General features: G+C 72.6%; 151 protein-coding genes, 1 tRNA gene, 2 rRNA genes and 3 pseudogenes (2 of these 157 only partly in view). 52 read left to right on the top strand and 105 right to left on the bottom strand.

Translation table 11 applies throughout. The features are described 5' to 3' along the window. From ACN268_RS01735 to hydA, 13 genes are all read right to left on the bottom strand, one after another. Nucleotides 1-40: the 5' end (the start) of a CaiB/BaiF CoA transferase family protein gene (locus tag ACN268_RS01735; RefSeq protein ID WP_302742537.1), read on the bottom strand. The gene continues 1,133 nt to the left of window position 1, outside the view; 40 of the gene's 1,173 nt are visible here — the first part of the coding sequence; the start codon lies at nucleotides 38-40; the stop codon falls past the left edge of the window. Nucleotides 41-230: 190 nt separating this feature from the next. Further along, nucleotides 231-1,652, bottom strand: coding sequence for an FAD-dependent oxidoreductase (locus tag ACN268_RS01730; RefSeq protein ID WP_421481386.1), 1,422 nt, complete (start codon nucleotides 1,650-1,652; stop codon nucleotides 231-233). Continuing rightward, nucleotides 1,645-2,469, bottom strand: a complete 825-nt coding sequence (locus ACN268_RS01725; protein WP_302742533.1) for an alpha/beta fold hydrolase — start codon at nucleotides 2,467-2,469, stop codon at nucleotides 1,645-1,647. Before ACN268_RS01725 ends, ACN268_RS01730 begins: the two co-directional genes overlap by 8 nt. Nucleotide 2,470: 1 nt before the next feature. After that, on the bottom strand, nucleotides 2,471-2,974 hold the full coding sequence (locus ACN268_RS01720) for a BMC domain-containing protein (RefSeq protein ID WP_421481385.1): 504 nt from the start codon (nucleotides 2,972-2,974) through the stop codon (nucleotides 2,471-2,473). A gap of 1 nt (nucleotide 2,975) precedes the next feature. Then, nucleotides 2,976-3,263: a EutN/CcmL family microcompartment protein gene (locus ACN268_RS01715; protein ID WP_145919059.1), complete on the bottom strand. Its 288-nt coding sequence runs from the start codon at nucleotides 3,261-3,263 to the stop codon at nucleotides 2,976-2,978. A gap of 19 nt (nucleotides 3,264-3,282) precedes the next feature. After that, the gene (locus tag ACN268_RS01710) at nucleotides 3,283-3,915 is read right to left on the bottom strand and encodes a hypothetical protein (protein ID WP_302742527.1); all 633 of its coding nucleotides are present in this window, start codon (nucleotides 3,913-3,915) and stop codon (nucleotides 3,283-3,285) included. Between the two features lies 1 nt (nucleotide 3,916). Then, nucleotides 3,917-5,077, bottom strand: a complete 1,161-nt coding sequence (locus tag ACN268_RS01705; protein ID WP_302742525.1) for a class I SAM-dependent methyltransferase — start codon at nucleotides 5,075-5,077, stop codon at nucleotides 3,917-3,919. Then, complete coding sequence (locus ACN268_RS01700) at nucleotides 5,074-5,859, bottom strand: hypothetical protein (RefSeq protein ID WP_302742524.1); 786 nt, start codon at nucleotides 5,857-5,859, stop codon at nucleotides 5,074-5,076. The genes ACN268_RS01705 and ACN268_RS01700 overlap by 4 nt, the downstream gene beginning before the upstream one ends. 36 nt (nucleotides 5,860-5,895) lie before the next feature. Continuing rightward, the gene (eutM, locus tag ACN268_RS01695) at nucleotides 5,896-6,195 is read right to left on the bottom strand and encodes an ethanolamine utilization microcompartment protein EutM (RefSeq protein WP_117230296.1); all 300 of its coding nucleotides are present in this window, start codon (nucleotides 6,193-6,195) and stop codon (nucleotides 5,896-5,898) included. A 91-nt stretch (nucleotides 6,196-6,286) separates the two neighbouring features. Continuing rightward, complete coding sequence (locus ACN268_RS01690; protein WP_302742522.1) at nucleotides 6,287-8,317, bottom strand: hydantoinase B/oxoprolinase family protein; 2,031 nt, start codon at nucleotides 8,315-8,317, stop codon at nucleotides 6,287-6,289. Beyond that, nucleotides 8,314-10,374: a hydantoinase/oxoprolinase family protein gene (locus ACN268_RS01685; RefSeq protein WP_302742521.1), complete on the bottom strand. Its 2,061-nt coding sequence runs from the start codon at nucleotides 10,372-10,374 to the stop codon at nucleotides 8,314-8,316. Before ACN268_RS01685 ends, ACN268_RS01690 begins: the two co-directional genes overlap by 4 nt. Nucleotides 10,375-10,500: 126 nt before the next feature. After that, nucleotides 10,501-12,114, bottom strand: coding sequence for an ABC transporter substrate-binding protein (locus tag ACN268_RS01680; protein ID WP_421481384.1), 1,614 nt, complete (start codon nucleotides 12,112-12,114; stop codon nucleotides 10,501-10,503). 129 nt (nucleotides 12,115-12,243) lie between these two features. After that, nucleotides 12,244-13,590 carry a dihydropyrimidinase gene (gene hydA / locus ACN268_RS01675; RefSeq protein WP_421481383.1) on the bottom strand — a complete coding sequence of 449 codons (1,347 nt, stop codon included), beginning with the start codon at nucleotides 13,588-13,590 and terminating at the stop codon, nucleotides 12,244-12,246. A 367-nt stretch (nucleotides 13,591-13,957) separates the two neighbouring features. Between hydA and ACN268_RS01670 the strand changes: the two genes are divergently transcribed. From ACN268_RS01670 to ACN268_RS01660, 3 genes are all read left to right on the top strand, one after another. Continuing rightward, nucleotides 13,958-14,761 (top strand): hypothetical protein, encoded by an 804-nt coding sequence (locus tag ACN268_RS01670; protein ID WP_421481382.1) that lies wholly within the window; start codon nucleotides 13,958-13,960, stop codon nucleotides 14,759-14,761. Beyond that, nucleotides 14,758-15,216 carry a dimethylsulfonioproprionate lyase family protein gene (locus tag ACN268_RS01665; RefSeq protein ID WP_302742517.1) on the top strand — a complete coding sequence of 153 codons (459 nt, stop codon included), beginning with the start codon at nucleotides 14,758-14,760 and terminating at the stop codon, nucleotides 15,214-15,216. Before ACN268_RS01670 ends, ACN268_RS01665 begins: the two co-directional genes overlap by 4 nt. A 132-nt stretch (nucleotides 15,217-15,348) precedes the next feature. After that, nucleotides 15,349-16,839 (top strand): CoA-acylating methylmalonate-semialdehyde dehydrogenase, encoded by a 1,491-nt coding sequence (locus tag ACN268_RS01660; RefSeq protein ID WP_421481381.1) that lies wholly within the window; start codon nucleotides 15,349-15,351, stop codon nucleotides 16,837-16,839. 252 nt (nucleotides 16,840-17,091) lie between these two features. Here ACN268_RS01660 and ACN268_RS01655 read toward each other — a convergent pair whose 3' ends face one another. After that, nucleotides 17,092-17,940 (bottom strand): helix-turn-helix transcriptional regulator, encoded by an 849-nt coding sequence (locus ACN268_RS01655; RefSeq protein WP_421481380.1) that lies wholly within the window; start codon nucleotides 17,938-17,940, stop codon nucleotides 17,092-17,094. A gap of 129 nt (nucleotides 17,941-18,069) precedes the next feature. On the opposite strand from ACN268_RS01655, the gene ACN268_RS01650 reads away from it, so the two are divergent. The 3 genes from ACN268_RS01650 (at nucleotide 18,070) to ACN268_RS01640 (ending at nucleotide 20,815) form a co-directional block, all read left to right on the top strand. After that, complete coding sequence (locus ACN268_RS01650) at nucleotides 18,070-19,056, top strand: aldo/keto reductase (protein WP_421481379.1); 987 nt, start codon at nucleotides 18,070-18,072, stop codon at nucleotides 19,054-19,056. A gap of 158 nt (nucleotides 19,057-19,214) precedes the next feature. Next, nucleotides 19,215-19,904, top strand: a complete 690-nt coding sequence (locus ACN268_RS01645) for a TetR/AcrR family transcriptional regulator (protein WP_421481378.1) — start codon at nucleotides 19,215-19,217, stop codon at nucleotides 19,902-19,904. Next, entirely contained in the window at nucleotides 19,901-20,815 is a 915-nt protein-coding gene (locus ACN268_RS01640) for an alpha/beta fold hydrolase (protein ID WP_421481377.1), read from the top strand. The genes ACN268_RS01645 and ACN268_RS01640 overlap by 4 nt, the downstream gene beginning before the upstream one ends. A gap of 90 nt (nucleotides 20,816-20,905) precedes the next feature. On the opposite strand, the gene ACN268_RS01635 is transcribed toward ACN268_RS01640, so the two are convergent. Then, entirely contained in the window at nucleotides 20,906-21,550 is a 645-nt protein-coding gene (locus ACN268_RS01635) for an O-methyltransferase (RefSeq protein ID WP_421481376.1), read from the bottom strand. A 107-nt stretch (nucleotides 21,551-21,657) separates the two neighbouring features. Here ACN268_RS01635 and ACN268_RS01630 point away from each other — a divergent pair, with 107 nt between their 5' ends. Further along, nucleotides 21,658-22,248 carry a TetR/AcrR family transcriptional regulator gene (locus ACN268_RS01630; RefSeq protein ID WP_302742505.1) on the top strand — a complete coding sequence of 197 codons (591 nt, stop codon included), beginning with the start codon at nucleotides 21,658-21,660 and terminating at the stop codon, nucleotides 22,246-22,248. A gap of 340 nt (nucleotides 22,249-22,588) precedes the next feature. On the opposite strand, the gene ACN268_RS01625 is transcribed toward ACN268_RS01630, so the two are convergent. Beyond that, entirely contained in the window at nucleotides 22,589-23,053 is a 465-nt protein-coding gene (locus ACN268_RS01625) for a phosphotransferase family protein (protein ID WP_302742503.1), read from the bottom strand. Nucleotides 23,054-23,229: 176 nt separating this feature from the next. Continuing rightward, a complete protein-coding gene (locus ACN268_RS01620) occupies nucleotides 23,230-24,210 on the bottom strand; it encodes a zinc-dependent alcohol dehydrogenase family protein (RefSeq protein WP_421481375.1) in 981 nt (326 codons plus the stop codon). An 81-nt stretch (nucleotides 24,211-24,291) separates the two neighbouring features. Here ACN268_RS01620 and ACN268_RS01615 point away from each other — a divergent pair, with 81 nt between their 5' ends. Continuing rightward, entirely contained in the window at nucleotides 24,292-24,651 is a 360-nt protein-coding gene (locus ACN268_RS01615; protein ID WP_302742499.1) for a winged helix-turn-helix transcriptional regulator, read from the top strand. Between the two features lie 189 nt (nucleotides 24,652-24,840). Next, nucleotides 24,841-26,103, top strand: a complete 1,263-nt coding sequence (locus ACN268_RS01610) for a prolyl oligopeptidase family serine peptidase (protein WP_421481374.1) — start codon at nucleotides 24,841-24,843, stop codon at nucleotides 26,101-26,103. 80 nt (nucleotides 26,104-26,183) lie between these two features. Here the strand turns inward: ACN268_RS01610 and ACN268_RS01605 are convergent, their stop codons facing one another. Then, on the bottom strand, nucleotides 26,184-27,122 hold the full coding sequence (locus tag ACN268_RS01605; RefSeq protein ID WP_421481373.1) for a LysR family transcriptional regulator: 939 nt from the start codon (nucleotides 27,120-27,122) through the stop codon (nucleotides 26,184-26,186). Nucleotides 27,123-27,231: 109 nt separating this feature from the next. Between ACN268_RS01605 and ACN268_RS01600 the strand changes: the two genes are divergently transcribed. Then, on the top strand, nucleotides 27,232-28,149 hold the full coding sequence (locus ACN268_RS01600) for an NAD(P)H-binding protein (RefSeq protein ID WP_421481372.1): 918 nt from the start codon (nucleotides 27,232-27,234) through the stop codon (nucleotides 28,147-28,149). Continuing rightward, nucleotides 28,139-28,504, top strand: a complete 366-nt coding sequence (locus ACN268_RS01595) for a darcynin family protein (RefSeq protein ID WP_302742491.1) — start codon at nucleotides 28,139-28,141, stop codon at nucleotides 28,502-28,504. Before ACN268_RS01600 ends, ACN268_RS01595 begins: the two co-directional genes overlap by 11 nt. 87 nt (nucleotides 28,505-28,591) lie before the next feature. Here the strand turns inward: ACN268_RS01595 and ACN268_RS01590 are convergent, their stop codons facing one another. The 11 genes from ACN268_RS01590 to ACN268_RS01540 all read right to left on the bottom strand — a co-directional run bounded on the left by ACN268_RS01590 (nucleotide 28,592) and on the right by ACN268_RS01540 (nucleotide 41,362). Further along, complete coding sequence (locus ACN268_RS01590; RefSeq protein WP_421481371.1) at nucleotides 28,592-29,536, bottom strand: aldo/keto reductase; 945 nt, start codon at nucleotides 29,534-29,536, stop codon at nucleotides 28,592-28,594. Between the two features lie 80 nt (nucleotides 29,537-29,616). Next, nucleotides 29,617-30,177 carry a GNAT family N-acetyltransferase gene (locus ACN268_RS01585; protein ID WP_363658216.1) on the bottom strand — a complete coding sequence of 187 codons (561 nt, stop codon included), beginning with the start codon at nucleotides 30,175-30,177 and terminating at the stop codon, nucleotides 29,617-29,619. An 11-nt stretch (nucleotides 30,178-30,188) separates the two neighbouring features. Then, a complete protein-coding gene (locus ACN268_RS01580) occupies nucleotides 30,189-32,564 on the bottom strand; it encodes an ATP-binding cassette domain-containing protein (protein ID WP_421481370.1) in 2,376 nt (791 codons plus the stop codon). Continuing rightward, nucleotides 32,561-33,505, bottom strand: a complete 945-nt coding sequence (locus tag ACN268_RS01575; RefSeq protein ID WP_363658220.1) for an ABC transporter permease — start codon at nucleotides 33,503-33,505, stop codon at nucleotides 32,561-32,563. Before ACN268_RS01575 ends, ACN268_RS01580 begins: the two co-directional genes overlap by 4 nt. Beyond that, on the bottom strand, nucleotides 33,502-35,067 hold the full coding sequence (locus ACN268_RS01570) for an ABC transporter substrate-binding protein (protein WP_421481369.1): 1,566 nt from the start codon (nucleotides 35,065-35,067) through the stop codon (nucleotides 33,502-33,504). The genes ACN268_RS01575 and ACN268_RS01570 overlap by 4 nt, the downstream gene beginning before the upstream one ends. 57 nt (nucleotides 35,068-35,124) lie before the next feature. Beyond that, complete coding sequence (locus ACN268_RS01565; RefSeq protein ID WP_363658224.1) at nucleotides 35,125-35,928, bottom strand: class I SAM-dependent methyltransferase; 804 nt, start codon at nucleotides 35,926-35,928, stop codon at nucleotides 35,125-35,127. Continuing rightward, complete coding sequence (locus ACN268_RS01560) at nucleotides 35,925-37,166, bottom strand: MFS transporter (RefSeq protein ID WP_421481368.1); 1,242 nt, start codon at nucleotides 37,164-37,166, stop codon at nucleotides 35,925-35,927. Before ACN268_RS01560 ends, ACN268_RS01565 begins: the two co-directional genes overlap by 4 nt. Next, nucleotides 37,163-38,185 carry a dipeptide epimerase gene (locus ACN268_RS01555; protein ID WP_363658228.1) on the bottom strand — a complete coding sequence of 341 codons (1,023 nt, stop codon included), beginning with the start codon at nucleotides 38,183-38,185 and terminating at the stop codon, nucleotides 37,163-37,165. Before ACN268_RS01555 ends, ACN268_RS01560 begins: the two co-directional genes overlap by 4 nt. After that, nucleotides 38,182-39,258, bottom strand: coding sequence for a PLP-dependent cysteine synthase family protein (locus ACN268_RS01550; RefSeq protein ID WP_204925144.1), 1,077 nt, complete (start codon nucleotides 39,256-39,258; stop codon nucleotides 38,182-38,184). Before ACN268_RS01550 ends, ACN268_RS01555 begins: the two co-directional genes overlap by 4 nt. Continuing rightward, nucleotides 39,252-40,091 (bottom strand): Rossmann-like domain-containing protein, encoded by an 840-nt coding sequence (locus ACN268_RS01545; RefSeq protein WP_421481367.1) that lies wholly within the window; start codon nucleotides 40,089-40,091, stop codon nucleotides 39,252-39,254. Before ACN268_RS01545 ends, ACN268_RS01550 begins: the two co-directional genes overlap by 7 nt. Continuing rightward, complete coding sequence (locus ACN268_RS01540; RefSeq protein ID WP_421481366.1) at nucleotides 40,088-41,362, bottom strand: ATP-grasp domain-containing protein; 1,275 nt, start codon at nucleotides 41,360-41,362, stop codon at nucleotides 40,088-40,090. Before ACN268_RS01540 ends, ACN268_RS01545 begins: the two co-directional genes overlap by 4 nt. A 273-nt stretch (nucleotides 41,363-41,635) precedes the next feature. Here ACN268_RS01540 and ACN268_RS01535 point away from each other — a divergent pair, with 273 nt between their 5' ends. After that, nucleotides 41,636-44,275 (top strand): IPT/TIG domain-containing protein, encoded by a 2,640-nt coding sequence (locus ACN268_RS01535; RefSeq protein ID WP_421481365.1) that lies wholly within the window; start codon nucleotides 41,636-41,638, stop codon nucleotides 44,273-44,275. A gap of 99 nt (nucleotides 44,276-44,374) precedes the next feature. Here the strand turns inward: ACN268_RS01535 and ACN268_RS01530 are convergent, their stop codons facing one another. The 10 genes from ACN268_RS01530 to ACN268_RS01485 form a co-directional block, all read right to left on the bottom strand. Then, nucleotides 44,375-45,100 (bottom strand): glycosyltransferase, encoded by a 726-nt coding sequence (locus ACN268_RS01530; RefSeq protein WP_421481364.1) that lies wholly within the window; start codon nucleotides 45,098-45,100, stop codon nucleotides 44,375-44,377. Between the two features lie 5 nt (nucleotides 45,101-45,105). After that, nucleotides 45,106-45,732 carry a class I SAM-dependent DNA methyltransferase gene (locus ACN268_RS01525; RefSeq protein ID WP_421481363.1) on the bottom strand — a complete coding sequence of 209 codons (627 nt, stop codon included), beginning with the start codon at nucleotides 45,730-45,732 and terminating at the stop codon, nucleotides 45,106-45,108. Then, on the bottom strand, nucleotides 45,729-46,466 hold the full coding sequence (locus tag ACN268_RS01520) for a PIG-L deacetylase family protein (RefSeq protein ID WP_421481362.1): 738 nt from the start codon (nucleotides 46,464-46,466) through the stop codon (nucleotides 45,729-45,731). The genes ACN268_RS01525 and ACN268_RS01520 overlap by 4 nt, the downstream gene beginning before the upstream one ends. After that, nucleotides 46,460-47,422, bottom strand: coding sequence for an acyl-CoA dehydrogenase family protein (locus tag ACN268_RS01515; RefSeq protein WP_421481361.1), 963 nt, complete (start codon nucleotides 47,420-47,422; stop codon nucleotides 46,460-46,462). Before ACN268_RS01515 ends, ACN268_RS01520 begins: the two co-directional genes overlap by 7 nt. Nucleotides 47,423-47,685: 263 nt before the next feature. Continuing rightward, nucleotides 47,686-48,549 (bottom strand): phytanoyl-CoA dioxygenase family protein, encoded by an 864-nt coding sequence (locus ACN268_RS01510; protein ID WP_421481360.1) that lies wholly within the window; start codon nucleotides 48,547-48,549, stop codon nucleotides 47,686-47,688. Nucleotides 48,550-48,711: 162 nt separating this feature from the next. Continuing rightward, entirely contained in the window at nucleotides 48,712-49,902 is a 1,191-nt protein-coding gene (gene metK / locus ACN268_RS01505; RefSeq protein WP_421481359.1) for a methionine adenosyltransferase, read from the bottom strand. Between the two features lie 214 nt (nucleotides 49,903-50,116). Beyond that, complete coding sequence (gene ccrA, locus ACN268_RS01500) at nucleotides 50,117-51,481, bottom strand: crotonyl-CoA carboxylase/reductase (protein ID WP_421481358.1); 1,365 nt, start codon at nucleotides 51,479-51,481, stop codon at nucleotides 50,117-50,119. Between the two features lie 61 nt (nucleotides 51,482-51,542). Further along, the gene (locus ACN268_RS01495; RefSeq protein WP_421481357.1) at nucleotides 51,543-51,935 is read right to left on the bottom strand and encodes a DUF3037 domain-containing protein; all 393 of its coding nucleotides are present in this window, start codon (nucleotides 51,933-51,935) and stop codon (nucleotides 51,543-51,545) included. Continuing rightward, a complete protein-coding gene (locus tag ACN268_RS01490; protein WP_421481356.1) occupies nucleotides 51,932-52,714 on the bottom strand; it encodes a HipA family kinase in 783 nt (260 codons plus the stop codon). Before ACN268_RS01490 ends, ACN268_RS01495 begins: the two co-directional genes overlap by 4 nt. Nucleotides 52,715-52,755: 41 nt before the next feature. Continuing rightward, the gene (locus ACN268_RS01485) at nucleotides 52,756-53,997 is read right to left on the bottom strand and encodes a cytochrome P450 family protein (RefSeq protein WP_421481355.1); all 1,242 of its coding nucleotides are present in this window, start codon (nucleotides 53,995-53,997) and stop codon (nucleotides 52,756-52,758) included. 124 nt (nucleotides 53,998-54,121) lie between these two features. On the opposite strand from ACN268_RS01485, the gene ACN268_RS01480 reads away from it, so the two are divergent. Beyond that, entirely contained in the window at nucleotides 54,122-54,793 is a 672-nt protein-coding gene (locus ACN268_RS01480; protein WP_421481354.1) for a TetR/AcrR family transcriptional regulator, read from the top strand. Nucleotides 54,794-54,847: 54 nt separating this feature from the next. After that, nucleotides 54,848-56,512, top strand: a complete 1,665-nt coding sequence (locus tag ACN268_RS01475; RefSeq protein ID WP_421481353.1) for an MFS transporter — start codon at nucleotides 54,848-54,850, stop codon at nucleotides 56,510-56,512. A 101-nt stretch (nucleotides 56,513-56,613) separates the two neighbouring features. On the opposite strand, the gene ACN268_RS01470 is transcribed toward ACN268_RS01475, so the two are convergent. The 16 genes and pseudogenes from ACN268_RS01470 to ACN268_RS01395 form a co-directional block, all read right to left on the bottom strand. Further along, nucleotides 56,614-57,951 (bottom strand): acyltransferase domain-containing protein, encoded by a 1,338-nt coding sequence (locus tag ACN268_RS01470; RefSeq protein ID WP_421481352.1) that lies wholly within the window; start codon nucleotides 57,949-57,951, stop codon nucleotides 56,614-56,616. 10 nt (nucleotides 57,952-57,961) lie between these two features. Further along, a complete protein-coding gene (locus ACN268_RS01465; protein ID WP_421481351.1) occupies nucleotides 57,962-58,918 on the bottom strand; it encodes a class I SAM-dependent methyltransferase in 957 nt (318 codons plus the stop codon). 31 nt (nucleotides 58,919-58,949) lie between these two features. Then, on the bottom strand, nucleotides 58,950-59,369 hold the full coding sequence (panD, locus tag ACN268_RS01460) for an aspartate 1-decarboxylase (RefSeq protein WP_204925161.1): 420 nt from the start codon (nucleotides 59,367-59,369) through the stop codon (nucleotides 58,950-58,952). A 14-nt stretch (nucleotides 59,370-59,383) separates the two neighbouring features. Beyond that, nucleotides 59,384-60,583, bottom strand: coding sequence for a cytochrome P450 (locus ACN268_RS01455; RefSeq protein WP_421481350.1), 1,200 nt, complete (start codon nucleotides 60,581-60,583; stop codon nucleotides 59,384-59,386). 17 nt (nucleotides 60,584-60,600) lie between these two features. After that, nucleotides 60,601-63,858 carry an ACP S-malonyltransferase gene (gene fabD, locus ACN268_RS01450; protein WP_421481349.1) on the bottom strand — a complete coding sequence of 1,086 codons (3,258 nt, stop codon included), beginning with the start codon at nucleotides 63,856-63,858 and terminating at the stop codon, nucleotides 60,601-60,603. A gap of 2 nt (nucleotides 63,859-63,860) precedes the next feature. Next, nucleotides 63,861-64,862: a methyltransferase gene (locus ACN268_RS01445; RefSeq protein WP_421481348.1), complete on the bottom strand. Its 1,002-nt coding sequence runs from the start codon at nucleotides 64,860-64,862 to the stop codon at nucleotides 63,861-63,863. Between the two features lie 20 nt (nucleotides 64,863-64,882). After that, nucleotides 64,883-67,966: a non-ribosomal peptide synthetase gene (locus ACN268_RS01440; RefSeq protein WP_421481347.1), complete on the bottom strand. Its 3,084-nt coding sequence runs from the start codon at nucleotides 67,964-67,966 to the stop codon at nucleotides 64,883-64,885. After that, nucleotides 67,963-68,811, bottom strand: coding sequence for a hypothetical protein (locus ACN268_RS01435; RefSeq protein WP_421481346.1), 849 nt, complete (start codon nucleotides 68,809-68,811; stop codon nucleotides 67,963-67,965). Before ACN268_RS01435 ends, ACN268_RS01440 begins: the two co-directional genes overlap by 4 nt. Before the next feature lie 207 nt (nucleotides 68,812-69,018). After that, nucleotides 69,019-75,219, bottom strand: coding sequence for an SDR family NAD(P)-dependent oxidoreductase (locus ACN268_RS01430; protein ID WP_421486790.1), 6,201 nt, complete (start codon nucleotides 75,217-75,219; stop codon nucleotides 69,019-69,021). Continuing rightward, nucleotides 75,205-77,700: pseudogene (locus ACN268_RS01425) on the bottom strand (type I polyketide synthase); the annotation flags it as partial. The pseudogene ACN268_RS01425 and the gene ACN268_RS01430, both read right to left, overlap by 15 nt. Before the next feature lie 35 nt (nucleotides 77,701-77,735). After that, on the bottom strand, nucleotides 77,736-84,581 hold the full coding sequence (locus tag ACN268_RS01420; RefSeq protein ID WP_421481345.1) for an SDR family NAD(P)-dependent oxidoreductase: 6,846 nt from the start codon (nucleotides 84,579-84,581) through the stop codon (nucleotides 77,736-77,738). Nucleotides 84,582-84,601: 20 nt separating this feature from the next. Then, nucleotides 84,602-103,588 carry an L-histidine N(alpha)-methyltransferase gene (locus ACN268_RS01415; protein WP_421481344.1) on the bottom strand — a complete coding sequence of 6,329 codons (18,987 nt, stop codon included), beginning with the start codon at nucleotides 103,586-103,588 and terminating at the stop codon, nucleotides 84,602-84,604. Further along, nucleotides 103,588-108,171: an amino acid adenylation domain-containing protein gene (locus tag ACN268_RS01410; RefSeq protein ID WP_421481343.1), complete on the bottom strand. Its 4,584-nt coding sequence runs from the start codon at nucleotides 108,169-108,171 to the stop codon at nucleotides 103,588-103,590. Before ACN268_RS01410 ends, ACN268_RS01415 begins: the two co-directional genes overlap by 1 nt. Then, entirely contained in the window at nucleotides 108,168-127,190 is a 19,023-nt protein-coding gene (locus tag ACN268_RS01405) for an SDR family NAD(P)-dependent oxidoreductase (protein WP_421481342.1), read from the bottom strand. Before ACN268_RS01405 ends, ACN268_RS01410 begins: the two co-directional genes overlap by 4 nt. 580 nt (nucleotides 127,191-127,770) lie before the next feature. Then, nucleotides 127,771-128,325, bottom strand: a complete 555-nt coding sequence (locus ACN268_RS01400) for a DUF2087 domain-containing protein (protein WP_421481341.1) — start codon at nucleotides 128,323-128,325, stop codon at nucleotides 127,771-127,773. A gap of 30 nt (nucleotides 128,326-128,355) precedes the next feature. Beyond that, on the bottom strand, nucleotides 128,356-128,685 hold the full coding sequence (locus ACN268_RS01395) for a DUF6204 family protein (protein WP_421481340.1): 330 nt from the start codon (nucleotides 128,683-128,685) through the stop codon (nucleotides 128,356-128,358). Between the two features lie 322 nt (nucleotides 128,686-129,007). Here ACN268_RS01395 and ACN268_RS01390 point away from each other — a divergent pair, with 322 nt between their 5' ends. Next, nucleotides 129,008-130,264, top strand: a complete 1,257-nt coding sequence (locus tag ACN268_RS01390; RefSeq protein ID WP_421481339.1) for an MFS transporter — start codon at nucleotides 129,008-129,010, stop codon at nucleotides 130,262-130,264. A 41-nt stretch (nucleotides 130,265-130,305) separates the two neighbouring features. On the opposite strand, the gene ACN268_RS01385 is transcribed toward ACN268_RS01390, so the two are convergent. Both ACN268_RS01385 and ACN268_RS01380 read right to left on the bottom strand, forming a co-directional pair. Beyond that, nucleotides 130,306-131,139 carry a class I SAM-dependent methyltransferase gene (locus ACN268_RS01385; RefSeq protein WP_421481338.1) on the bottom strand — a complete coding sequence of 278 codons (834 nt, stop codon included), beginning with the start codon at nucleotides 131,137-131,139 and terminating at the stop codon, nucleotides 130,306-130,308. Between the two features lie 121 nt (nucleotides 131,140-131,260). Continuing rightward, nucleotides 131,261-132,244 carry a helix-turn-helix domain-containing protein gene (locus ACN268_RS01380; protein ID WP_421481337.1) on the bottom strand — a complete coding sequence of 328 codons (984 nt, stop codon included), beginning with the start codon at nucleotides 132,242-132,244 and terminating at the stop codon, nucleotides 131,261-131,263. 158 nt (nucleotides 132,245-132,402) lie between these two features. On the opposite strand from ACN268_RS01380, the gene ACN268_RS01375 reads away from it, so the two are divergent. The 13 genes from ACN268_RS01375 to ACN268_RS01315 all read left to right on the top strand — a co-directional run bounded on the left by ACN268_RS01375 (nucleotide 132,403) and on the right by ACN268_RS01315 (nucleotide 151,607). Further along, nucleotides 132,403-134,325, top strand: a complete 1,923-nt coding sequence (locus ACN268_RS01375; protein ID WP_421486789.1) for a RiPP maturation radical SAM C-methyltransferase — start codon at nucleotides 132,403-132,405, stop codon at nucleotides 134,323-134,325. A gap of 49 nt (nucleotides 134,326-134,374) precedes the next feature. Further along, nucleotides 134,375-134,515: a bottromycin family RiPP peptide gene (gene botA, locus ACN268_RS01370; RefSeq protein WP_204925177.1), complete on the top strand. Its 141-nt coding sequence runs from the start codon at nucleotides 134,375-134,377 to the stop codon at nucleotides 134,513-134,515. Nucleotides 134,516-134,609: 94 nt separating this feature from the next. Continuing rightward, nucleotides 134,610-135,743 (top strand): hypothetical protein, encoded by a 1,134-nt coding sequence (locus ACN268_RS01365; protein ID WP_421481336.1) that lies wholly within the window; start codon nucleotides 134,610-134,612, stop codon nucleotides 135,741-135,743. Further along, on the top strand, nucleotides 135,676-137,004 hold the full coding sequence (locus ACN268_RS01360; RefSeq protein ID WP_363791938.1) for a YcaO-like family protein: 1,329 nt from the start codon (nucleotides 135,676-135,678) through the stop codon (nucleotides 137,002-137,004). Before ACN268_RS01365 ends, ACN268_RS01360 begins: the two co-directional genes overlap by 68 nt. Further along, nucleotides 137,001-138,902: a RiPP maturation radical SAM C-methyltransferase gene (locus ACN268_RS01355; protein ID WP_421481335.1), complete on the top strand. Its 1,902-nt coding sequence runs from the start codon at nucleotides 137,001-137,003 to the stop codon at nucleotides 138,900-138,902. Before ACN268_RS01360 ends, ACN268_RS01355 begins: the two co-directional genes overlap by 4 nt. Continuing rightward, nucleotides 138,889-139,692: an alpha/beta fold hydrolase gene (locus tag ACN268_RS01350; protein WP_421481334.1), complete on the top strand. Its 804-nt coding sequence runs from the start codon at nucleotides 138,889-138,891 to the stop codon at nucleotides 139,690-139,692. Before ACN268_RS01355 ends, ACN268_RS01350 begins: the two co-directional genes overlap by 14 nt. Beyond that, nucleotides 139,689-141,089 (top strand): hypothetical protein, encoded by a 1,401-nt coding sequence (locus tag ACN268_RS01345; RefSeq protein ID WP_421481333.1) that lies wholly within the window; start codon nucleotides 139,689-139,691, stop codon nucleotides 141,087-141,089. Before ACN268_RS01350 ends, ACN268_RS01345 begins: the two co-directional genes overlap by 4 nt. Continuing rightward, entirely contained in the window at nucleotides 141,079-142,272 is a 1,194-nt protein-coding gene (locus ACN268_RS01340) for a cytochrome P450 (RefSeq protein WP_421481332.1), read from the top strand. Before ACN268_RS01345 ends, ACN268_RS01340 begins: the two co-directional genes overlap by 11 nt. A gap of 7 nt (nucleotides 142,273-142,279) precedes the next feature. Then, the gene (locus ACN268_RS01335) at nucleotides 142,280-144,223 is read left to right on the top strand and encodes a RiPP maturation radical SAM C-methyltransferase (protein ID WP_421481331.1); all 1,944 of its coding nucleotides are present in this window, start codon (nucleotides 142,280-142,282) and stop codon (nucleotides 144,221-144,223) included. A gap of 133 nt (nucleotides 144,224-144,356) precedes the next feature. Next, nucleotides 144,357-144,911, top strand: coding sequence for a DUF2087 domain-containing protein (locus ACN268_RS01330; RefSeq protein ID WP_421481330.1), 555 nt, complete (start codon nucleotides 144,357-144,359; stop codon nucleotides 144,909-144,911). Nucleotides 144,912-144,923: 12 nt separating this feature from the next. Further along, the gene (locus ACN268_RS01325) at nucleotides 144,924-146,324 is read left to right on the top strand and encodes a leucyl aminopeptidase family protein (protein ID WP_421481329.1); all 1,401 of its coding nucleotides are present in this window, start codon (nucleotides 144,924-144,926) and stop codon (nucleotides 146,322-146,324) included. A 288-nt stretch (nucleotides 146,325-146,612) separates the two neighbouring features. Then, on the top strand, nucleotides 146,613-149,450 hold the full coding sequence (locus tag ACN268_RS01320; RefSeq protein ID WP_421481328.1) for a PQQ-dependent sugar dehydrogenase: 2,838 nt from the start codon (nucleotides 146,613-146,615) through the stop codon (nucleotides 149,448-149,450). A gap of 51 nt (nucleotides 149,451-149,501) precedes the next feature. Continuing rightward, nucleotides 149,502-151,607 (top strand): ThuA domain-containing protein, encoded by a 2,106-nt coding sequence (locus ACN268_RS01315; protein ID WP_421481327.1) that lies wholly within the window; start codon nucleotides 149,502-149,504, stop codon nucleotides 151,605-151,607. Between the two features lie 146 nt (nucleotides 151,608-151,753). Here the strand turns inward: ACN268_RS01315 and ACN268_RS01310 are convergent, their stop codons facing one another. From ACN268_RS01310 to ACN268_RS01300, 3 genes are all read right to left on the bottom strand, one after another. Then, nucleotides 151,754-153,346 (bottom strand): MFS transporter, encoded by a 1,593-nt coding sequence (locus ACN268_RS01310; RefSeq protein WP_421481326.1) that lies wholly within the window; start codon nucleotides 153,344-153,346, stop codon nucleotides 151,754-151,756. A gap of 80 nt (nucleotides 153,347-153,426) precedes the next feature. After that, nucleotides 153,427-154,200: a class I SAM-dependent methyltransferase gene (locus tag ACN268_RS01305; protein ID WP_421481325.1), complete on the bottom strand. Its 774-nt coding sequence runs from the start codon at nucleotides 154,198-154,200 to the stop codon at nucleotides 153,427-153,429. Then, nucleotides 154,197-155,153: an NAD(P)/FAD-dependent oxidoreductase gene (locus tag ACN268_RS01300; protein ID WP_421481324.1), complete on the bottom strand. Its 957-nt coding sequence runs from the start codon at nucleotides 155,151-155,153 to the stop codon at nucleotides 154,197-154,199. The genes ACN268_RS01305 and ACN268_RS01300 overlap by 4 nt, the downstream gene beginning before the upstream one ends. Before the next feature lie 97 nt (nucleotides 155,154-155,250). Between ACN268_RS01300 and ACN268_RS01295 the strand changes: the two genes are divergently transcribed. The 6 genes from ACN268_RS01295 (at nucleotide 155,251) to ACN268_RS01270 (ending at nucleotide 159,910) form a co-directional block, all read left to right on the top strand. Continuing rightward, nucleotides 155,251-155,847: a helix-turn-helix domain-containing protein gene (locus ACN268_RS01295; protein WP_421481323.1), complete on the top strand. Its 597-nt coding sequence runs from the start codon at nucleotides 155,251-155,253 to the stop codon at nucleotides 155,845-155,847. A gap of 128 nt (nucleotides 155,848-155,975) precedes the next feature. Further along, nucleotides 155,976-156,809, top strand: a complete 834-nt coding sequence (locus ACN268_RS01290) for a CPBP family intramembrane glutamic endopeptidase (protein WP_421481322.1) — start codon at nucleotides 155,976-155,978, stop codon at nucleotides 156,807-156,809. Beyond that, complete coding sequence (locus tag ACN268_RS01285) at nucleotides 156,809-157,966, top strand: sensor histidine kinase (protein WP_421481321.1); 1,158 nt, start codon at nucleotides 156,809-156,811, stop codon at nucleotides 157,964-157,966. The genes ACN268_RS01290 and ACN268_RS01285 overlap by 1 nt, the downstream gene beginning before the upstream one ends. After that, on the top strand, nucleotides 157,963-158,622 hold the full coding sequence (locus ACN268_RS01280; RefSeq protein WP_421481320.1) for a response regulator: 660 nt from the start codon (nucleotides 157,963-157,965) through the stop codon (nucleotides 158,620-158,622). The genes ACN268_RS01285 and ACN268_RS01280 overlap by 4 nt, the downstream gene beginning before the upstream one ends. Nucleotides 158,623-158,780: 158 nt before the next feature. Continuing rightward, nucleotides 158,781-159,509, top strand: coding sequence for a hypothetical protein (locus tag ACN268_RS01275; RefSeq protein WP_421481319.1), 729 nt, complete (start codon nucleotides 158,781-158,783; stop codon nucleotides 159,507-159,509). Continuing rightward, nucleotides 159,506-159,910 (top strand): GntR family transcriptional regulator, encoded by a 405-nt coding sequence (locus ACN268_RS01270; protein ID WP_421481318.1) that lies wholly within the window; start codon nucleotides 159,506-159,508, stop codon nucleotides 159,908-159,910. Before ACN268_RS01275 ends, ACN268_RS01270 begins: the two co-directional genes overlap by 4 nt. A 63-nt stretch (nucleotides 159,911-159,973) precedes the next feature. Here ACN268_RS01270 and ACN268_RS01265 read toward each other — a convergent pair whose 3' ends face one another. From ACN268_RS01265 to ACN268_RS01250, 4 genes are all read right to left on the bottom strand, one after another. Beyond that, entirely contained in the window at nucleotides 159,974-161,203 is a 1,230-nt protein-coding gene (locus ACN268_RS01265) for an MFS transporter (RefSeq protein ID WP_421481317.1), read from the bottom strand. 1 nt (nucleotide 161,204) lies between these two features. Beyond that, a complete protein-coding gene (locus ACN268_RS01260) occupies nucleotides 161,205-162,566 on the bottom strand; it encodes a condensation domain-containing protein (RefSeq protein ID WP_421481316.1) in 1,362 nt (453 codons plus the stop codon). Nucleotides 162,567-162,571: 5 nt separating this feature from the next. Then, nucleotides 162,572-165,025 carry a hypothetical protein gene (locus tag ACN268_RS01255; RefSeq protein WP_421481315.1) on the bottom strand — a complete coding sequence of 818 codons (2,454 nt, stop codon included), beginning with the start codon at nucleotides 165,023-165,025 and terminating at the stop codon, nucleotides 162,572-162,574. Between the two features lie 93 nt (nucleotides 165,026-165,118). Continuing rightward, the gene (locus tag ACN268_RS01250) at nucleotides 165,119-165,358 is read right to left on the bottom strand and encodes a hypothetical protein (protein ID WP_421481314.1); all 240 of its coding nucleotides are present in this window, start codon (nucleotides 165,356-165,358) and stop codon (nucleotides 165,119-165,121) included. 175 nt (nucleotides 165,359-165,533) lie between these two features. On the opposite strand from ACN268_RS01250, the gene ACN268_RS01245 reads away from it, so the two are divergent. Both ACN268_RS01245 and ACN268_RS01240 read left to right on the top strand, forming a co-directional pair. After that, on the top strand, nucleotides 165,534-165,761 hold the full coding sequence (locus ACN268_RS01245) for a TM2 domain-containing protein (protein ID WP_421481313.1): 228 nt from the start codon (nucleotides 165,534-165,536) through the stop codon (nucleotides 165,759-165,761). Between the two features lie 1,097 nt (nucleotides 165,762-166,858). Further along, nucleotides 166,859-167,212: a hypothetical protein gene (locus ACN268_RS01240; RefSeq protein ID WP_421487060.1), complete on the top strand. Its 354-nt coding sequence runs from the start codon at nucleotides 166,859-166,861 to the stop codon at nucleotides 167,210-167,212. A gap of 86 nt (nucleotides 167,213-167,298) precedes the next feature. On the opposite strand, the pseudogene ACN268_RS01235 reads toward ACN268_RS01240, so the two are convergent. Continuing rightward, a pseudogene (locus tag ACN268_RS01235) lies at nucleotides 167,299-167,509 on the bottom strand (IS5/IS1182 family transposase); the annotation flags it as partial. Nucleotides 167,510-167,967: 458 nt separating this feature from the next. Here ACN268_RS01235 and ACN268_RS01230 point away from each other — a divergent pair. Further along, nucleotides 167,968-170,043 (top strand): MMPL family transporter, encoded by a 2,076-nt coding sequence (locus ACN268_RS01230; protein ID WP_421481312.1) that lies wholly within the window; start codon nucleotides 167,968-167,970, stop codon nucleotides 170,041-170,043. 348 nt (nucleotides 170,044-170,391) lie between these two features. On the opposite strand, the gene ACN268_RS01225 is transcribed toward ACN268_RS01230, so the two are convergent. Next, the gene (locus tag ACN268_RS01225; protein WP_421481311.1) at nucleotides 170,392-171,831 is read right to left on the bottom strand and encodes a HAMP domain-containing sensor histidine kinase; all 1,440 of its coding nucleotides are present in this window, start codon (nucleotides 171,829-171,831) and stop codon (nucleotides 170,392-170,394) included. After that, nucleotides 171,828-172,511 carry a response regulator transcription factor gene (locus tag ACN268_RS01220; RefSeq protein ID WP_421481310.1) on the bottom strand — a complete coding sequence of 228 codons (684 nt, stop codon included), beginning with the start codon at nucleotides 172,509-172,511 and terminating at the stop codon, nucleotides 171,828-171,830. The genes ACN268_RS01225 and ACN268_RS01220 overlap by 4 nt, the downstream gene beginning before the upstream one ends. A 298-nt stretch (nucleotides 172,512-172,809) precedes the next feature. Here ACN268_RS01220 and ACN268_RS01215 point away from each other — a divergent pair, with 298 nt between their 5' ends. Further along, on the top strand, nucleotides 172,810-173,607 hold the full coding sequence (locus tag ACN268_RS01215; RefSeq protein ID WP_421481309.1) for a MerR family transcriptional regulator: 798 nt from the start codon (nucleotides 172,810-172,812) through the stop codon (nucleotides 173,605-173,607). A gap of 3 nt (nucleotides 173,608-173,610) precedes the next feature. Further along, nucleotides 173,611-174,528 (top strand): hypothetical protein, encoded by a 918-nt coding sequence (locus ACN268_RS01210; RefSeq protein ID WP_421481308.1) that lies wholly within the window; start codon nucleotides 173,611-173,613, stop codon nucleotides 174,526-174,528. Nucleotides 174,529-174,621: 93 nt separating this feature from the next. Here the strand turns inward: ACN268_RS01210 and ACN268_RS01205 are convergent, their stop codons facing one another. Together ACN268_RS01205 and ACN268_RS01200 are read right to left on the bottom strand one after the other, a co-directional pair. Further along, nucleotides 174,622-175,266: a Dps family protein gene (locus ACN268_RS01205; protein ID WP_421481307.1), complete on the bottom strand. Its 645-nt coding sequence runs from the start codon at nucleotides 175,264-175,266 to the stop codon at nucleotides 174,622-174,624. 155 nt (nucleotides 175,267-175,421) lie between these two features. Beyond that, a complete protein-coding gene (locus ACN268_RS01200) occupies nucleotides 175,422-176,282 on the bottom strand; it encodes a cell shape-determining protein MreB (RefSeq protein WP_421481306.1) in 861 nt (286 codons plus the stop codon). Between the two features lie 583 nt (nucleotides 176,283-176,865). On the opposite strand from ACN268_RS01200, the gene ACN268_RS01195 reads away from it, so the two are divergent. Together ACN268_RS01195 and ACN268_RS01190 are read left to right on the top strand one after the other, a co-directional pair. Further along, a complete protein-coding gene (locus ACN268_RS01195) occupies nucleotides 176,866-177,618 on the top strand; it encodes a rod shape-determining protein (RefSeq protein WP_421486788.1) in 753 nt (250 codons plus the stop codon). A 71-nt stretch (nucleotides 177,619-177,689) separates the two neighbouring features. Then, nucleotides 177,690-177,953: a potassium transporter TrkA gene (locus tag ACN268_RS01190; protein ID WP_421481305.1), complete on the top strand. Its 264-nt coding sequence runs from the start codon at nucleotides 177,690-177,692 to the stop codon at nucleotides 177,951-177,953. Between the two features lie 73 nt (nucleotides 177,954-178,026). Here the strand turns inward: ACN268_RS01190 and ACN268_RS01185 are convergent, their stop codons facing one another. Next, nucleotides 178,027-178,356 carry a TraR/DksA family transcriptional regulator gene (locus tag ACN268_RS01185; protein WP_421481304.1) on the bottom strand — a complete coding sequence of 110 codons (330 nt, stop codon included), beginning with the start codon at nucleotides 178,354-178,356 and terminating at the stop codon, nucleotides 178,027-178,029. Between the two features lie 176 nt (nucleotides 178,357-178,532). Beyond that, nucleotides 178,533-179,819 (bottom strand): NAD(P)/FAD-dependent oxidoreductase, encoded by a 1,287-nt coding sequence (locus ACN268_RS01180; RefSeq protein WP_421481303.1) that lies wholly within the window; start codon nucleotides 179,817-179,819, stop codon nucleotides 178,533-178,535. A 383-nt stretch (nucleotides 179,820-180,202) separates the two neighbouring features. On the opposite strand from ACN268_RS01180, the gene ACN268_RS01175 reads away from it, so the two are divergent. Further along, complete coding sequence (locus ACN268_RS01175) at nucleotides 180,203-181,444, top strand: PucR family transcriptional regulator (RefSeq protein WP_421481302.1); 1,242 nt, start codon at nucleotides 180,203-180,205, stop codon at nucleotides 181,442-181,444. A gap of 219 nt (nucleotides 181,445-181,663) precedes the next feature. Here ACN268_RS01175 and ACN268_RS01170 read toward each other — a convergent pair whose 3' ends face one another. Next, nucleotides 181,664-182,443, bottom strand: a complete 780-nt coding sequence (locus tag ACN268_RS01170) for an isocitrate lyase/PEP mutase family protein (protein ID WP_421481301.1) — start codon at nucleotides 182,441-182,443, stop codon at nucleotides 181,664-181,666. A gap of 795 nt (nucleotides 182,444-183,238) precedes the next feature. On the opposite strand from ACN268_RS01170, the gene ACN268_RS01165 reads away from it, so the two are divergent. Genes ACN268_RS01165 through ACN268_RS01155 form a run of 3 tightly spaced genes read left to right on the top strand, consistent with a single transcriptional unit; the run spans nucleotide 183,239 to nucleotide 188,005 of the window. Continuing rightward, a complete protein-coding gene (locus ACN268_RS01165; RefSeq protein WP_357927274.1) occupies nucleotides 183,239-183,661 on the top strand; it encodes a hypothetical protein in 423 nt (140 codons plus the stop codon). 10 nt (nucleotides 183,662-183,671) lie between these two features. After that, nucleotides 183,672-184,037: a CU044_2847 family protein gene (locus ACN268_RS01160; protein WP_421481300.1), complete on the top strand. Its 366-nt coding sequence runs from the start codon at nucleotides 183,672-183,674 to the stop codon at nucleotides 184,035-184,037. Beyond that, the gene (locus ACN268_RS01155) at nucleotides 184,034-188,005 is read left to right on the top strand and encodes a trypsin-like peptidase domain-containing protein (RefSeq protein ID WP_421481299.1); all 3,972 of its coding nucleotides are present in this window, start codon (nucleotides 184,034-184,036) and stop codon (nucleotides 188,003-188,005) included. The genes ACN268_RS01160 and ACN268_RS01155 overlap by 4 nt, the downstream gene beginning before the upstream one ends. Nucleotides 188,006-188,050: 45 nt before the next feature. Here the strand turns inward: ACN268_RS01155 and ACN268_RS01150 are convergent, their stop codons facing one another. Next, nucleotides 188,051-188,581: a peptidase inhibitor family I36 protein gene (locus ACN268_RS01150; RefSeq protein WP_421481298.1), complete on the bottom strand. Its 531-nt coding sequence runs from the start codon at nucleotides 188,579-188,581 to the stop codon at nucleotides 188,051-188,053. A 210-nt stretch (nucleotides 188,582-188,791) separates the two neighbouring features. Here ACN268_RS01150 and ACN268_RS01145 point away from each other — a divergent pair, with 210 nt between their 5' ends. Continuing rightward, nucleotides 188,792-189,328 carry an alcohol dehydrogenase catalytic domain-containing protein gene (locus ACN268_RS01145; RefSeq protein ID WP_421481297.1) on the top strand — a complete coding sequence of 179 codons (537 nt, stop codon included), beginning with the start codon at nucleotides 188,792-188,794 and terminating at the stop codon, nucleotides 189,326-189,328. Between the two features lie 67 nt (nucleotides 189,329-189,395). Here the strand turns inward: ACN268_RS01145 and ACN268_RS01140 are convergent, their stop codons facing one another. Genes ACN268_RS01140 through ACN268_RS01120 form a run of 5 tightly spaced genes read right to left on the bottom strand, consistent with a single transcriptional unit; the run spans nucleotide 189,396 to nucleotide 194,217 of the window. After that, nucleotides 189,396-190,346, bottom strand: a complete 951-nt coding sequence (locus ACN268_RS01140; RefSeq protein WP_421481296.1) for a cation diffusion facilitator family transporter — start codon at nucleotides 190,344-190,346, stop codon at nucleotides 189,396-189,398. After that, nucleotides 190,343-191,056 (bottom strand): substrate-binding periplasmic protein, encoded by a 714-nt coding sequence (locus tag ACN268_RS01135; protein ID WP_421481295.1) that lies wholly within the window; start codon nucleotides 191,054-191,056, stop codon nucleotides 190,343-190,345. The genes ACN268_RS01140 and ACN268_RS01135 overlap by 4 nt, the downstream gene beginning before the upstream one ends. A 40-nt stretch (nucleotides 191,057-191,096) precedes the next feature. Then, nucleotides 191,097-192,014, bottom strand: a complete 918-nt coding sequence (locus ACN268_RS01130) for a carbohydrate ABC transporter permease (protein ID WP_421481294.1) — start codon at nucleotides 192,012-192,014, stop codon at nucleotides 191,097-191,099. Then, on the bottom strand, nucleotides 192,011-192,982 hold the full coding sequence (locus ACN268_RS01125; protein WP_421481293.1) for a carbohydrate ABC transporter permease: 972 nt from the start codon (nucleotides 192,980-192,982) through the stop codon (nucleotides 192,011-192,013). Before ACN268_RS01125 ends, ACN268_RS01130 begins: the two co-directional genes overlap by 4 nt. A gap of 11 nt (nucleotides 192,983-192,993) precedes the next feature. Further along, complete coding sequence (locus ACN268_RS01120; protein ID WP_421481292.1) at nucleotides 192,994-194,217, bottom strand: extracellular solute-binding protein; 1,224 nt, start codon at nucleotides 194,215-194,217, stop codon at nucleotides 192,994-192,996. Between the two features lie 896 nt (nucleotides 194,218-195,113). Here ACN268_RS01120 and ACN268_RS01115 point away from each other — a divergent pair. The 5 genes and pseudogenes from ACN268_RS01115 to ACN268_RS01095 all read left to right on the top strand — a co-directional run bounded on the left by ACN268_RS01115 (nucleotide 195,114) and on the right by ACN268_RS01095 (nucleotide 198,821). Next, nucleotides 195,114-195,425 (top strand): transposase, encoded by a 312-nt coding sequence (locus ACN268_RS01115; protein ID WP_204924187.1) that lies wholly within the window; start codon nucleotides 195,114-195,116, stop codon nucleotides 195,423-195,425. Beyond that, a complete protein-coding gene (locus tag ACN268_RS01110; protein WP_421481291.1) occupies nucleotides 195,422-196,348 on the top strand; it encodes an IS3 family transposase in 927 nt (308 codons plus the stop codon). Before ACN268_RS01115 ends, ACN268_RS01110 begins: the two co-directional genes overlap by 4 nt. 28 nt (nucleotides 196,349-196,376) lie before the next feature. Then, nucleotides 196,377-197,414 (top strand): annotated as a pseudogene (locus ACN268_RS01105) (replication initiator); the annotation flags it as partial. A 58-nt stretch (nucleotides 197,415-197,472) separates the two neighbouring features. Further along, nucleotides 197,473-197,691 carry a helix-turn-helix domain-containing protein gene (locus ACN268_RS01100; protein ID WP_421481290.1) on the top strand — a complete coding sequence of 73 codons (219 nt, stop codon included), beginning with the start codon at nucleotides 197,473-197,475 and terminating at the stop codon, nucleotides 197,689-197,691. Further along, nucleotides 197,688-198,821 carry a site-specific integrase gene (locus ACN268_RS01095; RefSeq protein ID WP_421481289.1) on the top strand — a complete coding sequence of 378 codons (1,134 nt, stop codon included), beginning with the start codon at nucleotides 197,688-197,690 and terminating at the stop codon, nucleotides 198,819-198,821. The genes ACN268_RS01100 and ACN268_RS01095 overlap by 4 nt, the downstream gene beginning before the upstream one ends. 69 nt (nucleotides 198,822-198,890) lie before the next feature. Here ACN268_RS01095 and ACN268_RS01090 read toward each other — a convergent pair. From ACN268_RS01090 to ACN268_RS00985, 22 genes are all read right to left on the bottom strand, one after another. Beyond that, nucleotides 198,891-198,964 (bottom strand) — tRNA-Pro (locus tag ACN268_RS01090). 174 nt (nucleotides 198,965-199,138) lie between these two features. Then, a complete protein-coding gene (der, locus tag ACN268_RS01085; RefSeq protein ID WP_363655968.1) occupies nucleotides 199,139-200,536 on the bottom strand; it encodes a ribosome biogenesis GTPase Der in 1,398 nt (465 codons plus the stop codon). Further along, nucleotides 200,533-201,213, bottom strand: a complete 681-nt coding sequence (gene cmk / locus ACN268_RS01080; RefSeq protein WP_204928589.1) for a (d)CMP kinase — start codon at nucleotides 201,211-201,213, stop codon at nucleotides 200,533-200,535. Before cmk ends, der begins: the two co-directional genes overlap by 4 nt. Nucleotides 201,214-201,396: 183 nt before the next feature. Further along, complete coding sequence (locus ACN268_RS01075; protein WP_421481288.1) at nucleotides 201,397-202,167, bottom strand: pseudouridine synthase; 771 nt, start codon at nucleotides 202,165-202,167, stop codon at nucleotides 201,397-201,399. Beyond that, a complete protein-coding gene (scpB, locus tag ACN268_RS01070) occupies nucleotides 202,154-202,984 on the bottom strand; it encodes an SMC-Scp complex subunit ScpB (protein WP_421486787.1) in 831 nt (276 codons plus the stop codon). Before scpB ends, ACN268_RS01075 begins: the two co-directional genes overlap by 14 nt. A gap of 326 nt (nucleotides 202,985-203,310) precedes the next feature. Further along, on the bottom strand, nucleotides 203,311-204,210 hold the full coding sequence (locus ACN268_RS01065; protein ID WP_421486786.1) for a segregation and condensation protein A: 900 nt from the start codon (nucleotides 204,208-204,210) through the stop codon (nucleotides 203,311-203,313). Between the two features lie 140 nt (nucleotides 204,211-204,350). Next, nucleotides 204,351-205,274, bottom strand: a complete 924-nt coding sequence (locus ACN268_RS01060; RefSeq protein ID WP_088644512.1) for a ParA family protein — start codon at nucleotides 205,272-205,274, stop codon at nucleotides 204,351-204,353. 171 nt (nucleotides 205,275-205,445) lie between these two features. Beyond that, nucleotides 205,446-206,453, bottom strand: a complete 1,008-nt coding sequence (locus tag ACN268_RS01055; protein WP_421481287.1) for a site-specific tyrosine recombinase XerD — start codon at nucleotides 206,451-206,453, stop codon at nucleotides 205,446-205,448. Nucleotides 206,454-206,521: 68 nt separating this feature from the next. Continuing rightward, a complete protein-coding gene (gene ald, locus ACN268_RS01050) occupies nucleotides 206,522-207,637 on the bottom strand; it encodes an alanine dehydrogenase (protein ID WP_421481286.1) in 1,116 nt (371 codons plus the stop codon). 341 nt (nucleotides 207,638-207,978) lie between these two features. Further along, nucleotides 207,979-208,584 carry an NUDIX domain-containing protein gene (locus tag ACN268_RS01045; RefSeq protein WP_421481285.1) on the bottom strand — a complete coding sequence of 202 codons (606 nt, stop codon included), beginning with the start codon at nucleotides 208,582-208,584 and terminating at the stop codon, nucleotides 207,979-207,981. Then, nucleotides 208,581-210,362: a CTP synthase gene (locus ACN268_RS01040; protein WP_421481284.1), complete on the bottom strand. Its 1,782-nt coding sequence runs from the start codon at nucleotides 210,360-210,362 to the stop codon at nucleotides 208,581-208,583. The genes ACN268_RS01045 and ACN268_RS01040 overlap by 4 nt, the downstream gene beginning before the upstream one ends. 125 nt (nucleotides 210,363-210,487) lie before the next feature. After that, a complete protein-coding gene (locus ACN268_RS01035) occupies nucleotides 210,488-212,884 on the bottom strand; it encodes a hypothetical protein (protein WP_421481283.1) in 2,397 nt (798 codons plus the stop codon). Further along, nucleotides 212,884-214,059, bottom strand: coding sequence for a glycosyltransferase family 4 protein (locus tag ACN268_RS01030; protein WP_421481282.1), 1,176 nt, complete (start codon nucleotides 214,057-214,059; stop codon nucleotides 212,884-212,886). Before ACN268_RS01030 ends, ACN268_RS01035 begins: the two co-directional genes overlap by 1 nt. Further along, the gene (gene murJ / locus ACN268_RS01025) at nucleotides 214,056-215,726 is read right to left on the bottom strand and encodes a murein biosynthesis integral membrane protein MurJ (RefSeq protein WP_421481281.1); all 1,671 of its coding nucleotides are present in this window, start codon (nucleotides 215,724-215,726) and stop codon (nucleotides 214,056-214,058) included. Before murJ ends, ACN268_RS01030 begins: the two co-directional genes overlap by 4 nt. A gap of 1 nt (nucleotide 215,727) precedes the next feature. Beyond that, nucleotides 215,728-216,594 (bottom strand): hypothetical protein, encoded by an 867-nt coding sequence (locus ACN268_RS01020; RefSeq protein ID WP_421481280.1) that lies wholly within the window; start codon nucleotides 216,592-216,594, stop codon nucleotides 215,728-215,730. A 58-nt stretch (nucleotides 216,595-216,652) separates the two neighbouring features. Then, nucleotides 216,653-217,588: a copper transporter gene (locus ACN268_RS01015; protein WP_421481279.1), complete on the bottom strand. Its 936-nt coding sequence runs from the start codon at nucleotides 217,586-217,588 to the stop codon at nucleotides 216,653-216,655. A gap of 27 nt (nucleotides 217,589-217,615) precedes the next feature. Further along, on the bottom strand, nucleotides 217,616-218,794 hold the full coding sequence (gene steA, locus ACN268_RS01010) for a putative cytokinetic ring protein SteA (RefSeq protein ID WP_421481278.1): 1,179 nt from the start codon (nucleotides 218,792-218,794) through the stop codon (nucleotides 217,616-217,618). A gap of 119 nt (nucleotides 218,795-218,913) precedes the next feature. After that, nucleotides 218,914-220,671 (bottom strand): DNA repair protein RecN, encoded by a 1,758-nt coding sequence (recN, locus tag ACN268_RS01005; RefSeq protein ID WP_421481277.1) that lies wholly within the window; start codon nucleotides 220,669-220,671, stop codon nucleotides 218,914-218,916. A 148-nt stretch (nucleotides 220,672-220,819) separates the two neighbouring features. After that, nucleotides 220,820-221,704 (bottom strand): NAD kinase, encoded by an 885-nt coding sequence (locus ACN268_RS01000; protein WP_204928604.1) that lies wholly within the window; start codon nucleotides 221,702-221,704, stop codon nucleotides 220,820-220,822. Nucleotides 221,705-221,813: 109 nt separating this feature from the next. Continuing rightward, nucleotides 221,814-222,659 carry a TlyA family RNA methyltransferase gene (locus ACN268_RS00995; RefSeq protein ID WP_421481276.1) on the bottom strand — a complete coding sequence of 282 codons (846 nt, stop codon included), beginning with the start codon at nucleotides 222,657-222,659 and terminating at the stop codon, nucleotides 221,814-221,816. Nucleotides 222,660-222,677: 18 nt separating this feature from the next. After that, the gene (locus ACN268_RS00990) at nucleotides 222,678-223,004 is read right to left on the bottom strand and encodes a hypothetical protein (RefSeq protein ID WP_421486785.1); all 327 of its coding nucleotides are present in this window, start codon (nucleotides 223,002-223,004) and stop codon (nucleotides 222,678-222,680) included. A 34-nt stretch (nucleotides 223,005-223,038) separates the two neighbouring features. Then, complete coding sequence (locus tag ACN268_RS00985) at nucleotides 223,039-223,761, bottom strand: phasin family protein (protein WP_421481275.1); 723 nt, start codon at nucleotides 223,759-223,761, stop codon at nucleotides 223,039-223,041. Between the two features lie 112 nt (nucleotides 223,762-223,873). Here ACN268_RS00985 and ACN268_RS00980 point away from each other — a divergent pair, with 112 nt between their 5' ends. Further along, on the top strand, nucleotides 223,874-224,209 hold the full coding sequence (locus tag ACN268_RS00980; protein ID WP_421481274.1) for an SCP2 sterol-binding domain-containing protein: 336 nt from the start codon (nucleotides 223,874-223,876) through the stop codon (nucleotides 224,207-224,209). An 88-nt stretch (nucleotides 224,210-224,297) separates the two neighbouring features. Here ACN268_RS00980 and ACN268_RS00975 read toward each other — a convergent pair whose 3' ends face one another. The 5 genes from ACN268_RS00975 to ACN268_RS00955 all read right to left on the bottom strand — a co-directional run. Continuing rightward, nucleotides 224,298-225,317, bottom strand: a complete 1,020-nt coding sequence (locus tag ACN268_RS00975) for an HAD-IIA family hydrolase (protein WP_421481273.1) — start codon at nucleotides 225,315-225,317, stop codon at nucleotides 224,298-224,300. Further along, nucleotides 225,314-226,270, bottom strand: coding sequence for a Replicase polyprotein 1ab (locus ACN268_RS00970; RefSeq protein ID WP_421486784.1), 957 nt, complete (start codon nucleotides 226,268-226,270; stop codon nucleotides 225,314-225,316). Before ACN268_RS00970 ends, ACN268_RS00975 begins: the two co-directional genes overlap by 4 nt. Before the next feature lie 89 nt (nucleotides 226,271-226,359). Further along, nucleotides 226,360-227,952, bottom strand: coding sequence for a hypothetical protein (locus ACN268_RS00965; protein WP_421481272.1), 1,593 nt, complete (start codon nucleotides 227,950-227,952; stop codon nucleotides 226,360-226,362). Nucleotides 227,953-228,274: 322 nt separating this feature from the next. Beyond that, nucleotides 228,275-228,391 (bottom strand): 5S ribosomal RNA (gene rrf / locus ACN268_RS00960). 109 nt (nucleotides 228,392-228,500) lie between these two features. Next, a 23S ribosomal RNA gene (locus tag ACN268_RS00955) occupies nucleotides 228,501-230,686 on the bottom strand; it runs 927 nt beyond the window's last position.

The following is a 230,686-nucleotide window of genomic DNA, read 5'->3' as shown; positions in this document are numbered from 1 at the left end:
AGGGGCCGGCGAGCAGGGAGCCGAACTCGACCACGCGCACGCCGTGAAGCGGTCCGTCGGGGTGCAAATCGCTGGACATGAACACCTCTCATAGCAACCGCCGAGTGGTTGTTGTATACAACAACTCAATCCCACTCGCTGTCAACAACGGTTTTTCCTAGTCGTGAACACAAGGGGGTACACAGTCGGACATTCGTGCATACAGAACAGTCGGGATCAGCCTGCGGCGATCACGACCTCCCGCCCAGTCGCCGGCCGAGCAGTCGCCCGAACGCCAGCGCCGGGGTCACCGCCATCCCGCCACAGAACGCGGCCCCGCTGGTGGCCCCCATCCCGAGGGCCTCCCCGACGGCGAACAACCCGGGCACCACACCGCCACCGGCCCGCCGGACCCGCAGGCCGGTGTCGACGTCCAACCCGCCGAAGCTGCACAGCAGCGCGGCCACCGACCGCACCGCGTAGAAGGGCGGTCGGCCGATCCGGTGGTCGAGGGCCCGCCGCCCCCACGGATCCTCGCCCCGGTCGACCGCCAGGTTGTACTCCCGCACCGTGCGCGTCAGCCCCTCCGGGTCGATCCCCGCCCGGCGGGCGAGACCCACGAGGTCGTCGGCGACCCAGGCGGTGTCCCCCGAGGCCGCCTCGGCCCGAAACCGCTCGGCGTCCCACGCGGGCACCAACGGCGCGCCCGCCACCACGCCGGCCTCGTCGCCGACGATCCAGAACTCGGCCCCGCGCTGCTCCTGCACGGCCCGCTCGTGGCGCGTGACGTCGTCGAGGTCCTCGGCGACGAACCGTTCCCCGGCCGCGTTCACCCATATCTCCCGGGGTGGACGCTCCGCCGGCGCGAGGCTCGCCAGCTCCGACCAGAAGTCCACCCGACCCGGCTGCGAGCGGCGTTCGAGCAGGCCGAGGCGGGGAGTGTGCAGGTCACCGAAGCGAACCTGGGCCCCCAGCGGCACCGCCATGTCGATCGCGGCACCCGTCGAGGTCGGGACCGCGTTGGTCACCAGGCGTGGTCCGCCCGGCGTCAGCGCGGCGAACAGGCCGGGATTGGCCCCGTAGCCGCCCGAGGCGAGGACCGTGACGCCCGCGCGCAGTTCCCGGGGCCCCTCGGGGGTGCGCACGACGGCACCGGTGACCGCCCCGCCCTCGCTGGTCAGGCATTCGGCGCGGCAACGCAGCCGCAGCCGGATCGTCCCCCGGGCGACCTGCTCGTCGAGCATGGGCCGCAGCGTCTCGCGGATCGACCGCCCGTGCCCGACCCCCCAGTACGTCCGGGGCCGGGAGTACGGCGAGTGCCCGTGGTAGACCACCGGCGTGCCGGGGGCGAACGGGAAGCCGTTGTCGTCCAACCAGTCGACGACCCCGGCGGCCTCGTCGACGGCGAGCCGGATGAGGGCAAGGTCGCCCTGCTGGTGTCCGATGCGCAGCACGTCGGCGTAGTGCCGGTCCGGGTCGTCGTCGATGCCCGCCCGCCGCTGCCGGCGGGTACCCGCAGCGCTCAGGTGCCCCGCCGACACCCGCAGCGTGCCGCCGATGTCGGCGTCCGCCTCGATCAGTTCGACCCGCAGCCCGGCCCGGGCGGCCTCGACCGCGCAGGGCAGGCCGGCGGTGCCGGCCCCGATGACCAGCACGTCGGCGTCCTCAGCCACGATGCCCCTCCGGGATCCCCGACGGCCGCCGGGGCGCTGGCCCCGGGCCGGTGACGAAGGACGACACCACCGAGGCGAACTCCTCCGGCACCCGCCACGGCAGCTGACCGGTGGTGTCGGTGAGCCGGACGGCCTTCGCGTCGGGACGGATCGTCAGCGCGAGCGCGTCGCAGTGGGCGAGCATGTCCCGTCCGGCGGTCAGCAGCAGCACCGGGCAGGGCAGGGTCCGCAACGGCTCCACCGGGTCGTACCCGAAGGCGGCCCGGTACGACCAGTTGTACCGGTCGAAGACCGACGCGATGTTCGCCACGGCGAGGTTGACCAGTTCCGGGGGACGTTCCCACAGCTGCGCGTACCGCGTCCAGAGGTGCCTCAGGTGACCACCGTCCGGATCGATCGGCCTGTCCGGTGCCCAGGAGGCACCCAGCTCCTCCCGTTCGGCCCGGTCGAGGACGAGTCCGGACAGGACCGCGTGGGTGACCCGACCGGGCGCCGCGAGGTGGGCGACCGCCAGAGCCAGGGAGGCGCCGGTGTGCTGACCGACGACGGCGAACGTCTCGATGCCCAACGAGTCGATCGCCCGCAGCAGCAGACGGGCGTAGCCGGGGATGTCCAGGGGGTGCGGGGGCGGGTCGGAGAGCCCGTAGCCGGGGGTGTCGAAGGCGTGGGCGCGCAGCGACCGACCGAGGGCGGGCATGGCCGGGGCGAAGACGTTGGAGGCCTGCGGCGACTCGTGGAACAGCACCACCGCGGGCCCCTGGACGCCGCTGGCCCGGTAGTGGATCTGCGCACCCTCCGGGCCGACGTATCCGCGCATGTCACGTCCCTCCTGGCTGGTCGGTCGGTGCGCCGGGTGACGGTCCGGGCCCGCCGGTCGACGGTGGCGCTGGCCGCTTGCGGGTGGCCCGCCGCTTCGGGACCGTGCTGCTCCCACCGGGATCGCCGGTGCCCACCGGGCCGGTCGGCTCGGGTGCAGCGGGTTCAGCCGGCGGGTCCGGCAGCTCGGCCGCGCTGGTGGCTGACGGTCGGTGCTCACCCGGGGCGGTGTGCCGGAAGAGATCCGTCGGTACGGCGGGTCGGCCGATGACGGTCGAGGTGAGCGACCCGCCGGTTGCCGTGACGGCCTGCCGGGCGCTCTCGGCCGCCGCCGTCACCGAGGCGATGTCACCGATGAACGACACCGTGACAAGACCGCCACCGATTCGACGCACGCCGATCACTGTCACTTCGGCAGCCTTCGTCATCGCGTCGACGGCGACGATCGCGACGGCCAGTCCCTGCGTCTCGACGACGCCGAGGGCACCCGCATCCCAGAGGTCCACGTCAGTCCTTTACGTAGTTGACCCATGTGTCGGTCTCCAGCCGGTCGACGATCGCGACGATGGTGGAGTCCACGGGCGCCTGGGTGGGTTGCCGATCGGCCAGCCGAGCGGCTCCACCGGTGGCGATGAGGACGACCTCTCCCCGACCGGCACCGACCGTGTCGACCGCGACGAACGGCTCCGCAGCGGGCGTCTCCCCCAGGGGCACGACGACGAGCAGCTTGGCTCCGGTCAGCGCGTCGGCCTTGACGGTGCTGACGACCGATCCGATCACCCGGGCGATGCGCACTCCGGATCACCTCGTTTCACTAGCGTCGTTTGGACCAGGGCTTGGTGTCGAAGGCCTGCCGGACGGCGTCCCGCGCCGAGTCGACCTCCGAGTGCAGGCCCGAGACCCACAGCCGGCCGAACTGACCGACCCCCCGGACATCCACGATCTTGATGTCCGCCGATTTCTCCACCTCGTTGCCGACGGCCGAGATGTAGGCCGCCGGCTCGCACTCGACGACGAGCATCGACTCACCGGCCACCAGCAGCGAACCCTTGCGGGAACGGTTCACCAGCTGCGCCTGGTAGGCGTCGATGTTGGAGATCATCTTGGCCGACACCAGTTCCGCCGGTCGCGCGTCCGCCTCGGTCATCGTGAGCAGGTCGAGGATGGTCCGGCCGGCCTGGTGGACCGCGTCCTGCGACACCGAGTGCAGTTCCGTCATCCCGTACTGCCGCTCGACGACCTGGGAACCGGGACGGACACCGGCGGCCTTGACGGCGGCGTCCACCAGCGCGTAGACGTCACTGCCCGGGGAGATCTCCAGATAGAGCTGGGACATCCCCTCGACGACGGGGTCCCCCGACATCACGCTACCGAGCAGGGCCGCCATCTGCGGTTGCAGCCGGTCCACGAACGCGTACGTCCGCAGTTCAACATTGCTGTGCGGCATGTCAGCGCCTGCCCACCAGCAGCGCCAGGGTGCCACTGCGTTGCCGCTCGCCGCTCTGCAACACCCGGCCGGTCGGGGCGGTGACCTCCTCGACGCACTCGCGCTTGCAGGACAGCTCCGAGCAGTCGCCGGTGAATCCCGCGTCCCGGGCGGCCTGGACGAGATCCATGTCCCGCATCGGGCCCCAGAAGGGCTCGTTGTTGTTCCAGGTGTCCCAGTCGATGAGGAACTGCACCAGCGGGTCCAGCCCCGCGTAGCCCGGGAAGTCGGCATGGATCATGATGCCGCCGGGGGCCAGCAGCCGGTGACACTCCTTCAGGACCGCGCGGACCGCGTCCGGTGGCATCTCGTGCAGCAGGATGTGTGAGACGACCAGGTCGAAGTGGCCCGAGGGGAACGTCGTCGCCTCGGCGTTCTGCTGCGAGAAGTGCACCTTCCTGCCGAGGGACTCCGCACGACCGTGGGCGTACCGGAGCAGGGCCGCGCCGACGTCGATGCCGTGCACCTCGGCGTCCGGGTAGGCCTCGACGTACGGCAGTGTCGAGTTGCCCACCCCGCATCCGACCTCCAGGATGCGGCGGGGACGGAAGTCCCGGTGCTCCTTCTTGAGGTAGTTGTTGACCACGGATTGGCCGTAGTCGTCGTTGAGCGCACCCATCTGGCCCATGGCGTACACGTAGACGCCCCGGTCGTAGAGGGCCCCGACGGTGAGGTCGTCCGGCGCGTACTCGCCCCGGTAGCCACCGGGCATGGCGTGGATGTCGATGCCCCAGAAGTACCAGGGCAGCGTGAAGGCGGGGTCGAGTTCGAGCGAGCCGAGCTTGCGCCCTGCGGCATCCGCCCGCGTCTTCAGGTCGTCGAGCTGGCGGGCGATGCTGTCCGACACCACGTTCCAGAGCAGATCCTGGCTCGCCCGGCGGACGGAGCTCCAGAGCTGGTAGTACGGCTCCGGTTCCATCGCCCGGCGCACCGTCTCCCGGTCCCGGGGCGCAACTCCCATCTCGCGCTGGTACCGGGGTGCCACGCGGTGCACGTACAGCTCCCGCACCCCGGGCGTCACGTCGGTGGAGATGTGCGACTTCAACGCCCGGACGAAGTTCTCCCGGGCGAGTTCGTCGTGGTTCTCCTGCGGCAACAGGCCGTGCCGCTGCTGTTGCTTCACTGTTCCTCCCCCACCTGCGTGAAGGCCCGTCGGATGACCTCCCGGTACGACTCCGGGGTCTCCTCCCGCACGATCTCCTCACGCCATTCGTAGAAGACCCGCAGCACGCGGGCGACGAAGGCCGCCGCCTCGGTGTCACGGACCTGCGCGTCCTGCGCGGAGACGGTGAAGTCGTCCACCGCGCCACGGTCCAGCACGCGCCGGTCGGCGAGCAGCTGTTCCAGCGTCATGACCCGCTCCCGGAGCACCCACACCTCGGACGAGAGGGTCACCAGCGTCGAGACGACGGCCTCCATGCCCGGCTCCGCGAAGAACTGGGGGCGTGCCCCCTTGGCCTTCTTGGGCAGCCGCTGCCCGGGCAGCGGCTGCGCCTGCTCCGGGCTGCCCACCCCGGGCCCACCGAACGCGCCGAGCGCCCGCAGGGTCTCGTTGGCGACCGTCGACGCGTCCGCATCCGGATTCGCCGACTGGACGGCGGCGGCGATGGTACGGATGGTCCGCTCCGCCTCCTGCGCACCCTCGCAGCCGCACGAGCAGCCGTCGGCGTCGTCGCATCCGCCCGTCGTCGCGCCCGGGTCGGCCACCGCCCTGTCGTCGTCGCGGGCCGATTCGGTCGGCGTCGTCGGCGCGTCCTGCCCGACGCGACGGATGTCGATGCCCAGGCCCCGGGCGATGTCCGCCGCGTGCGGCGAGATCAGGTCACGCGGGCCCAGCAGGATCTCGCGCGGCTCCTGCGATCGGGCGACGTCCTCTATATCGACAGCAGTCCATACCCGACTCATGTGTCAACTCCTTCGGTGAGCACGCGGCGGCCCCGATCAGGCCTTCGTTCCACCCCGGGTCGCCCCGGTCGGCAGGATCGCCTCGACCTCGCCGTGCGGACGCGGGATGACGTGCACGGAGACGACCTCACCGAGCCGGGAGGCGCTGGCCGCCCCGGCGTCCGTGGCGGCCTTCACCGCACCGACGTCACCCCGGACGACCACGGTGACCAGGCCACCGCCGACGTACTCGGTACCCACCAGGACCACGGTGGCAGCCTTGACCATCGCGTCGGCGGCCTCGATCGCCGCGACCAGACCACGGGTTTCGATCATGCCGAGCGCGGACATCTGCAGGTCAGCCATGACAGTTCTCCTTCGAGAGTTCGTCGACGGGCGGGTGCCCGTCGTGTCCCCAGGGCCGTACCGGCCCCGAAGCGGTGGTGGATCACCGCCCGGTCAACTGCCGGGCGATGTGATGCACGAACACCTCCAGCGGCGAGTGCGCCGCCGGCTCCGGCCGGGCGGTCGACCCGGCGGGTCGCCCGCCGCCCGGCCCCGCCTGCGCGGCGGTCGGTCGGACACGGGTGGGCACGGCAGGCGGGCCGGCGGTCGGCTCCTGCGACCGTGGCCCCCGCGACGGATCACGCGGGGCCGCCAGCCCGGTCTCGGTCAGGCAGCTGGCGGCCAGTTCCTCCAGCGTGCCGCCCCGGTTGAAGCGGGGCAGTTCCCCCCGACCGGCCGCCAACCGTGCCCGCAGCGCGCGGGTGCCGTCGAGGTCGACGGCGCCGCCGGTGAGGACCACCCCGTACCGTCGGGCGCCCTCGGCGGTGACCAGGCCCCGCTCGACGTCGTGTCGAACCAGTTCGGGGTCCCGTTCGAGCGGATCTCCCCAGCCGCCACCACCCCAGGTCACGAAGTGCAGGAGGTCACCGGGGCGCACGGCGAGCCGATCGCACTTGGCCGGCACGACCTGCCGCGAGTCGTCAGGCCGCTCCAGGATCTTGGTCCCCCGTCCGCCCGGTTCACCGCCGAGCACCCCCCAGGGCTTGGTGAACCAACGGTCGTCGTGGATCGACACCTCGCCCGGTTCGAGGAACCGGTAGCCGACCCGGATGCCGTTGCCGCCCCGGTGCAGGCCCGCACCCCCGGAGTCCGGAACCGACTCGTAGGCTTCGATCCGCAGCGGGTAGTACGCCTCCAGGTACTCGTTCGGCACGTTGGTGAACGAGGGCCACATCGAGTGTCCGTCGAAGCCGTCGCCCACGGGCCGGGCGGGAACGCCCCCGAAGCCGATCTGGTAGAGCTGGAACCAGGTGCCGGAGCGGTCCAGCCCGGAGTACATCAGGTGCGGGCTGGAGGAGAAGCCGGCGGCGGCGAGGAACTCCGGCTGACACTGCCCGAGCAGTCCGGCCAGGACGTCGAAGAGCCGGCCCAGCGCGTGGGTACGGCACGAGATGGCCGCCGGCCGCCGGGGCTTGAGCAGGCTCCCCTCCGGGATCCGGACGTCGACCAGGGGATAGAACCCGTCGTTGAACAGGATCATCGGGTCGACTGCCATGATCGTGTAGACCCCGAAGAACATCCGCAGGACGTTCTCGTTGAGCAGGAAGTTGATCGATCCCTCGGCCTGCTCGCTGGTCCCGGTGAAGTCGAGCACCACCCGGTCGCCGTCACGCCACAGGGTGCAGCGGATCCGGAACGGCCCCTGACCGCGCCCGTCGTCGTCGACGAAGTCCTCGAAGGTGACCGGCTGCTCCGGGACGACCTGGCGGAAGAGCTTCGCCATCGCCTGCCGGTTGCGCTCCAGCAGCAGGTCGAGCGTCGACAGGTAGGTGTCCGCGCCGAACCTGTCGCACAGCTCGCGGACCCGGGTCTCGGCGGTCCGGCAGGAGGCCAGCACCGCGTTCAGGTCCGCCCGGTTCCAGCTGGGCAGGCGTACCTGGTTCAGGATCGTGTCGAGGAGTTGCTGGTCGAGCGTGCCGCCCCGCAGCAGCTTCACCGGCGGGACGATCACCCCCTCCTCGTGGATCGACACCGCGTCGGTGGGGAGGCTGCCGGGCACCTTGCCCCCGACGTCGCTCATGTGGCCGAACATCGCCGCCCAGCCGACCAGCGACCCCTCGAAGTAGATCGGCAGCAGCACCAGCCAGTCGTTGGCGTGGCTGATGGCGCCCTCGCAGGCGTAGGGGTCGGAGGTGAAGAAGACGTCGCCCTCCTCGACGGTGCCGTCGTATCCGGACAGGAAGCCGTCGATGAACGAGCCGAACTGACCGGCGACCATCCGACCGTGCCGGTCGGCGATCAGCGGGAAGGCGTCGTGCTGCTCCCGGATGCCGGGCGACATCGCGGTCCGCAGGACCACGGCGTCCATCTCGAACCGGGCGTTGCGCAGCGCATTCTCGACGATGTCGAGCACCGCGGTCTCGACCCCGACCGGACCCTGCGGACGTGGGGTCTCGACGATGACCGCGCTCATCGCGCCACTCCCTCCTCGGCGGGCAGGATGAGCAGGTTGCCCAGCCTGTCGACACGCGCGACGCAGCCCGGCAGGACCAGGCTGGTCGAATCCATCTCGACGACGATCGCCGGCCCGGGCAGTTCGTTGCCGGCCCGCAACGCCGTCCGGTCGTAGAGCGACGCCTCCTGCCAACCACCGTCGACGTACACCTGCTGCCGGCCGATCACCGCCCGGGACGCGTCACGGTCGCCCTGCTCGATCTCGACGGGCTTGATCCGTTCGGCGTCCGAGACCCCCACCGCCCGGATGTTGACGATCTCGTGCTGCTCGTCGAGGGCGAAGCCGAACAGCCGCCGGTGCGCCTCGTCGAAGCCGTGGCGCAGCTTGGGAAGCAGCGCCTCCCGTCGGGACGAGCCGACGTCGACGGAGACCTCGAAGCCCTGACCGTGGTACCGGACGTCCGCCTCGTACCGGATGGTGCGGGCCTGCGCGGGCACCTCGGCCCGGTCGAACTCCGCGCCGATCCGGTCCGCCAGCTCGGCGAACTCGCGCCCGAGGTGCTCCTCGTCAAGGTCGTCGAGCGGGCGTACCAGAGACTTGTTCGCCTCTGCCCGGACCCCGGTCGAGGCGTCTCCGTAGGCGCAGAGCACCCCCGGCGACTGGGGGATCACCACCGGCCAGGATCCGAGGAGCTTCGCCAGGGCGTTGACGTGCAGTGGGCCGGCACCGCCGAAGCCGAACAACGCGAAGCGCCGCGGATCGTAACCGCGCTGCACCGAGACCAGCCTCAGCGCACCGAGCATGTTCTCGTTGACGATGTCGACGATCGCGGCGGCGGCGGCCTCCACGGACACCCCGAGCCGGGACGCGACGGAGCCTACCGCTGCGCGGGCCTTGTCGACGTCGAGCGGCATCGCACCGCCCAGCAACGCGTGCGGGAGGTAGCCGAGCACCACGTTCGCGTCGGTGACCGTGGGCAGCACGCCGCCCCGACCGTAGGTCGCCGGGCCGGGCAGGGCACCGGCGCTGGCCGGTCCGACCCGCAGCGCGCCGGTCAGCTCGGGCACGTGCGCGATCGAACCGCCACCGGCGCCGACCGTCTGCACGTCGATGGACGGGGCCCGGACGGCCAGGTCGGCCACCGTCGTCTCGCGTCGGATGACCGGGGTGCCGTTCTCGATCAGGGCGACGTCGGTGGAGGTGCCGCCCATGTCCAGGGTGAGCAGGTCCGGGTGGCCGGCCGCCGGCCCGAGGGCCACCGCCGCCGCCACCCCACCGGCGGGACCGCTCATCAGCAGGCTGACCGGGATGTCCTCGGCCCGTTCGAAGGTCATCAGACCGCCGTCGGAGCGGAGCACCCGGCGCTCACCGACCAGCCCCTCGGCGGTCAGTTTGACGCTCAGGTTGCGCAGGTAGGAGCCGACACCGGGGCGGACGTAGGCGTTGGCCACGGTGGTCAGCGTCCGCTCGTACTCGCCCAGCTCGGGCAGGACCCCGGCGGAGGTGGAGACCGGCAGGCCGGGTGCCTCGGCCAGGGCGATCTCGGCCGCCCGCAGTTCGTGGGCGGGGTTGGCGTAGGAGTTGACGAAGCCGATGGCGAGGGCGTCCACCCCCCGCTCGACGAGGTGGCGGACCGCATCGCGCACGGCCGCTTCGTCCAACGGTTCGATCTCCTCACCCCGGGCGTCCAGGCGGCCCCCGACCTCGCGGACGTCCTCCAGCGCGACCAGTTCGGCCGGCCGGTCCCAGACGATCCAGCCGCCGAGTCCGCCCGGCACGAAGGATCTCGCGATGTGCAGGACCTGTCGGTAGCCGACGGTCACCACCAGGCCCACCCGGGCCCCACGCCGTTCCAGCACCGCGTTGGTGGCGACTGTCGTTCCGTGCAGGAACTGGCGGACGTCCGCCGCACGGGCCGCGGCGTCCGCGAGCACCCGGGTCACGCCTTCGAGCACCCCGACGGACTGGTCCTGGGGCGTCGAGGGCACCTTCGTCCGGCGGGTCCTCCCGGTCGCCTCTTCGATCAGAAGAACGTCCGTGAACGTGCCACCGACATCAACGCCTAGTCGGTACATCAGTGAACATCCTGCTTTCTCGAGTGCCGGTTTCGTCGGATATTCCAGCTTCTCGGTGGGCGTCCGGCTGGTCGCCCGGATGGGCGGGTGTCCCCGTCACCGCGGTGGCGGGGACACCCGCCCGGGCTAGCCGATGGAGATGTCGTAGTAGTTGACGTGACCCTGGGAGTAGCTCACGAACCCGGTCACGCTCTTCTTGAACACGTAGTACTTCTGGGCGTCGACCAGTGGGACGGCCGGCATGTCGCCCACCATGAAGTCGTTGACCTGCTTGACCAACGCCTCCCGCTCGGCTCCCGGCTGGGTTTCGAGGATCTTGCGGGAGAGACCGTCGAGCGTCGGTGAGCTGTAGTTCTGCAGGTTGGTCAGACCACCGGTGGAGTAGAAGACCTGCAGGTAGTAGGCGGGGTCGGGGATCAGCGGCGTGCTGGTGGCCAGCCAGGTCTGCAGCTTGCCCTCGCGTTTGGCGGTGTCGAAGTCCGCACCGGACGCCACGTTGTTCAGCTTCACGTCGATGCCGACCCTGGCCAGTTGCGACCGCAGCAGCACGGCCACCTGCTCGCTGTGCGCGCCGACGTTGGCCGCGTTGTAGGCCAGTTCCATCGGGAACCCGTTGGGCAGGCCGGCCTCGGCCAACAGCTGCTTGGCCCGGTCGACGTCGGTGGTCAGGGGCTGACCCGCCGCCGGCGCGCCGAAGTCGTCGTGCATGAAGTCGGTCGAGGCCGCCGAGAAGCCCTGGTACGCGGAGTCGACGATCGCCTTGCGGTCGATGGCGTACGACAGGGCCTGGCGGACCCGCTTGTCGTCGAAGGGCTTGGCCTTGAGGTTCGGCACCAGCACGTCGATGTTCGGGTAGAGCACCCGTTCGAGTCGTACGTCGCCGTTGCTCTTCAACGACGAGAGCTGGTCGAAGGTCATCGCCGTGGCGACGTCGACCTGGCCGCTCTGGGCCAACTGGAGCCGGTTCGACGTGTCGGCGACCGCCCGCACCACCACGTCCTTGACCTTGGGCACACCCCGGAAGTAGTTCTGGTTGGCGGTGAGCCGGACCTCCTTGCCCGGGTCGAAGGACCGCACCTGGTAGGCGCCGAAGGTGGCGGTGTTCTCCCCCAGCCATTTGTAGGCGAACGGGTCGTCGGCGGTGGCGTGCTTCTTGGCCTCCACCGAGTCGTAGATCGTCATGAAGAACGTGCTCAGGATCGTGACGCTCACCGCGTTCGGCTTGGCCACGTTGATCGTGAACGTCTTGTCGTCGGTGACGGTGATCGGGTTGGCGATGTCCCAGCCACCGACCCCCATCAGGATCTTGGCGATCGGCACACCGGTGCTCTTGACCATGCGGTCGACCGACCACTTCACGTCCTCGGCGGTCAGGGTGTTGCCGAACTGGCTCTTGGCCTCACGGAGCGTGAAGGACATCTGCTTGCCGTCCTCGCTCAGCTTCCAGGACTCGGCGAGCTCGGGTTCTATCTGGTCAGGTGTCTGGAGTGTCGTCGCGCCGGCCTCGGGCTTCTTGAAGCGCACGAGCGTTCCGGCGGTGTTCGGTAGCAGGTCGATCGAAATGAATCCCTGGTAGCGCTCGGAGTCGAGACTCGACAGGACCCCGGGTGCGGCGATGGTCAGGGTCCGGCCGTTGCCGGCGTCAGACCTCTGCGCGTCGTTGCCGCCGCAGGCCGCGGAGGCAAGGCTCGCCACGGCGAGCACTGCCACGGCCCGCACCCGCACGGAACACGTCCCCATGCCGATACCTCCAATTGTGTGCAAGCTTGCTTTGTCCACCGCAACGAACCTGGTAAAGCGGATAACACGAGGGATGCTTGTATACAACTTGGTGTGTGTCAAGACTCTTCCCAGGTAGATCCCACCGACCTACGCCGCACGACGGGACACGAACCGACCGGCGTCCTGACGACCGACGAACCGGCCGCGACGGGCGACGAGTTCACCCCGGAGGTAGACCGCGTCGATCCGTCCGGGCACGTGCCACCGCTCGAACGGCGTGTAGTCGCAGTCCTGCGTCATCGTCTGCGCGAGCACCACCGAGGCCGCCTGCGGATCGATCACGACGAGGTCGGCGTCCGCACCCGGCCGGATCACGCCCTTGGTCGGGTACAGACCGAACCGGCGGGCCGGACCGGTCGACACCACGTCGACGAACCGCTCCAGGCTCAGCCGGCCGGACCGCACCCCGTGCCCGTACAGCAGCGGCACGCGGTGCTCGATCCCGGGCGCACCGTTGGGGATCCGCCTGAAGTCGTGCACACCCAGGGTCTTCTGTCCGGCCATGCAGAACGGGCAGTGATCCGAGCTGACCACCGCGAGGGTGCCCTCCCGCAGCCCGCGCCAGAGTTCCTCACGGTGTTCGCGACCGCGCAGCGGCGGACTGACCACGTACTTCGCCGCCTCGAAGCCGGGCCCGTGGTACAGACCCTCGTCGAGCAGCAGGTAGTGCGTACAGGTCTCACCCGAGATCGGGCGCCCCGCCGACTGGGCCTCGGCGACGGCGGTGACCGCACCTGCGGTGGACAGGTGCACGAAATACAGCGGGGCGTCCGCCATGTTCGCGAGCATGATGGCACGCCGAACCGCCTCCACCTCGGTCTCGGGCGGCCGGGACAGCAGGTGACCCAACGGTCCGGTCTTTCCCGCCCGGATGAGCCGCTCGGCCAGGACATCGATGACGTGACCGTTCTCGGCGTGCACGCAGAGCGTCGCGCCCAGCCGGCTCGCCTCGGTGAGGACCGTGAAGAGCTGCCCGTCGTCGAGCATGGCCAGGCCCTTGTACGCCATGAACACCTTGAAGCTGGTCACGCCGTCGGCGACCACCAGCGCCATGTCGGCCGCGAGATCCGGGTACGGCGACGTCACCGCCAGGTGGAAGCTGAAGTCGACGGCGGAGCGTCCGCCGGCGCGGCCCGCCCACCGGGCCAGCACCTCGGGCAGACGCTCCCCCGGCCGCTGGAACGCGTAGTCGACGTAGGTCGTGGTGCCACCCACCGCGGCGGCCCGACTCGCCGAGGCGTGGTCGTCCGAGGTGACGGCACCCATGAACGGCGTATCCATATGTGTATGCACATCGACGCCGCCGGGAATGATGATCTTCCTCCGCGCATCGAACGTCTCGACGTCCACCGATGGCGGAATCCCGCCGACCCTCTCGATGCGCCCCGACTCAATGAGCACGTCAGTGATGCGAGCGCCGTCCTCGACGACCACCGTCGCACCAACAAGACCGAACCTTCGCGGCATCTCTCCCCGATCTGAGTAGATGAGGAAACGCAGCTAGCAGGGCAACTCGGATGCTGGATCGTATACAAACCGTCAAGCCAGGCACAAGGAGAACATCCGCAGCGCGCAGGACCGGCGCCACCGTCCAGCCCGCCCGGCGGAACTGGTCCGACTGCGACGGCCACTGCGACGCGAGCCAGCGGCAACGCTTGCCATCGAAACCACAGTTGCATACAACAAGACACCTGTGGTTGCTCAGCACGATCACCGACCCGGCACAAAACCGCATCTACCTCATGATATGCCAGGCAAGCCTGGACGCGGTCAACAGAATTACATACAATCCGACCCCAACGTGAAGGAGGCTACCGTGGCGCACACCGGCAAGCGTCGAGTCATCATCGAAGGGGTGCCCCAACGGGTGTGGCGGGAGGACGGACTGCCCTTCGGCCTCCTCACCCGGCACATCAACGGCGACCCGCAGACCGGCGCGCAGACCCTCGTCGTCGACGTGCCGCCCGGCTGGAGCATGCCGGAGCACTGGAACGCCGCCGACCTCGAACTCCTGGTCCGTGCCGGCGACCTGACCGTCGCCGGCCGGCAGTGCGGGCGCGGGCGCTACCTGTTCCTGCCGTCCGGCACCGGCCTCGGTCCGATCTCGTCGGTGGGCGGCGCGAGCCTGATCTTCTGGAGCGACTCCCGGTTCGAGGTCCGCACGGGCGAGCCGCCCGCACCGACGAAACCGCTGAGCGAGATCGTCGACGTGTTCGACCCGGCGAACTGGTCGCCGGTGCAGGAGGCGTTCGCGGGCGTCACCGACACCAGCAGCCACGGCGACCTGGAGGTGCCCACCCAGTGCATCCGGCTGCGCAAGGTCGAGGACACCGGCAAGGACACCATCCTGTTCGTCCTGCCGCGCCGGTTCGCCAAGACCGCGCTGGAGTTCCACCACAGCACCGAGGAGATCTTCTTCCTCGACGGCTGGTGCGCCACCGACCCGGAGCACGTCTACCACGCCGGCGAGTACCTCTGCTGGGAGCCGGGAGTCATCCACGGCGTGGTCTCCGGCTGGGAGGCCATCTGCCTGTCCAAGCACCACGGCCCGCTCACCAGTCCCCAGATCCCGTTGGGTGCGACAAGCGTGGACGCCGAGCGGTGACGGCCCTGCCCGCCGGAGGCCGCCGGACAGCGGCCACCGACGCCGCTGCGGGCGCGCCGCGTCCGGGGTTCGTCATCCACCGCGACGACCTGGAGTACGAGTTGATCTCCAGCCTCAACCACAACGCGGAGGATGAGGGGTCGGTGCACCGCCTCGTCGACCGGCACCGGACAGGCGACCCCCGATGCGAGTTCCTCACCGGTGTCTACCGGATGGAGCCGGGCATGACGCACCCGCTGCACCTGCACGCCGCCTCGGCCGAGTTCTACTACGTCCTGTCCGGTACGGCACTGTTCACGCTCGCCGGCGAGCGGTTCGAGGCGGGGCCGGGCACCGCCATGTACATCCCCGCCGGTGTCAGCCACGCGATCAGGACCGGCGGCACGCACGGCATGGAACTGCTGTATTCCTTCAGCACCCCCGACCTACGAGGCATCGGCACCCGGTGGCTCTAGGCAGCACGCACGGCCGGCGGTCCGCCCACGTACACCCCGGTGGCAGCTGACGGTTCACCCGACCACGACACCCACCAGACAGCAGGACGAATCAGGCGACGTTGAGAGCGCCAGGCAACGAAGGAGAGTGCGGTGCGCAGCATCGAGCACTGGATCGGCGGGGCGTCCGTCGCCGGTAGCGAGTACACGACGGTGTACCAACCCGCGACCGGCGAGCCCCAGGCACAGGTCGCCGTCGGCGACCGCTCCGAGGTCGACCGCGCCGTCGCGGCGGCGGTGACGGCCCACCGGTCGTGGGGCGAGATGTCGCTGTCCCGGCGGACCAAGGTGCTGTTCCGGATGCGGGACCTGGTGGAACGGCACGAGAGCGACCTGGCCCGGCTGATCACCGCGGAGCACGGTAAGACGGTCGAGGACGCGCGCGGCGAGGTGATCCGGGGTCGCGAGGTGGTCGAGTACGCCTGCGGCATCCCGGAACTGCTCAAGGGTGCCTACTCCGACCAGGTCTCCACCGGCGTGGACTCGTACTCCCTGCGGGCGCCGCTCGGGGTGTGCGCGGGAATCACACCGTTCAACTTCCCCGTCATGGTGCCGATGTGGATGCACCCGATCTCCATCGCCTGCGGCAACACGTTCGTGCTCAAGCCGAGTGAGCGGGACCCGTCCGCGTCGAACCTCGTCGCCCAGCTGTACGCCGACGCCGGCCTGCCGGACGGGGTGTTCAACGTGGTGCACGGCGGCAAGGCCGCCGTGGACGCGCTGCTCGACCACCCGGACATCGCTGCCGTGTCCTTCGTCGGCTCCACCCCGATCGCACGGTACGTGCACGAACGCGCCGCCTCCTCCGGCAAGCGGGTCCAGGCGCTGGGCGGGGCGAAGAACCACGCCGTGGTGCTGCCCGACGCCGACCTGTCCGACGCCGCACGCCAGATCACCTCGGCGGCGTACGGCTCGGCCGGGCAACGGTGCATGGCGATCTCCGCCGTGGTAGCGGTCGGATCGGCCGGTGACGAGCTGATCGAGCTGCTCGACAAGGAGGTCGCCGCGATCGTGGTGGGTCCCGGCGACCACGACGCCTCCCAGATGGGTCCGCTGGTCACCCGCGAGGCGCGTGAGCGGGTCATCACCGCCGTCGACGAGGCGGAACGGGCCGGGGCGACCCTGGTCGTCGACGGCCGGGGGCTGCGGGTCGACGGCCACGAAGGCGGATACTTCGTCGGACCGTGCCTGCTGGACCGGGTCACCCCCGGGATGTCCGCATATCAACAGGAGGTCTTCGGCCCGGTGCTGGTCGTGCTGCGGGCGGACACCCTGGACGAGGCCATCGAGATCATCAACTCCAACCCGTACGGCAACGGCACCGCGCTGTTCACCGCAAACGGGGCATCGGCCCGCCGGTTCGTCAGGGGCGTCACGGTGGGCATGATCGGTGTGAACGTCCCGCTGCCGGTCCCCATGGCCTACCACTCCTTCGGCGGATGGAAGGCGTCGCTCTTCGGCGACACCCACATCCACGGCCCGGAGGGGGTGGCGTTCAACACCCGGGGCAAGGTCGTCACCAGTCGGTGGCCGGCCCGGGCCGAGACGTCCCCCTCGGACCTCCGCTTCCCCACCGCCACCTGACATCCCTTCCCCTCACACCCACATCGCACAGCGCAATCGACGCCTGACCGGGAGGCCAGAGTCATCCTTCGCGGGTCGCCTGCGACACCAGCGTGCGGTCGGAGGGATCACGGTGGCGCGGTGGCAGGAGTCGGGTGGCGTCGACGGCGGCGAGCGGCTCGTTCGTGCCGGCGCTACGGGCGTGGCCAGCGGGAGCCGGTCGTCGTCGGGCTCGGTCACCGGTGGCAGTGGTGTGGGTAACCGCGGACGCCGTCAGTGGGGCACGCCGGTCGGAAACTCCTCGACGCCCAGCACGCGTAGCAGCTCAAGCCGCTCCCTGGCCCCGGCATCGGCCGGGGTCAGCACCAGCAACTGCTGGCCGAGGTCGGGGGTGACCAGGGTTTCGCAGTCCACCGTGATACGGCCCACGCGCGGGTGCACGAACGTCTTGCGGTCGGCGCGGCGTACCGCCACCTCGTGCTCGGCCCACAGCCGCCGGAAGTCGTCGCTCGCCGCCCGTAACCGTTCGATCAGGCCGGTCACGGTCGGGTCGCCGGCCCGCCGGCCGGCCACCGCACGCAGGTCGGCGACCTGCTGGCGGGCGTGCCGCCGCCATTCCCCGGGGTCGTGGAGGTCACGCACGGCCGGGTCGGTGAAGTAACGGTAGGCGACATAGCGGCGGTCGCCGGTCAGCCCGGTGTGGTCGCCGCTGAGCAGGATCGACATGCGGTTCTGCGCCAGGACCTCGCCGAGGTCGGACAGGACCATGGCGGGGGTGTCGCCCACCAGGTCGAGTAGGCGGACCAGGCCGGCCCGGGCCAGGCGGGCGGTGCCCTCGGCGGGCGGCGGCTGGTGGCCGGCCAGGTGGAACAGGTGGTTCCGTTCGTCGTCGGTCAGACGCAGGGCCCGGGCCAGGGCGCCGAGCAGTTGCGTCGAGGGCTGGCTGCTACGGCCCTGCTCAAGGCGGACGACGTAGTCGACGGACATGCCGGCGAGCATGGCGACCTCCTCGCGGCGCAGGCCGGCGGTGCGGCGACGGGGGCCCTCGGCGATGCCGACCTCGGCGGGGCGGACGGCCTCGCGCCGACGCCGCAGGAAGTCGGCGAGCTGCTCACGCTGCATGCCTCCATGCTGCCCGCCGGGGCTGGCACCGAGCCAGGGAGTGGCGCTCCCACGACAAGCGCTCCGCTGCCGGCGGGCCGGGAAGTGGCGCAGGGTGGAGCCGGGATCGACCGACGAGGGAGAGTTTCGATGCAGACACGCAGGTTGGGTGACACGGGTCCCACGGTTTCCGCGGTGGGGCTGGGGGCGATGAGCATGTCGGGCACGTACGGCCCGGCCGATCGTGGGGAGAGCATCGCCACCGTACGGGCCGCGCTGGACGCGGGGGTCACGCTGGTGGACACGGGCGACTTCTACGGCATGGGGCACAACGAGCTGCTGTTGTCGGAGGCGTTGCGGGGACGCGACCGGGACAGCTATCTGCTGAGTGTGAAGTTCGGGCAGCAGGTGGGGCCGGGCATGCGGTTCGCCGGTCAGGACTCCCGCCCGGATTCGGTGCGCAACTTCCTGAGCTACTCGCTGACCCGGCTCGGCGTCGACCACGTGGACATCTACCGGCCGGCCCGGCTCGACCGGTCGGTGCCGATCGAGGACACGGTCGGCGCGATCAAGGACATGATCGACGCCGGTTACGTGCGGTACATGGGGCTGTCCGAGGTCGACGCGCAGACCGTCAGGCGGGCGCACGCCGTACACCCGGTTGCCGATCTCCAGATCGAGTACTCGCTGCTGTCGCGGGCGGTCGAGGCCGACGTGCTGCCCACGCTGCGGGAGCTGGGCATCGGGCTGACCGCGTACGGGGTGCTGGGCCGTGGTCTGCTGTCGGGGAACTGGGTGCCGGGGCGGGCGGACGATCCGCGTAACCATGCTCCCCGCTTCTCCGCTGAGAACGCGTCGCACAACCTCGCCCTGGTGGAGGCGTTGCGGCGGGTCGCCGACGCGAAGGGGTGCACGGTGGCGCAGTTGGCGATCGCGTGGGTGGCGGCGCAGGACCCGTCCATCGTCGCGCTGGTCGGTGCGCGTACCCGGCTGCGGCTGGCCGAGGCGTTGCCGGCGCTGGAGGTGGAGCTGTCGGCCGGTGATCTCGAAGAGATCGAGAGGGCCGTGCCGAAGGGCGCGGCGCGCGGTGACCGCTACCCGGCGGCGTTCATGGCGAGCCTCGGCGTCGGCAACTAGCGCCTCGGCACGCCGCCGTGAACGGCCGGTTCGGACCGGCCACGAGATCCCGGGTCGGGCAGCGCGCGACGGACGGCCACGACGTGACCGCCCTGCGGCGAGGCACCGGCCGGGGTCGCCGGTCGACGGCCCCGACGCCCTGAGATACGATACGGCACGTGGCGTATCGGAATGGAGAGTCTCCAGCGGCCCGCGGCCGACCGCGCGATGCCGACCTTGAGCGTCGGATCACCGCGGCCGTACTCGAAATCCTCGCCGAGGACGGGTACGAGGACGTGACCTTCGAAGCGGTGGCTCGACGCTGCCAGACGTCGAAGGCCAGCCTGTACCGGCGCTGGGGAGCCAAGCGGGACATGGTCATCGCCGCGGTGAAGGCAGGGCCCGCCCGGCACTCGACGTCCCCGCCACCGCAGGGGGCGACCCTGCGCGAGGACCTCCTGATCCTGGCCCGACGGCTGGAGGGCACGATGGCCGCCGCCGACATCGGCACCGCGTTGATGCTGCTCCAGGCCGGGCTGAAAGACCCCGAACTGTGCGACGCCATCGAGAGCTCCGCGGGACCCACGGGGGCCAGACTGCCGCAGGCGGTCATCGACGCCGCGGTCGCTCGCGGCGAACTGCCCACCGGGGCGAGCCCGTTCGCCTTCGACGAGGTCGTCGGGTCGGTGCTGCTGCTCCGGCACGCGAACGGCCTTGCGGTCGACGACGCCTACCTGTCCGCACTCGTGGACACCGTGATCATCCCTGCGCTCGTCGCCTCCGCCACCAGCGTCACCACGTTGCCCGCCGGCCTCTTCTCCGGCCATCCCGAAACCCGCGCCACCAACCGACCCCAGGAGGACCAGTGACCACACCATTTGTGATCGACAACTTCACCTACCGCACGATCGCCGGCGACACCGGCGTCGACCTCAACGTCGCCGTCGGCGGCCAGGGGCCGGCCGTCGTGCTGCTCCACGGTTTTCCGCAGACCCACTACATGTGGCGACACGTCGCCGGGAAGCTCGCGACCGACCACACCGTCATCGTCCCCGACCTGCGCGGCTACGGAGCCAGCGGCAAGCCCGTCGCCGACGACCCGGGCACCTACGCCAAGCGCACGATGGGCAACGACGTGATCGCCATCACCGGTCAGCTCGGCTTCGACCGCTTCGGGCTCATCGGCCACGACCGCGGTGCTCTCGTCGCCGTCCGCGCCGGGCTCGACCACCCCGAGGCGGTGCGCTACCTCGGCATCCTCGACGTCCTGCCGACCCTGGACACGTGGGCCGTCCTGCAGGGCGTCAACGCCAAGGTCGCCTGGCACCTCTACCTCATGGCCCAGCCGGCCGGCCTGCCCGAGAAGATGATCGCCGCCGTCGGTCCCGAGTTCTTCGGCTCCTTCCTCGACGCATGGGACCCCACCGGCACCACCTTCACTTCCGACGAGCGCGACCACTACGTCGACAGCTCCGTCGCCGCGATCGACTCGATCGTGGCCGACTACCGCGCGACGGCCAGCATCGACCTCGACATGGACATCGCCGACCGTGAACGCGGCGCACACCTCACGATGCCCGTCGGTGTCATCTCCCAGGACTGGGGCTCCCAACTCGGCTTCGACGCCTCCGCGCTCTGGCGCGCGTGGGCCCCGGACCTCACCTACCAGGCCACCGACAGCGGACACTTCATGGCCGAGGAGAACCCCGACGAGATCGTCACGTTCATCACCGCGCTGGCCAGGCGCGCTCCCGCCACCGGGCACCGGAACGAGGAATGAGACCTGTCCCGGGGGTCGAGTCGCCCGCCCGGCCGTACGAAAACCGACGCCAACGCCTCACACCACTGCGACAAGGCTGCCGCTCGTTGATCAGCGGCCCGTCCAGCAACTGAGTTCCATGCCGTCCTCGACCGGGAAGTCGATGCTGACGTAGCCGTTGGCCGGGTCGCGGACGTAGGCCAGGTAATCGCTCATCGACTCGAACGTGGAGTCGTCGCCGACGACCAGGGCGCCCGGGGCGAGCCGGTCCTCGATCAGGCGCAGGACGGGCAGGCACATCTCCTTCCAGCCGTCGAGCAGCGCCAGACCGATCGGGCCGCCGACCGCGCCGAGAGTGGTCAGCGCGTCGCCCTCGAGCACGGTCACCAGGTCACTGAACCCGGCCTCCTCGATGGTGGCGCGGGCCGCCCTCACCTTGGTCGCACTGAGCTCGGTCGTCGTGACGTGCCCGATCCCGTTGTCGCGCACGGCCGCGGCGAGGTAGAGCGTCGAGATCCCGTACGAGGTGCCGAACTCGACCACCGTCTGCGGTCGGGCCGCGCGGACCAGGGCGTAGAGCAGGTCGCCGCCGCGGGCCGAGATCGGCATGTAGATGTCTTCGAGCAGATCGGAACGTTCCTGGGGGGTGGCCGTGGGGGCGGGCCGACCCGGCGAGCGCTCATCGTCGCGCTCGGCCTCGGTGAACAGCCGGGCGATCAGGTCGCGGACCGCAGGGTCGTGCAGTGTCGTCGTCATGAGCATTAGACTAGACGCAACGTTGCGTCTAGGAAAGTGGCGGGTCTTGTAGCGTCTCCGAAGACGTGGATCTCACGGGAAAGGCACCTCACGGGAAGGAGCGCCCGATGCATCGCGGCAACCGGCACGGCCGCAGCGAGGCGGCCCGCGAGGCCGTGCTCCGGGCGGCGGACGACCTCGTCGCCGAGATCGGCTACGCCAGGGTCACCATCGAGGGCATCGCCGCCCGGGCCGGCGTCGCCAAGCAGACGATCTACCGGTGGTGGCGTTCCAAGACCGACATCCTGGTCGACGCGTTCACCGCCGACAGCGTCCAGGAGCTGACGCTGCCCGACACCGGTGCCTTCCGCACCGACCTGCGCGCCCACCTCGACGAACTGGTCCGCTTCCTGGAGGTGTCCGACTCGGGGGCGGTGTTCCGGGCCCTGGCCGGCCAGGCCCAACACGATCCCGACCTGGCCGCCCGGCTACGCGCAGAGGTCCTGCCACAGCTGCGCGCCCGCGACCGCATGCCGTTCGACCGGGCAGCGGCACGCGGCGAACTACCCGCCGACACCGACGTCGACCTCCTCGTCGACCAGGTGGTCGGGCCGATCCACTTCCGGGTACTGGTGACCGGCGAACCGGTGACACCCGCACTGCTGGACGCGCTGGTCACCAGGGCGGCCCAGCAACCACCGCGCGCGGCAGCCACCTAGAAGCGGCCCGCCGCACCGGCTGTCGGGGACCGGGCTCTCATCAGCGCCACGATCGCTCGGCTGCGAGCCGCGTACGGCCTCCACCCCACGGCGGTTGCCAGACCCCGGGCACTGACCATGATTCGAATCGCCTGCCTCCAGGCACGCCAAGGCGACGTTGCCAGTGCGCTCCAGTCGGCACGAGCCGGTTCAGCCGACGCGGACGGCGTGCACTCCAGCCGGCTACAGGACGACCTTCGCGTCCTCCACAGGGCTTTCGAATCCGTCGCTGTAGAGCCCGCTCTCCAAGACGAGCTGGCAGCGATGCGCGCCCACTCGGCCGACGTGCCGAGTAGCAGATCTAGAAGCCTGTCCAGCCAGCCGGAGCCGACCCGTCGCGCAATGTGATCAGCCGATGCGTCAACTGTCGCTGTCGCTGCGCATCAGTGTCCGCCGACTGCGCCAACCACAACGTCATCCGCAACATGCGGATCTGCCGAAGTGCCGGCCACGCAGAGCCCAGGCGGACGTCATACCCGTAGGTCTCCGCAGACGTCGCGTACCCGTGCTCGGTGAACCATCCGCACTCGTAGTAGAGAGCGCTGAGGGTCGGATCCCACTCCGGTGGTCCGACACGCACGGCCTCCGGGTCCACGAATGCCCACCGACCACCGGAAGTCATGAGAAGGTTCTCCATGTGCGCGTCGCCGTGCAGCACCGTCTCCCCGAGCGCAAACGTCGTCTGCTCCCACTGTGCCGCGAGATGTTCGCGCTGCTCCCGCAGAAACGTCCGGTCCCTCACACCCAGAGCGGCAGCCCTGTCCAACTGCTCACCGAGCTTGGCAAACGGCGACAGGCGGGGGGCAGCAGCCCTGACGGCCGGGAGACGCCGTGTAGTTGGCGTAGACAGTCAGCAAGTGTCACCAGGTCAGCTGCGCGACCGTCCATCACGTCGGTCGTGCTCGAAGACCGGCGGTGTCAGACGATGGGCCCGGCCCGCAGTCACGGCGTCACCACGATCTTGCCCGCCGCCGTTCCCTGCTCCAGGTACCGGTGGGCCCCGACGATGTCGTCCAGCGTGAACACCCGGTCCACCGCCGGTTGCAGCACCCCGGTGCCGACACCGGCGGTCAGGAACGCGGCGACCCGCCGGGCGGTCACCGGGTCGACCATGTCCGCGATGCTCATGTAGCGGTGGATGGTCAGCGACGGATTCGCCGGGAACGACGCCGGCCGTGGGTCCAGCCAACCCACCGTGGCCAGGGTGCCGCCGAGCTTCGCGGCCAGCGACAGTTCGGCAAGGCCCGGACCCATGACGGCGTCCAGGATGATGTCGACGCCCACTCCCCCGGTGTGCCGCCGCGCCGCCTCCACGACGTCCTCCCGGTCGGTGGCGATCACCGCGGCGGCCCCGGCGGCCACCAGGCTGTCCACCTTGGCGCTGTGTCGGGTGACCGCGATCGGGACCGCGCCGATCTGGTTGGCGATCTGGATCGCGGCCCGCCCGACACCGCCCGACGCCGCGGTGATCAGGATCTGGTCCCCGGGTCGCATTCCGGCCCTCTCCACCAGCGCACCGTAGGCGGTGAAGTACGACACCCAGAGCGCCGCCGCGTCGACGGGCTCCAGCCCGGCGGGCCGTGGCACCACCCGGTCGGCCGGCAGCGTGGTGTACTCGGCATACGCGCCTGTGGTCTCGAAGTCGGGGATCGCCCCCAGGATGACGGGGTCGCCGACGGCCAGTCCGGTCACTGCGGGTCCGACCGCGTCGACCACACCGGTTCCCTCGACGCCCAGCCGCGCGTGCGGCAGCCGTACGGGCCGCGGGGACTGCCCGGCCCGGACCATCTGGTCGAGCGGGTTGGCGGCGAAGGCTTCGATCCGTACGCGTACCTCGTCGGCTGCGGGCGCGACGACCGGCTCGTCGACGATGCGCAGCACGTCCGGACCGCCGGTCTCGTCGAATACGACCACTCGTGGCATGAAAGGGCTCCCTGTGCTCCTGATGGGCTTCACCGGAAACGCTACGGAGCCGATAGGAACCTGCTGGTACCTTTCGACCTTGTGCACAACTCCCCCGGTCAGGTCTTTCTCGCCGACTGCCCCACCCGCCTGGCGGTGGAGATCATCACCGAGAAGTGGGCGGTGATCGTGCTGTTCGCGCTCAGCCGGCAACCCCGACGCCCCGGTGAACTCGCCCACCTCATCGGCGGCATCTCCCACAAGGTCCTCACCCAGACCCTGCGCCGTCTACAGGGATACGGCCTGGTCGAACGCCGCGCCTACGCCGAAGCGCCCCCACGCGTCGAGTACAGCCTCACCCCACTCGGGCAGACCCTGGTCGAGCCGATCAGGGTCCTGACCGACTGGGCCCGCGACCACGGCGAAGCCATCGTCGACTTCCAGGAACAGAACGCGCACTGACGCACCCGTCCCGCCGAGGAGATCGAGACGACTCCGGCCGGCCGGTGCGCCGCAGCGAGAGCCACGTCGACGAGGGCAACTGATCGCCACCGGGCGTCGTCGCGCCGTCGGTGACCGGTTGCCAGCGGATCTCCCCGGCGCTAGGTTGACGATCTATCGACAGACATCTACGTAATTGTCGGGGGTCACATGTCCACGTCGGTCACCCGCCGTACCGTCCTGGCCGGCGGTGCCGGCGCCGCCGTCGGCCTCGCGCTGCCCGGTGCCGCCCACGCCGACGGCCACCACCCCACCAGCGTCAGCTTCACTCTCAACGCCACGACGCTCGACGGTGGCGAACAGGTCACCTCGGTCACCCTCGACACCGGCCGACTCGGGCCGATCGACCCCACCGGGCTCAGCACCGGCACGTTCACCGTGCACGCCAGGGCCACCAGCCCGATCCCGATCGCTCCCGGCGACCTGATCTTCAGCGAGTACGACCTGGACCGCCCGGTGACCGCAGCCCGGCTCGACCGGCAGGGAAACATCGTGCTCGACCTGAGCCACGGCGAGGGTCAACTCGGCGGCGGCACCCTCGGCTACATCCTGAGCAAGGGCCGCAACGTCCGGCTGGACCTCGTCTACACCATCACGCAGAACACCCCGCTCGCCCGGCGTCACGGCCCACCCGTCACCGTCACCAGCTTCGTCCAGGGACGGCTGTCGAACCCCGAGGTGGACGCCTTCAGCCACCACGTCTCGGGCTCGGGCATGAAGTACCGGCTGTACTCCCCGAAGCGTTCACCGCGCCATGGCCGGCGACCGCTGATCCTCTGGCTGCACGGTGCCGGCGAGGGCGCCTCACTGCCCGACGGCTACTACGACAACGAAACCACGCTGCGCGCCAACCGCGGCGCGTTGGGCTTCGCCACCCCGCAGGGGCAACGGATCTTCTCCGACGCGTACGTCGTCGCCCCGCAGAGCACCTCCTACTGGATGCAGGACGGTCCCCGGTTCGCCCCGCTGATCGCCGACATCGTCAAGGACCTCGTCCGCCGCGAGCGCGTCGACCCCGACCGGATCTACGTGGTCGGCTGCAGCAACGGCGGATACATGTCCCTGAAGATGACCGTCGCCTATCCCGACCTGTTCGCCGCGTCGGTGCCGATCTGCGGCGTCGTCGAGCCGCTCGGCGGCGAGGGCCCGCCGCTGGTCACCGACGCGGAGCTGGCGGCGATCGACACCCCGACCTGGCTGGTCACCTCGCGTGACGACGACACCGTGCCGCCCGCGACCAACACGGTCCACGCCCACGGCCTCATCCCGGGATCGCTGATCACCCTGTACGACCACGTCGTCTGGAACGGTCACCAGTTCCCCGGCCACTTCTCCTGGATCTACGTGGCCCGCAACGACCCGAGCGTCGACGGCACCCACCTCTGGCAGTGGATGTCCCGCCGTCGCCGGTGATCGGCCGTATCCGCGAGTTCTCCCCCCAGCGGTGCGGCCCGCCCCGACGGGCACGGGTACGCGGCCCTGACGTGCAGCTCCTATTCCTCCCGGGCGGGACGGAGCACGTGACGCACGGCGGCACGCAGCCACCGGTGGGCGCCGTCGACGCTGTGCCGTGGGTGCCAGGCCATGCCGATCGTCAGCGGTGGCAGCGGCAGCGGAATGTCCAGCAGGCGCAGCCCCAGCGTGTGCGCCGCGTCGCTGAGCCGTGACGGAGGTTCACCCGGCAGCGCGGTCGGCACCAGGCAGACCACGTCCTCGGCTGCGGCCAGCATCATCGCGGCCAGGTGTCCGGGCAGGACGGCGCTGACCCGCCGGCTGAGCCCCTGTGCGGCCAGGGCCGTGTCCAGCGGGCCGGTGAAGCGTCCGCGGCGGCTGACCGCCACGTGCTCGGCCGCCGCGAGTCTGGCGGCCGTCAGAGTTCCCTCGGCGAGTGGGTGCCCGGCCCTGACCCCGGCCGCCATCCGCAGGGTGACGAGTTCTTCGACGTGGGTCTCCGGGTCGACGTGGTCGATGGCGCCGACTTCCAGGTCGATCCGTCCGTCACGCAGCGCGGGGCCCGCCTCCCACTCCTCGGCCAGCACCCGCAGCGAGACGCCCGGCGCCCGCCGTCGGGCCAGCCGGAGCAGACCGGGCGCGACCGCGTCACCGACCAGGTCCGCGGCCTGGATGGTGAAGGTCCGCCGCAGTGCCGCGGGATCGATTCCGCCGCTCGGGGCGAGCAACGCCTCCAGTTGGCGTACCACCGCGGCGGCCTCGTCCCGCAGCGCCTCGGCGCGCGCAGTGGGCACCATCCGCTGTCCGGCCCGCACCAGTAGTGGATCGCGGAGCACCCGGCGCAACCGGGCCAGGGTACGGCTCATCGCCGCAGGGGAGGTCTGCAGCCGCGCGGCGGCGCGGGTGACGCTCTGCTCGGTCAGTAGGGCGTCGAGAGCGACGGCGAGGTTGGCATCAAGGTTCGGGGCTGGGCTGCTCACCGCATTTATTCCACTTCAGGCAATGATTGGATGCTGAAGTTCCCATTGTGGCAATGCGGTGCCCGTCCGCACGATGGGTGAGTCCTGCCGATCCGACAATCGAGGTTTCATGATCGTCATTACCGGACCCACCGGGAACATCGGGCGGCACCTGCTGTCGCTGCTGATCGAGGCCGCACCCGCAGGCCGTGAGGAGTTGCGTGTCGTCGTCCGGGACCCGGCCCGGCTGCCCGAGGACGTCCGTGGCCGGGTCGAGGTGGTCGTCGGCTCGCACGGCGACGCCGCGACCGTCGAGCGTGCCGTCGCCGGGGCGGACGCCGTGTTCTGGCTGGTGCCACCGGACGCCTCCGGCACGCCCGACGACGCCTACAGCGGCTTCACCCGCCCGGCCGCGCGTGCTTTCGCCGCGCACGGCGTCGGCCATGTCGTCGGCGTCTCGGCGCTCGGCCGTGGCACCCCGCAGGCCGCCCGGGCCGGGCTGGTCACCGCCTCCCTGGCCATGGACGACCTGATCGCCGGCTCCGGCGTCGCCTACCGCGCCCTGGCCTGCCCGTCCTTCTTCGAGAACCTGCTGGAGGAGGTCGACACGATCCGCGACGACGGCGTCTTCACCGACACCGTCGCCCCGGACCGTCGCGCCCCCATGGTGGCCGTCGCCGACATCGCCGCCGCCGCGGCCGGGCTGCTGCTGGACCGCTCCTGGACCGGTGTGGGCGACGTCCCGGTGCTCGGCCCGCAGGACCTCTCGCCCGACGACCTGGCCCGCATCATGACCGAGGAACTGGGTCGTCCGGTCCGCTACCGGCGTCAGTCGCTCGACGAACTGCGCTCCACCATGCTCGGCTACGGCCTCGACGCGGCGTTCGTCGAGGCCATGGTCGACATGAAACGCGCCAAGGACGAGGGCCTGGACTCGGGCGTCGACCGCTCACCGCAGGCGGGGCCGGCCACCACGTTCGCGCAGTGGTGCGCCCGAACGCTGCGGCCCGCCGTCCTCACCACCCAGGGGACCGTCGATGCCCGCTGACCGAACCGAGCCGCCGGTCACCGCTTTCATGCTTGTCAAAACCACCCCCGAGTGGCTGGCGATGACCGTGGCCGAACGCGTCCAGGCCTTCACCACCCACGTTCTCCCCGTCATCCAGGCCCGCACCCACGGTGTCCGCTCCCGCTTCTACGACACGGAGTTCTACTCGGCGCGGGTCACCGACATCTGGGTCTGGGAGGCGGACGACCACGACGCCTACCGCCTGCTGATCGACGCCTTGCGCGAGACCCCCTTCTGGGACCGCTACTTCGAGGTCGTCGACCTGCTCGTGGGCATCGAGAACGGCTACGCCCGCACCTACGGCCTGAAGCCGCTGGCCACCCTCGCCACCTGAGGCTCCACCGGACCGGCCGGTGCCGCCGTCGCCCGACGGCGGCACCGGCTCGGCGGAAGGCGATCCCCCGGAACCCTCCCGTTCCGTTCAGCGGGCGGCGGCCAGCCGGGCCAGCTGCCCGTCCTCCAACGGCACGTGCACCGCGTCGACGGCCTCGTCGAGCTGCGCGAGGCTGCTCACGCCGACGATGGGCCGGATGCCCTGCCGCAGCAGCCAGGCGAGCACCACCTGGTTGCGTGTCGCCCCCGTCTCGACGGTGATCTCGTCGAGCACGCCGAGGACCCGGCTCGTCCCCGGGTGGTCGTAGGCCTCGGGGAGGGGCTTGTCGGGGCGCACGTAGCCGCCGTTGATCAACGGGGTGTAGGCCCACACGTCCAGGCCCTCGGTGTGGGCGTAGTCGAGGTCGTCGGCGGTGAGAAGTTTGTGGCCCAGGTCGGGCAACACGGCACCGGGTCTGGGTTGCGCCAGCGAGTGCCGCAGCTGCACCGCCGACCACTGCGCCACCCCCTGGTCCCGGGCCAGGGCGCGGGCCTGCTCGACACGCCACGAGGCGTGGTTCGCCGCCCCCACCCGACGCACGGTCCCCCTGCTGACGAGCGCGCCGAAGGCGGCGACGGTCTCGGCGAGCGGCACGCTGCGGTCCTCACCGTGTGCCCACAGCAGGTCGACCGCGTCGACGCCCAGCCGGGACAGACTGCCGGCGACGCCCGCCGCGATCGCCCCGGCCGACAGTCCCTCGGCGGACTCGGGCCAGCGGTGCGCCACCAGCGGGTCGTACCGGACCTTCGTCGCGATCCGCACCCGGGCCCGTCCGGCCGGCCGGGCCCGCAGCCACGCCCCGATCACCCGCTCACTGGCCCCGCCGAGACCGCTCGGATCGGACCAGAACGCGTAACAGTTGGCCGTGTCGAGCCACTGCCCGCCCAGCTCCACGAACCTGTCCAGCAGCGCGAACGCGCGGTCCCGGTCCACGGTCGTGCCGTAGTTCATCGTCCCCAGCACCAGCCGGGCCGCTCCCCTGTCCCCTGCCATGGCGTCGACCCTGCCACCTGGAGCGCGCTCCAGGTCAAGCCGTCCGCGACGGATGCGGTACGCCCGGGTACGACGGGCGGCTACCGGTGGCGGCCGGGCAGCGGAATCTCGAAGTGGACGGTCTGGCAGGTGGCGTCGTGGCCGTCACGCGCGTCGTGGACCGGCGTCGCCAGGCTCCGCCAGAACGGTTCGGCACCGGCGACGCGGGTGTCGGTGTGCAGGTACAGCGCGCGGTAACGGGGTTGCCGGGTGACGAAGTCGACGGCGAGGCCGACCAGTGCCCGGGCGAGACCGCACCGTCGGTGTCCGGGCCGCACGTAGACCCGGAACAGCTGCGCGGTGGTGTCGTCGGGGTAGCGCTCGGCGAGGAAACGTGGGTGGGGTGGGCTCTTGGGCGCGGCGGCGCGTACCGCGGTGGTGCCCACGACCTCGTCGCCCTTGGTCGCGACGAACAGGGCGTGCCGGTCGGGTGTGAGATAGGTGCCGTCGAGGTCGATGACGTCGGCGTGCCATTCGGGCCGGTAGCCGAAGCCGAAGTCGCGGTAGAAGGTGTCCAGCATGACGCTGCGCGCCCCGTCGACGTGCCGGGGGCCGGCGATCTGGACCTCGTACGGGCCGACGCGCTGTCGGTGGTGCGGCATGGTTCCTCCGGTCACGGGTGGGTGGGTGCGGTGTCGTCCGCCGGGTGGGTGTGCAGCAGGGCGCGGCTCAGCGGGTGCTGCGCGTGGTGGAGCAGGTCGTCGGCGGGGCCGTCGTCGACGACGCATCCGTTGTCGAGAACGACGATGTGATCGGCGAGGTGCGCGACCACGTCCCGGTCGTGGCTGATCACCACGACGGTCAGCCGGAGGCTGTGCCGCAGTTCGTCGAGGAGGGTGAGGATGCCGTGCTGGGTGAGCCGGTCGAGCCCGGCGGTCGTCTCGTCGCAGATGAGCACCCGGGGCCGGCTGGCCAGGGCCCGGGCGAGTGCGGCGCGGTGCAGTTCGCCGCCGGAGAGCCGGTCGGGGCGTCGGGTGACCGTGGGTTCGGTGAGGCCCACCCGGGTGAGCAGGTCCAGGGCGGTGCGGCGGGCCTGCGCCGGTGGGGCGTCGTGGAGGCGTCGCGCGGGGGCGGCCGTCTGGTCGAGGACGGTCCGGTGGGGGTCGAAGCTGGCGCGGGCGTCCTGGAACACGTACTGGATGGCGGCGAGTTCGTCGGGGCGGCGGCGGTCAAGGTGCCCGGCGAGGGGTTGCCCGTCGAGGGTCACCAGGCCGGTGCGGGTGGGGTGCAGGCCGGCGAGGCAGCGGGCGAGGGTGGTCTTGCCGCTGCCGGAGCGGCCGACCACGGCCAGGCACCGCCCGGCGGGGACGGTCAGGGTGACGTCGTGGAGCACGTCACGTCGTCGGCCGCCGTCGCGGTGGGCGGCGCTCAGACCGGCGACGTGCAGCAGCGGCCGGTCCTGCCGGGTCGCCGTCGACGGCGGGTGCGGTGGCGCGGCGAGCAGGTCCCGGGCGTGCCGGTCTCGGGGGGTGGCGAGGACGTCGGCGGCGGTGCCGTATTCGACGGCGGCTCCCCGGTGCAGCACGAGAATCTGGTCGGCGACGGCGCGCACGAGGTGCAGGTCGTGGCTGAGCAGGAGCACGGCGATGCCGTCGCGGGCGAGGGTGGTGAGTTCCCGGGCGACGTCGGTGCGGGTGAGGGCGTCCTGCCCGGTGGTGGGTTCGTCGGCGATGAGCAGGACGGCGTGGGCGAGTAGGGCGTGGGCGATGACGAGGCGTTGCTGCTGACCGCCGGAGAGCTGGTGCGGGAAACGGCGCAGGAACCGGCGGTCGGTGGGCAGGCTGACCCGGTCGAGGACGGCGGTCACGGCGCGTCGGCGGGCGTTGCGGCCGGTGCCGGGCGTGTGGTGCCGGGCGATCTCGTCGAGCACGGCACCGATGCGGCGTACCGGGTGCAGTGCGGCACCGGGTTGCTGGGGGACGTAGCCGACGCTGCCGGGCGGTGGCGGGGTGCGGGTGGTGACGGGCGCGCCGGCCAGGGTGACGGTGCCGGTGTGGGCGACGTCGCCGAGCAGGGCCCGGCCGGTGGTGGTCTTGCCGCTGCCGGAGGCGCCGACGACGGCGAGGATCTTTCCGGCGGGCAGAGCGAAGGAGACGCCGTCGACCAGGCGGGTGTCGCCGCTGGTGACGGTCAGGTCCCGTACCTCAAGGAGGGTGCCGGGTGTCGGCGGGCGGGGGGCGGTCGTGGGGGGTGCGGGCCGGGGCGGGGGGTCGGTGCGGCGGCTGACCAGCATCTGATCGGTGGCCAGGTTGAGGCCGACGGCCAGGCAGATGAGCAGGGCGGCGGGGACGGCGACGGCCCAGGGTTGCAGGAACAGTCCGGCGCGGTTGCGGTCCACCATGACCGCCCAGTCGGCGGCGTCGGGTGCCACGCCGATGCCCAGGAAGCTGGCGGTGGCCACCAGGTACGTCGCGCCGACGAACCGGACGCCGGCGTCGGCGAGCAGGACCCGGCGGATGCCGGTGCCGACGTAGCCGGGGCCGCGTCGCCACCAGGTCTCGCGGTACAGGCGCATCGCCTCCATGGCCGGCCCGTGGGCCAGGGGCAGCGCGGTGGCCCGGGTGATCCGGGTGATCTCCGGCAGCCCGATCAGCGCGACGATCCCGACCAGGGTGAGCGGTCCGGGCGGTGCGGTGGCGGCCAGCAGGATCAGCAGCAGCAGTGACGGCACGGCCAGCGCCAGGTCCAGTGGGCGCATGAGCAGTTCGTCGGCCCACCGGCGGCGGGTCGACGCGGCCAACAGCCCGAGCGGCACCCCGACGAGGTACGCCAGCAGCGTCGCGGCGACGGCGACGGCGACGACGGACCGGCCGCCGAGCAGGACCTGCTGGCCGACGTCGCGGCCGACGAAGTCGGTGCCCAGCGGCCCGTCGGCGGCGAACGGGAACGTGCGGCCGGCCGGCTCCCCGGCCAGCAGCGGGCCGCCCACGGCCAGACCGAGCGGCACGCTGAGCAGCGCCGCCACGGTCAGGGTGCGCAGCCGCCTCATCGGCCCACCGGGGTACGCGGGGCGAGGCGGAACGCCACCAGGTCGGCGGCCAGGTTCACCAGCACCGTGGCGACGGCGACGAGGACGCACAGTGCCTGCACGGTGGGCACGTCGCGGGTGGACACGGCGTCGACCAGGGCGGTGCCGAGTCCGGGGATGACGAACACCGCCTCGACGACGATGACCCCGCCGAGCAGCCAGTCGGTGGTGCGGGCGAGTTGCTGCACGACCGGTGCCAGGGCGTCGGGCAGGGCGTGGCGCAGCCAGAGCCGGCCGCCGGTGATGCCGAGGCGTCGGGCGTGGCGGAGGTGCTCGGCGCGTAGCGCGTCGAGCAGGCCGGCGCGGGTGAGTCGGCTGATGGTGCAGACCGGCCGGGCGAGCAGCACGAGCAGGGGCAGTACGAGCACCGACGGCTGGGCGAGCAGGTCGGCGCCGAACGCGGTGGGTGGCAGCCAGCCGAGGCGCACGCCGAAGACCGCGACGAGCAGGATCGCCAGGGCGAACTCCGGCACCGCGTACAGGGCGACCGACACCGCGGACACCGTCCGGTCCAGTGGTCCCCCCTCCCGGCGGGCCGCCAGCATGCCCAGGGCGACGGCGAGCGGTACGAGCACGAGCAGGGTCACCGCCGCCAGCAGCAGGGTGACGCCCGCGCTGTCGGCGAGCCGGTCGACGATCGGCCGTCCCGAGATCAGTGACACGCCGAGGTCGCCGTGGAGCAGGTCGGTCAGCCAGTCGAGGTAGCGCTGCCAGGCCGGCCGGTCGAGGTCCAGCTGTTGCCGGACGGCCGCGATCCGGGCCGGGTCGGGCTGGTCGCCGGCGATCACCACGGCGGCGTCACCGGGCAGCGCCTCGGTGAGCACGAACACGATGGTGGTGATCCCGGCGACCTGCCCGAGGCCGAGCAGCAGCCGCCCGGCGGCGTAGCGGGGCAGACTCACCCCAGCCAGACCTTGTCGAAGCGGGCCCAGTCGAGGGTGTTGGCCGGCGCCTGGGCGGAGACGCCACCGACGCGGGGTGCGGTGGCGACGAGGAAGTCGGCGAAACCCCAGATCAGGAAGCCGCCCTCGGCGTGCAGGACGCGCTGCATGTCGCCGTACGCCTGCCGGCGGGTGGCCTCGTCGGTGCTGGAGACCGCCCGGGTGTAGAGGGCGTCGAAGTCGGGGCGGGTCCACCGGGTCGCGTTGGTGGTGGAGGTGGTCAGCAGCCGCTGGGAGATGTGCGTCTCGATGGGCATGGCGCCGGAGCGGTACGAGGACAGCACACCGGTGTCGAGGATGTCCTTCCAGTAGGTGTCCTTGTTGCCCAGCGCGGTGTCGATGACCAGGCCGGCCTGTCTGGCCTGGTCGGTGAGGATGCTGGCGGCCTCGACGAAGCCGCTGGCCACCGAGGCGGTGTCGAGGCGTATCCGCAGGCCCCGGGCGTCGGCCTTGTCGATCAGGAAGCGGGCCCGGTCGAGGTCGTGGGTGCGTTGGGTGATGTCGTCGGCGTAGTGCTGGTAGCCCTTGCCGAACAGGTCGTTGCCGATCTGCCCGGACCCGGCGAGGACGGTGTCGACGAGCTGTCGGCGGTCGGTGAGCAGGAACATGGCCTCGCGGAGGTCCCGGTTGTCGAACGGCGGCCGGTCGACCTTCATGGCGAAGGACTGCATGGTGCTGTTCGGCATCCGGGTGACGGTCAGCCGGGTGCTGCCGGCGTGGGTGCGGGCGGTGGTGGGGGTGATGTCGTGGGCGTACTCCACCTGCCCGGCGAGCAGGGCGTTGACCCGGGCCGACTCCTCGTTGCTGATCAGGTATTCCAGCTCGTCGAGGTGGGCTGCGCCCTCCCAGTAGCCGTCGTAGCGTTTGAGCAGCAGTGACCGGCCGGGCTGCCAGGAGTCGAAGGTGAACGGCCCGGATCCGACGGGCCGGGTGAAGCTGTCGGTGCCCTCGGGGACGATGTACGCGCCGAACGCGGCCAGGGCGTTGGGGAACTCGGCGAAGGGGCGGGTGAGGGCCAGTTCCACGGTCCGGTCGTCGATGACGCGGCTGCGGGGCAGGTCGAGCAGGCCGAGGCTGGCTCTGGCCCGGTACGCCTTCTTCGGGTCGGTGATCCTGGCGTAGCTGTACAGCACGTCGGCGGCGCGGACCGGCCGCCCGTCGTGGAACGTCGCCTCCCGCAGGCTGATCCGCCAGCGGGTGAGGTCGCCGTTGGGTTCCCATCGTGCGGCGAGGCGCGGCCGGATGGAGACGTCGGGGCCGTAGTCGGCGAGCTTGTCGAACATCGCCTTGGCCCGGGACGCCTCGTTGAACAGGTTGGCCAGGTGCGGGTCCAACGTCTCGTTGACGCCGCCGCCGGCGAACGCCGCCCGCAGCCGGCCGCCGCGCCGGGGTCGCCCGGCGGCGGGGGTGCTCGGGTCGTCGCCCCCACCGCAGCCGGCCAGCAGGGTGGCGGAGACGGCGGCGACACCGCTGAGCAGGCCGCGACGGGTCACCCTCGACACGTCCGCAGACGATCTATCCATTATGAATGTCCTTTCCGATAAGATGGTGGGTCTCGCCGCGGCACTCCGCGGCCGGAGTCAGGCCGGGCCGACGCGTCGACGCGCGACCAGGTGCAGGCGGTCACCGGACAGCGTGGGCGACAACGTGGCGTTCGGCTCCCAGGGCGGGTCGGTGCGGGGACCGGGGGCGTCGAACAGGGCCACCACGTCGAACCCGGTGGTGTCGAGCAGGTACCGCAGCTCGGCGGGGAACAGCAGCCGCCAGGCCGAGGTCTGCACCAGGGGTTGCGGGCAGGCCGGCCAGGTCCAGACCCGTTCGCGGCGCAGCAGCTGCCCACCGTGGTCGATCCACAGCCGCGTGCCGGACGTGTACGGGACGCCGCGCCAGGTCACGGTGCGGGTACGGGTGCCGTCGAGGAGTTCGGTGTTGCCGAGGAAGAACGCCCCGTTGCGCATCTCGGCCAGCAGCAGCCCACCGGGGCGCAGGTGCCGGTGGCAGCAGCGCAGGAACGCGGTCAGGTCGGCGTTGGTGTGGCAGTACAGCAGCGCGCTGTCCAGGCAGGTGACCACGTCGACGGGGCCGGCCAGGTCGAAGTCCCGCAGGTCGGCGTGGACGAACCGGACGCCGGGGTGGCGACGCCGCGCGTAGGTCAGCATCGGCACCGACGTGTCCAACCCGACGGCGGCGTAGCCGAGGGTGGCGAGGTGCCCGACGTCGCGGCCGGTGCCGCAGCCGACGTCGAGCAGCCGGGGCGCGACGTCGGTGCGGTCGGCGAACCGGCGTACGACGTCGTCGACGAACCGGGCGGCACGGTGACCCGGGTCGGGGAACTGCTGTTCGTACAGTTCCGGGTTGTCGGTCAGGAGGTTCCCGTCGCTCATGACACCCCCACCGGGGCCCGCGGGGGCACGGGCGTGCGGGGGCCGTCGAGGCGCAGCAGCCACACCGCGCCCGCCGAGGCCATCCCGACGGCGGCGGTGAGCAGCCACGCCGCCGGCGGCACCCCGGTTGCCGGGGCGGTGCCCACCGCCGCGCCGACGGCGGCGGTGCAGCCGGCGGCGAGGACCCCGGACACCAGGTAGAACAGGCCGAAGTAGGTACCGGTCAGCCGGGGGCCGGCGAAGGCGGGGATCAACTCCAGCACGAACGGCTGGGCGATCATCACCCCCAGGGTGAGCAGCACCGCCGCGGCCAGCACCGGCACCAGCCGCAGCACCGGCGACGACGACTCCACCCGCAGCAGCGGCAGCAGGAACCCGGCCCCCATGACCGCCATCCCGACGGTGATGCTCGCCCCACGGTGCCAGTGGCCCTGCAGCCAGCCGGTCAGCGGCAGTTGCAGGGTGAGCGTCACGGCGGTGGAGACGACGAACAGCACGGCGACCGCCACCTGCTGCCCGGTGACGTGCTCCGCCTGCACCGGCAGGATCAGGTACAGCTGGGTCTGCAACGCGAACATGCCGGCCAGGGCGACGCTGAAGGCCAGGAACCGGCGGTCGGTGAGGCCGGTACGCCAGTCCTGCCAGAGCGTCGCCTCGGGGGAGGTGGCCGGGGTGGCGGGCAGCCAGACCGCCTGCGCCACGGTGAGTACGGCGAACAGCCCGGCGGCGGTCAGCGCGGCGGCCCGGAAGTCGACCAGGAGCAGCGCCGAGCCGAGCAGCGGCCCGAGCAGAGCGCCGGCACTGGCGAAGACGGTGAACAGGGCGAACGCGTCGGCCCGCCGGTCGGCGGCGGCCTGCGCCACGTAGCTGCGTACGGCCGGGTTGAACAGCGCCCCGGCCAGTCCGGACAGGATCGACGCGGCCAACAGCACCGGCAGTGCCGTGCCGAGGGCGAACAACCCGAAGCCGACGGCGCGCAGGGCACAGCCGGCGATGATGACACCTCGGGCGCCCAGCCGGTCGGCGGCGGAGCCACCCAGCAGGAACAGGCCCTGCTGGCTGAGGTTGCGCACGCCGAGCACGATGCCGATGACGGCGGCGGAGAGGCCGACGTCGTCGGCCAGGTAGCCGGCGAGGTAGGGCAGCAGCAGGTAGAAGCCGACGTTGACCCCGAACTGGTTGACCACCAGCAGCCGGATCGGCAGCGGGAAACTGCGCAGGGTGGACCACGTGTTCATCGGGCCGCCCGCACGCCGAGACCGGGTGCCCCGCTCACCCGCAGGACGCCGTCGTGGCCGCCGATGCCGGTCCACGGATCGTCGGCGAGCAGCAGGTGCCCGTCCAGGTCGATCCAACGGGCGTCGCCGGTGAGGTGCACCGCCGGTGCGATGCCCAGCGAGCTGGCCACCAGGCAGCCCAGCATGAGGTCCATGCCGTGGGCCCGGGCCGTGGCGGCGATCTGCCGGGCGGCGTGGATGCCGCCGCACTTCGCCAGCTTGACGTTGATGCCGGCCACCGTGCCGACGAGGGCGTCGACGTGCGCCGCCGTGGCCGCGTCCTCGTCGGCGATGACCGGCACGTCGGTGCGCGCGCTGATCCAGCCGAGCAGCTGCGGGGTGCCGGGCGCGATGGGCTGCTCGACGGCGTCGATGCCGTACGGGCGTAGCGTGTCGAGCAACCGCACGGTCTGCTCGGGGGTCCACGCGCCGTTGGGGTCGAGCAGGAGCCGTGCCTGCGGCAGTGCGGCGCGGACGGCGGCGACCCGGGCCACGTCGGCGGGGTCTCCGCACTTGACCTTGACCAGTCGGAAGCCGCGTCGGGCCAGGTCCCGCGCGGTGGCCCCGGCGTGGTCGGGCGCGACGAGACCGATGGTGTGGGCCGTGGCCGCCGGGGTCGGGGCGGGACGGCCGAGCCACCGGTGCACCGGCTGTCCGGCCCTGCGGCCCAGCAGGTCGTGGACGGCGGCGTCCAGGGCTGCCAGCACACCGGTGGGCAGCTGCGTGGCGAGTGCCGGTAACTCCGCGAGCAGCACCTCGGGTTCGCCGCAGTCGCGCACCCGGTGCCGCAGCCCGGGCAGCAGCCCGAGGATGGCGACCAGGTCCAGTCCGTAGTAGACGCTGGTCACCACCTCGCCGTGCCCGGTGACGCCGTCGTGGGACAGGTCGAGTTGGACGGCGTCACGGCCCGGCATCGTCGCCCGGGAGATCCGCAGCGGTTCCCGCAGCCGCAGCGGGTAGCTGTGCCAGTCGAGCCTCATGCCGGCACCGCCAGGCGGCGCAGCGGATCGAGGACGGTCCGGCAGCGGCTCCACCGGGTCACCTCGACGACATCCGGGTACGGGATCTCGATCGGATGGTCCGGAGCCGGGGCGAACAGCCCGTGGCGGGCGCAGTACGCGTCGTCGAAGATCGAGTCGAGGTAGCGGTGCGGGCCGTCCGGGAAGATCGTCACCACCCGGGCACCGGGCTGCATCCGGCAGATCCACGCGGCGACCCGGGCGACGGCCCCGGTGCTCCAGCCGCCGGTGACGAACGCCGCCCGGGCCAACCGGCGGCAGGTGTCCACCGCCTCCACCGGGCCGACCCAGTGCACCTCGTCGAAGGCCGCGTAGTCGACGTTGCGGGGGAAGATGCTGCTGCCCAGCCCGCGCATCAGCCGGGGCCGCGCGGGCTGTCCGAAGATCGTCGAGCCGACGGTGTCGACCCCGACCAGCCGCATCCCCGGCCAGTACCGGCGCAACGCCCGGCCCAGACCGGCACTGTGCCCACCGGTGCCGACGCTGCACACCAGCACGTCCACGGCCTCGACCTGGCCGGTCAGCTCCTCGGCGAGGCTGCGGTAACCGGCGGCGTTGTCCGGGTTGTGGTACTGGTCGGGCCAGTAGGCGCCGGGGATACGGGCCAGCACCTCACGCAACCGGTCCAGGCGGGCCTGCTGCCAACCACCGACCGGGTGCGGCTGCGCCACCACCTCCACCGTCGCCCCGTGGGCCGCCAGCAGCGCCCGCATCGGCCGTTCGATCTCCCGGTCCACCACGAGGACGACCGGGTGGCCCAGGGCCTGCCCGGCGAACGCGAGACCGAGCCCCAGCGTGCCGCTGGTCGACTCCACCACGGTGCCGCCCGGCCTCAGGTCACCGCGCCGCCGGGCGGCCCGCAACATCGCCACCGCGGCCCGCGCCTTCATGCCCCCCGGGCTCAGGTACTCCACCTTGGCGTGGAACCCGCCGTGCGGGTGCGGCAGCGGGGTGTCGACGAACGCCACCGGGGAGCGTCCCAGCAGACCCAGCAGGTGCGGCGCGCGGGCGGCGGGCACGGAGGCGGTCAGCACGGCGACCCGGCCGCGGCACGGTAGCGGTAGACCGTCGTCGCTGCGCCGTCGAGCCAGAAGAACGGGTACGGCTCGGCGGACACGCCACTCAACCCCGCGCCGAGGAAACACGGCAGGATGGCGCTGCCGGTCTGGGCGAAGGCCACCATCGGCTTGCCGGTGGTACGGGCGTGCCGCAGCAGCGGCGCGAACGTGTCGTTGCCCAGGGTCATCCCGGACACCAGCAGCGCGTCGCAGCGTTCCAGCAGCACGGCGGCGTCCGGCAGGCACGGCTCCCCCCACTCCGTGCTCCCGCCGGCCCGGTCGCACGGCAGGTAGCCGACGCCCCGGTCCCGCAACTGCGCCAGCAGGGAGTTCACCACCCCGACGACCAGGACCCGCTGACCCGGCATCACCGGCAGCAGGTCCACCACGGCGGCGGCCCGGGCGGTCGACTTGGCAAGCGACGTCCCGGCCGGGATGGTCACCCTGTCGCAGGCGGTCTGCGGGTGCGGTCGGACCGTGGCGAGGTAGGCGTCCAGGGCCGCGACACGCACCGCCGACGCCGGGTGGGTGAGCAGTTCGGCGACGCTGCGACCGACGCATTCGTGGGCGACCTCGTCGGTCGGCTCGTCGGGTTCCGTCGCGCACGAACCGACGGCGGCGTCCACCCGCAGGCTCAGCACCTGGTTGCGGTAGCCACGGGCCCGGCCGGCATGCCGGGCGCCCTGCCGGGTGGTGAACGCGACGGTGACCTGCGCGGTGGCCGGGTCGGGGCCGAAGCGGCCCGCCCGGACCGCGTCGATCAGGTCCGGCACCGACGTGACCGGCCCACCGGTGTCCACCGGGGTCACGCGCGGGCTCCGGCCAGCTCGTCGACGTACCGGACGCCGAGCCCGGCGACCAGTTCGTCGGCCCGGACCCGGGCGCCGGGGCCCGTGGTGTCCACCGTCATGACGTGACCGAGGTAGTCGTTGTTGCTCACCGCGTCGCCGGTGCGGTGCCCGGCGGGCTTCACCGCCCAGTCGACCACGTCGGGAGCGGCAGCCAGCGCGGTCACCCCGTCGATCCCGGCGACGGTGCCGGCGCGGGGCGGGAGCAGGAACGCGATGGCGGCGCTACGGACACCCGTGTCGGCCACCGTGACCTGCGGCTGCTCACCCACGGCCAGCCGGGCGTACACCATGGGCAGGTCCACCCCGGTCGCCCGCCGCACCAGTTCGGTGATCTGGTTGCCCGCCGGGCGGGGGTTGATCTCCACCACCCGTGGCCCGGCGGCCGTCAGTCGCAGCTCGGTGTGCGCCACCCCCCGGTCGAACCCGACCGCGGCGAGGGCGGCGACGGCCATGTCACCCACCGCGCCGGCCGTCGCGGCGTCGAGCGCGGCGGGGAACATGTGCCCCGTCTCCACGAACCACGGCGCACCGGCAAGGCTCTTGTCCGTCACACCCAGCACCGTCGTCTCCCCGTCGACGGTCACGGTCTCCACGCTGACCTCCGGCCCGACCAACACCTCCTCCAGCAGCACCAGCGGCGAGCGCTGCTGCCCCCGGGCGTTGACCGGGAAGCCACCGAGGGCGTCGAACGCCTCGCGTAGCTGGTCCCGGTCGGCCACCAGTCGGACGAGCATCCCGGCGCACAGGTCGACCGGCTTGACGACCAGCGGGAAACCCAGTGCACGGGCGGCGGCCTCGGTGCCCGCCCAGTCCTCGGTGACGGCGAACGCCGGGCCGGGCAGGCCGGCCGCCTGCATCCGCTGCCGCGCCAGGTCCTTGCGGTAGGCGCACTCGACGGCTTCCGGCCGGGTGCCCGGCAGACCCAGGTCCGCGGCGAGCCGGGCCACGGTGGCGAGGTAGTAGTCGCAGGACGTGACGACGCCGTCGAACCGCAGCACCTCGTGCAGCTTCCGTACGTACGGCAGCAGCCGTTCCGGATCGTTGGTCTCGGCGGTGATCACGTGGTCGGCGTCGAGCAGCGGGTGCGTCCCGGTGCCGCCGCCCTGGCGCAGGTAGTGGTGCAGGTTCCTGGTCAGGAACGTGAACCGATGTCCCGCCTCCCGGATCGCCCGGGGCAGCAGGCTGCTCATCGCACCGACCCAGCTCTCGACCAGCAACACATGACCCACCGCGCACTCCCGACGCTCGACGACTCGGACGAGCAGACGATAACGGTTCCCATTACCAATAGCTAGCGACACGCCCCGGGATGTTCGCCTGTGGAGCCGATCGAACCCGGAGCGCCGGCAACAGCGGGCAGATGCCATCGCGCGAACACCGCCGCCACCCACAGCGACCCAAGGACTGCAAAATGCGTAACTTGCCCGGTTTGTCCTCGTTCATTCGTTGACGGCTGCCGCCACATCACGCAGGCCCGTCATCCATCTGAACGGGGGAAATTGGTGAGGACCGTCCTGCGAAGATCCACGAGCGCCGCCACGGCGCTCCTGGTCACCGGCCTGGCAACCCTGACCCTGGGTACGCCGGCACTGGCGGCACCGGGCGACGCGAGCGCCCGTGGCGTCGTCGTCGACCTGTCCGCCGAGGTGGCCGGGATTGCCGTGATCAGCGCCGACGCGACCGTCGGCACCGCCACCGCGCCGGCCGCCGGGGGCACCGACACCGAGACGCTGCTGGCGATCTCGGTGCCCGGGGCGGTCGGTGTGACCGCCAGCGGCACCGTCGAGGAGGTCACCGCCACCCGGGCGGCGGACGGGTCGTCGGCGTCCTCCAGCGTCAACGGGCTCAACCTGACCGTGCTCGGCATCGACGTGCTGGACGCCGCCGAGGTCACCGCCACCGCGGTCTGTCCGCAGGTCGGCGCGACCAGCGCGGACACCACGCTCGTCGGGCTGGAGTTGTTCGGCTCGGCGGTGACGCTGACGGCGAACACCCCCGCCGTCGTGGGCAGCGCGGCGGTGGTGGTGCCGGGGCTGCTGGACGCGAGCCTGAACGCCTCGTTGACCCGGGTCGAGACGACCACCGCCACCGGCGCGACCGCGATCACGGTGCGGGCCGTGCTGACCCTGTCGGGCAGCATCCTCGGTGTTCCGACCACCATTCCCGTCGGCACCGTCATCGTGGCCGAGGCGCTCTGCGAGCGTCCGCCGGCGGCACCGACCACCGCGACGATCAACCCCGACGAGGGCCCGCAGTCGGGTGGCCAGACCGTGACGATCACCGGCACGGGCTTCATCCCGGGTGGCACCACGGTCACCTTCGACGGGGTGCCCGCGACCGACGTCACGGTCGCGCCGGGCGGCACCTCCCTGACGGCCGTCACCCCGCCCGGCGCGGTCGGACCCGCCGAGGTCGTGGTCGGCACGGTGAACGGCACCGCCGCGCCGCTGGGCTACACGTACCTCGCCGACGGCAGCGCGGCCACGATCACCGGCCTCACGCCGACCTCCGGGCCGACCGTCGGCGGCACCACGGTGACGATCACCGGCACCGGCTTCACCGGGGCGGCCGGCGTGGACTTCGACGGACTGCCCGGCACCGGGTTCACCGTCAACCCCGCCGGCACCACGATCACCGTGGTGACGCCGCCGAACCCGGCGGGCCCGGCCCTGGTCGAGCTGGTCTTCCCGGCCGGTCGGGTGACCGCGCCGACGTTCACCTACCTCGGGCCGACGATCACCTCGATCGTCCCGGACACCGGGCCGACCGCCGGCGGCACCACGGTGACGATCACCGGCACCGGCTTCACCGGGGCGACCGGCGTGACCTTCGGCGACACCCCGGGCACCAACGTCACGGTCAACCCGGGCGGCACCTCGCTGACCGTGGTGACCCCGCCCGGTCAGGTCGGCCCGGTGGACGTCACCGTGCTGCTGCCGGGCGCGGACGCGACCGCCCCGGACGGATTCACGTACGTGGCCGCACCGCCGACCGTCGCGTCGATCACCCCGAACACCGGCCCGCAGGCAGGCGGCCAGACGGTAACCATCACCGGCACCGGATTCGTGCCCGGTGACACGACCGTCACCTTCGACGGGGTGCCGGCCACCAACGTCACGGTCGCCCCCGGCGGCACCTCCCTGACGGCGGTCACCCCGCCCGGCGCGGTCGGACCGGCCGTCGTGCTGGTGACCACCGGCGGCGGTACGGCGGCACCGCTGGACTACACCTACCTCGCCGACGGCAGCGGCGCGACCGTGACCGGGCTGACCCCGACGAGCGGACCGACCTCGGGTGGCACCACGGTCACCATCACCGGGACCGGGTTCACCGCAGCGACCGGGGTGACCTTCGACGGGGTGCCCGGCACCGGGTTCACCGTCAACCCGGCCGGCACCACGATCACCGTGGTGACCCCCCCGAACGCGGCCGGGCCGGCGGACGTCCGGCTGGTGTTCCCCGCGGGCACCGCCACCGCGCCCGTCTTCACGTACGTCGCACCGACGATCACCTCCATCGTGCCGGGCACCGGACCGACCACCGGCGGCACCACGGTGACCATCACCGGCACCGGTCTCACCGGCGCCACCGGCGTGAACTTCGGCAACACACCCGGCACCAACCTGGTCGTGAACCCGGGCGGCACCTCGCTGACCGTGGTCACCCCGCCCGGCTCGCCTGGGCCGGTGGACGTCACCGTCCTGCTGCCCGGTGACGACGTCACCGCACCTGACGGGTTCACCTACGAACCCGTCCCGCCGCGCATCGACACCGTCACCCCCGGACAGGGGCCGACCGGTGGCGGCACGACGGTGACGGTCGGTGGCTCCGGGTTCGTACCCGGCGGCACCACGGTCACCATCTGCGGCACGACCATCCCGGCCGACCAGGTCACCGTGTCGCCGGACGGTCGCTCGCTGACCTTCCGCACACCGCCCTGCGCGGCCGGTGACACCACGGTCGTGGTGAGCACCGCAGGCGGCACCTCGAACGGATCCACCTTCCGCTACGTCGGGGGGATCCTGCCGGTGACCGGTGACGCCGTCGCCGCGCCGCTGGCCGTCGGGGTGCTGCTCGCCCTGCTCGGCGTCGTCCTCGTCGTGCTGACCCGCCGCCGGCACCGCGCCGGCCGCACCGGCTGACCGGACGTTCCCGGCCAGGGTCCGACCGGACCCTGGCCGGGAGCGACGCCGCCCTTTCCGGTACGCGTGCTTCGCGCGCCGCCGGTGCAGGGCGGTTCGTCATGCCACGGTGCACCCGCCGCACGGCGTCCGCTCGGGCTGCACGGTCGAGGGGGCCGTAGGCCGGTCTTCGAGGGCGTCGAGGTAACCGGCGAAGCCGTGCGGGGCCCGACCGTGGTGGCGGGCACTGGTGCGTACCGCACAGCCGGCGTCGGTGACGACCCGCATGGCCTGCCGCCGACCGCGTTCGACGAGGTCGTGGTCCTCACCGTGGCGCAGGTCGGCGAAGCCGCCCAGCCGCTCGTACGCGATGGCGGCGCAGCCCAGGTTCGCACCGTGGACGTGCCGGTGGCCGGTGCCGGTCAGCCCCTGCCGGTACCGGGCCTCGTACCGGTCACGGACCTGGGGGGTACGGGGCGTCCAGTCGGTGACCCGTACCGTCCCGACCAGCAGGTCGGTGCCGGCACGGGCGTGACGCAACTGCCAGCCGCCCCACCGCCGGGGTACCCGGCTGTCCGCGTCGGTGGTGGCGAGCCACAACCCCTGCGGGCCGTCGCGCAGCGCGTACGCCATGCCGGCGGCGCGGGCCCGGCCGACGTTGCGGGCCCGCACCGTCAGCACGACGACGCCGGCCCGTTCGGCGACGGCGGCCGTGGCGTCCCGGCAGTCGTCGGCCACCACGATCACCTCCGAGGGCACCGGCAGCTGCCGCAGCGCGTCGAGGACGGAGGTCAGGCAGCCGGGCAGCAACGCCTGCTCGTCGTGGGCGGGCACCACGACCGCCATCCGGTTCACCACAGGCCGTCGGCCTGGGCGACGGACCTGGCCGGCGGCGGCACCCGCAGGAACACGTCGAGCAGGAAGTCGGCCTCCTCGTGCCGTGCCGTCCGCGCCAGGGCGTCCACGCCGGCGAGCAGCCGGTGCACGTCGTCGCCACTGCGGGCGTGCTCGGCCACCGGCGGCCGCCAGTGCACGGCCACCAGCGTGCCGCCGGGTTCGAGCGAGTCGACCGTACGGGCCACCAGCAGATCCAACCCGGCGTCGTCGAAGTAGTAGCCCAGCGCGGAGAGCACGATCAGGTCGAACCGGTCGTCCGCCACGGCCGGCCACTCGTCGGGGACCCGCATCCGCTCCACCCGGACGTGCGGCTGCTCCGCCAGCCGCCGTCGGGCACTCGCCACCGGCGCGGCGGCGATGTCGACCGCCAGCAGCCGGTCGCACCGCGGGGCGAGACGGCGGGTGAGCATCCCGGTCGAACACCCCGGCTCGAATGCCGACCGGTACCGCCGGCGCGGCAGGCAGGCCACCGTCACCTCGTGCTTACGCTGGTCGTACCAGCGGGTTGCGAAACTCCACGGGTCCTCCGCGCCGGCGTACATGTCGTCGAAGTAGCCGGCCGGGGTGCCGCCTGGGGTCATGGCAGGAACACCGTTTCGTAGGGGCGCGCGAAGCGGGCGAGGACGTTCGGGGGAAGGATCGCGGCGTCGGCGGGTGCCGGCCCCAGTGGCAGCACCTGACTGCGGAAGGCGTCGATCGCGGCCAGCTTGGCCGACCTGGCCGCCCCGGTCAGGTTGACCCGGCGGGCGCGGTGCCACGGCACGTCGGGCTGGTCGGGGCGGGCCCAGTGCCACGTCCACACCGGGAACTCCACCAGCGTCGCGCCCGTACGCCGGCAGGCGGTCGCCGCCGCCCGTCCCACCGCCTCGTGGTCCGGGTGTCCGTCGCCGCGCCACGTCGTGACACACCACCGCCCCGGCACCAGCCGGCCGGTCAACGCCTCGGCAAGCGCCGGCTCGTCGACACCGCCGTCGGGATGCCCGAGGTGGTCGATGGCGGTGGGGGCGACCCCGAGCAGTCCGCAGGCCGTGACCGTCTCGGCCCGCCGGATCGCGGCCAGCGTCGCCCGCGGGTGGACCGTGGAGTCCGGATGTGACGCTTCGCCGTCGGTGACGACCGCGATCTCGACGTCGCCGGCGAGCATCGCGACCAGACCGCCCACCCCGAGCACCTCGTCGTCGGGGTGCGGGGCGACCACCAGCGGCGGCACCGTCCGCACCCGGTCGTCCAGCGCCAGTACGGGCCAGCCGGCCGGTGCCGGCCACGCACGCCAACTGCTCTCGTCGGTGCCCGCGTCGACGATCGGCCTCACCATCCGGGGTCCCCGACCGCCGCCGCCAGCTCGCCGAGGTGGGCCAGGTCCGCCTCCGCGTGACTCTGCCGCAGGTACACCGTCAGGTCGGCGACCCGGCGGGCATGGTGGGCGTCCTGGCACAGCGGGCCCGCCCCCAAGGCCCGGCCGACCCGGTCGACGACCGTGGTGGCGGCCGCCTCGACGGTGGCGCGGACCTGGTGGGCCAACCGGTCGGCGTCCCCGGTGGGGTTCGCGTCGATCTCGTCGGCGGCGGCGAACAGGACGCTCCGGGCGGCGGTCAGGGCCGCGTCGACCGCGCCGAGGTGCGCCAGGGCGTGCGGGCCGAGACGGCGGTGCCGCGCCGCGGTGTACAGGGTGTCGGCGACCCCGACCGCCCCGCCGTACCAGCACGCCGCCACCCCCAGCCCGCCGTGCCAGAAACCCGGCCGCGCGGTGTAGCTGCCCGGTCCGCCCACCGCGACGGCGGTCACGCCGTCGAAGCTGACGGTACGGCTGTCGCTGGCGGCCATGCCGACGGCCGGCCAGGTGTCGGGCAACGCGGTGACCCCGGCGGCGTCGACCTCGACGGCGAACAGCCGGATGCCGTCGTCGGTGGTCGCGGTGACCAGGGCGTGGGCGAGCAGACCGGCCCCGGAGCACCAGGGCCGGTCACCGGTCAGCCGCCACCGGTCGCCGTCGCGGGTCGCCGTGACCGACGCCGGCACGGCCGCCCAGACACCCCACGGCTCACGACGCCGGTCGGGGTCGGTCGTCACGCCGAGTTCGGCGAGGATCGCCAGGGCGTCGGCGTGCCCCTCGCCCAGCCGGGCCAGGGGCAGGTCGGCGCGGCCGAGTTCGACGAACCGCAGGAAGCGGTCACGGGTGTGGCCGCCGCCGGGCAAGGGCAGGTCGAGCAGCCCGGCGAGCACGGCCGACCGGAACGCCGTACCGGGGTCGTCGCCGTCGGGGCTCACCATGGGGTGCCCGCCGCCCGGGGCGGGTTCCCGGACCGCACCGGATGCCGTCCGGCCCGGTTCGACCCGCCGTCGACCACGGGCACCGTCTCCGGACGGTCGAGCGTCACCGGGGCACCTCCGTACGGGCGATGTGCGGCCCGTACGGGTCGCCGCCGGAAAGTGCCCCTCTCCCCCGGGGTGAAACATGGCGCGGCCGACGGGCCCGACCCGTCACGATGCTCGCGGCCGTCCGGAGCGGCGGCCATGATCGGTGCTGTGGTGGATCAGGCCCGGGGAGCACCCCCACCAGCGCGCTCGGCGAGCAGGGTGTGCGGGTCGCGGGATTCGTACCAGCCGAGGAACGGGGGACACACGTCGTAGCCGAGCAGGCGTTGCAACTCCTCGGGGTACTCGCGGACCACCTCCATCGGCACCGCGAGGTACTGGTTCTCCTCCTGGCGCATGTTGCCGGCGATGTAGGACAGCGTCAGCCCGGTGCGCGGCTGCGTGGAGGTGTTCTGCCCACCGCCGTGGTAGAGACCACCGAGCCAGATCAGCGCCGACCCGGCCGGCATCGCGGCCGGCACCGCCTCGTCGCGGCGCGGCGCCCGCTCGTCGTCCCAGCGGTGACTGCCCGGGATCGCCATCGTCGCGCCGTTCTCCGCGGTGAAGTCACTCATCGCCACCATCACCTGGACCCGGGTCGTCGGTGCAGGGTAGGGCCGCAGGTGTGAGGTGTCGTCGCGGTGCAGGCACTGCACCCCCTCGTCCGGCCAGATCTGGATCACCTGGGTAGCGCTGACCTGGATGTTGGGGCTGATGCTCACCTGCTCGCCGCCGAACCACACCGGCACCGGCCGCTGGATGAGCCGGCGCGCGGCACCCAGGAACAGCGGGTGCAGCGCGACGGCGGCCATGTGCCGGCTGCGGGCGAACAACGACGACATCCGCTTGGTCTTGTGGCCTGAGAAGTCGTTGTCGCCGTAGCCGGACTCCTCCAGCGCGGGCCCGAGATCGTCCCAGAGCGCCTGCCGGGTCCCGGCGTCCAGGAACTTCTCGACGATGACGGCGCCGTCGTGGTCGAGCAGAGCGCAGACCCGGTCGATGTCGGCGTCGGAACGGACCGTGACGATGGCGTTGTCAGTCATTATCTCTTCCTCTCGGTGCGGGGAAGGCTCGACGGTCCCTGAGCCCGACGGGAGGTGTGCCGGGGTCGTGTCGACCCGCGCCGAGGGTCGTCCCATGGCCATCCGAGCCGGGTCGTCTCGGCGGACCAGCCCGGCGCGGAGCGCGGCGGCGGGGTCGGCACCTCAGGCCGCGATGGCCTTGAGGCTCTGGGCCCGGTCGGTGTTCTCCCAGGTCAGCCCCGGCAACTCCCGACCGAAGTGCCCATAGGCCGCGGTCTGCCGGTAAACCGGACGCAACAGGTCCAGATCCCGGATGATCGCCGCCGGACGCAGATCGAACACCTCACCCACCGCCCGCTCGATCCGCTCCACCGGCACGTTCTCCGTACCGAACGTCTCGATGAAGAGGCTGACCGGGTGGGCCTTACCGATCGCGTACGCCACCTGCGCCTCACACCGCTCCGCGAGCCCCGCGGCGACCACGTTCTTCGCCACCCACCGCATCGCGTACGCCGCCGAACGATCCACCTTCGACGGATCCTTACCCGAGAACGCACCACCACCGTGCCGGGCGTACCCGCCGTAGGTGTCCACGATGATCTTCCGACCGGTCAGACCCGCATCACCCATCGGACCACCGATCTCGAACCGCCCCGTCGGATTCACCAACAGCCGGTAACCCTCGGTGTCCAGGCCCAGACTCTCCAACTCCGGGGCGATGACATGGTCCCGCACATCCGGAGTCAGCAACGAATCCAGCGAGATGTCCGCGGCGTGCTGGCTGGACACCACGACGGTGTTCAGCCGTACCGGACGCAGCCCCTCGTACTCGATGGTGACCTGGGTCTTGCCGTCAGGCCGCAGGTACGGAATCGTGCCGTCCTTCCGCACCGCCGACAACCGCTGAGCCAGCCGGTGCGCCAACGCGATCGGCAGCGGCATCAACTCGGGCGTCTCGGAGCAGGCGAAGCCGAACATCATGCCCTGGTCGCCGGCACCCTGCGCGTCCAACGCGCTCTCCGACGCACCCGTCCGCAACTCGAACGCGTTGTCCACACCCTGCGCGATGTCCGGCGACTGCGCACCGATGGAGACGCTGACGCCACAGGAAGCGCCGTCGAAACCCTTCTTCGACGAGTCGTAACCGATACCCAGGATCGTCTCCCGCACGATCGTCGGGATGTCGGCGTACGCCTTGGTGGACACCTCGCCGGCGACGTGGACCTGCCCGGTGGTGATCAGGGTCTCGACCGCCACCCGACTGTGCGGATCCTGCCTCAGCAGGGCGTCGAGGATCCCGTCACTGATCTGGTCAGCGATCTTGTCCGGGTGGCCTTCCGTGACCGACTCGGAGGTGAACAGGCGGCGTGCCATGGGTAGTCCTTCCGTCGATGAGGGCATGACGTCGAACCGGCCTTCCACCTCGACCGATCGTGGGGGCGGACGGCTGACCCGGTGATCCCGCTCCGCTGCGGGACCGATCGAGCGGGCCTCCGGACGACGTGTCGCTGTCGCACCCGCAGGCCGGCGCGGCACGCGGGTGCCTGTGGGCAGTTGACCGACCGGCGTCGCCTCGCTGACGGTCGGGTCAGCGAGGGCTACCACCGGTCGGCCGGTCAGCCCGCCGGAACCGGTTGATCGCGTCGAGATGCTGCTCGCGCATCGCCGTGTCGCGGACGCCGAGACCCTCGTGCGGTGCCAGCGCCAGCACGCCGACCTTGCCGAGGTGCCGGTTGCGGTACACGTCGTCGACCGCCTGTCCGGCGTCTGCCAGGGCGTACGTCTTGGACAGCGTGGGGTGGATCCGGCCCTTGGCGATGAGCCGGTTGACCTCCCACGCCTCGCGATAGTTGGCGAAGTGCGATCCGACGATCCGCTTGAGCGACATCCACAGGTAGCGGTTGTCGTACTCGTGGCGGTAGCCGGAGGTGGAAGCGCAGGTCACGATGGTGCCTCCCTTGCGGGTCACGTACACCGAGGCACCGAAGGTGTCCCGCCCGGGATGCTCGAACACGATGTCGGGATCCTCCCCGCCGGTCAGTTCCCGGATCCGCCGGCCGAACCGTTTCCACTCCCCGGGGTCCTGGGTGTACTCGTCCTTCCAGAAGGTGAAGGCCTCGTCGGTGCGGTCGATCACCGCGTCAGCACCCATCGCCCGGCAGATGGCGGCCTTGGTCGGACTGGACACCACACAGATCGGCTTCGCCCCTCCGGCCAACGCGAGCTGGGTGGCGAACGCGCCCACCCCGCCGGAGGCACCCCAGATGAGCACATTGTCGCCCTGCTTCATCTGGGCGCCGTTGCGGGAGACCAGCTGCCGGTAGGCCGTCGAGGCGACCAGACCGGGAGTCCCCGCCTCCTCCCAGGTCAGGTGCGCTGGCTTGGGCATCAACTGGTTCGCCTTGACCAGTGCCAACTGGGCGAGACCGCCGAAGTTGGTCTCGTAGCCCCAGATCCGCTGATCCGGGTCGAGCATGGTGTCGTTGTGTCCCTCGGGTGCCTCCAGCTCGGCCGACAGACAGTGCGCCACGACCTCGTCGCCGGGCTTCCAGGCGTAGACCCCTGGCCCGGTACGCAGCACCACTCCGGACAGGTCGGAACCGATCACGTGGTAGGGCAGGTCATGGCGGCGGGCCAGCGGTGAGCGTCGGCCGTACCGGGCCAGGAAGGTGAAACTGGGCATCGGATCGAACAACGACGACCACACGGTGTTGTAGTTGATCGAGCTGGCCATGACCGCCACCAGTGCCTCGCCGGGCCCGACCTCGGGGACCGCCACGTCGTCGAGGTGCACGGCCCGGCGCGGCTCCCGGGCCTCGGCGGCGACCCCTGCGAACATCTCGACCTCGTCGGCGTGCAGGGTGACCGCGCGATAGTGCTCCGGAACGGGCAGGGCCGCGAAGTCCTCCGGTCGGGTGTCCGGGTCGAGAACGGCGCTGATGATGTCTTCCATCGGTGCTCCTCGGGTAACGCGACTGAGGAAAGGAGGTGGCTGCGGCCCGCTGCCTCGCCGTTCAGTGCACGAGCCGTCCCATCAGGCGCTTGAGTTCGGCCGCCGGATCGGTGGTGAGCCCGCCATGGACGGCACTGGTCTGGATCACCGTGCTGCGCGGCGCGGTCAGCCAGCCGAACCGCGCCCCCCGGGTGCCGGCTCCCGCCCGACCAGCAGCGGGATCACCGGCGCAGATCGCACGGATGGCGTCGAGGGCCGCAGCGACCATGTCGACGTCGATGTCCGGATCCAGCATCCGTAGCCGGTCGGCGTCGACATGGACGGCGGCACCGAGGAAGTCCGCGCCGGGGCAGTAGAGCAACGCTCCGACGTTGACCTGCTCACCGCGGTCGACCCGGGGCACGGCGCGCAACAGCGCGTAGTCGAAGCTGAGGATGGACGCCCTGGCGGTCATGCATCGACCCCCGGCCACCAGGCACCCACGCGGGTACGCCGGGCGAGGAGGTAGTCGACGTAGCGTTGTCGCAGCTCGGGCGGGTCCGCATCCTCGGGAACGGAGTTCATGCCCAACAGGAAGCTGTCCGGAACCATGGCGACGACCTCGGTCAGCAGGTCCTCGGTCACCGCATCGGACAGCTCGGCGTCCAGCTTGGCCAGCGTCGCGGGCCCCAGCGAGGCGACCAGATCGGCCAGCACGTGCTGGGACAGGTCGTAGCGGCGCTCGGCCCAGGTGGCGACGGTCGGCCAGGAGTGGTGGAACAGCAGCGCGGCGCCGTGGTCGATGGCCCAGAGCTGGCGGTGCCAGATGATCAGGTTGGGGTTGGACCAGGTGCGGTCCACGTTGGCGGTGAGGGCGTCCAGCCAGTAGATCCTGGCTGCCTCCTCGGCCGGGGGCTGCCACCCGACGCCGTCGAAGCCGACCGAGCCGGGAAGGAAGTCCATGCCCAGGTTCACCCCGGCGCTGGCCCGCAGGAGTTCCTGGATCTCCTGATCGGGATCGCGGCGTGCCATCTCCGGGTCGATGTCGATGGTGACGAGCTCGGGGACGCGGATGCCGAGCCGGCGGCCGAGCTCGCCGACGACGATCTCGGCGACCAGGGCGGCACTGCCCTGGCCCGCGCCACGGAACTTGACGACGTACACGCCGTCGTTGTCCGCCTCCACCACCCCGGGCAGGGATCCACCCTCACGCAGGGCGGTCAGATACTGCGTTGCTACTACTGTGGGTAACACTTTTCATCCTACTGATCGTTGTCGGTCTTGGAGAACGGTGATCACACGAGCCGTACGGGCAGGCGTGACACGGCCTTGAGGAACCGCGGTCCCACCTCGTCGGGGTCGCCGGCCAGGCGGACACCGGGAAAGCGCGCGAACAGCTTGTTGAGCGCGATCTCGGTCTCCGCGGTGGCCAACGACGCCCCCGGGCAGAAGTGGTCGCCGGCAGCGAAGCTGAGCTGCGGATTGTCGACCCGGGTGACGTCCAGGGTGCGCGGGTCGGTGAACCGCTGCGGGTCGTTGTTGGCGGCACCCACCACGAGCTGGATCTGCCCGTCCTTGGGGATGGTCACCCCGTCGACCTCGATCGGCTCTACGGCGAAGCGGGGCAGGGCCATCTTGATCGGGCCGGCGTAGCGCATCAACTCCCGCACCGCCTGGACGGTGTTCTCCGGCTGCGACCTGACCAGTTCGAGCTGATCGGGATGGGTCAGCAGGTGGAAGAGGCTCAGCGAGATCGAGTGCCGGACGGTGTCGAGGCCGGCCTGCACCAGCACCAGCACCAGGGCGACCAGTTCGACCTCGTCGAGCTTCTCGGTCTCGTCGCTCGCCTTGACCAGATCGGAGATCAGGTCGTCGCCGGGCTGGGCCCGCCGCGCGCCGATCAGCCTGATGACCGTGTCGACCATGCCGCGCAGCGCGGGCGGCAGCATCACCGGGTCGGGGCGGACGAAGGTGGTGAACGCCTCGGTCCACCGCAGCCACCTGTCGCGGTACTCGTCGTCGACGCCGAGCAGCTCACAGATGATCGTCGTGGAGATCGGATGGGCGTATTCGGCGACGAGGTCGACCTCCCCGGCGGCATCCATCTGGTCGAGCAGGTCGTCGACGAGCTGCTCGATCCGGGGGCGCAGGGTCCTGACCCGCCGCGCCGAGAACGCCCGGTCGATCAGCGACCGCACCCGCCGGTGGTCCTCCGGCACCATCGTCATGATCGTGGAATCGAAGTACTTGAGCAGTTCCTCGGGCACACCCCGGCGGCGCATGCTGTCGAGATGGACGCCCTCCGGGGGATGGTTGCTGACCCGACGATCGGTGAACAGGCTACGGACCGCGTCGTAGCGGGTGACGACATAGACCTCGTTACCGTCGGAGAACCGGCCCGGACACACCGGCCGGGGCGCACCCAGCCAGCGCTCCCCGGCGTCCCGGTCGGTCACGAAGTTCACGTTGGACAGGTCGAACTCGACGTCCGTCCAGTCGAATGCTCCGGTCACCAGCATCCCCATTCGATTGCTCACGACGTTGACCCGAGTGTCGGTGCGCCGCCGGTGTTCGCTGCGACACGCCCCGGGGTGGGTTATGCGGCATTCGGATACAACACTGTATCAGAATACGGTACCGTATCTGAGTCTCACGAGGAGGTTGATCATCAGCAAGCGACTCACCCGCCAGCAGAGCCGGGAAATCACCCGCCAGGAGCTGCTGCAGGCGGCAGCCGAGCTGTTCGCCGAGTTCGGTGTCAACGGCACCTCGGTCGAGCAGATCGTCGAACGTGCCGGGTACACCCGGGGTGCCTTCTACGGCAACTTCGACGGCAAGCAACAGTTGGTCCTGGCCCTGTTGGAACAGCGCACCGAACGCGAACTGCAGGAGGTGCAGGCGCTGAGCCGCAAGGCCGGGTCGTTCGAGGAGACGATCGAGCACCTGCGTGCCTGGCACCGGGAACGGGACAAGAACTTCGCGAGCTGGCTGGCCCTGCGCACCGGACTGTGGCTCTACGCGAGGCGCGATCCGCAGGTGCTGTCCCTGATGGCCGACCGCGAACGACGGTCCCACGAGGCCATGGCCCAGGCGCTCGCGCGGGGCTTCGCCGCCCGGTCGGTCACGCCACCCGCGCCGGTGGAGCTGTTGGCGCTGATCGTGCACGCGTTGGACGACGGACTGTCCATCCAGCGCGTGCTGCTGGCCGGCGACAGCCCGGCCGGGGACGTCATGGACGTCGTGGAGCTGCTGATGCGGTCGTGGACCGCGCTCGCCCGTACCGGCACGTCCGAGGCGGACGGCGCGTCCGCTACGGACCCGACCGCCCCCTAAGCCATCGCCGGTGTCCGCTACCGGCGACGAACCGCAAGAACTGGAGCACATTTCATGAGTCAGGAAGTGGAGCCGGCGCCCGCAGGGGCCATCGGATCTCCCGTCGCGGCCACCGACGGCCCACATCCCCACCGTTGGCTGGCGCTGATGGTCCTGCTCGTCGCGACCTTCATGGACCTGCTCGACGTCAACATCGTCACCGTGGCGATCCCGAGCATCCAGGAGGATCTCGGCGCTTCGGCGGCCGCCGTACAGGCCCTGACAGTCGGCTACACGCTGTGCTTCGCCGTCGTCCTGATCACCGGAGGGCGGCTCGGCGACATCTTCGGCCGCAAACGGATGTTCCTGACCGGGGTCGCCGGCTTCGTCCTGGCCTCCGCCCTGTGCGCCTTCGCCCCCACCTCCGAGGTCCTGGTCGGTGCCCGGGTGCTGCAGGGCATCGCCGCCGCGGTCATGGTCCCGCAGGTCCTGGCGATCATCCACGTCACCTTCCCACCGCAGGAGATCGGCCGGGTCGTCAGCCTGTACGCCAGCATGATCGGCCTGGCCATCGTCGCCGGGCCGCTGCTGGGTGGGCTGCTCATCTCGTGGAACCCGGCCGACCTGGGCTGGCGCACCATCTTCGTGGTCAACCTTCCGATCGGCGCGGCCGCCCTGGTCGCCGGCTGGATGTGGATGCGTGAGTCGCGGTCGCCGCGCGCCAACCGGCTGGACCTCGTCGGCATGGTGCTGGTGACCGCCGGCCTGCTGCTGTTGCTGCTGCCGCTGCTGCGCGGCCGGGAGCTCGGCTGGCCCGTCTGGAGCATCGTCTCGCTGGTCGCCTCCGCGCCCGTCCTCGCGGTGTTCGTGCTCTACGAGCGCTACAAGACCGCCAAGGACGGATCGCCGCTGGTGGCCCTCTCGCTGTTCAAGATCCGGACCTTCGGTGCCGGCGTCGGCACCCAACTGCTGTTCAGCTGCATCCCGGCCGGGTTCTTCCTCAGCTGGACGCTCTACCTTCAGGGTGGCCTCGGCTGGTCGGCGCTGCACACCGGCCTCACGGCGATTCCGTTCTCGCTGGGCGTCCCGATCGCCGGCAACCTCGCCGTCCGCAAGCTGTTCCCCCGCTACGGCCGCAACTGCCTGTTCGCCGGGGCGCTGCTGATGCTGGTCGGGCTCCTGCTGTACGCGCGGATCGCCCAACTGGCCGGCGAGACGATCACCTCGTGGCACGCCGTCGTGCCCATGCTGCTGCTCGGTTCCGGAATGGGCATGCTGCTCGCCCCGCTGACCGGCATGATCCTGACCGAGGTCGAGCCACGGGAGGCCGGGTCGGCGTCCGGTCTGATCAACGCTGCAGGTCAGCTCGGTGCCGCCCTCGGTGTGGCGATCATCGGCGGCATCTTCTTCTCGGCCCTCGCCACCAACGCGGGGACGCAGGCGGACCGGGTGCTCCCGGATGTCCCGGCCGTCGCCTCGCAGCAGACGGCCATCCGCACCTGCGCCACCGAGGCGCTCGGTCAGGCCGACATCACCGCCATCCCGCAGAGCTGCCGCACGCTGGCCGGCGGCGACCCCGCGCAGCAGGCCGCGATCGGGAGCACCCTGGCCGACATCAAGACCCGGACGTTCATCGCGACGTTCAGCGAAGCCCTCTACTGGGCGTCCGCCGGACTGGCTGCGGTGATCTGCCTGCTCTTCCTGCTGCCCCGGCGACCACGGCGGCTGGGGATGTCCTGAGGACCCCCGCGCCCCCGGCATCCGCGCCTCTGATCGGCGGGTTCCGTCCCGCACCACGGGTCGGGCACCCACCGGCTGGGGTCCCCCGTCGGGCCCGGCCGTCATCGTGACCCCGCCCGCGCCGGCAAGGGCCGGGGAAGCCGGACCGCGTCCAGGACCGCGTCCTGGTAGGCGGTGAGTCCCGGAGCCGGCGGGGCGAGTGCCGGCCAGTGCACGTCGTGACCACACGCGTAGAGCGTGCCGAGCGACGACAGCACCGTCCTGCGCTCGGCCCGCCGGCGGCCGGAGGGCAGCAGTTCGGCCGTCCGCCCCACGCTCTCCAGCGTCTGCCTCAGGCTGCTGATCAGCACGGGGTGGGTGCTGATCTCGACGAAGACGTCGTGACCGTCCTCGGCCAGCCGGGTGACGGTCGCGGCGAACCGGACCGGCTCCCGCAGGTTCCGCATCCAGTACGCCGGTCCGAGCGCGGTGCCGGGCACGGGTGCGCCCGTCACCGTCGAGTACACCGGCACCCGTGACGCCACCGGGCACAGCGGGCGCAGCGCGGCGGCCAGGTCGTCGCGGAGTTCGTCGACGTAGTGGCTGTGCGAGGCGACCGTGCCCCGCACCATCCGGCAGTAGACGTCCCGCCGGTCGAGGTCCTCGATCAGCGCGGTCAGGGACCCGGTGTCCCCGGCCAGCACCGTCGACCGGGGGCTGTTCTCCCCGGCTACGCAGATGCGCCCCCCGCTGGCGTCGGCCAGCGCGTGCGCGGCCTCCGGCGACAGTTCCGTGGTGGCCAGGGCACCCCGACCGGTGATCCGGCGCAGCAGGGAGCTACGGCGGCAGGCGATCAGCAGGGCGTCGTCGAGGGTGAGGGCGCCGGCTGCGTACCCTGCGGAGATCTCACCCATGCTGTGGCCGACCACCGCGGCCGGTTCCACGTGCCAGCTGCGCCACAGGGCGACCAGGGCGACCTGCAGCGACACCATCGTCGGTTGCAGCACGTCGATCTCGCCGAGCCGGGACGTCGCCGGGTCGGCCCGTAACTGCTCGGTCACCGAGAAGCCGGCCAGCGTACGCACCCGCTCCTCGCAGCGCAGCAGCGCCGCGCGGAAGACCGGCTCGGTGGCCAGCAACTCCAGGCCCATCCCGTCCCACTGCGCGCCCTGTCCGGCGAAGACGAAGACGGGGCCCGGCCGTCGCCGCAGCGGCTGCGCCGCCTGGCGGTCCGGCCCTGCGGCCGACAGTTCGGCCAGGCCGGTCGCGAGGCTGTCGTACGAGTCGGCGACGAGCGTGGCCCGGTGCGGCAGGCCGGCTGTCCCGGTCGCCACGTCGTGGCAGTACCGGTCCAGCGGGGGCAGGTTCCGGCCGCTGCGGATCCGGTCGGCATGCGCGCGGACCGCGGCGAGCAGGTCGTCCCCGGTCGCGGCGGCGACGGCGAACAGGTGGCTGGTCACGTCGTCTCCCTCACACCCGCACGGCGACCTGGTGCCGGTAGCTCTCCATGGGCAGGCCGCTCATCCACGGCACGACGCCCAACCGGCTGAGCGCCCTGATCGAGGTGGGTGGCCGGTAGCCTGCGAACATGCCGCCGAACATCAGGATCTGGCTGTGCGTGGCGATCGTCCGCACCAACGGGTTCATCCGCTGGCGGTCCAGCGTCCGGCGGAAGCGGCTGCCCGGGGTCATCCGTCGGCGGACCGCGGCCCGGACCGCGGCGGAGACGTCGTGATCGGTGACCCACGTCAGCTGGGGCAGTTCCGCGGTGATCCGCCGCATGGTCTGCAGCCGCTGGCGGGTGAACACGTCGATGTGCGACAGGGCCCCGCCCGGACGCAGTACCCGCGCGACCTCGCGCAGGAACCGCTCGAGGTCGGGGTAGGTGTGGGAGCTCTCGATGTTGATCAGGACATCCACCGAGGAGTCCTCGAACGGCAGATCCTCGGCGTCGCCCTGGACGAAGCGCAGGCTGTCGCCGCGCGCCAGGGTGGCGTTGGCCCGGGCGACCGCCTTCGGCGACAGGTCCAGGCCGGTCATCCGGGTGTCGGGAACGAGCCGGGACAGGAAGTTGAGCCCCTCCCCCGCCCCGCAGCCGACCTCCAGGAGCGTCTGCCCGGCGCACCCGTCCAGGCCGCCCGGGAGGTCGCGCAGGGCCAGGTAGTAGAGCTGCTCGCTGAAGCCGTCCGTGCCGAACTCGGCGAACCCGGGCAGTCGGGCCTCGATCTCGGCGGCCAGGTCGGGATCGCACATGCCCCAGTTCCACAGCTCGCCCCGGCCCGAGAGGGTGGCCGCCATGTCGTAGATCGAGGAGCTGGCCGACTTCATGGTGGCGGCCTGCGTCCCCGCCCGCCGGCCGTCGGTCTCGTCGAGGTTGATGTCGGCGAGACCGGTGGTGAACGAGGTCATCACGTCGGGTCGGTTCATCGCGGTCTCCGAGTTCGCCGGGTCGGTGCGCTCACGCATTGACGGTGTCGCCACGCATCAGGTCGTCGACGCCGGCAGGTACCTCGGCCGGATCGGACCCGATGTTCCGGGGGCGGTTGGCACCGTCGACGAAGACCACCGTCGGCCGGTACGAGCGGGCCTGCTCGTCGGCCATCGCCGCGTACGAGATGATGATGACCAGGTCACCGGGGCTGATCAGCCGGGCGGCGGCGCCGTTGATGCCGACCACGCCGCTGTCGGTGGGCCCTTCGATGACGTAGGTGCTGAGCCGGGCGCCGTTGTCGACGTCCACGACGTCGACCTTCTCGCCGGGCAGCAGGTTCGCGGCAGCCATCAGGGTGGAGTCGAGCGTGAGCGAGCCGACGTAGTGCAGGTCCGACTGCGTCACCGTGGCGCGGTGGATCTTTGACTTGAGCATCTCTCGGTACATCGGGTGGTCTCCGTTCACCATGTCACCGGCAGCTCGTGCACGCCGTAGATGATCATCTCCGGACTGGTGCGGACCTGGTCCGCAGGTACCGCCAGGCGCAGCCCCGGCAACCGCCGGGCCAGCGACTCGAATGCGATGCGCAGTTCGAGCCGCGCCAGTTGCTGCCCGACGCACTGGTGGATGCCGTGGCCGAACGCGAGGTGCGGCACCGGCGTCCGGGTGATGTCGAGGCGGTCCGGGTCGTCGCAGAGCGCCGGGTCCCGGTTCGCCGCGGCCAGCGACAGCGACACCGCGTCGCCGGCGGTCAGCCGGTGCCCGTCGAACTCCAGGTCGGTGCCGGCCGCCCGGATCGACCCGGCGTGCACGATCGTCAGGTAGCGCAACAGCTCCTCGACCGCGTTGGTGCCCAGGCCCGGGTCCGCGGCCAGAGCCGCGTACTGGTCGGGGTGCTCCAGCAGGGCGAACGTGCCCAGCCCGAGCATGTTCCTGCTGGTGTCGTAGCCGGCGACGAGAAGCACACTGCCGACGGTCGCCAACTCCTCGTCGGTGAACTCGCCGTCGGTGACGAGCGTGCCGAGCAGATCGTCGGCGGGCTCTGCCCGCTTGGCCCGGACCAGGTCCGCCAACAGCCCACCGATCTCCTGCCAGCCGGCGATGGCCTGCGCCGCACTGGAGTGGACGGTGAACAGCGCCTTGATCCCCCGGACGAACACCTCACGCTGGTCGACCGGGACGCCGAGCAGCTCGCAGATCGCCAGCGCGGCCACCGGCTCGGCGAACGCGCCGACCAGATCGGCCGGACCGCCCGCTTCGATCATGTCGTCGAGGTACCGCTCGACGTGTTCGACCAGCCGCGGTTCCAGGGTGCGGGTGCGTCGGGCCGAGAACCAGGCGGTCAACCGACGCCGGAAGCGGGTGTGCTCCGGTGGGTCCATCGCCGTGAACATCCCCGGCGCCACCTCGGTGCGGTCCCCGGCCATCGGCAACGGGATGGGCGAGCGCAGCAGGTCACCGCGCGAGCTCATGCCCTTGTCGGCCAGGAGCCGGCGGACCTGGTCGTAGCCGGTGACCAGCCAGCCGAGGTGGCCGTCCGGGAACTCCATCCGGGCCACCGGTTGCTCCCGGCGCAGCTCGGCGAGCTCCGGCGCGGGGTCGAAGGGGCATGTGCCACGTGCCATGGGCAGGCCCTCGACGACACGAACGGTCTCGGACACGACGTTCTCCTTACTCTCTAGAGGCCGGCCGACCCGACGATCTCGGCGGCTTCGGTCATGAGCCGGTCGGCCAACTCGTCGACGTGCCGGTCGCGCCAGTCGGCGTGCGGGGTGCCACGCAGCCAGTGGTTGCAGGCGCCCAGCGCGGGCCCGCAGGCCACCTGGTAGTCCGCGGTCCGGGCGGGGGTGCCCTCGATCGCCCAGCGCTGTGCCTGGGCGCAGTACCACCGGAAGACCAGGGCCATCCGGCGCTTGGGGTCGGTGGCCGGACCGCCGGAGGCGGCGAGGCGCGACGCCACGTCCTCGAAGCCGGCACCGAGGTAGTCCCGCTCCACCCGGGACCGGACCGGTGCGGGCACGGCGTCCCAGGAGTCGTAGGTGCGCCAGAGGTCGTACAGCTTGCCGGCACGGACGTGGAAGAGCACGCCCTTGCGCATCACCCGGGCCCGGCCGCCGAGTTCGAACAGCCCGCCGTACGGAGCGTAAGCGGTGTCGTGCACGTCGAGCTCCGGCAGCAGGTCCTTGGTGGGCGCGGCGAGCCCGCTCTCGGCGGTACACAGGTTGATCGAGCCGGTGAGGACGAACTCGGCACCGAGCACGAACGCCGCCGCGGCCGACTCCGGGGAGCCGATGCCACCGGCACCCCCGACCCGTACGGCGGACGCGACCCCGCCGAGCTGGGTGCGCAGGCGGCGCACCGAGGGCAGCAGTGCGGTCAGTGCGCCCTGGTCGGTGTAGTCGGCCCCGTCGCCGATCGCGCAGATGTCGTCGGCCAGGGCGATCCGTTCGCCGGCCGCGGCCTCCTCCGCAGTGAGCAGGCCCTCGTCCACCAGCCGTCGCACCAGGGACGGCGGCGGCGGCGCGAAGAACAGGCGGGCGGTGTCCAGACGGGTCACCTTGGCCAACAGCCTGCGCGGGGCGTGCACGCCGCCGTCCGGCAGGATCCTGGCACCGGTCAGACGATGGCGCACCAGCGGGGCGGTCACCTCGACGTACGTGGCCGCCTCGACGAAGCGGACGTCCTCGCGCACCAGCAGGCCGACCAGATCCACCTCGGCGCCCGGGTCGAACGGATCGTAGGTGAGGTTGACCCCGAACGGCGCACCGCGCCCGGCGGCGGCCCGGATGCCGTCGATCGCGGCCGCGACATCCGGGACGGGCAGTCCGGCCGCCCCGAAGTAGCCGAGCAGGCCGGAGCGGGCCAGCCGGGAGACCAGCTCGACGGAGCTGACGCCGTGGTACATGCCGCCGGCGGCGTAGGCGTGCCGGACGCCGTACGCCTGCCGGAAGGCCGCCGAGCCCAGCTCCGCGCGCCGCGGCGCGACCGGGGCCGGCACGGTGACCGCGACGGTCCGCGCCGGCTCGGGTAGCATCCGCGCCGGCTCGGGTAGCAGTGGGTCGGCCTCCTCGCGGATCCGGGCGACGAGCTTGGTCAGCACCTGCCCCGGGCCGAGTTCGCGGACGCGGAACTCACCCCGGCCCATGAGCAGCCGGATGCTGTCGGTCCAGCGCACCGGCGACACGATCTGGCGACGCAGCGTGTCGGCCACCGCGCCGGTTTCGTAGGGCCGGGCGTCGACGTTGCTGATCACCGGGATCTTCGGGGCGGCGAAGGTCGTCGCGTCCAACAGGCGTCCGAACTCCTGCGCCGCGGGTGTCATGTAGCGGCTGTGGAACGGGGCGCTGACGTTGAGCGGGGCACAGCGGGCACCCTTCTCCTTGAACAGCGCCACCGCACGCCCGACCGCGTCGGCCGGCCCCGCGACGACCGTCTGGGTCGGCGCGTTGTAGTTGGCGATGTCGACGTCGGACAGTTCGTGAGCGCGGAGCACCTCCAGGACCAGGTCGGCGTCGACGGCCGAGACGGCCGCCATCGTGCCGCCCGTGACCTGCCCCATCAGCCGGCCACGTTCGGCGACCAGGCGCAGCCCGGTCTCGAAGTCGTAGACGCCCGCGGCGAACAGGGCGGCGAACTCGCCGAGGCTGTGGCCGAGCAGGTAGTCGGGCAGGCGACCGCCCTCCTGCAGGACGGCCAGCCAGGTGAGGGCTTCGACCACGTACAGCGCGGGCTGGGTGTACCGGGTGTCGCGCAGGTTGCGGTCCGGGTCCTTGAGGCACAGCTCCCGCAGGGAGTACCCCAGGACGGCGTCGGCCCGGTCGACCAGGTCCGGAAACCTGTCGAACACGTCGCGGCCCATCCCCCGGGCCTGGGCACCCTGGCCGGGAAAGACGTAGACGTCGAAGCCGTCGCCGGGGGTGGCGGGGCCGACGACGGGGGTCGCGTCGGTCACGGTGGTCACCTCGCTTCGTCGGGCCGGTGCGGCGACCAGGGGACGGGTGTCGAGCACCGCCCGGTACAGCACCTCGCCGCGGGCGTACGGGGAGAGCAGGGGCAGCACCCGGGACCGGCTGCCCACCGGCAGTCGTGCCCGCACCAGGTTGGCCATCGACCCGGACGGACCCAGATCCAGGAAGAGCAGGTCATCGCGCGCCAGCAGCGGTTCGAGGGCCCGCGACAGGTTGAACGGCTCGCGCAGCACCTGCCAGAAGTGCTCCGGGTCCGGGCGGCGTACCTCGGTGCCGGTCGTCCCGGAGATCAGCGGAATCGTGGCGGGCCGCAGGGTGAGCCCACCCACCAGTTTCGTGAACGTGTCGCGCACCCCGTCGATCAGCGGTGAGTGGAACGGGAACAGCACCGGCAGCCGCTGACAGAGCACCCCCGAGGCGTTCAGGTGACGTTCGATGCCGTCGAGCCGGTCGGCGGTGCCGGCCAGGACGAAGTTGTCCGGCGCGTTGATCGCGGCCAGGTAGGCACCGGCCAGCGCCGGATCGCGCTCCACGAGCCCGGCGTCGGCGAGGACCGCCAGCATGCCACCGCGCGGGCACTCCGCCTCGAACAGCTCCACCTGGTCGAGCAGCGAACGCAGGCAGTCCGCGGGGTCCATCATGCCGGCGACGGCGGCGGCGACCACCTCACCCAGGCTGGCGCCGAGGACCGCCGCCGGCTCGAATCCATGGGCACGCAGCATGCTGGCCAGCGCGTACTCCACCATGAAGATGGCCGGTTGGGTGAGGGCGAACCGGGTCATCGGCCGCTCCGCGCCCTGTTCGTCGCCGTGGATGCCCGCGACGACGGAGTCGCCACGGACGTCACGCACGACCGCGTCCAGGGAGTCCAGCGCGTCCCGGAAGATCGGGTCGGCGCCGTAGAGCCACCGGCCCATCCCGTGGTACTGGGAGCCCTGGCCCGCGAAGAGGAAGACCGGTGTGAGCATGGTCAGGCGGGCCGCAGCGAGGTCTCGAGCACCTTGTGGCCGGTCGGCAGCGGGGTGACCGACTCGACGATCAGACCCGCCTCGGTCAGCGCCCGACGCAGCTCCTCCTCGTCCAACCCGAGGGTGCCCTCGTCGCAGGCGACCGCCTGGAACACCGCACGCCAGCCGTCCAGGTCGGTCTCCACCAGCGGCTCGACGACCAGTAGCCGGGCACCGGGTGGACTGCCGGCCAGGGCGGTCGCCACGGTGCGCAGGATCCGGACGCAGTTGTCGTACGTCCAGTCGTGCAGCACGTTCTTGAGCACGTACCTGTCGGCACCGGCGGGGACCTCGGTGAAGAAGTCGCTGGGGGCGAAGGTGATCCGGTCGATGACCGTCTTGTCGGTCACCCGGGCGAGGGTCGCCGGGCCGCGTGCGCAGACGCTCGGCCGGTCGACGACGGTGCCCTGCATGACGGGGTTGGCGGTGAGCAGCCCCGGCAGCAGGCCGCCGCTGCCGCCACCGACGTCGACGATCGAGGTGACCCCGCTGAAGTCGTGTACGGCGACCAGGCACGCCGCGATCGGCCCGGCCAGGTCGACCATGCCCCTGTCGAACAGGTCGGCGTCGTCGGGGTGGGTCTCCAGGTACTCGTACAGGGACTCCCCGAAGACCTCCTTGAAGCCGGAGCGGCCGGTCTTCACCGTGTGCATCAGGCCCGCGAACGCGTCGTCGTACAGCTCGGCGGAGAGGATGACGAAGTGCCGCAGGGTGTACGGGTGGTCGGCGCGCAGCATCTCGTGCCCCTCAGCGAGCCGGAACTCGTCCCCGGTGTGCACGACCACGCCCGGCACCGTGAGCATCTGCAGGAGCCGGTAGAGCACCTGCGGATCGGTGTCGGTACGTCGCGCCAGCTCGGCCGCCGTCATCGCGCCGTCACCCAGGATGTCCGGGATCTCCAGGCGGATGAAGACCGCCAGCGCGCGGGCGAACCAGCCGCTGATCGCCAGTTTCAGGATCTCCATGGATGTCCCCTTCCGGTCGCTCAGGTGAGTCCGCGCAGCCGGTCGGCCAGCACGGCGGGGGTCGGGTTCTCGAACACGTCGGTCAGGGCGAGCCGGACACCGGTCTCGTCCCTGATCCGCTGCGCCAGCGCGGCGGCGAGCAGCGAGTGCCCGCCGTTGGTGAAGAAGTGCGCATCGGCGTCCAGGTCCGACCGGCCGAGCAGCTCGGCGAAGAGCGCGACCAGGGTCGTGGTGAGCCGGTCGGCGGCGGCGGGGCCCCCACCCGGTGCGGCACCGCCCGCCCCCGCCGGTTCCCGGGCGGCGAGGTCCGCCAACGCCAGGTAGTCGACCTTGTCGCTGCCGGTGCGCGGGAACGCCTCCACCGCGAGGAACCGGTGCGGCACCACCGACCGCGGCAACCGCCCACGGGCGTACTCCCAAAGCTCGTCGACGGCCTCCGGCCGATCCGGGACCCGGACGAACGCGGCGAGGCTACCGTCGGCGCCGGGATCCCCGACGACGACCACGGCGGCCGCCTCGACGTCCGGATGATCGGTGAGGACGCCCTCGATCTCGCCCAGCTCGATCCGGTTGCCACGCAGCTTCACCTGCCGGTCCATCCGGCCGAACAGGTCGATCCGGCCGTCGGGCCGCCAGCGCGCCACGTCGCCGGAGCGGTAGAAGCGGCCGTACCCGGGATGCACGCCGAAACGCTCGGCGGTCAGATCGGGGCGTCCGTGGTAGCCGTCGGCGACGCCGACCCCGGCGACGCACAGCTCGCCGCGCAGACCGACCGGCAGCGGCTCCCCGTCCGGGCCCGCGATGAAGATGCGGGTGTTGGCGACCGGTGCCCCGACGTCCACCCGGGGCCCCGGGTCCGCCGGTACCCGGCCGGCGGTCGCCCAGATCGTGCTCTCGGTCGGGCCGTAGACGTTCCACAGCCGGGCACCTGCCGCGGTCAGGGTGGCTGCCAGCCCCGGCAGCAGTGGCTCGCCCCCGCTGAGCAGCGTCCGTCCGGCAACCAGGTCGGTGATCTGGTCGACGACCAGTCGCCAGGTGGTCGGGGTCGCCTGGAGGAAGCCGATGTCGTGCGTCCGCACCGCCGCCGCCAGCAGGCTGCCGTCGGTGCGGGCCTCGTCGGGCAGCACGACCGTGTGCCCGCCGTGCAGCAGCGGCATCATCAACTCCAGCGACGAGGTGTCGAAGCTGTACGTGCTGAGCCAGCCGGTCGGCCGTCGCGAGCCGGCGACGCCGAAGCGCACCGCGTAGTCGGTGATGTGGTTGACCAGGCTCCGATGGGTGATCGGGATGCCCTTCGGCCGGCCCGTGGAACCGGACGTGTAGATCACGTAGGCCAGGGCGGACGGTCGCGCCACGGCGGCGGCGGTGGTGTCGACCCGGACCGTCGGGGCGGTGCCGACGTCGGGCACCGCAACCGTCCGCCGGTCGCCGGGCGGGACGAGCCCCGCTCCGGTCACCACCACCCGCGCTCCGGCGTCGTCGAGCTGGTAGGCGATCCGCTCCGCCGGGTGGTGCGGGTCCAGGGGGAGGTACGCCGCGCCGGCGAGCCAGGTGCCGAACACGGCGGCGGCCAGCGTCGCGCCCCGGGGCACGAGCAACGCGACGACGTCGCCGGGGCGGACGCCGGCCGCTGTCAGCCGCTCGGCGGTGTGCACGGCGGCGGACCACAGGTGTCCGTAGCTGACCAGCTGGTCGCCGTCGCGGACCGCCGGGGCGGCCGGGTCGGCGGCGGCACACCGGGCGAATCCGGCGAGCACCGACGTCAGCTCGACCGGGCGGTCGGTCGCGTTGGCTGCTCCGATGACCGCGTGGTCCTGCGGCGACCAGATCGACAGCGAGCCGGTCGGCGCGTCGAGGTCGTCGCCGACGGCGACCAGCAGCGCGTCGTAACGGCGGACGATCAGCTCGACGTCGGCGCGGTCGAGCACGCCGGTGTAGAACGCCGCGCGCACGGTCGCGCTGTCCCGGTCGGACGTCACGAAGAACTCCAGGTCGAACTGGCTGAACCCGTTCTCGACCACGACCAGTTCGGCGGCGGCGCCGGCCACGGTGAAGCGGCGCTGCCCGGCGGCGAACGGCACGTAGTTGAACACGTGCCGGAACAGCACGTTGCGCCAGCCGGAACCGTCGCGGTCGACCACGTCGAGCAGTTCGTCGGCGGGCATGTCCAGGTGGGCCATCGCCTCCATGAAGACCCGGCGGGCACGACCGGCGAGTTCCCGGAAACCGACGGTGCGTTCGGTCAGCAGGCGCAGGGTGAGCAGGTTGCTGTGGTAGCCGACCGCGCCGGCCGCCTCCCGGCTGCGGGCGTTGACCGGTGATCCGATGGTCAGGTCGGGGCCGGCGCCGTGTCCGGCCAGCAGCACCGCGTACGCGGTGAGCAGGATGACCGACTCGGGGGCGCGCAGCTCGCGTTGCAACCGCCGGACGACCGCGTGCGCCTCGGGCGACAGGACGTGGGTGACCTCGTCACCCTGGAGTGTGGTGGTCGACGGTGCCGGCTTCTCGCACCCCAGTTCCAGACCGGACGAGCGGAAACCGCTCATGGTGTCGCGCCAGAACTTCTCGCTCTGCTCGGACGGCGCGGGCTCGTGCCAGACGGGCACCTCGCCGGGGTCGGGGTCCCGGCCGGCCAGCACCGCCTCGTAGAACTCGACGAGCTGTGCCCGCAGGATGGCGGTGGACGTCACGTCGGCGACGGCGTGGTGCAGGGCAAGACACAGGACGTCGTCCTCGGGGCCGTGCAGCAGCAGGGCGCGCAGGAGCGGGCTGCCGTCGGCGTGGAACGGGCGGGCGACGAAGGCGGTCAGTGTGCCGCGCTCGTCAGCGGGCCGGCTGACCTGCTCCGGGGTGATCCTGAGGCTGGGCAGTACCGTCCTGGTCAGAGCGGCGTCGGTGCGGTGGAAGACCGTGCGCAGCGCCTCGTACCGGCGGGGTAGGAGGTTCAGCGCGGCCGTCAGGGCAGCCGGGTCGAGACGGCCGACGACGCGGAAGGCCAGCGACAGGTTGTTCGCGCCGCTGCCGGGCACGAGATCGTCGAGCAGCCAGAGGGCGGTCTCCTTGCGCGAGGCGCGGACGGGTGGGTCCGGGGCGACGGCCCTCACCGGCCGGCCCGCGATCCGGCGGCCAGGAGGCCGGCCACGGTCGCGGCGACCTCCGGGGTGCGCAGCAGGTCGCGGTGCTCCACCGGGAACCGGACCTCGTCGGCGATCCCGATGGGGGCCGCTCCGGCGGTGGCGCGCATCCGGTTGAGCCCGCTGGTCGGGGTCGCCGAGGTGATGACGGTGGCACGGGACCAGCCGGGTCGGGGATCCAGCCCCGCGGCGACGCCGAGATAGGTCATGAACGACCCGACCAGTGCCACCAGTTCGGCGGCGTAGTCCTCGTCGAGGCCGGCGCGGCGTAGCGCCGTGGAGCCGACCGGCTCGAAGACCGCGTACAGTTCGGCGGCGAACTCGGCCGGTGTGCTCCCGGGGCGTGCCGCCAGCCGCTGCGCCGCGCCGGCCAGTTCGCTGACCTCCGCCGGGGTCAACACGGCCGTCATGTTGCCGACGACCCGGCCGAACTGCAGGTGGACGGTGGGCACGTCGACCAGTTCGGGATCGAAGACCACCACCTGCGGCGCGGTGGGTTGCCGGGCGGCGATCCGCTCGGCCAGGACGCCGGCGAAGACCGATCCGGCGCAGTAGCCCAGGAGCGCCCGGACGGTGCGCCCACTGCGGGTGACCTCGGTCAGCCAGGGGGCGAGGTACTCGTCCTGGTCGACACCGGAGGTGGGGACGCGGACGGGGGCGACGGTCTGCCACAGTGCGCAGTCCAGGCCCAGGTGCGGCGTCAGGTCGGCGAAACCACCTTCGTTGCGGCCCGTCACCGGGAAGTCGGTGGCCAGCACGACGTCGGCGTCCGGTGCTGCGTCGAGCACCACGTTCCACACGGCAGGGCTTGGCATCTGACAGTTCTCCTGATCAACTGAAGTCAATACTTAATTGTCTCTGACGCATCGGCGGAAGCTGCTTTCCGGCGAGACTATTCCACTTTCCCTCACGTTGTCCACCCGAATGGGAAAGTAATTGGACAAGCGATATTCGGGCGCGTCTAAGCAGGCGAGGATCCACTGGACCACGCTCGGAAAGTTGATTTCGGTATCAACCAGCGGCTATTCTTCCTCACTCAGTCGAGCGACTACCACATCGGCGAGCACCTGCGGGGTGTGGCATTCATAGAGCACGTCCGCCGCCCATTCCAGACCGGTCAACGCGACCAGGTGGTCGCGCAGTTCCAGCGCGGTGACCGACGACAACCCCAGGTCGAAGAACTCGTCACCGGGGTCGATGTCGGAGGCGGAGTCGTGCCCGAGTACGGCCGCCGTCAGTTTCCGCACCCCCGCCAGGACCTCGGCGTTCCACCGGTCACGGGGCAACCGCGTCAGCGCCGCCCGCAACTCGCCGGACGGAGCGGGGTCCTCCGGCGCGACGGCGGACGGCGCGGCGGCGGACGGCGCGTGGGCGGCGGACGGCGCGTGGGCGGCGGACGGCGCGTGGGCGGCAGACGGCGCGTGGGCGGCGGACGGCTCCACCGCGACCGCGACCGCGACCGCCGGACCGGTCGGTTCGTCGTCGGCGTACTCGCCGACGAACACCCCCTCCGGCCGGATCCGTGTCACGGGGTACCGCTGCGCGATGACCGCGCACAGCCGGCCCCTGGCCAGGGCGTCCACCTCCGGTGGAAGGTCGACGACATGGTCGGCGACCGGGAGCGAGGCGTCCCGGGTGAGCGCCCACGACGGCACCCCGGGCACCACGACCGGCTCGGCGCCGGGCAGGGCGATCACCAGGTCCGGTCGCCCGGTGACGTCGACCGTCACCCGGGCGCCGTGTCGGGCCAGCGCGCCGGCGAGGGCATCGGTCAGGTCCGGGTCACCGCCGGGCGGTGGCACCAGTGCGACGGTCCCGTCCAGCACCGGTGGTGCGACGTCCGGCACCAGCCGCCACCGCACCGGCCGCCGGACCGCACCGGGCCGCAACCGGGCCACGGCCGCGAGAACCTGCTGCGGTGTCTCGTCGCCACGCAGGCCCAGCATGCCGAGGGCGACCTGCGGGTCCCCGGACCCGAGCGCATCCCAGAGGGCATCCGCGGCGGGTCGGCGCGCGGTGGCCGCGACGGGCGTCGGCACCGGCTCGGGCCAGAACCGGCGCGCCTGGAACGGGTACCGCGGCAGCGGGCAGCGCCGGGGCTCGCGGCCCGCGTACACGGCCGGCCAGTCGACGTGGAGGCCGTGCGTGTGGAGGGTGCCGACGGCCGCGAGAGCGGCGTGGACCGCTGGCCGGCCCCGTCGGGCCAGCGCGACCGAGGACACCGGCGCCTGCGGCAGACAGGCGTGCACGGCCGGAGCCAGCACGGTGTCCGGTCCCAGTTCCAGAAACGCGGTGCCACCCGCCCGCTCCGCCTCGTGCACCGCGTCGACGAAGCGCACGGCACCGCGAAGCTGGTCCACCCAGTAGGCCGGCGAGATCAGTTTCTCCTCGGTCCGTACCGTGGCGACGACCGGAATCCGGGGCTGCTGGAATCCGAGTGTCTCGGCGACCGCCCGGAACCCGGCGAGCGCCGGTTCCACCCGGGCCGAGTGGAACGCGACCGCGACCCGCAGACGCCGGTGGCGGTGTCCACGGTCGGCCAGCACCCCGGCGACCTCCAGCACCGCGTCCTCGTCCCCGGAGAGCACGACCGCGTCCGGGCCGTTGACCGCGGCGATCGACACCCGGTCCCCGTAGCCGGCCAGCAGCGGCAGGACCTGCGCCTCGGCGGCGCGGACGGACACCATCGCGCCGCCGGCCGGCAGGTCGGCCAGGGCCCGCCCCCGGGCCGTGACCAGCGTGGCGGCGTCACCGAGCGCGAGCATGCCCGCCACGTACGCCGCGGACAGTTCACCGATCGAGTGGCCGATCAGCAGGTCGGGTCGCAGCCCCCACGAGGTGACGAGGCGGAACTGGGCCACCTGGAGGGCGAACAGGGCGGGCTGCGTGTACTCCGTGCGGTCGATCAGGTCGCCGTCGCCGAACACCACCTCGGGCAGCGGCGTGTCCAGGGTGAAGTGTGCGCTCACCTCGTCGAAGGCGCGGGCGTACTCGGGGAACGTCTCGTACAGTCCGCGGCCCATCCCCCGCAGTTGGCTGCCCTGGCCGGTGAACACCAGGACCAGCCGCTGCCGCGTGGCGGTGGCCCGCAGCACGCTGAGGTCGGTCCGCCCCGAGGCGAGCGCGGCCAGCCCGGCCCGCAGCTGCGTCTCGTCCCCGCCGGTGACCATCGCCCGGTGCCGGTGGGTGGCGCGGGTGGTGGCCAGTGAGTACGCCACCGACGCCGGATCCGTGGCGGTGGCAGCCGCCAGCCGGGCCGCCTGTTCCCGCAGCGCACCCTCGGACCGCGCCGACAGCAGCCACGGCACCCCGTCGAGGACCGGCCGTTCCCCGTCCGGCTCCGGCTCCGGCGGTGCCTCCTCGATCACCACGTGGGCGTTGGTGCCGCTGATGCCGAACGACGACACGCCCATGCGTCGCGGCACCTCGTGCCGCGGCCAGGGCTGCGCCGCCGTCAGCAGCGCCACGTTCCCGGCGGACCAGTCCACGTGCCGGGACGGCTCGTCGACGTGCAGGCTGCGCGGCAGCAGGCCGTGCCGCAGCGCCAACACCGCCTTGATCACCCCGGCCACACCGGCTGCCGCCTGGGTGTGTCCGAGGTTGGACTTGATCGAACCGAGCCACAGCGGCCGGGGGCGCTCGGCGCCGTACACCGCGAGCACCGCCTGCGCCTCGATCGGATCGCCGAGTGCCGTGCCCGTGCCGTGCGCCTCCACCGCGCCGACGTCGCACGGGCGCAGCCCGGCGGCGTTCAGCGCCGCCCGGATCACCCGCTCCTGGGCCGGCCCGTTCGGCGCGGTGAGCCCGTTGCTCGCCCCGTCGGAGTTGACCGCGCTGCCGCGCAGCACCGCCAGCACCCGGTGGCCCTGCTCGCGCGCCCGCGACAGCCGCTCGACGAGGACCACACCGACGCCCTCGCCCAGGCCGGTCCCGTCGGCTGCCGCGGCGAACGGCTTGCACCGGCCGTCCGCGGCGAGTCCGCGCTGGCGGCTGAACTCCACGAACACCGCGGGCGTGGCCAGCACGGTCACCCCGCCGGCGAACGCGAGGTCGCACTCCCCCGCCCGGATCGCCTGCGCGGCCAGGTGCAACGCCACCAGCGACGACGAGCAGGCGGTGTCCACGGTGACCGCCGGGCCCTCCAACCCGAAGGTGTACGCGATCCGTCCGGACAGCACGCCCCCACCGACGCCCGGGGCGAGGAACCCCTCGGCGGAGCCGCCCTCCAGCAACCGTCCGTAGTCCTGGTACATGGCACCCATGAACACGCCGGTTCGGCTGCCCCGCAGGACGCCCGGGTCGATGCCGGCGTCCTCGCAGGTCTCCCAGACGGTCTCCAACAGCAGCCGCTGCTGGGGATCCATCGCCACGGCCTCCCGTGGCGACACCCCGAAGAACGCGGCGTCGAACCCGCCGGCATCCGCAAGGAAACCACCCGACCGGGCGTACGAGGTGCCTGGCGCATCCGGGTCCGGATCGTGCAGGTCGGCGAGCGGCCAGCCGCGATCGTCGGGGAACGGCACGATCGCGTCCCGTCCGGCGACCAGCAGGTCCCACAGGTCCTCCGGGCCACGGACACCGCCGGGCAACCGGCAGCCGACGCCGACCAGCACCACCGGATCGTCTGCGGCACCGGTCGCGGCGGCGACGTCCCGGACGGTGACCGGTTGATCCGCGCCGGCCAGGCGTTCGTCGAGGTGCCGGGCCAGCGCAGCCGGGTTGGGGTGGTCGAACGCGAGCGTGGCGGGCAGCCGCAGCCCGGTGGCGCCGGCGAGCCGGTTGCGCAGTTGGACCGCGCTGAGCGAGCCCAGCCCCACCGTCTTGAACGCCCCGTCCGGGTCGATCGCGTCGGGGGAGGCGTGCCCCAGCACGGCGGCGGCGTGCGCGAGGACGAGGTCGAGCAGCATCCGGTGCCGGTCGGCCGGGGTCCTGCCGGCGAGTCGGCCCGCCAGCTCGGAGGCGAGGGCACCGCCGCGTGCGGCCAGCCGCCGCACCGGCGCCCCGGCGAGGTCCCGCAGCACCGGCGGTACGGCGTCGCCGGTGGCCCGCAGTGCGGGCAGGTCGAGCCGGACCGCAACGAGCACCGGCACGGCGGTGGTGAGGGCGGCGTCCAACGCCGCCAGCGCGGCTTCGCGGGGCAGCGGCAGGAACCCCGAGCGGCGGAACCGCGACATGTCGGCCTGGCCGGTCATCGCACTCTCGTCAACCCACATGCCCCAGGCCACCGAGACGCCGGGAAGCCCGGCGGCCCGGCGGACCCGGGCCAGCGCGTCCAGGGCGGCGTTGGCCGCACCGTAGTTGGCCTGGCCGAGCCCGCCGAACACGCCCACCGCTGAGGAGAACATGATCAGCCGGGCCTGCGGAAGCAGTTCGTGCAGGAGCCAGGCCGCGTCGACCTTCGGACGCAGCACCCGGGCGAGCCGTTCCGGCGTCAGGTCCGTCACCAGGCCGTCGTCAAGCAGACCGGCGGCATGCACCACCGTGGTGACGGCGGTCGTGCCGAGCAGCGCCGTCAGCTCCGCCCGGTCCGCGACGTCGCAGGCGACCACCGCGACCCGGGCACCGCCCGCGCTCAGCTCCGCGGCGAGGGCAGCCGCCTGCGGGGCCTGTGGGCCGCGTCGACTCGCCAGCACCAGGTCGCGGACGCCGCATTCGTGCACCAGGTGCCGGGCGACGATGCCGCCGAGCGTGCCCGAGGCACCGGTCACCAGGACGGTGCCGAGGTCACCTGGGGGTTCACCCGTCGGTGACACCCGGACCAGTCGTAGCTCCCGCGCGGCCCCGGCGGCGAGGCCCAGTTGCGGCTCGTCCGCGGCCAACGCGGCCGGCACCGCCGCGATGGTGGCGTCGTCGCCGTCGGCGAGATCGAGCACCGCCAGGCGGTCCGGGTGCTCCAGCTGCGCGCAGCGCACCAGCGCCGCCGCCGCAGCCTCGCCGGGGTCGTCGAGCACCCGCCGGGTGACCATGACGAGGGTGGCGGTGGCCCCGCGCTCGTCGGCGAGCCACTCCTGCACCGTGGCGAGAGCCCGCTCGGCGGCTGCGGCGGGTGGGCCGGTCGGGGCAGGGACGAGCACGAACCGGGCGGCCTCGTCACTCGGCGTCACGCGCAGCAGTCGCGCCAGGGCGGGGTCACGGACCGTGTACCCGACTGCTGATCCGTCCGGCAGGGGGCGGGGTGTCCACTGTGGAAGCAGCAGGTCGCCGTGGTCGGGCGGGCCGAGCGCGCCGTCCGGGAGCGGACTGAGCAGCAGGGACCGTACCGACGCGACAGGTGCCCCCGACGGGTCGGTCAGCTCGATACGGACGCCACCGTCCCCGGTGCCCGTGAGGGTGGCCCGGACGGTGTCGGCACCTGTCGCGTGCACCCGGATCCCGGTCCACTCGAACGGCAGCGCGGGCCGGTCCTGCGTCCCGGTCCCGAAGTCCCCGAGCGCCACCGGGTGCAGGCAGGCGTCCAGCAGCGCGGGATGGATGCCGAATCCACCGGGCTCGACGCCGGGCAGGGCGACCTCGGCGTACAGGTGCGCGTGGTCGCGCCACAGCGCCCGGACGCCCCGGAACTGCGGCCCGTACCGGAGCCCGGCACTGGCCAACCGGTCGTAGAGGTGCTCCACGTCGAGCTGCTCGGCGTCCGCCGGGGGCCAGGCCGTGGCCGTCGGCGGCGGCAGGTCACCGCCCGCGGTGAGCACGGCGGTGGCGTGCAGCGTCCAGCCGCCGGTGCCGACCCGACCGTGCACGGTCAGCTCCCGTGCGCCGTCCGCCCCGGGTTCACCGGTCTCGATCCGCAGCCGGACCTCGGCGTCCTCGGGCACCACGACGGGAACGAGCAGGGTCAGTTGGGCGATCACCGGGCAACCGGCCTCGTCACCGGCCCGGGACACCATGTCCACCACGGCCGCGCCGGGGAGCACGACGCGCCCCTGGACGGTGTGGTCGGCCAGCCACGGGTGGGTGGCAACCGACAGCCGGCCGGTGAGCACGATCCGGTCGGCACCGGACACGGCGGCCCGCAGGACGGGATGTTCGACGGCGTCCAGGCCGAGCGCGCCCGGGTCTGCGCCGCCGGCCGGCAGCCAGTACCGCTCGGTCACGAACGCGGTGGTGGGCAGCTCGACCGCCCGGGTGCCGGGCCACACCACCGACCAGTCCGGCCGGACGCCCTGCACGTGCAGCTGGGCCAACGCCCGGACCATCTGCTCCGGTCCGCCCTCGTCACGCCGCAACGTGTGCAGGACGGCGACGTCGGCGTCGAGCGCGTCCACCGTCTCCTGGGCACCGGTCGACACCACCGGGTGCGGGCTGACCTCCAGCAGGGTGGTGCAGCCGTGGCGGGCGAGGGCGGTGACCGCCTCGTCGAAGCGGACCGGCTCGCGCAGGTTGCGGTACCAGTAGTCGGCGTCGAGCGGGTCGTCGCCGTCGATCCATCGGCCCTCGACGCTGGAGAAGAAGGGCACGACGGGTCGGGTCGGGGTCACCGGGGCCAGGGCGTCGCGGACCTTGTCCCTCACCCGTTCCACGTGCGCGCTGTGGGAGGCGTAGTCCACGTCCACCCGGCGGGCCCGTACGTCCTCGGCCTCCAGCTCGGCGAGCAGTTCGTCGAGCGCGTCGCCGTCACCGGAGACCACGACCGAGGAGGTGCCGTTGACCGCGGCCAGCGACAGCCGACCGGTCCAGGCGCGCAGGCGCTCGCGCATCTGCCCGGCGGACAACGCCACCGACATCATGCCGCCGAGACCGGACAGCTGCGTCAGGGCTCGGCTGCGCAGTGCCACCACCCGGGCGGCGTCCGGCAGGGTCAGTGCCCCGGCGACGTACGCGGCGGCGATCTCACCCTGGCTGTGGCCGGCGACCGCGGCCGGTGTCACGCCCACCGAACGCCACACCTCGGCCAGTGCCACCATCATCGCGAACAGCACCGGCTGCACGATGTCGACCCGGTCGTAGTCCTGCTCGCCGCGCAGCACGGCGGTCAGGTCGAAGTCGACGTACGGCGCGAGAGCGGCCTCGCACTCGGCGATCTGCCTGCGGAAGACCGGGCTGCCCGCCAACAGGCCCACCGCCATCTGCCGCCACTGCGATCCCTGCCCGGGGAAGAGGAACGCCACCGGACCGGGTGCCCCGGTGACGCCCTCCACCACGGCCGGCGACGGCCGTCCCGCGGCGACGGCGGCGAGACCGGCGAGCAGTTCGTCGCGGTCGGCACCGCACACCACGGCCCGGTGCTCCCGTCCCGTCCGCGTGGTGACCAGCGACGACGCGACGTCCCACGGGTCCAGGTCGGGTCGGGCTCCCAGATGGGCGGCCAGCCCCGCGGCCTGGGCGCGCAGACCCGCCGGGGTGCAGCCGGACACGGCCCAGGCGTAGGGCCAGCGTCCACCGGGATCGGCCACCGGCGTCGGTGCGGCAGCCGGGGGCTCCTCGAGGATGACGTGGGCGTTGGTGCCGCTGACACCGAAGGACGAGACGGCCGCGCGGCGCGGTTCGTCGCCGGCCGGCCAACCGACCGGCTCGGTCAGCAGCTCGACGGCGCCGGCCGACCAGTCCACGTACGGCGTGGGCCGGTCCAGGTGCAGCGTGCGCGGCAGCACCCCGTGCCGCATGGCCATGACCATCTTGATGATCCCGGCGACGCCCGCCGCGGCCTGGGTGTGCCCGAGGTTGGACTTGATCGAGCCCAGCCGCAGGGGGACGGGGCGTTCCCGGCCGTAGACGGCGAGCACCGCCTGCGCCTCGACCGGGTCGCCCAGCGGGGTGCCGGTGCCGTGCGCCTCGACCACCGCCACCTGGGCCGGGGTGAGACCGGCGTCGACCAGGGCTTCCTGGATCACGCGGCGCTGGGCGGGGCCGTTCGGGGCGGTCAGTCCGTTGCTGGCCCCGTCCGAGTTGACGGCGAGGCCACGGATCGTCGCGTGGATCCACCGGCGGGCCGCCCTCGCGGCGGAGTGCCGTTCCAGCACCAGCACGCCGACGCCCTCGGACCAGGCGGTGCCGTCGGCCGCCGCCGCGAACGGCTTGCACCGCCCGTCCGGGGCGAGCCCGCGCTGCCGGCTGAACTCGACGAACGCGTCAGGCGTGGCCATCACGGTCACGCCGCCGACCAGCGCCATGTCGCATTCGCCGCGTTGCAGGGCCCGGACCGCCTGGTGCAGTGCGACGAGCGACGACGAGCATGCGGTGTCCACGGTGACGGCGGGGCCACGCAGGCCGAGCTGGTAGGCGACCCGCCCCGACACGACGCTGCCGCCGCCCTGGGCGCCGTGGTAGTCGTGGTGCATGGCCCCGACGTACACCCCGGTACGGGTGTCGCGCAGCGTCACCGGGTCGATGCCGGCCCGTTCCACCGCCTCCCACGAGGTCTGCAGGATCAGCCGCTGCTGGGGATCGGTGTAGGCCGCCTCCTTCGGGGAGATCCCGAAGAAGGCGGCGTCGAAGGCCGCGGCGTCGTGCAGGAATCCGCCGTCACGGACCGTGGAGGTGCCCGGGTGGTCGGGGTCGGGGTGGTAGAGGGCGTCCACGTCCCAGCCACGGTCGCGGGGGAACCCGGTGATGCCGTCGCGGCCCTCGGCGACCATGGACCACAGGTCCTCCGGTGAGTCGACACCGCCGGGGTAGTGGCAGGCGATGCCGACGATGGCGACCGGCTCGGCGGACCTGCTCTCCGCCGCGCGCAGCCGCTGGCGGGTGACCTGCAGTTCCGCGGTGACGCGGCGCAGGTAGTCCCGGAGCTTGTCCTCGGTGGTCATCGGTCCTCCTGACCCGCAACGGGGCTGCCGAGCTCAGCGTCGATCATGGCGAACACCTCGTCGTCCGTCGCGGCGGCGAACACGTCCGGCGGGGCGGCGTCGGGGGCAGGGGTGAGGGCGGTGAGCAGGTCCCGTACCCGCTGCACCACCCGGGTCCGGGACACGTCGTCGGTGGCCGCCGCCCCGGTCAGGCCGACGGCGACGCGGTCGAAGTCGGCGAAGAGGGTCGGCAGTTCATCGGTGCCGGTGGCGTCGTCGAAGCGGCCGGCGAGGTGCTCCACCAGGTCGCCGGGGGTGGGGTGGTCGAAGACGAGGGTGGCCTCCAGGGCCAGTCCGAGCGCCGCGCCGAGGCGGTTGCGGAACTCCACCGAGCTCAACGAGTCGAATCCGAGTTCTTGGAAGGAGCGTTCCGGATCGACCGCGCCGGCTCCGGCGTACCCGAGCACGGCGGCGGCCTCACCGCGGACCAGGCCGGCGAGGCGGGCCCGCCGCACGGCCGGGCTCAGTTCGGCCAGGCCCGGCCCACGCAGACCGGGATCGACCGCGCCTGCCGGCGCGTCGGTCAGCAGTCCACGCAACATCGGGGGCACGACCGCTGACGCCCGGGTGTGCAGCCGCAGCGCGACCACGTCCGGTTCCGTGCCGGCCAGGGCGGTGTCCAGCAGGTGCAGTCCGGCGTCGACCGTCAGCCGGTCGAGGCCCGCGCGGGCGAGGCGGTCCCGGTCGGCGGTCATGCCGTCGTCGAGGTCCCAGGGGCCCCAGGCGATCGAGACCACCCGTCCGCCCGCCGCGACCCGGTGCCGGGCCAGCGCATCCAGGTACGCGTTGGCTGCCGCGTAGTTGCCCTGGCCGGGTCCGCCGAGCACACCCGCCACCGACGAGAAGAACACCGTCTCGGCGTCCGGCAGCAGCTCGGTCAGCCGGTCGGCGCCGGTGGCCTTGGCCCGCCACACGTTCTCCAGTCGGGTGGCGTCCAGCGCGGTCACCACGCCGTCGTCGAGCACCCCGGCCGCGTGCACCACCGTGGTGACCGTGCGGCCGGCGAGCAGCGCGGTCAGCGCCGCGCGGTCGCCGACGTCGCAGGCGGCGGCCTCGACGCGGGCGTCCAGGCCGGACAGTCCGGCGGGGACCAGGCCACCGCGGCTGACCAGCAGCACGTCGGTGACCCCGTGCCGGGCGACCAGGTGACGAACCACGGGGACGGCGAGGCCACCGCTGCCGCCGGTGACGAGCAGCGTGCCCCGCTCGCGCGGCGGCACCGGCCCGGTCACGGGGACGCGGACCAGCCGGGGCGTCAGGAGCCGACCGTCCCTGACCGCGAGCTGCGGCTCGTCCGCGGCCAGCGCCCGCAGCAGGGCGTCCGGGGCACCCGCCCCGTCGAGCTCGACGAGGGTGAACCGGCCCGGATGCTCCGACTGCGCCGAACGCAGCAGTCCCCACGCGGCGGCCGTCGTCGGGTCCGGGTCGGTGGCGACGAAGACCAGCCGCGCGGCACCGAACCGGTCGTGTTCGAGCCAGTGCCGTGCCTGGGCGAGCACCTCCCGGGTCACCGCGAGCGCGGCGTCCGCCGACGACCCGGCCCCGGCGACGGGCACGATCACCACCTCGGGGACCTCGGACAACTGCGTCAGGGTGTCGGCCCGGGTCACTGTCACACCGGCCGTGGCGAGCGACGCGCCGACACCGGGGCGGTCCGGGCCCACGACGGCACACCGGCCGGGCGGGCCGGCGGGCGGGAGGTCGTCGAGGGGCACCCAGTCGACGCGGTACAGCGGGCTGTCCGGGGCCCCGGACGGCCGCAGGGTCACCGCGTCCACCGAGGCGAGGAGCCCGCCGGTGGCGTCGGTGAGCCGCACCGCGACGGTGCCCGCCCGGACCGGGGTGACGCGGGCGCGCGCGGTGACCGCCCCGGTCGTGGCGACCCGGACCGAGGACCAGGCGAACGGCAGGTGCGCCCGCTCGTCGGGGACGAATCCGCCCAGGGCCACCGCGTGCAGCGCGGCGTCGAGCAGGACCGGGTGCAGGGCGTACGGGCCGGCGTCGCCGCCGGGCACGCAGACGTCCGCGTACACCGCATCGCCGGCCCGCCAGGCGCGCAGCAGACCCCGGAAGGCGGGACCGTAGCCGGGCAGCCGGTCGTAGAATCCGCCGAGGTCGACCTCCTCGGCGTCGCCGGGCAGCGGTGGCGGCTCGGTCGCGGCGGTGTCGACGGGGGCGAGCACGCCTGTCGCATGCCGGATCCAGGTCGGCTCCCCGACGGCACGGGCGTGCACCTCGAAGGCGCGCCGCCCGTCGTCGCCGGGCAGCGCCGCGCTGAGCCGCACGTCGGTGTCGCCGAACGGGAGTGGCGTCCCGAGGACCAACTCGGCGACCACCGGACGGCCGAGCCGGTCGCCGGCCCGCAGGGCCAGGTCGACGAAGAACGTCCCGGGGACCAGCGTGGTCCCGTCGACGGTGTGGTCGGCCAGCCAGGCGTGTTCGTCCTGCGCGATCCTGGCCAGCAGGACGTGGCCGTCGGGCAGCTCCACCAGGTCGGGCAGCTCCAGCAGGGCGGGCCGGGACCGGCCCGAGTGACCGCCGGTGGCGACCCAGTGCCGGTCCCGGGCGAACGGGTAGCCGGGCAGGGAGAGCCGGCGCGGGCGGGCGGGCAGCGGCGGGGTGATCTCGGCCCCGGTGACCCACGCGGCGGCGAGTGCCGCCAGGTCGTCCCCCGCCGCCGCACCGGCCGCCCCCCGCCGACGGCCGCGATGACAGCCGTCACCGGTACGCAGCGCCGCCACGAGTTCGGCGGTGGTCGTGGCCACGACGGCGAGCCGCTCGTCGAAGTGCTCGCGCCCGGCCCACAACGTGTACGCCAGCGCGCCCGGATCCACGGCGACGGTCGCCGTGGCCAGGGCGGCCGTGAGGCCGGCGGCGGTGGTCTCCCCGTCGATCGGCGGGCAGGTCCCGAACACCGCCTCGACCCGGTGGGCGAGATCGGTCAGGCGCGGAAAGTCCAGTCCCAACTCCACGAACGGCTCGTCCGGTAGCGCCGTCGGCGCACCGGCCCGGGCCAGCAACGCGCCCACCGTCGCGGCCACGTCCCCACCGGTGTTCTCCAGGTGGGCCACGAGCCGGCCGACGGTCTCGTCGAGGCGGACGGTGTCCCGGGCGGACACCACGAACAGGTGCGGCGCGGCCGGTTCCGGTACGGCCGGCGGTACGGGCCACTCGGCGAGGACGACGTGCGCGTTGGCCCCGCCCGCACCGAACGAGCTGATCGCTGCGGCCCGGTGCCCGTGCGCACGAGCCGGCCAGGGCGCCCGCTCGCGCTGCACCCGGAACCGGGAGGTCTCCCACCGCACCGCGCTGGTCGGCGGGTCGGCGTGCAGCGAGGGCACCAGTTCCCGGTGGCGCAACTGGAGCACGACCTTGGTGAGCGCCGCGATGCCGGCGGCCGACTCCAGATGCCCGATGTTCGACTTGACCGATCCGAGCGGCCATGGTCCGCGGCCGGCCCCGATCCGGTCGAACGCCTGCTCCAGTGCGGCCACCTCGATCGGGTCACCGAGGCTGGTGCCGGTGCCGTGCGCCTCCAGGTAGCCCAGGTCGTCGGGGTCCACCGCGGCGTGTCGGATCGAGGCGGCGATCAGGGCCGCCTGGGACGCCGGGTTCGGCACGGAGAAGCCGGCGGTACGGCCGCCGTGGTTCACCGCGGTCCCCCGGATGACCGCGTGCACGTGGTCACCGTCGCGCACCGCGTCCCGCAGCGGGCGCAGCAGCACCACGCCGACCCCTTCGCCGGGCACGTAGCCGTCCCCGTCCTCGCCGAAGGCGCGGCAACGCCCGTCGCTGGACAGGAAGGAGGACTGGCTCAGCAACAGGTACTTGTTCGGGTGCACGGCCAGGTTGACGCCACCGGCCAGGGCCGCCTCGCACTCCCCCCGGCGGATGGCTTCGACGGCCAGGTGCAACGTGGTGAGCGAGGACGAGCACATGCTGTCCAGGGCGATGCTGGGGCCGCGCAGGTCCAGGAAGTACGACACCCGGTTGGCGATCGATGCGCTGAACGACGAGGGCACCGGTTCGGGTGCCGCGTCGACGCCGTACAGCTGGTACTGGTTGTACATCACGCCGGCGAACACGCCCACGGACCGGCCGCGCCAGGCCGACGGCGCGTGACCGGCCTCCTCGAACGCGTGCCACGACTCCTGCAGGAACAGCCGCTCCTGCGGGTCGAGCACGGCCGCCTCCTTCGGCGAGACGTGGAAGAACCCGGCGTCGAACTCGTCGACGCCATCGAGGAATCCGCCCCACTTGCCGTACGACCTGCCGGGCGTCCGCCGGTCCTCGGAGTAGATCGCCGAGTGGTCCCACCGGTCCGCGGGCACCGTCGTGATGCAGTCGCGGCCGTCGCGCAGGTTCACCCAGAACTCGTCCAGGTCGCGGGCCATCGGGTAGCGGCCGCTGATCCCCACGACGGCCACCGCGTCGTCGCCGTCGGGGATCGCATCGTCGCCGTCGGGGGCCGGTCCGGCCGTCACCGCTGCCGGGGTGTCCGCCGTGGCGTCGTCCGGCGTGAACGCGGCGGCTATCCGGGCCGCGTCCCCGGCCAGGACCACGACGTGGGAGCGGCCGCTGCCCACCGCCCGTAGCAGCACGTCGACCGCGAGCGGGGTGTCCATCGCCCGCAATCCCATCCGGCGCAACCCGGCGGCGTCGACCGGCATGCCGCCCTCCGCCCAGGCCGGCCACCCCACCGACACGATGTCGCGGCGGCTGCCGGCGAACAGGTCCAGGAAGGCGTTCGCGCAGGCGTAGTCGGCCTGACCGGGGTTGCCCCAGGTGCCGGCGGTGGAGGAACACAGCACCAGGAAGTCCAGGGTGAGGTGCCGGGTGGCCGCCTCGACGTGCCGCGCGCCGTCGACCTTCGGGGCGAGCACCGCACGGACGTCCTCGGCCCGTTTGCCCGTCAGGAGCCCGTCGCGCAGCACCCCGGCGGCGTGCACGACCCCGTGCAGGGCACCGAAGCGGTCCACGGCGGCGCGCACCGCCCGGTGCACATCGTCCGCCCTGGTCACATCCATCACGACGGTGAGCACCTCGGCGCCGAGAGCGGTCAGTTCGCCGACCACGGACGGGTCCGCGCCCGTGCGTCCGCCGAGCACGAGCCGTGCCCGGACCGACCGGGCCAGGTGCCGGGCCAGGGCGAGGCCCACCCCGCCGAGGCCTCCGGTGATCAGGTAGACGCCGTGTTGCCGCAGCGGGCCGCCGCCCTGCGGCTCCGGCATCGTGCGGACGACGCGGACCTGCCGCGTGGTGTCGACGTACCGCACCTCCACGTCGGGCAGCCCGGCCGCGAGTTCGGCCAGCGCGTCGGACCGGTGCGGCGAACGGACCACCGCGGCCCGGGTGCCCGGCCTCTCCCGCAGCAGGGTCCGGAACAGGCCGGCGACCGCCGCTACGGGCGCGTCGTCGTCCTCGACGTGGCAGACCAGCCGCAGGGCGTCCCGGCCTGCGTCGGACGCGGCCCTGAGGAACTCGGTCAGGGCGACCGCCTCACCGGTGACGTCCGACGGGTCGACGGGCTGCCACACCACCCCGGCGGAGGTGGGCCCGATCGCGTCCGGCCACCGGCTCCGGGTGTGCGCCCCGATGGTGACCACCCGGGCCGGAGGCGGTCCGGGCGGCAGCGGAGCCGGACGCCAGAGCGACTCGAACCACACCGTCTCGGCCGGGACCGGAATCCCGGCGGCCGGCACCGTGGGCGGCGCGGACACCGCCGCGAACCCCCGCAGATGCTCGGCCAGCAGAGCGAACGTGTTGTGCTCGAACAGCAGGGTCGGGGAGAAGTCGACACCGAACGCCTGCTCCAGGTCGGCCGCGATGCCCAGCAACGCCGAGGAGTCCATGCCGAGCTCGTAGAACCCGGCCGTCTCGTCGAAGTCCGGGCGACCGAGCCTCGCCTCGATCAGCTCACGGACGATCCGCCCGGTGTCCGGTCCGGCCGGAGGGTACGCGTCGAGACGGGTGATGGCCGCCGTGTCGCGGATCCGCTTGGACGTCAGCCCGTGCAGCCATGCCACAACGGTCCCGTCCTCGGCATGGAACTCCAGGTCGCAGGTGGTGAGATCCCCATCCGGGCCGGCCGGACGCGGCGGGGTGGCGTGCACCAGGGTCCGGGCGCCCAGCGGGCCCCGGGCCCGGACCGATTCGATCAGCATCGGCACGTACGGGCGGGCCTCGGCACCCGGCGGTGCGGTGGCGAACCGGGTGGGCAGCAGTGTCGAGGAGTCGAGCGCGGCGGGGTGCAGGTGGAAGTACCCGGCGTAGCCGGCGGCCGGTGGGCTCAGCGACAGTTCGGCGAGCAGTTCGTCCGGTCCGACGTGCAGGGTGCCGAGGGCCCGCATGAACTCGCCGTGTTCGATGCCGGTGGCGCGGGCCGTCGCGTACAGCTCGGTCATGTCGACGGTCTGCCGTGCCGTGGCCCGCAGTGCGGGCAGGTCCCGACGCCGTCGCGGGAACGGAAGGCCCAGGTGCAGCTGACAGTCCAGCACCGGTTCGCTGTCCCCACGGGGGCGACGCGTCCCGGTGACCGACACCCGGAAGTGACCGTCACCGCGGGCGAAACGCACCGTCAGTTCCGTGTCGAAGTCCGGGCCGGCGGCGACCGGGTTGCGGAACAGCACCCGGCGCAGCTCGACGCCGTCCGGGTCGACGCCACGCGCCCGCACCACGCGGAAGATGATGTCGAGGAAGGACACTCCGGGCAGGATCCGGGTGCCGTGGATGCGGTGGTCGCGTACCACAGGATCGCTGCTGCGGATGACGACGGTGCAGGCCAGACCATCCAAGGAGTCCACCGGACCTTCTCCCCCGCGCACTAGAACTGGATCTCGAAGAACGGCGCGAACGACTCCGGGCCGTGGTCGTGCCCGTGGCCGTTGGCTGACGTCGACACCGGTCCGTCGAACCAGAACCGGCGTCGCCGGTACCGCGGTGGCTCCAGCGGTTCACGCACCCGGGCCTGGGGCGGCGCCTGCCGCACCACCACGTGGGCGTTGGTGCCGCCGAAGCCGAACGAGCTGACCCCGGCCCGGCGTACGCCGTCGCGTCCGGTCCAGTCGCGCAGCTCGCGGACCGGGAACAGTGGTGACCTGTCGAACTCGAAGCGCCGGTTGAGCGTCGCGCAGTGCAGGGTGGGCGGCAGCTGCCCGTGGTGCACGGACAGGACCGTCTTGATCAGGCCGGCGATCCCGGCGGCGCTGAGCGTGTGCCCGATGTTGGTCTTCACGCTCCCCACGCCGCAGAACCCGACCTCGTCCGTGGCACCGCGCAACACCTCGGTCAACGCCTTCAACTCCATCGGATCGCCGATCATGGTGCCGGTGCCGTGCGCCTCGACGTAGCCGAGCAGTGCCGGGGACACGCCGGCGACGGCGAGCGCGGATTCGATGACCTCGCGCTGCGCCCGGGGGTTCGGGGTGGTGATGCCCATGGTGCGGCCGTCGTTGTTGACGGCGCTGCCCTCGATGACCGCGTACACCCGGTCGCCGTCGCGGAGCGCGTCCTCGACCCGCTTGAGCAGCAGGACGCCCACGCCCTCACCGAGGACGATGCCGTCGGCACGCTCGTCGAAGGTGTGGCACCGGCCGGTGGGTGACAGCGCCCCGGCACCGCTCATGCCGACGAACGGCACCTCGTCGAGCAGGATCTCGACGCCGCCGGCGAGCGCCGTGTCGGTTTCGCCGGCCCGCAGGCTCTGCACCGCGAGGTGCACCGCGACCAGCCCGGACGAGCAGGCGCTGTCGACGACCATGGCCGGACCGTGCACGTCCAGGTAGTGCGAGAGATGCGCGGCGATGAAGTTCTGCGCCATGCCGCTGATCGAATGGGTGGTCGCGGCCGTGTGGTGGGCGCCGAAGTTCGCCACCCGGGCACCGGCGAAGACCCCCACCCGGCGGCCGGCCACGTCGGCGGGTGTCAGGCCCGCGTCGGCCATGCACTCGGCCCCGGCCTCCAGGAACTGCCGCACCAACGGGTCGACGTGGGCGGCGCCGGCCGGGTCGAGACGGAAGAACTCCGGGTCGAAGTCCTCGATGGCGTCCAGGAACCCGCCCCACTTGCTGACGGTTCTGCCGGGCTGCTGGACCGGGTGCCAGAAGCGGTCCACGTCCCAGCGGGACGGCGGCACCTCGGTCACCGAGTCCACCCCGCCGACCAGGTTGCGCCAGAAGGTGGTGTGGTCGGGGGCGCCGGGGAAGTGTGCGGCGATTCCCACCACGGCGATCCCCCGCACCTGCGGCGTCCTCGGGACCGGTCGCGGCCCACCCTCCGCTTGCGTCCCACGCCCCGGTTGCGGCTCCGTGGGCACCGGCTCCTGCGGCAGTACGCCGGCCAGGGCGGTGCTCAGCCGGGCGATGGTGGGGTTCTCCAGCAGTATCGACGGCTCGACGACCACCTGGAGGTCGCGCTCCAGGGCGGCGAGCAGTTGGGCGATCATGATGGAGTCCACGCCGAGGTCGGCGAAATCGGCGTCGGGCGGAATCTGCGCGGCGTCCAGGCGCAACGTCGCTGCGAAGACCTCGGTGAGCCGCCGTACCCCGTCGTCGCCGGACCGGATCCCGTGCCCCGCCGGCAGCGCCTGCACGACGGCGGCGGCCGGCGCGGACGGGGTCGCAGCCGGGGTGACCTCCAGGAGGGCACGCGCGTCGAACCGGGAGGCGTCCACCACGCACGGCAGCACGACCGGGTCGGGCCCGGCCAGCGCCGCGTCCAGCAGCGCCAGGCCGTCCCGCGGGGGCAGCGCCAGCAGCCCTCGGGCCCGGTAGGTCGGGGTGTCCACCTCCGGCATGCCGGCCGCCTGCCAGCTCGGCCACTGCACCGACCGGAAGACCGGAACACCCGTGCCGGTGGCGGTCCGGTACTCGGCCACCCGGTCCAGCACCGAGTTGGCCACCGCGTAGTCGCTCATCCCGACCGCCAGGGTGGGCACCTGACCGGCGACCGACGAGTACAGCACCACGAAGCGCAGCGGGTCGTCCGCGCACGCGTCGAGCACGGCCTGCAGGCCCGTCGTCTTCGGTTCCAGCACCGCGCGCATGTCGGCGGTGCGCTTGCCGATGAACGCGGGGTCGGTCATCACCCCCAGCCCGGCACAGTGCACGAGGCCGGCGATCGGACCCCACTGCCGTCGTACCCGGTCGAGCACCTGCCCGACGCGCTCCAGCGGGGTGTTCTCGATCATCAGGTGCACCCCGGGGCGCTCCAGCGCGGTGAGGTCACGGAGCCGGGCGGCCAGGTCCGGATCGGTGTCCGCAGCGGCGATCAGGGCCGCCCAGGTCTCCCGGGCGGGCAGTGACGACTGCCCGAGCAGCACCAGCCGGTCCGCGCCCCGCGCGACGAGTTCGGCGGCCAGCAGCCGGCCGAGCGCACCGGTCCCACCGGTGATCACCACCGGCTGCCCGGCCAGCGCGGCCGACCACCGGGCCGGTGCCGAGGAGGCGTCCACGGGCCGCAGCACCGGGGTGTACCGGAGGCCGTCGCGCACGCACGCCTCGGTGACCGGATCGGTCGCCGCCAGCTCCGCGGCGACCACGTCGCGCACCACGTCCGGGTCCGTGACATCGACGTCGACGGTACGGGCGGACACGGCGGGGTACTCGGCGGTGAGCATCCGGACCAGCCCCGCGAACGCTGCTCCCCGCAGCGTCGGGTTCTCGACGCCGAAGGTCACCAACCCCCGCGTCAGGTGCAGGTAGGCCAGTCCGGTGGTCCGGTTCGCCGCGACCAGCTCCCGGGCCAGCACGATGCGCGCCCAGTCGACGTGCACCTCGGCCACCGGGACCGCGGACAGGTCGACGAGGTCCACCACGACCGTTGCCCGGCCGATCGCGGTGGCGGCCCGCAGGCCGGTCTCCTCGCTGGTGTCGTCCAGGCGGACCACCCGCGCGGTCCCCCCGAACGCCGCCAGCGCGAGCGCCTCGGTCTCGGCACCGACCAGGACCACCGGTTCGTCCGGTGCCGACGCGGACGGCAGCGACGCCGGCTCCCACGCTTTGACCAGCAGCCGCCGGGAATCCTCCGACGTCGGGTCGGACCCGGTGGGAAGCCAGTGCCGTTCCCGCGCGAACGGGTACGTCGGCATCGAGGTGAGGGCAGGTCGGTCGGTGCGCAGCGCAGCCCAGTCGATGGCCGCGCCGTCCTGCCACAGCCGCGCGATCCGGTCGAGCCGCCCCTCGCGGGCCAGCCGCCGCAGATAGCTGACGCCCTCCGGCTCGGTGAGCCAGTCGTGGTCGCCGGCCACGGTACCCGCCGCGAGGTCGCCGGCCAGGAACGCGGCGAGCAGGTCCCGCAACTGCGCCACGGACGTGCAGACCAACGCCAGACGCACCGCCATCGGGACCCGACCCACCTGCGAGGTGTGGGCCAACGACGACAGGGCGGGCTGCTGGTCCCCCAGGAACGTCCAGGTCGCTCGGGCGTACCGGTGCAGGGCGGCCTCGTCGCGCGCCGACAGCAGGAACACCTCCGGTCCGGTGTCCGGCGGTGACGGCGCGGGCGCGGGCGGTTCCTCCAGCACGACGTGGGCATTGACCCCGCCGAAGCCGAACGAGCTGACTCCGGCGCGCAGCGGCACGGACGTGCCGTCGGCGTCGCGCGGCTCCCACCGGCGGGTCTGCCGGACCGGCTCGAACGGCGTGCCGGTCAGCTCGATCAGCGGGTTGAGCCGGGAGAGGTGCAGCGTCGGCGGAAGCTGTCGGTGCCGCATCGCCAGCACCACCTTGATCACACCCGCGATGCCCGCGGCGGGTTCCAGGTGCCCGATGTTGCTCTTGACCGTGCCGATGCCGCAGGTGACCGGGGGCCGGACGGCCAGCGTCCGGTGGGCCCGGACCAGGCCGTCGATCTCGACGGGGTCACCGAGTGCGGTGCCGGTGCCGTGCAGCTCGACGTAGGACACCGTCTCGATCGGCACGTCCGCGTCCCGGTACGCCTCGACCAGCAGATCCGCCTGTGCGAGGGGGTTCGGTGAGGTGAGTGACGAGGCGCGGCCACCGTGGTTGACCGCGCTGCCGCGGATGACCGCGTGCACCCGGTCGCCGTCGGCGAGGGCCCGGGACAGCGGCTTGAGGACGACGACGCCGACGCCCTCCCCCTTGACGTACCCGTCGGCCCGCTCGTCGAGCGTCTTGCACCGGCCGTCGGGCGCGAGCACACCGAGCTGGTTGCCGGCGACGACGGTCTGCGGGGACAGCACGAGGCTCACCCCACCGGCGATGGCCAGGTCGCTCTCCCCCGCGCGCAACGAGCGGACGGCGCGGTGCAGGGCGACCAGCGAGCTGGAGCAGGCGGTGTCGATGCTCTCGCTCGGGCCGCGCAGGTCGAGCAGGTACGAGATGCGGTTGGCCAGCATGGTGCGGGCCAGTCCGGTGCCGGCGTGCGCGTTGACGTGCTCGCCGTTGAGCACCATCGACTCGTAGTCGGTGAACTGCACCCCGGCGAAGACGCACACCCGGCCACCCGCGAGCCGGTCCGGGCGGCATCCCGCGTCCTCCAGCGCAGCCCACGTCTGCTCCAGGAACAGGCGGTGCTGCGGGTCGATGACCTGCGCCTCGGCCGGTGAGATGCGGAAGAACAGCGGGTCGAACAGGTCTACGTCGGTCAGGAAGCCACCCCAGCGGGCGGTGCCGCCGAAGCGACGGGCGACCTCCCGCCAGTCCCACCGGTCGGCGGGCGTCTCGGTGATCAGGTCCCGGCCGGCCGCGAGGTGCTGCCAGAAGGAGTCCAGGTCGTCGGCGCCGGGCAGCCGCCCGGCCAGGCCGATGATCGCGACCGGCTCGTGGTCCGCCGGTGCCGGAGGGACGGGCCCGGATACGGGTACGGGTACGGATGCGGGTGCGACGAACGGCGCGGATACGAACGGCGCGGATACGAACGGCTCGGGTACGACCGGCGCGACGGCCGGGGTCGCGGGTAGCTCGGCCGCGAGGTGCGCGGCGAGTTTGGTGATGGTGTTGGCGGCGAACAGCGTCGTGGTCGGCACGGTCACGTCGTAGCGGACGGCCAGCGCTGCGGCCAGGTTCTGCAGGCCGAAGGAGTCCAGGCCGTACTCGCCGAAGCCGGCCTCCGGGTCGAGCGTGGACGGGGCGATCCCGAGGATCTCGCCGACCAACCCGCGGACCTGCCCGACCAGCTCCGACCCGGGAGCGACGTACGGCCCGGAAGCGATGTCCGGTCCGGGAACAGCGGGAGCGGCGTCCGGTCCGGGAACAGCGGGAGCGGGGTGCGGGGCGGGAACAGCGGGAGCGGGGTGCGGGGCGGACGTCGGCACCGGGTAGCCGTCCTCACGTAGGCGCATCCCGGCCACCAGCTCCCGCATCGCGGCCGGCTCACCGGGCAGGACGGCCACCTGGTCCCGGTCGAGGCGCAGCACCAGGTCGAGCACCTGCCCGCCCTCTGCCGCCTCCAGGTAGCGGAAGCCGGTGGCGGCCAGGTAGCGGCGCTCGTCCCCGGCGTCCACGTGCATGCCGCCGGCACGCCACATCGGCCAGTCCACCGACACGGTGCGACCACGTCGGCGTCCGGCGCGGCGCTCCCGTTCCCGCGCGGCGGCGAACCCGTCGAGGTACCGGGCACCGACCGCGTAGTCCAGGAGACCGTAGTCACCGAGCTGCCCGGCCAGCGACGAGTAGAGCACGAACACGTCCAGCGGCTGGTCGCGGGTGACCTCGTCGAGAACCACGGTCCCGGTGAGCCGGGCCCGCAGGTGCGCACGGAACTCGTCGAGGCCCTTGCCGGGCAGCGGGGTGCGCGACACGGTGCCGGCCAGGTGGAAGACCCCGTCGAGAGGGCCCCAGGCGGCGGTCACCTCCGCCACGACACGGGCCATGGCGGCACGGTCGTCGACGGCCGCCTGGTGGTACCCGACCTCGCCGTGGGCACGCAGCTCCGCCAGTGCACCGCTGCGCTCGGCGGCCGGCGAGCGGCCGGTCAGCGCGACCCGGGCGCCACGCGAGAGCAGCGTCCGGGCCAGCAGCACGCCGAGGCCGCCCAGACCACCGGTGATCAGGTAGACGCCACCGTCGCGCAGCGGCGGGGGCAGGACCGGCTCAGCGGGGATCTCGCTGAGCACCCGGACCGTACGGCCGGTCACCGACACCCGTACGGCCGGACCCGACAGCCGGTGCGCAGCGATCTCGGCGAGTAGTTCGTCGGTACCGGTGGGGCCCTCGACCCGTACGACGCCGACGTTCGTTCCCGGCAGCGCGGCCCGCAACGACACGTCGAACCCGCCCCACGCCTCGGCGTGCGGACCCTCCGGCACCAGCACCTGGATGCGGGCCGGGGCGCGGGTGCCACGGGCCGTCAGCTCCTTGACGATCCGGAACATCGCCTCGATCCCCAGGTCGTCGCGGCCGGGCGTGAGCAGCGGCCACTGGTGCACGATCCGGGTCGGCGGGTCGGCCAGCAGCCGGGCGTAGTCGTCCTGCTCGCCGGGCCGGATGGTGACCACCGTGCCGTCGTCGCGGTACTCTGCGCCCGCCACGACGTGCACCGCGCCCGGCACCGGCAGGTCACCCAGGACCAGCACCCGGCCCGGGTGCTCCCCGGGCGCCGGGACCGGCTCGTCCCGCCAGGTCGCCGTGAAGTAGCTGATCGGCGGGGCCGTCGTGCCGTCGGTGAACCAGTGCCGTTCCCGCGCGAACGGGTACGTCGGCAGGGACCGCCGACGGGGCCGGTCCACCCACCGGCGACGCCAGTCCACCCGCGCGCCCCGTACCCAGGCGGCAGCGGTCTCGTCGTCGCCGTGGCCGTCGTACGGGTCACCGCTCGCGCCCCGCTCGACCCGCCCGGTGTGCAGACCGGTGGTGTCACCGGCGAGGAACCGACGCAGTGTGGTGACGGCGTGCTCGGCGGAGTCCGTGACGAACGCCAGCCGCTCAGCGTACGCCCCACGCCCCACCTGCAGGGTGTACGCGGTGCCCGCCAGGTCGTGCGCCCACCGGTCCGGCCGGTCGGCGAAGGCACGCGCGTACGCCCGCAGCCGGTCGCCGTCCCTGGCGGACAGGACGAACACCACAGGTCCCGTCGGCGGGTGCGGCTGCGGGCTCGGGTACTCCTCGAGGACGACGTGGGCGTTGGCTCCGCCGTACCCGAAGGCGCTCACCCCGGCGCGGCGTGGCACTGCCGGCGCGGGCGGCGGCCACTCCCGCAGCCCCGTCGCCAACTCGAACGGCGTGCCCTCCAGACCCAGGTGCGGGTTCGGCCGCGGGCCGTGCGGGTCGCCGGTGATCCGGCCGTGCCGCAGCGACAGCAGGACCCGCAGCACGGCGGCTATACCCGCCGCCGGTTCGAGATGGCCGATGGTGTTCTTCAGCGCCCCGAGGGCGCAGTGCGGCCGGGCCGGCGTCCCGTGGCCCCAGTCGCGGTAGAGGTCGGCGAACGCCTCGCGCAACCCGTTGGTCTCGGCGGGGTCACCGATGACGGTGCCGGTGCCGTGCGTCTCCAGGTATCCGATCGTCCGCGGGTCGACCGCCGCCTCCCGGTGCGCCTGTCGGATCACCTCGGCCTGGGCACGCGGGTTGGGTGCGGTCAACGAGTTGGCCCGGCCGCCGTGGTTCACCGCGCTGCCCCGTAGCACCGCCAGGATGGGGTTGCCGTCGGCCCGGGCCCGGCTGAGCCGGGTGAGTACCACGACGCCGACCCCCTCGCCGCGTACGTAGCCGGCCGCGTCGGCGTCGAACGCCCGGCCGACACCGTCCGGGCTGAGCATCCCGGCGCGTTCCAGCGAGGCGAACGTGACCGGGGACAGCATCAGGCTGACACCGGCGACGATGACGGTGCCGCACCGTCCGAGGCGCAGCGCCTCCGCCGCCCGGTGCAGCGCGACGAGCGAACTGGAACAGGCGGTGTCCACCGGTTCACTGGGACCGTGCAGGTCGAGCTGGTAGGAGATGCGGTTGGCCAGCATCGACGGGGCGAGACCGGTCGACGAGTAGGCGTCGGTGGCGGTACCGGAACGCTGGATCAGCTCGGCGTACTCGGAGGAACCGACGCCCACGAAGAGCCCGGTGTCGGTGCCGGCCAGGTCGCCGGGGTCGATGCCGGCGTCCTCCAGCGCAGCCCACACCGTACGCATCAGCAACCGCTGCCGCGGGTCCATCCAGCGGGCCTCCCGGGGGGAGATGCCGAAGAACAGCGGGTCGAACCGGTCGACGTCGGCGATGAAACCGGCCCGGGTCACCCGGGTGTGTTCCGGGTGACCGGCGGGATCGCCGTGGTGCTCCCGCACGTCCCACCGGTCGGCCGGCACGTCGGAGAAGAGGTCCCCGCCACGTTCCAGGTTGGCCCAGAACTCGTCCAGATCGGCGGAGCCCGGCAGCACCCCGGCCATGCCGACGATCACCACCGGATCGTCCGTCCCGGGCGGACCGGACGGATCCGGTGCCGCACGCGGGTCGTCGCGGGTGAGCCACCCGGCCAGGGCCGTGGCGGTCGGGGTGGCCAGCAGCTGGTCCGGGCCGACCGGCACCCCGAACGCGGCGGCGACGTCACCGGCCAGCCTCAGCAGCGCCAGCGAGTCGAGCCCGTGATCGTGGAACGACGCATCCGGGTCAAGGTCGGTCACCGGATAGCCGCTGATTCCGCTGACCAGTCGCAGCACGGTGTCCAGCGCGGGGCGGCGCGGGCCGGTCGGCCGGTCCGGCACCGGCGTGGCGGCCGTCGGCCCGGCGGACCGGATCCAGCAGCGGACCCGCTCGAACGGGTACCCGGGCAGCGACAGCGGCTCCGGTCCGCGGCCGGGCGTCCCCCGCCAGTCGATCACGTCGCCGGCGACCCAGCGGCGTGCGACGTCGCGCGGGTCCGTGCCCGGCGCGACCGGGGGGCCGGGTTCCGCGGTGACCACACCGGTCCAGCCCGACGGCCGTCCGGCGAGGAAGGACTCAAGCTGGTCGATCAGCTCGTCGGGCCGACGGGCGACCACGGCGAGCCGGTGTGCCATCGCCTCGCGCCCGGTCTGCAGCGTGTAGGCCAGCCGGTCGAGGTCGAGGTCCGCAGCGGCCGGCAGGGCCGCGGCAAGCTGACGCAGGGTCGATCCGCTGTGCACGGTCCCGACGTTCAGGGTGCTGTCCCGCCCGGCCAGCCGCATGATCACGGCGGGGTCCAGGCCGAGTTCGTCGAGCGGCTCGTCGACGGCGGTGACCGGCACCCCGGCGGCCGAGGCGATCTCGGACAGGCCGGGTCCGGCCGCCCCACCGCGCAACCGGTCCAGCATCCGCTCGACGACGCGGCGCAACGCCTGCACGTCGCGCGCCGAGAACGGGAAGACGGCCGGCACCGGTACGACGCCGGAGGGTGATCCGGCCCGGTACTGCTCGACCAGGACGTGCGCGTTGGAGCCGCCGGCGCCGAAGGCGCTGACCCCGGCACGCAGTGGCTGCGGGCCGGTCCACGGGGCCACCTCGCGCTGCACGCGGAACGGGACGCCCGCCCAGTCGACGGCCGGGTTGAGCTCCTCGGCGTGCAGTGACGGCGCGAGTTCCCCCACCCGCATCTGCAGCAGCACCTTCGTCAGACCCGCGATGCCCGCCGCAGACTCCAGGTGACCGACGGACGACTTCACCGAGCCGATGGCGATCGAGGCGGCGGGGGCGTCGCCGAACACCCGGGTCAGGCCGGCGATCTCGGCGGGATCGCCGAGCGCCGTGCCGGTGCCGTGCGCCTCCACGTACGACACGGTGGCCGGGTCGACGCCGGCGGCCCGCAGGGCGCTGGTGACGACCTCGCTCTGGGCACCCGGGCTGGGTACGGCGTACCCGCCGGTCTTGCCGCCGTGGTTGACGGCACTGCCGAGGATGACTCCGAGGATGCGGTCACCGTCGCGTTCGGCGGCGGCCAGCGGCTTGAGCAGGACAGCGCCGACACCCTCGCCGGGGACCATGCCGTCGCCGCCGGCCGCGAAGCTGCGGCACCGTCCGGAGTCGCCGGTGAACCCACCGGCCGCGAGTTGCCGGTACTTGCGCGGATGTGGGGTGAGGTTCACGCCGCCCGCCAGCGCGTAGTCCGCGCTCCCGGCGGCCAGTGCCGTACAGGCGAGATGGATGGCGGTCAGGGACGACGAGCACATGGTGTCGACAGCCAGGCTCGGGCCGTGCAGGTCCAGGACGTACGACACCCGGTTGGCGATCGACGCGTAGCCCATTCCCCCGGCCAGCCCGCGCTCGTCCTCCAGGAGCTGGTAGTGGCCGTACATGACGCCGACGTAGACGCCCACGCGGCTGCCCCGGAGCCGGGCGTGCGGATAACCGGCGTCCTCCAGGGTGTGCCAGGCGGTCTGCAGGAACAGTCTCTCCTGCGGGTCGGTCAGTTCCGCCTCGCGCATCGACATCTGGAAGAACCGCGGGTCGAACTCGTCGATGTGGTCGAGGAAGCCGCCCCACCGGCTGACCGGTCTGCCGTCCACCTCGGAGACCACCGACGGATCCCAGCGGTCGGCCGGCACCTCGCGGACGCAGTCCCGGCCGGCCCGCAGGTTGGCCCAGAACGTGTCGACGTCGTCGGCGAGCGGGTACCGGCCGGCCATGCCGATCACGGCGATCCGGGTGTCCGTCGTCGGCGTCGGTCGCCCGGCGGGCTCGACCGTCGCCGCCGGCACGGACGGTGCCGCCGGACCGACCACCGGTACGGGCGGGGGTTCGGCGGGCAGCAGGCCCCTGACGCTCTGCGGGTACCGCTCGACCAGATGGTCGGCGACCTCGCGGATGGTCGGGTGCTCGAACAGCAGGGTGGCCGGCAGGTCCCCCATCCGTTCGGCGAGCAGGTCGGCGATGCGGGGCACGGTCAACGAGTCGACCCCGAAGTTCTCGTACGTCTCGTCCAGCCACAGCCGGTCGCGGGGTACCTGGAGGACCTGGACGAACGCGTCCTTGACGTACTCGCGGGCGGCCTCGACGAGCCGCTGCGCGTCGCCGGTGCGCGGCGGCGACCCGGCTGTCGCCTCGCGGGCGGGCTCGGCCAGCGGCTGCGCGTCGCCGGGGCTCGGCTGCGACACCGCCGGCACGGGTGTCGCCGGGGCCGGGCCGGTGGCCGCGACGACGACGTGCTGGGTGAGCGCCCGGTCGGCGGGGAAGGCCCGGCTGCGGGCGAACCCGGCCAGTTCGAGCGCGGTGCGCCAGCCGGCCCCGGACAGCAGGGGGGATCCGGGCAGGCGCAGGCCGGTGTCGCGGTGCAGCCACCAGCCGTCGAGCAGGCCGAAGGTGAGCGTCGTGGTGACGGCGTTGTTGCTGGCCTCGTTGAGCACCAGGTGTCCGCCCGGTTTGAGCAGCGCCGCGACCGCGCGCAGGGTGTGCAGCAGGTCCGGGGTGGCGTGCAGGACGTTGGCCGCCACCACGAGATCCGCCTCGCCGGGCGGGAATCCCTGCGCGGCCGGGTCGCCGGAGATGTCGAGTCGTTGGAAGCGCACCGTCGGGTAGCGCTCGGCGAACCGCTGCCGGCCGTGTTGCAGGAACGCGGGTGAGATGTCGGTGTACACGTAGGTCAGATCCCTGCCGGTGGCGGTCAGGGCGGGCAGCAGGCTCGCGGTGGTGCCACCGGTCCCGGCCCCGATCTCGACGACCGTGACCGGTCCGCCCAGCCGGCCGACCCGGTCCAGCGCCGCGGCCACCACGAGTTCGTTGGCACGGTCGACGACGGGGCTGCCCCGGTAGGCGTCCTCCACCAACGCCGTGGACCCGCCGGGGAACATCACCTCGGTGGCGCGCACGCTGCCCCTCAGCACTCCGAACAGGTCGCGCATGCAGGGCCTCAGCAGGCGGTCGATGCGGTTCAGTGCCGGCTGGCGCGCGCAGAGTGCGATCAGCTCGTTCTCCGGGTCCACCGGGGCCGACCGGTTCGTGGGGACCAGCGCGGTGCCGTCGTCGCGCAGGAAGCCGGCCGCGGTGAGCACCCGCAGCAGTTCGGCGAAGAGCCGGGACTGCCCGTCGGCGATCCGCAGCCGTCGCTGGACGTCGGCGGCGGTCCACCGCTCGTCGTCGCTGCGGAACACGCCCTCGTTGCGGAACAGCTCCCACAGCCAGCCGGTCACGATCCCGTCCAGCGACGCCTGGTCGGCGTCGGTCAACAGCGGCGCGACCGGTGCCAGGGCGGCCGCCGACGGCGCCAGTTCGTCGTCGCCGGCCGGGTCCCCCGGCCGCTCGACCCCGGCGGCGGCCAGCACACCGGCGTCCGCCTTGATCACCACGACCTGCCGGTCGGTACGACCCAGCACGTCGTGCACCGCCGCCATGCCCTCCGCCGGGGTGATCGACCGGATTCCGGTCCGGGCCAGTCGCTGCCGGTACCGTTCGTCCGCGACGATGCCCACGGTGCCCCAGTAGCCCCAGTTGATGACGGCCGAACGGGCGGGCAGGACGCCGTCGAGGTGCTGCGCGAACGCGTCCTCGAACGTCGATCCGGCGGCGTAGTTGGCCTGCCCGGCGCTGCCCGACAGCGCCACCGCGGAGGAGAAGAACAGCACGAAGTCGAGCCCGGCGGCGGTGGCGATGGCGTGGTGCAGTGCCACCGAGGTCCGCGTCTTGGCGTCGAGGACGGTCCGGAAGGTCTCCTCGGTCATCGTGGCGACGATCTGGTCACGCAGCACGATGGTGGCGTGCACGACCCCGTGCAACGCGCCGTGCCGGCTCCGGACAGCGGTGACCACGTCGGCGAGTGCCGCCGGGTCGGTGGCGTCGGCCCTGCGGTACGACACCAGCTCGCCGGCCGGGTCCAGGCGGCGCAGTCGTTCCCGACGTCCGTCGTCCAGCTCGCTGCGGCCGACCAGCACCACCCTCGCCCGGTAGCCGCGTACCAGCCATTCGGTCAGCTCCAGGCCGATACCTCCGGCGCCGCCGAGGATCAGGTAGACGCCCCCGTGGCGGATCGCCTCGCGGGGTGCGGCGGCGGTGACGGGGACCAGGCTCCGCCGGTGCAGGACACCGGCGCGCAGGGCGTACGGGCCGCCGGCGGGCACGTCGAGGACGTCGGCGGACAGGGGATCGGTCGACGAGCGGTCGACCACCGCCACCCGCCAGCGCGGGTGTTCCCGGGCCAGGGAGAGGGCCAGTCCGTGCAGGCTCGCCGCGTAGGGGTTGCCGACCGGCTCCGGGCCGGTGCTCAGGGCGTCTTCGGTGACCACGGTGAGCCGTACCGGGGCACCCGACCGCTGTAACGCCTTGGCGACGCGGAACAGGGCCAGGACGCCGTGCTCCTGCGCGCGGTCGAGGGCGGCGAGGTCGTCGGTGCGGCCGGTGGCAGGGCCGGAGAGCACGACCACGTGGCCCGGCCGCCCGGGCGGTACGACGGAGCCGTCGGCACCGATGTCGGTGACCGCACCGCCGAGCCGGGCGGCGAGGACGGCGGCGAGCGGAGCGGCGGCGGCAGGACCGATCACCCAGGTGTCCGGGTCGTCCACGGTCAGGGGCTCGGCCGGAGTCGGGGACCAGCGGGGTACGTACATCAGGTCGTCCACCGCCGGCCCGGCCACGGCGGACCCGACCCGGGACGCCCGCGCCCCGGGAGCCGGGCGCAGGGCCAGGTCACGTAGCCGGACGCAGACGCCGCCGGCCCGGTCGGTCAGGGTCAGGTCGTACCGGTCCGGGCCGACGGCCCGGACGTGGGCGTACACCTGGTCCGGTAGGGGCGCGAAAACCTCGGCGGCGGCGAGCGCGAACGGCACCATCGCCGGTCCGTCGGTGGGGTCGCGCAGCACCGCGAACGTGTGCAGTGCCCCGTCGACCAGGGCGGGCGGCAGCGCGCAGCCGGCGAACGGGGCGGCCCCGCTGGGCAGGCGCAGGCTGGCCAGCGCCTCCCCGGTGCCCGACACGATCCATTCGACGGCACGCAGGGCGGGGCCGTAGACCAGGCCGGCGGCGGCGAGGTCGGCGTAGACGGCCGCCCCGTCGTGCCGGTGCGGCAGGGCCGTCCGGATCCGCTCGACCGCGACGGGCTCCGGCACGGTGCCGGTCAGTGTCTCGACGCCCCCCTCGGCCACCAGGTCACCGGCGTCGTCGAGCAGGGAGAAGACCAGGCCGGTGCCGTCGCTGCGCAGCCGGGTCGCGAGGCGGCGGGTGGCGTCGGCGACCACGAACGGGCGCAGCCAGCGGACATCGCGCAGGCGGACCGGCACCGGGTGGCCGACGGTCGCGGCGGCCGCCCGGGCCATCTCCAGGACCGCCGCGGCGGGAAGCAGGCGCATGTCGCCGACGCGGTGTCCGTCGATCAGCGGATGCCCGGGTGGGAAGGTGGTTCGGTAGGTCAGTCCGGTGATGCTGCCGGCCGGATCGATCGCGCCGAGCAGCGGGTGCGTGGCCGGTCCGACCGTCGGCGGTGCCCAGGTCTGCTCGGTGATCCAGCAGCGCAGTTCCTCGAACGGGTAGCCGGGCAGCGGCAGCCGCCGACCGGTGCCACCCCAGTCGACTGTCGCGCCGGCGGTCCAGGCCGCCGCCAGGCCCGAAAGGTCCGTGCCGGCCGCAACGACGGCACGGGAGGCGTTGCGGCCGCGGACGCTACCCGTCCACACGCCGTCTCCGGTGCCCGCGCGCAGCCGGTCGACCAGCTCGTCCGCCGTCGAGGCGAGCACCACCATGCGGTCGGCCCAGGCCTCACGTCCCTGTTGCAGGGTGTACGCCACGTCGGCGAGCCGGTCGGCGGGGCCGTCGGCCACGGCGTCGGCGAGCCGCCCGGCCAGCAGGCGCAGGCTTTCCGGCGTACGGGCCGACAGCGGGAAGAGCCGGGGGCCCGGCGCGGCGGCCGCAGGGGGCGCGGCGAGGTGTTCCTCGACCACCAGGTGGGCGTTGGCTCCGCCCGCGCCGAACGAGCTGATGCCGGCGCGGCGCGGCTGCCCGCCCCGGCGGGGCCAGGGGGCCACCTCGGTCTGCACCCGCAGCGGCGTGGAGGCGAAGTCGATGTTCGGGTTCACCGGGTCCGCGTGCAACGACGGTACGAGTTCCCCGTGCCGGATCTGCAGGAGCACCTTGCAGAGTCCGGCCATCCCGGAGGCCGACTCGAGATGGCCGATGTTGGATTTCACCGAGCCGATCGGCAGGCTGTCGCGGGGTAGGCCGGAGGCGTCCAGAGCGCGGGCCAGCGCCCGGATCTCCACCGGGTCGCCGAGGGCGGTACCGGTGCCGTGCGCCTCCAGGTAACCGAGCGAGGCGGCCGTGACGCCGGCCTCGGCCAGCGCCCGCTCCACGAGGTCGCTCTGGGCGACCGGGTTGGGCACGGTGAAACCGTTGGTCCTGCCGCCGTGGTTGACGGAGGTGCCGAGGATGACGCCGTGGATGTGGTCGCCGTCCCGGATGGCGGCCGACAGCGGTCTGAGCAGCACCACGCCCACGCCCTCGCCGGGCACGTAGCCGTCACCGTCCGCACCGAAGCTGCGGCACCGGCCGTCGCTGGAGGTGAAGCCGCCCTGGCCGAGGAACCGGTACTTGTAGGGGTGGACGTGCAGGTTGACACCCCCGGCGAAGGCCATCTCGGTCTCACCGGAGCGCAGGTCGCGGACGGCGAGGTGAATGGCGGTCAGCGAGGAGGAGCACATGGTGTCCACGCCGAGGCTGGGACCGGTCAGGCCCAGGGTGTACGAGACGCGGTTGGCGATGGACGCGTGCGACGACGCGCCGATCCGGCCGTCGGCGGCCTCGTGGAGCTGGTAGAGGCCGTACATGGCGCCGGCGTAGACCCCGACGCGGCGGCCCCGCAGGCCGGCCCGGGTGTGTCCGGCGTTCTCCATGGCGTGCCAGGCGGTCTGGAGGAACAGCCGCTCCTGTGGGTCGATGATCTCCGCCTCCCGGGGGGAGATGCCGAAGAAGAGCGGGTCGAAGCGGTCGATGCCCCGCAGGAAGCTGCCCCACCGGCTGTACCGGGCCGCCCGGTCGGCCGGGGTGGCCTGGTCGTAGTCACGCCAGTCCCAGCGGTCCGCCGGGATCTCGGTGATCAGGTCGCGGCCGGCCCGCAGGTTCGCCCAGAACTCGTCGAGGGTGTCGGATTCGGCGAACCTGGCCGCGACGCCGACGATCGCGATGGGCTCCGGCTGCGGGGACCCGGGTGCGGCGTGGTCGGGTCGCGGGGCCGTCACCGCGGCCGGGACCACCGGCGGCTCCGGTGCCGGATGTGTCGTCGGGACGAGTTCGGTCAGGCGGGCGCCGTGCTGCTCGGCGAACCAGCCGGCGAGGCCGCGCAGGTCCTGGTACTCGAAGAAGAGGGTCTTCGGCAGCGATCCGAAGTGGTCCTCGAGCCGCCGGGTCAGGTCCATGATCAGCAGCGAGTCGATGCCGTACTGCTCGAACGCGGTGTCCGCGTCGATGTCCTCCGGCGGGTAGTCGAAGACCTCGGCCAGCACGCCCCGCAGGAACTCCTCGGCGACCGCGGTGACCGCAGCGGTGGCGTCGGCCGGCGTCGCCGCCGGGGCCGGTGCCGCTGCCGGGACCGGTGCCGGCGCGTCGAGCAGCTGCCGGATGCGGTCCAACTCCCCGTGCGCGACCAGCACGTGGTCGCCGTCGTGGCCCAACGCCCTGTCCCAGGCGGCCAGGGCGGCCGCGGTCGGCAGTGGACGCAACCCGGAGCGGCGGACGATGCGGTCCTGCGTGGCGTCGTCGGCGTCCATCCGGATCCCGCCGTCGGCCCACAGCGACCACAGCACGCTGAGACTGCGGCCGGGCCGGTCGCTGTCGCGTCGCCAGGCGGTGAACGCGTCGAGGAAGCGGTTGGCGTAGGCGTAGTCGGCCTGTCCCGGGCTGCCCGCCCCGGACATCGAGGAGAAGCAGACGAAGAAGTCGAGCGGGTCCGTGGCCGTGGCCCGGTCCAGGGCGAGCGTGCCGTGAACCTTGGGCCCCAGCACCGCGGCGATCTCCTCGTCGGTCTTGCGCAGGAGGAACGAGTCACGGGTGACGCCGGCCAGGTGCAGCACCCCCCGCAGCGGCCCGAACGTCTCACGGACCCGCGCGACCAACCGCTCGGCCGCGCCCGGCGCGCCCAGGTCGCAGGACAGGTAGTGCACGTCGATCCCGGCGGCACGCAGGACGCTCAGGTCGGCGTCGGCGGACCGCCCGGTCAGCACGTACCGCGCCGACGGCCCCAGGTGGGTGACCAGGTGTCGGCCGATCACGCCGGCGCCGCCGGTGACCAGCACCGTCCCGTGCGGCGTCAGCGGCGTCGGGGCGGGTGCCGGGACGATCGGCTCCCACCGGGCCACCTGCCGGCCGCCGGCGGCGTACCGGACCCGGAACTCGTGTTCGGCGGCGGCCTCCCCGGCGGCGACCGCCCGCGGGTCGGCGTCATCGGTGGTGATCACCGCGACCCGGAAGTCCGGATGCTCGTTGGCGATGCTGCGCGCCATGCCGTCCAGGGCCAGCAGGCGGGCGTCGGTGGCCGCACCGGACGGTCGGAACACGTGCAGCACCCGGACCGGCCGCCGGCTCGGCTGCGCGGCCCAGGCCCGGAAGAGCCGGATCAGGCCGGGTAGCGGATCGTCGTCGCCGAGGCGGACCACCACCAGCGGGTCGGGGCTCGGGAAGGGGCTGTCCGAGCCGGGGTCCAGCACCACGGTGCGCCCCGCCGGGACAGCGGGGCGCACCGGGGCGTCCCGCCACCGTTGGGCCAGCAGGTGGGTGGCCACCGCGTCGGCCTGGTCCCGGACCGCGCGGGTGACGACACCGTGCAGCCGGACGGCGACACGGCCGTCGGCGGCGGCGAGGGCGATGTCGTGTCCCGTGCCGGTGGCGACGGCGTGGACGTACCCGTGCTCCGGCAGCGGCCCGAGGATCTCCACCCGGTCGATGGAGAATGGCAGCTCGCGCGGGCGCGGGGCGGACGGGTCGGCGGCGGTCCAGAGCGCCGCCTGCAGCATCGCGTCCAGCAGGGAGGGGTGCAGGGTGAAGTCCTCGAACGGCAGGTCGGCGGCGTCCGGCACGCCGACCTCGGCCAGCGCCTCGCCGGGGGTGCTACGAATGCCGCGTAACCCGCGCAGGCTCGGTCCGTACCCGCCGCCGAGCGCGGTGAAGACCGCGTAGCAGTCGTCCGCCGAGGCGGTGCGGGGCAGGCGGGCACGCACGGCGGTCAGGTCGAGGGGGGCCACCGTCTCGACGTCGTCGAAGCGCAGGGTCCCGGTCGAGCACAGCTCCCCGTCCCGGGTGCCGTCGACGCGGCGCAGCTCGTAGGCGACGCCGTCGGGGGCGGGCACCAGGCGCACCCGCACCCGGACCGGCTCGCCGGTGAGCACCACCGGTCGGGCCCAGATGACGTTCTCGACGCCCGTCGCGGTGCCGTGCCCGGCCCGGGCGGCGGCGTCGACGGCGAATTCGAGGGCCACGACGGCGGGCAGGATGCGCACCTGGCCCAGGGCGTGGTCGCGCAGGTAGAACTCGTCGCCGGTGAGGGTCCGCTCGGCCGGATCGGCGGCGAGGGTGGCCGGCGGGTCGATCCAGTACCGGTGGGTCACCGGCGGCGGCTGCGGTAGTGACAGCCGGGCCGGTCGCCGGCCCGTGCGCTGCGGCGGGGCCACCGCGGCACCCGCGACCCACAGCCTGGCAGCCTCGTGCGGGTCGCCGGTCACGACCGGCTCACCGGTGGTGCGCGTGGCCGTGCCGGTGACGGTCCCCGTGCCGTCACGGAGCCGTTCGGTCAGCTCCGCGACGCTGGTCACCACCACGGCGAGCCGTTCCGCCAGCTCCTCCCGGCCCGTCCACAGGGTGTTCTCGATCTGGTCGAGCGTCGTCTGCGGGTGCGCCTGCAACCATGCCACCAGCTCGGTGCGGTACCGGTCGAGCTGTTCGCGGCCGGCGGCCGACAGGACGATCAGCCGGGCGGCGCGGTCCTCGGTGCTGTTGCCCATCACTGCCTCTCCGCTTCCGCCACCACGACGTGGACGTTGCTGCCGCCCATGCCGAAGGAGCTGACGCCGGCGCGTGCCGGTACGCCCCCAGCCGGTTCCCAGGGCTGTGTCTCGGCCTGGAGCCGGAACGGGCTGCCGGTCAGATCGATCATCGGGTTGGGGGTGCACAGGCCGACCAGGCCGGGCAGCAGCCGGTGTCGCATGCTCAGCAGCACCTTCACCACTCCGGCGACACCCGCGGCGGCCTCGAGGTGGCCGATGTTGGCCTTCACCGAGCCGAGTCCGGTGCGCCCCGGCACGACCGGCAGTCCCCAGTCGCGGTACAGCTGCGCGAACGCCTCCCGCAGCGCGTCCACCTCGATCGGATCGCCGAGCGGTGTCCCGGTGCCGTGCGCCTCGACGTAGCCGATCGTGTCGGGTGGCACCGCCGCCGCCCGGTGCGCCGCGATCAGGACGTCGCGCTGAGCCTGCGGGTTGGGCACGGTCAGGGAGTGGGTGTGGCCGCCGTGGTTCTCGGCCGAGCCGATCAGCACGGCGTGCACCGGATCACCGTCGGCCACCGCCCGGTCCAGCAGCTTGAGCGCCAGCAGCACCACGCCCTCGCCCCGGCCGTAGCCGTCCGCGCGCTCGTCGAAGGTCTTGCACCTGCCGTCGGGGCTGAGCATGCCGGCCCGACGCAGGCCGGTGAACCCGTGGGGGGACAGCAGCAGGTTCGCGCCGCCGGCCAGGGCCAGCTCGCAGTCGCCGAGGTGCAGGGCACGGGCCGCGCGGTGGATCGCCACCAGGGAGCTGGAGCAGGCGGTGTCGTAGACCGCGCTGGGGCCGCGCAGGTCGTACACGTACGAGATGCGGTTGGCGGCGATCGACGCGACGTTGCCGATCAGGAAGTGGTCACCCATGTCCGGCGATCCGGGGGGCAGCAGACTCAGGTAGTCGGCGCCGCTGAGACCGACGAAGACCCCGGTGCGGCTCCCGGCCAGCGCCGCGGGCCGAAGCCCGGCGTCGAGCAGCGCCTCGTCGGCGGCGTGCAGCAGGAGCCGGTGCTGCGGATCCATCTGAGCCGCCTCGCGCGGCGAGATCCGGAACCGCGCCGCGTCGAAGGCGTCGACGTCCCGCACGAACGATCCGCGGAACCGTTCCGGGAACAGCCGCGCGGAGAAGCCGCGCCCCACCGGGTAGGGCTCGGTGAGGTCCCGGCCCTCGGCGAGGTGCGTCCAGAACTCGCGCAGCGACCCGGACGCCGGTAACCGGCCGCCGACGCCGACGATCGCCACCGGCGGATAGCCGGTGCGCGGCGGCGGTGCGTCGGATCCGGCGACCCGGACCGGCGTCACCGTCGGCGACCCGGCGTCGGGTCCGCTGTCCGTGACCGCTGCCGGGTGGGTGGCGCCCAGGTGCGCCGCGAGGGAGGTGAGGACGGGGTGGGCGTAGAAGAGCGTGGGGCTGACCGGGACGCCGAAGCGGACGCGGACCGCCATCGCCAGGCGGGTGAAACCGACCGAGTCGAAGCCGGCCTCGCCGAGCGGCCGGTCCACCGGGATCTCGTCCGGGTCGACGGCGGCCACTCCCGCGGCCAGCTCCCGCAGGGTGGCCAGCAGCCGGCCGCTGTCGTCCGGCCGGGGTGCCCGTGGCGTCTGCGGGTGGCCGAGGTCACGGATCAGCTCGTCGAGCGGGGCGGTGGCGAGCCGGACGGTGTCGACCTTGGCGTTCGGGGTCATCGGCAGCCGCAGCAAAGGCACGGTCCGGGACGGGATCATGTACGCCGGCAGCCACTCCCCGATCCGCGCGACGACCGTCGCGGCAGCCTCAGGGTCGGCGACGACGAAGGCGACCAGGCGCGGCTGCTCGTCGCGCAGGACCACGCCCGCCTCGGTGGTCACGCCGGTACGGCGGATCGCCGCCTCGATCTCGCCCAGCTCGATGCGGTGGCCACGTAGCTTGACCTGCCGGTCGGCCCGGCCCGACAGCAGCATCTCGCCGTTGTCGGTCCACCGGCCCAGGTCCCCGGTGCGGTAGCGGCGCTGCCCGTCCCGCACGACGAAACGCTCGGCGGTCAGCTCGGGACGGCCCCGGTAGCCCCGGGCGACGCCGTCCCCGCCGATCAGCAGTTCCCCGGTGGCGCCGAACGGGACCGGGTCACCGTCCGGGCCGGCGAGGTGGAACGTCGTGTTCGCGATCGGGGTGCCGACGGTGATCGGCCGGTCGCGGCGTACCCGCAGCGCCGAGGACCAGATCGTGGTCTCGGTCGGGCCGTACATGTTCCACAGCTCGCCGGCCCGGTCCAGCAGCTCCGCCGCCAGTTCGGCGTTCAGCGCCTCCCCACCGCAGAGCAGCCGGGGCACCCGGCCGCGCCAGCCGGCGGCCAGCAGCATCTGCCAGGTGGCCGGGGTCGCCTGGACGATCGTCGCGCCACTGTCGTCGAGCAGACGGGCGAGCGCGAAGCCGTCGCGGGTGACCTCCGCCGGTGCGAGGTGGACGGTGGCGCCCCGGGTGAGCGGCAGCAGCAGTTCCAGGCCGGCGATGTCGAACCCGGCCGTGGTGACGGCCAGCAGCACGTCGTCGTCGGCGCAGCCGGGCTGCTCGGCCATCGCGGTGAGGAAGTTGACCAGGTTGCCGTGGGTGACCTCGACGCCCTTGGGCTGGCCGGTGGAGCCGGAGGTGTACAGCACGTACGCGAGGTCGTCGTCGCGGCAGGCGACCACCGGACCGGGGGCCGCGGTGGCGGTGCCGTCGAGCGGAATCCGGGTGCCCGGTGCCGTGGCGGGCAGGCGGTCGGCGTACGCGGGGTCGACGAGGACCGCGGCGAGACCGGCGTCGGTGCAGACGTGGGCGAGGCGGGCGGGTGGGAAGTCCGGGTCGAGCGGCACGTACGCGGCACCGACGGTGTGCGCCGCCAGCATCGCCGCGATCATCGCGGCCCGCCGGCCGGACAGCACGCCGACCAGGTCGCCACGGGTCACCCCGGCGGCACCGAGGGTTCGCGCCAGGGCGTGCACCCGCCCGGCCAGCTCACCGAAGCCGGTCGTGCCGTCGGCGTCGACCACCGCGACCCGCTCCGGGGCCGACGCCGCGCGGGCCAGCACGAGATCGGCCACGGTCACGTCGTACGGCCGCCCGACCCGGGTGGCGTTGGCCCGCTCGACGAGGGCGTGCTCCTGCGCGGTGGTGAGGGCGAGGTCACCGATCCGCTGCCCCGGGTCGGCGGTGACGGCCGCAAGCAGCAGCCGGAAGTGCTCGGCCAGCCGCTCGGCCGTGGTCCGGTCGAACAGCTCACGGTCGTACTTGACGTACACCAGCGCCGCTGGTCCGCGCACCACGACCTCGACGACCAGCGGGTTCTCGCCCTCCTGGGTGAGTTCGAGGGCGTCGTGGAAGACGGTCTGCCCGGCGGCCATGTCCTGGTCGCCGCCGACACCCTGTTGGAGGTAGAAGCCGATGTCGAAGGAGACCGCGGCGCCGGATTCGCGGCGCAGGTCGCCGACCACGGCCGCGAACGGGTAGTCGCTGTGCTCCTCGGCCTGCGCCATGTGGTCGTGCACGGCGGTCATCAGCTCGGCGAAGCTGCGCCGTGGGTCGCAGTCCACCCGCACCACGACCGGATTGATCAGGTAGCCCACGGTGCGGTCGAACCGCTCGGAGATCCGGCCGTCGGTCGGCACCATGACGCTGACGTCACGATGGCCGGAGTGCCGGTGCAGCAGCACGCTGAAGGCGCCCAGCAGCACGCTGAACGGGGTGAGCCCGGCCGCGCCGGCGGTGCGGCGAACGGCCGCCCAGCTGGCCTGCGGCAGGCGGAACTGCACCATCGCGCCGGTGTCCCCGGTGGCCGGCCCGGTCCGCCGCCGGTCGGTGATCGCGTCGAGGACGGGCCCGCTGGACGCGCCGGCCAGCCGGTCGAGCCACCAGCGGCGGTGCGTCGCGGCGGCCGGCCCGTCGAGCAGTTCCTGCTGCCGGCGGACGAACTCGCGGTAGCTGGCGGCCGGTTCGACGGGTGGCAGGACGCCGGGGCCGGCCAGCGCGTCGTGGCAGGCCACGATGTCGCGCAGCACCAGGTGGCTGGAGATCCCGTCGGTGATCAGGTGGTGGAACACCAGGAGCAGCAGGGTGCGGTCCCCGGGTGCCGTGATCAACCACATCCGGTGCAGTGGGTCGTGTTCCAGGTCGAACGGGGTGTGCACCAGACGTCGGACCCGGGCGGTGAACTCCCCGTCGGTGACGTGCCCCAGGTCGAGCCGCACCACCTCGACCGGTCGCTCGACGATCTCCTGCACCGGTGTGCCCCCGTCCAGGCGGACGGCGATCCGCAGCCCCGGCTGCCGCTGCACCGCGGCGACCAGGGCCCGGGTGAGCACCCCGGGATCGACCCCGTCACCCAGCCACAGCCCCAACGGGAGGTTGTACGAGGTGGTGCCGGGCCGGCTGGCGTGGATCGCCCAGAGTGCCGCCTGACCGCGGCTCAACGGGTACGGTCCGGCCGTCTCCGGTCCCGGACCGGTCAGGCCGCGCAACAGCGACTCGGCGACGTCGTCGGGCAGCTCACCGGCGGCGACGGCGGCGAGGATGTCCCGCAGTGCCGGGCTCATCGGCCGTTTCCCCACCGCAGGTCGGCCAGCACGTCGTCGACCTTGACCGATCCGTCGCGCAGCCCGGCCAGCAGGGCGCCGATCCCGTTGCCCGGGGCAGGGGCCGGGACGGGTGCCGGCGCGACGGCTGCGGGCAGCGGCCCGTACGTCTCGTGCATCGTCCGGGCCAGGGCGCGTACGGTCTGCCCGACGTTGAACAGACGGGTCGGTACGTCGACACCGTAGGTGGCCCCGAGGCGGCGGCTGAGGCGACGCAGGCCCAGCGAGTCCACGCCGACGTCGGAGAGCACCCGGTCGGGCGACAGCCGGTCCGGGTCCATCCCCAGGTGCGCGGCGAGCAGGTCGCGGACGTGGTCGCGTACCGCCGCCTCCGGGTCGCCGCCGGTGCCGGTGGCCGTGGGTGCGGGGGCCACCGCGCCCACCGGTGCCGGGTCCGGCGGTACCGCCTCCGGCACCGCGTCGACGACCTGCGCCGGATCGGCTGCGACGAGCCCGGTCGCCGCGGCCTGCACCCGGTCGAAGCGTGGTCCGGGCGTGATCCAGTAGCTCTGCCGGGCGAAGGCGGAGGTCGGGGCGGCGATCCGCCGTACGGGCTCCCCCGGCCACAGGTCGGCCCAGTCGATCGCGGCACCGTCCACCCACAGCCGGGCGATCTTGTCGAGCTTTCCGGCCGTCATCACGGCGCGCAGGTACTGCCGTCCCTCGACGCCGTCCAGCAGCAACGCGGTGGCGGTCCCCCGGCCGTCGCCCACGCTGACGCCGTCGTCGCTCGTCCCGGCCAGCCACCCGGTCAGGCGTCGCTCCAGTGCCGCGGTGCCGTCCGCGACCACGGCGAGCCGTTGGGCGAAGACCTCCCGGCCGGTCTGCAACGTGTAGGCCAGGGCCGCCGGGTCCACGTCGGTGGCGTCCCGCACCCAGCGGACCAGGTGTTCGGCGTACCCGCGCAGCCGCTCGGCGTCCCGGGCCGACAGCACGAACAGGTGCGGGCCGGGCCGACCGGCACCGGGCCGGACGGGGAACTCCTCCAGGACCAGGTGCGTGTTGACACCGCCGAGACCGAACGAGCTCAGGCCGGCGCGCAGTGGAACCTCGACGCCGTCCGGGTCGACGGCGGGCCGCCACGGCTCGTTGCCGCGCAGCACGTGCAGTGGACTGCCGTCGAGCCGCAGGTGCGGGTTGAGCGTCTCCAGGTGTGGATTGCCGGGTAGTTCCCTGTGCCGCATGGCCAGCAGCACCTTGATGAGTCCGGTCACCCCGGCGGCCGCCTCCAGGTGACCGGTGTTGCTCTTCACCGCGCCCAGCGCGACCCGATGTCCCCCGCCGTCGATGCCACGATCGGCGTACAGCTGACGGAAGGCGGTCTTGAGTCCCTCGATCTCGACCGGATCGCCCAGCTCGGTGCCGGTCCCGTGGGTCTCGACGTAGGTCACCGTGCGCGGGTCGGTCCCGGCCCGACGGTGCGCGGCGACGATGCAGGCGGCCTGGGCCGCCGGGTTCGGCGCGGTGAGCGAGTTGCTGCGCCCGCCGTGGTTGATCGCGCTACCGAGCAGCACACCGTGGATGACGTTGCCGTCGGCGAGGGCGGCGCTGAGTCGTTTGAGCACCACGATGCCGGCGCCCTCGGCGCGGGCGATGCCGTTGGCGCGGGCGTCGAAGGCCCGGCAGCGACCGTCCGGGCTGAGCATGTCGGCCTGGCTCATGTCCACGAACAGCGTCGGTGACGCGATCACGTTGACGCCGCCGGCCAGCGCCACCGTGCACTCCCCGCTGCGGATCGCCTCCGCCGCGTGGTGCACGGCGACCAGCGACGACGAGCAGGCGGTGTCGATCGTCTCGGACGGGCCGTGCAGGTCCAGCAGGTACGACACCCGGTTGGACAGGATCGCGTGCGCCCGGCCGACGGTGTGGTACCCGTCGAGCGGCACCGCCAGGGCGTGCTGGAGCTCGAAGTAGTCGTAGGTGCTGCTGCCGACGAACACGCCGGTGTCGGAGCCGGCGAGATCGCAGGGGCGGATGCCAGCGTCCTCGATCGCCGTCCAGGCCGCCTCGAGGACGAGACGGTGCTGCGGGTCCATCGCGGTCGCCTCGGTGGGCGAGACACCGAAGAACTCCGCGTCGAACAGGTCCACCCGGCGCAGGAAGCCGCCCCAGCGGGCGGTGGTGCGGAACTCGCCCGGTTCGGGGGTGCCGTGGATGCGCCGCCAGTCCCAGCGGTCCGGTGGAATCTCGGTGACCAGGTCGTCGCCGGCGACGAGGTGGGCCCAGAACTCGTCCAGGTCGTCGGAGCCGGGCAGCATGCCGGCCATTCCGACGATCGCCACCCCGTCCTCGGCGGTCGGCTGCGGGTCCGGGACGGGCCCGGTCAGCGCGGCCGGAGCGATGCTCCGGGGGGCCACGGTGACCGGAGCGGCCGGGGTCGGCGCGGGCGGGGCCGGCGCGGCGGAGGTCGGCGCGGCGGAGGTCCGGGGGCGGTGGTGGCGGGCCAGTTCCGCCCCGTACTCGTCGAGGATCTTCGCCACCAGCTCCCTGGCGGTGGACACCCCGAAGAACGCCGCGGGGGTCGCGTCCAGGTCCCATCGCACGTTGACCTGGTGACTGAGCCTGGTGTACATGATGGAGTCGAAGCCGAACCGGTTGAGCTGGTCGTCCTCGCCCAGTTCGGCCACGCTGAGCCCGGCCACCGCACGCACCATGGCCAGCAGCTCGGCGGCCACCGGCTCCCGCCAGGGGGCTTCGGCGGCCACCGCCTCCCGCCAGGGGGCTTCGGCGGCCACCGCCTCCCGCCAGGGCTCCACGGCCGCGACGCCGGGTGACTGGCCCGTCGTCTCCACGCCGATCCCGTTCAGGGCGCTCTCGGTGCCCGACATGACCACCACCTGAATCTCCGGCCGGTCGAGCACGCCGGCCAGCACCTCGATGCCCGTACGGGGCGGGAGTGGATGGAAACCTGCCGCGGCCAACCGGCTGCGGTGACGCTCGGTGAGCGTCGAGCCCGACCACGGTCCCCAGTTCAGGACCCGGACGGGGTACGGCAGCCGGGCGGCGAGCGCGTGGCCGATGGCGTCCTGGGCGGTGCAGGCCGCGGCGTAGGTGGCCTGGCCCGGATTGCCGAGGAACGACTGCAGCGAGGAGAAGATCGCGAAGAAGTCCAACCGGCGGTCACCGATCGCCTCGGCCACGGCCAGCGTGGTCCGGGTCTTCGCGATGAGCCCCTCGACGAACCAGTCCTCGTCCAGCGCGGCGAGCGAGCGGTCACGCGCCACCGTGGTCGCGTGCACGACCCCGTGGACCACGCCGAGCCGGTCGAACACCGCCCGCATCCGGTCGGCGTCGCGGGCGTCCGCCTGCTGGAAGTCCACCAGGGTCCCGGTCGGGTCGAGGGCGCTGATCCGGGCTGCCCGCTCGCCCGCAGGGCGGGTCCGCCCGACCAGCACCACCCGGGCGCGGTGGCTGCGGACCAGGTGTTCGGCCACGTCCAGGCCGACGTCCCCGGCCCCGCCGACCAGCACGTACGTCCCGCCGTCGCGGAACACGGGACGGGTACCGGCGTCGTGCAGCGGTTGGAGCACCCGCCGGTACCAGCGGCCCGAGCGCACCGCGTAGTCGCCGGGCGTGGCGGCCGCGACCAGCGTCGGGTCGGCGGGGCCGACGTCGATGGCGCTGACCCGCCACCGCTCGCACTCGCGGCGGGTCGACTTCACCAGCCCGTGCGCGGCCGCCGCGACCGGGTCGACGACCGGTCCGTCCACCGCGGCAGCGGCCCGGGTGACCACGGTCAGCGTGAGGTCGCCCGCGCCACCGGGCCGGGTCTGCAGATGTCGGATCACCCGGAACAGGTGCAGGACGGCCGGCTCGCCGCCGGTGACGACCGCGTGCACCACGGCGGGTGTGGGCAGCGACTCCAGCGACGCGGAGGTGACCCGGTGCACGTCGGCGGCCGGGTAGTCGCCGTCGCCAAGCAGCCAGACGGTCCCGGTCGCCGGCAGGTGGGTTCCCAGGTCCGCGATCTGCCGCCAGCGCGGTGCGTAGCTGACCGCCGGCCCGCCGGCCCCGGCAACCGTCTCCGGCCGGGGGTCGGTCCAACACCGACGTCGCTCGAACGGGTAGGTGGGTAGCGGGATCAGGGTGCCGCCGGTGTCCGGCCAGTCGACGTCGGCGCCGGCCGTCCACCGGTCGGCCGCCGTGACGCCGTCGGGGTGGGCCAGCGCGGCGTGACCGGTGCCGTCGATCGCCGCGGTCAGGGCCGCGACGAGCGTCGCCCGGTCACCGGCGGTCACCGCCAGCCGCACGGTCATGGCGTCCCGGCCGTGCTGCAGCGTGTGCGCCACGTCCGCCAGTTCGACGTCGGTGTCCACGGCGGCACGCAGCGCCAGCGCGTAGCGGTGCAGCGCCTGCGCGGTGCGGGCCGACAGGGGGAACACCCACGGGCCGGTCGACGCCGTCGGGACGGCCGGGGCCGCCGGCTCCTCCACCACGACGTGGGCGTTGACCCCGCCGTACCCGAAGGAGCTGACCCCGGCGCGGCGGCGGCCGCCCGGCGGTCGGTGCCACGGCGTCGCCTCGCGGATCAGCTGGAACGGGCCGCCGTCCAGGCGCAGGTGCGGGTTCGGTTCGCCGAGCCCGGCCACCGGCGGCAGGACGCCGTGCCGCATCGCCAGCAGGACCTTGACCAGTCCGGCCACGCCCGCGGCGGACTCCAGATGGCCGATGTTCGCCTTGACCGCGCCGAGTGCGCAGAACGGGTCGTCGGGCAGCGGCCGGCCGTGCCGGCGTGCCAGTTCGTCGAAGGCCAGCCGCAGCCCGTTGACCTCGACCGGGTCGCCCAGCTCGGTGCCGGTGCCGTGGGTCTCCAGATATCCCACGGTGGCCGGATCGACGTCCGCCTCCGTGTAGGCGCGCACGATCATCGCGGCCTGTCCGGCCGGGTTGGGCGCGGTCAGCGACCGGGCCCGACCGCCGTGGTTGACCGCCGAGCCCAGCAGCAGCCCGCGGATCAGGTGCCGACCCGCCGCGCCGGCCCGGGTGAGCACGACCAGGCCCAGCCCCTCACCCCGGACGAAGCCGTCCGCCCGCGCGTCGAACGCCTGGCAGCGCCCGGACGGGCTGAGCATGCCGGTGCGGCTGAGCAGCACATGGTTGTGCGGCGACAGGATGAGGTTGACGCCTCCGGCCACCGCGACGTCACACTCCCCGGCGCGCAGCGCCGCAGCCGCACGGTGGATCGCCACCAGGGAGCTGGAACAGCCGGTGTTGACGGGCTCGCTCGGGCCGCGCAGATCCAGCAGGTAGGACACCCGGTTGACCAGGATGGAGTGCGCGGTCGCGGTGGCGGCGTACGCGTCGACGGGTCTGCCCGAGCGGCGGCGGATCTCGTCGTAGTCGCTGGACCCGACGCCGACGAACAGCCCGACCGGTCGACCGGCGAGGGTGCCCGGCGGCAGTCCGGCGTCCTCCAGCGCACTCCACACCCCCTCCAGCAGCAGGCGCTGCTGGGGGTCCATGCCGTCGGCCTCCTCCGGCGATATGCCGAAGAACAGCGGATCGAACCGGTCGACGTCGCCGATGAAGCCGCCGCGCCGGGCGTGTACGCCGTCGGGCAGGGACCGCCAGTCCCACCGGTCGGCGGGTACGTCGCTGACCAGGTCGGCACCGGCCACGATGTTGTTCCAGAAGGCGTCCAGGTCGGGGCTGCCGGGCAGTCGCGCGGCCAGGCCGATCACCGCGATGTGGTCGTCGGCTCCGGTCCGTCGCGCGGGCGCCGGCCGCCTGTCGGGCTGCGCCGTCTGCGGTACGGCCTGCGGGTACCTGTCGCGCAGCAGTGCGGCGTGGTCCCGCCCGAGCCGGGTGACCAGTGCGCGCAGGGTGGCGGTCTCGTAGAACAGGGCGGGCGTGACGTCGAAGCCGAAGGTGTCGTTGAGCCGCCCGGCGAGCAGGCTGTAGCTGACCGAGTCGAACCCGTACTCCCCGATCTCGGTGTCCAGGTCGAGATCCTCGACGGGGATTCCGGAGGCCGCCGCGGTGAGCGCCAGCAGTTCGGCGGTGAACGGGGCGTCGTCGGGTGCCGGGGCCTGCGCCGCGACCGGCCCGGGTGCCGGTGCCGGTTCGTCGACGGGTGCCGCGGCGGCGGCCACGATGACGTGCTGGAAGTTCCGGGAGGTCGGTGCCGGCCCGGGCACCGCCCGGACCTGGGCGTAGCCGGCTGCGCTGAGCACCGCGTCCCAGCCCGACACGCTCAGCAGCGGCGACCCGGGCAGGCGCAGCCGGGTGTCGGTGTGTGCCCACCAGCCGTCGAACAGTCCGTACGTGACGGTGGCGGCGAGGGTGACCGTGGTCAGCTCGTTGAGCAGCAGTTGCCCGTCGGAACGCAGCACGGCGCGCAGGTGCCGTGCCGCGCGGCTCACGTCCGAGGTGGCGTGCAGGACGTTCGCCCCGACCACGAGATCGAACCCGGCTGCGGGGAACCCCTGGGCGACCAGGTCGGTGTCGAGATCCAGCCGCTTGAACCGCACGAACGGGTACCGTCCGCCGAACTCGCGGCGACCGTGCGCCAGGAAGGCCACCGACAGGTCGGTGTACCAGTACTCCAGGTGCTCGCCGTGGGCGGCCAGGGCACGCAGCAGACCGGCGGTGGTGCCACCGGTGCCCGAGCCGACCTCCAGGATCCGGATCGGGTCATCGGGGCGCAGCCGTCCCCGGCGGTGGTCGACGTGTTCCAGCAGCCGTGCGGTGAGCAGGTCGTTGTACAGGTCGCTGATCGGGTTGCCCCGGTAGATCTGTTCCATGGCGGTGGTGCCCGAGGCGGGGAACAGCAGGTCGGTGGCGAGCAGCTCGCCGCGGAGCAGCTCCGGGTAGTGGTCGAGACAGCGACGCAGCAACGCGACGAAGACTGCGGAGTCGGGGTTCGCGGCGGCCAGCTCGTCGAGGCGCGCGCCGTGACCGCCGGCCAGAGCGTCGGCGAGCGCCGCCGGTTCGGGCCGGAACCGACCCTCGTGGACGGTGAGCGCACCGCCGTCGGCGAGCATGGTCAGCAGGGTGTGCAGCAGGCGCTCGTAGCGGGCGGTGACACCCACCCGGCGGGCGACCTCGGTCGCGTCCGGGTCGGGTCCGCGCCAGGCGTGCATCTCGTGCAGCAGGGCCAGCAGCGCGCTGCGGGCGATGGCGGTCAGCTGCCCGTCGACGGCGTGGAAGTCGTCGACGACCATCCGTTCGGCGTCGGTCAATCCGTCGGTGGCGGCCACGCCCGTTGTCGTCCCTTCGCTGGCGGTCATCCGCTCCCGTAACGCGGCGGTGCCGGGCACCACCACGAGTTGGGGAGCCGGTCGGCGCAACGCCTCGGTCAGCGTGCCGAAACCGGTTTCGGCGGTGATGGAGTGGAAACCGGCGGCGGTCAACTCGGCGCGGTGCCGGTCGGTGGCGACCGAACCGACCGTCCCCCAGAAGCCCCAGTTGATGGCCCGGACCGGGTACGGCAGACGCTCGTCGAGGGCGTGCGCGTAGGCGTCCAGGAAGGTGGAGCCGGCAGCGTAGTTGCCCAGGCCGGGCTCGCCGAGGAAGGACTGGGCGGAGGAGAAGAAGAGCAGGAAGTCGAGTTCCCGCGCGCCGATGGCGTCGATCAGGGCGGCGGCGACGCCGGACTTGGCACCCAGGCTCTCGACGAGGTCGTCGTCGGTGAGGTCGCGGACCAGCCGGGAGCGCTGGACCATCGCGGCGTGCATGATCCCGTGCACCGTGCCCGCCCGCTCCAGCACCGTGGCGAGTTGCCCGACGTCACGGGCGTCGGCACGCAGGTAGCGGATACCGTGCTCGGCCGCGAGGTCGGGTCGCTCCCGGCGGCCGACCAGCACCACCTCCGTGCCCCGGTCCGCCACGAGTTTCCGGGCGAGGGCCAGGCCGATCCCGCCGCCACCACCGACGATCAGGTAGCGGCCGCCACGGCGCAGCAGCTCGGGACCGCGTGGGGTGGGCGCCGGGCGCAGTGTCAGCCGGTGCGGGGTCGCCCCGGTGTAGGCGACCCGGGTGCCGCGCCGGACCGGGGCGAGCAGGCCGGCGGACACGTGGGCCGGGTCGACGTCGACAGCCGCGACCGACCAGCCCGGATGTTCGTTCTCCAGTACCCGGGTGAGGCCGAGGACCCCGGCCACGTAGGGGTCCGTGAGCTGCCGTCCGGGCGGGGCGGCCGCACCGACGGTGACCACGATCCAGTGCAGCTCGGGCAGGTGCGCCCAGCGACGGGCGTAGGCGGCCAGCGCGCGTACCCCGGCCGCCTCGCCGTCGGCGACCCGCGCGGTCTCGGTGCCGACGGCGGGTGCCGACCCGGTGAGCAGGTAGATCACTCCCGGGTCGCCGGTGACGCTGCCGCCGAGTTCGACGAGCTGCGCGCCGGGGTGCCTGGCGGCCAGGCCGGTCGCCAGCCTCTTGCGCCCGGGCGCGTAGAGCACCAGAACGGGCCCCTGCGTGGGCACCGGCTCGGGGCTGGCGCACACCTCCCACGACGGAACGTCGGCGTCGCACGGCACCGGCTCCCGGTGTCGGGCCGCCCCGTCGGCCCCGGCCGCACCGCCCGTGCCGGCGGCACCGCTCGCGTCGACGGCACGGCTGGTGTCGACGGCAACGGTCGCGTCGACGGCACCGGCCGCGTCGGTGTCCGTCCCGACCCAGCACCGCACCCGCGCGAACGGGTAGCCGGGCAGGGCGACCTTGTGTGCCCGCCGGTCGCGGTGCAGCGCCCGCCAGTCCGGGGCGGCACCGGTCACCCAGGCCGCGGCCAGGGTGTCCGGGTCGGTCGACGCGGGCGCGGTGGCCGGCGTCGTGGCGCGGCCCCGGTGGACCCGCGACCCGTCACCGGTCAGGAAGGCCCGCAGCGCCGCCCGCAGTTCCTCGACGTCGGTGGCCACCACGGCCAGCCGCTCGACCATCGCGTCGCGCCCCACCTGGGTGGTGTAGGCGACGTCCGCGAGCGGGATGCCGCCGCCCAGCGCCCGCGCCACCGCGGCCAGGCTGGACTGGGCGTCCATCCGTGGCACCCGTCCGTCGCTGCGGGCGGCCACCGCCTGCATGAGCCGACGCAGATCGTCCGCGTCCAGACCCAGGTCCTCGAAGGAGGCGTCCGGGTCGGCGTCGCTGAGCCCGGCCGCGTCGGCCAGCTCCGTCAGCCGGTCCCCGGCGGGCAGTTCGGTGTACCGCTCGGCGAGCAGGCGCAGGGCCTGCGGGGTACGTGCGGACAGCAGCACCACCTGCGGCCCGGTGCCTGTCTCCGGGGCGGGTTGCGGGTACTCCTCGACGATGACGTGGGCGTTGCTGCCCCCGGCGCCGAAAGCGCTGATCCCGGCCCGCCGGGGCAGGCCATCCGGGCTGTGCCACCGTTCGGTCTGCTGTTGGACGCTGAGCGGCGAGTGCTCCCAGTCGATCGCCTCGTTCGCCGGGCGCGCGTGCAGCGAGGGCACCAGGGTGCGGTGCCGCAGTTGCAGCAGCACCTTGGTGAACGCGGCGATCCCGGCGGCGGATTCCAGGTGGCCGATGCCCGACTTCACCGAGCCGAGCCGGGTGGTCCCGGTGTCGAAGACCTGGCTGAGGGCGGAGATCTCCACCGGATCGCCGAGGGCGGTGCCGGTGCCGTGCGCCTCGACGTAGCTCACCGTGGCCGGGTCGACCCCGGCCCGGCGTAGCGCCTGCCTGAGCACGTCGGCCTGTGCCGACGGGTTCGGGACGAAGAATCCGCTGGCGCGTCCACCGTGGTTGATCGCGCTGCCCTTGATCACCGCGAGCACCCGGTCCCCGTCCGCCACGGCGTCCGCGAGGGGTTTCAGGACGACGACACCGACACCCTCACCCGGGACGTACCCGTCGCCGCCGGCGCCGAAGGCCCGGCACCGCCCGTCCGACGAGACGAACCCGACCTGACTCAGGTGCAGGTACTTGTACGGGTGGACGATCAGGTTCACCCCGCCGGCCAGGGCCAGCCCGCTCTCCCCGGAGCGGAGGCTCTCGCAGGCCAGGTGCAGCGCCGTCAGCGAGGACGAGCACATGGTGTCCACCGCGAGGCTGGGGCCACGCGCGTCGAGGAAGTAGGAGACCCGGTTGGCGACCGACGACGCGAACGACGTCGGCAGCACCGGTAGCCGGTCCTCGGCGCCGAGGCCGAGCATCTGGTACTGGGTGAACATGACACCGGCGAACACGCCCACTCCTCGGCCGGCGACGGCCGTGCGGGTGATCCCGGCATCCTCCAACGCGTGCCACGCCACCTGCAGGAACAGCCGCTCCTGCGGGTCCATGCCCTCGGCCTCGCGCGGCGTGATGCGGAAGAACGCGGGGTCGAACTCGTCGATCCCGTCCAGGAATCCACCCCACTTGCTGTACGAACGCCCGGCGGCCGGCTCCGGGGCGAAGAAGCCGTCCAGCCGCCAGCGCTGCTGCGGGATCTCGGTGACGCAGTCGCGTCCGTCGAGCAGGTTCGCCCAGAACCGGTCGAGGTCCGCAGCCATCGGGTAGCGGCCCGCCACGCCGATCACGGCGATGTCCCGGTCGGACGACCCGGATCCGCCCACGGCGGCCCGGTCAGGTTCCCCGGACGTCGACGGGCGGGCGGCACGCGAGCCGTCCGTGGGCGGTGCCGCGGTCGTGACCGCCGAGGGGGTGGCGGGCTCGCGCAGGCCCAGTGCCCGACGGGCCTGGTCGGGTCGGCCGTGCAGCACGACGATCTCGGTGCCCCGACGGTCCCGGATCGCGTCGAGGACCGCGAGACCCGTCCCGGTCGGCAGGGGCGTCTGCCCCTGGCGGCGGAACACCGCCCCGGTGGCCGGGTCGGTGCGCATGCCCCCGTCCGCCCACAGCGGCCAGGCGACCGAGGTGAGCCCGTGCTCGCGTGCGTAGGCGTCGACGAAGGCGTTCGCCGCCGCGTAGTCAGCCTGCCCGACGTTGCCCGCCACCCCGGTCACCGAGGAGAACGCGACGAAGAAGTCCAGGTCGAGGTGCCGGGTCGCCTCGTGCAACAGCACCGTGCCGCGCACCTTCGGTGCCAGCACCGCCGACAGGTCGTCCGGGGACTTCCCCGCGAGCAGGCCGTCGCGCAGGACACCCGCGGCGTGCACCACGCCGTCGAGCCGGCCGTGCCGGGCGATGATCCCGTCGACCAGCCGCCGCACGTCGGCGGCCACGGTGACGTCGGCGCGGACGAACTCGGCGGCCGGCGACTCCCGCGCCGGGTTACGTCCGGCGAGCACGACGGTGGCGCCCCGCGACGTGAGGGACGTGGCGAGCGCCCGGCCCAGGCCACCGGCCCCACCGGTGATCAGGTAGACGCCGCCGGGCCGCAGCGGTTGCCCGTCGCCGGGGGTCACGTCCCGGTAGCGGCGCACGAACCGGCCGGCCTCGTGCCGGACCCAGGTCTCACCGTGATCGGCCAGCTCGGCGAGCACGGCCTGCGGATCGGGGTCGCCCGCGCACTCCACCGCGGTCACCGCGAGGCGCGGTTGTTCGAGTCGGATGGTGCGGGCCATGCCCGCCACCGCCGCGGCCACCAGGGGCTGCGCCACGTGCACGACGGGCACCGGGGCGGCCAGCAACACCTGGGCGATCGCCAGCATCTCCCGGCACGCGGTCTCCACCGCCGCCGGGAGGTCGTCGCCGACCGGCGGTCCGACGTGCACGACCGCCCCGGGGGCGGTGGGCAGGCTGGCCAGCAGGGTCTGCAGGTCGGCCCGGTCACCGGGGCGGAGTTCGTACTCGCGGTCGCCGCAGCGCCGGAAGGCCGGGCCGCGCCGGACGACGATCTGGTCGGGCCGCAGCGGGGCAGCGCCGATGACGACCAGCGGTCCGATCGACGGCACGTCCGGCCGGACCGCAGCGCACCACTCGCCTGTCACGTACGCGGTGCCGTCCGGGACGTCGTCGCGCGGTCCCGGTGTCGTCCCGGACGGCGGAGCGGCCGGGACGAGGCCGGCCAGGTGCTCCGCGACCGCGTCGACGGTGGGGTATTCGAACAGCAACGTCGGATAGAGCGTGATGCCCCACCGCTGCTCGAAGGAACGGACCAGCGACAGCAGGTGCGTCGACTCCAGGCCGAGGTCGTAGAAGCCGCAGTCGGTCTCGACGTGCAGGTCCGGGTCACCGGCAGCCTGCCGGACCATGGCGATGATCTCAGCGTGCAGCGAGCCGTCCGTTCCGGACGCGGCGGTGGTCACGGGAGGTGCCGTCGCGGTCGCCGGGGTGGTGAGCCGGGTGATCGCCTCGGTGGACCGGACCCGCTTGAAGACCAGGTCGCTGAAGCGGGCGGACAGCACGCCCGATGCGTCGTACAGATCGATGTCCGCCCTGACGATGTCGGCGGCCGGTCCCGCCGGGGCCAGCCGGACCGCGACGGTGCACCTGTCACCGAGGGGTCGGGTCGCCCGGAACTCCCCGATGTGCAGCGGGATCAGGGGCCGTGCGTCGGCGTCGGCACCGGCGAAGGCCAGCGCGTACGCCTGCATGGTGGATCCGTCGAGCAGTGCGGGGTGCAGCATGAAGTCGTCCACCGTGGCTTGTGCCCCGGTGCCGAGCGCGAGTTGCGTCACCACCGTGTCCGCCTCGACCCGCAGCGTGCCGTGGCAGCGCATGAAGGCCCGGTGTTCGACTCCGACGGACCTGCCGGTCGCGTAGACCTCGCCGATGTCGCGCGGCGCGGCGGCTCCCGCCGGTGGCGCCGACCCGGTCAGGGCCGGCAGCCCGGTACGGACGGTGGCCCGGAGGTGGGTGGTCGGGTCGTCGGCCGCGACACCGTCCACGACCCGCCGGCTGGTGGCGGTGACCCGCACGACCTCGCCGTCCGGTTCCAGCGCGACCGTGACCTCCCGGTCTACGTCCCCGCCGGTGGTCAGCGGGCTGACGAAGAGGACGTCGCTGAGCCCGACACCGCCCGGCTCGATGCCGCACCCGTCGAGCAGGCGGTACACGATGTCGAGGAAGGTCACCCCGGGCAGGGTGCGGACCCCGTGGACCCGGTGGTCGTCGACGATCGGGTGGTTCCCGATCACCCGCAGACGGCAGCTGACGGTTGGAAGGTCCACCCGGCCGCCTGCCGGCGGGGACGGCCCGAGGGCGGGGGTCGGTGCGTGCGCGGCGGTGACGGTCAGGTCCAGTCGCGCCGGTCGGACCGGGGTGGCGACGGGGTGGGCCGGGATCGTCCGGGTCGCGGTGCCGCGGGGCCAGAACCGACGACGCCGGTACGTGGGCGGCGCGAGCGGAGCCCGACCGGTTCCTTCGGGTGCGCCGGGGCCGAGCACGACGTGGGCGTTGGTGCCGCCGAATCCGAACGCGCTGACCGCGACGCGGCTGCCGGCGGGCAACTGCGTCGTCGTGCGCGCCGGGAAGAACGGCGACTCGGCGAACGCGAAGCGTGGGTTGGGCCGCTCGCAGTGCAGGGTCGGGGCGATCAGCCCGTACCGCAGCGTCTGCACCGCCTTGATGAATCCGGCGATTCCTGCAGCGCTGAGCAGGTGACCCATCGAACTCTTGACACTGCCGATGCCGCAGTAGGCCCGGTCGTCGGTGTGTCGCCGGTAGACGGCGGTCAGCGCCTGCAACTCGATCGGGTCGCCGATCATGGTGCCCGTGCCGTGCGCCTCGACGTACCCGATGGTGCGCGCGTCGATCCCGCCGCGGGCCAGCACCTCGGTGATCAGGGCCCGCTGGGCGGGACCGCTGGGGGTGGTGTGACCCATCGTCCGTCCGTCGTTGTTGACGCCTGACGACTCGATGACCGCCAGGACCCGGTCGCCGTCGCGGTGCGCGTCGTCGAGCCGCTTGAGCAGCACCAGCCCGGCGCCCTCGCCCGGAACGAACCCGTCGGCGGACTCGTCGAAGGTGCGGCACCGTCCGGTCGGCGACAGCGCGTTGCCGGCGCTGAGCATGAGGTACGGCTCCTCGTCGAGCAGCAGGTCGACACCGCCGGCCAGGGCCAGCTCGGACTCGCCCAGCAGCAGGCTCTGCACCGCCAGGTGCACGCTGACCAGCGCCGACGAGCACGCGCTGTCGACCACGAGGTTCGGGCCGGTCAGGTCGAGAAAGTGCGACACGTGCGCCGCGATGTAGTTCTGGTTGATCCCGATGATGGACTCGCGGGTCAGCGGGCGCAGGTAGGTGCGGTGGTTGCCGGTCCGGCTGCCGACGAAGACGCCGACCCGGCGGCCGTGCAGCTCCTCGTCGGTGTATCCGGCGTCACGGACACACTCGACGGCGACCTCCAGCGTCTTGCGCACCAGCGGGTCGAGCTGCCGTGCCGTCTCGTCGTCGAAGCCGAAGTAGGCCGGGTCGAACAGGGCCGCGTCGTCGAGGAAGCCGCCCCACCGGCTCTGGCTGAGCCCTGGGCCGCCACCCGGCCGGTAGAGTGCCGTGACGTCCCACCGGTCCGGCGGCACGTCGCCGACCATGTCCCGCCCGGCGAGCAGCGCCTGCCACAGTTGCCCCGGGTCGGCGGCACCGGGCAGCCGGCAACCCATCCCGATCACCGCGATCCGCACCGGCGTGCCGGGCGGGACGGGCGTCGGTGCGGGCACCACGGCCGGACGGGCCGCCGGGGGGTGCGTGCTCCGGGTGGTGAGGGCCCGGCCGAGCCCGGCCAGCGTCGGATGTTCCTGGAGCAGGCTGGGGTCCACGGCGTCGTGGACCGCCACCTCGAGGTCGCGGACCAGTTCGGCCATGAGCAGCGAGTCCACGCCCAGGTCGACGAGGTTCGTCTCGGGTCGCAGAAGGGACCGTTCGGTACGGGTCGTCCGGGCCACCACGTCGAGCAGCCAGTCGATGTCGTCCGGCCTCGGCTCGTCCCCCGGGTCGAGGACCGGTGCCGTCTCCCCCGGGTCGAGGACCGGTGCCGGCTGCGGCGGGGCGGCGGGGCGGGGCGCGCGGAGGAACTCGTCGGCCGGTACGCCCGTACGACGGGTCAGGCAGGGCAACAGGACCGGCTCGTCCGGTACCCGCAGCGCCAGGTCGAACAGGCGTAGCGCCTCCGCCTCGCCCAGGTCGGGGATGCCGAGGTCGCTCCCGGCGCTGGTGTGCCGCTCCCCCATTCCGATGCCCCGCCAGAGCGGGAACCGTAGCGACCGGACCAGGCACCGGGGTTCGTCGGCGTGCGCCTCGGCGAAGTCGTCGAGGACGCCGTTGGCGGCGGCGTAGTCGAGGTGCCCGCCGGCCAGTCGGGGAGACGAGGCGGCGATCGACGAGAACAGCACCAGCAGCCGCGGCAGCCGGTCACCGAACGCCGCCCAGAGCGTCTCGACGGCGAGCTTCGGCCGGAGCACGTCGGCTGTCTCGTCCCGGGTCCGGGCCAGGAACGACTGGGGCGCGTGCATCACCCCCGCGCAGTGCAGGACCGTGGTGAGGTCGCCTGCGGTGCCCCGCACCCGGTTCATCAGTCGACGCAGCGACGTCACGTCGTCCAGCGGATGGGTGTGGACGGAGAGCGTCACGCCCCGGTCGGTGAGCGCCAGCAGTCGGGTCAGGCGGGCGCGCAGCAGCGGATCGGTCGATTCGGCGGCGGCGAGGGACACCCAACGCCTGCGGACGGGCAGCGGGGAGCGACCGATCAGGACGAGGTGTCGCGCGCCGCGATCGGCCAGGTGGGCGGCGAGGCGCAGGCCGATCGCGCCGGTGCCCCCGGTGATCAGGACGGCACCGTCGTCCAGGTTGGCCAGCGGGTCGGGGTCGGTGGGTCGGGCGAATCCGACCGTGCGGCGCTGCCGTCGGGAGCCGACGTACCGGATCTCGGTCTCGCGGTCGTCGGCCGCGCGCTCGGCGGTGACGGCGGCGGCCAGGTCGCTCCGGTCGCCGTCGACCCGGACGGTGCGGGAGACGACCATGGGCAGCTCTCCGGAGAGGGCACGGTAGAAGCCGGCCAGCACCGACCGGCGGGCACCGCTGACGTGCAGGCAGCGCAGTCCGGTACGCGGAAGCCGGCCGAGCACCTCACGCAGCAGCTCGATCCGCTCGGTGACCAGCGCGCCCGGCTCGCTCCAGTCGACCAGGTCGGCGAGCCCGGTCAGGCCGTCCACGGCGGGCAACGGGTCACCGGGCCGGTGTGCGACGGCGTCGTCGCCGAACAGGGCCGGTGCCAGGTCCGGGTCCGTCGTGACGACCAGGAGGCGGCCCCGCGGGGCGGGCGTGGGCGGTGGCGCGTCCCGCCAGAGCGCGGTCAGGAACTCGGGCGTCGCGGTGGGCGCGGCCCAGTGCTGGTCCCGGCGGAACGGGTAGGTCGGCAGGGAGACCACTGGTGCGGCGGGCACCGGGCCTTCGACCGGGGCGTCACCGGCGGGCGGCCCGGCCTCCAGGACGGCGGCGAGTCCGTCCGCCAACTCGCCGAGGTCAGCCGCCGCGACGGCGACCCGGCAGGCCAGCGCGGCGCGCCCGGTGCGCATCGTCCGGGCGATCGAGGCCAACGGGGGTGCCTGGGGCGACCGGACCACGTCCAGCAGCGCGGCGACCGCTTCCCGCAGGGCCTGCGGGGTACGGGCCGACACCGGCACCGTCACCCGGCCGGTGGGCGGCGCGTCGGCGGTGGGCGGTGCCTCCTCCAGGACCACGTGGGCGTTCGTGCCGCCCATCCCGAACGAGCTGACGCCGGCCCGGCGGGGGCCGCCGCCGGGCGGGGGCTCCCAGGCGGCGCGGTGCACCTGGAGGCGTAGTGGCGATCCGGCCAGGTCGATCATCCGGTTGGTCCGGCGGACGTTGCGGGTGGCGGGGAGGGTCCGGTGGTGCATCGCCAGGATGACCTTGATCATTCCGGCGATGCCGGCGGCCGACTCCAGGTGACCGATGTTGGTCTTGACGGAGCCGATCCCGCAGTGCGGTAGCTGCGGCATCGGGTGCGGGCTGCGGGCGTACAACCGGCGGAAGGCCGTCACCATGGCCGAGACCTCGATCGGGTCGCCCAGCCGGGTGCCGGTGCCGTGTGCCTCCAGGTAGCCGACGGTCGTGGGGTCGACGCCGGCCGCGGTGTACGCGCTGACCAGCAGATCGGCCTGGGCGTCCGGGTTGGGCGCGGTGAACGACTGGGCCTGGCCGCCGTGGTTGACCGCGACCTCGCGGATCACCGCGTGCACCCGGTCCCCGTCGGCGAGGGCCCGGTCGAGGGGCTTGAGCAGCAGCGCGCACGCTCCCTCGCCGCGGACGTAGCCGTCGGCGGCGTCGTCGAACGTGTGGCACCGCCCCCGCGGGCTCAGTACGCCGGCCCGCTGGTACGCGGCGTGCCGTCCCGGGTCGCACAGGACGTTCACCCCGCCGGCGAATGCCTGGTCGCAGATGCCGGCCCGCAGCGCCGCGACGGCGTTGGCGACCGCGACCAGCGACGACGAGCAGAGCGTGTCCACGGCGACGCTCGGGCCGCGCAGACCCAGGGCGTAGGAGACACGGTTGGCCACCAGCGACGGTGAGACCGCCACACTCAGGTGCGGCTCGTCGCGCCCGGCGTGTTCGGCCAGCACGGCGGCGTAGTCGGAGTGGCACACGCCGGTGTAGACGCCGGTCCGGCTGCCCGCCAGCGTGCTGGGGTCCTGTCCGGCGTCCTCGGCCGTCGCCCAGGTCACCTCGAGCATGAGCCGCTGCTGCGGGTCCATGAGCGCGGCCTCACGGGGGCTGACGGCGAAGAACTCGTGGTCGAAGCGGCGGATGTCGTCGAGCAGCGCCGCCCGCCCCACCAGTCCGGGATGGGCGGCGGTGTCCCAGCGGTCGGTCGGGATGTCGCGGATCGCGTCCTCGTCCCGGCCGAGCAGGTCCCACAGTTCCGCGACGCCCGCCGCGCCGGGGAAGCGCCCCGCCATGCCGATCACCGCGATCGGAGCCGCGGTCTGCGGCTGCGGCACGGCCGTGACGGCGGCGATCGGCTCCGGATCGCGGTCCTCGCCGCGGATCACCCGCCCCATGGCGGCGGCGGTGAATGCCTGGAACATGGCGCTGGGATCGATCCGCAGACCGTGCTCGCCCTCAGCCAGCGCCACGACCTCGGCCAGCGCGACACTGTCCAGGCCGTACCGGCGTAGGTCGTCGTCGGCGGCCAGGGTGCCGGCGGGCCGGTCCAACGCCCGTTCGAGCAGCGGCAGCAGCAGCGCGTCCAGGTCGGTCGTGTCGGGGCCGGTGTCCGCCGGCGGGGCGGTCGTGTCGGGGCCGGCGTCCGCCGGCGGGGCGGGGGCACCGGTGGCGGCGACGTGGTCGCCCCAGAGGGCACCGAACACGCTGCTACCGCGGAGCACCTTCACGGTCTCGATGCGGGCCAGCGGCCTGCCGTCCCGCTCACGTAGCAGGGTCGAGGCCAGCACCACCCGGTGGCCGTGTTCCCACCGGAGGTCGTCGAGCCGGTACCGCACCGCGTCCTCGGCACCGCAGTTCGCCAGGTACATGATGTCGCGGCTGACGGTGGCGGCGGCCGTGGCCCACTCGCCGCCGGGTGCCAGCGAGTGCAGGTACCGGCGCTCGCCGTGGTCGTTGATGTGCGGGTACGACGCGAAGTAGAGCAGGCCGAGGGCGTTGACGTCCACGACCGGGTTGAGTTCGTAACGCTCGGTGTGCAGGCCGGAGCCACCCGCTTCCCGCCCACCGTGCGTCTGGAAGTCGTGCAGGAAGTCGAGCTGGTCGGCGGTCGGCTCGCGCACCGGCAGGCAGCCGGGCACCTGTGGCACGCCGGGGACCAGCCAGTTGCGGTCCGAACGGCGGACGAAGACGGTGAGCAACCGGACGTCGACGTGCGCCGTCCCGGTGGTGAAGCGGATGTCGGACAGGAAACGGCGGTCGTCCAGCCTGGTCAGTTGGCCGGTCATCTCGCCCTCGTCCAGCTCGGCGAACGAGGCGAAGGAGGCGCTCGCGGTGTGCCGGACCCGGACGAAGGCGGGGAGCAGTCGCGTGCCGTCGGAGTCGGCGAGCTTGGTCACCGAGGTGCCGAAGTGCTCGCCGATCAGGGACCAGTGCAGGTCGCCGCACTCGCGTAACAGCCAGTTCTCGGAGAGACCGCCGGTGGCGAGCGTCGGCAGGCCCAGGATGACGTGTCGGGCCGTCATGACGGGGTGCCGGGATGCCGGTGGCTCGGAAGCTGTGGCCAGCCGAACGGCTGCCCGCTAGATCCGCCTCTCTCGTGAAATAGACGTCCAGAAGTGGCCAGAGCGCGACTCAAAAGATCACCCCGTGTCATCGACTGCTCTCGGAACGTAGCCCATAGGGCACCGTCCGTCGATAGATACACGTGATTGCTTGGCGACCCGCCCGCCACGACCCGGGGTCATCCCCGGGCCACCTCGACCCCGCCGATCCCCCAGCACAGGCCGGGGTTCGCCGCACCCGCAACAGCGGGACCGAACATCAGGCCCCTAGATCGTTAAGTACTGTTATTGCGATATAAGTCACACTAGACAACCCCGGTTGGGCATGACCACCGTGCCCGCGAAACACCCGGTCGATCCGTCCCGCCACGCGGACAGGGGGCGCTCACGTGCCGGGAAAGCTCCCGCCACAGCAGGGCTGCGGCGGGAGCGGGAGCGCCGAACGACCAATCCGCCCGGTGGACACCGTCGCCCCACCGGGCGGCACCGGTCCGCTCCCTCCCGGGCATCCGGGGCGGTGTGGACCGGGTGGCGTCGAGCGTCACCGGCCTACCGGCTCCTCTGCGGACGCGACCAGCACGTACCAGCCGGCCGACCGGTTCAGCAGTCCGGCATCGACGAGGAGACGCCGGAGGGTGACCGCGTCGAGCACGCCGTCGGTGCACCACGGCCGCAGGCGGTCGGTCACGACCCGCTCGTCGTACCGCTCGTCGGGGGCGAAGCTCTGCCCCGCCACGTGCCGCAGCACCGTCCGCCGGGCACCGTCCTCCTCCGGCAGCCGGACGACGACGTTGCCCCGCACGAAGCCGCGCAACCCCGGATCCGGCTGGTCGGCGACGGCCCGCTCCTCCTGCCGTCGGGCTGCCGTCGCCGCCACCCCGGCGAGGCTCTCCCCCGCCAGCGCGAGCCGCCCGGGGCCGTCCATCCGGAGCAACCCGGCCCGCATGAGCTTTCCGATCGCCGGGGCCGCCTGCTGCCCCGTGAGCCCGGTGGCGGCCAGGATCTCGGTCGAGGTGGCCGCGCCGAGGGTGACGGCGGCGAAGACCTGACGTACGTCGGAGTCGGCGAGCAGCAGTGCAAGCTCTTCAGGGGTCATCGAATTCCCTCCCGGGTGCCGGCCGGCACCTCAGCGGCTCCGGCGACGGAGCATGTCCTCAAGATCGCTGGAGACGGAGTTCAGCTCCGTGCAGTCCGCACCCAGCTCCCGTACGGCGGCGGCGGCCGACCGCTCCGCCTTGCCGAAGATCGCGGCCTCGCCGTCGTCGGGAGCGCCCGAGACCAGACAGCGGAAGGTGAACGTGCGCAGCGACCGCTCGTAGGTCACCGTGCCCTCCGACGTGAAGCGGGCGGAGAAGAGGTCGTGGTCGTCGGCCCGGGCGAGCAGCGCGGCGCGCTGCACGTCGGTGAGCGGGGCGAATTTGCCACGGACGATGACCTTGTAGGTGTTGCTGCTCATGACTGCGGATCTCCCCATCAGAGGGTGGGCCGGTCGACCGGTCGACCGGAGCCGGCCGGCAGGGACGAACGGGGCGCGGACGGTTCCGCCGGTGCCCGGCGTCGGCTCCACCGGACCAGCGGCCCGTCCGGGGACAGGCGGTAGACCGGCCGGGTTCGCGTCCCGCCGACGGTGCCGGGAGTGCGGGCGCTCCGGCCCCGGATACAGCACCATATCCTAATACGGTGCTGTATCTGAAAGCCCGACGTTACCTCCTGGCAAATCATGATCTTTCGCGATTTCGGCTGTCGCCGGCGGTCCCGCGTCCCGCAGAATTAGCCAGGTGTTGATTCGGTACCTCCTCTCCCACGCCCTGTCCCTCCTGGGCAACTCCATGGCCGCGATCGCCCTGCCCTGGCTCGTGCTGGTACGCACCGGGGACCCGGCGGCAGCCGGGGTGATCGCGGCGGTGAGCGCACTGCCCATGCTGCTCGCCGCAGTGGCCGGCGGGCTGGTCGTCGACCGCTTCGGTCGCCGCCGGACGTCGATCTGGGCCGACCTCGCCTCGGCGGTGGCGGTGGCCGCGCTCCCTGTCGTCGACCAGGTCACGGGGCTCACCGTCGGCTGGTTCGTGGTGCTCGGGGTCGCGGGCGCGCTGCTCGACGTGCCGGGCATGACGGCGCGCGAATCCCTGGTGCCGGACGTCGCAACGGCGGCGGGGGTCGGCCTGGAACGGCTGGCGGGCCTGCGCGAGGGGATCAACGGCGTGGTCCTGGTCGTCGGCCCGGCCGCCGCCGGCGGCCTGCTCGTCCTCTTCGACCCGACCACGGTCCTCTGGGTCACCGCGGCGTGTTCGGCGGCGGCGGCCCTGACCACGCTCACCCTCCCGGCCCGGCTGGGTCGAGGTTCGGGTGAGGCGGGCGGCGGGATCCGCACCGAGTTGCTCAAGGGCTTCCGGGTCCTCGGCGGCGACCGGGTGCTCGCCGCGATGACCTTCGTGGTGACGATCAGCGTCCTCGTGCTGGCCCCGCTCCAGAACCTCCTGCTCCCGGTGTACCTCGTCGGCCGCGACTCGCCCGGCGGCTTCGGTCTGATGGTGGCCTTCCTCGCCGTGGGCGGCATCGGTGGGTCGATCGTGTACTCGATCGCCGGGGCGGGCCTGTCCCGGCGTACGGTGTTCGTCGTCGCGCAACTGCTCACCGCGGTGGGTACCGTGGGCCTGGCCCTGCTCCCACCGGTCCCCGTGCTGCTTGCCGCCGCCACGCTCGCCGGCTTCGGCGCAGGGCCCATGCAGGCCCTGGCCCTGGTGTTGGTCACCGAACGCATCCCGGAGCGCTACCGGGGTCGGGTCCTGGGCCTGCAGAACGCCGCCACGACCACGGCGGTTCCGGTCGGTACGCTGGTCGCCGGCCTGCTGATCAGTGGGATCGGCCTGCGTGAGACGGGTGTCCTACTCGCCGTGGCCTGGGGGGTGGTCGCCGCCTTCGCCCTGCTGGTGCCGGCTCTGCGCCGGCTGGAGCCGCCGACGGACGCACAGCGGACACCGGACGCCGACGTCGACCGGGAACCGACGGTGGAGAGCGCGTCGTCGGTCGACTGACGCGCGCTGCCGGCCCCGGGCAGGGGCCGGCAGTTCCCCGGTCAGGGGAAGGCGAAGCGCGAGAGGTGTCCGACGCCGCGCGAGACCGGCAGCTTCGCCAGCACCTTGGTGTCGAGCAGCAGCCGCAGCCGCAGGCCCAGAGGCAACCGTCGGTGGTCGTCCGGGTCGGCGGTGTCGTAGGCCCTGACCGACTCGACCAGCCGCAGGCCCGGGACGTCCTGCGGCACCTCGCGCGGGTCGTCGATGCCCCAGCGCATCTGCGCGCCGGTCTGTCGCATCACCGGTAACGGTCCGCTCAGGCGCACGGTGGCCCGGGAGTACGAGTCGAAGGCGATCTCGCCGCCGAGCGGGAACCGGGCCACGATGGTGCGCAGCATCCGCGGGCCGTCCTGGGCACCGAGGTACATGGCCAGTCCTTCACCGAGCACCAGCACCGGCCGGTCGGTCGGGATCTCCGTCAGCCAGCTCTCCTCGACCACCGAGGCACCGAGGGTGCGGCAGCCCGGACGCGCGGGATAGAGCGCGTCCCGCAGGGCGATGACCTCGGGTTGGTCGATGTCGAACCACCGCACCCCGGGACCAGGGGCAAGCCGTTGCGCCCGCCCGTCGAGGCCACAGCCCAGATGCAGCACGGTGGCCTCGGGGTGGGCGTCGAGGAACCGCCGGGTCCAGCGGTCGAAGAACCGTGTGCGGAGGGCGACACCGACAGCGGTCGCCGGTTGGATCTGCAACTTCGCGAAGTCGTAGTCCAGCTTGTCGAGGATCCCGGCCGCAGTGTGGTCACCGAGTATCGGGTGCGGTGATCGGGCGTCGACGGCCCGCGCGCAGAGGGTGGCGAGCGTCGTCTCCGCCGCTCCGGTCAGCGATACCTTCATTCCACATCCCCAGTCGGGTGGACGCGGGTCCCATGGCACGGGTGGACGGTGCGGCGGGGGCCGGCAGTGGCGGCACACCTGGTGTGGATCTCCGGCCGCAGGTCGATGCTATCGATGCCGGCTACGGTAGGCAAGGAAGCATTGACTTTCCGTCACCATCTTCCGTCCGCTGTGGATCCGCCCGCCACATCCGACCGGCCTGGTGGGCCCCTCCGACACACCGGCGCACCAGGAGCCTGAGTTCTGCGGTGCCGGGATGGTCGCGGACACCCGGTGCGGTCAGCCACCGGTCGGCCAGGACCGGCCACGGGGCGCACGGGGGGATGACCTGGTGACGGAAGCGCCGGCGTCGGGCCAGCCAGCGGGCCACCGCCCGCGCCTCCGCCCCGGGGCGATCGGCGCGGAGCACGTGCAGCGTCCCGTCCGGCACCGCCGCCTCCACCTCGGCCAGGAACGGGATCAGCCGCCGGGCCGGGCCCGACGCACCGCCCGCCGGGCCCGGCCCGGCGACGCTGTGCAGCGCCGGCGGGGCCATCACCGCGGCGGGGGCGGCGACGCCCGTGGCGTCCGGATGATCCACGGCGAGAACCAGGGTGCTCTCCCGACCCGCCAGGTGTACGCCGACCACGCCACGCACGGCGGCCACGAACCCCGGATCGGTCACCAGCCGCCACGCGCGCACCCGGTCCGCCCGCAGGCCGTACTCGCGCCAGATGCGCGAGACCGTGGTCTGCGAGACACCCGTGGCGGCCGCCAGTGCGCGGGTGGTCCAGCGCTCGCCGGTGGGCGGCGGCAGGTCGAGGGTGGCGACCACCACCCGGTGTACGAGGTCGGTGCCGATCGTGCGCGGGGCGCCCCGGCGCGGCTCGTCAGCGAGGCCGGCGAGCCGGTGGACGGCGAACCGGTTGCGCCACTTGCGGACGGTCTCCCGGCAGACCCCGAGTCGTTGGGCCACCTCGGCGGTGGTGTCCCCGGCGGCGCAGGCGAGGACGATGCGGGCGCGTAGCGCGAACGCGGATGTCCCGGCCGGAGTCCGGGCCAACTGCTCCAGCGCGATGCGCTCTTCGGTGGAAATGTGGTAGCCGTCGTCGGCGACAAAGGTCATGGAACATCCCGCCAACGAACTTGAAACTCATCGGCTGAATCTCCGCACGTCGAACGTGGTTCTGGGGATGAGTGATCACCGAATGGGACTTGACGGACGCGCTGCGTAGTAGTGAACATGAGTCCAGAATGACACATCGATCGAGGTGGTGATCGGTCATCAAACCACGCAGAGTCTCACTTGTATCAATGCCGTGGAACAGCGCGACACGACCGTCCATTCAGGTGGGAATTCTACGTTCGGTGGCCGAGGCCGAGGGCTGGCAGGTCGACTCCCATTACGCCTACCTCGACTTCTATTCAATGGCTCCGAAGATTCTCGGGCTGTCCGACGACGACTGGGCCCAGGCGTACGAACTCATCGCCGAGCGGCTCTACCACCTGTCGGTCGGCGACTGGATCTTCAGCCGACGCGGTGCGGCGCCCGAGGAGCGGGCGGCCTACGTCGACCTGCTGCGCTCCAAGCGGGTGGACGAGACCAGCATCGGGGTGATCGACGCGCTGCGGGCGGTGGCCGAACGGCACGTCGCCGCCACGACCGAACGGCTGCTCGCCGCCGAGCCCCAGGTCATCGGGTTCACCAGCATGTTCAGCCAGAATGGTGCGACCCTGGCGGTGGCCGAACGACTCCGCGAGGCGGGCTACACCGGGACGATCGTGTTGGGCGGCAGCAACTGCGAGGGCTCGATGGGCCGCGCGCTGCTGGCCAACTTCCCAGCCCTGGACGCCGTGGTCGACGGGCCGGGCGAGGAGGCGCTCGCCGCCCTGCTCGCCCAGGTGGCGGCAGATCAACCGGTGCGCTCGGCGGGCCGCCTGGTGGCGCGCGGGGAGGGGACCGCCCAGGTCGCCGAACTGATCCCCGCCGACCGGTTGACCGTTCCCATGCCCAACTACGACGGATTCTTCGAGCAGTTGTCGACGGCCGGTCTCGACCGGCTGGAACCGGATGTTTCATTGCCGGTGGAATTCTCACGCGGCTGCTGGTGGGGGGCCAAGACGCACTGCACCTTCTGTGGCCTGAACGGGGCCACGATGCGCTACCGAAGCAAGCACCCCGACTCGGTGGCCGGCGAACTCCGGCACCTGATGGACCAGTACGGCGTGCTCGACTTCTTCGCGGTGGACAACATTCTCGACCTCGGTTATCTGGATACCGCCCTACCGGCGGTCGAAGAACTGCGGTCGGACCATTCCCTGTTCTTCGAGGTGAAAGCCAACATGGAGTGGGCGGACATCCGCCGCATGCGTCGGGCCGGGGTGCGTTCGGTGCAGCCGGGCATCGAGAGCCTGAGCACCGAGGGGCTGCGGGCACTCCGCAAGGGTGCCACCGCCTTCCTGAACGTACGGTTCCTGCTCGGCTGTGCCGAGTACGGGGTGCGGGCGGACTGGAACATCCTCACCGGCTATCCCGGGGAGGCGCCGGCGTCCATTCTGGCCCAGATCGATCTGGTCGCCTCCCTGTCACACCTGGTACCGCCGCACGTGACCCTGATCCGCTTCGACCGCTTCAGTCCCTACGTGGAGTCCCCGGCCGAGTACGGGCTCACGTTGACCAAACCGTTCCCCGGCTACCGCTTCGCCTACCCGGCGCTGTCCGAGTCGGACCTGTGGAACATCGCCTACCACTTCGAGGGTGAGTTCACCGACGACCCCCGCAACGTCGAGTTGCGCCGCCGGTTGGCCGCACGCATCCGGCTCTGGCGCAGCCGTCACGGGGAGGCGTCCTTCACCTACCGGCTCGGCTTCGCCAGCGTCGTGCTCGACGACCGGCGGCCCGGCCTGCCACCGCAGCGGGTCACCCTGAACGGGGACTCGGCCCGACTGTTCCGTGCGGTGATCGGAGGTACCCGGTTCCGGGATCTCCAGGCCCAGGGGTGGGACGGGCCACGCTGGGACGCCGCGCTCGAACTGTTGCAGTCCTGGCAGCGGCGGCGCTGGGTGTTCGTCGAGGGCACCAAGGTGATCGCCCTGGCGGTGCGCTGGCGACCCTCGGCCTACCGCACGCCGCCGGCCAAGGGCACGCCGAAGCGCGTCCGGACCCAGGTCCCGCTCACCCTCTCCAGCCCCGCCACGCGTCGCTGACGTGGTGGCGGTGGACCACCGTCCGTACGACGCCCAGAAGGGAGGAAACATGGGACCGGTTGTCGTGTTCGACTGCATGACCGCAGATTTCCTGAACGACGACCCCAACAACGCCGAGCTGAGCGAGCTGGAACTGCACGAGCTCGAGACGTGGGGGGCCTGGTCGGACGAGGCCGAGCCGACCACGTGAGTCGGCCGGCGTGAGCCGCCCAGCGGACGCGTCCTGACCTGACCGGCGGGGCGTGACCAGTCGACGGGCGAGCGGGTCCGGGAGGAGGGTGATGATGACCGTGACAGCGGTGGTGACGTGCATGTTGCGCAGGGTCGAGTACCAGGCGTTCCCTGCGGAGCAGACGATCACCGTCCGGTGTACGGCCGTCGCCGACACGGCGCTGGCCCACGGCTACGGCACTGCCGTCACCGAAGCCGTCGCACGGCGTAAGGCACTGTCCGAAGCCGTCGAGCGCATGCTCGCGTGTACTCCCTTCGCCCTGCTCGCCCGCCCGTCGACCAGCCGGGCCACCGCAGCCGACGCGCGGTCCGGCCCCGACGGTGCGCGTACGGTCCCACCGGGATGCCGGCTGCGCCGCTACCGGGCGCTCGACGGTGGACCGGACCTGGCGGTCCCGCTCTTCTGGTCCGCGCCGTGGGTGGCGGGCACGGAGTTGGCCGAGGGGACCCTCACCCCGCCCGTGGCGCGACTGTCCAGCACGATCGGCTGGGCGGTGGCGCCGACACCCGACGCGGCGCTGCGGGGGGCGGTGCTGGAACTGACCGAACTCCTCGACCACGGCGCCTTCCTCTACCGGTCACTCGCCGTCACCCCGGCCGGACGCTGCGGTACGGCGGCGACTGACCGGGCCGAGGTGGAGACGATCCCCCTCTCCTTCGTCGGGGGTACCCCGGTGGTGCTGGTCGTGGCCCGAGCCGGCCGGCGGATGCCCGCGACGGGCCTGGGCGCGGCGCAGACCGTCGCCGCCGCCACCGAGCGCGCCCTGCTGGAACTGGCACAGGCCGAGACCATGTGGCGGGCCAACGAGACGGCGGTACCGGCCGAGCGGTACTTCCTGCGTCGCTTCGAACGCTGGCCCCTGCTGCTACGGTGCGCCACCCTCGACTTCGAACCGGTCCCGGCCCCCGTCCCCGGCCGGCCTCCCGAAGCACCCGAGCAGGAGTTGGCAGCCGCCGGTGTACGGGTCTGGGCCGACACCGGGGAGCTGGCGGTCACCGCGCCCGAACTACCGACCACCCGGCTGCACTTCGCGCACGCCGTCTCCCGACCACAGCCGCTCCTGGGCCTCGTCCGCGCGGGCGTTCCCGTCTTCGACATGGGAGAAGTGAGGAAGATCCTTGACGACCGAGTACGCAGACAACGACCTCTTGACCGCCGTCCTGCAGGGCGGGGCACAACGCGATGACGTCCCACCGGAACGGGAGACGCCCATCGGCACCGCCCTCACCGCCGTGCGCGACTGGCTGACCGCCGAGCGGCTCACACCCGACATCCGCAGGTACGGCCCGGACACCGCACCCACCTACGAGGTACGTCTGCACGACGCCGACGGCGTGCTCTGTTCCCGCAGCTCCGGCAAGGGCCTCGGCCACCGGAGCCTGGCGAGCGCCCTGTTCGAGAGCGCCGAGCACTACCACCTGGACTGGCGGCGCGACGCGGGCGGCGGCTGGAGTGGCTTCATGCCCGGCCGGGCGGTGGCCGGGCAACCCACCGCGCGCCGTTCGGCGCTGCTGCGGCGGCTGGGCGGGATCATGCCGGACTCCTCGGTCTTCACCCGCGACTATGTTCCGGTCGCTACCACCCTCGGGCAGGACGGCGGCAGCTCCCACCGCCAGCCGGTGTTCCTGCGCGACGGGGGCTACCAGAACTGGCCGCATCCGCAGGACGACGGAGCCTTCCGTCCGCTGTGGCACTACACCTCGAGCGCCGGCTACGCCGCCGGCACCACTCTGCACGAGGCGTTGGTCCATGCGATCAACGAGGTCATCGAGCGGGACGCGTGGTCCTGTCAACTCGCCCGCAGCTACTTCGGCCTCGGCGAGCCCGGCCTGGTGGTGGTCGATCCGGCGACGCTCACGACGGAGCTGCGGGCCCTGGCCGACGACGTGGAGGAGCTGACCGGCGCGCCGATCCTCATCGTGTCGATCACCTGCGACACCGGGGTGCCCGCCTACGTGGTCTGCGACGGCAGCGCCGACGAGGTGATCCGTCTCATCGGCAGCGGCGCCTCGCCGGTGCGCGCCTACGCCCTCCAACGCGCGTTGCTGGAGTATCTCCAGGTACGCACCATGTTCCAGCACGGGCCGGTGAACGCCGACACCGAGGCGGGGCAGATCACCTCCGCACTGGCCCGCTATCCCCGGCACCTGGCCGCCGCCCGCTTCGACGTCCGCACGTTGCCCCGACGCACCGAGCCCTTCCGTCCCGAGGACGGGCTGCCCGTCGAGGCCACGCCCGAGCAACTGCTCCGCCATCTGGTTGATCGGCTGGCCGCGGTCGGGGTGCACGCCTACCACCGGGTGCTCACCCGACCGGGGTCGATCACCGTGGTCGACGTGGTGGCACCGGGGCTCGAACTGCTCGACAAGGCACGTGCGGGTTACCCGGTGCTGCCGACCGGGCGGCTCGGTGCGGCCATGGCCGGGCAGGGAGGCGCACGGCCATGAGACTCGTCCTCGTCGCGCCCCCGTGGAACAGCCTCTACCGGCCGTCCATCCAGGTCGCCTCGCTGATCGCATTGGCCGCCGGGTCCGGGGGCGGTCCCGTGACCGCCGAGTACATCTACCTGGACTGGTTCGAGTTCGCCGTCAAGGAGCTGGACTGCGAGCCGGCGCGGTTCGCCGCCGTCTACGACACCATCGGCGAGGAACTCTACGGCCTCGGCGTGGGTGACTGGATCTTCGGGCGCGGCCTGCCCGCGGCGCGCGACGAGGACGAGGAGGCCGCCCGTGCCGAGTACGCCGGATTCCTCCGTGCCCGCGGCGTCTCCGCCGAGTTGGTGGACCTCGTGCTGGCGATGCGTGCCAGCGCGCCCCGGTTCGTCGCCGACACCGCCGACCGGCTCCTGGACACCGGCGCGCAGGGGTTCGGATTCACCACCTCGTTCAGCCAACTGGTGCCCGCCCTGGCGGTCGGCCGGGCCATCAAGGACCGGGCCCCCGACCGGCTGGTCTTCCTCGGCGGCGCCAACTGCGACCGGCCGATGGGTGAGGCGGTCATGCGCGCCTACCCGTTCGTGGACCTGGTCGTGCAGGGTGAGGGGGAGGCCGCGGTCGCCGCGCTGTGCGCGGCCGAGGACCCGAGCGTGCCGATCTCGGCACCGGGGGTGGTGACCCGCGCCGGCACCCGGCTGGTGGTCAGCACGCCGGTGGTGCAGTCGGTCGACGCCGTGCCGGTGCCCCGCTACGACGACTACTTCCGCCGGCTGGCGGAGCTTCCCTGGAGCGAGCTGATCCGTCCCCACGTGGCGCTGCCGTTCCAGATGTCGCGCGGCTGCTGGTGGGGCGAGAAGATGCACTGCACGTTCTGTGGCGAGAACGGCAGCGGCATGCCGTACCGCAGCAAGCCGGGCCGGCAACTGGTGCACACCCTGCGTGAGCTGACCGAGCGGCAGGGGGTGCTCGACACGTACGCGGTGGACACCATCCTCGCCAAGGACGACAACGGACTGGCCGAGCTGGCCGAGGCCGAGGTGGACGTGACCACCTTCTTCGAGGTCAAGGCGAACCTGGGACCCAGGGCGCTCGGGCAGCTGCGGGCGGCCGGGGTGATGACCGTGCAGCCGGGCATCGAGAGCCTCAGCACCGGGTCGCTGAAGCTGCTCCGCAAGGGTGCCACCGCCTTCCACAACCTGCGTTTCCTGGTGCTCTGCCGCGAGCTGGGCATCGAGGTCGGCTGGAATCTACTCTCCGCGATGCCCGGGGAGCAGGCGGAGATGCTGGAGGAACAGCTTCGGCTGATCCCCTTCCTGTCGCACCTGGACCCGCCGTCCACGGTGAGCAAGGTCCGCGTCGACCGCTACAGCCCCTACTTCGAGAGGCCGCAGGAGTTCGGGATCGAGCTGCGCGGACCCGAGGCGAAGTACCGTTTCGTCCACCCGGGCGACGACGTGGACCGGGCGACGCTCGCCTACTCGTTCGACCACGCCGAGCCGGACGCCGCCGACGGCGCGCTGCTGCTGACCCTGCGCCGGCGGCTAGGCGCCCGGGTCGGACTGTGGAAGAAACTGCACCCGCAGAGCCGCTTCACCTACCGCCTCGGCCCCAGCGTCACGGCGGTCCACGACCATCGTCCGCACGTCGGACGGGGTCGGGAGGTGCTGCGGGGCTGGGAGAACGTCCTGTTCCGTGGGCTGACGCACGGGGGTCGGATCACCGGGTCGGTGGCGGCGGCCGTCGAGGCGGGTGCCACACCGGAGCAGGCCCACGGGAAGCTGGCCGAGTGGTCCGTGCGCGGCTGGGTGTTCCTGGAGGCGCCGCAGGGGCTGGTCCTGGCCGTACACGACAGCGGGCGCGACGAACTGGGTCGGGCGATGGCCTTGGGAGGGCGTAGTGCAGCAGCGTGACCTGGAACCGTTCGAGACCACGTCCGCCGACGGCGCCCGGTTGCACGGCATGCGCAGGCCGGGGACGGGGACACCGGTGGTGCTGGTGCACGGGGTGGCGATGGACTGGCGGATCTGGGCCGACTCGGGGTTCCTCGACGCCGTTCCCGACGCCGACCTGCTCGCCCTCGACCTGCGGGGGCGGGGGGCCAGCGAACGCGTCGGCGTGCCGCAACGGCACGGTATCGACAGGCACGTCGAGGACGTCCGGGCGGTGATGGACCTCTTCGGGCATCCCGAGTACACGGTGTTCGGTGTCTACTTCGGCGGGCGGACGGCCCTGCGGGTCGCCGCGGACGATTCGAGGGTGACCCGGGCGTACTCCTTCTGCGCGCACGCCGAGGAGGTGGAACTCCCCGACGACGCGGTCGAGCAGGAGGCGGCGGCGATCGAGGCCCCCGACGGACACCGCTACCTGACCGACCACTTCCACCGGGTCGGCGCGCCCGACTGGATGGTCGACGCGTGCCGTCGGGTCGACCTGCCGGAGCTGGCGGCGGTCACCCGTGGCCTGTGGTACGGCTCTGCCCGGGCCGTCCAGCGTCGGGACCCGGGCCAGGAACTCGTGCTCGTCACCGCCGGGGGCGACCCGGAACTCGACGTCTTCACCGCGGGTGAGCGCCGCCTCGGTGCCCGGATCTGGTTGGTCGACAGCCCCACCCGGGTGCGGGCGGCCCACCGCCTCGCCGAGGTGGGAGCGCGCGTGGCGACCGAGGCCGCCGGGCAGGCCGCTGGTACGGGTGCCCGATGACGCCCAGCCAGGACGCGCAGTGGCGGCTGCGGGTCGGCCTGCTGCCCGCCGGCGATCCGCAGGCCGACGCGTTGCGCGCCCTCGCGACCCGGCCCCGCGCCCACCGCATTCCCGCCGTCGCGCCGGTCGGGCCGGACACCGGCCGCCCCGGACCGGTACGGGATCTGGTGGTCGAGGACGGAGTCCTGGCGCACGGGCCGCCCGGTGACGGACCGGCCCGGTGGTACGCCCTGCCGGGCTTCGTGGACGCGCACGCGCACGTGTCGTCGTCCGGCGATCTGGTCGGTCTGCTCACCCACGGCGTGACGTCGTACCGCCAGATGTGGGGCGAGCCCGCGCACCGCTACGTGGCGGGCGTGCACCGGGCCCGGACCGCCGTGGTGCCCCGCGCCTGGGTCAGCACGGCGGTGGTCGACGGCCCGACCACCCGGGTGCCGGGCGGGGCGATGGTGGTGGACGACCGGCACTCGGCCGACCACGTGCTCAACGAGGCGCTCGGCTTCGGCTTCGACGGCATCAAGGTCTATGACGACGTGGAACCCGCCTGGTTCGCGGCGATCACCGCCGCCGCCGACCGGGTGGGTCTCCCGGTGGTCGGACACGCCCCCGAACGGGTGCCGATCGCCGAGGCGCAGGCCGCGATGTGGTCCACCGAACATCTCTACGGTCTGGTGCCCAACATCTTCCGGCTCCCCGGTGACCGGCGGTGGCAGGTCCTTTCCGCCGCCCTCGACCGGGTGGAGGCGGAGGCCGCCGCCCGGGTCGAGGGGTACGCCGGACGTTTCGTCTGTCCCACCCTGGTCACCTGGCGGGCGTTGACCGGCGAACGGCGGTGGACGCGTCCCTCGCCCACCGCCCTGGCGCTGGCCGACGCGGGTCGGACGCAGGCCTGGACCGTGGCCGCCCGCGGGGCCCTCGCTCTCGACCGCGCCGCGGCAGCCGAGCGTGGCGGGCTGGTGGACCGGCTCGGTGGCCTGGTCCGCGCCGTCGCCGACGCGGGGGCACGCGTGCTGGTCGGCACCGACTGCGGCAACCCGTTCGTGGTGGCGGGCCCGTCGTTCCACAAGGAGCTGGCCGAGTTGTCCCGCGCGGGAATCCCCTTCGCCGCGGTGCTGCAGGCGGCCACCGGAGCGGCCCACGCCGCGATGCGTCGGGGCCCGGCCGCGACCACCGAGGCCGATCTGGTGCTCTACCGGCGGCTGCCGACCACGGTGGCCGACCTCACCCGTCCCGACGCCGTCCTGGTCGACGGCGTCCTGCTCGACGCCGGGGATCTCGACGAACTCTGGTCCCTGCGACTGACCACCGCCGGGCTGAACGCCGGGGTCTGGCCCCGGGGCGGGCTCGACCCGGTGCCCGCCCTATCACGGGAGAAGGAGAGAGCTGGTGCAGGCTGACAGGTGCCCGGTCACCGGGGCCACCGCCGCGACGGCGAGGGACTCGGTCGACTTCGACTTCTTCGCCGCGCCGCAGGCGTACCGGCGCGTCGCGGCGGAACACGCCCGCGACGGCGCGTTCCACAGCTCGCACGGCGGCAGCTTCTGGGCCCTGTCCACCTACGAGGGGATCTGCGCCGCGTTCCGCGACGAGGACACCTTCAGCGTGTCCCGGGTCAGCGCCGCCGAGGGTGCCGAGGACGAGCGCTGGATCCCCCTGACGATCCAGGGTCGCGCCCACACCGAGTGGCGGCGACACCTGGCGGCCTGGTTCACCCCGCAACGGGCGCGGGATCTGACCCCCGCGATCAGGGCGAACGCCCGGCGGCGCATCGAGGCGTTCGTCGACCGGGGCGAGGTCTCCTTCTCCGACGAGTTCGCCCGCCCGTACGTGCTGGAGAACCTCATGCTGGCGGTCGGGTGGCCGCGGGCGGACCTCGATCACCTGCTCGCCATCAACGTGGCGATGATCCGGTCCCGGGAGGCGCCGGACCCACGCCAGGCGTTCAACGCCGAGACCGCGTTCCCCGCGCTCCAGGAGTACGTGCGGCGGCACGTGGCGCGGCGTCGTGCGGAGCCGGTCGAGGCAGACCTGACCACCGCCACCTTCGACTGGGACATCGACGGTTCCCCGGTCAGCGACGCCGACCGGGAGTCCCTGCTCACGGTCCTCTTCCTGGCCGGGGTCGACTCCACCGTCAACCACATGGCCAACGGCATCCAGCATCTCGCCCACCACCCGGGGGACCGGCGCCGGTTCCTGCGCGAGCCGCAGATCCGGCCGGCTGTGGTGGAGGAGTTCCTCAGGGTGAACTCCTGCATGTATCCCGGTCGGCTGGCCACCCGGGAGGGTGCGGGCGGGGTCGCGTCCCGGGGCGACACGGTGCTGCTGCCGCTGGCCCTGGCGAACTACGACCCGGCGGTCTTCCCGGACCCGGAGCGGGTCGACTTCGACCGGACGCAGAATCCGCACATCGCCTTCGGCACCGGTCACCACCAGTGTCTCGGTGCCGCCTACGCCCGCGCGCAGATCCTCACCGCCTGGGAGGAGTGGCACGAGATGATCCCCGACTACCGGCTGCCCGAGCCGACGGCGGAACCACCCTTCCTCCGTAACGTCTACGACCTGCGCATCATCTGGTGATGACGTGATGAGCGACGCTGGCCGCGCGGCACTCGTCTCGATGCCCTGGAACAACGTCCACCGCCCGTCGATCCAGATCGGCACCCTGCGGGCGGTGGCCGAGGCGGAGGGCTGGGAGGTGGTTTCCGACTACGCGTACCTCAGCTTCTACGCCCTGGCCGGACGGATGCTCGGGCTGTCCCCGGACGACTGGGCGGCGGCCTACACGCGGGTCGCCGAGGGCCTCTACCACCTGTCGGTCGGCGACTGGGTGTACGCCCGGCGGGCGGCCGGCGACGCCGAGCGTGCCGCCTACTACACGCTGCTGCGGGAGCGGGGGATCACCGAGCGGGAGATCGCGCTGGTCGACGCGTTGCGCGCGGTCGCCGACCGGCACGTGGTCGAGACCGCCGAGGGGCTGCTCCGGGCCGCGCCGCAGGTCATCGGGTTCACCACGACGTTCAGCCAGAACGGTCCGACGCTCGCGGTCGCGGAACGGCTCCGGGCGCAGGGGTACACCGGGACCATCGTGCTCGGCGGCAGCAACTGCGAGGGGCCGATGGGCCGTACCCTGCTGGCGAAGTTCCCGGCGGTCGACGCCGTGGTGGACGGGCCGGGCGAGGACGCCTTCGTCGCGTTGCTGCGGCAGGTCGCGGCGGGTGGCCCGCTCGCGGCGGCCGGTCGCCTGGTGGTACGCGGGCAGGACGCCGCGGCCACGTCCCGGGCGCTGCCGGCCCGGCGTACCACCGCGCAGCTCGTGGTGCCCCGGCCCAACTACGACGGCTTCTTCGAGCAGTTGCGGGAGGTCGGCCTGCATGCCCTGGAGCCCGACATCACGCTTCCGGTGGAGTTCTCCCGGGGCTGCTGGTGGGGGGCGAAGACGCACTGCACGTTCTGCGGGCTCAACGGTGCCACCATGGAGTTCCGCAGCAAGCACCCGGATTCGGTGGCCGAGGAACTGCACCACCTGATGGACCGGTACGGGGTGCTCGACTTCTTCGCCGTGGACAACATCCTCGACCTGGGCTACCTGGAGACGGCGCTGCCCCGGGTGGAGCAGATGCGCACGGACCACTCGCTCTTCTTCGAGGTGAAGGCGAACATGGACTGGGCGCAGATCCGGGCGATCCGGCGGGCGGGGGTGCGTTCGGTCCAGCCCGGGATCGAAAGCCTCAGCACCGAGGGACTGCGGGCGTTGAAGAAGGGCGCCACCGCGATGCAGAACGTCCGGTTCCTGCTGGGCTGCGCGGAGTTCGGGGTGCTGCCGGTGTGGAACATCCTCACCGGGTATCCCGGGGAGACCCCCGCGTCCCTGCTGTCCCAGCTCAACCTCGTGGCCTCGCTGACCCACCTGGAACCGCCCGACGCGGACATCCTCGCCGTGCACTTCGACCGGTTCAGCCCGTACGTGGAACGGCCCGGGTCGTTCGGGTTGACCCTGTCGCGTCCCTTCCCCGGTTACCGGTTCGCCTATCCCGGGCTCTCCGACGAGGAACTCTGGGACATCGCGTACCACTTCGAGGGTGACTTCCACGACGACGCGCGCAACGAGGAGCTGCGCCACCGGTTGGCCGCCCGGGTGCGGCTGTGGAAGGCGCACCGGCACACCGCCCGTTTCACCTACCGGCTCGGCTTCAGCTCGGTCGCCCTCGACGAGCAGCGGCCGGGTCTGCCGGCGGGTCAGACGGTCCTCACCGGTGACGAGGCGCGGCTGTTCCGTGCCCTGATCGGGGGTACCCGCTTCCGCGACCTGCAGGCCGGGCACTGGTCGGGCACGCGCTGGGAGCCGACACTGGAGTTGCTGCACGCCTGGCAGCGCCGACGTTGGGTGTTCATCGAGGGGGCCAAGGTGATCGCCCTGGCGGTGCGGCACCGTCCCTCGGCGTACCGCACACCACCGGCGCAGAGCACTCCCCGCCGGGCCCGGACGCAGCCGCCCGTCGTGTTGGAGACGCCGACGGTCCGGGGTTGAGTCGACGGCCGTGGCACCGGCGGTTCGGCCGGCGTGACGGGATGCGACTGCTAGGTTATCGACAGTGGACAGATCCGGGAGAGGTCCGGTCGTGGTGAACGGTCCGCCCGACGACGCAGAGGTGAGGTGTCCGGTGCCCCCGGCCGACGAAGAGCCGCAGTCCGACTCCGCTGACCGTCCGCCGTCCTGCGGGGACATCGTCGGCCTGCTGGCCGAGCCGGCCCGGCGGTCGGCGTTCGCCGCGCTCGTGCTCGGGGCACGCACCGTGGGGTCGGTGTCCGAGCAGACCGGGCTCACCCCCAAGGCCACCGCGGGCGCCCTGCGTCGGCTGGTGGACGGCAGGATCGTCGCCGAGGACCGGGCCACCAACACGTACGCCCTGGTGGACGACGCCTTCCGCCGTGCGGTCCAGGCCGAGGTCCGGGTTGCCGGCCGCAGTGGCGGGGACGGCGCGGGGGCCTACTTCCGTCGTGGCCGCATCACCGCCATCCCCGCAGACGCCGAGGTGCGGGCCCGGGTGCTGGCCGTGGTGGTCGACACCTTCTCCCCCGGAGAGGTCTATCCCGAGGCCCGGGTCAACGCCCTGTGCGGCGAGTGGTTCGACGACTGGGTGGCCCTGCGTCGTGCCCTGGTGGACGAGGGGCTGCTCACGCGCAACCAGGCCGGCACCGCCTACGAGCGCGCCTGACCCGTGCCGGGCGTGATCGTGACCCCGGTCGCCGATGCCCGGCCCGCCGACGTGGTGGCCCTGCCCTGGCACCACGGCACGCGCCCGGGGACGTTCGCCCTGCGTCGCGGGTTCACCGGCCGCGCCGGTCAGGTCGTCGCCGAACCGGGCCCGGACGATCGGGTGGTGCTGCTCAACGTCGGCCTGGGTCCCGCCGGGGCAGCCACCCCGGCGACCTTCCGCCGGGCGGCGGCCGCTGCCGTCCGGGCCGCCGGCCCAGCCCGTACCCTGCGGCTGGACCTCGCCGAGACGACGGAGGGCCCGGTGTCCGCGGGTTCCCGTGCCCGTGCGGTGGCCGAGGGTGCGGTGCTGGCCGCCTACCGCTACGACCGCCACCGCAACGGTGCCGCTCCGCCCCTGGGTGAGATCACCATCCGCACCGCGCACCCCGGTGCGGTGGCCGAGGGCGTCGCGGTCGCCGATGCCGTCTGCCTCGCGCGGGATCTGGTGAACAGTCCCGGCGGCGCACTGGGCCCGACGGAGTTCGGCCGGCGCGTCGCCGGCCTCGCCGGTGGTGCGCTGTCCTGCGTCGTGCACCACGGCGAGGCGCTGCACACCCTGGGCATGGCGGGCCTGCTGGCGGTGGCCCGAGGTTCGGCCGAGCCGCCGTGCCTGGTGGAACTCCGGTACGACCCTCCGGCGCCCGGACGAAGCGTCACCCTGGTGGGCAAGGGGATCACCTTCGACTCGGGCGGGCTCTGCCTGAAGAGCCCACCCGAGATGCGGACGATGAAGGCCGACATGGGCGGGGCCGCAGCCGTCGTCGGTGCGGTCTGCGCCGTGGCTGCCCTGCGCCTGCCGGTGGGGCTGCGGGCGCTGCTCCCGCTCGCCGAGAACATGCCCGGCCCGGCGGCCCTACGCCCGGGGGACGTCGTCCGGCACGCCGACGGGACGACCACGGAGGTCCTGAACACCGACAACGAGGGCCGGGTGGTGCTGGCCGACGCTCTGCTGCTGGCCCGCGACCCGGCCCCGGACGTCCTGATCGACGTGGCGACCCTGACGGCGGCGGTGCCGCACGCGCTCGGGACCCGCGCGGCGGCCTACTTCGCCCGGGACGATGCGCTGGCCGCCGAGGTGTCGGCCGCCGCCGCCCGGTCCGACGAGCTGTTCTGGCGTCTCCCGCTGTGGGAGTCCGAGCGGCGTCACCTCAGATCGTCGGTGGCGGATCGGGCGAACGCCGCCTTCCGCCCTGGCGACGCGATCCAGGCGGCGCTCTTCCTCCGGGAGTTCGTGGGGCCACGGCTCCCCTGGGTCCATGTCGACCTCGGGGCAGCCGCGTTCAACGACGAGGCCGCCTTCGACGAGACCCCGCACGGGGGCACGGGCTTCGGGGTACGGACCCTGGTGGAGTTTCTACGCGGTCCGCAGTAGGGCGGCCCCGGTCGCGGCTGGGCGCGATGGCTGGTTCATGCCGGTGGACGCGTCCCCCGTGCCGCGTCGGCGTGGACTTTTCGCGGTTCGAGCGAAAGTCGGTCGTGATTCGACAGAAGGCATGGACAGCGGAATCGAAACAGCTTAATGTCTTCGCCATCACGCAAGTGTTTCAGCGAGGTGAACCGGCGGCGCGGTGATCCATCGACCCCCTCCCCCGCTACGGCATCCGGCGCGACGGCGCGCGCCCGCCCTGGCAATCGAACGTCAGGAAGGGACGGACAGCCAGTGTCCTCACACCATGGCGCGTTCGGCCGGCGAACGGCGTCGGTCAGCTCCGCACTGCTCCTGGTCGCCGCCGCCGGGCTGCTCGCCCTCGGCAGCCCGGCCCCCGCCCAGGCCCACACCATCAACCCCACCGACTTCCAGCAGGTCACCCTGGCCAAGGGGGAGCCCGAGGTCGGCGAGCCCATGACCATCGCGGTGCTGCCCGACCGGTCGGTGCTGCACACCGCCCGCAACGGCACCCTGCGGCGCACCGACGCGGCCGGCACCACCACCGTGGTGGGCACGATCCCCGTCTACACCCACGACGAGGAGGGCCTGCAGGGCGTCGGGGTGGACCCGAACTTCACCACCAACCGGCACGTCTACCTGTACTACGCCCCGCCGCTGTCCACCCCCGCCGGGGACGCCCCGGCCACCGGCACGGACTTCTCCGCCTGGCAGGGCGTGAACCGGCTGTCCCGGTTCACCCTCAACGCCAACTGGACGCTGAACACGTCCAGCCAGGTCACCATCCTGGACGTGCCGGCCGACCGGGGCATCTGCTGCCACGTCGGCGGGGACATCGACTTCGACGCGGCCGGGAACCTGTACCTGTCGACAGGCGACGACAGCAACCCGTTCGACTCCGCCGGCTATTCGCCGATCGACGAGCGGACCAACCGCAACCCCGCGTACGACGCGCAGCGCAGCGCGGCCAACAGCAACGACCTGCGCGGCAAGATCCTGCGGATCAGGGTGAACGCGGACGGCAGCTACTCGATCCCGGCCGGGAACATGTTCGCCCCGGGCACCGCACGGACCCGCCCGGAGATCTACGCGATGGGGTTCCGCAACCCGTTCCGGATGAGCGTGGACAGGGCCACCGGGGTGGTCTACGTCGGCGACTACGGCCCGGACGCCGGCACCACCGGCGCGCGCGGCCCCAGCGGGCAGGTCGAGTTCAACCGGGTGACCGGGCCGGGCAACTACGGCTGGCCGTACTGCACCGGCACCAACACCGCCGCCGAGACGTACGCGGAGTGGGACTTCGCCGCCGGGACCGCGGGTGCCAAGTACAACTGCGCCGGTGGGCCGACGAACAACTCGTTCCGCAACACCGGCCTGCCCACCCTGCCCGCGGCACAGCCGGCCTGGATCCGCTACGCCGGTGACGCCGGCACCCCGGCGGAGTTCGGCGGCGGCTCCGAGTCACCGATGGCCGGCCCGGTCTACCGCTACAGCGCGTCGAACCCGTCCACCACGAAGTTCCCGCAGTCCTTCGACGGCCAGTTCTTCGCCACCGAGCTGGGCCGGGGCTGGATCAAACCGATCCACGTCAACGCCGACGGCTCCCGGGGCGCCATCGACGCGTCGTTCCCCTGGAACGGCAAGCAGGTGATGGACTCCACGTTCGGCCCGGACGGCGCGCTGTACGTCCTCGACTACGGCACCGGCTACTTCAACGGTGACGCCAACTCGGCGCTGTACCGGTACGACTACGTCGGCGGTGGCAACCGCGCGCCGACCGCCGTCGCCGCCGCCGACCGGACCTCCGGGGCGGCCCCGCTCACGGTGGCCTTCTCGTCGGCCGGGTCCTCGGACCCGGAGGGTGGGGCGCTGACCTACTCGTGGGCGTTCGGTGACGGCACCACCTCCACGGCGGCCAACCCCAGCAAGACGTTCACCGCCAACGGCACCTACGACGTCACCCTGACCGTCCGTGACCCGCAGGGCGCGACCGGCACGGCCAGCGTGCAGATCGGCATCGGCAACACCGCCCCGACGGTCACCATCACCGGCCCGGCGAACGGTTCGCTGTTCTCCTACGGCGACACGGTGCCGTTCAGCATCACCGTCACCGACCCGGAGGACGGCACCATCGACTGCACCAGGGTGAAGATGACCTACGTGCTCGGCCACGACCAGCACGGCCACCAGATCACCGCGAAGAACGGCTGCTCCGGCACGATCACCATCCCGGTCGACGGCGAGCACGACGACGCGGCGAACATCTTCGCGATCTTCGACGCCGAGTACACCGACGCCGGTGGGCTGACCACCCACCGGCAGCACACCCTCCAGCCGCGCAAGCGCCAGGCCGAGCACTTCAAGACCTCGTCCGGGATCACCGTCTACGACAAGACCCCCGCCGAGGGTGGCAGGACCGTCGGCAGCATCGACAACGGCGACTGGATCGCGTTCGAGCCGTACCGGCTGGACAAGGCCACCTCGTTCAGCGCCCGGGTCTCCTCCAACGGTGTCGGCGGCACCCTCCAGGTGCGGACGGGTTCACCCACCGGCACCGTGCTGGGTCAGGCGACCGTCCCGGTCACCGGCGGCTGGGAGACCTTCACCACCGTCACCGGCACCCTCTCCGGCGCGCCGGCCAGCACCGGCACGCTCTATCTCACCTTCGCCGGGGGCACCGGGGCGCTGTTCGACCTCGACACGTTCACGTTCGTCACCGGCGGCACCGCCGGTACCGGGCCGATCGTCGGGCTCGGCGGCAAGTGCCTCGACGTCCGCAACGCCGCCACCGCCGACGGCACCCAGATCCAGATCTACACCTGCAACGGCACGGCCGCCCAGACCTGGACGGTCACCCCGAACAGCACCGTCAAGGCGCTGGGCAAGTGTCTCGACGTCTCCGGCGGTGGCACCGCCGACGGCACCAAGATCCAACTCTGGACCTGCAACGGCACCGCGGCGCAGAACTGGTCCGCCCAGGCCGACGGCACCCTGCGCAACCCCCAGTCCGGCAAGTGCCTCGACGTGTCCGACAACAGCGCCACCGACGGCCAGGCCGTCCACCTCTGGACCTGCCTGGCCGCCGCCAACCAGAAGTGGACCCTGCCGTGACCCGGCAAGCGGGGCACCCGGCACCCTCCTCCACCCGTCCGGGAGAGTGACATGCGCAGACTCCTTCGATCCGTCCTCGGCGCGGTGACCGCCGCCGCCGCGGTGCTCGCCGTCCCGACGCCGGCCGGTGCGGCCGACGCCCCGTACGACGTGCTGGTGTTCTCCAAGACCGCCGGGTTCCGGCACGACTCGATCGCCGTCGGTATCCAGGCGATCCGGGAACTCGGCACGGCGAACGGTTTCACCGTGACCGCGACCGAGGACGCGTCCCGGTTCACCGCCGCGAACCTGGCCCAGTACGAGGCGGTGGTCTTCCTCAACACCACAGGTGACGTCCTGGACGCCGCACAGCAGTCCGCCTTCGCGTCGTACGTCGACGGCGGCGGCGGGTACGTCGGCGTCCACGCCGCCGCCGACACCGAGTACGGCTGGTCGTACTACGGCAGCCTGGTGGGGGGCTACTTCGCCTCGCACCCGGCCATCCAGCAGGCCAACGTCCGCGTCGAGAACCGGGCGCACCCGGCCACCGGGCACCTGCCGCAGACCTGGACCCGCACCGACGAGTGGTACAACTTCCAGACCAACCCGCGCTCGGGTGCCCGGGTCCTCGCCACCCTGGACGAGTCGTCGTACTCGGGCGGCTCGATGGGCGGTGACCATCCGATCTCCTGGTGCAAGACGGTCAACTCCGGCCGGTCGTTCTACACCGGCCTGGGACACACCCAGGGGTCGTACGCGGAGGCGGCGTTCCGCAGCCACCTGCTCGGCGGCATCCGGTACGCGGCCGGCCGGGCGAAGGCCGACTGCCGCCCGGAGACCGGCTACGTCACCCTCTACGACGGGTCCACCACCGGTTGGTCGCAGGCCGGTCCGGGCAGCTTCGGCAACGCCGACGCCACCCTCACCTCCGTCGGCGGCATGGGCCTGTACTGGTACAGCGCCAGGCAGTTCACCAACTACTCGCTGAAGCTCGACTGGCGGATGGCCGGCGACGACAACTCGGGCGTCTTCATCGGCTTCCCGCCGTCGACCGACCCGTGGTCGGCGGTCGACAACGGGTACGAGATCCAGATCGACGCCACCGACGCCGCCGACCGCACCACCGGCGCGGTCTACACCTTCCAGTCCGCCGATCTGGCCGCCCGGGACGCCGCCCTGAACCCGCCGGGAGAGTGGAACACCTACGAGCTGCTGGTCGAGGGGGAACGCCTCCAGGTCCTCCTCAACGGGCGGAAGATCAACGACTTCACCAACACCGACCCGGCCCGCTCGCTCGCCGGCCACATCGGGCTCCAGAACCACGGCACGGGCGACGACGTGTCGTTCCGCAACGTCCGGATCAAGGAGCTGGGCGGTACGCCGGGCGGCACCACCACCGTGCAGGCCGAGGCGTTCGGCTCGGCCAACGGGGTCAGCGCGTTCACCAAGGCCGGGGCCAACGGCGGGCAGACCCTCGGCTACGTCGACCCGGGCGACTGGGCCGCGTACCCCGGTCTCGACCTGACCGGGGTCACCTCGCTGCGGGCCCGGGTGGTCTCCGGTGGGGCGGGCGGCACCATCGGCATCCGGACCGGCTCGGCCACCGGCCCGCTGCTCGGCCAGGTGGCGGTGCCCAACACCGGAGGCTGGAGCACGTACGCCGACGTCGGCACCACCCTGGCCGGGGTGCCCACCGGTACGCAGACCGTCTACCTGACCTTCACCGGCTCCGGGACCGGCCTGTTCGACGTGGACGACTTCACCCTGGTCCGGGGCGGCGGAACCCCCGGCACCCCGGGGACCGGGCCGGTCGTCGGGCTCGGCGGCAAGTGCCTCGACGTCCGCAACGCCGCCACCGCCGACGGCACCCAGATCCAGATCTGGACCTGCAACGGCACGGCCGCCCAGACCTGGACGGTCACCCCGAACAGCACCGTCAAGGCACTCGGCAGGTGCCTGGACGTCTCCGGCGGCGGCACCGCCGACGGCACGAAGATCCAACTCTGGACCTGTAACGGCAGCGGTGCCCAGAACTGGTCCGCCCAGACCGACGGCACCCTGCGCAACCCCCAGTCCGGCAAGTGCCTGGACGTGTCCAACAACAGCGCCACCGACGGCCAGGCCGTCCACCTCTGGACCTGCCTGGCCGCCGCCAACCAGAAGTGGACCCTCCCGTGACCCGGTAGCGGGCAGGCCGTGCCCCCGCTGTCCGTCCGACAGCGGGGGCACGTCGGGTCTTCGGCCCGACGGCGGCGGATGGCCGTCCATCGCCGTCCGGCCGGCGAGCTGCGACACGTACGCGAAGGTGGTGCCGCGTACCGGTGTCAGCCGACGGTGACGTCGCTCGTCGACGCCGGTGCGGCCACCGGCGTGCCGGGTACGGCCCGTCGCGGGCCCCGGGCCAGGACGTACCCGAGGAGGACCACCATCACGGCGGTGCCCACCCACATGGCCTGCTGCCAGCCGTCCACGAAGGACTCCTGGGCGGCACGGACCAGTGCGGGTGCCTGGGCACCGGCGGCGTCGGAGGCGGCGATGGCGGTGGCGATGCCCTCGCGGGCGGCGTCGGCGGTGTCGGCGGGGACCGTGCCGAGGCGGGTGTCGACGGCACTGCGGTAGCCGGCGGTGAGGACCGCGCCGAGCAACGCGACGCCGAGCGCGGTGCCGAACTCCCGGGTGACGTCGTTGAGGGCGGACGCGACACCCTGGCGGTCGCGGGGCAGGGCGGAGGTGATGGCCTCGGTGGACGGGGTCTGGGTGAGGCCCATGCCGAGTCCCATGGCGAGCATGCCGGGCAGGATCGCCGGGTAGCCGCCGTCGACGGAGACGAGGGTGGCCATCAGGGCCAGGCCCGCGCCGCCGAGCACGATGCCGGTGGCCATGGTGGCGCGGACCCCGGCCCGGGCGGCCACCCGCGGGGCGAGGCCGGAGGACAGCATCATCGTCGCCGCCATGGGCATGAGCGCGAGGGTGGCGCGCAGGCCGGACCAGCCGAGGACGGCCTGGAAGTAGGGGAACAGAACGACGAAGATCCCCGCCTGGACGCCGAAGAGCGCCAGCAGCGCCAGCGAGCCGCTGGCGAGGCGTCGGTCGCCGAACAGCCGCACGTCGAGCAGGGGTGCCGGCCGGCGTAGTTCCCACACCACGAAGCCGATCGCGGCGACGACACCGACGAGCAGGCTCGCCGTGGTCAGCGGCGCGGTCCAGCCGTGGACCGGGCCCTCGTGCAGGACGTAGATGAGGGCGGTCACGGCGACCACGGACGTCAGCGACCCGACGACGTCGAAGCGGTGCCGCGTCTGCTCGCGGGAGTTCGGGACGGCCCGCAGGGCCGTGCCGGCGGCGGCGACGACGAGGACGACCGGCAGCAGGAACAGCCACCGCCAGTTCGCCCAGTCGACGAGCACCGCGGACAGGTACATGCCGAGGATGCCGCCGCCACCGGCGACGCCGGTCCAGATGCCGATCGCCTTGGAGCGTTCCCCGTCGGGGAAGGTGGAGGTGATGACGGCCAGCGTGACCGGCATGATCATCGCGGCGCCGACGCCGGCGAGCAGCCGGGCGGCGATCATCATCGTGGCGGAGGTGGCCAGGCCGGCCGCCGCGCTGGCGACGCCGAACAGGGCCAGGCCGGCGAGCAGGATCGGCTTGCGGCCCACCCGGTCGCCGAGCGCGCCGAGCGGGAGCAGCAGCGCGGCCAGGCTGATGGTGTAGATGTTGATCATCCACAGGACGGTGCTCTGCGACGCGTCGAACTCGACGGCGACCTGCGGCTGGGCGACGTTGAGCCCGGAGACGGAGGCGATGACCGCCATCAGGGCGATACACACCGCGACCAGGATGGCGCGGCGTCGGCGCGGGTCGTGGACCGTCGCGTCGGGGCCGTTCACGTGGGACAAACTGTCGGGCGAGGACATGCGCGGGTTTCCTTTCGAGGGCGCGGTTCGGTACGGCGCCGGGGGTGGACCTCGGTCCCGGCGTCGCGGCGAAGAGGAGGTCAGGGGCGGCGGGTGGCGCGTACGACGACGTCGTGCAGGGTGGCCGTGCGTCCGCCGGGCCCGGGAATGCCCCGGTGGTGTTCCTCGGCGGTGCGGATCTCCCACTCGGCCACGTCCAGGCCGGCGATGATGTCGGTGAGGGTGACCGTCGCCTCGGCCGGATGGTGGTGCCCGTGGCCGCCGGAGTGCGGCGTGTGCAGGTGGCCGCCGGAGTGCGGCGTGTGCAGGTGGCCGCCGGAGTGCGGCGTGTGCAGGTGGCCGCCGGAGTGCGGCGCTTGCCCGTGGCCGCCGGAGTGCGGCGCTTGCCCGTGGCCGCCGGGGTGCGGCGTGTGGCCGTGGCCGACGATCAGTAGGGTGCCGCCGGCCGCCACCCACCCGCCGATGCGCCGGTAGAACGCGAGGTGCGGCATCGCGGGGTGCGCGTAGTGGGTGGTGACCAGGTCGAAGCGGACGCCCGGCTCCCAGCCGGTCAGGTCCGCCTCCACCCACCGGATCGGCGGTCCGGTCAGCCCGGCGGCGCTCGCGCGGTCGGCGGCCCGGGTCAGCGCCTCGGCGGCGATGTCGACGGCGGTGACCTGCCAGCCACGGGTGGCGAGCCAGATCGCCTCCGCGCCGGCACCGCATCCGGCGTCCAGCGCGGTGCCCGGTGCCAGGCCGGCGGCCCCCCGGGCGAGGTACGGGTTCGGCGGGTTGCCGGCCATCGAGCCGGGCCCGTGCCCGGCCGTGGGCTGCCAGTGCCGTTGCCAGTAGTCCTGGTCGAAGCGGTGCGTCATCGGATGGCCTCCGCGTCCAGCAGGCGGGCGACCGCCCGGTCGGTGTCCTCGGCGACGAGGTCGGCGTTGAGGTGCGCGGCGGCGCGTGCGCCGTCGGCGGCGGCCGCACCGACCTGGGCGGACAGGTCCCTGGTGTTGCCCGCCACCCACACCCCGGGCACCGGGGTGCGACCGGTCTCGTCGGCGGCGACGAAGGACCCGGCCGGGTGCGGTGTCGCGGTGACGCCGATGCCGGCGAACACCTCGGCGCGGGCGACCATCCGCGACGCCACCGCCACGGTCTCGACCGGCACGATCCGGTCGTCGAGGCGGACGCCGGCCAGGCGGTCCTCGACGATCTCCAGTCCGGCGACGCGGCCGGAGATCACGGGAATGCCGAGCGCGTCGAGTTTCACCCGGTCCTGCCCGTCGAGTTCCTGGTCGTGGAGGAAGAACCGCACGTCGTCGCTCAACTGCCGGAACAGCAGCGCCTGATGCGTCGACATCGGTCCGGTGGCGAGCACCCCGATCGTCCGGTCTCGCACCTCCCACCCGTGGCAGTACGGGCAGTGCAGCACGTCCCGCCCCCACCGTTGCCGCAGCCCCGGGATCTGCGGCAACTCGTCGACCAGGCCGGTGGCGATCAGCAGCCGACGTCCGTGCAGCACGGCCCCGTCGCGCGTGCGCACCGCGAACCCCCGTGGGGTACGCGACACGTCGTCCACCTCGGCCGTGACGACCTCCGCGCCGTAGCGGGTGGCCTCGGCGCGGCCCCGGCTGAGCAGTTCCCGTGGGCTGAGCCCGTCCAGCGCCAGCAGGCCGTGTACCGCCTGCGCCGGCGCGTTGCGCGGCGCTCCGGCGTCGACGACCGTCACCCGCCGCCGCGACCGCGCCAGGATCAGCGCCGCGCTCAACCCTGCCGCGCCGCCACCGACCACCACGACGTCCCTGACGATCTCCTTCGACTCGACCATCCGACCTGTCCCTTCCCCGTCTCCGCCGGTCATGAGGTGATCCTGCGACCGCCGAGGAAAACCCGCAAAGATTCTTGCCGAATGGCAAAATGGCCTGGTGGACGAGAACCTGAACCGCACCCTCGACGCGGTCGGACCCCGGCTCAAGCAGCTACGGCTGCGCCGCAACATCACCCTGACCGACCTCGCCGAGGAGACCGGCATCTCCGCCAGCACCCTGTCCCGGCTCGAAGCGGGCCTACGACGTCCCACCCTCGAACAACTGCTCCCGCTCGCCCGCGCCCACAGCGTCACCATCGACGAACTCGTGGACGCTCCGCTGACCGGTGACCCCCGGATCAACCTGCGACCCGTCGCCGCCGCCGACGGCGTGACCATCCTGCCGCTGACCCGCCGGCCCGGCGGCATCCAGGCCTACAAGTTCGTCCTGCCGGCGGGCGACGACGACCGCGTGCCCGACCTGCGCACCCACGAGGGGTACGACTGGGTCTACGTCCTCAACGGCACCCTGCGTTTGGTCCTCGGCGACGACGACCTCACCCTGCACCCGGGGGAGGCCGCCGAGTTCGACACCCGCACGCCGCACTGGTTCGGCGCGACCAGCTCAGGGCCCGTCGAGTTCCTCAGCCTCGTCGGCAGGCAGGGCGAACGCGCCCACGTACGCGCCGCACCACGACCGGGCACGACCGCGTGACCGGGCTCGTCCCCCGCGAGAGCTACCCGCAGGTGTCCACCGCACGGTGACGATTCCCGGCCCGCCGATCCCTAGCGTTCCAGGTGGCCCGCGGCACTCCGGCCGCCCACCCCGCAAAGGAACCCGTCATGCGTGTGTTGAAACAGGTCCTCGCCGTCGCGGCAACCGCTCTCGTCGGCAGCCGGGCCGTCGCCGCGGTGCAGGACGACCCCTGGCTCACCCTGCTCCTCGGCGTGGCGACCGCCGTTGCCACGCTCCTCGCGTACCGGTGGGTGGTGCGTCGTACCGAACGACGGGAGGTCACGGAGCTGGCCCGGCCCGGTGCCGGCATCCGGATCGTCCGGGGCGTGGTCATCGGGTTCGTCATGTTCGCCGCCGTCGTCGTCACCATCGCCCTGCTGGGTGGCTACCACGTGCACGGCACGGGTTCGGTGACCGGCATGGTGGGCCTGTTCGGGTTCATGGCGGCCGCCGCCGTGACCGAGGAGTTGCTCTTCCGGGGCCTGCTGTTCCGCCTCGTCGAGGAACGCCTCGGGACCTGGCTGTCGCTGCTGGTGACCGGGGTGCTGTTCGGCCTGGTCCACCTGGCCAACCCCGACGCGGGCGTGTGGGGCGCGACCGCCGTCACGATCGAGGCAGGCTTCATGCTCGCCGCCTGCTACGCCGCCACCCGCACCCTGTGGGTGCCGATCGGGCTGCACTTCGGGTGGAACTTCGCCGCCGCGGGGATCTTCAGCGTCGTGGTCTCCGGCAACGGCGAGTCGCAGGGACTGCTGGACGCCAGCACGTCGGGCCCGACGCTGCTCAGCGGCGGCGACTTCGGCCCGGAGGCCAGTCTGTACACGGTGCTGGCGGGGCTGGCACTGACCGTGGTGTTCCTGGCGCTGGCCCACCGTCGGGGTCGCATCATCCCGCGTCGCCGGCCGGTCGACGTGCCGACGGCGGACGTTACCGTCTCCTGATGGTCGACCCGCGGACGCTTGCGGACCGGTGGCGGCGCTGGCCGGTCACGGTCCGGGACCTCCCGCTGGCGCTGCTGCTCGCCCTCGCCTGCGCGCCGGTGCCGGTGTTGCAGGACCGCAGCACGCAACTCGGTGACCTGCCCGGCCGCCCGTTCGACGCGTTGACCGTGGTGGCGATCGCCCTGGAGTGCCTCCCGCTGGCCGTCCGCCGGCGGTGGCCCGGGATCTGCCTCGCCCTGGTGTCCCTCGGCTTCGCCGTCGACCAGGTACGCGCCTACCACACGGTCGCGGGCACCGCGCTTGCCGTCGCGTTGCTCAGCGCCGGCGTCCACCTGGAACGTCGTCGACGCGCCACCCTGGTCGTGGGCTCCGCCGCGTACGTCGCCCTGGCGGTCACCCTGCACCGGCAGGGGTCGACGGAGGGTGTGGGTGGCTTCCTCACCTTCTACCTGGCGTTGACCCTCGCCTGGGGCGCCGGGGCCTGGCTGCGGCAGAGCCGGGCCGCCGAGGCCGAACGCCGCCGGCGGGCCGCCGAGGCCGCCCGCGCCACCGAACGCGCCCGCATCGCCGGTGAACTGCACGACATCGTGACCCACCACGTGACGGCGATGGTCGTGCAGGCCGAGGCGGCACGCTACCTGACGGCCGTCCCGGACCGCCTCGACACCACCCTCACCGCCATCACCGACACCGGCCGGCGGGCCATCGCCGACCTGCGGATCCTGCTCGACCTGCTCGACCCCGACCACCGCGCCGACCCGCGCGTGCCGTCCGTCGGGGAGTTGCCCGCACTCATCGAGCAGACCCGGCGGGCCGGGCAGCCGGTGGAGTTCACCCAGGACGGCAGCCCGGCGGAGACCGTCGGCGGCGCGGAGGCCGCCGCCTACCGGGTCGTGCAGGAGGCGCTGACGAACGCCCTGAAGTACGCCCACGGCAGCCGCACCGCCGTGCACGTCCACCACGGGAAGAGGGAGATCACGGTGGAGATCAGCACCGCCGGCCCGGGTACCCGCCCCGCCGGCCCGGGTGGGAGCGGGCGCGGCCTGGCCGGGCTGCGGGACCGCGTCGCCGTGCTCGGCGGCGAGTTCAGCGCGCAACGCCGGGACGACGAGGGCTTCGTCGTCCGGGCCCGCATCCCCACCGGTGACGCGTCGTGACCGCGCCGATCCGGGTGCTGGTCTGCGACGACCAGGCGCTGATCCGGACCGGCTTCGCCACGATCATCGGCGCTCAACCCGACCTGGAGGTGGTGGGCGAGTGCGGGAACGGGCGCGAGGCGGTCGATCTCGCCGGGCGGCTGCGTCCGGACGTGGTGGTGATGGACGTACGGATGCCGGTCCTCGACGGCATCGCGGCGACCCGCCTGCTGGCCGGCAGCGGGGTGACCCACCCGGTCAGGGTGCTCGTGGTGACGACGTTCAACCTCGACGAGTACGTCTACCAGGCGCTGCGCGCCGGGGCGAGCGGCTTCCTGCTCAAGGACGCCCCACCGGCGCAGCTGCTGCACGGTATCCGCACCGTCGCCGGCGGGGCGGCGCTGCTGGCACCCGAGGTGACCCGGCAACTCGTCGGCCGGTACGCGGCACGCATCCGCCCCGCCGAGGGCACCCCGGACGACACGGGACTGACGCCGCGCGAGTTGGAGGTGCTGCGTCTGATCGCCGACGGCCTGTCCAACAGCGAGATCGCGGCCCGGCTGGTGATCAGTCAGGAGACCGTCAAGACGTACGTCTCACGCATCCTCACCAAACTCGACCTGCGCGACCGTGTGCAGGCGGTGGTGTACGCGTACCGGACCGGGCTGGTGACCTGAACGCCCCCGCTCCGTCACCGACGACGATGTCCGGGCCCGGTTCGGCGGCGGTGCCTGCGCATCCGACTGCTCTCCCGGTACCGTCCCGTGCACCAGGGGGTGACACACGGCAGCGAAGTGGTTACTCTTGTATCAGAACTTCGATACAAGGAGGGGTCATGACCACTGGTGGCCGGTATCGAATGGTCGGGATGGCTGTCGGTGTGGGGACCGCCTTCGCACTGACCCGCACCTACCTGTTCGACCTGGCTCCGATCGCCCTGGTCCTGGCGACCCTCCTCGGTGCTCTCGCCAGTGAAGCCGTCACACCACGACCGGGCCGGGGCCGTGGCACCGCCAGTCTGGTTCCCCGACGCGTCCGGGATTACGCGCCGAGACGGGAAGTCGTCGTGATCGCGCTGCTCGGGGTCGGCATCACGCTCTTCGCCGGCTTCCCCACCCCCGAACGCCCCGATCACGAAGTCAAGTACTTCGGCACCGCGGCACCGGTCAGCCTCACGAGCACACTGATCACTCTCGGTGTCACCGCCGCCCTGACCATCGTCATCGTGTGGCTGATCGTTCGTGCTCCCCAGGCGGGCGCCGACGAGGCGGATACGGCAACGGACGACAGCTGGCGTCACGCCGCCATCCGCCGCACGGTCTACACCTGCACGGCGGTGTTCGCCATCGTGTTCACCACCCTCGCCTTCTGGTACGCCGATCGCCAGTGGGACTGGCGCGCCGGTGGCTCACCCGCCTGGGGTCTCGCCCTCAGCCTCCTTGCCGGGCTCGGCCTGATCATCTTCGGCGGCTACGCGGGTGCCCTGGTGATGGCCCCGCACCGGCTCCCCGGCGCCGTGACCGGTGCTGCCAGCCACGTCGGTGCCGACGGGCTAGCCGGATGACGAGCGGCCCCGCCATCCGGATCAACCCGTCCTCGGCTGTTCCCCCGTTCGAACAGGTCCGTCAGCAGATCGCCGAGCTCATCCGGTGGGGGGTGCTCGCGGAAGGGCAGCGACTTCCGACGGTCAGGCAACTCGCCGCCGATCTGGGGTTGGCCAACGGAACCGTGGCTCGCGCATACCAGGAGCTGGAGGCGGCCGGCCTGGTCGTCACCCGACGGGCGGCCGGCACCCGGGTGGCTTCCGCAGCCGTCCTGCAGCCGGATGCCCGGCTCGAAGCCCTGACCCTGCGGGCCCGTGAGTTCGTCACCGCCGGTCGCCTCCTCGGTGCCGGTGATGAGGAACTCACCGACGCCCTCGCCGCCGCACTGAAAGCAACGCCGTCAGCCGTGGAGAACCCCTGAGATCGGCAGCGCCCTGCCGCACCGTCGAACGACGCACCGACACCGGATCCTCGACGCTGAGGCTCACGCGGGCCGCCGGTCGGCGGGGACGCGCAGGCGCAGCAGCGGCAGGCAGGACAGGAGCAGACCGGCCGCACCCACCCACAGGGCCGTTCGGGCACCGGCGGCGGTCCCCAACACGGTGCCCGCCAGCGCACCCACCGGCATCGCCCCGCCGAGCAGGAACCGCATGGTGGCGTTCATCCGGCCGAGCAGTCCGGGCGGGCACAACTGTTGACGCAGGCTGACCTGGGCCACGTTGGAGGCCGTCGCTCCCGCCCACAGCAGCAGGTAGCCGCCGGCCGCCAGCCAGATCCCGCCGACGCTGTCGATCAGGGGGGTGAGCAGCGCGCACGGCGCGGTGGCGAGGAGGCAGAGCCAGACCGCTCGGTACTGCCCGAGCCGGCGGGTCAGCCGCCGGGCCACGACCGCGCCGAGGATGCCGCCGGCGCCGCCCGCGCTGAAGTACGCGCTGGCCGTCGCCGGGGACGCGCCCAGCTCGCTGACCAGCCGCACCGGCACCATCGTCTGCACCATCAGGGCGAACATGTTGTACGCGCCGCCCGCCAGCGCCAGCACCCGCAGCACCGGGTGGCGCAGCACGTAGGCCACGCCGTCGCGGATCTGCCCGGCGAGCCGGGACCGGCCGGTGGTGGCGGGCCGCGGATCGGCCGCCCCGATCCGGGCCAGGTACGCGGCGGACCCGGCGAACCCCACCGCGATCAGCAGGACGGCGGTTCCGGTGCCGGCCAGCTCGACGGCCAGCCCGGCCAGTGCGGGCCCCGCGACCTGCGCCACCGCGAGGGTGGTGCTCAGCCGGGCATTGCCCTCGACCAGCTCGTCGGGCCGCACCACCCGGGGCAGGTAACTCTGGTGGGCGACGTCGAAGAACACGGTGAGCACCCCGACGCCGAGGACGACGACGTACAACTGGCCGAGCGCCACCCCGCCCGGTGCCGCCGGCACGGCCAGCGAGGCGACGAGCACGGCCCGCCCCAGGTCGGTGCCGATGAGCAGCCGCCGTTGCCGCACCCGGTCGACGACCGCGCCGGCGGGCAGGCCGACGACCAGGAACGCCACCGTGCCCAGGGTGCCGACCAGACCCACCTGCCAGGCGGAGGCGTGCATCGGGCCGGCCGCCACCAACGGCAGCGCCACCAGGGCCATCCGGGCACCGAACTGGCTCGCGACCGCCCCGAGCCACAGGGACCGGAAGTCGTGCTGCCGGAGCAGCCCGCCACGGCGGTACGCCACGTCAGGTCGACGCGGCCGTGGTCGGGGTGTCGGCCGTCCGCAGCCACGTCGCCCGTAGCAGGTCGGCGGCCCGGTCGGCGGCGATGTCGGGCCGCTCGGCCAGCAGCGCGAAGAACCGGACCAGGGCGGCACCGACCGGCGCGGCGGCCGGCAGCACCTCGGGGTCGTGGTGGACGGTCACCTCGGGCTGCTCGGCAGACCACGTCACCGCCAGGTGCAGCGCGTTGTGGGCGGGGAAGCCGCGCCGGCCTGCGGGCGGGCGTACGGCACCGCGCAGCAGCCGGCCCGCCGGGCCGATCGTGGCGTTGCCCACCGTGACGGTGGGCTCCGCCGCCACCACGTTGAGCACGAGCCGACGCCGTTCCCGCAGGGCTTCGACCCCGCCGAAGTCGGTGAGCCACCGGCCGAGCAGCGGCGGCGCGGCGGCGTTGACGGCGGTGAGAGCACGGACGTGGTCGGCGAGCGAGACGGCGGGCAGGTGGTCCGGCGGTACGCTCACCACCGCCTCGTGCAGCGCGCCGGGCACCTCGACGCTCTCCCGGGTCCACCGGCCGCCCCGCGCGTACAGCACCGGGACGTGCGCGTCGGCCCAGAGTCCCAGCAGGAACGACAGGGCCGCCAGGAGCAGACCGGAGCCGGTCGCGCCGGTGAGGTCCCGGCCGTACCGGATGGCCCGGGTGGTCGCACCGTCGAGCCGCAGCGGCGAGGCGGCGGTGGCGGTGGTGTCCCGCCACGGTTTCCAGCGCCCGCCGGGGAACGCGACGGCGGGAACGTCCCGGCTCATCGCCTCCGCCCAGAACTGCCGGGACGCCGGGCGTCGTGGATCGGCGGCGGTCCCGGCCGCGTGCGCGAAGAACGACGGCAGCGACGGCAGGGCTCGCCCCGGATGCTCGTACGCGGCCGCCGTACGGCGCACGAACCGGGTGTGCGTCGCGTGGTCGGCGAAGCCGTGGTCCACCACGAGGGCGAGCGCGTGCTCGTCCGGGGCCAGCCGCACCAGGCAGGCCCCGGCCAGCGGGTCGTGGCGCAGGTCGATCGGCGCGTACACCGCCTCGCCGAGCGCCGCCCCGGCCGCCTCCAGCAACCGGTCCGCCGGCACGTCGGCACAGTCCACCATGGTCACCGGGAAGGGCTGCTCGGGTCCGTACACCAGCTCCGGGCCCGGGGCGAACCGGGCCCGCCACACATCGTTGCCGGCGGCGACGGCCCGCATGGCGGCGGCCAGACGTGGCACGTCCACCTCACCCCGGACGTGCCACAGCGTCCAGGCCCGGGGCATCGGGTTGTGCCGGGGCAGGCCGGCCCCGTCGGTGTCGCTGAGCAGCAGCAGTTCATGCTGCGCCCCGTAGGGCGGCACCCGCACCCGGCTCACCCCGGGAACGCGGGCAGCTGCGGCCACGCCGGTTGGCCGGCGATCCAGGCCGCCAGCACTCCCCCGTCGTCGGGCAGCAGACCGCGCAGGTGCAGGTCACGCAGGCGGCGCAGCGGCGTCACCCCGGTCGGCCAGTGCGCGAGCGACAGGCGGTAGCACTCGGCGGCCAGGTCCGCCCGGCCGAGCTGCTCGTGCACCTGGCCGGCGTTGAACCAGGAGATCCGGCCGTACGGGAACTGCAGGTGCGCGGCCCGCAGGTACGCCTCAAGCGCCCCGGTGTGGTCGCCGGCCTGGTAGCGCAGCTCGCCCGCGGTGAGCCAGGTCTTCGGGTCGATCGGGTCGATCCGCTGCGCCAGGTCGTCGACCAGAGCCAGCGCGGTGTCCCGTTCGCCGAGGTGGGTGTGGGTGCGCACGGCGGTCTCCACGGCCGGGAAGTAGTTGTCGGCGGCGATGACCCGGGTGTGCCCGTCGTGTCCGGTCAGCTCCCGGGCGATGCCGAGCCACCGGTCCATGTCCGCGCGCAGCAGGTCACGGTCGCCGGTGAGGAACGGCAGGAACCCCATGGCCCGGAACCATCTGCTGGTCATGATCGCGGCGTCGAAGTCCGACACCTCGGGCAGCGCGGTGTACCGGGCCAGGTCCTCCTCGCCGAGCTTGCGCCACCGGGCGATGGTGTCGGGCTCCCGGCGTCGGGCCGCGTTGACGGTGGCGTTGATGGTGGTGACCACCCGCGTGCGGGCGTAGCGGACGTCGTCACCGAGCTGGTCGTACAGGGTGCGGAAGTGCGGCTCCAGCTCGGCCGCGTGCCCCGTGGTGAGCATCTGCTCGGCGAAGATCCAGCTGGCCAGCGCGTACGCGCTCTCGGGGTCGCGTACCGGCACGTCCGGTCCGGGGAGGATCCGCTTGGCCTCGGTGTGGAAACCCAGCGCGGACAGCAGCCGGCCCAGCAACGCCCGGTCCAGCAGCGGCAGGTCCGACACGTCGGCCAGTCGGTCCCGCACGTCGGGCGGGCAGCCGTCGGAGGCGGCCAGCCACGTCGCGTAGTCGGCCGAGGCGGCATCGGAGGCGTACCCGTACACCGCCGCTGTCGCCTGTAGTTCGTCGCGGAACATGGCGGCCGTGGCCCGCTGCGGGTGGATCTCCCGGAACCAGGGCTCGCGACGCTCCAGCACGGCGGCGTACGACATCAGCGGCGTGTGGATCGCGACCGGTGGCGTGTCGACCGGGTCGAGGATCGCGCTCGGCTTCAGGTCGAGGAACGGTCGGTAGCGCTCCAGCGGAAGCGGACGCGCCCCGGCCGCCGGGTCACCCTGCGCCGCGACCGCCCACCGCACCGCGTCGGCGCCGGCGGTGCCGTCCAACGCCGGACGCCGCGCCACGAGCACCGCCAACCGGTCCCGATCTGGGCGGCGATCCGTGGCGAGCAGGTCGGCCAGCGCCCCCACCAGCTCGCCGGTGTCCGCTGCCGGAGCCGACCCACCGGTGGGCTCGTCGGGCGCGGCGGGGGTCGCCAGGTCGAGCAGTCCGGCCAGCGCGGCGGTGCGCTCGGCCAGGCCGGTGCGGACGGCCACCCGGTAGTGGGTGCGGGCCGTCTCCCGGTCGCCCGCCGCCCGGGCCGCGTCCGCCGCGAGAAGTCTGGTCGCCGCGCCGGTGGGATCGAGGTCGAGGGCGGCACTGGCGAACTCGTACGCCGGCCCGACGCCGGTGCCGTCCAGGGCGGCCCGGGTGGCGGCCCGCAACAGCGCCAGGGCGGCGTCGCGGGCGAGGAAGTCGGTCCGGTCCGTTCCCAGGACGTGGGCGACGGCGCGGATCGTGTCGGCGTCCGGCACCGGCTCGCCCGGGGAGCGCAGCCGCGCGGCGAGGACCCGGGCCCGGGCGGTCACCGCGATCCGGTCGCCGGTCAGGGCGGCGGCCAGGGAATCCGCCGTGGTGAGGGCCCCGGTGGCCGGTTGCCCGTCGGTCACAGCGGAGCGGGCGTGGGCGAGTGCGGTGGTGAGGCGGACCGGCAGGCCCGCCGCCTCGGGGGGTACCGGGGGCAGTGGTTGCCGGCCGTCCTCGGCGAGCAGGAGATCACGCCAGGCGTACACCGGGGGCGGCGCGTCGGAACCGATGCGGCGCAGCAGGGTCGCGGCGTCCTGCCGGCGGCCCAGCGCCCGCATCAGTCGGGCCGCCCACAGCAGGCCGGCGGGGTCCTCGGCCGTGAGCCGCTGCGCCACCCCGGGTGGGACGACGAGGGGGTCCGTGGCGTCGAGCAGGCCGGCGCGGCACATCGCGCGTCGCAGGTCGGCGGGGGGCGCGTGGGCGGGCAGCCAGCCGCAGGGGTCGGGCTGGTCGGCGCAGAACAGTGCCGTCTCGGCGACCAGGGACGGCGGGACCGTGGCATCGGCGGTCAGGTCGATGAGCGGGCGCAGCGGCGATGCCGCCGGGTCCCGCCAGGTGAGGTCGGCCAACGCTGTCCTCCCGCCCGGTCGGTTGGTTCGGTCCGAGGGGCGGACACGCGACGATGGGACAGCCCGTGCCCGCCCGGTTGGTGACCGGCGACGTCAGTTGATGACGGCGTTGATCAGACCGACGGCGGTTCCTTCGAGGTCCTCGTAGCGCTCCATGCTCGACACCTCCTCCCGACCGGACGAGGAAGACGGGCGATGACGGCCCCTGATCCCGCCATTCTCGCCCAACAATTGAGTTGAATCAATCTGTTGGGGCGTGGTCGGCGGCGGATACCCGTCGTGCTCGGCCGATCGGGACGGCCGCGCCTGCGGCAGGTGCCAGCGGGGCGGCACGGCCGGAACCGATCAGCACCGTCGTGCCGCAGATCGTTGACAACGCCGCCGAACGCCGACGGGCATCAATGCAAGGAGATCCGACAGGTATCGTGGTACCGTCCTGGTTCAGGCGGCCCGGACCGTCCGACGGACCTGTTGACAGGCCCGGAAACCCTTACGATCAGGGGAAAAAGTGACCCAGCCGGCGCAGCCGAAATCTCTCGCCGTCGCGTACCTGCTGTTGGTCTTCCTCGGCCTGTTCGGCGGCCACTACTTCTACCTCGGCGTGAACAGGCGCGCAGTCGTCTACCTCCTGACGCTCGGCTGCCTGGGCATCGGTCCACTGATCGACCTCTTTACGCTGCCCGGCGAGGTCCGGCGTATCAATCAGCTGATCATGTCGGGACAACCGCACATGTAGACGCGCTCCGTGAACCGCCAGGACGCCGGAGTGGCCGCGGAAAGACGGCGAGGTGTCGTGGCGACGCTGTCGTAGCCACGATTCGCCAGTGCTCTTGTTGCCGTCGCGGACCGGGTGGAGCCGACGTGGCACCACCGCCACGTAGTCGATCGTCTCGTCCTGGTCAACGGTTTGCCCGGCTCGGGAGGGAGCACCCTCGCCGGGTTGATGGCTCCGACCCTCGGCTTCGTCCTGATCGGGAGAGACGCCCTCAAGGAGGCCATGTCGGTTGCGGCACCAGGGGTTCCGGCCCGGCGTTCGGTGCCGCAGCGTCTCGGGTGATGTGGGAGTTGGCCGCGGCGACGCCGGGTGGCGTCGTCCTGGAGTCCTGGTGGTTCACAGGCTGTGGATCTCGCCTTCGTCGAGGTGGATCTCCACCGGTGCGACAGTCCTGCAGGAAGACGACCACCACCTGCGCGAATCGTGGCCGGGATGGGCTGCGGAAGCGGAGCCGCCGTGGGGAGCGGAAGCGATCAGGGTCAGGACCGACGAACCTGTTGATGTGGCCGGTGTCGCAGGGCGGATCGGGACGGTGTTCGCCGGGTCCGCTGGTGCGGATTTCGGCAGTGAGGTGATGATGTGTGGCGCTGCATCCGGCAAAGTTCTGGAGGATCCGTGGACCCCCGCGACGTGTTTCAGATGTTGTCTGGCATCGGCGGCATGACATCTGCCATCTACGGTGTCCATCTCCTGCTGACCGGTCGCCCGTCGCCCGTTGTGCGGAGAGGATGGCGGCAGCCGGCCGATGCGGGGATGTTCTTTCTCTGCAATGGGCTGTTCTTTCTGTTACTCGCAGCGGCGTACCTCGGACGGCTCGTCAGCGCGAGGGAACCCGCAACAGCGTTGTCGCTTCTGGGCGTCGCGTCTGCAGTCTGGGCGCTCGGTCTTCTCAGGTATCGGCCACGCAACAGCGGACGCGGTGAATCCTCGGACACGCCTTAGCCGTACGGCCAAGCCTCCGAGCGAGCAGCCACCTCACGTCGGCGGTCTGGATCGGCTCGGGTTCCACTGCTAGCGATAGAGCGTTAAGGTCTAGCTGCTCTCCCGGGAGGGACCACGTGCGAGAGATCGACACGCAGGACACCGTCAAACGGGATCCGGTCCCTCCGTTCATGGTCCTGCTCGGCTGGCACCTGCTGGTGGTCGCCGCCTACCTCGTCGTGCTGAGCCAGCAATCTCACGAACGGGTGGGCCATGACGAATCACCGTGGATGGAGATGGTGATCTTCGGGCTCACCGTCGGGATGCCGTTACTGCTCGTCCCTCTGATCACCGGTCTGATCCTGCTCTGGCTCTTTCCGAGCTTTCCGAGCAGAAGCGGCCAGATCAGCTGGCCCCTCATCCGCGGTACCCTCGCCGCTGCACCGCTGTTCCTCATGGTGGTTTGGATCATCCCCGCTGTGCCGCACTGACGAGGGTTCGTTTCGCCTTCGACGTCTACGCCTTGTCCACCGGGACCTGGCATCGAAGATCGATCGTCTCGTCGCCGTCGCTGCGGACGCCGCATCGTCAGGTTCGTGCGCCAGTACGCGGCCACCAGCAACACCCGATCGGGCCTGGTCGAGCGACCACTGCCGGCCCGGCCGACCGTCAGCGATCGCATCACCATCACGCTCGGCGACCAACCTGACCAGTCTGCGGAACTGGACGGGCCGCAGCCCCGTGAACGGGAAGGTCCACTCCGTGCGAGCCGCACTGATCACCTGCACCCCGACATGATCCACCATGGACCAGCCACCGAGCTACGAGACGTCCTTGAGGGCCTCTGCTCGGGGTATTCGATGCCGTTGTCGTCGCGGTTCGCCTCGTGGCCGTTCGCCGTGGTGATCTTGTGATCGACGCCAGCTCGATTCGGTCGTGTCTCGTCGCGCTGCGGTCGTTTTCCTCGTGACAGGGGCGGCACCGCGAATAGCGGATGGAATTCGAACGTGGCTTCCCATCAGATTTCCGCGCCGGTCTGGTGGTGCTGGCGAGCATCGGCGCCTTCAGGATCCGGGCCTGCACCCTGAGCACCGCATTAATGATCGTCTCAGATTCGCTCGGTACGAAATACGCGTCAGACAGGCGATGTAACGCGTATGTAGGAGGCCATTGAATGGCGGTTAACGCAGCGCCCCACGGAGAAGCGCCGCCCAGCCGGCTGGCGGGCCGGTGGGTGCCGTGGTTGGTGATCGGCTTGTGGATGGCACTGGCGGCGGTGATGGTGCCGCTGAGCGGAAAGTTGAGTTCGGTCACCACCGACAGAGCCGCAGACACCCTGCCGGCCAGCGCCGAGTCCACAAAGGTGGCGGTGCTGGAGGACGGTCTCCCCGGCGGTGAGGACAACACGTACGTCTTCGTGTACAGGCGCGCCGGCGGCCTGACCGACGCCGACCGCGCGACGGTCGAACGCCACCACGACACTCTGACCAGGCGGTACCCACCGAAGGTGGCGGCTCCGGCCGACGAAGACGACGAAGGCTCAGCGACGAGGCGCTCCACCGACGGCAAGGCGATGATGTTCACCCTCGACGTGAGCACCACCTACGGCGTACCGGAGGCCATCGTCGGCCCGTTACGTGACGCCGCGAAGGACCGCCCCGCCGGCCTGGAACTCGACGTGACCGGCCCCGCCGCGATCGACGGCGACATGGACGCCGTCTTCGACGGCATCGACCTGCAGGTCTTCCTCACCACCGTCATCGTCGTCACGGTCCTGCTCGTCCTCACCTACCGCAGTCCGGTGCTGTGGCTCATCCCGCTCGTGGCCGTGGGCGCGGCCGCACTGACGGCGATGGCAAGCGTCTACCTGCTCGTCAAGGGCTTCGGCATCGTGGTCAACGACCAGAACTCGGCGCTGCTGACGATCCTGGTGTTCGGCGTCGGCACGGACTACGCGCTGCTGCTCATCGCTCGATATCGGGAGGCACTGCATCACCACGAGAACGTCCGGGTCGCGATGGTCCACGCGCTGCGCGGTGCGGCACCGGCCATCGTCGCGTCCGCGGCCACCGTGGTCGCCGGCCTGCTCTGCCTGCTCGCCGCGGACCTGAACAGCACCAGCGGGCTCGGGCCGATCGGCGCGGCCGGCATCCTGTGCGCGCTGGTGGCCATGCTGACGCTGTTCCCGGCGATGCTGGTGGTGCTCGGCAGGCGGATCTTCTGGCCGGCCATCCCCCGGTTCGACACCGCTGTGCAGCAGAAGCCGGGGCTGTGGGGGCGGCTCGGCACCGCCATCAGCCGCCGCCGGTGGGTGGCGACGCTCGGGTCGTTCGGAATCCTCGGCTTGCTTTCCATCGGGCTGACCGGGAACACCGGCGCTCTGCAGGAACAGGACCAGTTCCTGAACGCGCCGGAGTCGGTCACCGGCTTCACCGTCCTGCGCCAGCACTTTCCGGAACTCGGCGGCCAGCCGATGACGATCTTCACGCGGCCGGCGTACCAGGAGCAGGTTCTCGACATCGCCAGGCGCACCCCCGGCGTGGCCCAGGCCATCCCGGGCCGGACGAGCGGAGGCTGGACCGACATCTCCGTGTTCCCGACCGACGCGCCGGACACCCCCGCGGAGTACGACACGATCAAGCGGGTACGCGCCGCCGTGCACACGGTGAACGGAGCCGAGGCGATCGTCGGCGGACCGAGTGCGGAGAACCTCGACACCGAGGTGACCACCCGGCGCGACGAGAAGCTGGTGATCCCGCTGGTGCTCGCCGTCGTCCTGATCGTCCTGGCGCTGCTGCTGCGCGCGATCGTCGCCCCGCTGCTCCTCATGGCGACCGTGGTCGTCTCATTCGCTGCGGCCTTCGGCGGCAGCGTGTTCATCTTCGACACGATCCTCGGATTCACGGGCATCGACTATTCGGTGCCGCTGCTGGCGTTCCTGTTCCTGGTGGCGCTCGGCGTCGACTACAACATCTTCCTGGTCAGCCGGGCCCGCGAGGAGACCGTACGTCTGGGCACCAGAGACGGCATGCTCAAGGCTCTCTCCGCCACCGGCGGCGTCATCACCTCGGCGGGCCTGGTCCTGGCGGCCACGTTCGCGGTCCTCGTCACGCTTCCGCTGGTGATGCTGGTCGAGGTCGGGTTCCTGGTCGCCTTCGGCGTGCTGCTCGACGCCCTGCTGGTGCGGTCGGTGCTGGTGCCCGCCCTCACCCTGCTGATCGGTCGGCGGATCTGGTGGCCGAGCCGGCTGTCGCGACCTGTGGAACTGCCGGACCGTCGGCGGCCGCCCGTCGACGACGAGGAGCCCGCCCTGCAACGGTGAGCGCGCAGACACGTACGAGATCCGGGACGGGCTTCCAGGCCCGCCCCGGGTCTCGTCGTCGGCCCGAGTGGCGGTCGCGGTGTCGCGCGGTCTCGGCCAAGACGGGTTCGCGACGGTGAGCGCCGGTGACGCGCGTGGCGGTGCGGTGGCGTGACGTGCCTTGCGGGTCGGTTCCTGAGAGTCGATCTTCATGCGCTTCTGCGGGTGGGCCTTGGAGGGCACCTTCTCCCGGATGCCGGCCGGGGTCTTGGCCGGGTCGGAGCTGCCGGGTCCTACCCTGAGGTGGGCCGCGCGGGGCCATGCTTGATGCCTGCTGCCTCGTATCGTGCGTCGTGCTGCCGGGGCGGGTCAGCGCACTGCGGTGCCCTCCGTGGCAGCGAACGGGGCGGGCGGGGCCGCGGCCGGAAGGGCGACCCGCAGCAGCGCGCCCCCGCGTGCGGACCGGACGACGGTGACCCGGCCGCCGTGGGCGTGGACGACCCGTTTCACGATCGAGAGGCCCAGACCGGATCCCGGCAGCGCCCGTGCGCTGTCGGCCCGGTAGAACCGGTCGAACACCCGGGGTATGTCGGCGTCGTCGATGCCCGGCCCGGCGTCGTCGACCTCGAGCACCGCCGACGTGTCCTCGGCCCGGAGCCGGATCCGGACCGGCTGGTCCGGCGGGGACCACTTGCCGGCGTTGTCGATGAGGTTGAGCACTGCCCGTCGCAGAGCAGCGGGGCGTCCGCTGACCCACACGGAGGTCACGTGGAGCGCGACCTCGATGTCGGGCATCCGGGAACGCGCCTGGGTTGCGGCGGCCAGCACCACGTCGGCGAGATCGAGCAGCTCGGTGCTCTCGTCGCTGACGTCGCCGCGTGCCAGGTCGGTCAGCTCGGCGGCAAGGGTGCTCAGTTCGGCCACCTGGGCACCGAGATCGTTGAGCAGCCGGGTGCGGCTTTCCGCCGAGAGGGCGGTGCCGAGGGTGCCGCGCCGATCGAGGCGGATCAGCAACTCGATGTTGAGGCGCAGGCTGGTGAGCGGGGTCTTGAGTTCGTGGGCGGCGTCCTCTGCGAGTAGCCGCTGGGCCTGTCGGGAGTCCCGCAGCGCGGCCAGCATGTCGTTGATCGCCTGGATCAGTCGCCGGATCTCCCCGCCGCCCTCGTTCGGGATGTCGGCGTCGAGATCCTGGGTGTGTGCGACACGTACCGCGGCGGCGGTCAGCCGGTCGATCGGGGCCAGCCCGGTCCGCGCCACGGTCCGCCCGATGAGGGCGCCGCCAACCACGCAGAACAACCCGATCAGCAGCATGCCGAACCCGAACTGGTTGACCGGGCCGTCGTCGGCGAGGTCGACCACCTGGACCGCGCCGTCAACCGTGCGCAGTGTGTAGATGCGGTAGCCGTCGTTCCAGTCGGTCGACTCCAGCAGATCGGACGACGCCCCCTGCGCCACACGCCCGGCGCGCTCGCTGACGGCGGGCAGCGCGGGTTGGCCGGCCGGCGTCCGGGTCGAGCCGTCGGGCAGGATGAGCCGCACCAGCCGACCGGACCCGGAGTACTGCGGTAGCTGGACCTTCGTCAGGCCGACGCGCTGCGCGCTCGTCGCCAGCACGCGGGCGTCGGCGCGCAGCTGGGTCTCGGCCGTGTCCCGCAGCTTCTGGTCCATCAGCTCGCTGGCCACCTGGAAAGCCACGAACACGCTGACCGCGATGGCCGTCGCCGCGATCACCGTCAGCCTGCTCCGCAGCGACTGCCGATGCCACCAACGGCTCAGCCGGCGCTGCTCGCGGCCGACGAGCCCGCTCACGGAGGGGTCTCCCGCAACGTGTACCCCAGGCCGCGCAGCGTGTAGATCAATCGGGGTTCGCCCTCGGACTCCATCTTGCGGCGCAGGTAGCTCACGTACACCTGCAGGTTGTTGGCGGTGGTGGTCATGTCGAAGCCCCAGATCGCCTCGAACAACGCGTCGCGGGTCAACACCCGGGTCGCGTTGCGCATGAGGACCTGCAACAGGGAGAACTCGGTACGGGTCAGGCGTAGCGGTCGCACACCCCGCCACGCCTCGAACCTGTCGGGATCGAGGCGGACGTCGGCGAACGACAGGATCGGCGACTCCGCGTCGCCCGAGGCGCGGCGGCGCAGCAGGGCACGCACCCGGGCCAGTAACTCCTCAGTGGCGAAGGGCTTGGGCAGATAGTCGTCGGCGCCCGCGTCCAGCCCCGCCACCCGGTCGGAGACCTGATCGCGGGCGGTCAGCATCAACACCGGCAGATCCCGGCCGGCGGCCCGCAGCCGCCGGCAGGCTTCCAACCCACCGAGGCGAGGCATCATCACGTCGAGGATCAGCAGATCCAGGGTGTCACCGTCCGGTCTGTGGATCCCGTCGAGCACGGCGAGACCGTTGGCGGCGGTGCTGATGTCGTAACCCTCCACCTGGAGCACCCGCTCCAGTGACTCACGGATGGCCGCCTCATCATCCGCGATCATGATCCGCACGCCGGCCCGCCCCCTTCCCATCGACGCGTTTGCCGATCATCCTCCCCGATCCACCTGAGGCCAGTATTAGAGCCGCTGCGGGCCGGGCTCATCCGGACGCCTCAGCTCAGGGCCAAGAGTTGGTCAGACGAGCTCCCGCCGCTGCACCTGTCGGTAGGTCGAGGATGGCCGACGATCCGAGCAGGGCGGCCGGCCTCGCATCGCATCGGCACCGCCTGGGTGACGAGGACGAGGCGAGTATGTTTGACCTCGCCCCAGGGGCATGGCCCAGGCTGGGCGGGTGAACGACGTGGAGCTGATCCCGCCCGGCGAGTTCGGTGCCGCGACCCGCCTGTCGTCGAAGGCACTGCGGCTCTATGCCGAACAGGGTCTGCTAGTGCCCGCGGCCATCGATCCCGCCACCGGCTACCGCCGCTACCACCGGGATCAGATTCCCCGTGGTCGGCTGATCGCCCGGCTGCGCGTCCTGGGCCTGCCGCTGGCGCGCATCGCCACCCTGCTGGAGTTCAGCCCGCAGGCCCGCCAGGCCGAACTCCGCGCCTGGCTGGCAGCCGAGGAGGCCCAGCTTCGACGCCGGCGCGAGCTGATCGAGGCCCTTGACGGTGCCGCCGCACCGATCACGACCGCTCCGGGGCTGCGACTGAGGCCACCACGCAAGCTGTTGTGTCAGGAACGGCGCGTGCGCATCGGCGAACTCGACACCTTCGTCACCGATGCACAGCACCGCATCCGGGCCCGGCTGCAGGCGACCGGTGTGCCCAGCGACGGGCCGACCCTGGTGCACTTCCACGGGTTCGTGACCCACGACAGCGACGGACCTGTCGAGGTCGCGGTGGCGTTCACCGGCGCCGTCGAACCCGTCGACGACCTGCGCGTCCGGCTGTCGCCGGCCGGCACCGACGCATACCTGCCGGTCGCCGAAGCCGACGCCGGATTCCCCGACATCCTGCACGCCTACGAGACATTGGAGGCATGGATCGACGCGAAACGCCTGATCAGCCTCGCCAGCCCGGTCGAGATCCGGCCCGGCACCGACGGTGCGCTCCTCGACGTCACCTACCCCGTCTCGACCGGCGAAGGAAGCTGAAGCATGCACCCCTACATCGGTTCCGGGCCCTACTGCTACGCCGACTCGCTGGCGATGGCCCTCGGCCCGACGGCCCCCTCCCCATCGATTGTCGAAGTGCTGACCGGCTCGCCGTTCGGCATGCATCTGCTCGGCGGGCGGCTGCCGCTGTTCGACCCGTACGGCTGGGACGACCGCGGCATCGACGACGCGATCGCTCTGCTCGGCTGGACCTGCCGCCGACACGGCGCCGACGACGGCGAGCAGGCCCTGGCGATGCTCAACGAAGCGGTCACAACCGGCCCAGTCCTGGCCGGTCCACTGGAGATGGGGCTGTTGCGGCACGTGCCCGGGATGACCGGACCGATCGGGTCGGACCACTTCGTGGCTGTCCTGGAAGCCGACGAGACGCTGGTCCGGTTCCACGATCCGTACGGCTGCCCCTACGCGACCCTGCCGACCCGGGACTTCCTGGCCGCCTGGCGTGCCGAGACGATCACCTTCTACCACGCCGAGCCGTACACCATGCGTGGCGATTTCCAGCAGGTCCGCGAGGTCACCACCGAGGCAGCGCTGCGCGCGGCCCTGCCCGGCGCGGTCGCCTGGCTACGTGGGCGCGACGACCTCGCCGTGCCACCCGGCACCATCGGCGGTGCCGCAGCGGTGCACCGCCTCGCTGACCTGGTTACCGACGGACTCGACCCCGAGACACACGCTCACCTGACGCATTTCGCGATCCGGGTCGGCGCCCGGCGGCTCACCGATGCCGCCACCGCACTCGCCAGCCTCGGCCACGACGAGGCCGCCGCCGTCGCTACCCGGCAGGCCCGGCTGGTCGGCAGCCTCCAGCACGACATCGTCAACGGACGCACGGAACCCGCCGCCCGAACGTTGCGGCAGCTCGCTCCGACCTACGACCACCTGGCGGCCGTCCTCAGCTGACCCCGCCACGCCGAGAGCGCCCAGCGCGGCGACAGCCCTCCGACGACCGGACCGATGGCGCTGACCGGAGCAGTCACCTTTTCCGCCTTCTCGTCATCGGCCTCCTGCCCGGGGGCCACCGCGCCACGGTGCGGGTGTCCGCCGAGCCTGGTGAACGCGGGTGGCGGTGCCGTTGCGGCCGTGCTCGGCGGCCGCCTTCTCGTCGTGGGTCTCCTGAGTGACCAGCGTGCCGGCGTCGGTCTCCAGGTGCGCCCGGACGAACCAGTGGAACTGCTCCAGGCGTCCGGCCTGGGTGATCAGCATGTCCTGGGTGACGGGGTCGGCCTTCTCCGTCTCGTTGATGGCGGCCCGGTGCGCCTCGATCACTGCGCCGTAGACGACGTTCATGGCGGCGAGGTGGGCGTGGGTGTCCGCCCGGCCGATCGGGTAGTCGTCCCAGTCGCGCTGCCTGACCAGTGCCCCCGGCGTCCCCACGGGTGATCCGCCGAGAGCGGCGATGCGCTCGGCGACGTCGTCGACCATGACCCGTACGGCGTCGACCTGCGGGTCGAGCATGGTGTGGACCGCGATGAAGTGGGGTCCGACGACGTTCCAGTGGACGTGTTTGAGGGTCAGCGCGAGGTCGTTGAGCGCGTTGAGCCGGTCCTGCAACAGGAAGATCACCTCGGCGGCGGTGTCCGGCTTGAGTCCGGGGACGGTGTAGGCGGGAACGTTCGGCTGGTAGGTGCTCGGCGACATCTCTTCTCCTTGTTCGGGATCGGTGTGGCGAAGCGCGGTGACGTCGAGACGGCAGTTCGGGTCAGCGCGGGGAGGGTCGGCTTCTCGGGCACCGTCCGTGTCCATCGGGAGTCCACCGGTGGCGTACCGGTGCGTCCGGGCATACGTCGCCGCGCCTACGTCGTGTCGGCGGTGCTGCGCCGGGCGGTGTCCTTCAGCGCTGCCGGGTGTCGGATCCGGGCGGGATGGCGCAGCAACGACATGGCGGCCAGCCCGGCGCCGTTGAGCGCCGCGGTGCGGGGAGACGCGGCGCGGTGCACCGGTAGGCGGAGCGCGGCGGCCAACGCCGGGGACAGGCCGGGATGGGTGGCGCCGTCGCCCACGAGCAGCAGCCCGCGGGTGAGGGCAGGGGCCAGTCGCGTCCGCGCTGTCCCGGCCCGCAGGGCCTCGAGGTGGTATGCGACGACGTCGCTCACCAGGTCGACGGTGGCACCGTAAGCGAGGTCGCGGGTGCCGATGTCGGCGCGACGGGCCGCGACGACCCGCCCGTGGTCCAACAGGGCGACCTCGGTCAGCTGGGCTCCGACGTCGGCGATCAGCAGGCTGCCGGCGGCTGCTCCCGAACCGATCGCGGCGGCGCGCACGGTGTCGATGAACACCAGGTGGGAGGGGGCGAGGACCGCCTCGACGACGCGACGCACCACGGCTCGGTCGTGGTCGCCGGCCAGGACCGGGCGGCAGGCCGCGACGACACCGCCGGCAGGTACCGGTTCGCTGAAGCGGCTGATCACCTGGGACAGCAGGATCTCGCAGCGGTCGGCGTCGATGATGCGGCCGCGCCGGATCAGCGAACCGGCGGAGAGGAACGCGTCCCCGCACGGCGCGCTGATGGTGCCGCGGTGCGCCGCCCAGACGCCGATGGAGCTGCTGCCGAGGTCGATCGCGACCGCGGTCGGCGGGGCCGGGCGACACATGCCGGCGGCGCGCTGGTCGGAGGAGAGGACGTTCGCGGACACGGTCACACCGATCACTTCCATTGGTACGAGCGTTCACCGGCTCCGATCGTCGCCGCTGAACAGATCGGTGACAGCGGCCGGGTCCGGCGAAACTTCGTCGCGCTCGTTGCCGACGCCCGGCAACCCGGCCTGCGGTCACCGACTGCTCGGTAGGCCGGACGCCGGTGACCTCGGCCGACGGGTCGCGTGCTGTCGTGGCCGTTCCTGGTCCGGACGGCTATGGTGGCCGCCATGGGTGACGGGCGCGGCTTCGGGGGCGTCGGCCGGCGAGCTTCGCTGCCGACGTTGCTCGTGTGGGCTGTGCTGGTGTTGGTCGTGTCCGCCGCCCGGGACATCGGGTTGTGCATCGTCTTCCGGCTGACCCGCCGTGCGGTCCCGGGCTGTGTACCGGCATGGTCGGCGGACCGGGCTCCGCCGACGTGGACGCTCACCGCCTGAAGCCGCCCGTTGCGCGGCGTCGGACACGACGCTGCCCCCTGGCTGGGAGCACCATGCCACCCCTCGTTCATGACTGTCGCTTCGGCACGCCCGTTGAGCTGCCGGCGACGTCGCTTCCCTTCGTTGACCCTCGACACCTGGTCCCCGCCGTACCCGGGTGGACGACATGCTGACCGCCGGTGCCTACGCTCGTCCGCGCGTACAGGCATGCCTTGCTCTTGACCTCGGAACGTCCACCGTGCGGATGTGGACGTCGCAGTCGGGAACGGTGATCACGGAACCGGCGGTGCTCTGCCGTCCCGGTTCCGACCGGCACGTGGCCGGACGGGCCGCGCTGACCGCTCAGGCCGGTGGTGTGACCGTCACCTGGCCGGTGCGCGACGGCGTGGTGCGTGACTTCTTCGCCTGCGTGCAGCTGCTGCGGCTGCTGACCGCCGACATCCGCCTACCGTCCGACACCGCCTATCCCGTCCTGGTCGGTGTGCCGGCGACCGCGACCCTGCGCCAGCGCAACGTGCTTGTCGCCGCGGTCCGCCGTGCCGTCGGCGGACGGGTCAGCGCGGTGGAGGAGCCACTCGCGGCCGCTCTGGCCTGCCGTCCTGACCCGGGCGGTGACGTGGTCGTGGTGGACATCGGATCCGGACGTACCGAAGTGGCACGGATCGGTGACCGCAGCATCGTCGCGGTGGAGCGTGTCGAGGACGCCGGGTCCGTCGACCGGATCCCGGCGATCGCCGACTGTGTGCGCCGTCTCGACCGTCCGCGGGGCGGTCAGCGGCGGCTGCTGCTCACCGGTGGTGGTGCGACCGCCCCCGGAACCGCCGCGAGGTTGGCCGCGTTGACCGGCCGCTGCGTCACGATGCCCGCCGAACCGCCGCTGGCCACGCTCACCGGTCTGCGCCGGCTACTCACGGGCTGACGTGGGCCTGTCCCGCATCCGTATCCACTTCCCGGCCGCGGTGAGCGGTCGCCTTCTTCCGGAGTTCTGTCATGGACGTCGAATTCACACCGCTGCCGGGCATCGGCGAGTGCCACACGTTCACCACCGTCACCGGTCATCGGGTCGGCGTCGTCACCCACTACGCCGGCGGTCGACGCGAGCTGATCCACGGCGTCGGCGACGATCCTGATGCCACCTGCAGCCTGGCTCTCTCGCGGGGCGAGGCGATCGCGTTGGCGGGATTGCTGGGGATCCTGGACGTCATCGACGTGGATGTCACCGGCACCCGGCCCCGTCACCCGGCTGCCGGGTGACGGGGCCGGGTGCTGCCACGATCAGCGGCCGCGCCGGCCTCGTCGCCGGCGCGGCCACTGCCGTGGCATTCGGTCAGCCCTGGTGTTTCTGCTGGCAGGGGACGCAGAACCGGGCGTGCGGTAGCACTTCGAGCCGTTCGGCGGGGATGGGGCCGTCGCATTTCTCGCAGCGGCCGTAGCTGCCCTCGGCGATGCGGCGCAGCGCACCGGTGATCTGTTCGAGGTTGTGCCGGGTGGCCGCCACCAGTGCCGCGCGGTTGTGTGCTTCGCCCGGGTCGCCGGTGTCGGCCGAGATCTCCGTGAGTTCCTTGAGCCGGGTCGTCTGGGCGGCGAAGTCCTCGCTCAGCGATGCGCGGAGGCCGGCGAGCCAGCCCTGATCGGATACTTCGATGTCGACGCTCATGTGCCGCTCCTTGCTCGGGAAGCCGGAAGTGCTTCGGGAAACCACAGGGCGGAAGCTCGAACGGCTCCGCCCTGGCGATCGGTGGGTGTCGTGAACCACCCCGCCCGCCGGTGGGTCTCGACCCGACGGCTGCGGGCTGCGTTCGTTCCGGAGGTTCGGCAGTGCCGACGCGCCCGCTAACGCAGCGGGTCGAACGGCGTCAGCTCCGCGGGCACCTCACCCTTGAGCACCGCTTGGGCCACCAACTGGCCGGTGACCGGCCCCAGGACGATGCCCCACATGCCGTGGCCGCCGGCGACGAACACCCGTGGCGCGGCGGTCGCGCCGATCAGCGGCAGGCCGTCGGGAGTGCACGGCCGGGAACCGACCCACTCGTCGCGGCGGTCATCGAGGTTCACCCCGTCGAGCAACGGCCGCACCGCGTCGACGACGGCGGTGATGCGTCGCGGGTCCAGTTCGTCGGCGGGTCGGCGAAACTCCATCATCCCGGCCACCCGCAGCCGGCTGCCCAACGGAGTGCAGGCGACCCGCTGCGTCGGGAAGTACAGCGGGCCGGCGGGCATCCGTTCGGCGGGCACGCTGAAGCTGTAGCCGCGCCCGGCCTGCACCGGGCGGCGTACCCCGAAGCGTGTGGCCAGCTCGCCGAAGGCCGCTCCGGTGGCGATGACCACGGCGTCATGGCGGTGCTGCTGCCCGGACGGGCCGGTGACGCGGACGTCGGTGGTTGCCGGCTGCAGACCGGTCACCGCGCTGCTGTCGAGGATGCGGCCGCCACGGTCCCGGACCGCATCGGCCAGCGACGTGACGAACGCGGGAGGGTTCAGGTACCGCTGCCCGAAGATCTGGACGGCGGCGCCGACCCGGTCGCTCAGAACGGGCTCCATCGACCGGAGCACCTGGCCGGTCACCGGGCGGAAGGTGACGTCCTGACCGGCGTCGCCCATCTGTTCCAACTCGTCGAGCAGGGTACGGCTGTCCCGCTCGCGGGCGAAGCAGGCCAGGAAGGGATCGGCCGGCGTCGTCACGGCGCTCACCCCGCCGGCCGCGAGGGCATCGAAGGCGTCCAGGCTGCGCTCGTTGAGCGGGACGTAGGCGGCCATGCCCCGCCGCCACCGCCGGGCGGTGCTGTGGAACACGAACGACAGCAGGAAGCGCCACAGGTCACGGTCGGCGCGCAGCGGCAGGTACACCGGGGATCGGGTGCTGAGCACCGCGCGCAGACCGTAGCGCAGCACCGCAGGTTCCGGCAGTGGGGCGGTCAGCCCCGGGGTCAGCCAGCCGGCGTTGCCCCACGACGAGCCGGCGCCGGAGTGATGACGCTCGTAGACCGTCACCTGTGCGCCGGCTTCCTGTAGGAACCAGGCCGTGGACAAGCCGACCATGCCCGCTCCGATCACCGCGACGTCCCGCGGTGAGCTGTGCACGAACGCGGGAGTGCCCGTCATGCTGAGCTCGTCAGACATACCGCTCCTCCGCCGCGCCGGGCCGGCTGGACAGCCGATCGGTTGGTGGGCCACGTTGTCCGGGCCTGCTGTCCCGCCATGGTCGCTTGATCACCGGGAACCGGGCCAGGGCTGTGGCCGGTCAGCTGAACCGTCATACGTTGCCGACGCTCGGCAACCAGCAGACGATCACCACCGCAGGACCGCTGCCCTCGGTGCCGTGTCCGGAACGCGGTGGCGGGGTGCCGCGTACACGGTGCCGCCGTACCGCAGGGTGGCCACCGCGGCGCGGTCCCGGTGGTCCACCGCGGCGCTCGCCGACCGGTACGGACCGCGAATCGGTGTCTACCGCCGCCAGGATGGGCGATGCTGGGTTCGACGCGACGGTGAACGGGAGCGGCCACGTGAGTGACAACGGCACACGGCGCATTCAGCGGCCGGCGGCGGCCGAACCCGACGGGCAGTGGCTCGCCGAGGTCGCCGCCAGCGCCAGCCGTGACGCCGGCAACGTGCCCGTGGCGTTGCTGGGCGACTACCTGCCGCTGCTCGCCGATGCCGCCATCACCGGCCGCAAACCCAAGCGCGCCGAACTCGACGCCGTCGAGACGCTCGGCCGCAAAGCCGCCGAGCAGGGCATCTCCGCCGGCCGGGTGGTGCAGCTCTACCTCTCCGCCGCCCGACGGCTGTGGCAGGATCTTCCGGACGTCGTACGTAGCCGTGACCGTGAGGCCGTGCGTGCGGCGGCCGCCGCCGTGCTGCACGTCATCGACGATGCCGTCGCGACCCTGGCCGAGGGTTATGCCGTCGCCCGTCGCGACCTGGTCCGCCATGAGGAGACGCTGCGCCGCGAACTCATCGACGACCTGCTGCGCGGCGACTCCGACCTCGGCGGTCTGGTCGACCGGGCCGAACCGTTCGGCCTCGACCTCGCCCGCGTCCACCAGGTCGCCCTGGCCGCGCCGAGCCGGCGGCTGCCGGACACCGACACGGCGACAACGGCGCTGGAGGCGGTCATCTTCGACCGGCTCGGCGACCGTGACGTTCTTGTCGCGACCAAGGACGGGCTCCTGGTCGTCATCGCTCCCGCCGACACCACCGGCTCCGACGGTGTGCCTGCCGGCCACGACACCGACGACAATCTCGGCCGGCTCATGCACGACCAGTTGCGCCGGTTGCCCCACGGACAACCCTGGCGCATCGCCGTCGGCCGGCCCCACCCGGGCCTCTACGGCATCGCCCGCTCCTACGAGGAAGCCCGCGAGGCCCTGACCATGGCGGGCCGGCTCCGCATGCCCACCCCCGTGGTCAACGCCCGGGACCTGCTCATCTACCGCGTCCTGCTACGCGACCAACCCGCCATCGTCGAACTCGTGCACGCCGTGCTGCACCCGTTGACCCGGGCCCGTGGCGGTGCCGAACCGTTGGTAGCCACCCTGCAGGCATACTTCGACACCGGCGGCGTCGCCACCGAGACCGCCAAACGCATCCACGTCTCGGTACGGGCGGTCACCTACCGCCTCGAACGCATCCACGCCCTCACCGGTTACAACCCGGCCGACCCCGCCCAACGGTTCACCCTGCAGGCCGCGGTGCTCGGTGCCCGCGCCCTCAACTGGCCCGGACAGCCGCTGCCTGCGGCCGGTTGACCTGCTCCTCACGCGCCGGGTCTCGGGCCCTGACCTGCTCGGCTGGTGGATACCGCAGCCGACCCGACAGGGCCCCGGGCGCGGTACCGGGAACACTGAAGCCGTGGGGTATCCGGTTCGCGTTCTACGGCCGGGGCGTGAGCGTCGCCGAGTTCCTCGACCGCGACAGCGGGCGCGGGAAGCGCACGGCAACCCCGCCGGAGTGGCGTTCATGTGGGTCTACCGGGAGTGACCTTCCGTCTCGTCGTTCTCCGGCCAGCCGCGGCGCACGTCGGGTTCCGCGTTGACCTGTGCGTAGGAGGGAAGGTCCGCGCGGACGGTGAGGCCGTCGCGGACGGCCAGAGCCGTCTGCACGGATGCGGCAAGAGCGGCGCGGAACAGCAGGGAGCCGGTGCTGATCCGTCGTACGCCGAGCTCGGTCAGGGTGGCGACGGTGTGTCGTCCGGGCAGGAACAGGACGTTGACCGGTACGTCGACCGCCGCCACGACGGCGGCGATGTCGGCGGGCTCCGCTATCCCGGGCACGAACACGGCATCGGCACCGGCGTCGGCGTAGAGCCGTATCCGGCGCAGGGTCTCAGCCAGGTCGCCGGAACGCTGCCAGTGGGTGTCGGTGCGGGCGTTGACGAACAGACCCGGCACTTCCCGTTTCACCGACCTGATCAGTGCCGCGTGCGCCGTGGCCGGGCCCATGGCGTCCTCCATGTTCACGCCGACGGCACCGGCTGCGGCCACCGCAGCCGCAGTGGCGACCGACCCGGTCTCGATGTCGACGGTGAGGTGGGCCGGGAGCGTCGCCAGGCTGCGCGTGAGGCGCAGCGTGTGGTCGTCGGTGGCGTTGACACCGTCGCGCAGGCCGTTGGCAGCAGCAACGCCGAGGCTGGTCGTGCCGAGCGCGGGGAAGCCAGCGTCGACGAGGCAGCGGGCCGAGGCGACATCCCATACGTTCGGTAGGACGAGGGGCGCCGCAGTGCGGTGCAGCGCGGCGAAGTCCCTCACGCACGGGCTCCTTCGATGAGAGCGAGCACGCCTCCAACCGGGGCGGCGTGGCATAGGGATGCTGAGCGTCAGGTCCCTGGCGCGGCTCACCTGCTCCAGTCGCCGGCATTGATCCTGGCACACGCCCTGGCCGCCGTCATGAGCACCTGCCGTTCGACCTGAGGTCCCCCGCTCTCCAACTGCCCGGGGGAGTCGAGGTCGTGGCCTTCCGCGACGGCGCGTTCCGAGTGCCCACCGACGCCGTCCGGCTGCGCACGATCAGCGGCACCGTGCCCGGGGCCCTGCGGCGGACAACCGGCCGGGATGCCTGGATGCGGTAGGTCCCTCGCTCAGTCTGCCGGGCGGTCGGACGGCGTCCGGCACGTCGACCCCCAGACGGTCGAGGGCCGCTACCCTGGCCGCCGCCGGTCTCGCCGTGCTGACCGCGTGACCGTACGGCTCCATCAGGGCGACCACTGCCGCTACGAGGCCGTCGCCCGGCTTCGATCCGGCGGTCTGAGCCCCCTGCCGGGCGTGCCCAGGGCGTCTGATTGTCGACAGTGGCGAATCGCGAGCTGCGCGCACTTTGATCTCGGAGCCATGCCACTCTTGCGCGCGTCGCCTCGCATAGGAGTCACCATGGTGTGGAGTCGAAAGTCGTTTCGGGCGTCGTGGAGTTTGGCCGCCGTGGCTTTGCTTGTCGCTGTCGGCGGTTGTTCCGCTGTGGACGGCACCCCCGCCGGCCCGTCCTCGGAGCCTGCTGTCGTCTCCGTGCAGGCCGCCTATCCTGGCGACAAGCAGGGTGCCCGAGCCTTGATGGCGGAGCTCGCCGCGCACGGCGATCCCGCGCTGGTCGCCTCCCTGCGCCCGACGACCGCGGACTATCAGGCGCTGTTCGAGCCGGCCTTCGCCGAGCGGGCGCAGCGCTTCTACGAGAAGGGCCTCTGGGCCTCGATGCCGCCCACGGCGGCGCCGTTCGCCAAGCCGGACCAGACGGAGGTACGGGTCTGGGGTGCGACCACCGAGGAACTGCGGGCCTGGGGGAAGGACGCCCAGGCCAACTTCCCGGGCGGGTACGAGGAAATCAAGGACCAGTTGCGGCCTGGACTGACGATCTACTCCATCGACATGGTGGTTCCCGGCGAGGAGCACGGGATGGCGTACAACGGTCTGACGTACGTCAACGGTCATTGGGCTTTCTTCCCCAAGCCCTGGCGTGTACTCGAGTCCGAGAAGTGAAGGGGTGTCGATGACTGAGCTTGCTCGGATACCGCTCGCCGGGGGCGGCGTCGTCCTGGTCGAGTCGGCCGAGGTGGACACCGCCGGTGGCCCGGTGAAGGCCGGTCGCGTCGGCGACCGGGTGCACGAGATGTCCGCGACCCTGCAGGACCTGTTGGAGCCGGTGGTCGACGCCGCCCAGGTCCTGCTCGACCAGCTCAGCCGGGCCAAGCCGGCCGAACTGGAGGTCGAGTTCGGAATCGCGCTGTCCGCCCAGGCCGGTGCGGTGATCACCAAGACGGCGATGAGCGGCAATCTCAAGGTCAAGATGAAGTGGCGGCGGGACGGGCCAGAGGTCCTGGTGCAGGAGGAATCGGGCAGCATGGACATCGCGTGACCGGTGCCGTCGACCTGCGGTGGGCCAGCAGCGTGGCCCAGATCCTCGACGCGCGGGACACCGCGGCCGGAGCGGGCTTCCTGATCGCCGAGGACGTCCTGGTCAGCTGCGCGCACGTGGTGCTGGCGGCAGGAGCCCGGATCGGCGACCCGGTGCGGCTGCGCTTCCCGCAGGCGGCGGGCACCCCGATGGTGAGCGGCCGGGTGCTGGCCGACGGCTGGCAGCCGCCGGACGGCGACGACATCGCCCTCGTACGGCTGGATTCGGTCCCTGGGGGTCTGCGACCGCTCCCCCTGGCCGGGTCCGGCGGCCGGCGGGGGAACCGGGTGCGGTCCTTCGGTTTCCCGGCCCAGGCCGGTCCCGGCGGCCACTTCGGGTACGGGCGGGCCGGTGACCTGCTGCAACCGGCGCTGCTGCAGCTCACCGCAGCCAACGACCTGACCCAGGGGTTCAGCGGCAGCCCCGTGTGGGACGACAGCGCCGACGCGGTGATCGGCATGGTCTCTGCGGTGACCCGCCCGGACGCGCTCGACCGGGGCACCGGCATCGGGTATGCGACGTCCGTCGCGGCCCTGCGGTCGGCCTGGCCCGCGCTGGCGGTGTCCGATTCCTGCCCGTACCGGGGCCTGGACCCGTTCGGGCCGGAACACGCCGGGGTCTTCCACGGCCGGGCCGGCGCCGTCGACCGGGTCGTGGCCGCGCTGGCCGACCGGCCACCGCTGCTGTTGCTGCTCGGCCCGTCCGGCGCCGGGAAGTCGTCGCTCGTCCAGGCGGGTGTCCTCCCGGCGCTCGCGGGGGGACGGCTACCGGGCAGCGCAACGTGGTCGACGATCGTGGTCAGGCCGGACGATGCGGGCCTCCCGTTCGGGGAACACGAGTTGCTGGTGATCGACCAGTTCGAGGACCTGCTCATCACGCCCGCGGCGGGGCCGGTCCTCGACGGTCTGGTCGCCGCCGGGCGGCCGGGACGCACCGTGCTGCTGGTCATGCGGGACGACTTCTACCCCCGGCTGGCCGCCGAAGCGCCCGCCCTGCTCGAGCTCGTCGGCCCGGGAATCATCAACATCCCGGCCACGCTCACTCGCGCCGAACTGCACGACATCATCGAAGCACCGGCCGCCGCGGGCGGCGCGCGGCTGCAGGACGGCCTGCCGGAACGGATCATCGACGACGTCCTCGCCGCCGATCCCCGGGCGGCCACGGCAGTCCTGCCGCTGCTGGAGGTGGCGCTGAAGCAGCTGTGGGAGAGCCAGGAGGACGGGGTTCTGACGCACCGCGCGTACGAGAGGTTCGGGGGCCTGCGCGGCAGCATCACGGCCTGGTGCGACCAGACCGTCACCGGTCTCCCGCAGGTCGCCAGCCGGGACGTCCTGACGGCGCTCGTCCGCCCGGCCGACGCCGCGCACCACATCCCCGCCGTGCGCCGCCGACGTCGGTTGTCCGAGCTGCGGGAGCTGGCGGGCGACGCCGACGACGTGCTGGCGGTCCTCACCGCCCAACGGCTGGTGGTGACCAGTGCCCCGGCACCCGTTGCCGAACCGGTCGCCGAGCTGGCGCACGACGCGCTGATCCGTGACTGGGCCACGCTGCGCAGCTGGGTGCGCAACGACGAGCAGTTCCAGCAGTGGCTGCAGCGCGTCGAGGAGAAGCAGCACCGCTGGTCCGACCGGCGCGAGCCCGCCGAACTGCTCCGCGGCCGGGACCTCGGCGAAGGACGGGACTGGTCGGCCAACCGGCGGCTGCCCCAGGACCTGACCGTCTTCCTCGCCGCCAGCGAGCGGGCCGCCAGGCGGGCGACCCGGGCACGCCGGACCCTGCTGGCCGGCCTGTGCGTGCTGACCCTCGTCGCCACGGTCGCCGCAGTCGCCGCGCTCCGCTACGCCAGGAACGCGAACGAGCAGCATGCCATCGCCCTGTCCCGGCAGCTCGCGGCGCAGAGTGGCAGCATCGACGGCACGCAGCCGGTGACCGCCCGCCGGCTCGCGGTCGCCGCCTGGAAGCAGGCACCCACCGCCGAGGCCGGGGACGCCCTGGCCGCGCGCCTCACCGAGGGGCAGTCCGGCTTCGTCGGTCACTCCGGCGCAGTCCACGCCGTGTCGTTCTCGCCGGACGGCCGGCAGCTGGCGTCCGGCGGCGAAGACGGCACCGTCCGGTTCTGGCAGGCGGCAACCGGCAGGGTCTGGCAGACGGCCGCCGGGCGGCCCGCTGCCGCGCCACCCGCCGGGCACACCGGGGCGGTCACCGCCGTGGCGTACGACCCGGCCGGGACGGTGCTGGCGTCGGCCGCGGCGGACGGCACCATCCGGCTGTGGGACACCACGACGGCACAGCCCACCGGCGGACCGCTCACCGGTCACACCGACCGGGTCAGCTCGGTGGCGTTCGCCCCCGACGGCACCCGTCTGGCGTCGGCCGGGTGGGACGGAACCGTCCGTGTCTGGAACCGCGGTACCGGCGAGCAGATCGCCTCGGTCGCGCATTCCACCCGGGTGCAGGCGGTGGCGTTCAGCCCGGACGGCAAGTGGCTCGCATCCGCCGCCGACGACGAGACGGTGGTTCTCCGCGACCCGCATACCGGCCGGGCCGTCGGCTCCCCGATCACGACCCGGAGTTCGATCCGTGCCCTGGCCTTCGACCCCACCGGGACGAAACTCGTGACGGGCGGTGACCGAGGCGACGTCACCCTGTGGGACGTCGGCAGACGCCGGCCCGCCGACCTGCCCGCCGGCTCCGACCCGGTGCTCACCGTGGCGGTCAGTCCGGGCGGCACCCGGGTGGCGGCCGCCGGCATCGACCGGACCGCCCGTCTCTGGAACCCGGCCACCCGGGTGCCGGTGGGTCCGCCGATCACCGGCCACGGCGCAACGGTGTGGTCGGTGTCGTTCAACGCCGACGGTCGCGTCCTCGCCACCGGCGGTGCCGACGGCCGGATCCGGCTGTGGGACTCGACCACCGGCGCGCCGACCACCGCGCCACGGCCACTCGACGGGGGGCGAACGCTGCCCGTCACCACGGCCGGGACGTCGACCCTGACGGCCACCGTCGACGGCGAAGACAACCTCCGCCTCTGGGAGGCGACGACCGATCAGCCCTACGGGGTACCGCTGCCAGGTTCCGTCGGAGCGGTGTCACACGTCGCCACCGACCCTGACCGGCGGGTCGTCGCGGCCGGGGCCGGCAATCGCATACGGGTGTGGGATCCGCGCTCGGGTAGGCAGATCGCCGGTCCGATGAGCACCGACAGCGACTACGTCGCGAGTCTGACGATCAGCCCCGACGGCACCCGCGTGGCCGCCTCCGGCAGTGACGACCGGGTCCGGATCTGGGACATCGCCACCGGGCGGCTGACCCAGATCATCCGTACCGGCGGCGACTTCTTCGTCCACGAGGCGATCTTCGCCCCCGACGGTTCCCTGGTCACCGTGGGCAGCGAAACCGGTGTCCGGTTCTACGACCCGGACACCGGAACGCTGATCCACGACTACCGCACCACCTACCGGTACCCGGTCAGCGCACTGGCACTGGATCCCGCAGGCACCCGGTTCGCGACGGGCAGCCGCGACGGACCGGTCGAGATCCGGGACACCGGCACCGGTGCCCTGCTCACCCGGTTGCAGTCCAACGACGCGAAGGAGGCGACGGCCCTGGCGTTCATCGCCGACGGGTCGGTCCTCGCCGTGAGCGACGGAGCGTTCCGCGAGCCCGGCACGATCCGCTTCTGGGAGATCGCCACGGCACGCCTGCTCGCCACCCGGACCGGCCACCCGTCCCGGATCGCGGGCCTGGCGGTGAGCACCGACGGCGTCCTGGTCGAGTCGGTGGACGAGGTCTTCCAGACCCGGGACTGGTACGTGCCGGCGCCCCGGGTCGCGTACGCGGAGCTGTGCGCCCGCCACGGCCCACCCACCGGGGCGGAGTGGAAGCGGTACGCCCCCGACGAACCCGGCCCCCCGTCCTGCAAGCCATGAGTTCCCTGAACCGTTGCCACGCAGTGAGCACCGCCGCACGAGCGATCAGGAGAACTTGATCGAGCCAGCCCGGTTGTTCCAGCCGTCGCCGATGGTCGCGAGGTTGGAGGCTTCGTCGATCCAGACTGACTGGGCACCGGTGAAGTTGATCCCGTCGAAGAACTTGACGTCGCACTGGTTGTAGGTGCGCACCGACGTGATTCGGTTGTTCCAGTTGCCCCCGCTGGTCGTCCGCAGGTCGTCCCACTGCAACTCGACGTCGTACTCGGGGGTGCAGTTGCCGTTCTGAGCCCAGGCCAACTGCGCGCCGCTGAAGCCCGTACCGTCGTAGGTGCGGGCGATGACGACGCTGGCCTGCGTAGCCCCCACCGCGCGCAGCGCTTGCGCCTCGGTATCGGCACAGCGCAGTACGCGGGTGTCCACGTTGACCGCGCAGTTGCGCGGCTGCTCCTTGGCGACGGCCGGTGAGCCGGGTGCACCGAGCAGGACCAGCACACCCAGCACGGCACCGCTCGCGACGATCGTTCTTGCGTCCACCGTCTTCTCCTTCAGGTTGGCTGCGGCGGCAACCAGCACGGCACCCACCTCGCCGCATTGATGATCGTCGATTACGTTACCGGAACCGGGACCTCCCCGCCCCGGTACCCGGTCGGGACCGTCCGTGCGATGCCACGTGCTGACGGCGGGACATGACACCCAACGCTCGCCAACCACAACGCCTGATCCTGTGCGTGAAACCCGGTGCCGCCCGGTCGCCATCTGCGCGACCGGGCGGTGCCGTGTTTCGTGACCGGCTACCTGGTTCAGGAGGCAGTCATGCGAGCCATGGTCTACCGCGGTCCGTACCGCCTGCGGGTGCAGGAGAAGGACCGTCCCGCCATCGAGCACCCCAACGACGCGATCATCAAGGTGACCCGGGCAGCGATATGCGGGTCCGATCTGCATCTTTACCACGGGATGATGCCCGACACCCGGGTCGGGCACACCTTCGGCCACGAGTTCGTCGGCGTGGTCGACGAGGTCGGTCCGTCGGTACGGAACGTCCAGCCGGGCGACCGGGTCATGGTGCCTTTCAACGTCTACTGCGGTTCGTGCTTCTTCTGCGCCCGAGGGTTGTTCAGCAACTGCCACAACGTCAACCCGACCGCCACGGCCGTAGGCGGTATCTACGGCTACTCACACACCTGTGGCGGCTACGACGGTGGTCAGGCCGAGTACGTCCGGGTGCCGTTCGCCGACATCGGCCGCTGGACGGTGCCCGTAACCCCCACCGGAGGCGTGCCGGATGTGGGCGGGGGCGTCGAAGCCCTTCGTCGGGGATGACCGACGCTGCAGGCATAGACCCCTGTCGCAGCGTCCGTGAGGGAGCGTCGAGAATGGTGACGCCGGCTCAGGCTTCGAGGCGGTGGACCGGTGCGACGACCAGGTCGTGGATGCGCCAGTCGAAGTCGCGGGCGAACTGCTGTAGCTCCTCCAACCGGTCGACCAGCCGGTCCGTGCCTTCCCGGGGCACGACGATGAGTTCGCCGACGAAGACGTGGCCCTCCTCCCGCAGGCGCAGGCATGCGTCGACGACCCAGTCGTGGTCCTGGACGGCGGTGAGCAACTGGTGAGGCAGTGGGTGTTCGTGGCTACCGTCCACCACGCGGGGTTTGTTGTCCATCAGGTTCGCCACCGCGCCGCGGGTGGTCCGGACCCCGTCGCGGACGATGTCCCCGCCGATGATCAGGGCGGCGACGGCGTCGGCCCACCACAGACCGATACCGATGCCGGCCACGCCGAGGATGGCGGCGCCGGCGGTGAGCCAGTCCGCGCGGTTCATCTCGGCGTCGGCGAACAACACCTTGTCGTGGAGTTGGCGGGCGATCCGTTGCTTGGCGCGGCCGAGCAGGATGGCCGGCACCATGGTGACGAACAGGACGGCGATCATCAGCCAACCCAGCCAGAACCGTTGTCCGAAGACCTCGATGAGGCCGATCGGTGCCCGTTCCCGCGCGACGAGCCGTACCGCGGAGTCGTAGACGACGTATCCGCCGAGACCGAGCAGCGCGACCGAGCCGGTCAGGAACGCCACGCTCACCGAGCGGTGGTAGCCGTAGGGGAAGCGCTCGTTCGGGGCGCGGTTGCGGTACCGGGCGGCGATGAGGAACGCCGCGGGTGGGACCAGGCCGAGCATGTCCTCGATCCAGGCGGCCTTCATCGCCTGCGACTGCCCGAGGGTCACCGCGAGCAGGGCGACGGTGGCCACGAAGAAGGCGATGGTCCACCATTCCAGCCGGATCGCGCGCCGGTGCAGAGCGGCCTTGTCCGGGGGCAGTTCGAATCGGTCGTACATCCTCATCGGGCCGCCTCCGCCCGCTGTGCCTCGACCAGCAGCCGCATGACGTCGGCATGCGAGCGCTCCAGCAGGAACCGCTCCACCTCCACCTGCCACGCATTCTCGGGCGGTAACGCCCACACGTGATCGGTGCTGGCGAGTTCGTGCCGTGAGGAGGTGAGCCCGAGTTCGGCCAGCCGCCACTCGCCGACGACGACGGGCAGACCCTCCGCGCCGGTCACCTCGTCCACGGCCACGACGTCAGCGCCCTCGCTGGTCATTGCGGCGACGTCGGCGGTGCCGCCGCGCACGGCCACCCGGTGTCCGGTGAGGTCGTCGGGAACGCGGACGCCGGCGGGGGCGGCCACCAGGGTGCGCGTCGTGACGTACGGTCGGGTCAGCGACGCCTCCTTCGTCCACGGTGCCTTGGCATCCAGGCCGCCGACCACGACATCGAGGACGCGGTCCTTCAGCGCGGCCATCAGTTCGGACTCCGGGCCGGGGTACCACTCGACCTCGGCTCCCAACTCCGCAGCCAACTGGGCGACCAGCTTCACCTCGGCACCGGAGGGTGGACCCTCGTCGGGCACCGTCACCCAGGGCGGGTTCTCGGTGACGCCCACCCTCAGCACGCCGTCGCGGACGCCAGCGAGGGTGTTCGCCGTGTCTCGCGGCAGGCCACATGCCGTGACCAGCAGCATCATCAGAGTCAGCACCGCGCCACCGCGTCGCATTCATCCTCCTGTCGGGAAGGTCGTCGGCCCCGCAGCCGTCTCAGCCCTTGCGGCCGGTGGTCGCGATGCCCTCGACGAAGTGCCGTTGGGCCAGGAAGAACAGCACGATCATCGGGATGGTGGAGATCACCGTCCCGGCGAGCAGCACCTCCCACTGCTGGTGCTCACCGCCGTAGCCGAACCGGTCGACCATCACCTTCAGCCCCCGGGGCAGGGTGTAGAGCGGCTCGTCGCGCAGGTAGATCAGTGGCTTGAGCAGGTCCGTCCAACTCGCCTTGAACTCGAACACGAACGCGACCAGCAGCGCCGGGCGGATCAGCGGGAAGGCCATCCGCCAGAACAGTTGCGGGTAGCTCGCGCCGTCGACCCGGGCGGCCTCGAAGTACTCCCGGGGCAACGACAGCAGGAACTGCCGGATCAGGAAGATGTAGAACGCCGAGCCGAACAGGTTGCCCGCCCACAGCGGCACCTGGGTGCCGACCAGCCCCACCTCCGACCAGATCAGGTAGGTCGGGATCATCGTCGCCGCGAACGGCAGCATCATCGTGGCCAACACCAGCCCGAACAGCAGGTTGCGCCCCGGGAACCGGAAATAGGCGAAACCGAACGCCACCCAGGCGCTGGAGATGGTCACCGCAGCGGCGGCGGCGAGCGACACCACCAGGCTGTTGCCCAGCCACTGCGCCAGCGGGACGGCCTGCCACACCGTCCGGTAGTTCTCCGGCGCGAAAGGCACCGGCAGGAAGCCGGTGTCGAAGACGTACGCCCGGGGGCGCAGCGACGCCGCGACCAGCCAGACGAACGGGGCCACGAAGAGCACCGTGGCACCGAGCAGCGCGGCCAGCCGCAGCGCCCGCGCCCACCACGACGGCCCGTCCCGCCCGACACCCGCCGGTCGCCGCCCTCCCGTCGCGCCCGACACCTGCCCGGGTACGCCCCGGCGCACCGCGATGCTCACGAGTCCCCCTCGTAGTAGACGAACCGGCGGGACAACCTGACCTGAACCAGCGTGATCAGCGCGATGACCAGGAAGAGCGCCCAGGCCATCGCGGAGGCGAAGCCCATGTGCAGGAACTGGAACGCCTCCTGGAACAGCCGGATGACGTAGAAGCTGGCCGCGTCGCTGTTGAAGGACCCGGCGTTCTGCCGGTTGCCGAAGTACATGGTGTAGACCTCGGTGAACATCTGCAGCCCGGCGATGGTGTTGACGATCAACGTGAAGAACAGCGCGCCGGAGATCATCGGCAGGGTGACGTGGCGGAACCGTGCCCAGCCACCGGCGCCGTCGAGTTCAGCCGCCTCGTAGAGATCGCGCGGCACGTTCTGCAACGCCGCCAGATAGATGATCACGCTGGAGCCGAGACTCCACAGGCTCATCAGCACGATGCCGGGCAGCACCCAGTCCGGGTCGGTGGTCCAGCTCGGACCGTCGACGCCGACCAGGCCCAGCGCCCGGTTGACCAGACCGTTCTGGGTGTTGAGCAGCAGCAGGAAGAGCACGCCGACGGCCACCGCCGGGGTCATCACCGGCAGGTAGAACACCGTCCGGAAGAAACCCTGCCAGCGACCGACCCGGCGCAGCAGCACGGCCAGCCCGAGCGAGAGCGCCATGGTCAGCGGCACGTGCAGCAGCGTGTAGTAGATCGTGTTGGTCAGGCTGCGCAGCACCTGCGGGTCGGCGGCGAGCCGCTGGTAGTTGTCCCCGCCGGTGAACCGGGGTGGGTTGATCACGTCGTACTCGGTGAAGCTGAGCCAGAGACTGGCGACCATCGGGCCGGCGGTGAAGGCCAGGAAGCCGACGATCCACGGCAGCAGGAAGACGTACGCCCAGCGGGCCTCCCGGCGGGCCGTCGGCGTCATCCGGGGCCGCCTGGTGGGCCGGGGGCGGGCAGCGTCTCCGGCGGTGTCGGTGGTAGGGGTGGTCATGGCTGCGGTTGCTACTTCGACGCCCGGTCGAGCGCGGCGGTGGCCTCCTGCTGGGCGCGGCGCATCGCGTCGGCCGGCTGCGCCTGCCCGGACAGCACCCGGTTCACCCCATCGGTCCAGGCCTTGTCGAACTCGGCGCCGGCCGGCGACGCCGGCAGCGAGAACGCGGCATCCTGGGCCGCCCGGATCACCTGCACCGCGTCGTCGAACCGGGGGCTGCCGCTGGGCTGGTAGAGCTCGTCGAAGATCTTCTTGTCGGCGGGGATGTTGCCGGTCCAGACGCCGGTGAACGGCAGGTTCTGCGCCTTCCGGGCCGCCAGTCGTGCGTTCGCGGCGGTCATCCAGGTGTCGGTGGCGGTCACCGTTCTGGCGAAGGTACAGGCGGCGTCCGGGTTCTTTGCGCCCTTGGGGATCACCCATGCCTGACCGTTGGCCATGGTCAGAGGCTTGCCCTGGCGGTCGGTGAAGGGCTTGACGACGAACGGGACGTCCGGGGAGTTCTTCGCGATCTGGTTGAGGAACCAGTCCTCCAACGGCCACACCCCGATCTGGTGTCCCGCGATCGGGTTCTTCGCCCCGAACAGGTCGAAGGTGTCCCGGAAGGACTTGACGTTGCCCCAGCCGCCCTGCACCTGGATCAGCGAGGTGGTGGTCCGCACCGCCTCGACGACCGACGGATCGTCCAGCTTCGCGGTCCGGCCGTCGGCGGAGATCATCTCCCCGCCGTTGGCCCGGACCCACATCGGCAGGAACTCCGGGATCTTCGGGTCAAGGCCGATCCGGGTGACCTTGCCGCCGTCCACCCGGGCCAGCCTGGTCGCCAGCGCCGGCAGGGCCGCCCAGTCGGCAACGTCGGCCTGGTCGGCGCTGATCCCAGCCTGTTCGAGCACCGTCTCGTCGAGATAGAGCACCCGTACGCTGGAGAACTCCGGGATGCCGTAGACGGTGTCATCCAGGGTGACCTGGGCTCGCGCGTCCGGCCGGTACTGCCCCAGGTCGATGCCCTGCTCCCGCACGCAGTCCGTCAGCGGCTGGACCGCACCGCTACGGGCGTAGGTGCCGATCAGCTTCCGATCCAGGTAGACCAGGTCGGGCGGGCTACCCGAGGCGACGGCGGAGAGGAACTGCTGCTCGTCGAAACTGCCCTCGGTGATCGTCAGCCTGACATCCGGATTGGCCTTCCTGAACGAGTCGACACGGGACTCCGCGATCTCGTCGGACAGGCCGAAACCCATCGTGGTCAGTGTCCCGGAACCCTTCGCTGCGCCGCCCGCGTCGCTTCCGCCACCACCGACGCCGCCGCAACCGGCAAGTGCGGTCGTAGCAGCAAGGGTGAGGGTCATCAGCACCGCCGTGGGCCGTCTACCGTGTGTCAACGTCGTCTCCCTCGATGGATGCCGATAGATACCTCTTCCATCGGGTGGGTTCTTTAAACGCATCGACGAGAGGCGCTACTCTCCGCGGCTTCTCAGGGCTGAGAGCCAAGGCTGCGTGATCTGAAGCCTCAGCGCTCGGCTCAGCCGGAGAGCAGGCTGACGCACCACCAAGCAGCACCAACGTGATCGCGCCACGCTCGTCGTCTACAACTACGACGGGGTGGTATCACCGGACGGCGGCGAATCGGGGGCCGAGAGAGCAAGTGACCGGGTCGCCTCACCGTTGGCGGCCGGGCTGACCGACGAGCCCGTCCCGGCGACCCGAGGCGGCTCCTGAGTCGCCGGGTCGATCCGAGGGTTCGCCGACGGCTTACCATGCGGCCCGCATTCTCCGCCGCACACCTACCCGGCGCTCGGGATGGCGATGCTCCTGCCATGCCCGGCTGTCATGTTCCGGGGACGGGGCAGGCAACAGGGCATGTAGACGAGCATCGCAGAAAGTGCCATGGCGAGCAGAGCCAGAGAGAGCTCGCGATGGCCAGCACCCGCGCACGGCAGTTGACGGGCCGGTCGCCGACACCGGTTAACCGGGGGACCGGGGGCGTTCAAATCCCCCAAGAAAAGCTCAAAGCCCTGATCAGCGTTCTCGCTGATCAGGGCTTTTCGTCTGTCGGGACGGCCGGATTCGAACTGAGGTTCCCCCGGCAGCTCGGAGGCTTTCGATCATGCTCTGATGGAGCTGAAGGGAGTCATCCGTGGCAGCACCGAAGAAGTACCCCGATGAGCTGCGTGAACGTGCGGTGCGCTTGTATCGGGAGTCGGACCCGAAGCCCGTGATCCGGCAGCTGGCACGCCAGCTTGGTGTGCATCACGAAGCGTTGCGCAACTGGATCCGCCAGGACGAGGCCGACCGCGGTCAGCGTGACGACCGGCCGACGACCTCGGAGGTTGAGGAGCTGCGCCGGCTACGGCGGGAGAATGCCGAGCTGAAGCGGGCCAACGAGATCCTGAAAGCCGCGTCGGCTTTTTTCGCCTCGGAACTCGACCCGACCCGGCGACGGTCGTGACGCTCGTCAACGAGCTACGCGATCGCTTCGGGGTCGAGCCCGTCCTCCGGGTCCTCAACGTCGCCCCGTCGACCTACTACGGCTGGCTCGCCCAGGCCGCCAACCCGTGTGCTCGGCGGCGGGAGGATGCGGAACTGGCGGTGGAGATCGCGGAGATCCACGACGTATCGGGTGGCACCTACGGCAGTCCAAGGGTGCACGCCATGCTGCGCCGGCAGGGCCGCCAGGTGGGTCGCAAGCGGGTGGAGCGGTTGATGCGGACCGCCGGCCTGCAAGGGGCGTTCCTGCGCAAGAAGTGGCGCATCCCGTCGACCCGGTCGAACCCGAAGGCGACACCGGCTCCCGATCTGGTGAACCGGCAGTTCACCGCTGCGGCGCCCAACCGGCTGTGGGTCGCCGACGCCACCCGCATCCCCTGCGGCGAGGGCGTGTTCTGGCTCGCCGCCGTCCGGGACGTGTTCTCCAAACGCATCGTGGGCTGGCGCTGCTCTGACCGCTGCGACACCGACCTGATCCTCGGCGCCCTCGAATACGGCATCTGGTCCCGCGACGTCCGCGACGGCCAACTGATCCACCACTCAGACCGCGGGTCGAACTACACGTCGTTCCGCTTCGCCCAACGCCTGGCCGACAACGGCATCCTGCCCTCCATGGGGTCGGTCGGCGACAGCTACGACAACGCCCTGATGGAGAACTTCTGGTCGACGTTGAAGATCGAACTGGTCTACCGCAACTCGTGGCGCACCCGCGACGAGGCCGAGAACGCGATCTTCACCTACATCGACGGCTGGTACAACACCCGCCGCATCCAGAAAGACCTCGGCTGGCGATCCCCAGACGAGTACGAAACCGCCTGGCACACCCACCAGGCCCGACACGACCAGACGGCTATCGTTCAGCCTGAGCCCACCGGCGCCAGGTAACTAACCCTCCGGCAAACCGGGGGAACCTCACCTCGCCAAACTCGCCCGCCACCGCGGCATTCCCCGCGTCCAGGTCGTCACCGCCGCCGGCAACACCCGCACCGTCCCGCCCGTGCGGCTGTCCCACGGCAAGGCCGCCGAGTTCCAGGCACGCGGCGCGGTCCACTTCCACGCCCTCGTCCGCCTCGACGGCGTCGACCCCGACGACCCAGCCGCCGTCGTCCCACCACCGGCCGCCTTCACCACCGCCGACCTCGTCGACGCGCTCCGGCACGCCGCCGCGCAGGTCGCGTTCGCCACCCCCGCCCACCCCGACCGGCCCGACGGCTGGCCGATCGCCTGGGGCGAGCAGCTCGACATCCGCCCGATCACGCTGACCGGCCACGGCGAGGTCACCGACAGCATGGTCGCCGGCTACCTTGCCAAGTACGCCACCAAGAGCACCGAGGTAACCGGGCACCGCTCCGTCAGGCTCACCGCCGACACCATCGGCGACCACGCCGACCCCGACGGCGACCACACCGCCCGCCTCATCGACGCCTGCTGGCGCATCGGCCGACCCACCGGCACCTCCGTGCCCCTCTGGCAACGGCCCCGCGACCACCGGCCCCGGCCCGGCTTCGTCGGCCGCTGGGAGTGCCCCGACTGCGGCACCCACACCCTGTACGCCGCCTGCCCTGTCTGCGTCGCCCACCGTCAAGCCGCCCTTGACACCAAACCGGCCAACAGACCGACGACCAACCCCTACGCCCGCCTGCGTCGCTGGGCGCACATGCTCGGTTTCGGCGGCCACTTCCTCACCAAGGCCCGGCGGTATTCCGTCACCTTCCAACTCCTGCGCGACACCCGCCGCCACCACCGGCAGCACGAGGACCAGGACCACGCGCACCCGACCGGCGGCCAGCTCGTCGACGAGCACGACGACACCACCCTGATCGTCGGCACCCTCACCTTCGCCGGCGTCGGCTGGCACACCACCGGTGACGCCCTCCTCGCCAACACCGCCGCCGCCATGGCCCGCGAGCGACAACAGATCGCCCGAGAGGAGCTAACCGCTGCTACCTGACCCGCCCCGATTCAGCACCGGACTGACGGTCGACCGACGAACCGAGGAGAGGAAGCCTTTGCCCACCACCCTGACCGCACCTGAGAGAAAGGCGCTCTACCGCATTCCCGAGGCCATGACACTGCTCAGCCTGTCCCGCTCCGTGATCTACGAACAGATCCGCGCCGGTCGGCTGCGCACAGTCCGGCAGGGTCGCACCCGCCTTGTTTCCGCCGCCGCCATCACTGCCTACGTCACTCTGCTCGAACAGGAAGCCCAGAAGGGAGGAACCCGATGACCCAACGCCGTGCCCGAGGAGAAGGCGGCCTGCACTGGGACGAATCCCGGCAACGCTGGATCGCCACCCTCACCGTCGGCTACACCCCAGCCGGCAAGCGCATCGTGCGCAAAGGCAGCGGCAAAACCAAAACCGAAGCCCGCACCAAACTCCGCGAGAAGATCCGCGACTACGAAGACGGCCTGGCCCTCGTCAAGGACGGGCAGACCGTTGCCGATGCTCTCATCGACTGGCTGGCCTACGGCCTGAGCCGGCAGTCCGACAGCACAAGGGCGAACTACTCCACCTTGGTGAACTCCCACATCGTCAGTGACCTCGGCGCAAGGAAGCTGCGGGACCTCACCGCTACCGATGTCGACCGATGGCTCATGGGCAAGGCCCAACACCTGAGCACACGGACCCTTCGGCTCCTCCATTCCTTGCTGAACCGCGCGGTCAATCGGGCCATGGCGCGGGACAAGGTCAAGCGCAACGTCGTCGCGCTGTGCACGGTTCCCACCGGTCGCGGTGGCCGTCCCTCCAAGTCGCTGACCCTCGGTCAAGCGAAGGCGCTCCTGGTGGCTGCGGAGGGCAGCCCGTTGCACGCCTACATCGTGGTTTCACTGCTGACCGGTGCCCGTACCGAGGAACTGCGGGCGCTCACCTGGGCTCACGTCGACCTCAAGGGCAAGCCGGCCAACGAACCGCCGTTGCCGCCCTCCATCCAGGTCTGGCGCTCGGTACGCGCCGACGGCGACACCAAGACCAGGAAATCGCGTCGCACCCTAGCCCTGCCGGCCCGGTGCGTCACCGCGCTCACCACCCACCACGAGCACCAGGGCCAACCTTCCGCTGACCGGCTCGTCTTCGTCTCTGCCGCCGGCACGGCCCTCGACCGGCACAACGTGCTGCGGGCCTTTCGCCCCGTCGTCGCCAGAGCGGGCCTCGACCCGCGCGACTGGACACCCCGCGAGCTGCGGCACAGCTTCGTCTCGCTGCTCTCCGACAGCGGCGTGAGCATCGAACAGATCGCAGACCTCTGCGGGCACTCCGGCACTACCGTCACCGAGAGCGTCTACCGGCACCAACTACGGCCGGTGCTCCTCGGCGGTGCCGTCGCCATGGACCGGATCTTCGACGCTGAGGCGTAGTCACTCAGTTGGTCACCCAGCTACTAGAAGAGGGCATATCCATCGATCGGATATGCCCTCTGAGCTGCGTCGGGACGGCCGGATTCGAACCGACGACCCCTTGACCCCCAGTCAAGTGCGCTACCAAGCTGCGCCACGTCCCGATGCTCCCCGCGTGGTTTCCCCCGCGGCAGCCGGTACAGCTTAGCGCAGGATCTTCGCACCGCGCGCACAGCCCCCCGCCGCGCCGGTGCGCACCGCCACCACCCCTAGAGCATCCTAGGAAAGGGGGCTGCCGTTCCCCCGAGGGAGGAGCGGCAGCCCTCGTCCGGTGACGGTCAGCCGTGGGCCTTGCCCCGACCGCCGGGGCCGAGCTTCTTGCGGGGGCGTACCGAGATTTCCACCGGGCTGCCCTCGAAGCCGAACTCCTCGCGGAGCTTGCGCTCGACGAAACGCTGGTAGCCGGCGTCCAACGGCGCGGTGGTGAACAGCACGAACCGCGGCGGGGAGACACCCGCCTGGGTGGCGAAGAGGATCTTCGGGGCCCGGCCGCCGCGCACCGGGTGCGGGGTGGCCTGCACCAGGGCGGTGAGCCACTGGTTGAGTTGTGCGGTGGGCACCCGGGTCTCCCAGCTCTCCAGCGCCTTGCGCAGCGCGGGGGCGAGCTTGTCGACGGCCCGGCCGGTCTGCGCCGACAGGTTGAGCCGGATCGCCCAGGGGATGCGGCGCAGCTCCCGGTCGATCTCCTTGTCCAGGTAGTACCGGCGGTCGGCGTCGACCAGGTCCCACTTGTTGAAGGCGATCACCAGGGCCCGGCCGGCCTCGACGACCATGGTCAGGATCCGCTGGTCCTGCTCGCTGATCGGCTCACTGGAGTCGAGCAGCACCACCGCGACCTCGGCCGCCTCGATCGCCCCGGCGGTGCGCAGGCTGGCGTAGTACTCGGTGCCGCTGGCCTTGCCGACCCGCTTGCGCAGCCCGGCGGTGTCGACCAGTTGCCAGGTCTCGCCGCCGATCTCGACGAGGCTGTCCACCGGGTCGACGGTGGTGCCGGCGACCGAGTCGACGACCGCCCGTTCCTCACCGGAGAACCGGTTGAGCAGGCTGGACTTGCCGACGTTGGGCCGGCCGACCAGCGCCACCCGGCGGGGGCCGCGCGGCCGGTTCTCGACGATCTTCGGGGCCTCGGGCAGGGCGTCGAGGATGGCGTCGAGCAGTTCCCCGGAGCCCCGGCCGTGCAGGGCGGAGATCGGGTGCGGCTCGCCGAGCCCCAGCGACCACAGCGAGGTGGCCTCCAACTCGATGGCGCTGTTGTCGGTCTTGTTGGCCACCAGGATCACCGGTTTGGCGCTGCGCCGCAGCATCCGCACCGCGGCCTCGTCCACGTCGGTCGAGCCGACCATCGCGTCGACCACGAAGATCACCACGTCGGCGGTGAGCACCGCCGTCTCGGCCTGCGCGGCGATCGCCGCCGCCCGGTCCTTCGCGTCCGGTTCCCAACCGCCGGTGTCCACCACGGTGAACGAACGGCCGTTCCACTGCGCGTCGTAGGGCACCCGGTCCCGGGTCACCCCGGGGACGTCCTCGACGACCGCCTGCCGGCGGCCGATGATCCGGTTGACCAGCGTCGACTTACCCACGTTGGGGCGGCCCACCACGGCCACCACCGGCTGCGGACCGGTCGGCTCGTCGACCTCGACGTCCGGTTCGCGCAGCTCCACCCATCCGTCGCTCATGCCACTCCCCGCTCGGTGAGCAGCCCACGCAGCCGGTCGACGACCTCGTCGATGCCCAGCTCGGTAGTGTCGAGCTCGACGGCGTCGGCGGACTGCCGCAGTGGGTCGACCGTGCGGGTGGAGTCGAGCCGGTCCCGGCGGGCCAGGTCCGCGGCGGTCGCCGCGACGTCGACGGCGTCCTCGGCACTGCGTCGCCGGGCCCGGGCCGCCTCGGAAGCGGTCAGGTAGACCTTCAGGTCGGCGTCGGGGGCCACCACGGCACCGATGTCCCGACCCTCGACGACGATCCGGCCGGCGTGGGTGATCAGTTCCCGCTGCCGGGCCACGAGCAGCGCCCGCACCGCCGGGACGGCGGCCACCGCGGAAACCGCGCCGGTCACCTCGGGACCCCGGATCTCCCGGTCGACGTTCACCCCGTCGACGGTCACGCCGTACCCCTGGGGGTCGGTGCCGATGCGCAGCTCGACCTCCTCGGCGACCTTGCCCACCGCGGCGGCGTCGGCCAGGTCGACGCCGGAACGCAGCACCGCCCAGGTGATCGCCCGGTACATCGCACCGGTGTCCAGGTAGCGGGCACCGAGGCCGGCGGCGAGCCGCCGCGAGACGGTGGACTTACCCGAACCGGACGGCCCGTCCACAGCGACCACGCAGCGCCCGGCCCGTACGTTTTCCTCCACCGTTGTCCTCCTCAGCCCGTATCTCTCAGGTCGCCGGTCGTCCCGACGCCGTCGAGCGGTCGTCCATCGTCGTCCATCATCCCGCGCCTCGCGGGTCTCTCCGCGCCGCCGGTGCGGCGCACGCCACCACCGGCCCGTCGGCCGCGTGGAAGCCTACCGGCACACCTACCCGCTCAGACGGGGTCAGTCACCCACGGCCTTGAACAGGGCGGCGACCTCCGCGTTGGTCAGCCGCCGGATCCGCCCGGTGCGCAGGTCACCGAGCTTGATCGGCCCGATCGAGGTACGCACCAGCCGGGACACCGGGTGCCCGACCTCGGCCAGCAGCCGCCGGACGATGTGCTTGCGTCCCTCGTGCAGGCTCAGCTCCACCTGGGCGGTCCGTCCCAGGGTGTCCACCACCTTGAACGAGTCGACCTTGACCGGCCCGTCCTCCAGCTCGACGCCGGCCAGCAGCCGCTTGCCGAGGTTACGCGGGATCGGCCCGGCCACCTCGGCCAGGTAGGTCTTGAGCACCTGGTACGACGGGTGCATCAGCTTGTGGGTCAGGGTGCCGTCGTTGGTGAGCAGCAGCAGGCCCTCGCTGTCGGCGTCGAGCCGCCCGACGTGGTAGACCCGCTGCTCGACCCGGTTGCCGATGAACTCGGCCAGCTCGTTGCGGCCCTTCTCGTCGGCCATCGTGGTGACCACCCCGCGCGGCTTGTTCATCGCCACGTACACCAGGCGGTTGTCGGCCTGCAGGCGTTCCCCGTCGACGTGGATCACGGCGGTGGCGGGGTCGACCTTGTCCCCGAGCTGGGCGACCCGCCCGTTCACGGTCACCCGACGCCGGAAGATCAGATCCTCGCAGGCACGTCGGGAACCGACGCCGGCGGCGGCGAGCACCTTCTGCAGGCGCTCGGCACCCTCGTACACGGGGGCGTCGGACTTGGGGGAACGGTTATCGCGTGGCATCGGCAAGCTCTTCTACGTCGTCGGGGAGGAACGGGGCGAGCGGGGGCAGGTCGGCGACCGAGTCCAGGCCCAGCTTCTCCAGGAACATCGTGGTGGTCCGGTAGAGGAACGCCCCACTGTCCGGTTCGGCGCCGCACTCCTCGACCAACCCCCGGGAGACCAGGGTACGGAGCACCCCGTCACAGTTGACACCCCGGATGGCCGACACCCGACCCCGGGTCACCGGCTGCTTGTAGGCGACCACTGCGAGTGTCTCCAGGGCGGCCTGGGTCAACCGGACCGACTGCCCGTCCAACACGAACCGTTCCACGTACGTCGCGTATTCCGGCCTGGTGTACAGCCGCCACCCGCCGGCCGCCCGGCGTAGCTCGAACCCGTGCCCGGCAGCGGTGTAGCCGGCCGCGATGTCGTCGAGCACCGGCCCGATCCGCTCCGGCGGCTGCTCCAGCACCTGCGCCAGCACCAGTTCGCTGACCGGTTCGTCGACCACCAGCAGGATGGCCTCCAACGCGCCGCGCAGCTCCACGTCGTCGAGTTCGGGTGCCGGCGGCGGGACGACCGTCACCCGCCGTCGTCCCCCCGGCTGCCGCTTCGGTACGCCCGCCGCACCCCGCTCCCCCGCGGCCTCCGGCCCGGCGTCGCTGCCACCCGCCCCACCGGCTGCGGTGGCGGCTGCGGTCACGTCCTCGCCCGGTTCGGGATCGGGTGTCCCGCCGGCAGCACGCTCGGAACCGGCCGTCCCGACGTCTGTCGTTTCGGCGTCGGCCGCTGCCGGGCCGGCCGACACCGGGTCGGCGGACACCGGGCCGGCCGACACCGGGTCGGCCGATGCCGTTGGCGCGGGCAGCCCGGAAACCGGGTCCGTTCCGGGCACACCGGGAGCGTCCACGCCCTCGGGCGCGGCCGTCTCCGGACCGGCCGCAGCAGAATCGGCAGCGTCGGGATCGGCAGCGTCGACTGCGGGCGGTGCCGCCGCAGCGGGGAGTTCGGGGACGGTGTCCGTTTCCGACGGGACGGCAGCGTCCTCGACCCCGGGGTCCGGCGCGCCGGGTGCGGGCTTGCGCTGCGGGGCGGGCCGCTCCCACGGGGGAATCCAGGCGGCGGCCTGGTCGGCCAGCGAGTCCCGGCGCTCCTCGTCGCTCATCAGTTCTCCTGCGCAGTCACCGGGGTGGGCGGGGCGGCGGCCGGGGTGTCGGTGGCGGGCCCGGCCGGGTCGGGGTCGGCGGGGCTGCCGGCGTACTCGTCGACGTGCAGGTCGGCGCCACCGTCGGCGGGGCCGGTCCAGCGCACCGTCAGCTCCTCCAGGGCCTCCTCCTGGACGAACGCGACCAGCCCCTCCCGGTACAGCTCCAGCAGGGCCAGGAAGCGGGCCACCACCTCCAGGGTGATCTCGCAGTCGGCGCAGAGCAGGGCGAAGGTGGCGACCCCGGCCCGGCGTAGCCGCTCGGCGATGACCGCCGCGTGTTCCCGGACACTGACCCGGACGAGGTGCACATGCGCGATGGACACCTCGGGCACCGGCTTCGGGGTCATCGCCCGCACGGCGAGCGTGCGCAGCCGTTCCGGGCCGATGCCGAGCACCAGGTCGGGCAGGGCCTCGGCGTACCGGGCCTCCAGGGTCACCGCCCGCGGGTAGCGTCGCCCGCCGACGGCCTCCAGTTCGGCGATGTGCGCCGCCGCCTCCTTGTACGCCTTGTACTGCAGCAGCCGGGCGAAGAGCAGGTCCCGGGCCTCCAGCAGGGCGAGGTCCTCCTCGTCCTCCACCTCGGCCGACGGCAGCAGCCGGGCCGCCTTCAGGTCGAGCAGGGTGGCGGCGACGAGCAGGAACTCGCTGGTCTCGTCGAGGTCCCACTCGTCGCCCATGGCGCGCAGGTAGGAGATGAACTCGTCGGTGACGGTGTGCAACGCCACCTCGGTGACGTCCAGCTTGTGTTTGCTGATCAGCTGCAGCAGCAGGTCGAACGGGCCGGTGAAGTTCGCCAGCCGCACGGTGAAGCCGCCGCTCTGCCCGGCCTGCGGCACCCCCGCCGGGTCGGTCGCCACGTCGGCGGCGACCTCGGCGGCCAGCACGGGCGGCTGCTGCGGGGTCGTCGGCGGGTCGAGCGGCGGCGCGGTCACCGGACGACCGTAGTCCACGTCCCGGACGTCGTCGCCGTCCGGGACGCCCCGGCGTGCACCCCGACCTACCGGTCGGCCTGGGCCGCGATCACCTCACGGGCCAACTGCCGGTAGTTGCGGGCCCCCGAGGAGGCCGGGTCGAGGGTGGTGATCGGCGCACCGGCCACCGTGGACTCGGGGAACTTGACCGTCTTGGTGATGACGGTCTGGTAGACCTTGTCGCCGAACGCCTCGACCACCCGTTGCAGCACCTGCCGGCAGTGGGTGGTGCGGCTGTCGTACATGGTGGCGAGGATGCCTTCGAGTTCCAGGTCGAAGTTGAGCCGCTCGCGCACCTTGTCGATGGTGTCGAGCAGCAGCGCCACCCCGCGCAGGCTGAAGAACTCGCATTCGAGGGGGATGAGCACGCCGTGCGCGACGGTCAGCGCGTTGATCGCCAGCAGGCCCAGCGAGGGCTGACAGTCGATCAGGATGTAGTCGTACTCCTTGCGGATGGTCCGCAGGACCCGGGCCAGGGCCATCTCCCGGGCGACCTCGTTGACCAGCTGTATCTCGGCGGCCGACAGGTCGATGTTGGCCGGCAGCAGGTGCAGACCCGCCACGTCCGTCTTGATCAGGACGTCCTCGGCGATGACGTCGTCCTGCATGAGCAGGTTGTAGACGGACAGGTCGAGGTTGTGCGGGTTGACCCCCAGGCCCACCGACAGCGCGCCCTGCGGGTCGAAGTCGACGAGCAGCACCTTGCGGCCGTACTCGGCCAGGGCCGCGCCCAGGTTGATGGTGGTGGTGGTCTTACCCACGCCACCCTTCTGGTTGGCCATCGCGATGATCCGGGCCGGACCGTGCCGGTCGGTGGGCATCGGCTCGGGGATCGGCTTGCGCATCGTGTAGGCGGCCGGATCGGCCGGGCCCAGGTCGGCGCCGAGCGACGCCTGCTGCTCACGGAGCTCCGACGTCCAGGCGTCGGCACGGTCACCGTTGCCAGCCATGTCCTCGTTGCCCCCTCCCGACGACCACCCGGCGTCGGAACACTCCGACGTCCTTCGCAGCGCCGCTGCGCACCCCGGTTGTCGCCCAGGAGGTCCGCGCCGATGCCGACTCTACGCCACCGACGACCAGCGCGTTCGGCACCGGTCCGGCGTGTCGGGCATAGCGGCCGGTCAGCGGGCCGGCGGGGGGTCGGCGTCGCGGGCGCGGGGGTGGCTGGTGGCGTACACCTCGCGGAGCCGGTCCACGGTGACCAACGTGTACACCTGGGTGGTGGTGACCGAGGCGTGGCCGAGCAACTCCTGCACCACCCGCACGTCCGCGCCGCCATCGAGCAGGTGGGTGGCGTAGCAGTGGCGCAGGGTGTGCGGGGAGACCGCCTGCGGCCCGTCCACCGGCAGTCCGGCCCGGCGGGCGGCCCGCCGCAGCACCGTCCACGCCCCCTGCCGGGTCAGCGGCCCGCCCCGGGCGTTGACGAACACCGTCGGGGTGCCCCGCCCGGCGGCCACCAGCGTCGGCCGGGCCCGCACCAGGTAGGCGCGCAGCGCGTCGACGGCGTACCCGCCGATGGGCACCAGCCGGGTACGGCCACCCTTGCCGCGCAGCAGGGCGGTGCCCTCGTCGACGTCCAAGTCGTCGACGGCCGCGCCGACCGCCTCGGAGATCCGCGCGCCGGTGCCGTACAGGAACTCCAGCAGCGCCCGGTCGCGCAGGGTCAGGGCCGCCCCGTCGCCGGTGGCGGTGACCGGGCCGGCCGTCTCCAGCAGCCGGACCACGTCGTCGACCGGCAGCGCCCGGGGCAGCCGGCGGGCCGGGGTGGGTGGGCGCACGTCGCGGCTGGGGTCGTCGCCGGCCAGGCCCTCGCGGACGGCGAACCGGTGCAGCCCGCGCACGGCGGACGCGGCCCGCGCGGCCGAGGTCACCGCCAGCGGCGGATGGTCGTCGTCGCCGGCGCGCAGCCGGGCCAGGTGCGCCTCGACCTGCCGGGCGTCGACGGCGGCCAGGTCGCGCACCCCGGCGGCGGCCAGGGTGTCCAGGTACCGATCGAGGTCCCGCCGGTACGAGGTGAGGGTGTTGGTCGACAGTCCCCGCTCGACGGTGAGGTGGTCGAGGTAGCCGCGCACGGCCCGCCGCAGGGCCGGCGCGGGCTCCCCGCCCACCCCGGCCCCGTCACCTGCCACCCCCGGCACCCCGTCCGCGGCCGCGCGGGGCACGACGTCGGGTGCCGGGGCGTGCGTCGTCGGCCGGGTCAGGCCAGCACCTCGTCCAGTGGGAGGGTGGCCATGCCGTGGGCCTCGGCGACCGGGCCGTAGACGACCTGACCGTCGTGGGTGTTCAGGCCCAGCGCCAGGGCCGGGTCGTGGCGCAGCGCGTCGCGCCAGCCCTGGTCGGCGAGCTCCAGTGCGTACGGCAGGGTGACGTTGGTCAGCGCGTAGGTGCTGGTGTGCGGCACCGCGCCGGGCATGTTCGCCACGCAGTAGAAGATCGAGTCGTGCACCTGGTAGGTCGGCTCGGCGTGGGTGGTGGGGCGGGAGTCCTCGAAGCAGCCACCCTGGTCGATGGAGATGTCGACCAGCACGCTGCCCGGCTTCATCCGGGACACCAGCTCGTTGGAGATCAACGTCGGGGCCTTCGCACCGGGGACGAGGACCGCGCCGATGACCAGGTCGGCGTCGAGCACCGCCCGTTCGATCTCGTACGCGTTGGAGGCGACCGTCTGCAGGTGGCCCCGGTAGATGGCGTCGGCCTGCCGCAGCCGGGCCACGTTCTTGTCCAGCAGCAGCACCTCGGCCTGCAGGCCCAGCGCGATCGCGGCGGCGTTCATCCCGGACACGCCCGCGCCGATGACGACGGTCTTCGCCGCGTACACCCCGGAGACGCCGCCCATCAGGATGCCCCGCCCGCCGCCCTGCCGCTGCAGGTGGTACGCGCCGACCTGCGGGGCGAGCCGGCCGGCCACCTCGGACATCGGGGCGAGCAGCGGCAACGACCGGTCGGGCAGCTCGACGGTTTCGTAGGCGATGCCGGTGACCCTCCGGTCGACCAGCGCGTCGGTGCACTCCTTGGACGCGGCCAGGTGCAGGTAGGTGAAGAGCACCTGCCCGGCGCGCATCCGGTGGTACTCCTCGGCGATCGGCTCCTTGACCTTCAGCACCAGCTCGGCGGTGTCCCACACCTCGTCGGCGGTGCCGAGGATGGTGGCCCCGGCGGCGGCGAACTCGTCGTCGGTGAGGCTGGACCCGACACCGGCGCCGGCTTCGACGAAGACCTGGTGACCGTGGCGGACGAACTCGTTGACGCCCGCCGGCGTGATCGCCACGCGGTACTCGTGGTTCTTGACCTCGCGGGGGATTCCGACCTTCACGTGAGACACCTTCCTCCGGGGTGCCGCACCCCGGACTGCGCGGTGCCCCGCCGGCTCCGTTGCCGACGCGGTCCACCGTTCCCGCCGGCGGCAGTCTAGGCGTGCCGCCGGCCCCCGACGGGCGGCACAGTGACAACCGGTGCCCGGTGCGCCTGACGGTGTGTCAGGCATACCGCGTAGGCCAGCCGTTCGGCGTCACACCCATCGTCGCACCGCGCGGCCCCGACCGCCGCACGGGAAACGCTCCCGCAACGACGTCGTGACACAGCGGGCCGACCGGGGTGGCGGACGACACAGGGGCCGCGCGGCGTACCGCGACGGCCCCTGTCGGCGTACCCGATTCAGCGGTGCAGCGGGGTGTCGGCGCGGCGCAGCACCGACCAGCCGGCGTCACGGGCCCGCGCGGCGGCCAGCAGCCCGGCCACGCACGGACCGTTGGTGATCTCCCCGGCCAACGCCATACCGACCGCCTCATCCAGGTCGATCCGGACGACCTGCAGGTCGGCCTCCTCGTCGTGGCGCTCGTGCCGCTGCCCGACGGGCACCTCGGCCAGCTCGCGGGCGAGGAACACCCGGACCACCTCGTCGGAGAAACCCGGCGAGGTGTGCACGTCGACCAGCAGGTCCCACCGGGCGGCGGTCAGGTCGGCCTCCTCGGCCAACTCCCGGGCGGCGGCCACCGGCAGGTCCTCCCCGGAGACGTCCATCAACCCGGCGGGCAGCTCCCACAGGTGCCGGCCGACCGGCTGCCGGTACTGCCGCACCAGCACCACCTGACCGGCGTCGTCGAGGGCGACCACGGCGACCGCGCCGACGTGCCGGGCGTAGTCGCGGGTGGCGGTGCCCCCACCGGGCATGGTCACCTCGTCGGTGACCACGGTGAAGATCCGCCCGGCGTAGCGCTGCACCCGGTTCAGCAGCTCGTAGCGGTGCTCGACGGCGCTCACGACGCGGACGACGCCGTCGCCGGGGCGCCGTTGCGGGCCGCGTTCTTCGCCGCCGCCTGCGTCTTCCTCGTCGTCTCGGGCGTCGCCGCCCCGGGGGCCGGGTCGAGGTCCACCGGCAGCTGGTCGGCCTGCGAGTACGCCACGGCCGCCTTGACGAACCCGGCGAACAGCGGATGCGGGCGGGTCGGGCGGCTCTTCAGCTCCGGGTGCGCCTGGGTGGCCACGAAGAACGGGTGCAGGCTGCGGTCCAGCTCCACGAACTCGACCAGCCGGCCGTCCGGGGAGGTGCCGGAGATGTGCAGGCCCGCCCTGGTGAGCTGGTCCCGGTAGGCGTTGTTCACCTCGTAGCGGTGCCGGTGCCGTTCGCTGATCTCGGTGGCCCCGTACGCCTCGGCCACGATCGACCCCTCGGAAAGCGTCGCCGGGTACGCCCCCAGCCGCATGGTGCCGCCGAGGTCACCCCGGCCGGCGACGATGTCCTCCTGGTCGGCCATGGTCGCGATGACCGGGTGCTTGGCGTCCTCGTCGAACTCCAGGGAGTTCGCCGCGTCCAGGCCGGCCAGGTGGCGGGCCACCTCGATGGTCATGCACTGCAGACCGAGGCAGAGCCCGAGCAGCGGCACCCCGTTCTCCCGGGCGTACCGGGCCGTGCCGATCTTGCCCTCGATGCCGCGGACACCGAACCCGCCGGGGATGACGATGCCGTCCACGCCGGCCAGCGCCGACGCCGCACCGGCCGGGGTGACACAGTCGTCGCTGGGCACCCAGCGCAGCTGCACCCGGGCCCGGTGGCCGAACCCGGCGGCCCGGATCGCCTCACTGACCGACAGGTAGGCGTCCGGCAGGTCGACGTACTTGCCGACCACCGCCACGGTGACCGTGTGGTGCGGCTGGTGCACCCGCTCCAGCAGGTCGTCCCAGCGGGTCCAGTCCACGTCCCGGAAGGACAGGCCGAGCCGGCGCACCACGTACGCGTCGAGCCCCTCACGGTGCAGCACCTTGGGGATGTCGTAGATGCTCGGCGCGTCCGGGGCGGCGACGACCGCCTCGGCGTCCACGTCGCAGTAGAGCGACAGCTTCTGCTTCAGCTTCTCCGGGATCTCCCGGTCGCAGCGCAGCACGATCGCGTCGGGCTGGATGCCGATGTTGCGCAGCTGCGCCACCGAGTGCTGGGTCGGCTTGGTCTTCAGCTCCCCCGACGGCGCGAGGTAGGGCACCAGCGACACGTGCAGGTAGAAGCAGTTGTCCCGGCCCAGGTCGTGGCGCACCTGCCGGATCGCCTCCAGGAACGGCAGCGACTCGATGTCGCCGACGGTGCCGCCGACCTCGGTGATCACCACGTCGGGGATCTGGCCGTCGGCGTCCGGGTCGGCCATGCCGACGATCCGCGCCTTGATCTCGTTGGTGATGTGCGGGATGACCTGGACGGTGTCGCCCAGGTACTCGCCGCGCCGCTCCTTGGCGATCACGTCGGAGTAGATCTGGCCGGTGGTGACGTTGGCCTTGCCGGAGAGGTCCCGGTCGAGGAACCGCTCGTAGTGCCCGACGTCGAGGTCGGTCTCCGCGCCGTCCTCGGTGATGAACACCTCGCCGTGCTGGAACGGGTTCATCGTCCCGGGGTCGACGTTGAGGTAGGGGTCGAGCTTCTGCATGACCACCCGCAGCCCGCGTGCGGTGAGCAGATTGCCGAGGCTGGAGGCGGTGAGGCCCTTACCGAGCGAGGAGGCGACGCCCCCGGTGACGAAGATGTGCCGGGTCGTGCGTGCTGAAGGGGCCAAGGCCTGCTCCCGTGTCGTCCGTAGCGGTCGTGCGAACCGCCGTGCCGATCAAGTGATCACGCGATCCACGGGATTCCACGGTAACACCTCCCCCGGGGCCACCTGGCGTCGCACCCGACCTCGGGCTAACCGGTCCCGCCGCCGGCCGGGCCGGCCGCCGCCCCGGTCGCGGTCGACACCTGCGGCGCGGCGGTCCGCGCCACCGGCACCCGCGGTGCGCTGCGGCCCGCCGGCCGGGCCCCCGCGTCCGGGTCGCCGGCACCGTCGTCGACCGGCCCGTCCGTCCCGCCCCCGTCGGACGCCGCCGTCGCGGTGTCGGTGCCGTCGCCCGCGCGGGCCGCCCCACCGTCGTCGGGTCGCCCACCGGTGGGGCGCCCGCCGGGCGGGCCACCGGACGGCCCGTCCGGACGCGGGTGGCCGCTGCCCGGCTGGGTGCGGTCGGTGGAGTGGTCCAGCACCCGCAGCGAGGCCAACGCCGCCATCGGCACCACCAGCGCCGCGGCTGCCCCGGCCACGTCCAACGCGGCACCGCCGAGCAGCCCGGCGATCACCGCGGCCAGGGCCGTGCCGGCCAACGCCGCCCGGATCGCCGGGTAGATGCCGAACAGCCGCATCAGCCCACCCCAGGGCTGCAGCAGCGCGAACCACACCAGCAGCACACCGACCAGCGCCAGCACCGTCAACGGGCTGTTCACCAACGTCTGGAAGTTGGCCGTGCTGGACCGGTGCACGGTCAACCCGCCGGTGCCCTCGCCCAGGGCGGTCAGGAACCGTCCCAACGCCCCCCGCTCCTCCACCGGCCGCCGCAGGTCCACCACCGCGAATCCGATGGTCAACGCCAACCCGGCCATGGTCGCCCAGACCAACCGGCTGACCGTCAGCCAGCCACCGGTGCTGATCGCGGCGGCCACCGCCACCCCGGCGGTCAACGCGATCGCCCCGATCGAGTCGGCCCCCAGGTAGGGGCTGCCGACCACCACCACGGCCAGCCCACCGACCGCCACCACCACCATCGGCCGCCACTGCCGGCGGACCCGCTGCGCCAGCCAGCCGGCGCTGAGCAACGAACCGGCGAGGAACACCCCCAGGCCCACGGTGCCGAGACCGGAGAACCGGCCCCCCTCCAGTGCCGAGTAACCGACCACCCCGTTGAGCTGCAACCGGGCCCCGCTGAGCACGTCCGCGCCGACCACCAGGGTGGCCAGGCCGGCGACCGCGCCGAGCGGGCCGAGGGTCCGGTCGTGACCGGGGGTGAACCGGACCAGGGCCGTCGCGGCGACGATCAACGCGACCGTCACCACCGCGAAGTAGGCCCCCGCGTGGTCGCCCCGCCACCACGGCACCGCGTCGGCGAGCAGCGCCGCGGGCACCGCCAACGCGGCGGCGATCAGCAGCAGCTCCACGGCCGCCACGATCCGCGGCGACACCGGCGGCGGGCTGTGCGGGCCGGCCAGCCGCCGCGCCCGCCGCAGCAACGGCAGCACCGCGACCGCCAGGATGATCTGGGCGGCGGCGAGCAGCCCGAAGAACCAGCCGGCCACCGCCCGCTGGGCGGCGGCCTCCCGGTCGGCGTCGGCCGGCGCGGCGATGGCACTGGCCAGGTCGTCCGGGCGACCGTCGACCTTCACCGCCGGACGGCCCAGGAACAACCGCTCGGGCAGCGGCCGACCCAGCGCCGTCAACGCCGTCGGCGCCAGGTCGACCAGTTGCAGGTAGCCCTCCCGGCCCGTGCTGGCGGAGGTCAGCCAGCCGTTCTCCCACCCCGGGCCGTCCGCGACCACCACGTGCAGCCGGGCTGGCGCCTCCGTGTCGGACACCCCGGCGACCAGCACCAGCGACCGCTGCGGCCGGGCCGCGAGCACCTTCGCCAACGCCTCGTCGGCCCGCCGGGCGTCGGCCCGCCGGTCGGCCGGGTCGGTGCCGCTGACCGTGCCCAGGTCGACGATGCTCAGCACACACGAACCGAGCAGCCCGGACGGATCGGCCGGCAGCGCCGGGGCGTACCGGTCGACGCGACCGAAGGGACGGGCGGCGGCGACGGCGGCACCGGGGCCGACCGCCACCGAGCAACGCACCGACTCCGACAGCGAACCGGGCACCGCGCCCCACGGCTGCCGGTCGGCGTTGTAGGCGACCACCCGCTCCTGGTCGGGCAGGTTCGCGCCGATCCCGTCGGGTTGCTCCACGGTCACCGACGCCGGCGGACACCCGCCCGGGCGGCGGCTGCCGTTCCAGCCGGCGTAGCTGCCCGCGCCGAGGGTGAGCCAGCCGTCCACCGGGCACGTCGGGCGGTGCGCGGAACGGGTCGACAACGAACCGATGGAACCCTGCTGGGCCATCCGCCACAGCGTCGGGGTGCTCTGCGGGTCGACATCCGACCAGCGCAGCCCCGCCACCCCGGCCAGCACGACGTAGTCGGCGCTGCGCCGGGGTGGGCTGCTGTCGGGGCGGGCGGCCAGGGCGGTGACCCCGAGCGCCACCACGACCAGGGTCAGCAGGACCGGGGTGAATCGGCGCAGCATCAGGCGCGTCCCGTCGAGGGGGTGTCGGTGCCGGGGGCCGACGCCCCGGCGCGGCCGGGCGGGTCGGCGTCCAGCTCGGTGTAGAGGGCCCGCAGCGCGGCGACGGTGTCGGCCTCGGTGGGCCAGGTGGCGGCGCGGGTGGCACCCCGCTTCGCCAGGTCGGCGCGCAGGCTCGGGTCGTCCAGCAGCGACCGGACGGCCGCGTCGACCGCGTCGACGTCACCGGGCGGCACCAGCAGCGCACCGTCACCGACCAGCTCGGGCAGCCCACCGACGGCGGTAGCCACCAGCGGTACGCCGGCCCGCAGCGCCTCCTGGGCGAACAGTTGCCGGGCCTCCCAGTCGCTGGTCACCACCGCCAGGTCGGTCCCGGCGAGCAGGTCCGCCACGTCGGTACGGTGCCCGAGCAGCGTCACCGGGGCACGCTCGGCGGAGATCCGGGCGGCCAACGGCAGGTAGGCGGGGCCACTGCCGGCGATCACCACCACCGGCGGCGGGGTGCGGGTACGCCACCGGGCCGCGGCGTCGACGAGCACGTCGTAGCGCTTCTGCGGGTGCAGCCGGCCGACGGAGAGCAGCAGCGGCTGCCCGGCGGCGACACCGAACTCGGCGCGTACGGCGGCGCGACGGCGACGCGGGGCGGGCAGGGCCGGCGCGGCGACCGGGGCGAGCCGGGCGTCGGCGGCGCCCAACGCGGCGGCCCGCTGCACCAGGTCGGTGGAGGCGCCCAGGGCGACCCGGGCGGACCGGGCGACGACCCGCTCGGCGAGCCGGGACAGCCGCCCGCGCAGCCCGCCGGCGAGCACCGCGTTGTGCCAGGTGACCACGAGCGGCGCGGCGGGCCGGGCGAGCGCGGCGACCAGCCCGGCGCGCAGCCCGTGGGCGTGCACCACCCGCACGGGCTCACCGGCCAGCGCGCGACGCAGCGCGGTGACCGCGCGGGCGTCGGCGGGCGTCGGGTTGGCCGAGATCTCCACCGGGGTGAAGCGGGCCCCGGTGGCGGTGAAGTCGAACTGTTCGGCGGTGGCGGCCGGGCCGCAGACCAGCACCGGCTGGCCGGCCTCGACGAGCCCGCGCGCCACCGACCGGACGTGCTGGCCCACCCCGCCGGTGCTGGAGGCGAGCAGCAGCACCACCGTGCCCCGGGCGTCGGGGGCGGACGTCGCGTCGGTCATGGGGAGAGGGTCTCCTTCCCGTCACCGGCGTCGCGCGCAACGCCGTCCTGCGGGTCACCCGCCGCCCGCCGGCCGCCCAGCCGACGTCGCACGCCGGTGAGCAGCGGCCCGACGTCCCGCCGGTCCACCAGCCAGGCGACGGCGAGGAACAGCACGCCGACCACGGCCCCGGACAGCATGCCCTGCACGAGTGCCCCGGCTGTCGTCGGGGTGCCGCCGCCGGCGGCCAGCCGGGCGGTGAGCCCACCGGCCGGGGCGGCGACCAGCGCCGCCAGCAGGCCGGCGGTGGCGGCCCGGCGGCAACCGGCCAGCGCCGCCGGCCCGGCGCTGCGGCGTACCGCGACGACCAGCAGCGCCCCGAGCAGCAGCATGCCGACGGAGTTGGCCAGGGTGACGGCCAGCACCCGGTCGGCGCGCGGCAGCAGCGCCGCAAGCGGCAACGCGACCAGCGGCACCACCAGCCAGCCGGTGGTGATGGCGGCGGTGGCGGCGCGGGTGGCACCCCGGGCGTAGAGGGCCCGCGACAGCACCGCGAACAGGCCGTAGCCGACCAGGCCGGGGGCGAACCCGGCGATCGCGGCGGCGGTCGGCTCCGCGCCGAGCGGGAAGAACCGGCCGACCGGTTCGGCGGTGCCGATCAGCGCCGCCGCGCCGAGGAAGCCGAACAGCAGCACCCCCCGGGTGGTCGAGGCGACGGTGGCGCGGTAGCCCTGCTCGTCGCCGGACGCGGCGGCGGCCGACAGGCCCGGGTACGCGGCGACCGCCAGCGGCACCGCCAGCACCGCCCAGGGCAGCAGGTAGACGGTCTGGGCCAGGTTGTACACCTGCGGGGAGCCGGTCGGGCCGCCGGAGACCCGGTTGAGGATGACCACCAGGGCGATTTGCTGGGCGGTGACGGTGACCGCCCCGGCGACGGCGAGCCCGCCGACACGGGCCCGCGCGTCGGCGGGGAACGCGTAGCCGGGCCGCCAGGTCAGCCCGAGGCGGCGCAGCGGGATCAGCAGCGACAGCGACAGCACCACCACCCCGAGGGTGGTGCCGCCGGAGAGGATCAGCTCACCGGCCCGGCTGACCTGCGCGATGCTCGTGTCCCGCCCCTGGGTGACGCCGAAGACCAGGTAGACCACCACGACGGTGACGCTGGACAGCAGCGGCGCGACGACCGGCCAGGCGAACCGGCGGTGCGCCTGGAGCACCCCGGTGAGCACGATCCCGATGCCGTAGAGCGGCAGTTGCGGGGCGAACACCCGCAGCATCCGCGCCCCGGCGGCCAGTTCCGCCGGGGACCGCCCGTCGGAGATCGCCGCCACGACCGGGTCGGCGAACACCGCCACCAGCGCCGCCAGCGGCACCAGCAGGGTCACCGTCCAGGTCAGCAGCGCCCCGGTGGTCGCGGCCACCGCCCGCCGGTCACCGGCCGCGACCGGCCCGGCCAGCAGCGGTACGACGAGACTGGCCAGCGCCCCACCGGCCACGATCTCGAAGATGATGTTGGGAACGGTGTTGGCGATGACGTACATGCCACCGAGGTCGCTGTCCTCGACGACCCAGGTGAACACGGCGGTCCGGCCGAACCCGGCGAGCCGGGCCAGGACGGTGAGCACGGCGATCAGGGCGGCGGCGCCGGCCACCCGACCGGTGCCGGCGAGGGGGGCCGGTCTGGTCACGTCAGTCGGATCGCCGGCCCAGCGCGTCGAGTTCCCGCAGCACCGGGGTGCGCTGGATGACCGCCGTGAAGCTGACCTTCTCGCTGGCCGCGGTGAGACCGGCGAGGACCGCGAGCAGACCGGCCCGGCCGAGCGGGCCGGTGCGGGCGGCCAGGGCCACCCCGAGCAGCGCGCCGAGCGCGTTGGCCCCGCTGTCGCCGATCATCACCCGCTCACCGAGGTCCTCGTCGAGCAGCCCGGCGGCGGCACCGACCGCACCGGCGGCGATACCGGCGTGCGGGCCACCGGCCAGCGGCACACCGAGCAGCACCCCGGACTTCAACGCCCGACCGGGACGCAGGTCCAGCAGGTTGAGCAGGTTGGCGGTGCCGGCGACCACGCCCGCGCCGAGCAGCACGTCGACGGTGCGGCCGAGCGCGCCGTGGCGCTGCCGGCGGGGGTGCGCGGCGACCTTCGGGTCGGCGGCGAGCAGCACGGCCGCGGCGAGCCCGGCCGCACCCACCCCGGCGACCTTGACCATGCCGGCGGTGACCCGACCGGCCCGCAGGGCGGCGAGGTGACCGGCGAAACCCTTGGCGGCCTTCTGCTCCGGGCGGGCACCCACCACGTCGTCGTAGAGGCCCACCGCGCCGGAGCCGAGACCGGCGACGAGCACCGCCGCGCCGGCCGGGACGCTGGCCGCGCCGAGCGCCCCCGCGCCGGACGCACCGACGGCCAGCGCCGGCCCGGCGGCGAGGCTGACGGTACGGCCCCGGAAGTTGGTCCGCTCCAGCGCCGGCCCTGCCGGGGAGGTACGGGCCTCCCGCAGCGCGTACCGGGCGGCGGCGGCACCGGCGGCGGCGGCGAGCAGCCGCCCGATCCCGCTCATGCGGCACCGCCGGACGGCGCGGACGGGTGGTAACCGGTCACCGGGGTACGTGGTTCGTTCACTGGGGCAGTCTAGGCACCAACGTGGCGTTGTCGCCGACGCCGTACTGACCCGTCCGCTTCTCGGTGAGCTGTTGCACCAGGGCCAGGCTGGTGACCAGCTGCCCCTGCACGGTGTTGGCGTTGTCGACGGTGGAGATCGTCTGGGCGAGGACCGGGTCGCCCCGGACCACGGCCACCAGGTTGCCCCCGGTGGAACCGTTGCCGCCGACGACGATCGCGCCGGTCCGGTCGAACTGCTCGGCGATCTTCACCACCGACTCGTCCTTCTTCGCCGAGTCCTTGTCGACGTACGGCTGCCCGCTGACCACCACCACGGCCTCGGCCGGGCCGGTGACCTTCTCCTCGCTGGTCAGGTAGCCGGCGTTGACGTACGCGGCCAGCACCGCCCGCCGGTCGGCGTCGGTCACCGCCGGGGTGCCCTGCGGCCGGTCGAGCAGGACGCTGGCCAGCAGGGCGCTGGAGGTCTCCACGCCGTTGCCGTTGCCGGGCAGCGTCGAGGCGGGGGCGGTGGGCCGGGCGGCGGTGACGGCCAACTCCATCAGGCTGGTGTTGTTGTCCGGGTTGACGAACTTGTCCTGGATGTCGACCCGACCGGTCACCGAGGCCCCGGCGGTCTGGAGCATCTTCAGCACACCCTCGGTGTGCTCCCGCCCGGTGGGCAGGCTGAGCACCATGACCCGCTTGCCGGTCAACTTACCCGGGAGGATGATCAGCGCCATCTCGGCGGCGAAGTCCTCCTCCATGTCCAGTTCCTTCTGCAGGCTGTTGACCGACTGCCGCATCTGCTGGTTGTCCTTGCGCAGCGAGTTGACGGTCTCCTTGAGCGAATCGGCGACCGGCCCGTTGAGGGCGGCCGTGCCGACCACCAGGCCGATCGCCAACGCCAGGAAGACCGCGGTCAGGGACACCACGTGGTACCGGAAGTTGATCACGCTTGCAGCCTCTTGATCGGTCGGGAGCTAGAAGAGCTGGCCGAGCTGGAACACGAAATTGTCCCACCACTCGGAGACCACACCCAAATACGCCTTGCCGACGGTGGAGACCGCCACGGCCGACGCCATCGCGGCGATCGCCGACAGGACCAGCAGCAGCAGCGACGACCCGGAGATGCTCTGCCGGTACAGCCGGCTCACCCCCTTGGCGTCGACCAGCTTCCCACCGACCTTCAACCGGGTGAGGAACGTCGAGGCCATCCCCCCGCGCCCCTTGTCCAGGAACTCCACGAGCGTGGCGTGGGTGCCCACCGCGACCAGCAGCGAGGCGCCCTTCTCGTCGGCCAGCAGCATCGCCAGGTCCTCGCTGGTCGCGGCGGCCGGGAAGGTGATGGCCGGCACCCCGAGCCCGTTGACCCGGGCCAGACCCGGCGCCCGGCCGTCCGGGTAGGCGTGCACGATCACCTCGGCGCCGCACCGCAACACGTCGTCGGTGACCGAATCCATGTCCCCGATGATCATGTCGGGGGTGTACCCCGCCTCGACCAGCGCGTCCGCCCCGCCGTCCACGCCGATCAACACCGGCTTGAACTCCCGGATGTACGGGCGCAGCACGTCCAGATCGGCCTTGTAGTCGTAACCCCGGACCACGATCAGACAGTGCCGCCCCTGCACCGGGGTCTGGATCTCGGGAACACCCACCCCGTCGAGCAGCAGGTCCCGCTCCTGACGCAGGTAGTCCATCGTGTTGGCGGCGAACGCCTCCAACTGCACCGACAGCCCCTCCCGGGCGTCGGACATCGCCTTGGCGACCGTCTCGGCATCCTGGAGGTCACCGTGCGCGACCGGCTCGTCGCCCAGGAAGACGGTGTTGCCCTCGATCCGGACGGTGTCACCCTCCCGGATCCGCTCGAACACCCCCTCGCCGAGATCGTCCAGCAGCACGATGCCGGCGCCGATCAACACCTCCGGACCGAGGTTCGGATACCGGCCCGACACCGACGGCTTGGCGTTGAGCACCGCCGCGACACCGACCGCGACCAGCGAATCGGCCGCCACCCGGTCCAGGTCGACATGGTCGATCACCGCGATGTCGCCGGGGCGGAGCCGGCCGACCAGCCGCTTCGTACGGCGATCCAGACGTGCGGTGCCGAGAACTGAGTCCGGTTCCGCGTTCCGGGCCCGGCGCAACGTGGGTAGACGCATCGTGACCATCCTGGCATGGGAGGCAGGCATTTTCGTCGCGACATGCCTGAGCAGGGCCGCCTACCCAGGGAAGCACACCAGAGCGCAGGCCGGTGTGCCTCCGCTCACAATCGTTGCCCTCAGGGCCGCCTTTCCTTCGCCGCAACGGCCAGCAACTCCTCGGCATGCGCGATACCCAGATCCGAATCCGGCAAACCCGCGAGCATCCGCGCCAACTCCCGGGCCCGCTCGGTGTCCTCCACCACCCGCACCCCGCTGGTCGTCACCGCACCCCCGGTGTCCTTCGCCACCACCAGGTGCCGGTCGGCGAACGCCGCCACCTGCGGCAGGTGCGTCACCACCAACACCTGGTGACTACGCGCCAACCGCGCCAACCGCCTACCGATCTCCACCGCCGCCTGCCCACCCACACCCGCGTCGACCTCGTCGAACACCAACGTCGGCGGACCACCCGAACCGGCGAACACCACCTCGATGGCGAGCATCACCCGCGACAGCTCACCCCCGGAGGCGCCCCGCTGCAACGGCAACGACGGCGCACCCGGATGCGCCAGCAACCGCAACTCCACCTCGTCCGCGCCGTCCGGACCGACCCCGCACTGCACCCCGTTGACCGGCAACGTCGGCTCCGACCGGCCCGCCGGCCGGGGCAGCACCGCCACCTCGATCCGCGCGTGCGGCATCGCCAACCCCGCCAACTCCACCGTCACCTGCTCGGCGAACCGCACCGCCGCCTCCTGCCGCGACGCCGACAACCGCCCCGCCAACTCGGCCACCTCACCGGCGAGGCGCTGCGCCTCCCGGTCCAGCTCGTCGAGCAACTCGTCGGAGGTGTCCAGGTCGGACAGCCGGGTCCGGGCCCGCTCCGCCCACGCGATCACCCCGTCGACGTCGTCGGCGTACTTACGGGTCAACGCCCGCAACGCGGCCCGCCGCTCGTAGATCGTCTGCAACCGGGCCGGGTCGGCGTCCAACGCCGCCAGATACGTCGACAACTCCGCCGACACGTCCGCCACCAGGGTCGCCGCCTCCTCCAACCGGCCGGCCAACTCACCCAGCGCCGGATCGGTGCCCGCCTGCGCCTCCAGGGTCCGCCGGGCCGTGCCCAGCAGCGCCGTCGCATCCGGCGTGTCGTCGGCCGCCTCCACCCCACCGGCCACGCACACGTGCGCCAACTGCGCCGCCGTCCGCAACCCCTCGGCATGCTCCAGCCGCTGCGCCTCGGCCTTCAACTCGTCGTCCTCACCCGGCTGCGGATCGACCCGGGTGATCTCGTCGAGGCCCAGCCGCAGCAGATCGGCCTCCTGGTGCCGGGCCCGGGCGTTACTGCGCCGGTCGGCCAGATCGTCGACCACCTGCCGCCACCGCCCGTACGCCTCCCGCAGCGCGTCCACCAGCTTCTCGTGCCCCGGCCCGGCGAACCGGTCCAGCGCCGCCCGCTGCTCGGCCGGCCGCAGCAACCGCAACTGGTCGGACTGGCCGTGCACCGCCACCACCTGCTCGCCGACCTCACCGAGCATCGACACCGGCATGCTCCGGCCACCCAGATGGGCCCGGGACCGCCCCTCCACCGTCACCGTCCGGCTCATCAGCAGCGAACCGTCGTCGTCGGGCCCGCCACCGGCGTCCACGATCCGGGCGTGCACCACGTCGGCCACCCGGCCGTCGAGCCGCAACCGCCCCTCGACCGTCGCCCGCCCCGGCGCGGCCCGCACCCGACCCGCGTCGGCCCGCCCGCCGAACAGCAGGCCGAGACCGGTCACCACCATCGTCTTGCCGGCACCGGTCTCACCGGTGATGACGTTCATCCCGCCGGCCAGCGGCAGGGTGGTGTCCTCGATGACGCCCAGTCCGGTGATCCGCAGCTCTTCCAGCACAGCACCCGACAGTAGACGCGTGCTGCGACAGTTGACCAGCCGGCACGGGGCACCACACCGGCAGGAAATCCTCCACCCGCCCGCCACCGGCACCGCGCCGCTGGTCGACGGCCCCGCAGGTGACCACGGACACCCCTACCGGCCCCGATCAGCGGCGACTACCGCGCCAACCCTGCACCGGCAGATCGAACTTCGCCACCAGCCGGTCGGTGAACGGCCGGTCCCGCAACCGCACCACCCGCACCGGCAACGCACCCCGACGCACCGTCACCGTCGCCCCCGGCGGCAGGTCGTAGACCCGCCGGCCGTCACAACACAACACCGCCAACGTGGTGAACGGATCGACCGTGATGACGAACGTGGACGTCGGCGCGGTCACCAGCGGCCGACTGAACAACGCGTGCGCGCTGATCGGCACCAACAGCAGCGCCTCCACCTCCGGCCAGACCACCGGCCCCCCACCGGAGAACGCGTACGCCGTCGACCCCGTCGGCGTGGCACACACCACACCGTCGCAGCCGTACCGGGACAGCGGACGACCGTCCACGTCGACCAGCAGCTCCAGCATCTGGGCGCGCTCGCCCTTCTCGACGCTGATCTCGTTGAGCGCCCACGACTCGATCGTCGGGCCACCCTCGAACTCGGCCGTGACGTCGAGGGTGAGCCGTTCGTCCACCGTGTAGTTGCGCCCCACCACGTCCCGCACCGCCGTGTCGAGATCGTCGATCTCGGCCTCGGCCAGGAAACCCACCTTGCCCAGGTTGATCCCGAGCAACGGCACCTTCGCCGGCCGGGCCAGCTCCGCCGCCCGCAGGAACGTGCCGTCCCCGCCGAGCGCGAAGACGATCTCGGCACCCTCCGCCGCCTGGAGACCGTCCACCGGCACCACCCCGGGCAGGTCGAGATCATCGGCCTCCTCGGCCACCACCCGCACCTCGAAACCGGCCGCGATCAGGTCGGCGGCCACCGCCCGGGCATGCTCGGTGCTGCGCCGCCGCCCGGTGTGCGTCACCAGCAGCGCCGTCCGGCTCACCGGTGCCACCACCCGCGCCACGCCCGGCCCGCCCCACCATCGTCGAGGTCCACCGGACCCGCCTCCCGTCCGCCCTCGCGGGACACCGTCCCGACGCCGCCCACCACGCTCACCCTGCCACCTTCCCCGACTCCGGGTCCGGCCCGGGGCCGTTCGGCCCGGCGTCCACCACGGCGCGCACCCGCCCGGGATCGGCCGGCGGCGCGTCCCGGCGCAACCACACGAAGAACTCCACGTTGCCACTCGGCCCCGGCAGCGGACTGGCCGCCACGTCCGCCAGCCCCAGCCCGAGCCCGGCCGCCGTCGCCGCCACCTCCAGCACCGCCTCGGCCCGCAGCGCCGGATCACGCACCACCCCGCCCGCGCCGACCCGCTCCCTGCCCACCTCGAACTGCGGCTTCACCATCAGCGCCAGGTCCCCGTCGGAACGGGTGCAGCCCGCCAGCGCGGGCAGCACCAACCGCAGGGAGATGAACGACAGGTCCGCCACCGTCAGGTCCACCGCCCCACCGATCACCTCCGGGGTCAGCGTCCGCACGTTGGTCCGGTCCATCGCCCGCACCCGGTCGTCGGTCCGCAACGACCAGGCGAGCTGCCCGTAGCCGACGTCCACCGCGACCACCTCGGCCGCGTCGGCGCGCAACAGCACGTCGGTGAACCCCCCGGTCGACGCCCCGGCGTCCAGGCACCGCCGGCCCGCCACCCGCAACCCACCGGGACCGAACGCGGCCAGCGCGCCGGCCAGCTTGTGCCCACCCCGGGAGACGTACTCGTCGATCGGGTCCGCCCCGGTCACCAGCAGCGGATCGGCCGGGTCGACCATCGCGGCGGCCTTGCGCGCGGGCACCCCGCGCAACTGGACCCGACCGGCCTCGATCAACGCGCCGGCCTGCTCCCGGGACCGGGCCAGGCCGCGACGGACGAGTTCGGCGTCGAGCCGGGTACGACGTGCCATGGGGGTGGTTCTCTCCGGTCAGGTCTGGTCGATGGTGGCGAGGGTTTCCCGCAACGTCTGGTACGCCGCCTCGTACTGCGCGATCTGGTCGGCCGGGGACAGGCCCTCGGCGTTGGCCATCGCCCGCACGGCGGCGTCCACGGCCGGATGCCGGGCGTCGTCGACCTCGTCGTCGTGCCCGACGGCGGGCGGCGGCCCGGGCCGGGCGGCGGGCGGCGGCCCGGGCCGGGCAGCCGGCGGACCAGGCCGGCCGACCGGCGGCGGGCCTGGTGTCCCGGCCCCCGACGGGACGGGACGGCCGACGGGCGGGCCGGGTGTCCCGGCGGGGGGCGGGCCGGGGCGCAACGGGCCGGTCACGACCGGCTCCCCACGGGACGGCTCACCCGGCACCACCGGAGCCGTCGTGGCCAGGAGTCCCCTTCCCGGGCGGGGGAGCACCCCGGTCGGCTCCGGTCGACCGGGCGGCCGACGGGGCCGTGTCCGCCGCCGGCCCTGCCTTCTTCGCCACCGCCTTCTTCGCGACCGCCTTCTTCGCCACCGCCTTCGGGGCCGTCGTCGCCACCGTCGTCGGGGTCACCGCCTTCTTCGCCACCGCCTTCTTGGCGACGGCCTTCTTCGCCACGACCCCGGTCGACGCTCGGGCGGTCCCGGCCGCCGCGTCGGCCACCGTCGCGGGAGCCGGCCCGGCCGCCGCAGCGGCCCCGGACTCCACGCCCGTGTCACGGGCCGTACCGGCACCGCCGGTCGACGGTACGGTCGTATCCGGTGCCGTGTCACCGACCGGCGACCCGCCCGGTCCGCCCTTCGCCTCGCGGAGCTGCCGTTCCAGCTCGTGCACCCGGCGGGTCAGCTCGGCGACCTCGTCGGCCGTCGCCAGCCCCACCGCACCGAGCGCCCGGTCGACCTCGAAGCGGACCAGCTTGGTCAGCGCCTCCCGGTTCGCCGCGCCGGTGGCGAGAAGTTCCTCGGCGAGCGCCTGCAACTGGACGGCCGTCGCGCCGCCCGTGCCGGCCAACCGCCGGGCGGCGTCCTGGGCCCTCTTCCGGGGCGCCTCCGTCAGGCCCAGGGCCAGCTCCAGGTAGGCGCGCCACGCGTCCTGCATGACTCAAGTCCTTCCGCGGGGGCAGTGTGCGGCCCTCACGCTACCGGGCGCCCCGGGCCGTCCCTTGCGGTACGGTGCCGGAAAACGGCGTGGCGGGTACGAAGGAGACGATGTGGCAAGCGTGGACGAGTGCCGACAGGCCCTGCGGGATCTTGCCGACCGGTTGGACCGGCACGCCGAAGCGTCCAGCAAGATCGATCTGGACCGGACCCTGGCCTGCCGGATCACCGATCTGGAGACCGCGTTCCACGGCCGGATCGAAGGCGGCCGGCTGGTCGATCTCGCCGACGGCGACGACCCGAAGGCGAAGATCGCCCTGATCACCTCCAGTGACGACCTCGTCGCCCTGGTACGCGGCCAGCTCGACGTCACCAAGGCGGTGGCCGCCCGCCGGATCTCCATCAAGGCCAGCCCGTTCGACCTGCTGAAGCTACGCAAGCTGCTCTGAGCCGCAGCCCGGCGACGAGCGGGCCGGCACCGATGCCCGGTGCCGGCCCGCTCCGCCGTCAGATGGCGAGACCTCAGGTGGCGAGACCTCAGGTGGCCAGGCCGAACCCGGCCAACGCCTGCTCCGCCTCCGGCGAGGCCGGGCGGACGTCCGCTCCGGTACCCGCCTCCCAGGCGACCGCGCACAGCACGGCCAGCGCGTCCAACGGCCGGCCGGCACCGCTCAGCTCCACCGCACCGTCCACCACCGCCGCCGCCCAGCCACCGGCCTGCGGGGCACCGGGGACCCGGACCACCGCCGTCGGATCGAAGAGCCCGGCCAGGTCGGCCGCCACGTGGGTCGGCCGCCGCTGCTCGGGGGCACCCAACAGCTCGGGTACGTCGCTGACGCCGGTGAGCACCAACAGGCTGTCCAGCCCGGCCCGGCGGGCACCCTCGATGTCGGTGTCCAGCCGGTCACCGACCACCAACGTCCGGCCGGTGCCGGCACGCCGGGCGGCCGTGGTGAACAGCGCCGGCTCGGGCTTGCCGACGACCACGTCGGGTGCCCGGTCCAGAGCGTGCCGCAGGGCGGCCACCAGCGACCCGTTGCCGGGCAGCGGGCCCCGCCCACTCGGCAGCGTCCGGTCCGTGTTGGTGGCCACCCAGGTCGCCCCGGCCCGGATCGCCACCGACGCCTCGGCCAGGTCCACCCAGCCCACCTGCGGGCCGTACCCCTGCACGACGGCGACCGGCGCGGCGTCGGCGCGGTCGACGGGGGTGAGCCCGACGGCGCTGATCTCGGCGCGCAGCGCCTCGGCACCGACGACGAGCACCGCCGCGCCGGCCGGCAGCCGGTCCCGCAGCAACTCCGCGGAGGCGGCGGCCGAGGTGAGCACCTCCGCCGGGTCAGCCGGTACGCCGATGCCGGTGAGCAGGTCGGCGACCTCGCTGGAGCGCCGCGAGGCGTTGTTCGTGGCGAACGCCACCGACCGGCCCTCGGCCCGCAACGCGCCCAGGGCCTCGACCGCGCCGGGGATCGGCCGGTCGATCAGGTAGATCACTCCATCCAGGTCGAAGACGACCAGGGTGTACCCGTCGATCAGCCGGTCCCCGGCGACTGCGGTCATCGCTGGTCCGCCTCCGCCGCCGCGCCGTCGACCGCCCGCACCCCGCCCGGAGCCGTCGCCTCGTCGACGCCGGTGGCCGGGGACGCGACGGTGCCGGGTCGGTCGTCCACGGACGTCCCCGCGACGTCGTCGACGTCCCGTGCGGCACCGGCAGGCAGGTCGTCACCGGCACGGTCGTCCCGGTCGGCGTCGCGGACGTCCTCGGCGGCGTCGGGGGTGTCCCGTCCGGCCTCGGCGGCGTCCGGCCGAGTCAGCGCGACACCCTCGTCCTCGTCGTCACGGTCGTCGTGGCTGTCGCGAGCCTCGTCGTCGTCGAAGTCGTCGTCGTCCTCGTCACGGTCGTCGGCGGCCAGCCGGGCCCCGGCGTCCGGGTCGGCCGGCAGCGTGCCGGTGGCCTCCCCCGCGGCGGCGGGCTCCTCGACCGGCTCGTCGTCCTCGTCGTCGCCCTCGATCACCACGCCGTCGAGTTCCAGCAGCCGCTCCGGCGCGTCGGTCTCCCCGTCGGTGTCCACGTCGGCGGCCCGCGAGAACCACTCCCGGGCCTCCTCACGGCGGTCCACCGCGAGCAGCGCGTCCGCGTACGCGTACCGCAGCCGCGCGGTCCAGGGCTCGGCCACGTCGGTGGTCAGCTCCGGAACCTGGAGCATCGCCACCGCCGCGTCCTTCTGCCCCAGGTCACCCCGGGCACCCGCGGCGACGATCAGCAGTTCGACCGCGACGGCCTTGTCGAGCTTGTCGTTGTCGGCCCCCCGGAACAGGTCGATCGCCCGCTCCGGCCGCCCCAGCGCCCGCTCGCAGTCGGCCAGCACGGCCAGGTGGCTCTGCAGGCCGGTCATCCGGTGGTACGTGCGCAGCTCGGCGATCGCCGTCTGCCACTCCCCCGCGTGGTACGCGGCCAGGCCGACCGCCTCACGTACGGCGGAGATCCGGGCGGCCAGCCGCCGGGCCGCCATCGCGTGGGCCAACGCCTCCGCCGGGTCCTCGTCGATCAGCTGACCGGTGGCGACCAGGTGCCGGGCGACGGTCTCCGCCACCGGCTTGTTCAACGACAGCAGCTCCGCGCGGACGGCCGTGTCGAGGTCACTCGCGGAGATCTCGTCCGGCAGCACCGGCGCGACCGCCCGGCCGTCGGTCTCGTCCCGACGTTCCCGGTCGGGGCCGAACCCGCCCTCCCGGCGGCGGTCGTCCCCCCGCTGGTCGTCCCGGCGCGGCCGGTCGTGACCACCGCGCTCGCCGCCCCGGAAACCGCCGTCACGACGGTCACCGCCGCGCGAGTCGTCACCACGGAAGCCGCCTTCGCGACGATCCCCGCCCCGGAAACCACCATCCCGGGAGTCACCGTCTCGGCGGAAACCGCCGGAGCGGGAGTCACCGTCACGCGGGCCCGACCGGAAGCCGCCCTCACGACGCTCACCGCCGAAGCCGCCCTCACGACGGTCGCCACCCCGGAAACCACCCTCGCGGCGGTCACCGCCGAAGCCGCCTTCGCGACGATCCCCGCCCCGGAAACCACCGTCACGGGAGTCACCGTCGCGACGGAAGCCGCCCTCACGGCGATCGCCGCCGAAGCCACCGGGTCGACGGTCGCCGCCCCGGAAACCGCCCTCGCGCGGGCCTGACCGGAAGCCACCACGGTCACCACGCGAATCGTCACGACGCTCACCGCCCCGGAAACCACCGCCCCGGAAACCACCGTCACGGGAGTCACCGTCACGACGGAAACCACCGGACCGCGAGTCACCGTCACGCGGACCCGACCGGAAACCACCCTCACGACGCTCACCGGAGAAGCCACCCTCACGGCGATCGCCACCCCGGAAAGCACCATCACGGGAGTCACCATCGCGACGGAAACCACCGGGCCGCGAGTCACCGTCACGCGGACCCGACCGGGAGCCGCCCTCACGGCGATCGCCGCCCCGGAAACCGCCTTCGCGGGAGTCACCACCGCGGAAGCCACCCTCGCGGGAGTCGCCGCCCCGGAAACCACCTTCGCGCGGGCCTGACCGGAAACCACCACGGTCTCCACGCGAATCGTCACGACGCTCACCGCCCCGGAAACCACCCTCGCGGGAGTCACCGTCACGACGGAAACCACCGGACCGCGAGTCACCGTCACGCGGACCCGACCGGAAACCACCCTCACGACGCTCACCGGAGAAGCCACCCTCACGGCGATCGCCGCCGAAGCCACCAGGTCGACGGTCGCCGCCCCGGAAACCACCCTCGCGGGAGTCACCGTCGCGACGGAAACCACCGGGGCGGGAGTCGCCATCACGCGGACCCGACCGGAAACTGCCCTCACGACGCTCACCGGAGAAGCCGCCCTCACGACGGTCACCACCCCGGAAACCGCCCTCACGCGGGCCTGACCGGAAACCACCACGGTCACCACGCGAATCGTCACGACGCTCACCGCCCCGGAAACCACCGTCCCGGGAGTCACCGTCACGACGGAAACCACCGGGGCGGGAGTCACCATCACGCGGACCCGACCGGAAACCGCCCTCACGACGCTCACCGGAGAAGCCGCCCTCACGGCGATCGCCGCTGCGGAAGCCGCCGTTTCGTGGTGTGTCACCGTCACGGCGGAAACCACCCTCGCGGCGGTCGCCACCCCGGAAACCACCGTCACGGGAGTCACCATCGCGACGGAAACCACCGGGGCGGGAGTCACCGGTACGCGGGGCCGACCGGAAACCGCCCTCGCGCCGATCGCCGCCCCGGGGCCCACCCCGCGAGGCACCGCGGTCGTCGCGGTCGCCACGGTACGGGGGACGGTCGTCCCGGCGGGGCCCGGCGTCCCGCCCCTGGGGACGGTCGGAACGGTCTTCGTATCGCGGACGGTCTCCGCCCTGCGGTCCTGAACTCACAGGTACATCCTTCCTGATTGCGCCAACCACGGCGCGACGCAGTCGAGGGCCGACCCGGATGGGGCGGCCCTCGACTGGAAGATTGTCCGGCGGTGTCCTACTCTCCCACACCCTCCCGAGTGCAGTACCATCGGCGCTGGAGGGCTTAGCTTCCGGGTTCGGAATGTGACCGGGCGTTTCCCCTCCGCCATGACCGCCGTAACACTATGAACATATCAAACAACACACACACCCACAAAAAACCACTACCACCCTGTGGGGGGTTGTTCGGTGTTTGTTCAGAGTTGCACAGTGGACGCGTAGCAGCCTTGTTATCAAGTCCTCGGCCTATTAGTACCGGTCAACTCAACCCGTTACCGAGCTTACATTTCCGGCCTATCAACCCAGTCGTCTAGCTGGGGGCCTTACCCCCACAAAGTGGGGTGGGATACCTCATCTTGAAGCAGGCTTCCCGCTTAGATGCTTTCAGCGGTTATCCCTTCCGAACGTAGCTAACCAGCCGTGCCCCTGGCGGGACAACTGGCACACCAGAGGTTCGTCCGTCCCGGTCCTCTCGTACTAGGGACAGCCCTTCTCAAGTATCCTACGCGCACGGCGGATAGGGACCGAACTGTCTCACGACGTTCTAAACCCAGCTCGCGTACCGCTTTAATGGGCGAACAGCCCAACCCTTGGGACCTGCTACAGCCCCAGGATGCGACGAGCCGACATCGAGGTGCCAAACCATCCCGTCGATATGGACTCTTGGGGAAGATCAGCCTGTTATCCCCGGGGTACCTTTTATCCGTTGAGCGACACCGCTTCCACACGCAAGTGCCGGATCACTAGTCCCGACTTTCGTCCCTGCTCGACCTGTCAGTCTCACAGTCAAGCTCCCTTGTGCACTTGCACTCAACACCTGATTGCCAACCAGGCTGAGGGAACCTTTGGGCGCCTCCGTTACCCTTTAGGAGGCAACCGCCCCAGTTAAACTACCCACCAGACACTGTCCCTGAACCGGATAACGGTCCGAAGTTAGATACCCAAATCAACCAGAGTGGTATTTCAAGATTGCCTCCACCCATACTGGCGTACAGGTTTCACCGGCTCCCACCTATCCTACACAAGTCCATTCAGATACCAATGTCAAGCTATAGTAAAGGTCCCGGGGTCTTTCCGTCCTGCCGCGCGTAACGAGCATCTTTACTCGTACTGCAATTTCGCCGGGCCTGTGGTTGAGACAGTGGGGAAGTCGTTACGCCATTCGTGCAGGTCGGAACTTACCCGACAAGGAATTTCGCTACCTTAGGATGGTTATAGTTACCACCGCCGTTTACTGGCGCTTAAGTTCTCCGCTTCGCCCCCGAAAGAGCTAACAGGTCCCCTTAACGTTCCAGCACCGGGCAGGCGTCAGTCCATATACATCGAATTACTTCTTCGCATGGACCTGTGTTTTTAGTAAACAGTCGCTTCCCCCTGCTCTCTGCGGCCATACAACGCTCCACCCGCACGGGGCTTCACGTCTCCGGCCCCCCTTCTCCCTAAGTTACGGGGGCAATTTGCCGAGTTCCTTAACCACAGTTCGCCCGATCGCCTCGGTATTCTCTACCTGACCACCTGTGTCGGTTTGGGGTACGGGCCGCTCGAAACTCGCTAGAGGCTTTTCTCGGCAGCATAGGATCACTGACTTCACCTGAATCGGCTCGGCATCACGTCTCAGCCTCCATGCGGTGCGGATTTACCTACACCACGGCCTACACGCTTACCCCGGCACAACCACCGGCCGGGCTCAGCTACCTTCCTGCGTCACCCCATCGCTTGACTACTACCCGCCAGGTTCCCACGCTCCCCAACCTCAACCCGAAGGTCTCGGCTGGTTCGGGTGGTTAGCACAACGAGGTTCATCAGGGACGCTCCTTCGCGGGTACGGGAATATCAACCCGTTGTCCATCGACTACGCCTCTCGGCCTCGCCTTAGGTCCCGACTCACCCAGGGCGGATTAGCCTGGCCCTGGAACCCTTGGTCATCCGGCGGAAGGGTTTCTCACCCTTCTTTCGCTACTCATGCCTGCATTCTCACTCGTGCCGCGTCCACAACTGGGTCACCCCGCTGCTTCACCCCCGGCACGACGCTCCCCTACCCATCCACACACCTGCACGCACCATCAAGGGTACGCGTGGTTAAAATGTGAATGCCACAGCTTCGGCGGTGTGCTTGAGCCCCGCTACATTGTCGGCGCGGAACCACTTGACCAGTGAGCTATTACGCACTCTTTAAAGGGTGGCTGCTTCTAAGCCAACCTCCTGGTTGTCTATGCGACCCCACATCCTTTTCCACTTAGCACACGCTTAGGGGCCTTAGCTGGTGATCTGGGCTGTTTCCCTCTCGACTACGAAGCTTATCCCCCGCAGTCTCACTGCCGCGCTCTCACTTACCGGCATTCGGAGTTTGGCTGATTTCGGTAAGCTTGTAGGCCCCCTAGACCATCCAGTGCTCTACCTCCGGCAAGAAACACA

Origin of the sequence: Micromonospora sp. WMMD735 (genome assembly GCF_049178995.1) — a bacterium.
Classification (GTDB): domain Bacteria; phylum Actinomycetota; class Actinomycetes; order Mycobacteriales; family Micromonosporaceae; genus Micromonospora; species Micromonospora wenchangensis.
Note: the sequence above shows the minus strand (reverse complement) of the source record. Positions and strands in the feature narration are given on the sequence as shown.

What these genes read in the sequence shown, in the direction of transcription:
- ACN268_RS01725 (WP_302742533.1), bottom strand. Translation starts at nt 2,469, where the DNA reads ATGCGCGGATACGTCGGCCCGGAGGGTGCGCAGATCCACTACCGGGCC.
- ACN268_RS01710 (WP_302742527.1), bottom strand. Translation starts at nt 3,915, where the DNA reads ATGCCGCACAGCAATGTTGAACTGCGGACGTACGCGTTCGTGGACCGG.
- ACN268_RS01700 (WP_302742524.1), bottom strand. Translation starts at nt 5,859, where the DNA reads ATGAGTCGGGTATGGACTGCTGTCGATATAGAGGACGTCGCCCGATCG.
- ACN268_RS01690 (WP_302742522.1), bottom strand. Translation starts at nt 8,317, where the DNA reads ATGAGCGCGGTCATCGTCGAGACCCCACGTCCGCAGGGTCCGGTCGGG.
- ACN268_RS01685 (WP_302742521.1), bottom strand. Translation starts at nt 10,374, where the DNA reads ATGTACCGACTAGGCGTTGATGTCGGTGGCACGTTCACGGACGTTCTT.
- ACN268_RS01680 (WP_421481384.1), bottom strand. Translation starts at nt 12,114, where the DNA reads ATGGGGACGTGTTCCGTGCGGGTGCGGGCCGTGGCAGTGCTCGCCGTG.
- ACN268_RS01655 (WP_421481380.1), bottom strand. Translation starts at nt 17,940, where the DNA reads ATGCAGCGTGAGCAGCTCGCCGACTTCCTGCGGCGTCGGCGCGAGGCC.
- ACN268_RS01650 (WP_421481379.1), top strand. Translation starts at nt 18,070, where the DNA reads ATGCAGACACGCAGGTTGGGTGACACGGGTCCCACGGTTTCCGCGGTG.
- ACN268_RS01635 (WP_421481376.1), bottom strand. Translation starts at nt 21,550, where the DNA reads ATGACGACGACACTGCACGACCCTGCGGTCCGCGACCTGATCGCCCGG.
- ACN268_RS01630 (WP_302742505.1), top strand. Translation starts at nt 21,658, where the DNA reads ATGCATCGCGGCAACCGGCACGGCCGCAGCGAGGCGGCCCGCGAGGCC.
- ACN268_RS01620 (WP_421481375.1), bottom strand. Translation starts at nt 24,210, where the DNA reads ATGCCACGAGTGGTCGTATTCGACGAGACCGGCGGTCCGGACGTGCTG.
- ACN268_RS01610 (WP_421481374.1), top strand. Translation starts at nt 24,841, where the DNA reads ATGTCCACGTCGGTCACCCGCCGTACCGTCCTGGCCGGCGGTGCCGGC.
- ACN268_RS01600 (WP_421481372.1), top strand. Translation starts at nt 27,232, where the DNA reads ATGATCGTCATTACCGGACCCACCGGGAACATCGGGCGGCACCTGCTG.
- ACN268_RS01595 (WP_302742491.1), top strand. Translation starts at nt 28,139, where the DNA reads ATGCCCGCTGACCGAACCGAGCCGCCGGTCACCGCTTTCATGCTTGTC.
- ACN268_RS01590 (WP_421481371.1), bottom strand. Translation starts at nt 29,536, where the DNA reads ATGGCAGGGGACAGGGGAGCGGCCCGGCTGGTGCTGGGGACGATGAAC.
- ACN268_RS01585 (WP_363658216.1), bottom strand. Translation starts at nt 30,177, where the DNA reads ATGCCGCACCACCGACAGCGCGTCGGCCCGTACGAGGTCCAGATCGCC.
- ACN268_RS01580 (WP_421481370.1), bottom strand. Translation starts at nt 32,564, where the DNA reads ATGAGGCGGCTGCGCACCCTGACCGTGGCGGCGCTGCTCAGCGTGCCG.
- ACN268_RS01570 (WP_421481369.1), bottom strand. Translation starts at nt 35,067, where the DNA reads ATGGATAGATCGTCTGCGGACGTGTCGAGGGTGACCCGTCGCGGCCTG.
- ACN268_RS01565 (WP_363658224.1), bottom strand. Translation starts at nt 35,928, where the DNA reads ATGAGCGACGGGAACCTCCTGACCGACAACCCGGAACTGTACGAACAG.
- ACN268_RS01560 (WP_421481368.1), bottom strand. Translation starts at nt 37,166, where the DNA reads ATGAACACGTGGTCCACCCTGCGCAGTTTCCCGCTGCCGATCCGGCTG.
- ACN268_RS01555 (WP_363658228.1), bottom strand. Translation starts at nt 38,185, where the DNA reads ATGAGGCTCGACTGGCACAGCTACCCGCTGCGGCTGCGGGAACCGCTG.
- ACN268_RS01530 (WP_421481364.1), bottom strand. Translation starts at nt 45,100, where the DNA reads ATGGCGGTCGTGGTGCCCGCCCACGACGAGCAGGCGTTGCTGCCCGGC.
- ACN268_RS01525 (WP_421481363.1), bottom strand. Translation starts at nt 45,732, where the DNA reads ATGACCCCAGGCGGCACCCCGGCCGGCTACTTCGACGACATGTACGCC.
- ACN268_RS01520 (WP_421481362.1), bottom strand. Translation starts at nt 46,466, where the DNA reads ATGGTGAGGCCGATCGTCGACGCGGGCACCGACGAGAGCAGTTGGCGT.
- ACN268_RS01515 (WP_421481361.1), bottom strand. Translation starts at nt 47,422, where the DNA reads ATGGTGAGCCCCGACGGCGACGACCCCGGTACGGCGTTCCGGTCGGCC.
- ACN268_RS01510 (WP_421481360.1), bottom strand. Translation starts at nt 48,549, where the DNA reads ATGACTGACAACGCCATCGTCACGGTCCGTTCCGACGCCGACATCGAC.
- metK (WP_421481359.1), bottom strand. Translation starts at nt 49,902, where the DNA reads ATGGCACGCCGCCTGTTCACCTCCGAGTCGGTCACGGAAGGCCACCCG.
- ccrA (WP_421481358.1), bottom strand. Translation starts at nt 51,481, where the DNA reads ATGGAAGACATCATCAGCGCCGTTCTCGACCCGGACACCCGACCGGAG.
- ACN268_RS01495 (WP_421481357.1), bottom strand. Translation starts at nt 51,935, where the DNA reads ATGACCGCCAGGGCGTCCATCCTCAGCTTCGACTACGCGCTGTTGCGC.
- ACN268_RS01475 (WP_421481353.1), top strand. Translation starts at nt 54,848, where the DNA reads ATGAGTCAGGAAGTGGAGCCGGCGCCCGCAGGGGCCATCGGATCTCCC.
- ACN268_RS01465 (WP_421481351.1), bottom strand. Translation starts at nt 58,918, where the DNA reads ATGAACCGACCCGACGTGATGACCTCGTTCACCACCGGTCTCGCCGAC.
- panD (WP_204925161.1), bottom strand. Translation starts at nt 59,369, where the DNA reads ATGTACCGAGAGATGCTCAAGTCAAAGATCCACCGCGCCACGGTGACG.
- fabD (WP_421481349.1), bottom strand. Translation starts at nt 63,858, where the DNA reads ATGCTCACACCGGTCTTCCTCTTCGCGGGCCAGGGCTCCCAGTACCAC.
- ACN268_RS01445 (WP_421481348.1), bottom strand. Translation starts at nt 64,862, where the DNA reads ATGGAGATCCTGAAACTGGCGATCAGCGGCTGGTTCGCCCGCGCGCTG.
- ACN268_RS01435 (WP_421481346.1), bottom strand. Translation starts at nt 68,811, where the DNA reads ATGCCAAGCCCTGCCGTGTGGAACGTGGTGCTCGACGCAGCACCGGAC.
- ACN268_RS01415 (WP_421481344.1), bottom strand. Translation starts at nt 103,588, where the DNA reads ATGGGCAACAGCACCGAGGACCGCGCCGCCCGGCTGATCGTCCTGTCG.
- ACN268_RS01410 (WP_421481343.1), bottom strand. Translation starts at nt 108,171, where the DNA reads ATGAGCCCGGCACTGCGGGACATCCTCGCCGCCGTCGCCGCCGGTGAG.
- ACN268_RS01405 (WP_421481342.1), bottom strand. Translation starts at nt 127,190, where the DNA reads ATGACGGCCCGACACGTCATCCTGGGCCTGCCGACGCTCGCCACCGGC.
- ACN268_RS01400 (WP_421481341.1), bottom strand. Translation starts at nt 128,325, where the DNA reads ATGACCCCTGAAGAGCTTGCACTGCTGCTCGCCGACTCCGACGTACGT.
- ACN268_RS01395 (WP_421481340.1), bottom strand. Translation starts at nt 128,685, where the DNA reads ATGAGCAGCAACACCTACAAGGTCATCGTCCGTGGCAAATTCGCCCCG.
- ACN268_RS01385 (WP_421481338.1), bottom strand. Translation starts at nt 131,139, where the DNA reads ATGAAGGTATCGCTGACCGGAGCGGCGGAGACGACGCTCGCCACCCTC.
- ACN268_RS01380 (WP_421481337.1), bottom strand. Translation starts at nt 132,244, where the DNA reads ATGACCTTTGTCGCCGACGACGGCTACCACATTTCCACCGAAGAGCGC.
- botA (WP_204925177.1), top strand. Translation starts at nt 134,375, where the DNA reads ATGGGACCGGTTGTCGTGTTCGACTGCATGACCGCAGATTTCCTGAAC.
- ACN268_RS01365 (WP_421481336.1), top strand. Translation starts at nt 134,610, where the DNA reads ATGACCGTGACAGCGGTGGTGACGTGCATGTTGCGCAGGGTCGAGTAC.
- ACN268_RS01355 (WP_421481335.1), top strand. Translation starts at nt 137,001, where the DNA reads ATGAGACTCGTCCTCGTCGCGCCCCCGTGGAACAGCCTCTACCGGCCG.
- ACN268_RS01345 (WP_421481333.1), top strand. Translation starts at nt 139,689, where the DNA reads ATGACGCCCAGCCAGGACGCGCAGTGGCGGCTGCGGGTCGGCCTGCTG.
- ACN268_RS01335 (WP_421481331.1), top strand. Translation starts at nt 142,280, where the DNA reads ATGAGCGACGCTGGCCGCGCGGCACTCGTCTCGATGCCCTGGAACAAC.
- ACN268_RS01315 (WP_421481327.1), top strand. Translation starts at nt 149,502, where the DNA reads ATGCGCAGACTCCTTCGATCCGTCCTCGGCGCGGTGACCGCCGCCGCC.
- ACN268_RS01310 (WP_421481326.1), bottom strand. Translation starts at nt 153,346, where the DNA reads ATGTCCTCGCCCGACAGTTTGTCCCACGTGAACGGCCCCGACGCGACG.
- ACN268_RS01305 (WP_421481325.1), bottom strand. Translation starts at nt 154,200, where the DNA reads ATGACGCACCGCTTCGACCAGGACTACTGGCAACGGCACTGGCAGCCC.
- ACN268_RS01300 (WP_421481324.1), bottom strand. Translation starts at nt 155,153, where the DNA reads ATGGTCGAGTCGAAGGAGATCGTCAGGGACGTCGTGGTGGTCGGTGGC.
- ACN268_RS01290 (WP_421481322.1), top strand. Translation starts at nt 155,976, where the DNA reads ATGCGTGTGTTGAAACAGGTCCTCGCCGTCGCGGCAACCGCTCTCGTC.
- ACN268_RS01285 (WP_421481321.1), top strand. Translation starts at nt 156,809, where the DNA reads ATGGTCGACCCGCGGACGCTTGCGGACCGGTGGCGGCGCTGGCCGGTC.
- ACN268_RS01275 (WP_421481319.1), top strand. Translation starts at nt 158,781, where the DNA reads ATGACCACTGGTGGCCGGTATCGAATGGTCGGGATGGCTGTCGGTGTG.
- ACN268_RS01270 (WP_421481318.1), top strand. Translation starts at nt 159,506, where the DNA reads ATGACGAGCGGCCCCGCCATCCGGATCAACCCGTCCTCGGCTGTTCCC.
- ACN268_RS01220 (WP_421481310.1), bottom strand. Translation starts at nt 172,511, where the DNA reads ATGATCGCGGATGATGAGGCGGCCATCCGTGAGTCACTGGAGCGGGTG.
- ACN268_RS01210 (WP_421481308.1), top strand. Translation starts at nt 173,611, where the DNA reads ATGCACCCCTACATCGGTTCCGGGCCCTACTGCTACGCCGACTCGCTG.
- ACN268_RS01205 (WP_421481307.1), bottom strand. Translation starts at nt 175,266, where the DNA reads ATGTCGCCGAGCACCTACCAGCCGAACGTTCCCGCCTACACCGTCCCC.
- ACN268_RS01200 (WP_421481306.1), bottom strand. Translation starts at nt 176,282, where the DNA reads ATGGAAGTGATCGGTGTGACCGTGTCCGCGAACGTCCTCTCCTCCGAC.
- ACN268_RS01195 (WP_421486788.1), top strand. Translation starts at nt 176,866, where the DNA reads ATGCTGACCGCCGGTGCCTACGCTCGTCCGCGCGTACAGGCATGCCTT.
- ACN268_RS01190 (WP_421481305.1), top strand. Translation starts at nt 177,690, where the DNA reads ATGGACGTCGAATTCACACCGCTGCCGGGCATCGGCGAGTGCCACACG.
- ACN268_RS01185 (WP_421481304.1), bottom strand. Translation starts at nt 178,356, where the DNA reads ATGAGCGTCGACATCGAAGTATCCGATCAGGGCTGGCTCGCCGGCCTC.
- ACN268_RS01180 (WP_421481303.1), bottom strand. Translation starts at nt 179,819, where the DNA reads ATGTCTGACGAGCTCAGCATGACGGGCACTCCCGCGTTCGTGCACAGC.
- ACN268_RS01165 (WP_357927274.1), top strand. Translation starts at nt 183,239, where the DNA reads ATGGCGGAGCTCGCCGCGCACGGCGATCCCGCGCTGGTCGCCTCCCTG.
- ACN268_RS01160 (WP_421481300.1), top strand. Translation starts at nt 183,672, where the DNA reads ATGACTGAGCTTGCTCGGATACCGCTCGCCGGGGGCGGCGTCGTCCTG.
- ACN268_RS01140 (WP_421481296.1), bottom strand. Translation starts at nt 190,346, where the DNA reads ATGAGGATGTACGACCGATTCGAACTGCCCCCGGACAAGGCCGCTCTG.
- ACN268_RS01135 (WP_421481295.1), bottom strand. Translation starts at nt 191,056, where the DNA reads ATGCGACGCGGTGGCGCGGTGCTGACTCTGATGATGCTGCTGGTCACG.
- ACN268_RS01125 (WP_421481293.1), bottom strand. Translation starts at nt 192,982, where the DNA reads ATGACCACCCCTACCACCGACACCGCCGGAGACGCTGCCCGCCCCCGG.
- ACN268_RS01120 (WP_421481292.1), bottom strand. Translation starts at nt 194,217, where the DNA reads ATGGGTTTCGGCCTGTCCGACGAGATCGCGGAGTCCCGTGTCGACTCG.
- ACN268_RS01095 (WP_421481289.1), top strand. Translation starts at nt 197,688, where the DNA reads ATGACCCAACGCCGTGCCCGAGGAGAAGGCGGCCTGCACTGGGACGAA.
- der (WP_363655968.1), bottom strand. Translation starts at nt 200,536, where the DNA reads ATGAGCGACGGATGGGTGGAGCTGCGCGAACCGGACGTCGAGGTCGAC.
- ACN268_RS01075 (WP_421481288.1), bottom strand. Translation starts at nt 202,167, where the DNA reads ATGCCACGCGATAACCGTTCCCCCAAGTCCGACGCCCCCGTGTACGAG.
- ACN268_RS01060 (WP_088644512.1), bottom strand. Translation starts at nt 205,274, where the DNA reads ATGGCTGGCAACGGTGACCGTGCCGACGCCTGGACGTCGGAGCTCCGT.
- ACN268_RS01035 (WP_421481283.1), bottom strand. Translation starts at nt 212,884, where the DNA reads ATGCTGCGCCGATTCACCCCGGTCCTGCTGACCCTGGTCGTGGTGGCG.
- ACN268_RS01030 (WP_421481282.1), bottom strand. Translation starts at nt 214,059, where the DNA reads ATGACCGACGCGACGTCCGCCCCCGACGCCCGGGGCACGGTGGTGCTG.
- ACN268_RS01020 (WP_421481280.1), bottom strand. Translation starts at nt 216,594, where the DNA reads ATGAGCGGGATCGGGCGGCTGCTCGCCGCCGCCGCCGGTGCCGCCGCC.
- steA (WP_421481278.1), bottom strand. Translation starts at nt 218,794, where the DNA reads ATGCGTCTACCCACGTTGCGCCGGGCCCGGAACGCGGAACCGGACTCA.
- ACN268_RS00995 (WP_421481276.1), bottom strand. Translation starts at nt 222,659, where the DNA reads ATGGCACGTCGTACCCGGCTCGACGCCGAACTCGTCCGTCGCGGCCTG.
- ACN268_RS00985 (WP_421481275.1), bottom strand. Translation starts at nt 223,761, where the DNA reads ATGCAGGACGCGTGGCGCGCCTACCTGGAGCTGGCCCTGGGCCTGACG.
- ACN268_RS00975 (WP_421481273.1), bottom strand. Translation starts at nt 225,317, where the DNA reads ATGACCGCAGTCGCCGGGGACCGGCTGATCGACGGGTACACCCTGGTC.
- ACN268_RS00970 (WP_421486784.1), bottom strand. Translation starts at nt 226,270, where the DNA reads ATGGCGGCCCGGCGGCTGGCCGCCCGGATCTCCGCCGTACGTGAGGCG.